A 230686-nucleotide genomic window follows, 5' to 3' on the forward strand; every position below is an offset into this window, starting at 1 on the left:
GCCGTAAACGGTGTAGCCCACCAGCGAGCCGAAGGTGACCAGGTACGCGAAGGCCGCGAACGCGCGCGCATCCGGCATGGCCGTCAGGTGCTCGCCACGCAGGAGCCCGAAGGTCAGCATCAGCGCGCCACCGCACAGCATCTGCGCCGCGGGCGCCATCATCCCCTGGGGCATCGGCATGCGGCGTCCGAGCACGGAGCCCAGCGCCCAGCTCATCGGCGACACCAGCAGGGCCAGCGTGGCCCACCCACTCCCGCCCAGCTCGCCCCCGAGGTTCAGCAGGACGATGCCGCCGAACCCCACCGCCAGTCCCCAGCGCTCCAGCTTTCCGGGCCACTGGCCGAACAGTCCACCGAACAGCGCCGACCACATGGGCAGGCTGCCCACCACCAGCGCCGCCACGCCGGAGGGCACCCACTGCTGCGCGAACACGAGCCCGCCGTTGCCCACACCCAAGAGCAGCAGTCCCACCACCGCGCTGGAGCCCCACTGTCGCGCGGTCGGCACCGGCGAGCCCTTGAGCCACATCGCGCCGAACAACAGCGCTCCCGCCAGCAGGAAGCGCGTTCCTGATGCGAGGAATGGCGTCATGCCACCCTGGAGTACCCAGCGGATGGCCAGATAGGTGGAGCCCCAAACGAGGTACAGCGTCACGAGGCACAGCAGGATGCGGCCGCGCGAGGCACCCGACTGGAGCGCGTCACCGGCGACAGGGGACGCGACGGGGGAGAGGGCGGGAGTGGAAGGCGTGGACAGGGACGAGGCGGCGGACGAGGCGGACACGGTGGCGCGGCTTGTAGCGTCCGACCTCCCCACGGGCCATGTACGCATTGCCGTACCCCACAGTCGGTGGAGTCGTCGGGCGGTACAGTGCGAGTGCGCGCCAGGTTGGATGCGGCGGCGCCCGCCTGGCTCCCTGGTGGGTGGTGCGAGGGCGGGGACCACCCTTCGGCCGCATGTCTCCTTCCGACGTGGATTGAACCCACGGACAGGCTTTCTTACACTTGGGTCTCGTGGAGCGCTCGCGGCGCGGTGGCTGGCCGCATGCTTCAGAGTGAGAGCCCCTGGATGTCCGAAGAGCTGGGTGAACGCGAGAAGGAAGTCCTCCGGGCCGTGGTGCAGGAGTACATCTCCACGGGCGGGCCGGTAGGGAGCCAGCAGCTCGCTCGCCGGCCTGGGTTCGAGGTCTCCTCGGCCACGATGCGCAACGTGCTGGCGGATCTGGAGGAGCTGGGGTTCCTGGAGAAGCCGCACACCTCCGCGGGCCGGGTGCCCACTGACGCGGGTTATCGCTTCTACGTGGACACGCTGGTCAAGCTGAAGGACCCCACGCCGCGAGACAGGGAGCTCATCCACGCGGGCCTCTTCCACGACGCGAATCTGGAAGAGGTGTTGGGGGATGCCAGTCGCCTCCTGCATTCGCTGACGCGGCACGCGGGCGTCGTCGTGACGCCTCGGCCCGAGTCCGCGGTGTTCCGTCGCATCGAGTTCGTCCGTCTGCGCGAGGACCGGGTGCTCGCCATCCTGGTGGGGCAGAGCGGGCAGGTGCACAACAAGGCCATCACTGTCGACTTCCCCATCACCTCGGACGAGCTGATGCGGGCGAGCAACTACCTGTCGGAGCTCCTGCACGAGGTTCCGCTGGAGGAGGCGCGTGAGCGCATCCGCTCGGAGATGGACCAGGAGCAGGCGCTCTACAACGCGATGACGGCCAAGGCGCTCAAGCTGGGGGCCGCGGCCACGGACCTGCCGACGACGGAGCGCGTGCTCATCCAGGGCACCAACTCGTTCCTGGAGCAGCCGGAGTTCGCGGACGTGGAGCGCATGCGCGCGCTCTTCAAGACGCTGGACGAGAAGCACCGTCTGCTGTCGCTGCTGGACCAGGTGCAGCGCGCCAACGAGATGCAGATCTTCATCGGCGCGGAGAGCGACTTCTCCGCCGCGGGTGATGTGTCTGTCATCGCCAGCCCCTACGGCAACCAGGAGCAGGTGCTCGGCACGGTGGGCGTCATCGGCCCCACGCGGATGGACTACCGCCGCGTGATTCCGCTGGTGAACTTCACCGCGCAGGTGCTGTCGCGCGTGCTGGAGAAGGTGTAGCCGGCATCGCGTCGCGCGGAGGGGAGCCCCCCCACGTGATTCCGCTGGTGAACCGCACCGCGCAAGTGCTGTCGCGCGTGCGACCGAATGTGCAGCCCGCCTCACTCCGCGCGGATGGAGTGCCACCGCGCGATGCTGGTGGTGCGAGGCACCGTGCAGGAGCCGTCGCGCGTGGCGAGAAGGTGCGGCCCGCCTCACTCCTCGCGGATGGAGTGCCACCGCGCGGTGGTGCTGGTGAACGCACCGCGCAGGTGCCGGTGCGTGGCGAGGAGGTGCGGCCCGCCTCACTCCGCGCGAGTGGCCTGCAGCTCGCGCTCTCCGCCTTCGCGCCGTACCTGGAGGCGCACGGGTGTACCGGGAGCGCCTCGGGTGCGCGCCTCCGCTTCCGACCTGTCGCGCACGACGAGCCCGTCCACCGCGAGCAACCGGTCACCCACCGCCACACCCGCGCGCGCGGCGGGCCCATCCGGCGTCAGCCACGCCACGGCCACCTGACCGCGCTCCTCGCTGAAGCCCGCGCCCACGGTGCCTGGAGTCGCGCGGCGCGGGGACACCGTCACGTCGCCCAGGTCCGAGGTCTCCGCCTCCGTCACCTTCACGGAGTGCGTCTCCACGCGACCCTCGGGCGGCATCAGCCTCACGGTGTGCGGACCGGGTCGGACCTCGTCCAGATGGAAGCGGCCGTCCACGCCGGTGACGGTGTCAGGCCTGGCCGTCACCGCGCGGTCCAGGAACACCGCCACACCCGCGGCCGGACCACCACCCCGGCTCCACACCGCGCGCCCGATGATGGAGGCCGCGCCTCCCGTCGAGAGGGACACCTCCACGTTCGCGCTGCCGCCCGGCTCCAGTGCCACCCTCGCCGAACCGGTGCGCCCGTCCTGCGTCTGGACATGCACCTTCACCACCTGCCCGGGCGCATCCCTCATCTCGAAGGTGTCTCCGCTGAAGCGCCGCGTGGACGGCGCCAGGGGCTCCCATGGAAGCTCCTCGCCGTTGTCCTCCGTCAGCCTCAACGTGAAGCCCGCGGGCACCGCTCCACCGCGCGCCACCACCCGGCCGCGCAGGTGGGCCGCGGGCTTCAGGCGCAGGTCCATCAACCCCTGGCCCTCGCGCACCGAGGGCACCCTCACCACGCGCCCCCCGTTGTGGGCCGCCAGCTCCTGCAGCGGCGGCGCACCCGACGGCCGCGTGGGAATGGCGAACGTTCCGTTCTCGTCCGCCTGCACGCGCATGGTGAAGGGCATGTCTCCCCCCTGCACCGCGGCCACGACGGCGAAGGGGCTGGGCGCTCCAGAGGGCTCGCGCACCGTGCCGGAGATGCCGCGCTCCTCCACCAGCACCAGGTCCTGCTGCACGGCGCTCCCCGCCTGCACCGTCACGCTGGGGTCGTCATCCTGGAAGTAGATGAAGCGTGCGCGGGGCAGCACGGCGGTGAGCTGGTACACGCCCGCCGGCAGCTCCAACTCGTACAGCCCCGCCGCGTCCGTCTCCGCCCACGCCAGGTCGGAGGTGCCGCCGGGCGCGCCGCGTGGCACCGCGCGCACCACCGCGGGCTCGGACAGGGGCTTGCCCGAGGACTGCGTCACCACGCCCTGGACCATGCCGGACTCGGTCAGCGTCAGGTCCACGCGCGTGCGCGTGCCGGCCTTCAAGGTCTCCGTGCGGCTGGTCCATCCCTGCGAGCCATCGCGCCGCGCGCGCACCGACGTCCGTCCGGGCACCAGCCCGCTCAGCGTGTACGCACCCTGTGAGTCCGTGCGCGTGGTGGCCGCCGCGCCCCCGCCGTTGCGCGGCGGCTGGGCTCGCACCTCCGCGCCCGCCACCGGCTGACCCTGGGGGTTGACCACCACGCCCTCGACCTCGGCGGTGGCCGGCTCCAGCTTCACGTCGAGCGTCGCGTGGGCACCCTCGGACACCACCACGCCGTCATGCGTGGCGCTGGCGAAGCCCGGAGCGTGGACCTGCACGTCGTACTCACCGGGAGGCAGGCCCAGCCGGTAGATGCCCTCGCCTCCGGACGTGGTGCGCGCCAGCTCACCGTCGGCTCCCGTGGGGCTGACCACCAGCACCGCGCCGCGCACCGGAGCCTCATCGCCGGTAGACCTCACCTGTCCGGTCAGTCCGCTCGTCGAGCCCAGCGCCACGGTGAGGCCGCGCAACGTCTCGCCCGGCGCCACGAACAGCGTGCCGGGCACGCGGCCCACCGCGTCGCCATGTCGCGCGGACAGCACCCAGTCACCACCGCCGACCTCGAGCGCGAAGCCGCCGCCTTCGCTCGAAGTGGTGCTCACGGGCGCTCTTCCTCCCGAGGCCGTCACCTGCGCGCCGGTGACGGGCTGGCCCTTCCCGTCCACCACGAAGCCCTCCAGCGTGCCCGCGCCCCACAACCCCACCACCAGCTCTCCCTGCTGGGGCACGTGGAGGAAGCGCAGCGTGCGGCGGCTGAAGCCCGGCGCCTCGGCCGTGAGGCCATAGCGGCCTGGAGCCAGTCCGGTGAACTGGAACTGGCCGCGCTCGTCACTCGTCGCCGTCACGGCTTCCTCGGCAATCGCCGCGGGCTCCGCCCAGGCGATGGCGGCGCCCGGGTACGGATGCAGCGTCACCTCCGCCAGCGGCACCGGCTCACCGCCGTTCTCCGCCACCGTGCGACCCTGGAGTGTCACGCCCGCGCTCAGCGTCAGCTCGACGGATGTCTCCGCTTCACCCGCGGGTCGCGTCGCCTCGCGCCGCGCGGGAGCATGGCCCTCGGCGTGCGCGGACAGCAGGTAGTCGCCCGGCCGGGTGGGCAGCCGCAGCGTGCCGTCCTCGCCCGTGGTGCCCTCGGCCGCGAGCCGCCAGGAGGACGCCGCCGCATCGACGAGGTCCTTCGACTGTTTGCGCCAGGCCCGCACGTTCGCGCCCGCAACCGGACCGGACGCGCCCACCACGCGCACCACGAAGGCGCCTTCGTCGGGGGCCGCGGGCTCGTCGCGAACCGCGGCGGACACGGACTCGGCGCGGGCGGTGACGCCACCGCCGCTGGAGGAGGCTTGCGTCTCGCGAGGCGCGGAGGGCGCCGGGTCGGAGGGCGTGCCGGGCCTCGGGACGCGGAACCAGAGCAACAACACCGCGCCGATGGCGAGGAGGGCGGCGAAGAAGATGGGACGTTGGGACCGCAGGCGCATGGCTCGTCCTCGGGAGGACGCCAGCCTAGGACAGCCTGGGTCATTTCGGAATTCAGGAGGGCGCGGGCGCGTAGACGCGCAGGGCCGCGGGGGCCACCTCGAAGCGCATGGGCGTCATGCCGACGAGCTCTCCGTCCGCGTTCACTTCCTGCGGAGGCGTGGCCTCCACATACAGCCGCACGGCGAGCAGCGAGGTGACGGCGGGGTTCTCCCCGTGCTCCCCGGAGCGCACCGACAGCGCCACGCGCGCGAGCGTGGCCAGGTCCTGGAGCTGGCCCAGGCCCGTGCCGTCCCTGCCGGAGGTCGAGGAGGGCGCGGCGACGGCATAGACATGCAGTCGTCGGTCATCCAGGCGCGCATCGGGCGCCACCATGTTGCCCGCGCCGTGGTAGCGCCCATTGCCCACCACGAGCTGGAGCACATCCAGTTCCAGTTCCTGTTCATCCGCCTTGATGCGGATGCGGAAGGGCCGCAGGTCCTTCGCCTCGGCGGCGGCGGCCACCGGATAGGCCAGCCTGCCCGCGCGCTGCTTCAGGCGCTTCGTCAGTCGCCGGGCAATCGCGGCGGCCAGGCCCAGGCTCGCCGCGTTGAGGAAGGGTCGTCCGTTGGCGAGCCCCACGTCCACGCGCGCCGCATAGCCCTTCGCGATGACGTCACACGCGGACTCCACGTCGGGAGGGATGCCCAGGGAGCGAGCGAAGTCGTTGCCGGTGCCCAGCGGCAGCACGCCCAGCGTCACGTCGCGCCCCAGCAGATGTGCCACCGCGCCGCTCAGCGTTCCGTCTCCGCCCCCGACGAGGATGCGGCGAGTGCCGCGCGCCAGCATCTGCTCCAGCACTCGGCGCAGCCGTCCGCTTTTCGACAGCGCGTGGCTCTCCGTCAGGATGACGCCCCGCGAGGCGAGGGCGTCCCGGGCGAGCGAATAGGCCTCCCTGCCCGAGCGGGACTGCGTGTTGACCACCAGGGCCGCCGGCCCGTCGTCCGGGGCCAGCCGGCGTGGAGGCTCGATGAGCGCGGGTTCCAGGGGGACCTCCTCCTTGCTGCGTGCCGGAAAAGGTGTGCACGCGGAGCCGAAGGGGCCAGCGGTCTCCGGGGGAAGAGGACCGAAAGACAGCGGTCATGTGACATCCCCGGGGACACGGGGGGCGAGCTGGGAGGCGAGGGTTCAGCCCTCCGCGTCCACTTGAAAGGGTTCGCAATCCTCAGCGGTCGCGAGCCTTTTCACCCCACGGCCTTTGCCCCTGTATGGCCCCACGCGAGCAAGGGCGTGTCCCCTCGTGCTCGGGCGTACCAGGAACAGATTTCAGGACACTCCTACGATGACGCCTCCTGGGTGGGTGGCGTGGGCAGGAACAGCGGTGGCGTGAAGTTCGATGGCGACAAGGAGATCACCGCCATCCACACCCTGGCACGCCCCCTGGTACCCTCAGAAGAGCGAATCATGACCGTTCAATCCGCGCCCAGGGCCCACCCTGAGACCTACTACGCGGGTGCCCACTGGGGGCCGAGACGGGAATCCCCAGAGGAGTGCGCCCGACGAGCAGCGACCTTCCTCAACATGCTGGCCGCGTGTGACCCCCTGCTGGCGCACTGGAACAAGCTTCCCAAGCCGCGAAAGGGACGGAAAATCCCCCTCATGCCCCCTGACCTCCCCACCTTGACGGAGGCGTTCCGGCGCGGCGTCAACCGAGATTCCGGCGGGCCCCCCATTGAAGAGTTGGGTTGGACCGTCTCGGCATACAACGACGGCGCCGGCTCAAACTTTGTCTCAGTGAGAATGCAGTGCGGGGGCTACGTCGGATGCAGCACCGACAATGCATGCTTACTGTCACTTCCCTACCCGGGGAAGAACGCGGAGCGAATCCTCGCGGCATCCGTGCTGACCGAAGTGGTGCGCGCCATGGCGGTGGCCTGGGAGCCTGACTGGGCGGTGGTCATGTCTCGTGCGCACCGGGATATGGACGATGAAGAAGGCAAAGCCGACATTTGGGTGGGCTGGGTGACGTACCTCGCCCGTCAATGGGGCACGGTGCCCCCGCTTCCCGCTCCCGTGCGCGTTGAGCCGGTCGAGGACAAGGGTACGCTCATCGTTCTGACGCCGGAACGCTTCACGGTGGCCAACCCGGAGCACGTGGCGCTGTCGAGGCGCGTGCGGGAGCTGCTGGCGCGGGCCGGGCTCGTGAAGCCGCTTCAGCCCCCACCGTAGAAGAGTGGGGGAGCCGAGTCGCCCGCTGCTCGGCTCCTCAACGCGGGCGGGACGGCGGAGGTCCAAGACTCCCAGAAAAGTCGCGGGTCAGGGCGCTCCTGCCTCGGAATTGGGTTGTCTCGTGCAGAGGTTCAGCCCTCCGCGTCGCGTCCTTCGATGATGCGGCGCTGGATGTCCTGACGCAGCGGGAGGGCCTCCTCCGTGCTCAGGCGGCCGTCACCGTTGGTGTCGTACGTGGCCAGCAGTGTCGCCCGGCGCTCCTGGGCGGCCTCCACCCGGTCCTGCCTCAGCGCGACACGCTCACCCGCATCGAGCACACCGTTGTCATTCGCGTCGTACGTGCCCAGCCGCTCCTGGCGCCGGGCCTCCCAGCGGGCGCGCCGAGCCTCCCGCGCCGCCTGCCGCTCCGCCTCGTCCAGTGTCCCGTCCCCGTTGGTGTCGTGCTGCTCCAGGCGCTCGGTGCGCAGGCGCTGGCAGCGCGCCTCCATGGCGTCCACCAGCGCGGTGCGCTCCTCGGCGGACAGTACGCCGTCGCCGTTCTCGTCGAAGGCCCAGCGCACGCGCCAGAAGGCCCAGTGCCGCGCGCGGCGGCCCAGCTGCGCCAGCCGGGGACGCAAGGTGTCGCGCCGCTCACCCACGTCCGCCTTCAGCTCGCGCAGCTCCCGCGCGTTCAGCGCGCCATCCCCGTCGTCGTCGTACTTCGCCATCACCGTCCGCCGGTGCTCGCTGAAGTCGCACGCCTTCCCGTCGTCGGTGGGCTCCATCTCCAGGCCACTCACGTCTTCGTCGGCCATGGCCCCCTGCTGTGTCGCGTCCGTGTCCGCCACCGCGTCCGCGCCCAGCGCGCCGTCCTCCTCGGCTGCGGTGAGATACGACGCGGCCTCGCCCACGTACCGAGTGGTCTCGTCTGGTACGTCATCGCCGCAGGCGGTGAGCCCGAAGGGCAGGGTGAAACACAGCGCGGCGGCGAGGATGCGACGGTGAGCGGTGACTCGTTTCATGGGGATGGCTCCAGGTTCGAAGTGCGGCGGTGTCCGGCCTCGCTTTGCTGAAACCCGGTGCGTCGGAAGAAGTTGCGGAGGGACAGAGGTGGCCGTCGCGCCCCTTCCGTGTGCCAGGGTGGCTGCACACCTTTCAGGCGCGGCCGGCTCCGCGCCGGTGAAGCGCAAGGCCTGGAGGGCGATGCATGGCACGAGGAAGCAAGGCGAAGTACACGGCGAAACAGAAGCGGATGGCCGAGAAAATCGAGAAGGGTTACGAGGCTCGCGGCACGTCGGACAAGACGGCGGCGGCTCGGGCCTGGGCCACGGTGAACAAGGCCACCGGTGGTGGGATGAAGGGTGGCTCCGGCAGCAAGGCCAAGATGGCCCGGCGCCGCCCCAAGGTGCGCGCCGCCGCGAAGAAGGCCGCGCGCAAGCGCACCGCCGCGCAGCGGTCCGCGTCGGCTCGCAAGGCGGCTGCTTCGAGGACGCGCAAGCCCGTGCGCGCCACGCGCTCTGGGAGCAAGTCCACCGCGCGTCGCGTCGCCGGACGCCGGGCCACGGCTCGCAAGACTTCCACGAGCACGCGCTCCAAGCGTGGCACGGCTCGCAAGAGCACCCGAGGTGTTTCCCGTCGCGGCACCACCGGAACGCGCGGCTCACGCGGCCGGGGCGGCTCGCGCAGGTAGTCGCGCGCGGCTCGCGCCCCATCCTCGGTGTGCTCGAGGTGGGGCGCGAACGCGCTGCTTCAGCGAGGCTCTTCGTCCTTGGAGGCCGGCGGCGTGGCGCCGGGTCCGTTCCACGGCCAGTCGACCGAGGAGTCCTCGGCCAGCCGCAGCAGCTCCGAGGGGTCCTTCACCAGGATGCGGCAGCCCGCGGAACGCAGGTCCTCCGGAGAGAAGCCTCCGGCCAGCACGCCCACGGTGGACAGGCCCAGCTTGCCGGCGGCGAGCGCGTCATAGGGCGTGTCGCCCACCACCACCGTGACGTCCGGCGCGGGGCGGCCCAGCCTGGCGAGCGCGCTCTCGAAGATGTCCGGGTGAGGCTTGCTCTTGTCCACCTCGTCCTTGCTCGCCTGGGTCTCGTACAGGCCTTCGATGCCGCACAGCCGCACGTAGTACTGGAGCTCCTCGTCCTTCGCGCTGGATGCCAGGGCCAGGCGTCGGCCGTGCTGACGCAGCCGCTGGAACAGCTCCCTCACGCGAGGCAGGGGCCTCACCTTGGGCAGGAACTCCCGCAGGAACAGCGCGGAGCGGTACTCCTCCAGCTCCTTGCCGAAGCGCTCCAGTTCGTCGTCGTTGAAGAAGACGGGGATGAGCTGGTCGGCTCCCTTGCCAATCTGACTGCGCACATGGGCGAACGGGACATCCCTGCCGAAGTGCAGGAACGCACGTCGCCACGCCTCGGCGTGCTCGTCCACCGAGTCCACCAGCGTTCCATCGACGTCGAAGATGACGTTCTCCACCATCGCGCGCCTCCCGGGCCAAAGTGGGGACGCCCCAGGTGGCGGTCAACCGCCCGTGGGCGGGTTCTCTGGGGTCGCCTCCACCAGTGTTCGTGTCTTCACATCGTAGCCCTCTGGTGCCGTGAGGGTGAAGGTGTCATTGGGCGGCGGGCTGTTCAGCTCCACACGCGAGAGCACCGTCTCCCCGACCTTCCGCCCCCCCAGCCACCGGGTGAGGCGCCGGGGGACGCACAGTGCCAGGGCCGCGTCGCAGTGCTCCTCCTCCATGCGGACCTCCGCCTGCGTGCCGTCCGGCGCGCGCGAGCGCTTGTCCAGGAAGTCGAGCCCCGGCCAGCGCAGCACGTACACCAGCTCCAGGCCCTGGGCCTCGCCCCCCAGCGTCACCGCCAGCTCCACGGCTTCTGGCGCGCGGGGATGTTTCACGCGGCGCAGGGTGGCGCCGTGGGACACGAGCGGCGCGCGGAAGCCCTCGGGCGTGAAGACGCCGAAGGTCTCCGTGAGGAAGCCCGCGAGCTTCGCGGGAGGCAGCTCCGACTTGAACGTGGTGAAGCGCTTCTCGCCGTCCAACTGCTCGAAGAGGTGGGTGCCGTCCCACGAGAAGATGCGCGTGGCGGGCGTGCCCAGCGTGCCGCGCATGCGCTGGGGCGCGCGGTAGTCGAACGAGAAGGGCACCTCGTCCTGGCCCTCGTCCTTCACCGTGCCGGCGATGTGATACCCGCCGAGCTTGGTGTCCCGCTCCGCCAGCCGCTGTTTCACCTGCGCGGCCAGCGCCGCGGTGTCGTCCGTCTTTCGTGGGCAGCCCGCGAGGGCGAGGAGGACACAGGGCACGAAGAGGCGCAGGCGCATGGAATGAGAAAGTGAGGCAGGAGGGGGGCTGAAAAGCAAGGAGGCCCGCCTGTCGCCAGGGGGCCTCCCGAAAGGTGCCGCCGTGAGGGCCGGCGGCCTGACTACTTCACCGCCACGCCGGTGGCCGTGGAGGAGGTGATGCCGATGATGGTGCCGAACAGGGCGTAGATGCCGTGACGGGGGGTGGTGGACGCCGACTTCAGGTCGACCTTGGACGCGCCCATCGCCTTCGCCTCGGCGATCAGGAGCTTGTTCACCACGGTGTCCAGGTCGCTCTGGACGATGTCGATGATGTGGAAGATGGCGGTCAGGCCCAGCGCGTTGGTCTGGATGACGGCCACGGCCTCACCGTTCGCCGCGATTTCGGTGCCGGAGACAACAGCGCTCTCGACGCTGGTGCAGCCGATGAGGCTGGACGCGGCAACGGCGGACAGGATGAGCTTCTTCATGGTTTTCCCCTCGTTGAGTGTTGCTTGGACGGTGGTCGAGCACCCCCGTGAAGGGAACGCTCGTCCGTTTGAATGGGACCTCAAGCGCCGGGGTACGTACCAGATGTCGACTCCATGTCAAGGTCCGTCCGGACACACTGTACGCCCGTTGGGTGAGCGCGCTCGCGTTGCAATGCACATCTCGCCTTGCTAGCCCCAAACCCCGAGGCTTCCGAATGGACATCGTCCCCGCCGCACGTCCCGCGCCCCGGTACTGGATTCACCTGCTGCTGCTGCTGCTGACGGTGGTGACGACCTTCACCTCGTACCTGCTGTACTTCCACTTCCAGCGGCCGTACTCGCCGGACGAGGTCTCCAGGGAAGCGGCGATGCGCGCGCTGTCGTTCAGCCTGTCGCTGCTGGCCATCCTGGGCACTCACGAGATGGGCCACTACGTGCTCGCGCGCATCCACCGCGTGGACACGTCGCTGCCGTACTTCATCCCGCTTCCTGTCCTGGGCGTGGGCACGCTGGGCGCCGTCATCCGCATCCGGGACCGAATCCCGCACCGCAACGCGCTGGTGGACATTGGCGCGGCGGGACCGCTGGCGGGCCTGGTGGTGGCGCTGCCCATCCTCTACTGGGGGCTTGCGCACTCCACGGTGGTGGACGCGCCCCACGTGCCCTCGCAGTTCCCCGGCGAGATGTCGCTGTGGGCGTACGGCAAGGACTTGTTCACCTGGGTGATGGCGAAGCTGACGCACGCGCCCGCCGCGCCGGAAGAGACGCTTCATGGCGTGCAGACCCTGTTTGGTGACAGCCTGCTGATGCGGGGGCTGACGTGGTTGGCGCTGGGGCCCTTGCCGGAGGGAAAGGACGTGCTGGTACATCCGGTGGTCATCGCGGGCTGGTTCGGCCTGCTCGTCACGCTGCTCAACCTGATGCCCATGGGACAGCTGGACGGCGGGCACCTGGCCTTCGCGCTGCTGGGCCGTCACGCGCACTGGGTGGGGCGGGCCATGGCCGCGCTGCTCTTGTTCCTCACGCTCTTCGTCACCGCGTCCTGGGGCCTGTGGCTCCTGGTGACGAGCAAGGTGGTGGGCTTCGGGCACCCTGACGTCGTGGCGCCGCTGGAGCCCCTCAGTCCCACGCGCAAGCTCATCTGCGCGCTGTGCCTCTTGGCCCTCATCGGCTGCGCGATGCCCGTGCCGCTGCGTCAGGTGGTGTCATGAAGTTCCAGTGTGAAGCCTGTGAGCGGCTCATCCCCCTGGAGTCCTTCCGGATGGAGGGGGGCGGGCTGGTGGTGTCGTGCCAGCGGTGTGGCGCGGAGAGCCGCGCGCGTGCGTCGCTGCCGCTCTCGGTGTCCCCGGCGCTGTCGGGCGAGGGCTCCGGCTCGACGCAGTCCTCGGCGGAGGACACGACGGGGTCGGTGCCGCTGCCCGCGCGCGCCAGCACGCCGGCCCTGCGGGTGGTGCGGGGCTCGGCGGTGCCGGTGACGCTGGACGACGAGGCGCTCTTCACGCCTCCGCCGGGACACTGTCCCAAGTGCGTGTCGCCGCGGCGGGAGGTGGACACATCCTGCGCGCAGTGCGGGCTGGTGTACGCCAACTTCATGCCGGAGGAGCACAAGCCCTCGGACGACCTGATGGGGGCGTGGCGCTCGCTGGCGGAGCACTGGGAGGAGTGGGAGGCGCACGACAGGCTGCTGACCCTGGCCATGGGTCGCGGGGAGCTGGCCTCGGCGGGCCGCCTGTACCGGGTGCGGCTGGCGCGGGCGCCGGATGACGCCGTGGCGCACCGGGCGCGGGAGGAAGTGGTGCGGCGGGCCACCCTGGTGGTGCCCACGGAGGTGGAGTCCTCGGAGGTGTCGCCAGGCAAGCGGCGGCTGCGAGCGGCGGCCATCGCGGCGCTCTCGCTGGTGGTGCTGGTGCTCTTCACGTTCATCATCCAGCGCGTGCGGCTGCTCTTCTTCAGCGACCTGCCCTGACGCGGCGGGCGGCGACTCCCCCGCGGGGCGGCCGGCCATGCGGGCGCGGGGCATGGATGGTGGATGGAAACGGGCCTGGGGCGCGGCTGGCTGCTATCGTGTCGGGCCGCTCCCGCGAGGCTCGCCACTCCCGATGACGCTTCCCGTCTCTCCGTCACTCACCGTCGACAGCCTGCTCGGTCCGGGGGGCGCGCTCCAGGTGGCCCTGCCCGCGTATGAGCACCGGCCGGAGCAGCTCCAGATGGCGCGCGCCGTGGAGCGGGCCTTCGCGGAGCGCAGCTACCTCTTGGCGGAGGCGGGCACGGGCACGGGCAAGACGCTCGCCTACCTGGTGCCCGCGCTGCTGTCGGGCCGCCGCGTCGTGGTGTCCACGGCGACGAAGACGCTGCAGGACCAGATCTTCTTCAAGGACCTGCCGCTCCTGCGCGAGAAGATGGGGCTCACCTTCGAGGCCGCCTACCTCAAGGGGCGCAACAACTACCTGTGCCTGCACCGCTACGGCGCCTTCGCCAAGGAGCCGCAGTTCGGCTCTCGCGACGAGGCGCGGTACTGGCCCAAGCTCAAGGCGTGGGCGGAGGACACGCAGACCGGGGACCGCAGCGAGCTGGACCTGCCGGAGTCGTTCAGCGCGTGGGCTCGGCTGTCCACCACGTCCGAGACGTGCGTGGGCACGCGCTGCCCGCTGTACGAGCCGTGTTTCGTCACGCGCATGCGCAAGCGCGCGGAGAGCGCGGACCTGCTGGTGGTCAACCACCACCTCTTCTTCGCGGACCTGTCGCTGCGCAGCTCCGGCAAGCGCACCGAGGGCGTGCTGCCGTACTACGAGGCCGTCGTCTTCGACGAGGCGCATGCGCTGGAGGACGCGGCGAGCGGCCACTTCGGCGTGGGGGTCTCCAACTACCGGATGGAAGAGCTGGCGCGCGACGCGGTGGCGTCGTTGAAGGAAGACGACTCGCGGCACGCGATGTTGCGCGCGCTGGCCGCGCGGCTGCGCACCGGGGCGGACGCCTTCTTCGCGCAGGCCCCCCGGGCGCTGGGGTTGTCGGGCCACGAGGCCTCCGTCTCGATTCAGCCGGAGGCGATGGGCAAGCTGTCCAGCGCGCTGGGCGGTGTGCGCGAGGGCCTGGCCGCGTTGTCCGCCTTCAGCGCGGGCGAGCGCGAGCCGGAGCTGGCCGCGATTACGCGCCGCGCGGACGAACTGGAGGAGCAGCTCTCCTTTCTGGAGAAGGCCGAGTCGTCGGACCACGTGTACTGGGCGGAGCAGCGCGGCAAGGGGCTGTTCCTGCGCGCCAGTCCCATCGACGTCGCGAAGGAGCTGCGCGAGCGGATGTACGGCGCGCTCGACACGGTGGTGTACACGTCCGCCACGCTGGCGGCGGAGAGCCGCTTCGACTTCTTCGCCCGGCGCATGGGGCTGTATGGCGAGGATGGCCAGACGGTGACGCGCGTGCGCACGCTGGCGGTGCCCAGCCCGTTCGACTACCCGCGCCAGGCCGCGCTGTATCTGCCCACGCATCTGCCGGACCCGAGCGCCCCTGGCTTCATCGAGGCGGCCGCGGAGGAAATCGTCCAGCTCTGCCAGGTGACGGGGGGCCGTGCCTTCGTGCTCTTCACGTCGCTGCGCAACATGGTGCGCGCGTACGAGCTGGCGGCGGGACGGCTGCCGTATCAGGCGCTGCTCCAGGGGGAGCGGCCCAAGGCGCAGTTGCTGGAGGCGTTCCGCGACACGCCGAGCGTGCTCTTCGCGGCGCACAGCTTCTGGGAGGGCGTGGACGTGCCGGGGGATGCGCTCAGCCTGGTCATCATCGACCGGCTCCCGTTCGCCTCTCCGGGTGACCCGCTGGTGGCCGCGCGAATCAAGCAGCTCCAGACGCGGGGCGAGGAGCCCTTCGAGCAGTACCAGCTCCCCCAGGCGGCGCTGGCGCTGCGCCAGGGCTTCGGGCGCCTGATTCGCACCCAGTCCGACAAGGGCATCGTCGCGATGTTGGACCGGCGCATCCTCACCAAGGCGTATGGACAGGTCTTCCTGGCCAGCCTGCCGGACGCGCGGCGGATGGACGACCTGGTGGAGCTGAGCCGCTGGTTCAACGGCCCGGTGCGCCCCGTGCGGTCCTTGCGTTCGGTGGAGTGAGCTGAATTTCCGGGCGAAATTGCCCGAGAATTCCGCTCATTTCGTATGCCTTCGGCCGGGTCTGTTTCACCGGCTGTCCCCGCACACCCCAGAGCCCTGACGTGGACTGTCTGGTCCTTCCCTTCCTGCGCCTCGTCCTGCTCGCCGCGGTGGCGTTGGTGTGTGCGTGTGAGCCCATCTCGCTGGTGCCCATGGGGGAGCCTCCCTCGGACTCGGGGAGCGATTCACCGGACGGAGGGGATGAACTCGGTGGGAAGGAGGGGCCGGATGGCGGGGAGCCGGACGCGGGGCCTGACGGTGGGCGGGATGGTGGGATTCCGCTTTCCGAGGACGCGGGGCCTGACGGTGGGCTGAACATCCCCGTCCGGCCGCTGGGGGATGGCGGTGTGGATGCGCGGATGACGGCGTGGAGCGACTGCGAGGACGGCTGGCAGTCGCGCACGGTGCTGCCGCTGGGTGGAGACAGGGGGTATCCACAGTTCGCCCTGGATGCGGACGGTGAGGCGTACTTCGTCGAGTACACCGACGCGGTGCTGCGAGTGGTGACGACGAAGCCCTGGCGCGTCTTCGCCGAGACGGGTTTCGCGGGAGGGCAGTGGTGGTTGGGTGGCATCCGCGTGGATGCGGCGGGTGAGGTCCACCTGGCCATCAGCCCGCGGTCCGATGACCTGGCGCAGGTGGTCCCCACCGATTTCCTCCATCACACAGGGGGACGCTGGGAGCACGCTCGGCTGATGAGTGGCCTGGTGCGTGCCCATGACCTGGATGCGCAGGGCAGGCTGCATGCCATCAGCCTGGTGGATGCGGTGAAGCACCGGCTCAACCATGTGCAGGGTCGTATTGGTGATTTGTCTGTCATCGATACGGGCATCGAGCTCGGGTCGCTCTCCACGCGCGTGTCGCTGCGCGCGGATGGCCAGGGCAAAGCCCATGTGACGTATGAGTACGACGCCGTGCTTGGACGCGCTGGCATCTTCTACGCGACGAACGCCTCGGGGACGTGGGTGAGGGAGCAGGTGGCCGCGGCGGGTGCGAATCCGGTCATCGCGGTGTCACCAGCAGGGGTGCCACACATCCTTTGGGCGAAGGCGGGCGTCTTGTCGCTGAGCAGCCGGAGTGCTCCAGGCGAGTGGTCGACGAGCATCCTTCCCTTCGAGTCATCTTCTGGTGAGCTGCGGTTCTCCGCCTCGGGGGTGATTCATGTGCTGCGCAATCTCGGGAAGCGGTTGGAGTACCGGAACGACGCGCAGGGGGATTGGGCGCCGAAGACGGTCATCGACCTGGAGTCCAGCCTCCTCGATTCACCCTTCTTCGACTGGGCCCTGGAGGTGGATGCACAGGGCCGCGCGCATGTGATGTACACGGAACTGGTCGAAGCCCAGGAGCCGATGCGAATGCTCCGGCGTATCGGCTATTCGCGCCAGTGTCCGTGAGCATTACCGCGTCGCTCGTCCTCCACCAACTCGCTTGCGAGGTTGCCCCTTCGGCGCGCGAACGCCCGGGGCGCGCGCTTCGAGCAGGCGTTTGTCGCGGGCCAGCTCTCGCTCCAGTTCTTCGACGCTCGGCAGATAGGTCACGTACTTGGCGGCGAAGAGTTGTTCATGCTCGTGGAGGATGGAGTAGCGGGCCACCGCTTCGTTCTTCTGCGCGCAGAGGATGAGCCCAATCGTGGGGCCATCGCCTTCTGTTCGTCCCTGCGCATCGAACAGCCGCACATAGCTGTCCATCTGGCCCACGTCCTGGTGCGCGAGCTTGCCAAGCTTGAGGTCGATGAGCAGGTAGCACTTCAGGATGACGTTGTAGAAAACGAGATCGACGTAGAAGTGTTCGTCCTCGAAGGACAATCGCTTCTGTCTCGCCACGAAGGCGAAGCCCCTGCCGAGCTCGAGGAGAAAGTGCGAGAGCTTGCCGAGGATCGCGCGCTCCAGGTCGCTCTCGCGCAGCAGCTCGCTCTCGGGAAGGTCGAGGAAGTCGAGGACGAAGGGGTGCTTGATGGCGTCGGCTGGTCTCTCGAGGACCTGTCCCCGGGTCGCGAGGTCCATGACGCCGTGCTTGTCGCGGCTCTTGAGCAGGCGCGCGAAGAGGTGCGTGTGAATCTGTCGTTCGAGGTGCTCGACGGGCCAGGAGCCGCGCTCGGCCTCGATTTCGTAGAAGCGCCGTTCGGCCTCGTGCTCGAGCTTCATGAGCAACCGATAATGTGACCAGCCGAGCATCGGCGAGAAACCCTCGAGAACGCCCTGGTGCCCGAGTGCTCGCTCGAGGTCCTGGAGCACGCCTCGTTCCTTGTGGCGGAACTCACGCTCGGGGCCGGTTGATGCGCCCGAGGACGCCCTTGAAGATTCGCCACTTTCGATGTGGCGAATCTCAGGGGAGCGGTCTGCGTACGCGAGATAGAACGTCCTGAAGTAGCGGAGATTCGTCGTGGAATAGCCCCGACCTACTCGCTCTTGAAGGCGGGCGGAGAGGGCTTCGAGGAGCTGGTCGCCATAGCCTGCTCGGTGTGCGCCGCCTTGATGGAACTCGACGAGGTCTCGCCCAATCTGCCAGTACGCCAGCACCATCATGCTGTTGATGGAGCGAAGGACCTGCGCGCGGGACTTCTCGAGAATCGCCACCACGCGCTCGAGCAGGGAACCGACGTCGGGCGCTCTGGACCCCGCTAACGTCGACTGTTGTCTCCGTGGCGCCGAGGATTTCTTGCCCTTCGCTTTCGAGGTCTTCTGGCGGGACTGCTTCGTCGTCAACGACCACCTCTGTGCTGAATGAGTGCCACCATTCTTCCTGGCGGCGGAGAGGTCCACCCTACTGGATGGGTGTGACGGTGCTGCCGGGGATGCCGTGTGACCGCCTCGGAGGCTCAGGGCGCGTCACGAAGTCGCAGGCCCACGCGCGCGAGCAGGGGCGGGCCCAACGTGTCCACGCCCGCGCGGCCCGCGAGGTATTCGCGGTCGAAGAGGTTCTCCACCGCGGCGAAGAGGTCCACCTTCCAGAAGAGCCGCCGGCTGACGGCCGCATCCACGACGAGCGCGCCACCCATGCCGCGCTCATTGAGGTCATCCTCGTATTGAGGCCCGGTGACTCGGAGCTGCACGGTGGCGGTGACGAGGGACGGGTCCTCGAAGGTGAGGCTGGCGGCGGCTCGATGCCTGGGGTCCTGCGCGAGCTGTCGGCCCACGAGCGCCGGCTGGCCGGGCGCATCCGTCACGGTGGGGTCCACGAAGGTGTATCCGAGGAGCGTCGTCCACTGGCGTGACAGTCGCCAGTCGATGCTGGCCTCCACGCCGCGCACGCGGGCGCGACCCAGGTTCTGCCGCTCGCGGCCCGTGCCGTCGGGGAGGGTGACGTTGGTGATGGGGTCCTCGAGCACATTCCAGAAGCCGGTGACGCGGGCGGTGAGGGTGCGCAGGGGCTCGACTTCCACGCCAGCCTCCGCGCCCCACAGGCGCTCCGCGCCGAGGTTCGCGTTCGCGGCGGTGAACACGGTGCCGACCTGGAAGGGGCGATAGAGCTCGTTGAGCGTCGGGGCGCGGAAGGCTCGATACCCGGAGGCACGCAGCGTGACGGCGTCCCAGGGGCGCAGGCGCATGCCCAGGCGTGGACTGAGCTGGTGCTCGGTGCGGTCCTCGAAGGGCGTGGTGTCCACCGTGCCGCTGGCTCGCTCGACACGTTGGAGCCCTTGTGTGTTGCGCCAGACGTCGAAGCGGAGCGCGGCCGACAGCTCCAGTGCGGAAGTGATGGCGTAGAGGTCCTGGAGGAACACGCCACCTGTCCACTGCGTGCCGCCGGCTTCACGGGTGAGAACGGTGTCGGGAGTTTGCGTGGGTGGGAAGAGTTGCTCGCTGGATGTGCCCGCCAGCCGCCGAGCGTCGAGTCCCGCGGAGAGCTGATGGGTGCCCCCCGCCGTCCAGCTCGGCGCGGTCCACACGAGTGAGGCACCCTGGTCATCAGCAGGCACGTCCTGGGACGCGGCGAGCGACTCAGCGGCGCGGTCCTGGGCGACGCGTGCGCGGTTCTGTTCAAAGCGAAGGGCACGGCCGTAGAGGTCCAGGGAGAAGGTGCCCAGTGTGTCGGTTTGAAGTCGCGCGCCCGCGCCGAAGTGCGCCAGCTCCACGCGAGCGGTGGTGAAGCGGGTGCCTCCGTTCTGGTTCTCACGGAAGAGGTTGGCGCGAGCGGACAGCGTCAGCGCGTCAGAAGGTTGAGCTTCGACGCGGCCGTTGAGGACGACATGGTTGCTGGGCGTGTCGCTGTCGATGGCGCCGCGTTGGCCCGGGGTGACGATGCGATAGCCGCTGCTGGTGAGCAGCTCGGTTTCGACAGCGGCGGCGATGGGGCCCCAGCGGTGTGCACCGCGCGCGGCGAGGAGGCCCGTGTCGCGGTTGCCGGCGGAGAGGTCCGCGTCGAGCGCCGGGCCGGTGATGGGGCGGGAGATGAGCTGCACGACGCCGCCGAGCGCGGAGCTGCCATAGAGGGCGGAGCCGCCACCGGGGACGACCTCGATGCGGTCCAGTCCAAGGCGCGGGAGCGAGCGCCAGAAGACCCAGCCCCCGAGCGGGTCATTGACGGGGACGCCGTCCAGCAGGACGAGGGTGCGCGCGACACCGGACGGAGCGAGACCGCGCAGGTTGAGGCCCTGGGCGGTCGGGTCGGAGACGAGGCTCGGCGTGCGGCGGAAGGTGGCGACCGAGGGCAGGGAGCGGACGAGGGTGTCCTGCGTCAGCGAGGGACTGCGGTCGATTTCCTCGCGAGGCAGCACCACGGTGGTGGCGGGCACATCTCGCACGGGACGTGGAAGGCGCGTGCCCGTGACGACGGTTCGCGAGGATGCACTTGTCTCCGGCGTCGCTGTGGGCAGCGCCGTGCTTGATGGAACCTCAGGCGCGGTGGACGCATCGGCGATGGGAGCAGCAGGCGCCTCGTGCTGTGAGGGTGCCTCGGCGAAGGCGCGGGAGGTCGCCACCTGCTCCATGGGCGCATCGACAGCGACACGAGGGGACGTCTCAGGCGCCGTGGGTACATTGGCGGCGGGCCGCTCCGGTACAGCTACGGAGGAGCCGTCGGAGCCGTCGGAGCCGGCGATGCGAGTGCGCGACTCAGGCGATGAGGAGGTGCCAATGACGGTGTTCCGCGCGCCGGACTCCGTCGTCGTTATTCCGGTGTCTGGTGTTTGAGCCCAGGCCAGTGACGAGAGCAGCACCCAGGGAACCACGAGCCGACGAGGTGATGACGGGATGCATGACGACCTGCGCGGCATGTCTGGCGGTTCCTTTTCGGTCCGGGGGCTCTCGGCGCGGCAGTATGTCCCCACCTCGGGCACGGGCGCCCGCCGAGCGTCATGAGGCTCGTCGAGGCCTCGTGGTATCGTCCAGTTCGCAACGAGCGCGGGGGCATCCTGGATGTGTGGTCACGACGTGTTGGAGCGGACTTCACACCCGCGAGGCGGGGTGATGAAAGTGCTCGCCGCGCGGAGGCTCAATGACAGGGACTGCGCGGTCTCCCTCGAGCTGGCCGGGTCACGTTACGAACTCGTGGCTGAGCGCATCTGGGGACCGGAACAGGGACCAGGGCTGGCGTTGGGAGATTTCTCGCCCTCGCGAGTCTTCGCCGACCTGCCGCTCAGTGCGCGCCAGCTTCGCGAGTTGATTCGCACAGCGGTCCTGTCTCACCGGGGAGAAGCCCTGGAGTTCCCGGTGGAGGTTCCGGGCTAGCGAGCAGGCGTGCGCTTTGCCTCACCCGCCCGCGTCGCGAGGTGAGAGGCCGCGCACGGTGAGCACCGCGGTGTCCACCTCCGCGAGGATGCGGCGCGCGTGGTGAAGGAAGACCTCTCCAGCGGGAAGCAGGCGCATGCCCTGTCGAGTGCGCTCGAAGAGGCGCGTGCCGAGCTCGTCCTCGAGCGCGAGGATGTGGCGGCTCAGCGGCGGCTGGGTGAGATGGAGCCGGCGCGCGGCGCGGCCCACGTGGCGTTCCTCGGCCACCGCGACGAAGGACTGGAGGTGGGTGATGCTCACGGCCCCAGGTTACCGCGAGCGCTCATGTCCTGCACCCCCGCCCTCGAGCGCGATACCGAAACAGCATTGGACGCTGACGCCCCCCAGGGACACCTTGGCTCCCCATGGGAACACCATTGTTCAAGGGCACCGAGGTAGAGCGTCTGCGTCGTGCGGGCGAGGCGGCTGCTGGCACGCTCGCCTGGGTCGCGGGGAAGCTGACGCCGGGCATCTCCACGGAGGACATCAACCAGTGGGTGCGCGAGGACACGGCCCGTCGAGGCGGCACGCCCAGCCAGCTGGGCTACCACGGTTTTCCCGCGACGGTCTGCACCAGCCGCAATCACGTCGTCTGTCATGGCGTCCCACGCCCGGACGAAAGACTGGCCCCCGGTGACATCATCAACGTCGACGTCACCACCTGCCTGAACGGCTACCACGGAGACACGTCGGCCACGTTCTGCATCGGTGACGTTTCCGCCGACGCTCGGCATGTGGTGGACGTGGCACGCCGGTGTCGTGACGTGGGTGTCTCCGTCGTGCGTCACGGTGCTCGGATGGGCGACATCGGCGCGGCCATCCAGGAGCTGGCGGAGAAGGAAGGGTGCAGCATCGTGCGGGAGTTCGGAGGACACGGCATCGGACGCTCCATGCACGCGCCGCCCCATGTTCCGCATTTCGGCTCGCGGGGGACGGGCATCACCTTGCGCTCCGGCATGGTGCTCACCATCGAACCGATGGTGAACCTGGGCCGCCCCGAGATTCGAATGCTCGCGGACGGCTGGACGGTGGTGACGGAGGACGGAAGCCTCTCCGCGCAGTTCGAGCACACCATCCTGGTGACGCGCGAGGGCTGCGAGGTGCTCACCCCATATCCCGGTGCTCATCCGGTGGTGGAGCCACCCTCCCTGACGTCACAGCCCGAGGCCCGTTGAGTTGAGCCTGGAGCACGACGTGTTCGACGCAGCACCGTCGAGGCCTTCCCGTCCGGAGGCGCACCGGGCCGTTCGATGACACCCGTCGTGCTGCCCCGATCTCCGACCGAGTGACACTCCTCCGCGAGATTGTCTCGGGCTGAATGTCTCCGCACCCTGGCTGCTTGATGCTGGTGGGCGAGGAGAGTCCTCATCACGCCTGTCCCGGGCTGAATGTCTCCGCACTCCGGCTGTTTGATGCCGGTGGGCGAGGGGAGTCCTCCCCACGCCTGTCTCGGGCTGAATCCTTCCGAGACTCCGGCTGTTTGATGCCGGCGCGAATTGCGGCTAGACGTGTGGCCTGCGAGTGGGGGCCGCATGCGCGCACGAGGCGACAAGGTCGGAGTCGGGAGCGTGGTGTTGGGCGTCGTACTGCTCGCGGCGGGAATCCCCCTGCTGGTGCCTCGGCACATGTCACGCGAGGACTCCGCCGCGAACTCGGCCACGGTGCAGCAGGAGCCAGCCGAGGTGGCTCGGCCTGGTGACCCGCGCAAGGACTCGCCGGAGCCTGTCCTTCACATCGAGCAGGTCCAGGGACCTGATGGCCTCACGGTGCAGGTGGCGAGTTCCACCCCCGCGACATCCCCGCTGACGAGGTTCGCGAAGGACGCACTGGTTCCCCTGACTCCAGATGAGGAAGCGCTCCTGCGCGAGGCGCCCGTCGACGACCTGGCCGCGCTCGTGACTCGCACGGAGCGAGCCTTCCAGGACGCGAGCCCTGAGACCCGGGCGCGACAAGAGCAGCGCTATCTCGCCGCGCTCAATCTCGTCGCGAAGCTCTCCGCCCCACCTCCGGATGACGCCCGTGCACGGGACGAGGACGCTCGCTACCTGCGCGCGCTCGCGGAGGAGCAGGTGAAGTGGAGAACTCTCTCGCCCGGGGAGCGCGCCCGCGCGCAAGAGACATTCAAGGAGTGGTTCTTCCAGGGGGAGCAGAAGCGATGAAGTCGTTCATGGGGGCGCTTCGCATGGTGTTGCTGCTGGCGCCGATGATGGCGTGGGCGGGGCCGCACTACGTGGCATCGCGGGACTGGGGCAGCTTCATCTGGCTGAGCACCTGGCTCGACGCGGGACAGACGTACACCTTCGAGACGCGAGAGCTGACGGGCTCCGTGCCGGACACGGTGCTGCACGTGTTGCGCGACAGGAATGGCTGGAGTCAGGTCGCAGTGGGTGACGACTGCCAGGGCGCCACGCGCTCGTGTGTGACTTTCGTCGCGCCGGACTCAGGCTACTACCGCGTCTGGGTGCGAGCGTACGCGGATGGGCGCGGCGGCACGGCGAGCCTGTATCGCAACGGGACGCTGCTCCTGTCGCAGCAGCCTTTCGGAGGCGTGCCGCTCCTCTTCGCGTGGAACGCGAAGGACACCTTCAGGGCCTCGGCCACCAGCCCCGGAGGCGGAGACCATCTCCTCTTCCTGCTGCGCTCCAATACCGAGTACCTCCAGCACGATGACGACAGCGGGCCGAAGTACTACCCGCTCGTCACCGCGACGAGCACGCAGAACGTCGGCACTCAGCGCGTGGTGGTGGGGCGCTTCCCGGGCAGCGCCGGAACGGCCAGCTTCGTCCACGACGAGGAACTCTGGTCCACCATCTTCGATGACAACGACGGTGACGAGGATGGGCTCTCGGACTCGCTCGAGCCGCTCATCGGACTGAGTCAGAACAACGAGGACTCGGATGGGGACTCGATAGCGGACACGCTGGAGGTGTTCGGCAATGACGGCTTCTCCTTCTCCGAGTGGAGCAGCCCCACGGCAAGGGACCTCTACGTGGAGGTCGACTGGATGCAGCACCCGACGAACCCGTACCTTACGCGGCAGCCGTACGCCGGCCTGGTGGCGGACGCGGCGGCGGTGTTCGCCCAGGAGACGGGTGGGAGCGTGCGGCTGCATGCCTTTATCGACGGCGCGCTGCCCTGGCATGAGGTGGTCTGCTACGGGAGCTGCGCCAACGGCGTCGACTTCTACGCGTTGAAGCAGAGCGCCTTTTCGTCCGCGAACCCCGAGCGCCGGCCGTACTTCCACTACGCGATGTGGGCCAACCGGCACACGAGCCTCACGAGCTGCTCGTCGGGCAAGGCCGAGCTGCTGGGCAACGACCTCATCATCAGCATGGGCTGCTTCAGCAGTCCGAGCATCCAGGAGCAGCGCGGCACGTTCATCCACGAGCTGGGCCACAACCTGAACCTTGACCACAACGGCAACGACGTGCCGGGGCAGTACAGCGTGGTGCATGACAGCGTGATGAACTATCGCTACCAGTTCGCGGGCGTGAGCAACTCGGGGTGGCACTCATACTCGTTTGGCGACAACGGCTGCGCGGCGTGTGGTTCGTCACCGAAGGCGGAATGTGTCTCCTGCCGCGATGGCTTCCTGGGCTGCGGCTTCCCGGGCTGCGGCTCCTGCGACTGCGACGTGGGAGAGTGGGGCTCGCTGGAACTCGACTTCTCCGACGACGGCGACGCGGATGATGGCGCGAGCCGAGGCTCGAAGCGCTCACTGCTGACCCGCTATGCGCCGGACGACAAGGGGGGCCCCGCGCGCTTCCAGCCGAGGGTGCCGCACGAAGAGCCCTCGCTGGTGCGACGGCGTGACGACGTCCGGCGCAAGCGGGAGCGACTCCTGTCTCGGGGACGCGTGGAGGGACGCGACTTCCACGTGTCGGCGGATGGAACGCTGCTGTACGCGGAATGCCTCTGACCTCGACGGTCAGGATGCGTCAGGTTCGTTGGGAGCAGGGTGCCCCAGCCCGCGTCAATCACCACCGGTCCCTGGCCCGGCTTTCCCTAGACGTCCACGGGGACATCCGCCACCCCATGGTCGAAGGGGCACTGGAGTTGTCGCGTGTCGTCATGCGGGTCCTTCCTCGGACGGGCGAGAGTAGGTGGGGCGCACCGTGACCGAAAGCCGCGAAGCAGACTTGCCGCCGCATCGCTGGCCTCCCTTTATTAGAAGGGCGAAAGTCGGCGGAGGCGGAGGGCACTTGCCCTGCAGAGGAGCACGTGATGCCGAAGTCGGAAGGACCACACCGGCTGGGCGCGCGGAGCTGTGCGCTGGGGTTCTTGCTGATGCACGGCGCCTGCTGGCTTCGCCCCGAGCCTCCCGCGACGGACGCAGGCTCTGTTGTCGCGGCGCGGTCCGAAACCCCACCGTCTTCAGCCGTGGGCGGGGTTCGTGAGCCGCCCGCTGGAGGACTCGCTCCGTCCGACGTGGCTTCGCGTGACTCCAGGCGCGCTGTGCCTTCGTCCGCCGACGGAATCACGGTGTCGGGCGCCTCCGCGGAATCGACGTCAGATGGAGGTACTCGCGCGTCGGAGTCACCTGGCTCCCTCGCGTGCGCGGACGTGTGGCGCGCGGCCCGGGTGGACGTGGCCTTTAAGGAGACGCCGGAGATGCGCTCCATTCAGCGCACAGGTCCACGTCTGGAGCGACGGTTCACCGTGGCCCGACAACTTCGAGGTGCATACCGCCATGGGGGCCAGTGGGCCTCGGTGCTGGAGTACGAGGCAGGCGAAACGCGCGGAGGCGTGAGCTACGGGCTCACCGTGCCAGAGGTCCTGGCGGACCTGACGGGACGTACCGTGGGCTGGGTCAGCCACCGCGAGCCCGCGAGCTGTGTCTCCATCGACGGAGAGCATCCAGAACTCCTCTCGGGCGACACGCTCCGCGACGCGGACGGAGGGCTCTTGCTGCTCACGGTACCGAGCGCGCCCACCACGCCGGAAGGCGAAGTCCTGCTGCCCACGGGACTGGTGCCGGAGCTGCGAGTCCGGTGGGAACTTGCTGACTGCGAGCGGCGAAAGGACACACGCACCCAGGGCGCACGGCTCCGGTTCGAGGATGCCCGGAAGCGTGGCGGATCACCCGTCACTGTCTCTGTTGGAGAGACGAAGCGACTTCTGCTGGGAGGTGTCCGCTACGAGGTGCGCGTGGCGAGAGCGCAGGCGGACACATCGGACCGCTGCGGGCAGGCGGTGTTCACGGTGTTCCGAGAGGGGCTCCGCGAGGAGTTGTAGTCCTCCTGTGCCTCGGGAGGCCGCACGGACACGTCGAAGCTCAGTCGACCCCGTACACGCGGCTCGGGGTGCCCTCATAATCGGTGATGCGCTCGAACCGCAGCCCGAGTCGCTCCGCGACGCGGAGGGACGGTGCATTCTCCGGATGGATGATGGCGACGAGGGGCACATCGGGGAGGTGTCGCCGGGCCTTCTCCACGGCGACGCGCGAGGCCTCCGTCGCATAACCCAGCCCCTGGGTCCGAGGCGCGAACCGATAGGCGAGGTTCAACACCGTCCGACCCTCGAACAGCTTGTGGCGCACGCCGCAGACGCCCACGACGACGCCCGGTGTCTCTCGTTGCTCCACGGCCCAGTACCCCACGCCGTGTTTCGCCCAGTCACTCAACCACAGCGCCAGCAGCTCCCTCGCGGCGTCCAGCGAGCGCAAGGGGCCGGAGGGGTTGAAGCGAGAGGTCTCCGGGTCGCCATGGAGTGTGAACACCGCGTCCAGGTCGGTCTCGCGAAACGGGCGAAGCAGCAGCCGTTCCGTCGTCGTGCTCTCGAAGCCGTGAAGCATGGTGTGCATCATGTTCCGCGTCGCCTGCTCGCGCACGTCGGTTCGTCGCGGTTCCAGGCCCTACCGAGGGTGTGTGCCTCAGCGTGGCTGGTTGGTCAGGACGGGCACAGGGAGGGCCGCGAGCGTAGCGGTGAGGTCTCCCTTCAGCCGATGGAACGTTCTCAGGAACTTGAGGGCCAGGGGGCGGGTCGGCGCCTCGGGTCGCGGGGGACGGCTCCAGTAGGACACCAGCCGACTCTCGAAGCCGAGGTCATCCAGGAAGGGGAGCACGTCATGAACTCCCAGCAGCAGGCGAGGCGCGTGAGAGCCGTGGAGCACCACATGACGATGGCCGTCGTGTCCCCACTGCCTGCTCCATCCCGTGGCCGACGCGCGCTTGAGGTAGCTGTTCAAGGCTTTCTGTCCGGTGGGAAGCCGCAGCAGCTCGCGCAGGAGTTGCGCCATCAGACCGCGCTCGGTCGGGAGGCTCTTCTTTCTCGTGCGCAGGCGCCAGGACTCCTGGGCCGACAGCTCCGCGGTGCTCAGGAAGTGCTTCTCCTGCTTCAGATGAGAGAGCGCGTGACGGCCGACGAGCCCATCGGGGAGCGCCTTGCGCATCAACCCCAATCGCAGGTCGCGAGGCTGGTCCAACGTCCGTTGTTCCGCCCAGCGGATGAAGGGGTTGACCTTGTCCGAGGCTTGTCGTTCCCACACCAGCCCCCGCATCTCGGAGGAGGTGTCTTCATCCAGCTCCGCGCAGTCCTCGGCGAACTCGGGGTCTCGGATGAGCTGGGCGACCCGGGTCCTCGAGCTGCGGCGGGAGCGCCGGTGCAGGCTCGCGCGACTCTTGCGAGCTGCCTGTCGGTGCGTGGAAGGCAACAGACTGCGTGCCATCTCGAAGGACTTGTCATCGCCGTAGCGCATCCAGGGCTCCCTTGCGGGCCCAGCGACGCCACGGCCTTGCCTTCCTGACACCGGAGGAGAAGGTCTCCCTCGCGCCCGGACAGTTCCGCCGTCGCGGGCGGCCTGGGGGCGACTACGCCTTCATCGACTCCGGCAGCACCCAATCCGGCTTGAGGCGCTGGATGACCTTGGCCAGGTTCTCCTTGTCCTGGGCCTTCTCCAGCGCGGCGTCGGGCGTGACGATGTTGTCGCGCACCAGCCTCTCCAGGTGCATGTCGAGCGTCTGCATGCCCTGGCCCTGGCCCGCCTGCATCTTGGATGCAATCTGGAAGACCTTGCCCTCGCGAATCATCGCGGCGATGGCCGCGCCACCCACGAGAATCTCCAGCGCCGCCACGCGGCCCTTGCCGTCCGCCGTCTTGATGAGCTGCTGCGCGACGATTCCCGCCAGGCTCTCCGCCAGCATGCCTCGCACCTGCGCCTGCTCGTCGGCGGGGAACGAGTTGATGATGCGGTCGATGGTCGCCGGCGCGCTGTTGGTGTGCACCGTGGCGAACACCAGCACGCCGAAGCTCGCCAGCTGGAGCGCCAGCTTCATTGTCTCGTTGGTGCGAAGCTCGCCGATGAGGATGACGTTCGGGTCCTCGCGCCCCGCCGAGCGGATGGCCGTGGCGAAGCTGGACGCGTGCGGCCCCACCTCACGGTGCGTCACCTGCGCCCGCGCGGACTCATGCACGAACTCCACCGGGTCCTCGATGGTGAGGATGTGCGCGGGACGCGTCTGGTTGATGTGGTTCACCATCCCCGCGAGCGTCGTGGACTTGCCGCTGCCCGTGGGGCCCGTCACCAGCACCAACCCGCTGCGACGCTCGGCCAGCTTGCGCACGATTTCAGGCGTCTTGAGGTCGTCCAGCGTGAGGACCTTGCTGGGAATCGTGCGGAACACCGCGCCCAGGCCCGTCTGCTTGTAGAAGTAGTTCGCGCGGAAGCGGGCCTTCGTGCCGTAGCCGTAGGCGAAGTCGAGGTCCAGCTCCTCGACAATCTGCCGCTTCTGCTGCGGGTTGATGAGCTCGAACAGGAGCCCTTCGACTTCCTGGGGCGTGAGGGGCAACTCGTGCAGCGGCGTCAGCTCGCCACGGATGCGGCCCATGGGGGGATAGCCGGTGCTCAGGTGCAGGTCGCTGCCCTTCTGCTCCAGCAGCATGTCGAAGAGCGCGGAGATGCGCGGCGTGGTGCTCATCTCAGCCCCCCTTCCTTCCCATCAACGAGCCCATCTTGCTCAAGAGCCGGGCGCTGTCCTGCTGCGTCTCCGGCGCGGCCACGGACGTGCCCGGCCTCTTTCCCGTCACCACCGCCTCCAACTCGTCCGGGTTGTCCACGAAGCCCTTGGCCACTTCCAGCTTCACCTTCTGCGCGCGCACCAGGTCCGCCATCGAGTCCTCGAAGCGGATGATGCCCAGGCTCTTGCCGCGCTGCTGGAGCGAGGGAATCTGGTACGTCTTGTTGTCGCGGATGAGGTTGCCCAGCGCCACCGAGCCGGGGAGCACCTCCGCCGCCGCCACCATGCCCTTGCCGTCCGCGCTCGCCATCAGCCGCTGGCTGACGATGAGGCGCAGGCCGCTGGACAGCGACAGGCGCACCTGCTGCTGGTCCGCCGGCGGAAAGAGGTCGATGAGGCGGTCGATGGTCTTCGCCGCGCTCGGCGTGTTCATGGTGCTGATGAGCAGGTGGCCCGTCTCCGCGGCCGCCAGCGCCATGCGCACCGTCTCCGTGTCGCGCAGCTCGCCCACCACGATGACGTCCGGGTCCTCGCGCAAGCTGCCCTTGAGCGCGCTGGCGAACGTCTTCGTGTGCGCGCCCACTTCGCGCTGGCTGATGAGCGCCTTCTTGCGCGGGTGGACGAACTCCACAGGGTCCTCCACCGTGAGCACGTGGTGGGACGTCTCGCGGTTGATGAGGTCCACCAGTGCCGCCAGGGTGCTCGTCTTGCCGTGACCGGACGGGCCCGTGACGACGATGAGTCCCTGATGATGGTGCGTCGCCTTGGCGATTTCGACGGGCAGCCCCAGCGACTCCAACGTGGGGATGTCGCGCGCAATCACCCGGAAGGTGCCCTTGAGGCCCGTGCGGTGCCGCGAGACGTTGACGCGAAAGCGCCCCATCTCCGGCGAGTCGAGCGAGAAGTCACAGCTGCCGTCGCGCTCCAGCACCGGGCGCAGTCGCTCCGGCACCACCGGCATCAACATGCCCTCCACCCGCGCCGCATCCAGTGCGCCGCCTTGGGGCACCAGCTCTCCAGCGAGACGGAAGAGCACGGGGCGCTCGGCCACGACGTGCACGTCGCTGGCGCGGCTGCTGCGGCCCTGCTCCAGCACGATGGCCAGGTCCCTGGCTCCACCCGTCAGGCGCGACGTCGCCAGCGAGCGCGCGGCCTCCTGGGTTCCCGAGGGGGCGTACCCGGTGCTCTGAGGCGCGGCGGTATTCCCGGATGCGGTGGGCGCGGAGGCATACCCGGGCCCGGCGCTCTGAGGCGCGGCGGCTTGCGCCGCGACAGGCACCGGCTGGGGGGTGGGGGGAACCGGAGCCGCCCGCGCCGCCACGGGTTGGGCGGGCGGTGCCACGGCGGCTGGGGCGCTGGCCGCGACTTCCGCCGCGCGGGACAACCTCAGGTGCATGAGGTCTCCCCGACGCATCGCGGCGATGGACAGGGCACCCAGTCCATTGGCGTTGACGGACCAGTTCGAGGGTGCGTCGGAGACGCTGGATGCCCGGGCCACACCCACCATGGCCTGGAGCGCCCGGACGACGTCGTCCGTCGTCACCGCGGCGGGGTCCACCGGCTCGTAGCCGTTGCTGCCCCGAATCATGGGAGGGCGCCCGGTGGCCAGGGTCAGCTCCGTCACTCCAGGCCGCGACAAATGGCGCAACAGCTCTGCAAGGGGTCTCATGCGGATTCGAACTCGAGCCACGGAGCGCGGAGCGCGGGGGACCGCAGGATAGTCGACATTGACGCAAAAGCGCCCACCCCTGGACGGAGTCACGCCGCGCTGAGCGCGGTGGGCCCCACACCCACCCTGTCGAGGGGGCCGGGCCATGTCCGCCAGGGTTGAAGAGAGGGGCTCCGGGGCCAGGAGGCCCGCTCGGAGCGAAGGCGGCGGGAGGCAAGCGTCCTCCCGCCAGCCAGGTCCAGGAACTACAGCTCGCGGGACATCAGGAGCCGGAGCTTGCCGGACTTCTTGGACACCACCGTGGCCACGGTGGTGAATCCCGCCTTGCGGTAGAAGCTCACCGCGGGCGCATTGGACGGGTCCACGCGCAGGGCAATGGTCTTGCGGTACATGTCCCGAGCGGCTCGGAGCGCCTGCTCCAGGACCACCGCGCCCAGGCCCTTCTTGCGCAGCTCCGTCTTCACCACGATGTTGCGCAGGTAGGCGGCGCCGGGCACCGGGCCGTCGCGCTCCACCGTGACGTAGCCGACGATCTGCGTCTGCAGCTTCGCTACGTGGATGAAGGGCTTGAGCTGGGCCAGGGCCTTGAGGCTGTCTTCCTGCGTCTCACCCCGGCTCTTCCAGGGCTCGGAGCTGGCGCGCAGGGCCGCCACCGCCGTCATGTCTTCGTCGGTGGGCAGGGTGAACTTCACCGCCGCCATCAGGTCGTTGGGGAGGCCCACCGCCGCTTCCAGCACCGGGGCTGGGGCCATCTCCACGCCCGGGTCCACCTGCTTCATCGTCATCGCCATCTCCTCCGTCGCTCTGCGATCCTAACCGCACCCCCGCCACCGGTGCACGCGGTCATTCCGCGCACATTGTCTTCCCAAGTGAGGAGATTGCCTCCCCCGCGGTTGTGAGGGGCGGATTCCGGTCAACCCGACTCTGGCCCGTCCCATTCCAAGAATGGGCATCGCTTCCACGGCTGGCATCCAGCCGGCCTTCCGCGCGGGGCGCCTTCCCACTATAAAAACCCTGGTCATCCACGGAGGGCTGGCCTCCTCATCTAGACCCCGCCTGCCCGAGCCATCCTTTGCAACTCAACCACGCCCAGCGAGAGCTGACGCTCAAGATCGTCTACTACGGGCCCGGACTCAGCGGGAAGACGACGAATCTGCGCCAGCTCCATGCCCGGGCGTCCCCCGAGGTGCGGGGCCGGTTGCTGACGGTGGAGACGCACGACGACCGGACGCTGTTCTTCGATCTGCTGCCCGTCTTCTTCTCCACGTCGTCCGGCTTCAAGGTGAAGGTGAAGCTCTTCACCGTGCCCGGCCAGGTCATCCACAACGCCACCCGGCGCATCGTGCTCCAGGGCGCGGACGCGGTGGTGTTCATCGCGGACAGTCGGCACGGGGCGACGGCGGAGAACAACGCCTACTGGCGAAACCTCCAGGACAACATGAAGGAGAACGGCCTGGACGTGGATCAGGTGCCCGTCGTCATCCAGTTCAACAAGCGGGATTTGCCCGACGCGCGCACGGACGCGGAGCTGGAGGAGGCGCGCAAGCGCGGCGGGGAGGCCGTCGTGGGCGCGGTGGCGCTCAAGGGTGAGGGCGTGCTGGAGACCTTCCACGCGGTGGCGCAGGCGGCCTACCGGCGGCTGGATGCCCGGGCGCACCTGGCGCGCAACGTGGGGCTGACCGAGACGGAGTTCCTCTCCCAGGTCTTCGGGCGGATGGACCTGGCGGGCACCACGCTGGCGGGCCGCTACTCGGCGGTGGGGCGCGACGAGCACCTGGGGGGCGGGCGATGAGCGGCTATCAGGGGAACGCGCCACCGGAAGGCGCCACGGGCTCGCGCCGCGAGTCGGTGCTCCAGCGTCGCCTGTCGCTGGGCGAGATGCTGGACCTGCCCTCCTTCTCCGAGGTGGTGAAGAGCTTCAGCGAGCTGTACCGCGTGGGCATCAAGGTGCTGGACGCGCGAGGCACCAAGCTGGCCGACGTGAAGGTGGGCCACGGCGACTTCTGCGCCTACGTCTTCTCCTTCCCGGATGGCCGCACGCGCTGCACGGCGACGGTGGCGCGGGTGAAGGACGGCCCGGTGCACCCGCTGCAGGGCGCACGCGTGGCTCAGGGAGATGGCGCGGAGGAGGCGGGCCTCATCGCGCTGCCGTGCTTCACCGGCCTGCGCTACCTGGTGATGCCGGTGCGCTGGGAGGGGGACTTCCTGGGCCGTGTCATCCTGGGGCCCTTCACGCCCGAGGAGCTGGGGGACTTCCCCGACACGCTCACGGACATCTCCGGGCTGGAGCTGACGCGCGCCCAGGAGCTGGTGGCCAAGGTGCGGCGCGCGCCCGAGCGCACGGCGGCGCAGGTGCTCACGCACTTTGGCCAGGTGCTCGCCGCGCTGGTGGCCAGCGGCCACCGCACGTACCTGACGACGCAGCTGCATATCGAGGCGATGCTGGAGACGCACCGGGAGCTGGAGGCGCAGAACTCGCGCCTGGCGCAGGTCAACACCCGCCTCAAGGAGCTGGACCGGCTGAAGTCCACCTTCCTGGGCACGGTGAGCCACGAGCTGCGCACGCCCCTGGCGTCCATCATCGGCTACTCGGAGATGCTGGCGGAGGGGCTGGCCGGCGCGCTCAACCCGGAGCAACTGCTCTACGTGCGCACCATCGTCGAGAAGGGTGAGTCGCTGCTCAACCTCATCTCCTCCATCCTGGACCTGAGCCAGATTGAAGCGGGCAAGCTGCGCCTGGCGATTTCTCCCGTGGACCTGGCCGGCGTCATCCAGACGGCGGTGTCCACCGTCATGCCGCAGGCGCAGCGCAAGGGCGTGGAGCTGGAGGTGCGGCTGCCGCCCCTGCCCAGGCCCCGGCTGGCGGGGGACGCGGACAAGCTGCGGCAGGTGCTGGTGAACCTGCTCGCCAACGCGCTGAAGTTCACCGCCTCCGGGGGCCGGGTGTCGGTGGTGCTGTCGGAAGCGGGCCCACAGGAGTCGCTGGGGATGTCCGGCTATCGCGTCAGCGTGGAAGACACCGGCGTGGGCATCCGCGAGGACCAGTTCGAGCGCATCTTCCAGAGCTTCTACCAGGTGGACGGCAGCTCCACGCGCGAGCACGGCGGCGCGGGCCTGGGGCTGGCCATCGTCAAGAGCCTGGTGGAGGGCCACGGCGGCAAGGTGTTCGTGGAGAGCGAGTTCGGACGGGGCTCGCGCTTCACGGTGGTGCTGCCCATGCAGCCGCCCATTCCGGAGCATGGCCTGCTGGCCGCGCTGGCGCCGCTGCCGGAGATGCCGCCGGGGCCGGACCGCTTCTGACGCGTCAGGTCGCCTGAGGTGCCGTCAGGTGTTCGTGACATGCCAGGGCGGCTCGCGGCGCTCACGCAATCCCCCCTGGAAATGGCGCGCGAGCGTATTGTCCGCGCCCATGCTCACCGGACGTCCCCCCGCCGCCTCCTATGTGCTCATCGATGCGGAGAACATCGACTGGGCCGTGTCCAACGTTGTCGGCCGCAAACCCGAGTCACAGGACCGCGTCCAGTTCGACCGGCTGGTGGCCTTCTGCGAGAGCTACTTCCCCGCGCCCGTGCGCTGCGTGGTGGTGCTCAACGCGCGGGGCGAGCAGCTGCCGGACATGATGATTGGCTTCATCCGCGCGCTGAAGTCCGCGGGGTGCGAGGTGGCGCTCCTGTACGGGCGGCAGGACCAGAAGGTGGTGGACCTGGGCATCCTCAAGTTGCTGGAGTCCATTCGCGTCCAGCGCCCCAAGGCCGCGGTGGGCCTGGCCAGCCATGACGGCGGAGACTTCGCCGAGGCGCTCAAGCCCATGTTGGAGGAGAAGCGCCAGGTGGCGGTGCTCGGCCTGCGCGAGTACGTCAGCCAGCGCTTCAGGGATTTGGTGCCCTCGGGCCTGAAGATTGTCGACCTGGAGCTCAACGCGAAGGTGTTCCAGCGCCCGCTGCCCCGGCTGCTGCCGGTCAACGTGGACGAGTTCGACCCGATGATGTTCGTGTAGTCCGCTCGCGGGCACGAATGGGGGGCCGCGCTACGGCGCGTCTCCCTCCGTCTTCATCAGGCGACGGATGCTCAGGTCGAGCTGGCTCTGGAGCTGGGCGAGCAGACTGCCCAGCTCCGGCACGCGCGCGCCCACGCGGGCCGCGAAGCGGGTGCGGGTCTGGTCCAGCAGCCACTCGCGCGCGGTGGCGAGCCAGCGCTTCACCGAGGAGCGGTCCACGCCGTACGCCTCCGCGATGCGCGCGGTGCCCATTCCGTCCACCAGATGCATTCGCAACAGGGTTCGCGCGCGCGGCTCCAGCCCCGCGAGCGCCTCCTGGAAGGCGGCGTTGAAGTCCGCCCCGTAGCGGGACTTGAGGTACTGCAGCTCCATGTCGTGGGGCGCGCCGCTCAGCGCCTCCAGCGGCGCGTCATCGGAGAGGGCCGGCCCTTTGCGCTCGTTCACCAGCCCCCAGGCCAGCCGCAGCGCGGTCATCCGGAGCCAGGCGGAGAGCGGACCGCGACCGGAGTACTCCGTGATGCGGGGCGGCAGGGCGCCGTCGGCGACGAGGAAGCGCGCGCGAAGGACCTGGAGCGCCTCATCGGTGGTCGTCTCGTCGACTCCACGGCGCTTCAAGGCCACCCGAACCTGGGGAATGATGTGCGCCTCGAGCGCGGCCAGGGCCACGGGGTCACCGTGCGCGCAGGCTCTCGCGAGCGCCAGGTCCTCTTCATGGACCTCGGTGTCCGGTGTCTTGGCCATCCACCCGAAGCCTACCTTGAGGACTCATGCAGTGTCCTACCACGGAGAACCTCCTCGCCCTCAGCCGGGGATTGTTGCGGGGTGAAGAGGCCACGGTGGTGCAGGAGCACCTGGATGGCTGCCCCGCATGTCGGGTGCTGGTGGCGGAGGCGGTGGCCTCGGTGGACGATGGCGCGAGCCAACCCACGGCTTCGCCGACACCTCCATGGGAGCCCTTGAGTCCCGGCACCTCGCTGGGGCGCTATGTGGTGATGGCGCGCATTGGCGCGGGGGGCATGGGCGTCGTCTATTCCGCGCGGGACCCGGAGCTCGACCGCCGCGTCGCCCTCAAGATTCTGCGCTTCGACACCATCCAGCCCGCACGTCTCGCGGAAGCCCAGGGCCGGCTGCTGCGCGAGGCCCAGGCGACCGCGCGCGTCGTGCATCCCAACGTCGTCGCCATCCACGACTTCGGCCGCGTCGACGAGCGCGTCTTCCTGGCGATGGAGTTCGTCGAGGGCACCACGTTGGGCGCCCGCATGCGCGCGGGACGGATGCCCTGGCGCGAGGTGCTGGGCCTGTTCCTCCAGGCGGGACAGGGGCTCGCCGCCGCGCACGCGGCGGGACTCGTGCATCGCGATTTCAAGCCGGACAACGTCCTCATCGACAAGGCGGGATGGGTTCGCATCACCGACTTCGGGCTCGTGCGCATCCTCGATGAGGGGGACGAGCCGTCGAAGTCCGGACCCTTGCTCGCCGTCCAGTCCGTGCCAGATGTGTCTCTCACCCAGACGGGGGCGCTGCTGGGCACGCCGGGCTACATGTCCCCCGAGCAGGCGAGAGGCGAGCGGCCCGACGCGCGCAGCGACCAGTTCAGCTTCTGCGTCGCGCTCCTCGAGGCGCTCTATGGCGTCAGGCCGTCCGCGCAGGCCTGCCATGGGGACGTGACGCCCGCCGAGCGCACTCGCGAGGTCCGTGCCCGCCAGCGCGAGGCGGGGGTCCCTGACTGGGTTCATCTCGCGGTGTTGAAGGGTTTGTCGCCGACCCCCGGAGACCGTCACGCCTCCATGGATGTGCTGCTACGGGCCCTGCGGCAGGAGCCTCGCTCGCGCAGGCAGAAGCTGCTCATGGGCGCCGCCGCGGCCGTGCTGCTCCTGGCGGTGGGGGCGGGCGTCTTCGTCTCCACGAGACCCGCGCTGTGCGCGGACGACCCTGGCGCCTTCAACGGTGTCTGGGATGCGAAGGCGCGGGAGAGCGTGAGGACAGCGCTGTTCAAGGGCAATCTTCCCTATGCGGCGGACACGTGGCGGGTGGTGGAACAGACGCTGGATGTCTACGCGCGTGATTGGATGACGGTGTCGAGGCATGCGTGCGAGGACACTCACGTCCACGGACGACAGACGGAGGCGATGTTCGAGCGGCAGTTGCTGTGCCTGGACCAGCGGCGCAAGGACGCCTCCGCGCTGGTGGACGTGCTGACGTCGGCGGACACAGAGGTGCTCCAGAACGCGGCGCGCGCGGTGGGCTCGCTGGAGGACATCGCTCGCTGCTCCGACGTGCGCACACTCACCGCCTCGCGTCCTCCGCCGAAGGACCCGGAGTCCCGCCGCAAGCTGGAGGCGCTCCAGAAGGACTTCGCCACGGTGCGCGCCCGGCTGCACGCGGGGCAGCCCAAGCCCGCGCTGGAGCTGGCCTCCACGCTGCCCGCGCGAGCCGAGGGACTGGACTATCCGCCCCTACAGGTGGAGATGCTGGGCGTGCTGGCGCAGGCCCAGGCGGAGGCCCGGGATAAAAAGGCGGTCCAGACGCTCCACAAGCACATCCAGACCGCCCAGGCGGCCGGATTGGACTGGCACGTCGCGGATGGCTGGGTCTCGCTGCTGCGGGTGGCCAGCCGCCAGGCGAAGCCGGACCCTGAGGACCAGTACGCCAGTCATGCCGCGGCCGCTGTCCAGCGGCTTGGGGGAGACGTGTTTCTGGAGGTCACCCTGGCCACCAACCTCGCCAGCTTCTTGCAGGCGAAAGGAAAGCTCCCGGAGGCCGTTGCCCAGGGGCTTCGTGCCCTGGAGTTGGCCCGGAAGAGATATCCGCCAACGGACCCCCGGCTCGCCACACCCGTGCTGACCGCCGGGACCATGCTCAGCTACGCGGGACGTTTCTCGGAATCCGCCGCGCTCCTGCGCGAGGCGCTGGAGCGCTACACGGCGCACTTCGGACCGAACCACCCGGACGTAGCCGTCGTCCTCCAGGTGCTGGCCGTCCAGGAGACGTATCTGAACCAATACCAGGAGGCACTGGGGCATCAGCGGCGGGCGCTCGACATCTACACGGGCTCGCATGGCGCGGAGTCGCCGGTCGTGGCGTCGGCGCTGCACAACATCGCCAACATGTTGCGCCACGTCGAGGGCGGGAATGAGGCCGCTATCGAGCACTATCGCCGCGCGGTGGCGATTCGCGAGAAGGTCCTCGGTCCGGAGTCGCCCAAGCTCGCCAGCTCCCTGTCCGGACTGGGCCAGGTGCTGCGGGATTTGGGGCGCGCCGACGAAGCGCTCGCACTGCATGAACGCGCGCTGACGATTCGAGAGAAGGCGTTGGGCCCGGACTCCAAGGAGGCCGCCTATGACCGCGCCCTCGTGGGCGAGACGCTCCTGGCCCTGAAGCAGCCGCGCAAGGCCCGGCCCCACGTGGAGCGCGCCCTGGCCGACTATTCGAAAAAGGCCTTCGGCGCGGACGAACTCATGGTGGCCGACATGAAGTTCACGCTCGCCCGTGTCCTGGGAGACGAGCCGCGCGAAGCGGCGCGGGTCCGGGAGCTGGTCCAGTCCACGCTGGAGGTCTACCGGCGCTTCCCCAAGGCCCGCGAGAAGGAGACCCGCGAGGTCGAGGCGTGGCTCGCGGCCCGCTGAACCCCTGGAGCCCTGGAGCCCCGGCAGCCCCCCGCCCTGACGATGGCCGCTTCCTCGCCCGGCGGGGACGCGTCCTTCGCGCTTGCGGAAGGTTAACGTCGGCGTTAAATATTTCCCATGGAGGCAACGAAGTTCGTTGCCAGGAGACCCGCCATGAAGAAGGTTCCAGAGGGCTGTGCGCGCATCACCCCCGGGCTGTTCTACGTGAATGCTCCGGCCGCCATCGACTGGCTGGAGCGGGCCTTCGGCTTCCAGACGCGGCTGAAGGTGGAGGGAGGGCCGGGCGTCATCGTCCACTCCGAGCTCGTCTTCGGCGAGGGCGTCATCATGTTGAGCTCGCTCAGCGCGAAGTACCCGGGGCGCACGCCGGCCGCGGCGGGAGGCACCAGCGCCGCCTACCTCATGCTCTACGTGGATGACGTGGACGCGCACTGCGCGCGGGCGAAGGCCGCGGGCGCGAAAATCACCCGGGAGCCGGAGACGACGAACTACGGCGACGACTACTGGACGGACCGGGGCTACGGCGCGGAGGACCTGGAGGGCCACGCGTGGTGGTTCGCCCAGCGCATGAAGGGCTGAGCCCCGAAAGCACACCATGGGAGCCGCCCGAAGTCTCGACGACACCTTCGCCGCCCTGGCCGACCCCACCCGCCGTGGGGTCATCGACCTGCTGCGCGAGCAGCCCCTTCGCGCCGGAGAGCTGGCCGCCGCCTTCGACATGTCTCCCCCCGCCATGAGCCGGCACCTGCGTGTCCTGCGCAAGACGGGGCTCGTCCAGGAGGACGCCGTGGAGGACGACGCTCGCGTCAAGCTGTACCGGCTGAGGCCGGAGCGCTTCTCGGAGCTGCGCGTGTGGCTCGACGAGGTGGAGGCCTTCTGGGGCGAGCAGCTCCAGTCATTCAAGGAACACGCCGAGCGCACGCGCGCGAAGAAGCGGCCATGAGTCCCTCGCGAGGCCCGACATGACGACCGAGCAGATTGCCCGCGTGACGACCTTCCTGGAGGTGGAGCCAGAGGTCGCCTTCACCATCTTCACCGAGGAGACCAACCTCTGGTGGCGGCGGGGGCCACGCTTCCGGGGCTCCCACGCGGCCGACAGCGTGGTGCGCTTCGAGGGAGGCGCCGGAGGCCGCTTGATCGAAGAGGACGGCGCCGGCAGCTTCGAGATTGGCCGCGTGCTGACGTGGGAGCCCGGCGCGCGGCTCTGCTTCGAGTGGCGCGGACGCAACTTCGCCCCAGGCGAACTCACCCAGGTGGACGTCCGCTTCGAGCCCTCCCAGGGCGGCACCCGGGTCGTCCTGGAGCACCGGGGCTGGGAGGCCCTCCGTCCGGACCACCCCGTCCGCCATGGCCAGGACGTCCCGGCCTTCCTCGCGATGATGGGGATGTGGTGGGGAGGCCTCGCCACCAGCCTGCGCGCCCAGGCGACTCCCCGCGTTGAATGACTGTCTGAAAACCGCCCTGTCGTAGAATTATAGTAATACCCACTACGAGTGTGTATGCTGTTGGAAGGTGAACGCAGGGGGGACAGTCATGGCGGAGAACAAGTATCGACACTGGAACGGTGTCTTTCTTTGGGTGCTGCTGCTGGGGCTGGGATGCACACAGTCCCCCGGGGGTGGAGCCGGCGCGGAGCCGGTGGCCCCGGAGAGCCTGGTCACCCAGGAAGCCCGCGTGGTCACGTCCTCCTACGTGGACCTGCGGCTGCGCGTGGGCCGGGGCGTGGCGGTGGGCCGCACCTGCGGCGCGGCGAACGAGGTGACGCCCGCCTGCGGGGGTGGCAGCGGACCTGACCTGAGCTTCCACTTCATCGCCCCGTATGACGGCAGCTACACCTTCGTCACGGACCCGCTCGACACCACCGACTACGACACGGTGGTGCAGGTGACGGACTGGCACAGCAGCGCCTCGCTGGGCTGCAACGACAACGCCTCGGCCTCCACGCTCACGTCCTCCGCCATCCTCAACCTGGCGCGCAACCAGGAGGTGCGCATCACCGTGGATGGGAAGAACGGCTCCTGCGGCCGCTTCATGCTCAACATCCTCGTCGTGGAGTCCACCTGCGGCCCCTGCAACACCCCACCGGGGCCCTGCTTCTCCCCCTATGGGAGCTGCTCGGGGGCGACGTGTGTCTACACGCCGTTGACCGCCGGCGCCGTCTGCAACGACGGCAATGCTTGCACCCTCAACGACAAGTGTGGGGCGACGGGGAGCTGTGTGGGGACGACGGTGAGCTGCAACAGCGCGCCCGGCACCTGTTACGCCAGCCCCGGCACCTGCAACCCCGCCACGGGTGCGTGTGGCTACGCGGCGCGGCCGGCGGGCACGGCGTGCAACGACGGGGACTCCTGCACCCAGGGGGATGCCTGCTACGGCGGTGCCTGCTACGGCGGCGACCGGGTGTGCTGCCCCAATGGGGTGCTCTGCAACGGCGGGTGCTGCGCGCAAGGGGACTACTGCATCGGGGGGACTTGTCGGCCCATGTGCCTGACTCAGAACGTGGTGCGCACCCCGGAGAACGACATGCTCCCCGCCTGTCCCATGGAGCTTCAGTGACATTCCTTGCGTACCGGTGAGACGCGCCGGTGCGTACGGATTGAACGCGACATTGTCTTTGTCTCGCATCCTCCCGCGTGCCGGGAGGACGCGCCCGGCGTACCGCCCGGACGCGAGGGGTGTGCAGTCTTGACGCACCCAGGGTCAAAGGCTCGCGTATCGTGGGGAATACTTATGTGTGTACGCATGAACTGGCTTATGTGGGTATTGTGGTAATTCCGATTATGTCTTGTAATTATTTGTTGAATGCTTCATAAGGGCGCGCGCTGCACAGAAGCGGTGAAACCAGCTGTGTCAATTCGAAGAGGGGGAGCACATGGACAAGCGCGTGCGGCGCTCGTGTCTTGCTTTTGCATCGATTCTGGCTCTTGCGGGCTGTAGCACGCAGGAGGACTTGCTGGAGGCGCCGGAGGAGGTCCCGCCCGCGCGGACCGCTCCACTGCACTCCGAGCGTGGCGGTATCGGCCTGCTGCACGAGTCCGGTGACAAGTCCCAGATGGCCACGGTGACGGTGAACACGTTCCGCTCGCTCATCGTGACGGAGACGGCCATCGTCAACAACTTCTCCATGCGTGAGGTGTTCGACCAGCTGGCCGCGCAGAGCGGTGTCGCGGGCCTGACGGGCCTGGCCATCTACCGCCAGCTCTGGGACACGCAGAACGCGCGGCCGGGACTCAACCAGGGCCAGCACTGCAATGACCTGACCTCCAGTGGTCAGCCGGTCTTCAACAGCTTCCCGTACCAGTGCCGGACCCAGGAAGGCTCGCAGGCCAACCAGGACCCGTTCACCAACCCGGCTTCCGCCAACGCCTACAAGGCGGTGGGCCTGTTCAACCGCTTCGACCTGGCGCCCGCGGACGGCGCCAACTGCGGCGAGTACCGCATCATCTTCGCGCGCAAGTCGGGCGAGACGAACATCCTGTCGCGCAACTTCATCATCTTCGAGGCCGTGCTGCCCAACCCCCACCCGGAAGAGGGGCTGGATGGCTGCCTCCCCGTGGCGGAGTTCTGGCACCGGCTGACGGCCAACGCGGACCCCGCGTCGCGCACCCAGCAGCTGCGCAACTTCTACTTCACGGGCCTGCCGGGCTTCCGTCCCGTCGTCCACATCGACAACTACGGCGCGGACCCGGCCACCATCGCGGGCCAGATTCGCACCAACCAGTTCATGCAGAGCAACTGGCTCCTGCGTGAGTTCAAGCTGCAGAAGACCTGCGCCTCGGGCACCTGCACCTCGCTCAAGGCCATCATCTCCACGGACAAGGTGAACCCGTTCGGCGGGCTGTTCAACCCGAACTCCACCCACGCTCGCGCCGCGGACTTCCGCTTCTTCTTCGCGACCCAGGTGGAGGCGCTGGCCCGCAACGACATCAACCTCTTCAACATGGACGTCCAGGACCAGTTCAACGGCGGCCAGAGCGATGCCCAGGGCGGAGAGAACAACTACACCGGCCAGTTCGGCAACAACGCGTCCGCGCTGCGCACGCTGATTCAGGGCGAGCTGGACCGCATCGGCAGCACGCTGACGCCGGTCAACATCGTCAACCGCGCCAAGGCGCTGTCCTGCGCCGGCTGCCACGACCTGAGCAACAGCAACGGCCTGGGCGGCGGCCTGACGTGGCCCAACTCGCTGGGCTTCACCCACATCAGCGAGCTGACGGAGGCGGGGCCCGAGGGCACGCGCTTCCGCATCTCCCCGGCGCTGGAGAACGTCTTCCTGCCGCACCGCAAGGCGGTCTTCGAGGAGTACCTCAGCCGTCCGCGCCCGTGCCACAACGTGTGCAACCCGGGCAATCCCATCGCGACGCACTGCTCGCCGTGCGCGGCGTCCGTGTGCGAAGGCGACCCGTTCTGCTGCACGGGCAGCTGGGACGTCATCTGCGTGGACCAGGCCCAGGACGTCTGCGGTCTGTCCTGCAACGCGCTGTAGCGCGGAGTCTTCCGGTGTCCCGGTTGGCGGTCGTCGCACCCCCACGTCCGCCGGGGCGCCGAGCAGTCCCGTCGTGAGCGGGCATGGGCAGGTGCCCCATGCCCAGGGGGTCAAGGGCTCTCTCCTCGTTGGTGAGGAGGGGGCCCGTCTCAAGAGAAGTCATCGGATGCGTTGTGGTTGTCGTTGGCAAAGGCAGTCCACTGCAGCAGAGGGGGTTACAAATGAAGCCGTACTCGCGTTTCTCGGTGCCTGTTTCCGCGGCCCTGCCGCTCGTCGCGCTCGCGACGTCAGCCTGGGCCGGGCCGTTGCGCTCCCCGGACCGGGGGTTGGACCGCGCGACCCTGGTGGAGGACTCGCAGTACATGCGCCGTGTCCTGGAGGAGAAGTCCCGGGGCGCGACGGGTGAAGCCGTTGCCATCGACCTGGCGGACCCGGGCCAGTACCGCTTCGTGATGAACCGCCTGCGTGGCTCCGGCAAGACGGCCACCAACTCGCCCAAGCTGTTCCAGCGGCTGGGACTGGCGCGCGAGAAGGCCCTGGCGCTCAAGGCCTCTGGCAAGGAGGCGGAAGGCGCTTCCCTGGTGAACAACTGGGGCTGTGACCACTTCCTCAACCTGACCCGCGGCGTCACCGCCGGCGCGGTGCGCGTCTACGAGAGCAACCCCTGGGCCGCGTGTCTCAACGGCGCCAGCTACGTGTACACGGACATCGTGGCCTTCAACGCGAACAACGCGGAGACGGACACCGCCGTGGTCGACTCGGCGTCCGGTGAGGAGTACGCCGCCGGCCAGAGCTTCGACGACGTCATCGTCCGTCCGGCCATCCCGGTGAACCAGGACCGGCAGGTCATCCTCGACTCGATGATGATCGCCATGAACGAGAACACCGGCGAGGAGGTCGTCACCTTCGTGCGCGGCCAGTCCAGCACGACGACGGGCGGCGCGGACCTGTCGCTGGAGCACCCGCGGCTGTCGGTTCCCACGAGCATGAAGCTCAACACGGAGCTGTGCCAGATGCGCGGCGGCATCGACTGTGACTACGCCGCGGTGGGCGCCACGCTGGCTCCCTCGGGCGGCAGCACGCCGGCGAGCATCGCGCTGCGCAACACGACGGTCACCACCAGCTGGGTGGGTGACGCGGCCAACAACTTCCCGGTGACGGCGCCCTGGAACTTCACGCACATCTACATCCCCACCAAGTTCACCTTCAACGCGGGCAGCAAGAACGGCGTCGCCTGCCTCATCAAGGAGATCCTCCCGGGCTCCAAGGTGCGCATGGTGAAGCCCGTCACGGGCGGCACGTGCATGAGCCAGGCGGACCTGGTCCCCTCGCTGACCAGCTCCATCAACAGCCAGACGGCCACCGTCAAGCTGCTGGCGGACCTGTCGCGTGAGACGTCCATCGCCGGCACCGGTACGGAGAACTGCAGCACCCAGACGGTCCTCAACCAGGCGGTGGAGTACGTCATCACGGTGAGCACCAAGGTGAACTGCGGCACCCCGGCGAACACGGTGGCCACGGTGACGGTGCGCATGCTGAGCGACGCGCGCTATCGCTATGGCGTCATGGTCTACAACAGCTGCATGGCCGAGGGCACGAAGGTGGTGCTCGCCGACGGCACCATCGCCAACGTGGAGGACGTCAAGCGCGGCGCCCGCATCGTGACGAACGCCAAGGGCGAGACGCTGACGGTGACCGACGTGCAGACGGGTGGCGAAGTGGAGCCGATGGTGAACCTGCGTGACGACAAGGGCCACGCGGTCAGCCTCACCGACAGGCACCCCGTCATCATGGCGGACGGCAAGGCCGTGGCCGCTGGCACGCTGAAGGTCGCCGACCGCGTCAGCACCCGCGACGGCGTGGCGACGCTGACCTCCGTCACCCGTGAGAAGTACGCGGGCAAGGTCTTCAACTTCAACCTGGGCACCAAGGAGGAGCTGGCGCGCGCGGGCAAGGGCTCCAACACGCTGTTCGCCAACGGCTTCCGCGTGGGCGACAACGCGATGCAGGGCGAGCTGACGGCGCCCGTGGCCGACTCCCGCCCGGTGCTGGAGCGTCTGCCGGCCTCGTGGCACCAGGACTACGCGCGCTCCGCGTCGTTCGTGGCCGGCCAGCGCTAAAGCGGCTGCTCGCGGTGAAAGAGCTTCCGGGCTTCTTCCCTTGAAGAGGCCCGGACCCGGCGCCCCACCGACGGCTCGTCCGACGGTGGGGCGTCTGTTTATCGAGTCAACAGTCAAACCGGCAGTGGCAGGAGGGCGGATGCGAAACACGGTCGTCGTGAGCGTGCTGGTGGTGATGGGTCTGGGAGTGTCGGCCTGCGGGGAAGACCCGCCGACGCCGCCTCCTCCGAACTTCTGTCCGGAGCGCCCCGCCGCCCAGGAGCCCGTGCCGGGTCAGGCGCCCCTGCTGGTGCGCGCGCGCCCGCTGCCCCAGGCGTGGCTTGCGCGCCGCAACCTCGCCACCATGACGGCCTTCACGCGCGCCCAGGACCCCGGTGAGCCAGGCGTGGAGAGCCGGGCCTGGTGGGCCTCGCCCTGCTTGATGGGCACGCCGGGCCTGCAGGTGGCGACGCCCCGGGTGGCGGTGGCCGACGATGGCCGCGCGGTGACGGTGTGGACGGAGAAGGACGGCCTCGACGAGCGGCTCTGGTTCAGCGAGTACGTGCCCCAGACGGGCTGGACTCCCGCCGAGACGGTGGGCCTGTCGCGCGAGTTCCCGGAAGACGCGCTTCGGGTGCGTCAGCCGCAGGTGGTCGCCGACACGCAGGGGCGCTCGCTCGCGGTGTGGCTGCAGAGCGAAGGCTCCGGGGCGGCGCAGCTCTGGTACTCCCGCCACGCGCCGGGGGAGGGGTGGAGCAAGCCGGACCGCGTGTTGTCGCGCTCGCTGGGAGACGCGACGTACCTGGAGGTCTCCCGCGATGCGGCGGGCACCGTCACGGCGGTGTGGACGCAGTTCGACGGGGACACGCTCAGCGAGAACGTCTGGGTGACGCGGGGCTCGCCCGAGACGGGCTTCGAGGACGCGCGCCGCATCGACACGCCGGTGCCGGGCTTCTCCCTGGAGCCGCAGGTGTCCGTCAGCGGTGACGGCCACGCGGTGGTGGGCTGGTACCGGTTCGACGAAATGGAAGGCATTGGCATGGCCTGGTTCAGCCGGTGGACGCCCGCCGAGGGGTGGAGCGCCGCGGAGCGCACCAGTCCGGACGGCGTGGACAGCTTCTACGCGGAGCCGCTCGCGGGCCCGGGCGGCGCGGTGCTCGCGCTGTGGAGCGAACTGGGCGGGGTGAACGTGGAGCTGTGGGCGCGGCCCTTCGTGCCCGGCACCGGCTGGGGCGAGGCGCAGCGAGTGGAGGAAGCGCTGGGCAGCTCCGGCGCGGCCCAGGCCAGTCAGGAGCAGGGCGGACGGGCCATGGTGGTCTGGCCCCGCGCCCGTGCCTCCTTCACCCGGCTGTCCGCCCAGGCCTATGACTTCGCGACGTACGGCTTCCGCGAGCGGCGGGACGTGGACGCGCAGCCCCTGACGCTGGGACACGCCAAGGACCCGCAGGTGGTGTCCCTGAGCCGCAACCAGGCGCTCGTGGTGTGGTCGCACGAACTGGAGGGCGGCCATCGCATCGCGACGAGCCGCTACACCGCCAGCCAGGGGTGGGGCAGGGCGCTGCTGCTCGACACGGCGCCGTCCGCGCAGAGTGGCTTCCCCCGGCTCTCCGTGAGCCCCACGGGCGTGGGCGTGGCCACGTGGCTGCACGGCGGCGAGGTGCCGGGCCTGGGCGTCAGCGTGTTCCAGTAGCCGCCGCGCACGCGCGCGTTGCCTGGAAGCGGCGGCTGGTCTTTCCTGCCGGGCGATGCCTGGTGAGTTCGACTTCATCCGCCGCTTCCTGCACCACTTCCCCAAGGCCCGCGTGCCGGTGGGGCCGGGCGATGACTGCGCGGTGCTCGCGCCGTCGCGCGGCGCGCTGTGTGTCACCACCGACGCCGTGGTGGAGGACGTGCACTTCACCCGCGCGGGCTTCTCCCCGGCGGACATCGGCCACAAGGCCCTGGCGGTGAACCTCTCCGACGTGGCCGCCATGGGCGCCACGCCGCGCTGGTTCGTCTGCGCGCTCGCGCTGCCTCGAGACTTCCCCGCGGCCCACCTGTCTGGAATCGCCCGGGGCATGGCCGCGCTGGCGCGCGAGCACCGCGTGGACCTGGTGGGCGGCAACTTCACCTCCGCGCGCGAGCTGTCCGTCACAATCACCGCCACGGGCGAGCTGTCACGTCCACCGCTCACCCGCTCGGGCGCCCGGCCCGGGGACTGGCTCTATGTGTCCGGCACGCTGGGCGACGCGAGGCTCGGCCTTGTCCACTTGAAGGCCGGTTTGAAACGCGGCGCCGCCGTTCGCCGCCAGCGCCGCCCCGTGCCGCGCGTGGCCCTGGGCCAGCTCGCCTCGCGCTTTGCGTCCGCTGCGCTGGATGTTTCCGATGGGCTTGCACAAGACCTGGGTCACCTGTGCACCGCATCGGGAGTGCGGGCGGTGGTGGAGCTGGCGCGTCTGCCCATGTCCGCGGCGGTGCGGCGGGAGCTGGGGCCGGAGGGGGCGCTGGCGGGAGGCGAGGACTACGAGCTCTTGCTGGCGGTGGCATCGGGGCGCGGGCGGGCATTCGAGCGGGCGTGTGCTCGCGGCGGGCACGTCGTCACGCGCGTGGGCGTGCTGTCAGAGGGCGCGGGGTGGGTGATCCACGATGAAGCGGGACGCGCGGTGCGCCGGCCGGGCGGGTTCGACCACTTCCGGTAGCATCCCAGGTGGATTGACCCTGTCCGACAGCAAGGCTAAACCCAAGGCGCTTCCGCACCACCCCCGAAAGCATCCCGTGCGCCGTCCCCTACGTGACGACACTGCCCCTGGCCTGACCCCTCGCCGCGAGCCCATGCAGCGGCTCCTTCGCGCCGTGGAGGGTCCCCGTGCGACCAAAGAGGTCTCCCTCCGCCAGGTCATCTTCAATGGCTACGTCATGCTGGGGCTGGTGCTCATCGGCTGGATGTTCCTGGCGGACGCGCTCTTCAAGGACGTGTTCCCCCAGCTCGCGGCGTGGAAGGACGGGGTGCGGCTGGGCGTGGGCCTCCTGCTCACCCTCACCGCGGCGTTCCTGCTGCCTTCCTGGTTGGTGCGCATCACCCGCGTGAAGGTGCTCAGCCGCTCCGCCTATGAGATTTCGCAGGGAGACCTGTCCAAGCCGGTGGCCGCCGAGGGTGGCCGCACGCGCGACGAAATCGACGAGCTGACGGGCGCCATCATCCGCATGCAGGAGAACCTGCGGGAGCTGGTGGGCAAGATTCAGGAGACGGCCAAGAGCGTGGCGGATACCGCCATCGACCTGCAGCGCTCGGCGGAGAACGTCAACGGGTCCACGGAGGAAGTGGGCTCGTCGATGAACATCATCGCCGGGGGCGCGGAGTCGCAGTCGCAGCTGGTGTCCAAGGCGTCCAAGGTCATCACGGAGATGGCCAGCAGCATCCAGCGCGCGACGGGCAGCGCGGAGGACGCGGCGCGGACCACGGCGGAGACGAGCAGCGCGGCGGAGGACGGCTCCAAGGCGGCGCGGCTGGCCGGCGACAAGGTGAAGAAGGTCTTCAACCGAATCGAATCCGCCAGCCAGCAGGTGTTCGCCTTCGGCGAGAAGACGCAGGAGATTTCGAAGATTGTCGACGCCATCACCCAGGTGGCGCAGCAGACCAACCTCCTGGCGCTCAACGCGACGATTGAAGCGGCGCGCGCGGGTGAGTACGGGCGCGGCTTCGCGGTGGTGGCCGACGAGGTGCGCAAGCTGGCGGAGAGCGCGGGCCGTTCCGCCGAGCAGATTTCGAAGCTGGCGCGGGACATCTCCGGTCAGTCCACCTCCGTGGTGAGCGCCATGAAGGAAGGCATCGCGGAGCTGGCCGAGGGCCGCGAGGACCTCACCAACATCGTGCGCAGCATGGGCGCCATCACCGACACCATCCGCAAGGGTTCGGAGAAGGTGCACCTCATCTCCGAGAGCACCCGCGAGCAGCACAAGGGCAGCGAGGAGATGGTGAAGGCCATCGAGGAAATCAAGCTGGTGGCGCGCAACAACGCCGCGTCCACGGAGGCCATCCAGTCCGTCATCCAGGAGCAGACGGCCGCCGTGTCGCGCATGACGTCGCTGGCCAGCGAGCTGACCAACCTGTCCGTCGAGCTGCAGAGCGTGGTGCGCAGCTTCCGTCTGGGGCCATGAGCAAGTCCTCCGCTTCGTTGTCCGATGCCGCCCTGCGCGCCGTGGAAGTCCGTCTGCGCGAGGTCATGCTGGCGTTTCCCCACGTCACCGAGGAGTTCCCGTGGGGACACCGCACGGCCAAGGTGCGGGGGAAGATGTTCGCCGTCCTCGTCCTGGACGAGCAGGGGCTGACCGTCACCACCAAGCTGCCCCAGTCCCACGAGGCGGCGCTGATGCTCCCCTTCGCCGAACCCACCGGCTACGGCCTGGGCAAGAGCGGCTGGGTGACGGCGCGCTTCGCTCCCGGTGAGGTGGCCCCGGTGGAGCTGCTGTCCCTGTGGGTTCACGAGAGCTTCCGCGCCGTGGCGCCCAAGGCGGTGCTCGACGCCGTCGATGGTGGCAAGCCGCCGCGTTCGTCCCAGGTGAAGAAGTCCACCCCGGCCAGGAAGAAGGCCGTGTCGGTCGGGAAGAAGCCCACGTCGGCCGCGAAGAAAGTCGCGCCGGCCGCGAAGAAATCCACGCCGGCCGCCAGGAAGACGGTGGCGAAGAAGGCGGCGCCCGGGGTGAAGAAGCCCCGCACGGCGCGGCGCGCCACCGCGTCCCGCTCAAAGCAAAGCTGATACAACACGACCTCTGTGCGGCACGTCATCTTCCGGGTGGAGAAAGAACGCTACGGGCTGCCGCTGTCGGCGGTGCGGGAGGTCGTGGTTCCCCCGGAGAAGTTCACGCGGGTTCCGCGCGCGCCCCCGGCGATAACGGGGGTGATGAACCTGCGGGGCCGGGTGGTGACGGTGGTGGAGCTGCGCCAGCTCCTGGGGTTGCCGGACGGTGCCACGCCGCCGTCCCGCGTGGTTCTTCTGGACCGGGGCCGGAGGGATCTGGGACTGTTGGTGACGGACGTGGATGGAATCGAGGCGGTGGAGCGGGTGAGCACGGCACCGGGCAAGTCGACGCCGGCCATCCGTGGCGTTGCTCGGCTGGGCGGGCTGGGAGTGACCGTGCTGGATCCAGAGGGACTGGACGCCGCGGTGGTTGCCTTGTTCACCCATTCCAAGTGAGTAGCCCCCTGGAAAGCGCGGGTGATAGTGTCCGCGCTCCTCTAGGCTAGGCGATTCGGAGGCGGAGTTCTTCACATGGCTAAGCGGGTCCTGGTCGTCGACGATGCCATCTTCATGCGCAACATGATCAAGGACATCTTCGCGTCTGGAGGGTTCGAGGTCGTCGGCGAAGCGGCCAACGGTCTGGAAGCCGTGGAGAAGTACAAGGAGCTCAAGCCTGACCTCACCACGATGGACATCGTGATGCCCTTCAAGAGCGGCATCGAGGCCACGCGGGAGATCATCAAGCACGACAGCAGCGCGGTGGTCATCATGTGCTCCGCGCTCGGGCAGGAGAGCCTGGTGATGGAGGCCATCGAGGCGGGTGCCTCGGACTTCATCGTCAAGCCGTTCCGGGCCGAGGATGTGCTGGCCGTGGTGAAGAAGGTCCTGGGAGAGGCGTGAGCGGCATCGCCTCCGGGCGGGTTCGCGACGCTTCCTGACGAGGTCGGGCCATGACGATGGACATGTCCCGCTACCTGGGCCTCTTCATCTCGGAGGCCACCGAGCACCTGGAGGCGCTCGGGCGGGACCTGGTGCAGCTGGAGCGCGAAGGCTCCTCGAGCGCGGTGGACTCGATGTTCCGCCATGCCCACTCGGTGAAGGGCATGGCGTCGTCCATGGGCTTCGAGCCCATCGCCATCGTCGCGCATCGGGTGGAAGACCTGGTGGACGCCGTTCGGCAGGACCGTGGCCGGTTGGACCGGGACCTGGTGGACCTGCTGCTGAGCGCCTCGGACACGCTGCTGGCGCAGGTGCGCGCGGTGGCGGAGGGACGCCCACCGGATGACGCGTCGGCGCTGCTCGCGCAGCTGGGTGTCCGCGTCACGGCGATGACGGGCCATGCGCCCACCGCCACCCGCGTCGCCAAGGTCACCGTGCTCAAGCCGGAGGGCTCCGACAACGGAGAGGACCCCGGCTCGGGCTCGTCGGGCAGCGGCGGTGCGTCCGGCTCTGGTTCGTCGGGCGCCGGCGGCGCGTCCGGCTCGGGCTCGGGCTCCGGCTCGTCGGGCAGCGGCGGCGCGACTGGCTCCGGCACGGGTTCGTCGGGCAGCGGCGGTGCGGGCTCCACGGGGTCCACGCCTTCGAGCACGCCCGAGTCGGGCTCGGGTGGCGGCACGTCCTCGGGGACGTCCGGGAGCTCGACTCCCGCGCCGGACACGTCGTCTGGCGGAACACCGGGGCCGGGCTCGCAAGGCACGACTCCCGGCAATGGCTCTCAAGCCTCGGGCGCCGTCGCGCCGGACGCGCCAGCTCGGCTGACGGCTCCGGAGACCGGAGTGGGAGGCGTGCGGGAGGTGCTGGGAATCGGCGCGCCTCCGTCCTCCGGCAATGGCATGGCGTCCCCGGCGACGCCGCCCGTGCTCCCCGAGACGCTGGTCGCGGACCTGGGGACGGCCCTCAAGGCGGCCTCCACGGGAGTGCTTCCCGACGACCGCGCCACCCAGCGCTGGGCGGTGCGGCTGCGCATCTCCCCCACGTGTCAGGTGCCCGGCGTGCGGGCCTTCCTGGTGCACAAGCGGCTCACCACCCTGGGCACGCTGGTGGACCTGCGGCCCGCGCTGGAGGAGCTGAAGGCCGGGCGCATCCCGGACGGCTACATCCAACTGGAGCTGGAGACGTCCGTGGGCGAGGCGGGCATCCAGTCCTCGCTCAAGAACGTGGCGGAAGTCGACGTTGTCTCGGTGAAGCTGGCCGTGGCCGTCCCGGTGCCAGTGGTCGTCCCCACGACGACGGCCGAGGGGGGCCGTGCGACGGGAGACTCTTCGGCGCGCACGGTGCGCGTGCGCACGGAGTTGCTCGACTACTTCCTCGACACGGTGGGCGAGCTGATGCTCGCCACGGCGCGCCTGCGCGAGGTGGGCAAGGTGCTGCCGGAGAACGTGCGGCCCGTGCTGGACGAGGGCGTCTACCGGCTGCACACGCTGGTGAAGGACCTGCACGACAAGGTGATGTCGGCGCGCATGACGCCGCTGTCGCTCATCACCGACCGGCTGCCCCGCGCGGCGCGCGACATCGCCCGCCGCAAGGAGCGCGAGGTCGACCTGGTCATCACCGGCGCCGAAATCGAGCTGGACCGCGCCATCCTCGACGAGCTGGCGGACCCGCTGCTGCACCTCTTGCGCAACTGCATCGACCACGGCCTCGAATCCCCCGAGGAGCGCATCGCCGCGAAGAAGGGCCCGCGCGGGCGCGTGCTCGTGGCCGTCAAGCGCGCCAGGGACCGCGTCATCCTCGAGCTGGAGGACGACGGCCGGGGCATGAACCCCGCGAAGCTGAAGGCCGCGGCGGTGGCGCGCGGCCTGCTCCCTCCGGAGGTCGCCACACGGCTGACGGACCGGGAAGCGTTCATGCTGTCGTGCCTGCCAGGGGTGTCCACGGCGAAGGACATCACGGACATCTCCGGGCGGGGCGTGGGCATGGACGCCGTCAAGCGCGTGGTGGAGAGCGTGGGCGGCACGCTCGAAATCGACAGCGAGCCGGGCCGGGGCACGCGCTTCACGCTGCGGCTGCCGCTGACGGTGGCGGTGGTGCACCTGCTGCTGGTGGAGGTGGGGGACGAGGTGTTCGGCCTGCCCATCGCCAAGGTGGTGGGCGCCACGGAGGCGGACGGCGACGCGCTCAGCCGCAGCCGCGAGACGGCGCTGCTGCCGCATGGCAACTCGCTGTTGCCCGTGCATGCGCTGGACACGCTCGTCGGGGTGCCGTCGCCGGGGCTGCGGGGTGTGCGGCCCTTCGTGGTGATGGAGGGTGACTCCGGCCGGGTGGCGCTGGGCGTGGACCGGCTGCTGGGGCAGGAGGAAGTGGTGCTCAAGCCGCTGTCACGGCCGCTGGATTTGTTGCCGGGACTCTCCGGTGTGACCATCCTCGGAAGCGGCCGTCCGGTCTTCATCCTGGATGTGCCGAGGTTACTGTCCGCGTGAGCTTTCCCCTCCCCAGCGACGCGCAGCTCGATGCCCTGCGCGAGGTGGCCAACATCGGCTGTGGCCATGCCGCCAACGCCCTCTCCCGCCTGATGGGCGGGCGCCAGGTCGACCTGTCCGTCCCTCGGGTGGTGCTCACCGGCCCCTCGGACGCCGCGGGGTTGCTGGGGGGAGACGCGCCCGCGGTGGCGGCCTGGCTCTCCATCACCGGCGCGCTGCGGGGCGTGTTGATGCTGGCGATGCCGCTGGCGGATGGAACGGCGCTGGAGACGCTGCTCTTGGGCGGGCAGGGGGCCGGGCAGGCCGAGCGTGACAGCGCGGTGTCGGAGGCCGCCAACATCGTCGCGAGCGCCTGCCTGTCCGCCATCGGCAAGCTGACGTCGTGGCGACTGATGCCGTCGGTGCCCACGCTGCGCAGGGACACGGCGCGAGCGCTGGTGGACGCGGCGGTGTCCCAGGTGGAGGGCGATGCCAGCCGCGTGGTGGTGCTGGAGGCGCGCTTCATGGCGGCGGCGACTCCGCCGGTGAGCGGGCAGCTGCTCCTGGTGCTGGAGCGGGACAGCTCCCGGGCGCTCCTGGCGCGGCTGGGCGTGTAGCCCGTTTCGGAGTAGACGGGCCCCATGGATGAGAAGGCGCTGAAGCAGCTCCTGGGGAGCGTGAAGTCGGGCCGCGTCTCGGTGGACGCCGCCGTGGGCAAGCTCAAGGATTTGCCCTTCGCGGAGCTGGGCTACGCGACGCTCGACACCCACCGCAACCTCCGCTTCGGTTTCCCCGAGGTGGTGCTGGGCGAGCCGAAGACGGTGGAGCAGCTGTTGGGCATCGTCGGCGCGCTGGTGGAGCGCAAGCAGACGGTACTGGTGACGCGGCTGCAGCCGGACAAGGCCGAGGTCCTCGTGTCGCGCTTCCCCAAGGGGCTGTACCACCCGGTGGCGCGCATCTTCCATCTCAAGCAGGGCAAGGTGCGCTCGGGCAAGGTGGCCATCGTCACCGCGGGCACCAGCGACATCCCCGTGGCGGAAGAGGCCGCGGTGACGGCCGAGGCCATGGGCGCGGAGGTGCGGCGCGTCTACGACGTGGGCGTGGCGGGCATCCACCGGCTGTTGCGGCGCCGGGAGGAAATCCAGGAGTGCCACGTCGCGGTGGTGGTGGCCGGCATGGAGGGGGCGCTCGCGAGCGCGCTGGGGGGGCTCGTGGGCATCCCCGTCGTCGCGGTGCCCACGTCCGTGGGCTACGGCGCCAACTTCAAGGGCCTGTCCGCGCTGCTGGCGATGGTGAACTCGTGCGCCTCCAACGTGGCGACGATGAACATCGACAACGGCTTCGGTGGAGGCTTCTACGCGGCGCTCGTCTCCCGCACGAAGGGACGGCGGTGAGCCCCATGCGACGCATCCTCTACCTGGAGCCGGTGGGCGGCATCGCCGGGGACATGTTTCTGGCGGCGGGCATCGACCTGGGGCTCAAGCCCGCGGCGATTGAAGCCGCGCTGCGGGGCCTGAGCGTCCCAGGGTGGAAGCTGGCGGTGAGTCGCGCCGTGCGCCACGCCATCAGCGGCACCCACCTGGATGTGGTGTTGGACACGCGCGAGGCGCATCCGCACCGCGCCTATGCGGACATCCGCCGCCTCATCGAGTCCGCGTCCACGCTGTCGCCTCGCGTGAAGGAGCGCGCGCTCGCGGTGTTCCGCGCCATTGGCGAGGCCGAGGCCAAGGTCCACGGCGTGTCCATCGACGACATCCACTTCCACGAGGTGGGCGCGGTGGACTCCATCGTCGACATCTGCGGCGCGGCGGTGGTGCTGGAGTTGTTGGGCGACCCGGAGGTCCACGCGGCGCCGCCCCCGCTGGGCAGCGGCTCCATCCGCGTGGCGCATGGCACCATGCCCATTCCGGTGCCGGCCACGCTGGAGCTGTTGCGAGACGTGCCCGTGCGCTTCGAGGGCGTGGGTGAGCTGACGACGCCCACTGGCGCGGCGCTGCTCAAGGTGCTCGCGCACATTGGCCACCCTCCCGACTTCATCGTGGAGAAGGTGGGCTACGGCGTGGGCACCAAGGACTTCAAGGACAGGCCCAACGTGCTGCGTGCGTCCCTGGGCCGCATGGAGGCGACGCGCTCGGAGGGGCTGTGGGTGGTGGAGGCCAACCTGGACGACGCCACGCCCCAACTGCTGGGACACCTGGTGGAGCGGCTGCTCGCCGTCGACGCGCTGGATGCGTGGGTGACGCCCGTGGTCATGAAGAAGAGCCGCCCCGGGCACCTCTTGAGCGCCCTGGTGGAAGGCGGCCTGCGCGACACGGTGGTGGACACGCTGCTGCGCGAGTCCACCACGCTGGGCGTGCGCTACCACCGCGTGGAGCGACAGGCGCTGGAGCGCGACTGGGTGGAGGTGGAGACGCCTTGGGGCAAGGTGCGCGTGAAGCGCGGCCTGCGCGATGGCGCCGTCCTCAACGCGCACCCCGAATTCGAGGACTGCCGCCGCCTCGCGGAGGCCGCCGGTGTCCCGCTCAAGCAGGTGGTCGCCGCGGCCCTGGTGGCGCTCAGCCAGCGAAGCTGAGCCGCGGTCCTCCAGGTTGTGTAAGGCCCCCCCGGCCAGATGACGGATGAACCGGGGGACATGGTCATGCGAAAACATTCTTGCTAGTTTGTTTCTGGCAAGAGGGGGAAATTCCATGACTGATGCAATCCGTAGGAGCCTGGGGCCTGTCATCCGGACGGTGGGGAACGTCGCCATCGAGAAGACGGTGCCGCCGCCGCTGCAGCAGGTGGCCAAGGCGGCCATGAACTTCGCGGTGTCGTCGTTCGAGCAGGCCCGACCCGCTCGCGCGCAGGTGTCGCTGGAGGTCCCGCCGCCTCCCGTGACGAACGCGTCGGTGCAGGGCAACGACAGGCTGGAGGTGGGGGACAAGCTCCAGGTGGAATCGGGGATTGGGGTGAATCTGCGGGAGCGCCCGTTGGCGTCCTCCAGGGACCTTGGCGGCTTCAGGAACGGGGAGCGATTGGAGGTCATCGCGCCGCCGCAGGGCTCGCCGGAGCAGGCTGGCTTCGTCTACGTGCGCGGCCCCGATGGGAGCACGGGCTGGGTGAGCACGTCCTTCACCCGGGAGCTGACGGAGGCCGAGGCGGCGCAGGCGCCCGTGGCGGTGGGGACTCCCAGCGACGAAAACACGGCGGCCTCGGCGGAGTACCAGGACGTCTACGTCGACCAGTTCGGCGCCGAGGGAGACGTGGGCGGCGACGGCGAGAACGCCAACTGTGGTCCTTCAGCCACCCTCACGGCGCTGCGCAACGAGGGCCTGGAGATTCCGGCCATCCCCGACCTCGTCACCACGCACGGTCAGGACACCACGGGCGCGGAAGTGCAGGCGGTGCGCTACTGGGGCAATCACGAGAACGACTCCGGCGATGACGGTGTCAGCACGAATGACCAGGGCGAGGTCGTCTACGCGTTGGGGGAGAACGGGAGCTACACCGGCACCACGGACATCGAGCACGCGGTGACGGCCGCGGGCGGCACCTTCTACCGGCCGGCGGCGAATCCAGGGGCCATCGCGGATGCCATTCGCGATGGCAGCACGGTGGTCATCTCCGGCTCGTTCTTCGAGTACTCGACGGCGACAGACCTGACGCCCGAGGCGTTGAGGGCCCCCGAGGGTCGCGTCTACGTGGACGACAACGGTGACTTCCTCCCCGACGAGAACGCGGCGGGTGAGTACAGCCTCGCCACCGAGAAGAAGAAGGACACCTGGACCCAGGGCGGTGGCGCCATCGAACACTTCGTCGCCGTGGTGGGCGTGACGGACGAGGGCAACTTCATCGTGTGTGACCCCGCGCATCCCTCGAAGGCGCCCATCGAGGTGTCTCCCGAGAAGCTCGATGCCTTCATGCGTGGCAACCGCAGCGCCATCGCCATCGACGGTCCGACGACCGAGGCCTCGTAGTCGCGAGGAGTCCAGGTCCGGGGTGCCGCCCTTCGCCAGTTCGGGTGGCGCGGGCACCCCGGCCGTTCATCGCCAGCGCCTGAACCGGCTCCGCCACGGTGTGAACAACAGGGCAAGGAGGAACATCATCCCGATGCCCACCCAGCGCACGTCGCCCGGGCCGAAGCGAAGCAGTCCGAGCGTCACCCCGACATAGGCCCCCATGGCGAGGCACCGCGCGAACGTCGAGGGCAGCAGGGCCAGCAGCCCGGTGCCCACGGTGGAGTGACGCGCGAAGAGGCGCCACGCGCCGTGCTTCTGCTCCTCCGCGCGCAGCTTCCCCAGGAGGAACGCGTAGCGCTCCGAGTCCTCGCGGCGCTCCTGCTCCAGCCGTTGGAGCGCGCCCTCCCGCTCGACGCCGAGCTGCTTCGCGCGCTGCTCCCGGTGCTCGCGCGTGAGCTGCTCCCTGTAGGCGAGCTGCTCGGGCGTCCCCAGGTCCGCGCCGCACTGCTGGCAGTGTTTCGCGAAGCGGCCGTTGTTCGACGCGCAGACGACGCAGCGGGGAAAGTCCGGCCCGTCGTCTTCCGAGCTGTCGGGCCGCTGCTCCAACACCACCGGGGCCTGGGCCTTGAAGCGCTCCAGGTGCGCCTCGGGGACCTCGCCCTGGGGCAGCGCGCCGCGCTCGGCGATGTCCTCGAAGCGGCGGCCTCCGTCTTGAAGCTGGGGTGGCAGCTCCCGCTTCGCGCGCTCGCCCCGGTCCTTCTCCAGGTGGAGGAAGCGCGACAGCTTGGAGCTCATGTCGCCCTCTGGGGCAGGGTCCTCCCGGACGAGGCCGGACGCGTGCGGCCTCTCGCCCAGTCGCGCAGCCGGCGAATCTCGTCGTGCATCGTCACCGACAGCGGGAAGGTGTCCTGGATGGTGCGCACCAGATGCCGCTGGGCCAGCTCGGTGTCCTCCGCGAAGGCTTCATAGAGCCCGGCCACCACCACCTGCTCGATTTCGGCGCCGCTGAAGCCCTCGGTGAGCGTGGCCAGCTCCTCCGTCGAGAAGCCCTCTGGCTCCCGCTTCCTCCGTCGCAGGTGGATGCGGAAGATGGCCTCGCGCTCGGCCTGCTCGGGCAGGTCGATGAAGAAGATTTCGTCGAAGCGTCCCTTGCGAAGGACCTCCGGCGGCAGGCCGTCGATGCGGTTGGCCGTGGCCACCACGAACACCGGCGCCGTCTTCTCCTGGAGCCACGTCAACAGCGTGCCGAAGACGCGCGCGGACACGCCGGTGTCTCCCGCGCCGGAGGAGGCCACGCCGGACAGCCCCTTCTCGATTTCGTCCACCCACAACACCACCGGCGCCACGCTCTCCGCCACGCGGATGGCCTTGCGCAGGTTCTCCTCGGAGGAGCCAATCAGCCCGCTGAAGATGCGGCCCATGTCCAGCCGCAAGAGCGGCAGGTTCCAGTGCGCGGACACGGCCTTCGCGGTGAGGCTCTTGCCACAGCCCTGCACGCCCAGGAGCAAGAGGCCTCGGGGCTCCGGCAGGCCGAACTGGCGGGCCCGCTCGCCGAAGGCCGCGGTGCGCTGGCTCAGCCACCCCTTGAGGTTCTCCAGCCCCCCCACGTTCCCCAGCGACTCCTCGGGCGGGTAGTACTCGAGCAACCCGCTCTTGCGAATCACCTGCCGCTTCTCGTCCTGGATGCGCTTGATGTCCTCGGGGCCCAGCTTGCCGTCATGGGCAATGGCCTTGGCGAAGGCGTTCTCCGCCTCCGCCATCGTCAGCCCGAGCGCCGCCTTGATGAGCTGGTCGGCGTGGTCCCTCGACAGGTCGATGGTCGCCTTGTTGGTGCGCCGCACCACCGCGACAATCTCTCTCAGGAGCTGGAGCAAATCGTTGTACCCGGGCATGGGCACGTCGATGACGGAGATTTCCTTCTCCAGCTCCACGGGGATGAGCAGGGTGGGCGACAGGAGGATGACGGTGGTGAAGGTGCTCTTGAGGAAGTGCGCCAGTTCCCGCAGCGCGCGCACCACACCCCGGTCCTCGAGGTAGGGATGGAAGTCCTTGAGCACCACCAGCGCGGGCTCGCCCAGTTTCTCGATGGCGGCCATCGCGTCGATGGGATTGCGCGTGTCCTCTGGCAGTGGCGCGGTGCGCGAGGTGCCCATGCTGCGCAGGCCCCGGGTGATGGACCAGGTGAAGAGGGCCTTGCCGTGTGCGCGCGCCAGCTCCGCGAGGATGGCGTCCACGCGGTGCTCCTCCCACGACACCAGGTAGAGCAACGGGTAGCGAGCCCGCACGAAGATGTCGAGCTCCTCGAGCCACGGCTCGGCGGGACGGGAGACGCGGGCGCTGCCGGGGGAGAAGGACGACATTCGTCCAGTACTCTAGTGGGCACCGCGCGGAAGCGAAAACGCGGGTGCCCACGGGAGTGGCGTGCGTCCGACAGGGCTCTACGCGGGCCGGCTCGGCGCGATGAGGGTGAAGGCCGCCCCCACCGGGTCCGTCACCACGGAGTAGCGACCATGGGGCGAGTCGGTGGGCTTCACGTGGACCTTGCCGCCCAGCTCGGTGACCTTGCGCACCGAGGCGTCCGTGTCCGTGACGGCGAAGTAGTTCATCCAGTGGGGCGGCAGGTCGGCGGGCCACTGCGCGGTCATCTGGAGCACTCCGGCCACGGGTTCGCTCCCTTTGTCGAGGGTCCAGTAGTCCATGCCGAGGTCCAGCTTCTTGGCCTCCAGGCCCAAGAGGGCGGAGTAGAAGTCCTTCGCGCGGATGCCGTCGCGGGTGTTCACCTCGTGCCAGGCCATGGTGCCGGGCTCTCCCACGAGCTGCGCGCCTTTGTGCCCGCGTGATTGCCAGAGCCCGAAGCTCGCGCCCGTGGGGTCCGTACAGAAGGCGAGCCGGCCCGCGTCGAAGACATCCATGGGGGCTATCGCCACCTTGCCTCCCAGCTTCTCAGCGCGTTGGACGAAGGCATCCACGTCATCCGCCTCGAAGTAGACGCTCCAGGCGGTGGGGTAGGGCGCGTCCTTGGGCTTCAGGCCGATGCCGGCCACCATGCGGCCGTTGAGCTGGCACATCGAATAGAACCCCGACTCCTCGGGACCGATGAGGTAGGTCCATCCAAACAGCGCGCTGTAGAAGGCGCGGGTCCGTTCCAGGTCGGGCGTCGTCAGGTCCATCCAGGTGGGCGTTCCGACCGCATGCGCTTCGACTGTCGGCATGTCGTGCTCCTTCATGGGGTGGGGCTTCGTGCGGGTGAAAGGTAGCCACCGCCGGGGAAGTCGCGCGAGCCACCTTGCCTGCTCTGTCTGTCCGGAGGGAGTGGGCCCTTGTCGCGGCGTGTCCTTCACGCCGCCGAGGAGGAAGGCACGTGGACCCTCCGGCCCTCTTCGTTGGAGCGGAGCGCCGCCGCGATGACCTCCTGGACGATGGCGCCGTCTTCCACCGTGGCGAGCCCGTCGCGGGGTGCGCCGCGCAGCAGGCCGAGGAATCGGCGCGCACCTTCTTCGTGGGCGCGGGCCCAGGGCTCGGGCTCGCCGGGTCGGGGCTCGACGCCGGGGGCGAGGTCCTTCCAGGTGCCTTGCTCGAAGCCGCGTACGGGGGAGATGCACCAGCCTCCGCGCGAGGGCACGTAGCCCCCGGAGAAGCCCACCTCCCAATCATGGCCGAGCAACGTCCATCCACCGTGAAGGCCCGGCTCCGGACATGCGGCATGCGTGAGCACCAGCACGGCTCCGGAGGAGAGTCCCACGTGCAACGCGGCGGTGTGCACGGGCTGGCCGGAGAGCGAGGCCTGCACCCAGACAGGCGCGTGTCCTGTCAGCCACAAGGCCGCGTCGATGACGTGCGACAGGCCGCCCCAGTCTCCGGATTCGCCCGTGCGGGGCGCGTCGGGTGCATCGTCGCCGATGGACGTGAAGCCAGTGCGCAGCGTGAGGACGAGGTGGCGCACGGAGCGTCCCCGGAGCCAGAGCTTCAGGGCGCGAAGGGGCGGCAGCATGCGGTAGGGGAAGTTGACGGCGCTGGGCGTCGGGGTGTCGTGGGCGCGGCGTGCCACGAGGCGTGCTTCTTCGACGGTGCGAGTCAGGGGCTTCTCGCAGAGCACCGCGCGTCCGGAATCCAGGGCGGCGAGTACATGGGTTGCGTGCAGTGCGTCTGGGCTCGCCACGACCACCGCGTCCACGGCGGCGCACAGTTGATGCACGTCCGTGGTGGCCAGGGGAATGCCTTCCTGCTCGGCCGCGATTCGGGTGGCCACGGGGTCGCGTCCGCACAGGGCCGCGACATCCGCGCCCGCCGCGCGGAAGGCTCCCACGTGCATGCGCCCCCACTTCGTCCCGATGATTCCAATGCGCGCCATGGGGGCGCAGCCTGCCAGAGACCGAGGTCCGAGCGTGTACCCACGCTGATGGAAGAGCGCCCTCACGGTGTCGGCCAGCGAAGCGAGGCCCTTCGCGTCATGCCCATCGAACCGTGCTGGCGAGCGGCTGGCGTGAATGCCGCCGCTGCGGACATTCGAGCCCGTCGGGTACGACCCTCGCGGTGTCGGCCCGCGAAGCGAGGCCCTCCATGCCGTGCCGGCAAGCACGGGCCGAGCAACTGGCATGAATGCAGCCGCTGCGGCCATGCCAGCCCGTCCGATACGACTCTCACGGTGTCGCCTCGCGAAGCGAGGCCGTTCGTGTCATGCCGTGCCGGCACGCATGGGGCGAGCACGCCTCCGCTGGGGACATGCGATGCTGTGCGCGGCCCGGCCTTCACATCCGGGCACGCCCGAGACGAGGCCCCTTGATGCAGCCCGCGGTTCCCCTGTCCTCGACGCCCTCCGCCGACTTCGTCGCTCCGTACTTCGCTCCCGTGCGCGGCACGCGAGAAGAAGCCCGGGTGCCGCTGGTGCTCGCCGGCGTGCTGGCTCCCATTCTCATCGCCACGTTGCTGCTCAGCCCGGAGGGCCCGCTCAACTGGCTGCTCGAAGTGGGCCCAGGCCTCATCGGCATGGTCGTCCTGGCCGCCACCTTCCGCCGCTTCCCCATGTCTCGCTGGGTCTACGTCTGCGTCTTCCTGCACGTGCTCGTGCTGACGTACGGCGGCTACTACACCTATGCCCTCACGCCCCTGGGCGACTGGGCGCGAGACACCTTCCACCTGTCGCGCAACCCCTATGACCGGCTGGGGCACTTCGTTCAGGGCTTCTTCCCCGCGTTCATCATCCGCGAGGTGCTGCTGCGCGCCACGCCCCTGCGGCGCGGCGGTTGGCTGAACTTCCTCACCGGCTCGGTGGCGCTGGCCATCAGCGCCTCCTACGAGCTGCTGGAGTGGTGGGCCGCGCTCGTGTTGGACCCCGAGGGCGGCGACAAGTTCCTCGGCTCGCAGGGCGACATCTGGGACGCGCAGTGGGACATGTTCCTCGCCCTCTGCGGCGCCACCCTGGCCATGGCCCTCTTCGGCCGTGCCCACCTGCGAAGCGTGGAGCGACTGGTGGCGCGCGCGAAGCTCACATCCACTTGAGCGAGTAGCGCCGCACGGTGTGCCGAGGCGTCATCTTCGCCTCGGTGACTATCTTCCCGAACCCCATCAGGAAGCCGCGGAACGTCCCCAAGAGCAGCGGCGCGGGAAGGCGCGAGCCGCTCTCCAGCTCCGCCGCCAGGGGCATGAAGGCCACGGTGCGCGTGCTGTCCGTCGCGGGCAGGTCCTTCACCAGCGCGCGCAGCACCAAGTCGAAGTCGCTGAACACCTTCTCCACCGAGTCGAAGCCCTTCGCCCGAGCCAGCGGCAGCGTGCGCATCGCCGAGCGCTGGGCGATGGCCTCCACCGCCCTGTCTCCCAGCGCCGCGTGCAGCTCCCCCGTCATGCGCACGTAGTCCTCCCACGCGTACCACGTGTCGTCACGCATGCTGTTGATGGTGCGCTGGTGCGCTGGAAAGCGCGAAGACGCTGCCGTCATCGCGCCGAGGATGGCCTTGAACCAGGCGCCCTGGATTTCGCCGGACATGAGTTGCTCCCCTGACTGGAGAGCACTCCACCCGCGTGGCCCCTCGCGAACCAGAGGGCCCCCCACGCGGGCGTGCACGGCACGACGCTCGCGAGCGTCGAGGACAGGTCTTCCGTCTCCCGGTGGATGCTCCGCGCGTGCTCCGCAGGACACCCGCCCGGAGCGCTACACCGGCAGCCGCACCTGCACCCGCGTGTGGCCCGGCTCGGAGAGGACGCGCACGTCACCGCCGTGCCGCTCGATGATGCGCCGGCTGATGTCCAGCCCCAGCCCCGCCGCGTGCGGCTTCGTGCTGAAGAAGGGCTCGAAGATGCGCGGCATCAAGTCCCTGGGAATCCCAGGCCCGTCGTCGGCGACCTCCGCCACCACCTGACCGGCTTCCGTCCAGGTGCGCAGCTTCAGCGTCCCGCCGCGCTCACCCAGCGCCTCCAGCGCGTTCAACACCAGCTGCGTCCACACCTCGTCCAGCGCGCCACCCTCCGCGCTCAGCTTCGGGGCTGTCCGCTCGTACTGTCGCTCCACGGTGACGTGGCCGCCGTCCAGCCGGTGGCGCAACACGCCCAGCGCGGTCTCCAGGCCGTCATGCACGTCCACTTCCGTGGCCGGTGCCCGGTCCATGAAGCTGTACGCCTGCACCGCTTCCACGAGGGCGGAGACACGGGCACTGCCGCGCTCCACTTCCGCCAGCAGCACGTCGCCGCTCACCGCCGCCACCAGCCAGGACAGCGTGTCGCGCAGCAGCGCCTCGCCCACGCGGTGCGCCACCGAGTCCAGCCACGCCACGTCCAGCCCGGACGCCACCAGCGCGGGCGCGACGTCCCACGCGTCCGTCATGCCGCGAATCTCCAGCCACGCGCCCACGTCCTCCTCGCGCCGCGTCCGCGCGAGCGGCTCCAGCGCGGGAGTCGCCCGGCCGCGGTCGGCGGCCTCGCGAGGCAGTGCGAGCAACGCGCCACGCTGCGCGGAGGACAGGCCATGCTGCCCCAGCGCCATGGCCCGAGCGGACACCAGGCGCAGCGTGTCGCGCAGTCGTGTCGCGCTCCGGTTCGCCGCCGTCGCCGGGTTGCCCAGCTCCGGTGCGAGCCCCGCCACCATCTGCCCGGGCGTCAGCAGCCCGGGCTGCTGCGTGGACACCACTTCCTGCGGCTGGGTGCGCTGGGCCGCCACCTCCATGAGCCCCCGTCCCAGCGAGGGCGCCTGCCGCAAGAGCTCCCAGAAGGCGGCGGGCTCCAACCTCAGCAAGCGCACGTCCGTCTGCGCATGGCCGGTGGTGGGATAGGGGGAGTTCAGGAAGAGGATGAGCTCCCCGAAGATGTCGCCCGCCTCCAGCGTGCCCGTGGGGGCGTCCTGGTCTCCCACCCGGCGGGACCACACCGTGCGTCCCTCGAGGATGACGGACAGGCCGTCGGCGGGGTCTCCCTGCGCGGCGACTCGAGTCCCTGCGGCGAAGTGAAGCTGGCGCCCATGACTGGCCACCCAGTGGAGCTGCTCGTCGCCCAGCCGGGAGAACAGTGAAACCCGGCGCAGCGCTGTGACGATGTCCTCGCTTCCCATGTCCCTTCGATGCTGCCTGGGTCCGAGGAAGGGTGTCCATCTCCGGATGGCCCCGTGGACCCGGAATCGACATGGACCGTGGGATGCAAGCCCTGTAGGCGCCCGGCGCCTTGGGGCTCGAGGGGGGCCTCACCCGACTGGGAGCAGGCGGCCACCGCCTGGCTGTCCGCTCCCGCGCGACGCATGTCCGGCAGGGTGGCGGACGACGGAGCATGTGGGGAAGCGAGACTCGCGGACGGGGCGCAATGTTGGGGGAACCCTGACAGGAAGGAGCTCCGCATGGAGCCGCACGCCGCTCCCCATCCGCGCACGGAGGCCCCGGGTCTGTCGCCGGTGAGCACTCCGCCCACCTCGGCAGGAGCGGAGGAAGGCGACGCGGCGGCTGTCTTCCTGTCGGAGCTGCGGACCGTCTCGCTCTTCTCCGACGTGGACCCCGAGGAGGCCGAGTGGCTGCGCGGCGAGTCCACGCACGTGGAGCTTCAACCCCAGGAGTGGCTGGGCCACGAAGGGGAACCCGCTGCCTTCTACCTCATCCTGCAGGGGGAGCTGCGCATCACCAAGACGGTGGGAGGCGTGGAGACGCTCGTCTCCGTGTTCCGCGCCGGAGAGTTCTTCGGGGAGGTGCCGCTGCTGCTCGGCCAGCGCTTCCTCGCCAGCAGCCGTGCCCTCTCGTACTGCCGGTTGGTGCGGCTCAGTCACAAGGCCTTCTGGCAGATGCTCGCGGAGTGCCCCACGGCGAACCGGGAGATTCTCCGGAAGATGGCCGAGCGCATGAAGGCGCTCCAGTCCATCTCGCTCCAGCAGGAGAAGCTGGCGTCGCTCGGAACGCTGGCCGCGGGGCTGGCCCATGAGCTGAACAACCCCGTGTCGGCGGTGATGCGCGGCGTGCGCGAGCTGGGGGAGCGGCTGGGAGAGCTGCCCTCGCTGGCGCTGTCCCTGGACTGCCGCACGCTGTCCGAGCCCCAGGTGCGGGCGCTGGAGGCTCGCGCCTCGCTGGAGCCCGTCTCCCGCAGTCCCCTGGACCGGGGAGACGCGGAGGACGCGCTCGCGCGGTGGCTGGGCGCGCGCGGCGTGGAGGACGCGTGGGTGCTGGCGCCGGAGTTGGTGGAGTCGGGCCTGTCGCTCGAGCGACTGGAGCACGAGCTGGAGTCGCTGCAGGGCGACGTGCTGAAGGGCACGCTGCGCTGGGTGGCCGCGACGCGGGGAATCTCGGTGCTGCTCGAAGAGGTGGGGCAGGCGGGGGGACGCATCGCCGCGCTGGTGAACGCGGCCCGGGCGTACACGTACCTGGATGAAGCGCCGCTGCAGCGCGTGGACGTCCACGAGGGATTGGAGAGCACGCTGGCCGTGCTGGGGCATCGGCTGCGCGGCGTGCGCGTGGAGCGGGACTATGACCGGAGCCTGCCGCCCATCACCGCGTACGGCACGGAGCTGAACCAGGTGTGGACCAGTCTCATCGAGAACGCGGCCGACGCCATCAAGGAGAACGGCGGGGGCACGTTGCTGCTGCGCACGCGCGGCGACGGGGACCACGTGGAGGTGGAGGTGGTGGACGACGGCCCCGGCATCCCCGAGGACGTGCTGCCGCGGGTCTTCGACCCGTTCTTCACCACGAAGGGCGTGGGCGAGGGCACGGGCCTGGGGCTGAGCATCACCCACCGCGTGGTGTCCACGCTGCACCGAGGCGAGGTGGTCGTCACCTCCAGGCCGGGCGAGACGCGCTTCCGGGTCCGCCTGCCCCTCGAACTCGACAGCGCCTTCATCCCCGAGCCCGCGCGTCCGCGTGCGCCTTCTCCACAGCCGCGTCCGGAGCTCGAGGAGCTGCGCGGCGCGTAGCGGTGTCACCCCGGCGGAGGTGTCTTCAGCGGAAGCCGGACCTGGAAGGACGTGCGTCCGGGCTTCGACTCCACGCGCACGTCGCCATGGTGTCGGTCCACGACGACGCGGCGGGTGATGTCCAGACCCAGGCCCGTGCCCTCGCCCATGGGCTTGGTGGTGAAGAAGGGCTCCCAGATGCGCGGCAGCAGCTCCGGCGGCACTCCGGGCCCGTCATCCACCACCTCCACGAGCAGGAAGTCACCGTCCTTCGCGGTGCGCACGGTGAGGTGGCCCTTGCCGCCCATGGCGTCGATGGCGTTGTCGACGAGGTTGGTCCACACGTGGTTGAGCATGCCGGGCAGGGCCTGGACGCGCGGCAGGTCGTGGTCGTACTCGCGCTTCACCTCGACGCCGTGCTTCAGCTTGTAATTGAGGAGCAGCAGCGTGTTCTCCAGGCCCTCGTGGACGTCCACGGGTTCGAGCTGCTCCTTGCCCGCATGGGTATAGGACTTCACCGCGCCGGCCAGCTCCGCCAGGCGCGTGGTGCTCTGCTTCACCTCCGCGAGCAGCGCCCGCGTGCGCACCATCGCCTCCAACCACGCGAGCGCGTCCGGCAGCGCGTCGGCGGGAAGGGCCTGGGCCAGCGCCTCCAGCTTCTCCTGTCCGATGGCCGCGTCGAGCAGCGTGGGTGAGAGGTCCCACGCGTTCACCACGCCGCGTTCATCCATCCAGGTCGCGAGCGCGTCCTCCGCGTCACCTCGGGTCAGCGGGTCCAGGTCCCGCGTGGCGCCCCGGCCCTGGCTCTGCCGGCACGTGCGCAGGAGCAGCACGCGCTGCTCCTCCGTCAGCTTCCAGCGCTCCAGCGCGAGGGACAGGTCCTCCTGCGCGTCCATGGCCACGGTGAGCTGCTCGGTGGCGCGGCGGCCCGCGGAGGCGGGGTTGTTCATCTCGTGCGCCAGCCCCGCCGCATGGCGGCCCAGCGCGGCCAGCTTCTCCTGGCGCAGCAGCGTGCCTTCCAGGCATCGCAGACGCTCCTGGGGCTCCTTCACGTCCGCGGACACGTCACACCTCACTCAGGTATTGGTGGATGAAGGAGATGGCGATGGAGCCCTCGCCCACGCCGGATGCCACGCGCTTGATGGAGGCATGGCGCACGTCGCCCGCGGCGAAGATGCCCGGCACGCTCGTCTCCAGGAGGAACGGTGGACGGTCCGGCTTCCAGCCCTTGGGGCGCTGGCCTCCGGGCATCAGGTCCGGTCCGGTGAGGACGTAGCCGCGCGCGTCCCGGGCCACCAGTCCGTCCAGCCACTCCGTCCGGGGCACGGCGCCAATCATCACGAACAGCGTGCTGGCGGGCACGGTGCGCTCGGGTTGTCCCCGCGTGGCCAGGGTGAGGCGCTCCAGGTGGGCGCCGCCCTCCACGCGCGTCACCTCGGTGTCGAGCAGCACGGTGACGTTGAGCAGGGAGCGCACCTGTTCGACGAGGTAGTGGGACATGCCCCGCTCCAGCGAGTCGCCGCGCACCACCAGCGTCACCTGCCGGGCGAACTGCGCGAAGTAGAGCGCGGCCTGTCCCGCCGAGTTGGCGCCGCCGATGATGTAGACGTCCTCTTCCTTGCAGGACACCGCCTCCGTGCGCGACGAGCCGTAGTAGACGCCCGCGCCGGTGAGCGCCTCCATGCCGGGGGTCTCCAGCTTCTTCCATTGAACGCCCATTGCGAGCAGCAGCGCGTGACAGCTCAGCTCCGTCCCATCCGCCAGCGTGACGATGCGGTACGGGTCCTCCACGCGCAGGCCGCTCACCTCCTGGGGCGTGAGGATTTCCACGCCGAAGCGCGCCGCCTGCGCCACCGCGCGCCGGGTCAGGTCTCCGCCGCTCAGGCCCGCGGGGAAGCCCAGGTAGTTCTCGATGCGAGAGCTGGTGCCCGCCTGTCCGCCCGGTGCGCTGCGCTCCACCATGACGGTGCTCAGGCCCTCGGAGGCTCCGTACACGGCGGCGGCGAGCCCCGCGGGTCCTCCACCGATGATGACCAAATCGTAGAAGGGCTTGGTGGCGCGGACCTTCAGGCCGATGCGTTCGGCCACCTCCAGCGTGGAAGGCCCCATCAGCCGCGTGCCGTCCGGGAAGAGGACCAGGGGCAGCTTCTCCACGGCCGCGCCACCGGCCTGGGCCAGCAGCAGCCGGCCCTCGTCGCTGACCTCCACGTCGAGCCACTGGTAGGGCACCTGGTTGCTGCCCAGGAAGTCCCGCAGCGCATGGGAGCGAGGCGCCCAGCGGTTGCCCAGCACGCGGATGCCCTCGAACGTCGGAGGGTGGTGCGCCCACCACTCCTCGAGCAGGTCGGTCAGCACCGGATAGAGGCGCTCCTCGGGAGGCTCCCACGGCTTGAGCAGGTAGTGGTCCAGGTGCACTTCGTTGATGGCGTGGATGGCGGCCTGCGTGTCCGCGTACGCGGTGAGCAGCACGCGCCGGGCCTCGTCGTAGAGCGCCTTGGCCTGCTCCAGGAACTCCACGCCGGACATGCCTGGCATGCGCTGGTCCACCAGGAAGAGGGCCACCGGGTCTCCGCGCAGCCGCAGCTGACGCACCGTCTCCAGCGCCGCCTCACCCCGGTCCGCGCTCAGCACGCGGTACTCGCGGCCGTACTGCCGCCGCAGGTCGCGCTCCACCGCGCGCAGCACTTCCGTGTCGTCGTCCACCGCGAGGATGACGGGCTTGGCCATGCGGTTCGCTCCCCTTGGGAGAGAACGCACCGGACAGCGCAGGTCCTCCAGGCGGGCGGACGGGCCGTGCGCGGGCCGCCCGGAGCCCTGGCGTCAGCGAGCGCCCGCGAGGCGGGCTACGGCGGGCACGTGGCCGCCTCGTCGTTTCTATCGATGACGCGCTCGTCGAGGGCGCCCGTGTGGACGGCCTCCGCGAGCAGGGTGGCCCGACACGAGGGGAGCCACGTGTTGCCGGTGACCATGAAGCCGACGCGGACCTGGGCCAGGGAGTCGAGCCGGAGCTCCGTGAGGCTGGGGTTGTCCCGGACCGTCAGGCCGTCCACCTCGCGCAGGCCCTTCAGCCCGACGAGGGTCGGCAGGTTCGTGTTCCCATCCGCGTAGAGGTTGCTGGCGATGGTCAATCGTTCCAGGCCCGACAGGTCCATCAGGGACCGGTTGTTGGTGATGACCAGCTCGCCGCGGATGCTCTGGAGGGAGCCCAGCTCCGTGACTTGATACAGCCTCGGATTTCCGATGACGCGGAAGTAGGGACCCACGTCCCGCAAGGCCCGCATGGGGCCGAGGACGGACAGGTTGTTGTTGTTCTCGAGGGTGAAGCCCCCCACCCGGGAGAAGTTGGGCAGCTCCAGGCGCTTGAGCTGAGGGTTTCCCGACACCACGAACTCCCGGCCGACGGTCTGGAGGTTCTCCAGCAGGGCGGTGTCTTCCAGCGCCTCATTGCGGACGAGGGAGGCGTCACCCGGGATGGTCCGCAGCTTGCGCAGCCCGGCCAGCGAAAGGAGCGAGGGATTGTCGACGATGTGGAGGGCCCCGACGAGGGCGACCTGCGGCAGTGGAACGTCTCTCAGCGCTGGGTTGCCCGTGATTCTCACGGTGCCTGTGATGCTCTCGACAAAACTGAAGGTCCCCGCGCCTTCGAGGATGGCGTTGTCCGTGATTTCAAGGCCCTGTCGAGGGGTGAGGGCGCCCGTTCCCGCCAGGGAGAACAACCGGGCGTTCTGCTCCACCCTCAGGCTCCGGCCCACCTGGACTGCGCGGCTCGGGGGGAAGGAGGCGGGGCCGAACATCAGCGAGTTCAGTTGCGGATTGCGGGCGATGACCACGTCATCCCGGACGAAGCGAAGCCCCGTGAGCGCCACGCGCACGAGCAGCGGGTTGTCGTGGATGTCCACCGAGCCTTCGACGAACTCCAGCCCGGGGAGCACCACCTCCGTGGCCACCTGTGAGGAGATGATGAGCCCTCCTCGGATGTGGGAGATGTTCTGGAGCGCGGCGACGTCCGTGGCGTCGAGCAGCTCGTAGGTGCCGTCATGGGTGGCGGCGGACCGGCATGCGTACTGCCGGCCCAGGACCTCCAGTTCCTCCAACACCAGACTCCCGTCCTCGTCTCCGCCGTAGGCCACGGCCACGCCGCCAGCGATGCAGTTCACGCCGGGCGCCTCCGCGTGCTGGCGTGTCAGGATGCTCCCCGGCGGTCTGCAGATGCGGGTGGAGGCGCGAAGCTCGTCGTCGTCGAGGGTGCCGTCCTGGTCCAGGTCGGGTCCCGACTCCACGGCGTAGACGTCCGAGGAGCCGCATTCACTGTCCTCGCGCGTCCCGAGCCCCACCACGCGCGTGAGCACCGTGTCCGGCTCCTGGCAGCCGTAGACCGCGCGGGTGATTTCGTCGTCGGACAGGATGCCGTCCTGGTTCGTGTCGTTGCCCGCGTGAGTCAGTTGGCCGCCCAGCGGACACGCCTCGCCCCGGGGCTCCCTCCGCGTGCGCACCAAGACCCCTGGGAAGGTCGTGGCGCAGACGTACTCCGCGGCCGTCACCTCGGTGTCGCCGAGCACGCCATCCAGGTCGGTGTCGATGCCCGACTCCACCCGGCGACCGCCGTGCTCGCAATGCGTGCCCGCCGGCTCCTCCCGCGTGCGCTGCACGACTCGTGGGGGCGCCTTGTCGCAGGAGTACTGGATGTTGTCCGCCTCGTCGTCGGACAGAAGCCCATCGTCATTCGCGTCCGGGCCCGCGAGCATCGCCTCCCCGCCATGCTCGCAGTGCTCGCCCGCGGGCTCCGGCTCCTTGCGAATGAGCGTCGCGTGGGGTTCGAGGAAGTCGCCGAGGCGAATCGCATCGCAGCCCCCCAGCAAGAAGAGCGGAACAACCCAGGTCCATCGCATCGGAGTTCCTCTTTGTCGCTTCTCGTCGCGCGCGCTGTCCCCACCAGATGGACTCATGGGCAGGTGGCCTGGTCGTCGTTGTCCGCCACGAAGAGCACGCCGGGAGTGCCTGTGTAGGCGCGCCCCACGAACTCGAGGACATGACAGGTGGGAAGCCGCGGGTTGCGCTGGGCGGACAGGTAGCTGGACACCTCCTGCACCGTGTCCAACCCCAGGCGGGTCAGGTTGGCGTTGTCCTCCACCATCAGCGATTCGATGGTGCGCAGCTTCGCGAGCTCACCCAGGTTGCCGAGCGCGTCGCAGCGCCGCACCGAGAGCCCCCGCAGGTGTTCCAGGTTCGCCAGCCCATGTAGCGCGGTCAGCTTGGGATTGTTGTCGAGAGAGAGCCAGGGCCCGTTCACGAGTGGAATCAGGCCCCCCAGGGTCTTGAGCTCCGGGAGGGAGTCCACCGAGATGCCCGTCGCCACGCTCCGCAGCTCGGGCAGGTCCCCCCACACCGTCATCGCGTCGTTGCGGGCGAAGGTGATGCTCCCCGCATGCCGGAGCGAGAAGAGACCGTAGGAGTTGAGCATCCCCGCGTTCTCGCTCACCTCCAGCTCGCCGGAGACGACCTGGAGTGACGACAGTCCCATGAGGTTCGGCAGTTGGGGGTTGCCCTTCACCCGCATGTTTCCACCCACGGACTCCAGCTTCGTCCCCCCGAGCGTGACCAGGTGGGTGTTGCCCTCGATGACGACGTCCCCGGCCACTCGCACCAGGTTGGGCAGGGGCAGCCTCGGAAGCGTGCCGTGAGCGCTGATGGTCAACGCTCCCTCGAGGAACTGGATGGAATGCAGCCCCGGGCTCTCGGGCGCGTGCGTGAGCGCCGCGTTGCCTTTCAGGAGCACGCCGCCGCGAGGAACCACGAACCGGAGGCCGTCCAGGCTCGTCAGCCGGGCGTTGGACTCGACGGCCAGATTCGTGGTCACCCACAGTTTCTCGCCGCTCGCGCCGCCGACCTCCAGCGTCTCCAGCATGTCGTTGCCGCGAATCTCCAGCCCCTGTCCGACGAAGCGCAAGCCGGGCAACTGCATGCGCGTCAGGGAGGGATTGCCTTCGATGACCACGGCGCCATCGACGACCTCCAGTGAGGGCACCCTCACCTGGGAGAGCGACGGACCGCCGCCCCGGAACTGGAGGGTACCTCGGATGCGGCCGATGCCCTGGAGCACGGCGAGGTCCGTGTCGTTCCGCACCAGGAAGTCGCCCTCGAAGGTGTTCCGGTCCCGGCAGATGAAGCTGGAGGCGAGGACCTCCGAGGCGTCCAACACCCTGTCGGTGTTCTGGTCCATGCCCGCGAAGACGCGAGTCCCGCCCGCCGCGCACTTCTCACCCGCCGGCTCCCAGTCCAGCTCCACCAGGAGCTGGGGCTCCTGCGCGCAGAGGGAGAGGGTGGTCCGCACCTCGTCGTCGTCGAGGTTCTTGTCGCCGTTCTCGTCGGGCCCCGTGTCGACGAGGGTGAGCCTGGTGGGCTCGGGGCAGGAACTCGGGGGCGGCTCGGGGATGCGCACGCGGGAGAGGATGGGCGCGTCGGAGACCTTCCAGCAGGTGTACACCTCGCGGGCGACCTCCTCCGGGTCCAAGGTGTGGTTCCCGTTCGCATCGTGCCCGGCGCGGGTGACCTGGCCGTCTCCCAGGCACCGCGTCCCGAAGGGCACCGGCTCCACAATCACCAGCAGGTCGGGGACGATGGCGCACTGGACCTCGGTGCTCGTCACCTCGTCGTCGTCGAGCACGCTGTTCGCGTTGAGGTCCGTGCCCACGAACATCACCCGTCCTCCCAGGGGACAGCGCTCCCCCGGAGGCTCCACGATGGTGCGGGAGAGCGCGGGGAACAGCTCGCTCAACCGGAGGGCTTCACAGCCCATCACCAGGGGCAGCAACGCCAGCCATGACCATCTCATCGAGTGCTTCCTTGGGGGGCCCACGCGCCCTGCGCTGCTGTATCGCCGACAGGGAGCACCGGCGTCGCGCAGGTGGCCGTGTCGTCGTTGCCCCGGATGTCGCGCTCCGTTCCGATGAACACCCGGTCCGCGAAGGTGTTGGCCAGACAGGTGGGCAGCGCCGTGTTCCAGACGATGTCCAGCGTCTGGCGCACTTCCAGGAGGCCGCCCAACCCGAGTCGTTCGAGCGCGGGATTGGAGTCCACCTTGAGCTTCGTCAGCGACTTGAGGTGTGAGAGCCCATCCAGGTGCTTGAGCGTCGGGTTCCCCGTCACCTCGAGCTCCTCCATGCTTCGGAGGTTGCCCAGCCCCGACACGTCGTTCAGCACGTCGTTCTCCGAGAGCGCCAGTCGCGGCAGGGAGGACAGGGCCGGGAAGGTCCCCAGGTGCGTCAGCGCCTTGTTGCGCGTCAGGTCGAACCGGCCGTGGATGGCCGTCAGCCGGGGGAAGTCGCAGGCCGTCAGGGCGTCGTTGTCGGCGAGGGACAGCCAGCTCACGCTGTGCAGCTCGCCCAGCCCCGATGTGGAGACCAGGGCGTCGTTGTCCGTCACGTAGAACCCCTCCTGAATCGTCCGGAGTACGGGCAGGCCCGACAGGTCGGTCAGCGAGCCGTTCTGGCGGAGCGTCAGGGTGTTGCCCACCGTCTCCAGTTGCGTCAGCTCCAGCTCGGTCAGCGCTGGGTTCTCATTGATGGCGATGGAGCCACCCACCTGCTTGAGGACGCGGAAGGGCAGTCGGGTCAGCTTCGCGTTGCCGATGACATCGAGCGAGCCGGGCAGCTCCGTGAGGTTCCACGAGGCAGGGAGGGTGAGCGAGTCGTTGTCGAACAAGGCCAGGCTGCCCCGGGGCCTCACGTTCTTCAGCCCATCCAGGCTGGCGAGGCGCGGGTTCTGCTGCACGGACAAGTCCCGCTCCACCCACAGGGCGCCCTGCTCCGTCGAGCCACCGAGCGTCAGCGTCTCCAGCTCCGGGTTGGCGTAGACGGTGATGTCGCCGCCCACGAAGCGCAGCCCGTCCATCTCCAGACGCGTCAGGGCCGTGTTGCCGCCCACGTACAGCGGCCCCTCCACCGCGGTGAGCGATGGCAGGACGAGTTCGGCCAGCGCGGTGTCCTGGATGTTCAGCGAGCCCTGGATGCGGGAGAGGGAGCGCAGCACCTCCAGGTCCACCGCGTCGCGCAGATAGTAGTCGCCGGTGAACGTGTTTTCGGAGAGGCACACGTAGGTGCGCGTGGCCACCTCGGAGTCCTCGAGTGTGCCGTTGCCGTTCGTATCGGTGCCCACGTTGAGGCGCGTGCCACCGGAGGCGCAGCGGGCTCCGGGCGGCTCGGGTTGCGGGCGCACGCGGACCATCGACGCGGGAGCGCAGACGATGGCTTGCGCGCGGCGCTCCGTGTCCCCCAGCGCGCCATCGCCATCCAGGTCCGGCCCTGCCTCCAGGAGGGACGTCCCCTCGTCGCAGGCGAGGGGATACGAGTCCAGGTCGCTCACGCGGTACACCACGGTGGACGCATCCCGACAGGTGACGACTTCCTGCGTGACTTCCGCGTCCTCCAACTGCCCGTCGCCATTCACGTCCAGGCCCGCGCGAAAGCGCTGGCCGCCCAACGGGCAGGGTGTCCCCGGAGGAAGCGTCTGCGTCACCACCAGCACTCGCGGCGGTGCCAGGGCACAGTCGTAGGAGGTGCTGCTCACCTCGGCGTCGTCCAGGACGCCGTCGTCGTCCAGGTCCAGGCCCGTGAGCGTGCGCCGTCCGCCGTGCTCGCAGTTTTCGCCAGGGGCTTCGGGCTCGGAGCGGGACAGGGGATTGTGCTGACGGACGAGCTGCTCCAGGTCGATTCCGTCACAGCCCACGGTGAGCACGAGCAGCGTCATCCAGACAGGTCGCATCACGAAGGCTCTCCCCCGGGCCGCACGGTGTCAGCGTCTCAGCGCCAGCTCGATGCCGAACATCCGGTCCCACCTGTCGTCACCGTCCAGCGTGACGCGGTCCGCGGAGGCCGTGGCGGCCAGTCGCAGCTTCAGTCCCAGCAGTCGCCCCGCAACGCCCGCCGCCGCGTGAGTCGTCAGCAGCGTCGGGTCCCACATGCGCTTGTTCGGCGACGTCACCCCCAGCACACCCCAGCCGAGTCCCGCCTCGAGGAACAGCGGCGTGCGCTCCCCATCCCTCAGGCCGAAGAGGCCCTGCACCGTGGTGCGGTGCGTGCGGATGCCCTCGAACGCCACCGGCATCAGCGAGTAGGTGGCGCGCGCGCCGTAGTAGAGGTGCGGCCACGTGTCACCGCGCCAGGAGAGGCTCGGGCCGGTGGAGAACCTGCTCAGCCCCAGGGGCGCCTGGTGCCCCACGAGGCCCACCTCCCACGCGGAGAAGGCGGAGGGGGTGGCCATCGCGAAGCGCCGGGACACGAAGTCGCCGCCGCCCGCGGCTGGAGGAAAGGCGCGGGAGAAGTCCACCGGCACCAGACCCGCGGCGACCACGTACTGGTCATAGAAGTCCTTGTCGAGCGGCACGGCGAACAGGCCCCGGCGCAGGGCCTCCTCGGCGGGACCGCGCTCCTGGAGCTCGCGGGGCTTCAGGTCCGGCAGCAGCTCCTGGGACAGCTCCGCCAGGGTGACGCGGGCTTCGCTGGTGGGCGTGCGCAGCCAGTACACGTCGCGCTCCGGCAGCCGCAGCATCACGTACTGGTCCTCCGAGCGACGCACGTCCGCCAGTCGCCGTCCGTCCGAGTCCTCCACGGAGAGGCGCGAGTGACCGAAGCCGCTGGACAGCGTGAGGCTGGGGCCGCTGGGGGCCGGGCCGACGAGGGGACGTCGAGGTGCTCCGGTGGGCGCGAACGCGTGGATGCTCAGCCGCGCCGGCAGGCCCTTCACGCCTTGCAGCGACGCGGAGACGAAGGCACCCAGCTCGCTGTACTCCACCTGTCCGTCGCCATTGATGTCCGCGGCGCCCAGGAGCCCCGAGCGCGCCACGTGGCTGAAGACGCCCGCGCGGATGCGGGACCACTCGTGGGTCTCTCCATCGTCGCTCTCCGCGAAGACGGCGCCCACGGTGGGCCGGGTGGCCAGTTGCTCGCGAGCGAGCATGCCGCGCAGCTCCGCCAGCACCGCCGCGTCCGTCTGCCCACCCCGACTGCCCACGACGCCGGACGCGCGGCAGGCGTCGACGATGAGGTGCACGTAGTCGGCGCCCAGGGGGTCCACCACGTCCGCGTAGAGGCTCGCCTTGTCCAGCCGGCCTCCCGCCAGGGTGAAGTAGGCGCGGCCCGCCTCGTCCGTGTTGCCGTGGCCCACGTACACCACGAGCACGTCCGTCTCGCGGCCCAGCTCGTCGTCGGCGAGGCTGGCGGCGCGCAGCCGGGCCACCTCGCGCTTCACCTCGTCGGGCGTGGGAGGCCGCGCGCCCGCGAGCACCGGCCGCGCGCCCGCGAGCGTGGAGGCGTCCGGGTCCACCAGCAGCGTCGTCTCCACCCCCAGCCGCTGGAGGGTCTCCGCCCACAGCACGCCGTCATCGTCAGCGAAACGCAGCGCGGGCAGCGACGGGTCGTCGCTGCCGTTGTGGGCAATCACGAGCGCGCGGCGGACCAGGGCATCCGCCGAGGCGTCGCGTGCGGCGAAGAGCGCGGCGACCCCGAGGAGCACTCCCAGCTTGTTCATGGACCTTCCTCTACCCTCAGGGCCTGCTTGAGCACCACTGCCCCCCCCTGCTCCTCACCACGCAAGGCCGCCAGGGCCGCGGACGGGCTGTCGGCGAACGCAGCCGTCACCTCCGCCTCGCCCACCGTCTCCGGCAGCGGCACCGTCAACGCGAGGGGCGCCTCCTTGCCTGGCGCACCGGACAGGAGGAAGGGGCCGGCGGTGAGCTCCGCGCGCTGCGTGCCGCGCACCTGGACGGCGATATGCGTGTACGGCGCCTGCCCGCCCGCGGCGAAGGCCAGCATGGCACCCGCCGGGCAGGCTTCACCCGAGTGCAGCTCCCGCAGCGGCTGACCCGGGGTGGCGCAGAAGATGCGCAGCGCCACGCCGGGCGGCGGCGTGCCCAGGCCTCGGGCGCGGAACTCGTCGGTCAGCGCGGGCGACAGCACCATGGCGGCGACGACGGCGGTCAGCGCGCCCGCGAGCGCCATCATCGACGGCCACCGTGAAGGGGCGGCCAGGGGCTCCGCCGCGGCCAGCGCCGCCTCCAGTCCCCCCTCCGTCAACGCGAACCGCTCCATGGAGGAGGGCGCGTCCAGCGAGTCCTCCAGCGCGCGGTGCGCCTGGGCCCAGCGCTCGTAGAGGGGGCCACAGCGGTGGCAGACGTGGGCATGGCGCAGCAGTCGCGAGGCCTGGGCAGGGGGAAGCTCTCCCTGGGCCCAGCGCGGCAGGCTGGCGTCGATGTGTCGCTCGTACCACCTCATGATGGGATGCTCCCTATCGCGCACAGGGCGAGGGTGGCCAAGAGGACGCCCAGCTCCAGGCCTCCAGGCTCGGCCGTCGTCTCCAGCCAGCCGGAGGACTTCAGGTGCTCGGTGAACTGCGTGCGCAGCTTGCGCTCGCGCACGCGGACCTCGCCTCGGGTGAGTCGGAGTCGCTCGGCGGTGGTCTCCTGGGACAGCCCCTCCACGAACCGCAGCTGCGCCAGCGCGCGACCTTCCTCGGACTGCGTCTCCAGGAAGCGGCGCACCAGCGTCCGGACCTCGGTGCCGAGCGCCTCTTCCTCCGGGCTGCGCCCCTCATTGGGCAACTGGTTGAGCTCCGGTGCTTCGTCCAGCGAGACGGCTTCCCGGGACACCCGTCCCGACGCGCGCATCAGGTCGATGGCCGTCGAGCGAGCGACTGTCAGCAGGAACCCCAGGTAGGGCCGCACCCCGTCATAGGCCTGCCGCATGTTGGGACGAAACGCGCGCACGAAGGTCTCCTGATGGGCCGCGTCCAGGTCCAGCGCGGACAGGGACACGGTGCGCGTGGCCCCACCATCCGGGCCCACGGAGAAGCGTCGCGAGAGGTAGCGCAGCACCTCCGGCGAATACGCGCGGTACACCTGGGTGAGGACGGACGAATCCCCACGACGGAAGGACTCCAGGACGGAGCGGTCATTGCCTGGCAGCACGGTCTCTCCGACACCACGCGAGCCGGCTCGAGCCCAATGCCCGACCAGCCGTCACCCTTGAAAGGGATACGGAGCTTGCTCGCGAATTGGGTTGTCCACGTCAACGAAGAGGCGCCGAATTCCTTGCGGCACGACCCAGAAATAGTTGTCGGGACGCGGTCTTATGCCCTCGAACTATTTCTGGGCCGGCCTCAAGAAAAGGGGAGGGGCGAGTGGGGATGGACCTGGGTCCAGGCCGCTTGGAGCTGGGCGAGCACGGTGGCGCGGTGGGTTTCGTCCAGGCCGTACCAGCTCTCGATGAAGCGGATGGGGCCGACGAGGTGGGCGTTGAAGTCCTCCAGCTCCTCGGCGGGCACCCACAGCTCCTGGTGTCGCGCGGCGCCCACCGTCCGGACGGGGTAGCGGGTGAGCCAGGAGGACTCCACGTCGAAGGCGGTGACGAAGCCCACGTGGCCGGAGCCGGCGTCTGGGGCGTTCCAGTCCCGGGCGATCTGCCGCGCGTAGTCCGCGTTCATCACCGGGTAGAAGAAGGGCTGGTCCGGCAGGCGGGGAGGAAAGCCGCGACAGTCGCTGGCCAGGACGAGCTCCGCTTCCTTCAGCCCCACCGGGCGGTACAGCGTGAGTGTCTCCGTCATGGGGTCTCTCCTATCGAGCGGGTTGTGGGGCGGGGGCGCGCGGCGTCGGGAGCTGCCCGGGCCCGAAGGGCCCGCCGACGCGGCGCGAAGGCAGGCCCTGACGGTGCGGAGGTGGCGGCCGAGTTCGCGTCCAGCCACTCCGGCCCATTGCCGCGAAGGCGCGTCCCCGAGTCTTCAGGCATGAGCCGCCGACCTCGGGGAGATCTCAGTTTGAAGTCACTCGACGCCGGGCGGCCCGTGGGTACGGGCCGCCGTCATGGCGTCGAGCGGACTTCACCCTCGGCCGGTCAGAACGCCGAGCCGCCGACGCGCGTTCTGGGAGACGCGGTCGATGAGGACAGAGTGTTGTGCAGCACCCAGCTCCCCGCGGCCGAGCCGTCAGGGTTTCGGTTGTAGGAGACACCCTGGATCGCGTCCCCGTACTTGCCCTTGTCCTGCTCGGAGCCATCCGGGCGGACCAGGAAGGCGGTGTCGCCGGAGCTGCCCGTGTTGACGCCCCGGTTGAAGCGCAGCCCGTCGCCGCCGTTGGCGAACGCCACATCGGGCACGCCCGAGGGCACCGCCGACGCGCCGGAGTAGACGGTGTAGACCTTGCCGGGCTGGAGCATCGTGCCCCCGGGGAAGACGTGCCGCGCGGGCTTGTCGCCCCGCCGCGACTCCTCGTCGTGGATGGAGTAGCCGCCCAGGTCCACGGCCGTGGTGCCGGTGTTGCGGATCTCCACGAACATCTTGTCGAAGTCCACCGTGGTGGTCCCCGAGACGTTGTTCGGGTGGGGCAGGTACTCGTTGATGAACAACGTGGGCACCGGACGGTTCAGCAGGAACACGTTGTCGCTCACATCCGCGAGGGTGCCATCCTGCGCGTCGCTGATGCGCACCCGCGCCGTGGAGGACTCCACCGCGGGCACCGTCCAGGTGTAGGTCGCGGGCGATGCGGGCACGGACGCGACGATGTCGCTCCACGTGAGCCCGTCATCCAGGGAGTACTGCAGCCGCACCGTGTTCACCCCGGCCGACGTCCAGGTGACGTCGAACGCCACGCCCGCGCTCAATGACTCTCCGCCGTTGGGCGCGGTGAGCTTCACGGTGTGCTCCGGCACCTCCCCGAAGTTGTAGCGGCTGATGATGGGGTAGTGGTCCGACGTGGTGGAGCCGTAGCTGGGGATGTTCGGCCGCAGCACGGCGGCCGAGCCGGAGACGTAGTGGGCCAGCATCTCGTTGCTGACGAGCTGATGGTCGATGAACGTCGAGAAGCTCACGGTGGAGGCGACCCCTTGGAGCGACATGGCCTGGGTGACGAAGGCATAGCGCACGGTGTCGTCCACGAAGTCTCGGTAGGGTGTGTCGAACTTCCCCCCCGTGCTGGGGTTCGTCGTGGTGGACCCGTCCACGTCGTCGTTCCAGTCACCCACCACCATCACCTTCTGCGTGGGGAGGTTGAAGTCCAGGTAGTCCTTGAGGTGCTGCCCGGCCGCGAGCCGCCGTGCATAGTCGTCCGCCCCGGTCATGGCCTTCATGTGCAGCACCAGCACCGTCAGGTCCACGCTGGAGACGCCTCGGGTGATGCGCAGGTCCACGCGCAACGGCGGCCTGCCGGCGAAGTCATTCTCGTACTCGCTCAGGACGATTTGCGCCTGGCGCACCTCCACCAGCCCCGTCTTGTAGAGCAGGCCCACCTTCTGCTCGTTGAACGAGTAGTAGGTGGGTCCCAACGTCACGGTGGGGTCATTGGAAAGGAAGCCCTCGTACCCGGGCAGCTGGTCCTTCAGCGTGTTGAACTGCGCCGTGTTGACCATCTCCCCCAGGCCCCACACGTCCACGCCCGCGTCGCCAATCACGGACTGCACGTTGGCGAGCTGGAGCGCGTCGTCCGCCGGGTCCTCCGTCGGGGAGCCGAACCACTCGATGTTCCAGTTGCCTACCGCCAGCGGGAAGCTCGTCGAAGGGCCCCCATCGGGGATTCCCGTGCCTGGCTTCACCTCCAGGGAGAAGCGGCCCTCCGCCTTCACGCCGCTGGCGTCCTGCACCCGCAGGGTGAAGGTCTTCGTGCCCGCCAGCTCCGCCACGCCCGTCACCTCTCCGTCCTGAGTCAGCGACAGGCCCGAAGGCAGCGAACCCTCCGCCACGGAGAACGTCAGCGGGGGACGCCCGCCCGCCACCGAGAAGGTGTGCGTGTAGCCGTTGCCGGTGAACGCGGCGGACGGCGCGACGGCGGAGAGCACCGGCGCCGGCCACACCTTGAGGCTGTACGTCCGCGTATCCACGCTCTTCTCCACGTCCCGCACGCTCACCCGGAGGGAGAACTCTCCAGAGGCGCTGGCGGGGCCGGTGAGCTTCCCGTCGGCCGAATAGAAGGAGAAGCCCGGGGGCACTTCCGTCTCCAGCGTGTAGCTCAGGGGCGCGGTGCCACCCGTGGCCGTCAGGTGCACCTCATAGGTGGCGCCCACCGTGGTGTCGGTCAGCTCGGAGGTGGGGAGCTTGGGGCCCCCGCCTGGGTCATCGTGGCGGCTTCCCGAACAGGCGCTCAAGAAGGCCAGGAGGACGAGTGTCCCGGCGGCGCGGATGAGAGACATGGATGTGGGCTCCAGCAGGGCGAGCCATCGGCCGGGCCCGCATTTGAAACGAGACACTCTAGCGAAATCCCTGTTGCGCGACGATGACACCCTCGAACGCGGACGGAGCCCCAGGAAGTCGCGCTGCGTTGGAACGGCAATGGCCGTCCGCGTCGTCCGTGACATATTCGAGAGTCGCGGGAACCATGGGGGGCTGCCGCCGCCCGACGAGAGGACACGCTCAATGGCCGAGAAGTGGGACAAGCAGTTGATGGAGTTCCTCAAGCGCACCGGTGACGAACTCAAGCGCACGACCGACGACCTTCGCGGCGAGGCGCAGCGGCTCCTCAAGGAAGTGAAGGACCCGGAGAAGCAGGCCAAGGTGAAGGAGGGCCTGGAGCAGCTGCGCACCTGGGCGGCCAGCACCACCAAGGTGGCGGCGGAGAAGATTGAGACCGCCGTGCGCCAGGTCGAGGGCGCCGTGGAGCGCGCCTTCCATCCGGAAGACGAGGCCACCACCAAGCCTCCCGCCAGCAAGAAGGCCAAGGGCGCCTCCCGCGCCAGCGCCCCCGAAGCCCCGGCCGCCGAGGCCCCGGCTCCGAAGGCCGAGCCTCGCGCCGCGAAGAAGGCGGGCACCAAGTCCATTGGCCGCGCCAAGAAGGCGGGCGGGCGGGCGGCGAAGAAGGCCGCCCCGGCGTCCAAGAAGACGATGGGCCGCGCCAAGAAGCCCACCGCCGGAGCGTGAAGTTCCGTTCCTCCTGAATCGCGCCCGCACATACCTCGGGTCCGGGTTCCGCCAGTCGTTCCCGCCAGTTGGAACGGTGTGCGGCGCGTGAGATAGTGCGCGCCGTGGCCGGCTCCAGCGAAAAGGACAGCATCCAGGCGGAAATCGGGCAGGACGTCATCGACGCGGCGGTCCGCAGCGTCGAGCGTCGAATGGAGGATGACGAAGTGACCGTCATCGAGGTGGAGGCCCCCCAGGCCGCCGCCTCTGACGAGGACCTCGCCGCCTCCCCCGAGTCTTCCGCGATTCCCGAAGACCCCGTGGCGACTCCGGCGACAGCCGAAGAGGTCGCCGCCTTGCGCGAGGAGGTGGAGTCGCTCAAGGCGCAGGTCGAATTCAGTCAGGCCAAGGGCCGCGAGACGATGGAGCGGCTGCGCGAGGCGCACGAGCGCGCGAAGGATGCGCAGGAGCGCATGGTCCGCGCCGCCGCGGACCTGGAGAACTACCGCAAGCGCGCGCAGAAGGAGAAGGAGGAGGTCCAGCGCTTCGGCTCGGAGAAGCTGCTCAAGGACCTGCTCCCGGTGATGGACAACCTGGACCGCGCGCTCGAGGCGGCGGCCAAGTCGACCGACATCGACAGCTTCCAGAAGGGCGTCGCGATGACGCGCAAGTCCTTCGAGGACGCGCTCGCGCGCCACGGCGTGAAGTCCTTCAGCGCCAAGGGTCAGCCGTTCGACCCGCGCATGCACGAGGCCATCCAGCAGGTGGAGACGGCGGACGTCCCCGTGGGCCACGTGGCCTTCGAGGTGGTGCGCGGCTTCTTCCTCAACGAGCGGCTGGTGCGTCCGGCCCTCGTCGTCGTCGCGCGCGCGCCGGAGGCACCCGCGCCCATCGACACCACGTCAAACACGCCGCCCGAGTCCGCGGAGGCGCCGTCCTCGCCGGACGGTGAGCCGCGTGCCGAGGCGACCGAGCAGCAGTCGGACAGCACTTCCGGGGGGAGTCAGTAAGCGTCATGGGCAAGGTGATAGGAATCGACCTCGGAACGACCAACTCGTGCGTCGCCGTCATGGAAGGCGGCGAGCCGGTGGTCATTCCCAACAGCGAGGGCAGCCGCACCACGCCTTCGATGGTGGGCTTCACGGACTCCGGTGAGCGGCTGGTGGGCCAGATTGCCAAGCGGCAGGCCATCACCAACCCGGAGAACACCGTCTTCGCGGTGAAGCGGCTCATCGGCCGCAAGTTCGACTCGCCGGAGGCGAAGAAGGCCATCAGCGTCAGCTCGTTCAAGGTGGCCACCAGCCCCAACGGCGACGCGTGGGTGGAGATTCGCGGCAAGGGCCACAGCCCGCCGGAGGTCTCCGCCATCATCCTGATGAAGATGAAGCAGACGGCGGAGGACTACCTTGGCGAGCCCGTCACCGAGGCGGTCATCACCGTCCCCGCGTACTTCAACGACAGCCAGCGTCAGGCCACCAAGGACGCCGGCCGCATCGCCGGCCTCAACGTCCTGCGCATCATCAACGAGCCCACCGCGGCGGCGCTCGCGTACGGCCTGGACAAGGTGAAGGACGGCGGCACCGAGCGCGTCGCCGTCTACGACCTGGGCGGCGGCACGTTCGATATCTCCATCCTGGAGCTGACCGCCGGCGTGTTCGAGGTGAAGAGCACCAACGGCGACACGTTCCTGGGCGGCGAGGACTTCGACCAGCGGCTCATCGACTACCTGGCCAAGCGCTTCGCCGAGCAGAACAACGGGCTGGATTTGCGCAAGGACCGCATGGCGCTCCAGCGGCTCAAGGAGGCCGCCGAGCGCGCCAAGCACGAACTGTCCAGCGCGCCGGAGACGGAGGTGAACCTGCCGTTCATCACCGCGGATGCGTCCGGCCCCAAGCACCTGACGGAGACGGTGGACCGCTCCACGTTCGAGGCGCTGGTCGCGGACCTCATCGACCGCACGATTGAGCCCTGCAAGATTGCCTTGAAGGACGCGGGCCTGAGCGCGCAGCACGTCAACCAGGTGCTCCTTGTCGGTGGCATGACGCGCATGCCGCGCGTGCAGCAGAAGGTGCGGGAGTTCTTCGGCAAGGAGCCGCACAAGGGCATCAACCCGGACGAGGTCGTCGCCGTGGGCGCGGCCATCCAGGGTGGCGTGCTCAAGGGCGAGGTGAAGGACGTCCTCCTCCTGGACGTCACGCCGCTGTCGCTGGGCGTGGAGACGGCGGGCGGCGTCTTCACGAAGATCATCGACAAGAACACCACCATCCCCTGCAAGAAGAGCCAGGTGTTCTCCACCGCGGTGGACAACCAGCCGCTGGTGAGCGTGCACGTCCTCCAGGGCGAGCGCGAGATGGCGGCGGACAACAAGACGCTGGCGCGCTTCGAACTGGTGGGCATCCCCCCGGCGCCGCGCGGCGTGCCGCAGATTGAAGTGTCCTTCGACATCGACGCCAACGGCATCGTCCACGTCAGCGCCAAGGATTTGGGCACCGGCAAGGTCCAGCAGGTGCGCGTGGTGAGCAACTCCGGTCTGTCGGAGGCGGAAATCCAGGGGATGATTTCCGACGCGCAGGCGCACGCGTCCGACGACAAGAAGAAGAAGGAGCTGGCGGAGCTGCGCAACAACGCCGACGGCCTCATCTACACGACGGAGAAGAGCCTGGAGGAGTACGCCAGCCTCCTGTCGGAGAAGGACCGCGAGGAAATCAGGACGGACCTGGAGCGGCTCAAGGGCATGCTCAACACCTCCGACGCGGTGGCCCTCAAGGAGGCCTTCCAGCGCCTGGAGGGCAGCGCCTATCGCATCGCCGACGCCATCTACACCGGCCAGGCGAGCTGAACGAGCACCCCCGGATTCCGGACGGGGGGCGTGCAATCATCTCCGCGCCTCCCGCGTAGGTGAATCACCCCCTGTCCGTTTCGAGGTAGCGAGTCATGGATCCAGTCGAAGCCGTGGTGATTACGTCGGTGGTGGCGATGACGGTCGGCATCCCCTTTCTCGGGTTGACGCTGCGCTTCTCGCTCAAGCCGGTGATGGAGGCGTTCATCCGGCTGCGCGAGGCCCAGCTCGGCCAGCACCCGGACACGGCGATGCTGAAGGCGCGCGTGGCCCACCTGGAGCACATGCTGGAGATCCACGGCCTCATCGACGACCGTCGCGCCCTGCCGCTGCCCTCGGCCACCGCCGAGCGGGTGTCCGGTAGCGGGTCCTTGAAGGACCGCGAGCGCGTCTAGCGGCAACCCCAGACTTTCCGGGGAAGCTCGTGCGGGTGTGTAATGGGCCCGTGGAATTCCCTTCATTGGAGACAGAGGTCGCGTTCCTGCGCGGCCTGGTGGCGGTTCATCGGATGTCGGACGACATCCTCGAGGACTGCCTCCAGCGCGGCCTGACGCTGGACGCGGGGCTGGATGTCTTCCTCACCCAGTGCGCGCGCATGGTGCACGCGCCCGCGGGCTTCGTGTCCCTGCGGGGCACGCGCGGGCCGGTGCTGACGCGGGTGTTGGGCGAGCTGGGCGCGGACGTCTTCGAGGCCGCGAGCTGGCGGGGGCCCCACCGGCTGAAGAACGGGCGGATGTTGTTCTGCACCCGGCTGAAGCTGGGGAACCTGGAGCTGGGCGGCCTGGGGCTGGCGGTGGAGGGTGGCTTCGCGGACGGCGGCGGGCTGGTGATGAAGCTGGTGGAGGCCATCGGCGAGCAGCTGGACACGGCCGTGCTGGCCTTCCTGGCGCTGATGGACGGGCAGGGGCCCCTGGAGCGGCTGGACGAACTGGCGCTGGACGACACGCCGGTGCCGCGCGGGCGCATTGGCAAGTACGAGGTGCTGACGCCGCTGGGCACCGGGGGCATGGCCCAGGTGCTGGTGGCTCGGGCGCGAGGCCCGGAGGGGCTGGGGCGGCTGGTGGCCCTCAAGCGCATCCTCCCGCACCTGACGGCGGAACCGGCCATCGTCCAGCAGTTCCTGGACGAGGCGCGCATCGGCCTGCGGCTGTCGCACCCCAACCTCGTTCACGTCTATGACTTCGGCGAGGCCCAGGGGGCGTACTTCATCGCCATGGAGCTGGTGCGGGGCGTGGACCTGGACCGGCTGCTGCGCGCGCAGAAGGGGCCGCTGACGCCCGAGCAGACAGCCGCGATTGTCGTGCAGGCCCTGCACGGGTTGCACGCGGCGCACCTGCTCAAGGGCGAGGACGGCAAGCCGATGCACCTGGTGCACCGGGACTTGTCCCCGCACAACCTGATGGTGGGCTTCGACGGCCAGGTGAAGGTCCTGGACTTCGGCGTGGCGAAAGTCCGCGCGCAGCGGACGATGACGCTGCCGGGCATCGTGAAGGGCAAGCCGCTGTACATGTCGCCGGAGCAGGCCCGGGGGCAGCGGCTGGACGCCCGCAGCGACCTGTTCGCCATGGGCCTCATCCTCTACGAGGCGCTCACCGGACGGCGCGCTTTTGACCGGGGGGACGAGCTGCGGTCCATGCAGGCCATCTGTGACGAGCGCCTGACGCGGCCGGACACCATCTCCCGCCCCTTGTGGGAGGTGCTCGAGGTGGCGCTGGCCAAGTCTCCGACGGCGCGTTTCGCGAGCGCGCAGGAGATGGCGGAGCGGCTGTTGGACATCGTCACGCCGGCGAAGGAAACGGAGCTGTCGCGGCTGATGGCCCGGCACTTTCCGGACCGGCTGCGAGAGCTGAACCGGCTGGACCGCACGGAGGCAGGAGGACAGCCTCCGGTGGCGTCCCGCGACGTGCGGGCTCCCCCAGAGGGGTGGCCTCCCCAGGAGGACATCGACACGGAGCCTCGCCCCGTGCCCCAGAAGAAGGCCGCGCCCTGACTCGGGCGGGCACCGGTCTCACTCCAGATGGAGCAAGGCTTGTGGCCCCACCTGGGTCGAAGCAGAGGGGGGCCGGCCCCACTCCAGGCGGAGTGGGGCTCCCGCCCCATTCCAGGCCGAACGAGCGCCCAGGCGGAAGGTGCCCGGGCGTCACTTCAGGAGCGGCGCAGCGACGGGTCGTCGGGCGTGGCGTTGAGCGTGCGCGGGGCGTCGACCTCGCCCTCGGTGCGGATGTCCACGTTCTCGTGGCGCACCCTCTCGGTGATGCGGCGCTCCTCCTCGACGACGTCCTTGTGGATGACGACCTCCTCGTCCAGGACCGAGCGCTTGGTGATGTCCACCTCTTCGGCGTGCAGCGGGACGACGATGGTCTCCTCCTTGAACGTCGCGCCCACCACGGGCTTGTCCGACGTCGCTGCCCGGCGCTCCACGCGGACCCGCTCGTGGCGCAGGGGGACCTTCACCACTTCCTCCTCCTCCACCACGTCCTTGTGCACGCGCAGCTCGCCCGCCTGCGTGTCGCGCTTCTCCACGGTCAGCTTCTCCCGGTGGACGGGGATGGAGATGTCGTCGGTGTCACGCCTCTCGGAGCCCAGGCGCTTGTCGGTCTCCAGGCGCCTGTCGGTCTCCAGGCGGGTGTCGCCCCTGCGGAGGTCGGTGTCCGCCCGCATGTTGGCCGCGTAGTTGGCGTCCGTGCCCAGGTTCGCGCCAGGCAGCGACGTGACGGAGCCCCGGGATGCGCCCAGGTCCGTGTCGCGTACCCGCGTCTCCGTCGTGGTCGTCGTGCGCTCGGAGGCCAGGCCCACGGCTCCGGCCGCTACGCCCGTGCCCGCGGTGGCCTTGGCGCGCTCGGCGTCGGAGACCTGTTGGAGCGCTTCCTTGCCCCGGTTGAGAATCACCTCTCCGTCGCGAATCTCGCTGACCTCCGTGAAGGCGACCCGGTAGTCCTTCGGGAAGAACAGGCCCCTTTCGATGTGGAATGCGTCGTCGCCGATGGCGAAGACCTTGCCGAGCTTCTCGCCGTCGATGCTGCGGACGGCCATTCCTTCCCTGACGTCTTTGCGCTGGAACATGGCTGGCTCCTCCTGCTGGCTGGCTGGATGGAGGGCGCGGTCCACCACTCCATCAACCGGAAGGTGGGAACAGGTCCGGGGATGAACAGTGCCGTGGCAACACGAGCGCGAGGGGCTCGGTCCCGTGGTTGCCCCCGACGGGGGTTGCCTGCCCTCTCCCGGCGTGCATCGCTTCTTCCTCCAGGGGCGTCGTCCTCCAGGTTCACGGGCCCTTTCCCCCCGAGGACCGCGGCATTTGGGGGTGGGATGGGCGCGCGAAACGCCTCGGTCCCCTCCGGCGCCCGGGCCCGGAACCCCACGTGACGCGCCGCACGGAGGGTACGTGGGGGGAGGGCCTGTCTGGCAGCGCGCTTGACCCATGGAGAGGGCTCCCCTAGAAAACCGGGGCTTTGAATCGCAGCACCCCCTGTTGAGGAGGATTGCTCCGCATGCGACGCCTTGCCCCGATGCTGCTCGCCGCGCTCGCCGTCATGGCGGGCGCTTGTGAGAAGAAGACGCAGCCCACTCCCTCCGGTGAGGCTGGCACGCAGGCCGCGCAGGGTCAGTCCGGGAGCACGGTGAGCGGCACACCCGCCGCTGGCTCCGACACCATCCTGCTGGGCCAGGTGGGCGCGCTCACCGGCGGTCAGGCGACCTTCGGTATCTCCACGCGCAACGGCATCGAGCTGGCGCTCAAGGAGGCCAACGCCGCGGGCGGCGTGAATGGCAAGAAGCTGGCGATTCGCGTCTACGACAATCAGAGCAAGCCGGAGGAGGCCGCGCAGGCCGCCACCCGCCTGATTACGCAGGACAAGGTGGTGCTCATCCTTGGCGACGTGGCCTCGTCCAACTCGCTGGCCATGGCGGAGAAGGCGCAGGCGGCGGGCGTGCCCATGATTACGCCCTCGTCCACCAACACCACCGTGACGCAGAAGGGCGACTTCATCTTCCGCGTGTGCTTCATCGACCCGTTCCAGGGCTTCGTCATGGCGAAGTTCGCCCGCGAGGACCTGAAGCTGGGCAAGGTGGCGGTGCTCCAGGACAACAAGAGCGCCTACTCCATCGACCTGTCGGACGTCTTCACGCGCAAGTTCACGGAGATGGGCGGCAAGGTCGCGACGACGGAGAGCTACAGCCAGGGCGACACCGACTACCGCGCGCAGCTGACCGCCATCAAGAAGACGCAGCCGGACGGCATCTACGTCCCGGGCTACTACAGCGAGGTCGGTGTCATCGCGCGCCAGGCCCGCGAGGTGGGCCTCAAGGTCCCCCTGATGGGCGGCGACGGATGGGATTCCGAGAAGCTCTTCGAGCTGGGCGGCAGCGCCATCTCTGGCAGCTACTTCTCCAACCACTACTCGCCGGACAACCCGGACCCCCGCGTGCAGAAGTTCATCGCCGACTACAAGGCCGCGTACGGCGGTGTGCCGGACGCGCTGGCGGCGCTGGGATACGACGCGGCCCGCGTGGCGGTGGAGGCCCTCAAGCGCGCCAAGGACCTGAGCGGTCCGGCGGTGCGGGATGCCATCGCGCAGACCAAGGACTTCCCGGGCGTGGCGGGCACCGTCACCCTGGATGACAAGCGCAATGCCGTGAAGTCCGCCGTCGTCCTCAAGGTCGGGGACGGCAAGACGCAGTATGTGACGACCATCTCTCCCTAAATGGCGCAGCTCCTCCAGCACCTCATCAACGGTCTGGCCGCCGGAACCATCTACGCGCTCGTCGCGCTCGGCTACACGATGGTCTACGGCGTCCTCAAGCTCATCAATTTCGCCCACGGCGACGTCATGATGGTCGGCGTCTACATGGGCTACGCCACCGCCTTCGCGATTGGACGCGAGGCGCGCGGCTCGTTCCTCGGCATCGCCGCCGTGTTCGCGGTGGCCATGCTCGGGTGCGCGCTGTTCGGCTTCCTCATTGAACGCTTCGCCTACCGGCCCCTGCGCGAGAAGCCCCGGCTGACGGCGCTCATCACCGCCATCGGCATCTCCTTCGCGCTCTCCTACGGCTTCCAACTGGACATCGGCTTCCTGCCGGGCGCCAGCCCCCGCGCGTTCCCCGAAATCATCGAGCCCAAGGAGTGGCTCATCATCGGGGACCGGGACGTCGTCGTCTGGAACTGGCAGGTCATCAGCTTCCTCATCGCGGTGGGGTTGATGGTGGCCCTGCAGTACCTCGTCTTCGGCACGCGCTTCGGCCGGGCGATGCGCGCGGTCTCCTGGGACCACCGGGTGGCGGCGCTGATGGGCATCCCCACCGACCGCGTGATTGCCCTGACGTTCATGCTCAGCAGCGGCCTGGCCGCGGGCGCGGGGCTGCTCTACGCCATCAAGGACACGTCGGTGAGCCCGCTCATGGGCCTGTACGTGGGCCTCAAGGCCTTCGTCGCCGCGGTGATTGGCGGCATCGGCCATGTGCCGGGCGCGGTGGTGGGCGCGCTGGTGCTCGGACTGGTGGAGGAGTTCGTGGTGGGCTACGCGGCCAGCACCTGGCGGGACGCGGTGGCCTTCGGCTTCCTCATCCTGGTGCTGCTGGTGAAGCCGGGTGGCCTGTTCGGCCGGGTCGCCGCGGAGAAGGTGTGACGATGGAGACCCCCGCGCTTTCCATCCCCGAGGCACCGTCGCTCGTCCCCCCCGCGCTGCGCGGCATCCTTCCGCTGGTCATCGCGATTCCCACGCTCGCGCTGTTCCACTGGTCGCTGACCGGCTCCGACTTCGCGACGTATCTGCTGTCCGTCGTCGGGGTGAACATCATCCTCGCGGTGAGCCTCAACATCGTGAACGGGATGACGGGCCAGTTCTCCATCGGCCACGCGGGCTTCATGGCCGTGGGCGCGTACATCGCGGGCTACACCTCCCTGCAGCTCAAGGAGGTGGCGCTGTCCTTCCTCCCCGTGGCCGCCAGCGACCAGGTGCTCTTCATGCTGGCGCTGCTCGCGGGGGGCGCCGCCGCCGCGGCGTGCGGCTTCCTGGTGGGGCTGCCCTCGCTGCGCCTGAGGGGCGACTACCTGGCCATCGTCACGCTGGGCTTCGGCGAAATCATCCGCGTCTTCGTCCAGAACACGGACGCGTTCGGCCGCGCGCTGGGCCTGTCGGGCATCCCCCAGTACTCCAGCCCGGGCATGGTGTTCTTCTGGGTGTTCCTCGTGGTGCTGGCCGCGCGCCGGCTCGCCGGCTCCAGCCATGGCCGCAGCCTGTGGGCCATCCGCGAGGACGAGGTGGCCGCCGAGGCCATGGGCGTGGACACCACCGGCTACAAGGTCCGCGCCTTCGTCTTCTCGTCGTTCTTCGCGGGCATCGCCGGCGGGCTGTTCGCCCACTTCGTGCCCATCATCAACCCCGGCTCCTTCACCTTCGTGCGCTCGATGGAAATCGTCGTCATGGTGGTGCTGGGCGGCCTGGGCTCCACCACCGGCGCGTTCGTCGCGGCCATCTTCCTCACGCTGCTACCCGAAGGCATGCGCTCGCTGTTCGGCGCGCTGGGCACCGAGGGCAGCCTGGCGCAGCGGGTGGACCAGATTCGCATGCCCATCTACGGCCTGCTGCTCGTCGTGTTGATGCTGTCGCGTCCCCAGGGCCTGTTCGGTACGAAGGAAATCTGGGACGTGCTGCCCCGGTGGCTGCCTCGCAAGCGCAGGGGGCTGGCATGAGCGCGAACGCGCAGCCGGTGGCCCCTGTCGCTCCGGCCACGAAGTCCGCCGCGCTCCTGCGCACGGACGGGGTGAGCATCCAGTTCGGTGGCCTCAAGGCGCTGACGGACTTCCGCCTCTCCATCCAGCAGGGCGACCTGCAGGGCCTCATCGGCCCCAACGGCGCGGGCAAGTCCACCGCGTTCAACGTGCTGACCGGCGTGTACCAGCCCTCCCAGGGCGAGGTGTTCGTCAGCGGCACGAAGGTGAACGGGCGCAAGCCGCATCAAATCAACCTGCTGGGCGTGGCGCGCACCTTCCAGAACATCCGTCTGTTCCGCGCGCTCACCGCGCTGGACAACGTGAAGGTGGCCTGCCGCGCGCAGACGGCGCTGCACCAGTCCCGGATGGGCGTGGGCGCGAAGCTGGCGAACGCGGCCCACAACTACGCGGACTGGTGGAAGGCGCTCCTGCTCACCCCGTCCTTCCAGCGCGAGGAGCGCCGGCTGACGGCGCAGGCCGAGCACCTCCTGGAGGTCATGGGCCTGTCGCACCGCCGCGACGAGGAGGCGCGCAACCTTCCCTACGGCGAGCAGCGCCGGCTGGAAATCGCGCGCGCGCTGGGCAGCCAGCCCCGCGTGCTGCTCCTGGACGAGCCCGCCGCGGGCATGAACACGCGCGAGAAGGCGGACCTGATGGTCCTCATCCGCAAGCTGCGCGACGACTTCAAGCTGGGCGTGCTGGTGATTGAGCACGACATGAAGCTGGTGATGGGCATCTGCGAGCAGATCACCGTGCTGGACCACGGCGAGACGATTGCGCGCGGCGCTCCGGCCGAGGTGCGAAGCGACCGGAAGGTCATCGAGGCGTATCTGGGTGACAGCTACCTGGAGAGCCACGGAGGAGCGGCGTGAGCGAGGCGCAGGTGAAGACGCTGGGTGAGCGCCAGGCATTCCCCCCGCTGCTGGCGGTGGAGGGCATCAAGGTCCACTACGGCGCCATCCAGGCCCTCAGGGGCGTGTCGCTGACGGTGGGCAAGGGTGAAGTCGTCGCCCTCATCGGCGCCAACGGCGCGGGCAAGACGAGCACCCTTCGCGCGGTGAGCGGCATGCTCAAGGCGAGCGCGGGGAGCATCCGCTTCAGCGGGCAGGACACCACGTCCCTCAAGGCGCACCAGCTGGTGCCCCGGGGCATGGCCCACGCACCGGAAGGGCGCGGCATCTTCCCCAACCTCACCGTGCTGGAGAACCTGGAGTTGGGGGCCTACCTGCGCCGGGACACCGCGGACATCCGCGCGGACATGGAGAAGAACTTCACGCTCTTCCCCGTGCTCAAGGAGCGGCGCAACCAGATGGCCGGGACGCTGTCGGGCGGAGAGCAGCAGATGCTCGCCATCGCTCGCGCGCTGCTCAGCCGGCCCCAACTGCTGCTGCTCGACGAGCCCTCGCTGGGCCTTGCGCCGCAGGTGACGGAGACCATCTTCCGCACCCTGCGCGACGTGAACAAGGCGGGCGTCAGCGTGCTGCTCGTCGAGCAGAACGCGCACCTGGCCCTCAACTCCGCCCACTACGGCTACGTGCTGGAGACGGGTGAAGTGGTGATGGCCGGCCCCGGTAAAGCGCTGTTGGAGAGCCCGGAGGTGCGCCGCGCCTATCTGGGCGAGTAGGCTCTGGAAGGCCGAGTTTCCGCCTCCCGGCGCACCACGTTCGTCCTGCCGCCGACGCTTCTGGGGTCCTCGTGACACCTGGAAACTGGCGGGTCTCCGAATCTCGGGTAGTCAGAAGTCGAGCAGTTCGTCTAGCGTCGTCCGACGCACCGCGTTCAACTCTCCCAAACTCATTTCAGGAAGCGCGCCCATGCCTTCGTTGTCCCGCCTCCTTGCCTCGATTGCCACCCTTGCGCTGATGGCCCTCGCGTGCGTCGGTCCGCAGAAGACCGACAGCAGCTCCAACAACTCTGGTGAAGCGACCTCCACGGTGGAGGAGCTGCCCAACGAGGGTGGAGAGACGGGCGGCGCGCAGCCGGCCGCCGCGGGCCCGCAGCTCAACCCCGTGAGCGCCGAGGAGGGCTTCAACGTCAAGATGCCGGGCCAGCCTCAGGTCCAGCGCCAGAAGGTGAACATCCCCGCGGGCGAGGTGTCCACGGCGGCCTACTCGCTGCAGACCCCCGAGGGCGTCATCTACTCGGTCAGCATCGCCGACTACCCGGAGAAGGTCGTCGCCAGCCGGCCGCCCGAGGCGTTCCTGAACGAGGGCCGCGACGGCCTCACCAACCAGCTCAAGGGCACCGTCAGCAACGAGCAGGAGCTGACGCTCGATGGCTACCCCGGTAAGTCCTACACGGTGTCCTCGCCCAACGGCGAGGTGCGCGCGCGCAACTACCTGGTGGGCCCGCGCCTCTACACCATGCTCGTTCTCTACAACCCGAGCATCGGCGCTCCGGCGGCGGATGACTTCCTGGGCTCGCTCCAGCTCGTCAACCCGCCTCCGGCCATTCCGCGCGCGGGCGCGGCGGGCGCGGCGGATGCCGGCTCGGGTGACGCGGGTGTCGCCGCGGAGGGTGCCGCGGTCGAGGCGACTGCTCCCGACGCGGGTCCGCAGGACGCGGGCACGGCCGCTCCGGCCAAGCGCCGTCGCACGAAGTAGTTCGTCGTTGGTGCACGCCCGCGCTCGCGGGAGCGTGTGCTTGATGACAGGCGCCCCGTTCACTTGAAAAGGAATGGGGCGCCCTGGTGGTGCGGGGCGGCTTCCTTCTCCCCCTGACCGCCCACAGTCTTCCTCCTCGGTGTTCGGGGGAGGGGATTCATGACAGGGCTGACTGGGGCCTTGCTCGCCGTGGTGCTCGCGGCGGGCGGCTCGGCGTTGGTTCCGGTGAGTGGGGGCAATGCCCTGACGCTCCCGGCTCAGCGCCACATCGTTCGCATCGACAGAGGTGGAAGTCGTTCCCCCAGCTTCCTGGTGGCCATCCAGCACGGTGGCACCGAGGGCAAGGGGCTGGTCCTGTACCGCTCCGAGGACGCGCTGCGCACCGTGCGGCGCGTGGGGGACATCCAGTCGGACTTCACGCACACGGACCGGGCGGAGCTCCTGGCGGTGGGCCGGGATGTGGCGCTCGTCTACTCGTACGAGGGTCCGCAGCTGGCGCCCTCCCGACGCCATGACGTCTGGTTCCAGTGGTGGCGCTACCAGTCCTCGGAGGACACCTGGACACCGGAGCCCGCGGTGCGCGTGCTGGACTCGGCGGATGACCGCACGGGCTACTCGCGGGCGCTCCTGACGCGCGACTCACGGGGGCGTCTCTGGGTGCAGGCCTTCCGGGTGGAGTCGGATGGCGGCTCCACCGCGGTGGTGGCGGTGTCCACCGATGGCGGGCAGGACTTTGGCGCGCCCCAGGTGCTGGACAAGGTTCGCCGCCGAGGCGGCGGGCGCCTGTTGAGCGTGGGGACGAAGCTCGTCTTCGTCTACGCCATGCATGATGGCTTCGTGCCCACGCGGATGCGGGTGCGCAACGACGCGGACCCCGTGGAGGCCTGGGGGCCGGTGCGCGAGGCCTTCTCCGACGGCATCTACCACGGCGCGGCGCTGAGCGCGGTGGCGGACGGCCGGGGCGGCATGCACCTGGTCTACAAGGACGAGCAGGAGCGGCTGTACCACCGGCGCTTCGACGGGACGTCCTTCGGGCCGCGCAAGCTGGTGGAGGGCACATCCGACTGGGCGCTCCAGGCCGCCACCACCCGCATCGGCGACACCCTGTACATCTTCTACAACCGCATGCGCGTGCTCAATCAACACAGCGAGCTGCGTGTGCGCGCCCTCCTCGAGGACGGCAGCCTGAGCGCCGCGGTGACGCTCGACGGGGACTCGACGTTCAAGGGGTATCCCAACGCGGTGGACGTGCTGCCGGAGGGCAGCAGCGAGGTGCCGTGTCTGTACGGCGAGGCCGTGGACGCGAGCTCGCGAGGCACCGTGTCGCGCGTGGCGATGGTGCTGGATGAGGAGCCGCCGGAGGAGCCCTCCGAGGAGCCCTTCACGTTGGAGCTGGTGCGCTCCAGTGCGAGTCATGAACTGCTCGCGGTGGATGGCGCGGGCACGCTCTACGGACTCGCGGCGGGAGGCGAGCGCTCGCGGTTGATGGCGAGCACGGATGGCGGACGCACCTTCTCCGCGCGCGGGCAGGACGGGGGAAATTTGTGGACGCTGGCGGCGATGACGAACGGGACGCTGGTGGCGGTGGCCAGCCACAGCGGTGTGTACAACCTGCAGCGCTCCACGGATGGCGGGCGGACGTGGACGGGCGAGGTGAGCCTGGGGAACTACCGGGCGATGGGGCCTCGCAGCTTCGCGGAGCTGGGCGGCACGTGGTTCTTCCTCGAGTACCAGAGCTTCACCTCGTCGTCCGCGCCGGTGCGGGTGTGGGCGAGCACGAATGGCGGGGCCAGCTGGTCCGTGCGCTCCACGCTCACCGCGCACCGGCATGGCTATGCGCTGGTCGCGGACCCGGTGACGGGGGCGCTGTGGGCGCTGATGGGCAGCAACAAGACGCAGGCGGCGGTGCTGCGCTCCACGGACGGCGGGCGGACGTGGAAGTCCCTGCTCCAGGGCTACGGAGCGAACGCGGTGGCGGGCGTGGTGATGGCGGATGGCTCGCTGCTGCTCGGGCAGTCCACGTTGTTCGAGCCCGAGCACCCGAAGCTGTTGCGGCTGTCCGTGGACGGCCGGGTGAGCACGGTGCGGGAGCTGCCAGGGCCCGCGTACTCGCTGGTCGCCGCGCCCGGAGGCGGCTGGGTGCTGGGGACGGCCTGGTCCAGCGCGGGGGACGTGCAGGTGCCGGGGGATGTCTCCGCGCGACTGTTCACCAGCGGGGATGGGCAGACGTGGATGGAGGCGCGGCGCCACGAGCGGGTGAGCGGGGCCGACCTGGCGCGCGCGGACGTGTGGGGTGTGCTGCCCTCCGGGGAGCTGGTGGTGCGGATGGAGAACGTGAGCGGCTTCGGAAGCGCGGGAAAGGGCTTTCAGGTGCTGCGCATCGAGCGCTGAGCGGGCGGGTGGATTAGACCTCCCGGTGCGCGGCGCGAGCACGCCGCCGGGAGGCTGGCATGTGGGACCCGTCGCAGTACACGCGCTTCCGCGATGAGCGGAAGCGGCCCTTCTTCGAGCTGCTGTCGCGGGTGGACGTGGCCGCCCCGACGCACGTCGCCGACCTGGGGTGCGGGACGGGGGATTTGACGCGCGTGCTGGCCGAGCGCTGGCCTGGCGCGACGGTGTACGGCGTGGACTCCTCGGTGGAGATGGTGGAGGAGGCGCGCCGCCGCCCCGCGCCGGGCTCCCTGCGCTTCGAGGTGGGGGAACTCGCGGGCTGGGCGCCTCCCGTGCCGCTGGACGTGCTGGTGTCGAACGCGGCGCTGCACTGGGTGCCGGACCATGCGGCGCTGATGGCGCGACTGGTGGCGAAGCTTTCGCCGAACGCCGTGCTGGCCTTCCAGGTGCCGGCCAACTTCGATGCGCCCTCGCACCGCCTCGTCGACGAGGTGAAGGCGCTGCCGCGCTTCGCCCGGGTGCTTGAGCCCGTGAGGCGACGGCCCGTGGAGACGCTGGAGACGTACGAGTCGCTGCTGGCGGGGCGGGGGATGACGGTGGACGCGTGGGAGACCACGTACCTGCACCTGCTGCCGGGCGAGGACGCGGTGTTGCAGTGGTTGTTGGGGACGACGCTGCGGCCGGTGCTGGCGGCGCTGGGTGAGGCGGAGCGACAGGCGTTCCTGGAGGAGCTGGGGCCGCGCCTGCGCGACGCGTACCCCGCTCACTCGCGGGGCACTCCGTTCCTGTTCACCCGCCGCTTCGTGGTGGCGCGGCGGGGGACTTGAGCGCTCGCGTCCTCAGGGCCAGGCGGGCCAGCGCAGGATTCGCCCGCCGATGCCCACCACCCAGAGGTCGTCGGGGCCCGTGCCGGTGATGTCGTTGAGGCGCCCTCCGGAGGCCGCGTGAATCTCCGTCCACGTCTGTCCGTTGTAGCGGTAGATGTGGCCGTTCGCGCACGTCGCATAGGCGGACCCCGCGCCGAAGGCGATGACCGAGGTCAGGTCATGGGCGTTGGGGAAGCCCTGTTTGACCCACTGCGTGCCGTTGACCTTGCGCAGGACGGTGCCTCCGTCGCCCACGGCGAAAGCGACCTGCTCGTTCACCACCCAGACGGCCCGCAGGGGGCGTGCACCGGAGGTGTTCTGCTCCGCGTTCTCCGTCTCCCAGCGGCTGTTGGCGGGGTTGAACCGGAAGACGCGAGGCGTGTTCGAGGCGCCACCCACCAACAGCAGGTGGCTCTGGGCGCTCCCGTGGATGTTGTAGACGCTGGGGAGCGCGTTGTTCGCGGCGTTGTAGCTCAGGGTTCCGCCGCCATCCCAGGTGAAGGACGTGCCCGTGGTCTCGTTGTCCTCGCCCGTGGGCGAGTTGGCACCGTAGAGCGTGAGGACGTTGTTGGTTCGCAGCCCGGTCATTCCAAAAATCCACCGGTTGTCGTCACTGATGTCGGAGCAGCCCGCGGCGGTGGTGTCCTGGTGGGCCTTCTTGCCGCCCTCGGAGCCGAGCCACGCGCGGCCCGTGGTGGGGTCCGCCCAGATGGCGCGCCATTGGGTGTCGTCGGCGCCGCAGCTGTCATCCGTGATGACCGTGAAGTTCGTGCCGGTGGGCAGCAGCCGCGCGCGACGGTTGTCATCACCCCCGACCCACACTCCGCCGCGAGTCCATGAAGAGGCCGCGTACCAGTCCTTCATCCCCCCCGAGCCCACGTTCCTGCTGGTCCATGCGGGAGCGTTTCCGCCCGGGCAGACGCTCTGGAGTTCCTTCTGGCCGTCGCAGTCGTTGTCCAGGTCATCACACAGCTCGGTGGCGCCGGGATGGGTCCGCGAGTCGCCGTCGTTGCAGTCCGAGCTGTTGGTGACATAGGCGCCCGCGGGCTTCACGCAGGACTGCACGATGCCGGTGTTGCCACCAAAGGTGTCGCCGTCCTCGTCCGGGTACCACAGGGTGGCCACCGAGGATGTCACACACTCCAGGGCCGTCTGGACGCTGTTGCACTGATTCGTTCCCTGGCACTGGAACGAATCCGTGCACTGCTGCGTGAGCGTGGGGAAGCCCTCGTCCTTCACTCCGTCGCAGTTGGTGTCCACGTCATCGCAGAGGTCGGTGAGCCCTGGGCGGATGTCGCGGTTCGTGTCGTCGCAATCGTCCGGAGCGCCGGTGGTGTAGCCGTCGGGCGTGGCGCCGCAGACGATGAGGGGCGTCGAGTCCTTCTTGCCGTGGCCGTCCTGGTCCCCGTCCAGATACACATTCCTGCTGGGCGGGGTGTCGCAGAACCGGGCGCGGTCCGTCGTGCCGCAGCGGAAGACACCGGAGCAGTCCGCCGACGTCGAGCAGGCCTCTCCCAGCTGGAAGTGGACCGTGTCGCCGACGCCGTCACAGTTGTCGTCCACGTCGTCGCAGAGCTCCTCGGCGCCTGGATTGATGGCGAGCACGTCGTCCCGACAGTCGGTGCCGTTGCTGCTCTCTCCGACGTAGCCATCCTGGTCCGCGTCCGTGGCCTGCAGGGACAGCGTGACGGCATGCACGGTGTCGAGCTCCACCGTCACGCGCTGCGAGTCGGAGACCACGGCCTTGCCTTCGCAGGATTGCTCGAAGGCCGTGGCGCGCACTCCCACGGACGCTCCCCAGTCGAGAGGAGGTATCAGCGCCACCATCATGCTGCCGCCGTCGGCGCGAGTTCCCTTCACGTCCGTGCCCACGATGTCCTTGCCGCGTGTCTGCCCGCTGGCCACGTCGAACGCCTCCACCCGGAGGCATCCCGGGAGGAAGGGGCCGTACTTCACCGTGACCTTGACCGCGCCCTGGGTGACGTCCTTCTTGCAGCCAGCGAGGAGGAGGAGGGGGAGGACGAGCAGGAGGCGTCGCATGAAACGAAGTGTATCCGCGCTTCCCGGCTCGGCTCACCTTCTCCGAGTCAGGGTTGAATACACCCCTGGATATTCATGACCCGGGCTGGCGCTCACTCGGGAAATCCGAGTGAACCACCGACAACCGCGCATCACGAGCAAGGCTCGCGGGTGTTATCAGTTCCTGCTCCAGCGGAACCTGGGCGCCGTAGCGCTCGCGCATCTGCTGTTTCAGGCCGGCCACGTCGAGCGAGCCCAGGGCTTCCATTGCTCCGTATTCCACGCCCGCGCCCTGGGCGTAGGCCTTGCGTACCAGCTCCGAGCAATACATCGCCTCGTCGCCCCAGCCGAAGCGCCAGTCATAGGGCTTGCCCAGGTGGGACTTCGCCGCCGTCAGTGCGCGCTGCCGCTGCTCGGCGTCGAGTCCCTGGGGGCGCAGCACGAGGATGTGGCCCTTCACGCCGCGCGCCTTCCACTTCGAGAACGGGACGCGCTGCACCGGCTGCACCGCCTCCACCACGAACACGCCCTGTGCCGTCACCTCCACCAGCCCTACGTGGGACAGCGCGCTGTGCGTGGCCGCCCGGATGGCCTGGGACTGCCGCGAGCGCGAGGTGTGCAGCACGACGTCCCCGGTCTGGAGCTTCGCCGCCAGCTCCTCCCGAGGCGCCGCGACCGCGCTGAGTCCCCACAACCACACTCCCCACAACACGAGCCAACGCATGGACCCTGTCCTTTCCGGCGTTTGCCACGCCCGCTGTCTCACGATGCAGCCCCGATGCCAGGGCTCATTCCCACGCCCCCATCCGAGAGGCATGTGACGTCCCTGGCGCCGACGGTGTTCCCTGGAGAAGGGAGCGCGCGTGCAGCTGTCAGGCGGTGCGCGTCAGCGGCACTTCGGCCACGCGGTGATACTCCGGGCCACGGCTCTCGAAGAGGATGAGCCGGTCCACGCGGCCCTGGCCCAGGTCCGTGCCGGACAGGGCCTTCACGCACTCGAGCAGCGCCGGGTCTCCGGACGACGTGTGGCTCCGGGCCAGCGTCAGGTGCGGCGCGTAGTCGCGGTACTCCGACTCGAAGCCGAGCGGCTGCAACTGCTCCGCCGTGTCGGCCTGCAGGGCCTTGAGCGCGTCGGTCTCTCCATGCACGTCCGCCCAGAGCACGCGCGGATGCGTGGCTGTCCCGAAGGTGCCGCCTCCGCCCACCGATAGCGTGAAGGGCGCGTGCCGGGGGCCGACCGAGGCCAGCGCCTCACGGATGGCGGGCAGTCGCGAGGACTCCACTTCCCCCAAGAACACGAGCGTGAGGTGGATGCCTTCGACTCGCACGAAGCGGGCATGGTTCGCGAACTGGCGCAGCCGCTTCAGCTCGGCGGCGACCCGGGCCTCGATGCTGTTCCCCAGCGTGACGGCGGTGAACAGTCGCATGGCTCAGCTCTTTCTCGCGGACCCGCGCGGCCAGAGCGTGTAGGCCCAGAAGGGGATGAAGGCGAGCAGCTCCGCGCCGACGACATACAGCCCGCGCGGCGACAGCATGCCCGCGCCAATGGGCGACACCGGCAGTGGACGCACGGGCGCGAACAGCCGCGCATTCGAGAAGGGCCACAGCAACGCCGCGCCCAGCCCGCCATCCGTCAGCGAGTCCAGGAGCCCGTGGCTCGCCACCGCGAGGAACGCCAGCCCACCCCAGCGGCCCGCGGGCGCCCCCGCCCACTTCGCCACCCCCGCCACCGCGAGCGCCACCGCCGCAGCGAAGACGAACGAGTGCGACGCGCCCCGGTGTCCCCATGGCGCCGCATAGGGAATGCGGAAGACGAAGGCCACCACGTCCGCGTCCGGCAGCAGGGCCAGCATCGAGAAGAGTGCCATGGAGGCAACCAGGCGACGGGTCGACCCACCGTTCGCCTCATACCGCCCCAGGGCCATGCCCACCGCCACGTGACCGATGCTCGCCATGATTTCCTGGGGCGGAAGATACCGCACCTGGGCCTCTTGGCTCGCACGCGGGTGGCTCCCTGGAGGGTGGTGGTAGCGTGCGACCTCATGCGGGTGCTTTCCCATGTCGAGGATACGCTCGCGCGACGCCTGGAAGGGTGGCGCGCGCAGGTGGGCGAGTGGCTCAACCGGGTCCGCGCGGCGGGCACGGCGAGCTGGCTGGTGATGACGTGGCAGTTCGAGTGGCGCACGCCGCTCGGGGTGCTCGCCGCGTACCTGGCGCTGGCGGTGGTGCTGTGGGCCGGCGCGCGCCGCTTTCCCCGCCTGGGGCGGCGCCCGGCGCTCGGGCTCGTCTTCCTGGACATGCCCGCTGTCTTCGCCCTCCAGTCACTGGCCATCGGCACGGCGAACAACGACAACGCGGTGCCCACCGCGCTCTTGACGCTGGGCGTGTACATCGTGCTGGTGGTGCTCGTGTCGCTGGTGACGCTGTCGCGCGTCATCGTCGTGCTGGCCACGGTGGTGGCCATCGGCCTGGAGAAGATGCTGGTGTTCCAGGCCCAGGTGGAGTGGCAGGCGTTCCTGCCGGGCATGGTGCTGGTGCTGGCGCTGGGCGCGCTCGCGGCGGCCTTCATCAGCCGGCAGGTACTGGGGCTGGTGACGCAGGTGGCGCAGGAGGAGGTGCGGCTGGAGCGGCTGGGCCGCTACTTCTCCCCCGAGGTCGCCCGACAGATTGCCCAGCACGGCACCGAGGCGGGAGGCGGCGAGCACCGCGAGGTGACGCTGCTGTTCTCCGACATCCGAGGCTTCACCTCCATGTCCGAGCGCATGGACAGCCCTCAAGTCGTCGCGCTGCTCAACGAGTACCTGTCGCGCATGGTGGATGTGGTGTTCCGCCATGGAGGGACGCTCGACAAGTTCATCGGTGACGGCATCCTCGCGTACTTCGGCGCGCCGCTGGATTTGCCGGGGCACCCGAAGGCCGCGGTGGCGTGTGGGCTGGCCATGCTGGAGGCGCTGGAGACGCTCAACGCGGAGCGCGTGGCGCGCGGTGAGGAGCCGCTGCGAATCGGCATCGGCATCCACACGGGGCGCGTGGTGGTGGGGGACGTGGGCAGCGCGCAGCGGCGCGAGTACACGGTGATTGGCGACGCCGTGAATCTGGCCAGCCGCATCGAAGGGCTCACGAAGAAGGTGGGCGTGGCCATGTTGGTGTCGGAGGCCACGCGCCGCTTCTGCCAGGACGATGCGTCGCTGCGCTTCGAGCCCGCGGCGCCCCTGCCCGTCGCGGGCAAGGCCGAGCCCGTGGCCACCTTCGTCCCGGGCAAGCAGGCGCTGCGCGAGGTGGGCTGAGCGGACGGGGGCCGGGCGGGGAGGCTCGGCGCCCTGGGGCCGGTGGGCTCACACCTGGAAGCCTCGCGCTCCCTCCGGTGACAGGAGGAGTGTGACCATGGCTCAGGGATATTCGTTGAACATCGGGTTGAATCTGGTGGACCCGGCGCACTACGCGGGCTGGGACGGAGCGCTCGTCGCCTGCGAGGCGGACGCCGAGGACATGGTGGCCATCGCCACGGAGCGGAAGTTCTCCACCGTGCGCAAGGTGCTCACCCGGGATGCGACGCGGGGCCGCATCCTGAAGGAGCTGGACGAGGCGTCCCGCGTGCTCCAACCCGGAGACCTGTTCCTGCTGACGTACTCCGGACACGGCGGGCAGCTCCCGGACCGCAACAGCGACGAGTCGGACGCGCAGGACGAGACGTGGGTGCTCTACGACGGAGAGCTCATCGACGACGAAATCCACCTCGCGCTGTCCAAGCTGAAGCAGGGCGTGCGCGTGCTGATGTTCTCCGACAGCTGCCACAGCGGCACGGTGAGCCGGGTGGCGTACTCGGCGCTGAGGAGCAGCGGCAGCCTGGAGATGCTGGCGGACACGCTGCATGACCCGACGCCGGGAGAGCGGCGCTTCAAGGACATGCCCACGGCGATTGCCCTGCGCACGTACCGGGACAACAAGGCCTTCTACGACGACGTCATGGCGGGGCTCCCGAAGGATGACCCCATCGCGAAGACGAAGGCGACGGTGCTGCTCATCTCCGGGTGCCAGGACAACCAGCTCTCCAGCGACGGAGCCTTCAACGGCCTGTTCACCGCGAACCTGCTGCGCGTCTACAACAGCGGGAAGTTCCGGGGCGGCCACCGCACGTTCCACCGCCGCATCGTCCGGCGCATGCCACCGCTCCAGTCGCCCAACTACTCCATCGTCGGCGTCCCCAGCCGCGAGTTCGAGCGGGAGACGCCCTTCGAGGTGTGACAAAGGGCCGAGGGGGGACTGATGGAGTCCCTCCACGGCCCTCTGTCATGACGCCGCGTTCGCGGTGGGGCTCAGTACGCCTTGGAGAACACGATGCGGCCCGGCGAGTCCTCGCCGGTGACGACGCACTTGCCCGGCTCCTGCTTGAGCGCGAAGGGACGGTTGCGCGTGGTCAGGCCCGTCTCTTCCTTGATGCGCGCCTCCACCTTGGGGTCCAGGTTCCAGTGCGCGAGCAGGAAGCCCGCGTCCGCCTTCTCCTTCATCTCCTCGTAGGAGTTGACCTCGAAGGTGTGCTCGTCGCGGAACGTCTTCGCCTTCTGGAAGAGGTCCTTCTGCATCTGGTCCAGCATGGACTGGGCCTTGGCGGCGGCCTCGCCCAGCGGGATGAACTCCTTCACCTTCAAGTCACGGCGCACCATGACGCAGGTGCCCTTGGCCAGGTCCTTGGGGCCAATCTCGATGCGCACGCAGGTGCCCACCAGCTCGTGCTCGAAGTACTTGAAGCCGGGGCCCTTGCTGTCGTCGTCGTCCACCACCACGCCCAGGCCGGACTTGCGCAGGTCGGCGGCGAGCGCGTGGCTCTTCTCCAGGACCTGGGCCTTCTCCGTGTCGGTCGCCTTGCCGAAGATGGGGATGATGACCACGTGCGTGGCCGCCAGCTTCGGCGGGACGATGAGCCCCGAGTCATCCGAGTGGGTCATGATGAGCCCGCCGATGAGGCGCGTGGACACGCCCCAGGACGTCTGCCAGACGAAGTGCTCGCGGCCGTCGCGACCCTGGAACTTGGTGTCGAAGGCCTTGGCGAAGTTCTGGCCCAGGTTGTGGCTGGTGCCGGCCTGCAGCGCCTTCTTGTCCTGCATCATGGCTTCGATGCTGTAGGTGCGCAGGGCGCCGGCGAACCGCTCCGACTCCGACTTGCGGCCCGTCATCACGGGCATGGCCATGTAGTCCTCGGAGAACGTCCGGTAGACCTCCAGCATCTGGAGCGTCTCCTTCTCCGCGTCCTCTTCCGTCTCGTGACAGGTGTGGCCTTCCTGCCAGAGGAACTCGGTGGTGCGCAGGAACAGGCGCGTGCGCATCTCCCAGCGCATCACGTTCGCCCACTGGTTGATGAGCAGGGGCAAATCCCGATAGCTCTGCACCCACTTGGCGAAGCTGCGGTTGATGATGGTCTCCGACGTGGGTCGGATGACGTAGGGCTCCTCGAGCTTGGCGCCGCCCGCGTGGGTGACGACGGCGAGCTGGGGGTTGAAGCCCTCGACGTGCTCGGCTTCCTTCTTGAGGTAGCTCTCGGGGATGAGCAGCGGGAAGTAGGCGTTCTTGTGGCCCAGGTCCTTGAACATCTTGTCCAGGACGCGCTGCATGTTCTCCCACAGCGCGTAGCCGTTGGGACGGATGACCATGCAGCCCTTCACGTCCGAGTAGTCGGCGAGCTTCGCCTTCTGGACCAGGTCGACGTACCACTCGGAAAAGCCCTTCTCTCGGGGCGTGAGCTTATCGGCCATGTGCTGAGCACCTTTTCAAGTCGTTGAAAGAGGACGGTTGCCTACGCTTTGGCCACCCGGAAATCAACGCTCCAGTCGTCCCAGGACGTCCCTCGGCTCGTCCCAGGGTGGGTCGTTCACGTTGCGAGGGCTTTCGGAGGGCGGCGAGGATGCCCCGGCTGTCCCGTGGTCGTCCCAGGAGGAAGACATGCTGCGCGCCGTGGCTGGAGAGGTTCATTCCCTGGCGGTTCCCTTCCGGATGGGGGCGTTCGACCTGGGGGGACGGATGACGGTCATCCGCCTGCCGGGCGGGGGGCTGTGGGTGCACTCGCCGGTCGCCTGCACGCCCGAGGCGCGCGCGACGGTGGACGCGCTGGGCCCGGTGCGCTTCCTGGTCGCGCCCAACCTGATGCACCACCTGCGGGTGGGGGAATGGGCGGCGGCCTATCCGGAGGCGCGCGTGGTGGCGCCGGCGAGCCTGAGGGCGAAGCGGAAGGATTTGCGCATCGACCTGGAGTTGGGGGACGCGGCGGACGCGGGTTGGGCGGGGGTCATCGACCAGGTGCAGGTGAAGGGAATGCCGAAGCTGGACGAGTTCGTGTTCTTCCACCGGCCCACTGGCACGGTGCTGCTCACGGACCTGGCGTTCAACTTTCACCAGACGGGCTCGTGGCTCACGCGCACGTATCTGAAGCTCTGTGGCGCGTGGCAGCGGCTTGCGCCCACGTTCATCACCAAGGCGGTGGTGAAGGACCGGGTGGCGGTGAAGGCGTCGCTGGAGCGGGTGCTCGCGTGGGACGTGAAGCAGGTGGTGGTGTGCCACGGAGACGTGCAGGAGACGGGCGCGCGCGAGGCACTGCGCGAGGCGTTCCACCGGCTCGCGGGCTGAGGGCTCACACGGTGTTTGCGATACACGGGCGACGCGAGGGCCTTGGCGCGGGTCGCCGCCGACCCTTTTTGATACCGGCTATCTGGAGTCCTCTCGCGTGGATGCAACGCGAGCGTCACACCCTGACGGATGCTGGGAAGCGTTGGCGCGTCGCGCTATGACGTGCTCTCCATTTTTCATGGTTTTCCACCTGGAGGCTTCATGCGGTCGTTTCTTCCGTCTCTCGGAGTGGCTGGCGCGCTGACGGCGTGCCTCGTCTCCGGCTCCGCCCTCGCCTACGCCACCGGCCAGACGGGCCACAGCGGCAAGGACAGCTCGCTGACGTGCGCGAGCTCGATGTGCCACTCGACCACGGGTACCAGGCCCACCGTGACCCTCGAGGGACCCGCGTCCCTCGAGCCCGGCCAGACGGGCACCTACGCCCTCGTCATCACCGGCGGCCCCGGCGTTCGCGGCGGCTTCAACGTGGCCACGGATGGCTCCGCCACCCTCACCGCCGGCACCGGCTCCAAGAAGGTCTCCGGCGAGCTCACCCACACCCAGCCCAAGGCCTTCGCCAGCGGCACGGTGCGCTTCGACTTCACCCTCGTCGCCCCGTCCACCGGCGCCACGCTCACCCTGTTCGGCGCGGGCAACTCGACCAACGGCAACAACGAGGACACCGGTGACGCGTCCAACACCGCCACGCTCAAGGTGAAGGTCGGCGACGGCGGAGACGGCGGCGGCGGTGGTGAGGACGACGGCGGTGGCTGCGCCGCGGCCGGTGGCGTGCCCCTCCTGGGCGCAGCCCTGCTGCTGCTCGGCGCGCGTCTGCGCCGCCGCGACGCGTAAGCGGCTGGCTGCTCCTCAATCAGGCACCTGGGGGGCGGGGAGACAGTGAGCGACGGCGCGGCCTAACATCCCGCCCTCGCTCTCCATGCACCTCCGCCTCCTCTCCCTGCTGCTCATGCTGGGGCCGCTCGCGTGTGCGACAGGCCCCGGTCTCCTCCCCCCGGAAGTCCCGCTCGCCGCCGTACACCGCGAGCCTGGGACGCTGCGGGTGATGACCTTCAACATCCAGTCCGGTGCCCGTGGACTCGATGGCGTGGCCCGCGTCATCCGTGCCTCCGTGCCGGACCTCGTCGCGCTCCAGGAGGTCGACGTCGGCTCCAGGCGCGCCGGCGGCATCGATCAGGTGGAGGCCCTCTCCCGCCTCACCGGCCTGCCTCACCGCGCCCACTTCCGCACCACGGACCTGCATGGCGGCGCCTACGGCATCGCCATCCTGTCGCGCTTCCCACTGGAGTCGCTCGCGCAGTACCCGCTGCCCGTGCCCTCGGGCGCGGAGCCGCGCACGCTCGCGCACGCCGTCGTGTCCGTGGATGGCCGCGAGGTGAGCGTCTACCTCACGCATCTCATCCGCCGCCCCTTCAACAACGCCACGCGCCTGCGCCAGAGCGGCTACGTGGCCCGACTGCTCGCCCAGGACTCCCGGCCTCGACTGCTCCTGGGTGACCTCAACGACGACCCGGACTCGCAATCGGTGCGCCTGCTGCGCCGCGATTTGCGCGACGTCGTCGCCGCCACCGGCGGAGCCAGGGGCACCTACCCGATGCCCCTGTTCCTGCCCACGCTGCGCATCGACTATGTGCTGGCCTGTGATGCCTTCACGCCCGTGGCCAGCCGCGTGCTGCGGGTCGCCGCGTCGGACCACTACCCCGTCGTCGCGGACCTGCGGCTGGACGTGCTCCCTCCCACGGACGCGGAAGGTCAGCTCACGTTGAAGCGGTAGAGCACGTCCGGGTCTCCCCGGCTGTAGCCCTTGAGGACCTCGTGCTTCAGGTCCTTCGCGCCGAGCACCGTCAGGCCGCCCCACGCGAAGCCCATCACCGACAGCTCGAAGTACACGTGCGGCTTGGGCACCTTGATGATGTGCAGGTCCGTGTGGCCCGCGCCCGGCAGCACCTCCAGCTCGCCCTCGGTGAAGTAGCCCTTCCAGATGCCGGGCGTGAAGAAGAGGAAGCGGCGGAAGTCACCCGGGCTGAACATCGCCTTGAGCTGCCCCTGGCCCAGCGCGTACTCGGCGGACTTGATGCCGAACTGCCACCACGCGTTGGGGTCTCCTCCGTAGAAGCGCTGGAGCAGCTCCTCGTTGAGCCGCAGGAACGCATCCACCGGGATGCGCGTCACCGGGAGGACGGGCTGCGCGAAGACGGGCTCCTTCTTCTTGATGTCCGCGATGAAGTCCTTCCACGCCTTCTCGCCGTGGGACTGCATCGCCATCTGCTGTCGCGCCAGGAACGCCACGCCTTTGACTTCCATCCGTGTGCCTCCACTGCCTGACCCCGCGCGGGGCCGCGCTCGGGGGAGTCCGTCCCGGCTTCCACGGGAAGCATAGGGTGCGACAACGTCGCGCGCAGGCGACGCCTGCCTGCTACTCGAGCTGAAGACCGCAGTCGGCGCAGGCTCCGGCGACCAGGGGCGCCACGGTGCCGCAGGCCGGACACGGCGGCTCACCGTCCTCCGTCGCGGGCAATGCGAAGGGCGAGGCGCCGTCCGCCAGCACGCCCTCGCGCTGGATGCTGTCCATCCAACGTTGCTGGAGCAGCGTCGCCACGCGCAGGCCGTCCTCGGGGCGCACCAGCACCTGGAACTTCGGGCTGCACCCGGGCTTCGCGCACGCCTCGCGGTGTACCAGCGCGGGGACGTCCGCCTCCAGACAGGCCTCCACCAGCCGCCGGGCGTCCGCCAGCGCCATCTCCGCGCACGGCACCAACTCCACGTCCGACAGCACCTTCGTCACTTCATCCTGGGTCATCACCTGTCGGATTGGAGCCCACGCATGGGCCCTCCGTCCAGCGGCGAGCCGTCTTCTCGGACTCGAGGGCACCTCGCGCCCGCCAGGTCGCATCCCCACCCTGCCCGTCACTTCTTCGAGATTCCACGGGCCTGTACGGGGCGGGTGGGGGCACGACGCAATGCTTCATGGGGCACGGGGCAGCAGGGCCTGCCAGGCGCTGGCGTTGCTGGTCATGGCCTGTCAGCAGTCCGAGGCGGTGGGCCCGAGTCCCTCCGTGGAGAGCCCGCCGGCCGTCGTGCGCGCCCCACAGGCAGGGTCGCTGACGGGAAGGACGCGCTGGCTGCGCGCCTTGACGGGCGCGGGCCGGGAGTCCGCGGTGGGGCTCGCGCACGACACGCGCGGCAACCTGGTGCTGGCCCTCGATTCGGAGGACGCGGTGGCGGACCTCTTCGGTCCGTTGCTGGTACCCGCTTCCGGAACCGCCGCGCCAAAGACCTTCGGCGTGGCGAAGTACGGCACGGGGGGAGAGCGGATGTGGTCCGTCTCCCTGCCGGGCTTCGCGGAGGTCGTCGCGGTGAGCTCCCGCGGACACGTGTTCGTCGCGGGCCGCAATCCGGCGGGCGCGGACCTGGGCGGAGGGCCCCTGCCGGCGGGACGCTTCCTGCTCAAGCTGGGACGGGAGGGAGACTTCGTCTGGGCTCGGAGTCTGGTGTCGCTGGGCGTCTCGCCCGACTTCGTCCTCCAGCGCGCGGAGGTGGACCTGCTGGGCAACGTGGTGCTGGCGGGCACGCTTCCCGACGCGAAGCTCGGCGGGGTTGCCGCGCTGGTGAAGGTGGACGCGAGGGGCGGCTACTTGTGGACGTACGCGCACCCGGAGCCGGGAGCGGCCACCGGCGTGGCGGCGGACCGCGAGGGCTCCCTCTACGTCACGGGGCTGCTGCATCCCCCGCGCTCGCCGGTGACGCTCGACGCGCAGCCGTTCCTGCTCAAGCTGGACCCTCGCGGGCGCCCGCTGTGGGAGCGACGACTCGACACTGCGTCCGGCGGGGCCACCGGGGTGGCGGTGCACGGCGACCGCGTGCTGGTGACGGGCGCGTTCTCCGAACCGCTGACGTTCGAGGGGAAGACGCACGAAGTGGAGCCGGGCGGGAGCGAGGCCTTCGTGGCCGCGTTCGACCGGGAGGGCACACCGCGCTGGGCTCGGGCCTTCGGCTTCCAGGGGCTGGGCATCGCGATGGACGAGCACGACGGCGCCGTCGTCGTGGGCCGCTACGCACACGGTGACGACCTGGGCGCGGGGGCCGTGGTGGGCGCGCCGGGCAGCACGCTCAATCTCTTCATGGTGAAGCTGGACCGCGTGGACGGTGGGGTGCGCTGGGCGCGAGGCTTCGCCATGGCGCCGTCGGGCGTCGGAGAGGTCTCCGAGGAGCGCTTCTTCGTCTCGTCGTCGAAGAAGGGGGCGAGCGCCTTGCTGGGCACGCGGCTCTCCGCGATGGAGTTCGGGACGGTGGCGCTGGGCGAGCCCGGAGGCGGTGGGCGGGAGCTGTTCCTCGGAGGCTTCGAGCCTTGAGGAAAATCGTCGAGGCGGGCTGCGCGCGGCTAACGTGCGGCTCGTGCCTCCAACTTCGCTGAGCGCGCGGCCCGGACGCGTGCGTCGACTGCTCGTGGTGTCCGTGGGTGTGGCGTCGTGCGGCGTGTTCGGCCTGGCGTGGGTGGTGGACCGCTTCGGGCAGCGCGAGCGCGCGGAGCCCTCCGACGCCGTGGTGGTGCTGGGCGCGCGCGTGCTGGCGGGCGGGGTGCCGTCCGGCGCGCTGCGGGCCCGCACGGAGAAGGCGGTGGAGCTGTACCGACGTGGCGTGGCGCCCCGGCTCGTCTTCTCCGGTGGCGTGGGTGTGCATCCGCCGTCGGAGGCGCGGGTGATGCTGACGCTCGCGACGCAGCTGGGCGTCCCCGAGGAGGCGTGCGTGCTGGAGGAGTCGAGCCACTCCACGGAGGACAACGCGCGCCTGACGGCGAAGCTGCTGCGCGACTTGGGCGCGCGGCGCGTGGTGGTCGTCTCCGACCCGTACCACCTGCTGCGCGCGCGGCAGTACTTCCGGCTCAATGGCTTCGAGGTGAGCACGAGCCCCGCGCTGGAGACCGAGCGCAACCTGCACTGGGTGGACCGCTTCTACTGGACGGTGCGCGAGGCCGTCGCGCTGGTGCTGCACCCTCGCGTGTTGTGGGCCCGCGCGCCTGGGGACGCGGGGCCGGACGTCACGACTCCGGCGCGGTGAGCGCGCGCAGCTCGCGCCGGCCTCCGGGCACCGCCACGCGCAGCAGCACGGACTCGCCCGGCTCGGCCTCTTTCAGCACGCGCGCCAGGTCCGTCGCCCGTCGCACCGGCTGGCCTCGCGCCTCCACCACCACCATGCCCGGCAGCAACCCGGAGCGCTCGGCGCTGGAGCCCGGCACCACGTCCGTCACCAACGCGCCCGCGCGCGGCAGCTCCTGCGCTCGCGAGAGCCTGGGGTCCATGTCCGACAGGCTCAGTCCCACGCGCTGGTGCGGCGGCTCCGCGTGCTCCTCCGGCGGCTTGCGCGAGGCCACGCCCTCCAGGTCCGGCCGCGTGCCCAGCTTCGCCTTCAGCTCCGTCTTCTTCCCACCTCGGTACACGGTGAGCGGCAGCTCGGAGCCCGGCGCCTTGAGCGCCACCGTGCGCGTGAGGGCGCGGCCAGAGGTGACGGGGCGTCCCCCCGCCGCGACGATGATGTCATCCGGCTTCAGCCCGGCCTCGGCGGCGGGCGTGCCTTCGTTTACCTCGGTGACGATGGCGCCCTCGCCCTTGGACACCCCCAGCGCGCTGCCCAGGTCCGCCGTCAAATCCTGCACGGCGACGCCCAGCCAGCCCCGCGTGACGGCGCCATCCTTCTCCAACTGGGGCAACAGCTCCTTCACGAGCGTGCTGGGCACGGCGAAGCCGATGCCGGAGCCCTGGCCGACGATGGCCGTGTTGATGCCCACCACCTCGCCGTGGAGGTTGAACAGCGGCCCGCCGGAGTTGCCCGGGTTGATGGCGGCGTCCGTCTGGAGGAAGTCGTCGAAGGGCCCCACCTGGATGTCGCGGGCCTTGGCGGAGACGATGCCCAGGCTGACGCTGGAGGCGAGTCCAAAGGGGTTGCCGATGGCCACCACCCAATCGCCCACGCGCAGCGCGTCCGAGTCGCCCAGCTTCACCACCGGGAGCCCCTTCACATCTCCCTTGAGCTGGAGCACCGCCACGTCCGTGAGCGGGTCTGTCCCCAGCACCTTCGCGTCCAGCTCGCGTCCGTCGGGAAACTGAACGCGTATCTCCGTGGCATCCGCCACCACGTGGTTGTTGGTGAGCACCAACCCCCGAGCGTCGATGACGAAGCCGGAGCCCAGGCCCTGGCGCGGCCCTTCCTCACGCGGGTCCTCGAATGGAGAACCAAAGGGCATGCCGCCGCCGAACGGAGAGCCCGGCCCCCCTCCATTCCAGGGAGAGCCCCGACGAGGGCCGCGCGCGGGTGAGGCCTCCCGCACCTCCACGTTGACGACGGCCGACTTCACCGACTCCACCAGCGGCGCGATGGACGCGAGCGCCCCGCGCATGTCCGGCGGCATCGGCTGCTTCGCGGGAGGCGTGCCCTCCGGAGCCGCCTCGGGTGACGGCGCCGCGGGCTCCTGCTGCGCGGAGGGCGGCGGGGCGGGCGGCGCTTCTTCCTGCTCCCGGCGGCAGCCCGCGAGTGTCAGGACCAGGCCCACGGCCACGACGCGTCTGCTTCCCTTCATCGCGTTCCTCCCCTCGCATCAACGCCGCGCTGCCATGGTGCGGAAGTCGTCCGTCGGAAGAAGCACCGGGCCCTGCCGGCGCGAAAGACGCCGCGTGTCACTTGAGGTGGGGCCCCTGGCGGGAGAAGGCACGAGGAAGCGGGCCTTGCTCGCCCGCTCCACGGGCTTCAGGCCGAGCGCTCGCGCGCCGTCGTCGCGGCGCTCGGAGGCCCCAGCGTGTCCATCCGGCGCAGCAGCTTCTCCAGGATGCGGAAGAGCGCCTTGCGGTCGACGCCGTCGAGGATGGAGAGCAGCTGCCCCATGCCCTGCGTCATGAAGCGCTCGAGCCGCTGGTAGGTCTGCAGGCCGTCGGGCGTGAGCCGACAGCGGACCACGCGGCGGTCGGCCGCGCTGCGCTCGCGCATCAGGTGGCCCTCGCGCTCCAGCCGGTCGACGAGCCCGGTGACGGTCTTCTCGGTGACGCCCAGTCGGCGAGCAAGCTCGCCCATCGTGAGCGAGCCGTCCTGGCCGAGCCAGAGCAGCGCATGCACCTGCGGGGGCGTGAACTGGAGCTGCTCGCAGGTGCTGGCGATGGGGTCACGGAGCGAACGGCGCCGGCCCAGCGCGAGCAGGAGCTGCTGAAGCTTCAGCACGTCCGCCGAGATGTCCTCATCCTCTTTAGGGTGGATATTCCGTGACACGGAGTATGGCTTAGCGGGCAGGGCCCCACGGGTCAACCCGTTGTCACGGCGTGGGCAGCCGTGCGGACAATGCGCTCCCCGTTGGGGGGAGCAAGAGGAGCGTCCAGGAGTGCGTACCATGTCCAGGCTGTGCGTGCTGACCCTGATGCTCCTGGGAGGAGCCGCGAACGCCGAAGAAGGGCTCGTCTTCGCCGCGGCCAGCACCACGGACGTGCTCCAGGAGCTGCGGCCCGCCTTCACGAAGGCCACGGGGCATTCAGTGGTGTTGGCGCTGGGCTCGTCTGGAGACCTGGCACGTCAGGCGATGGCGGGAGCTCCGGCGGATGCCTTCCTCTCGGCGGATGTGGCGAGGATGGAGGCCGTCCAGAAAGCGGGTCTGGTGCAACCCGGGACGCGAGTCGACCTGTTGTCCAACCGGCTGGTGGTCGTCATCCCGCTCGACTCGAAGCGGAAGCTCGTCGGGCCGGAGTCACTGAAGGGGCTGAAGCGGCTGGTGTTGGCGGACCCCGCCATCGTCCCCGCGGGGGTGTACGCGAAGGCGTGGCTGGAGAAGGCGGGGCTGTGGAAGGACCTGGCGCCCCGGGTGGTGCCGGCGCTGGATGTACGGGCCGCGCTGGCGGCGGTGGAGGCGGGCCGCGTGGATGCGGGTGTGGTGTATGCGACAGACGCGGCGCAGTCGAAGAAGGTGCGCGTGGCCTTCGAGGTCCCCGCGACGGACGCGCCCCGCATCGTCTATCCGGTGGCGGCGCTGACGAAGGGCAAGGCACCCGAGGTCGGCCGGGCCTTCGTGCGCTTCCTCCAGTCCGAGCCCGCGAAAGCGGCCTTCCAGCGACATGGCTTCGTCGTGCTCGCTCCAGATGGTGGAGAGTCCGCGAAGTGACGGACGACACGACGGGACTGGTGCTCTTCACGGTGACGGTGGCGGCGGTGGCCACGCTCATCATCCTTCCGCCCGGAGTGGCGGCGGCGTACGCGCTCGCGCGCTGGCGAGGCCCGGGGCGGGGCGTGGTGGACACGGTGCTCGCGCTGCCGCTGGTGCTTCCTCCGACGGCGGTGGGCCTGGTGTTGCTGGAACTCCTGGGCCGCAATGGTCCGTTGGGACGTTTGCTGGATGCGGTGGGCGTGGAGGTGGTCTTCACGCCCGGGGCGGTGGTGCTGGCCAGCGCGGTGATGGCGTTCCCGTTGCTGGTGCGCTCGGCGCGCTCGGGCTTCGAGGAGGTGGACCCGAGACTGGTGGCGGTGGCGCGCACGTTGGGCGACTCGCGGGCACGGGCGTTCTTCCGCGTGACGCTGCCCCTGGCGTGGCGCGGGGTGGCGGTGGGCGCGCTCCTGGCCTTCTCGCGCGCGCTGGGTGAGTTCGGCGCGACGGTGCTGGTGGCGGGGAACATCCCCGGGCGCACGCAGACGTTGTCGCTCGCCATCTTCCAGTACACGCAATTGGGGCAGGACGCGCAGGCGCTCCGGTTGGCGGGTGTGGCGGCGCTCCTGGCCTTCGTGGCGGTGTATGCCACGGAGGGGCTGACGCGATGGCGGGGACGGCGGGTGAGCGCGTGAGCCTGGAGTTGTCCGTGCGCTTGCCGCTGGCGCGCTTCGCGCTGGAGGTCGACGTGCGGTTGGAGGGCGCGTCGGTGGCGGTGCTGGGCCGCTCGGGCTCCGGGAAGACGTCGCTGCTGGAGATTCTCGCGGGGCTTCGACGCGGCGCGCGCGGGCGAGTCGTCGTGGGCGGGCGCGTGCTCCTGGACAGCGCGGCGGGCGTGGACATGGCGCCAGAGGCACGGCGCATGGGGTACGTGCCGCAGGACGCGCTGCTGTTCCCGCACCTCACGGCGGAGCAGAACGTGCGCTATGGCGCGCGCGCGGGCCGGCCGTCGCGTGTCGAGGAAGCCGTGGCGCTGCTGGAGCTGGGGCCGCTGCTGCATCGCTATCCGGCCACGCTGTCGGGAGGCGAGAAGCAGCGCGTGGCGCTGGCGCGAGCGCTGGCCACGGACCCGGCGCTGTTGTTGCTCGACGAGCCGCTGGCCGCGCTGGACGTGACGCTGAAGGAGCGCGTGCTGCCGTACCTCTTGCGCGTGCGGGACGAGGCGCGCGTGCCGATGCTGTACGTGACGCATCAGCTTGGCGAGGCGCGGGTGCTGGCGAAGGAAGCCCTGCTGCTGGAGGACGGGCGCATGCGCGCCTCGGGGCCCGCGTCCGAGGTGCTCGGGGCGTCCGCGCGCGGACTGCTGGCCTCGGAGTCCGAGGGTGAGGAGAACATCCTCGAAGGAGTGCTGGAGCGACCGTCCGAGGGTGGCATCCGGCTGCGGGTGACGGAGGGCCTGTCGCTCTGGGTTCCCGATGCACCGGAGCTGCCGCCAGGCACGAGAGCGGCCTACGCGGTGCCGGCCGAGGACATCCTGTTGTCCATGGGACCGCTGTCGGGCGTGTCCGCGCGCAACGTGCTGGCGGGCACCGTGGTGGGCGTGGAGGGCGCGGGGGCAGGGGAGGCCGCGGCCACGGTGGACATCGTGGGCACGCGGTGGGTGGTGCGACTCACCGAGGCCTCGGTGCGTGAGCTGGGCGTGGCCTCGGGAGTACGTGTGCATCTGGCGGTGAAGACCGCCGCGTGTCGCCGGTTGCGGTGATCGCTGGGGCTCGGCTGCTCGCGGGAGACATGCCGTGGTGCGTTCGCCGGATTCAGGCCCGCCTCGCAATCCACGGCCTGTTCACCCCAGGGAGACGAGACACCGGACCGGGTGTCCCGTCCCCTGGAAGCGGGCTGTCACAACAGACGAACAGGCTCAGTGCAGGCGCTGGTAGAGGACGTCGACGAGGGTTCCGTCGTCGCCGCTCAGCTCCCAGAACATCGCGCCGCCCAGGTTCTTGCTCAGGATGTAGTCGGACTTCGCGTGGAGCGTCTGCGGGTCGTCATACGCAATCCACACGCCGGTGGACGGGCTGTAGACGTAGGCCTGCTTCGCCTCGGGGTGGGTGAACTTGGTGTACCCGGAGCCGGCGCGCTCGTAGTTGGCCTTCACGTCCTTGTAGTCGAACACGCCCGTCAGGCCGGACTGACCATCATCCCAGGTGCCGCGCGTTGGCACGCCGCTCTGGAACAGGCCGTTGTTCACGTTCGGCACGCCGCCCCAGCCACGGCCGTAGAACGGAACACCGACGACAATCTTGTTCGGCGCGACGCCCAGTTCGAGCATCTTCGCCACCGAGCCGTCCGTGTAGAAGCCCGTGTTCGCCATCGGGTCCCCCGTCACCCGGTTGAGCGCCGAGTGGAAGTTCACCGTGCTCTCGAAGGCGCCGTGATAGTCGTAACTCATCACGTTGATCCAATCGAGGATGTTGGACAGGTTCTTCGTCTCCTGCTTGTTCGCGAGCAGGTCCGGCGACGCACCCGTGGCGATGGTGAGCAGGTACGGCTTGCCCGTCTGCGTCGTCACCGCGTTGAGCTGGCTGCGGAACTCCGCCATCAACAGCGTGTAGTTCTGCTTGTCCGCCGGGTTGTTGGTGTTGCCGGGCAGGCCGCCGCCCACCGGGTACTCCCAGTCGATGTCGATGCCGTCGAAGACGCCCGCGCCATTCACCGGGTCCACGCCGGGGTACTGGCCCTTGATGAACAGGTCGACGCAGGACTTCACGAACGCCGTGCGGGACGCCGCCGAGGCCGCCACCTGTGAGAAGTACTTCGACCACGTCCAGCCACCGACGGAGATGAGCACCTTGAGGTGCGTCTGCGTCCGCTTCAGCTCCTTGAAGGCGCGGAAGTTGCCGCGCAGCTGTCCCGGGTCCCACTCGCCCGCCCAGCCGCCGCCCTTGTCGATGTCCGCGAACACGTCACCGAGCACGCACCTGCCATCCGCGGAGATGTTGGAGAACGCGTAGTTGATGTGCGTCAGCTTGGCCGCGGGGATGTGGGCGACCTGGTAGTTGCGGCCGTAGATGCCCCACTGGGTGAAGTACCCCACGATGCGCTTGCTCGGGTTGCCGCCGGGAATCGCCACCGTGACGGGGACCTCGCGGGTCCCCACGTTGCCGGCCGCGTCGAAGGCCCTGAAGACGTAGTTGTAGGAGCCGTTCTGCCCGGAGCTGGAGAAGCTGCGCGTGAAGCTGTTGCCCGTGGAGACGACGGTGCCATTCTCCAGCAGCTCCACCCGCGTCACGCCCACGTTGTCCGTGGCCGTGGCCGTCAGCGTGACGGAGCCCGGGGCGGTGATGTTCGTGGTGCTGGCATTCAGCGTGACGGTGGGCGCGGTGGTGTCACCGGGAATGGTGATGGCCACCGTGACGCTGACCTGCTGCGTGCCCACGTTGCCGGCCGCGTCGAAGGCCCTGAAGACGTACGTATAGGTGCCGTTCTGCGCGGAGCCGGAGAAGCTGCGCGTGTAGCTGTTGCCCGTGGAGACGACGGTGCCGTTCTCCAGCAGCTCCACGCGGGACACACCCACGTTGTCCGTGGCGGTGGCCGTCAGCGTGAGCGAGCCCGGCGCGGTGATGTTCGTCGCGCTGGCATTCAACGTGACGGCGGGCGCGGTGGTGTCACCGCCTCCCGAGGGCCCCAGGTCCAGCCACAGGGCCGCGACGGCCGGAGGCGTCCAGTCCGCCTGTGACGTGTGCGGCTGACGGCACTGGTAGAGCCGGCCGCCGTAGGTGACCTGCGCCCCCACCGCATAGGCGACGCCCACCGCCCACTCCGCGAGGAGCGGGGCCTTCATCACGCTGCCCGGGCCCTCACCCTGTGAGGAGGAAACGTCCTGTCCACAACCGCTCGCGGACAGGGCTGTCACCATCAGTCCAATGAACCACTTGCTGCGACGCATGCGTGCTCTCCTCGGTGCGAGCCCCACGCGCACCGCGCGTCGTTCACGCGGGGTCGACTCGGGAACTCGTTTCCAGGAGGGAGGCTTGGACCTATTTTTCCGGGTTAATGCCTTGCAGCATCAGGATGCGAAAGGAATGTGAGGCTTTGCGGTGGACGGTGTGGATGGAAGAACACGCGCCCGCCGGAAGCGGCCTCAATGCCACTGTTCGATTCCACCCACCCACGTGGCCTGCACGGAGAGGTCCTCGCGCAGCAAGGTGAGGTCCGCGCGATGTCCGGCGGCGAGCATTCCCAGTCGCCCTTCCAACCCGAGCACCTGCGCGGGATAGAGAGACGCCATGCGCAGCGCTTCCTCCAGCGGGACACCGAGCAGGTGGATGCAGTTGCGCACCGCCGCTGACATGTCGATGTCCGCGCCCGCCAGCGTCCCATCCTCCGTCACGAGCCGCCCGTCCCGGCGCAGGATGGTGTGGCCGTACAGCGTGAAGGTGGTCTCGTGGGTTCCCACGGGAGGCATCGCGTCCGTGACGAGCAGGACCTTGCCGCGGGGCTTGGCCTTCAAGAGCTGGCGCAGGTTCGCGGGGTGGACGTGGTGGCCGTCGACGATGACGCCGCACCATGCCTCGTCGGCGCTGAAGCCCGCGAGCACCGGGCCGGGCTGGCGATTGAGCACCGGGGGCATCGCGTTGAACAGGTGCGTGAAGCCGCGCACGCCCGCCGCGACGGACTCCAGGGTCCGCTCGAAGCTCGCCGCCGTGTGGCCCGCGAACAACACGGCGCCGGCGTCGCTGAGGCGCCGCAGGAAGGCGTCCTCCACGCGCTCCGGTGCCAGGGTCATCAGGAGCCGTCCGCCCGCGCGGGACAGGCGCTCGGCGAGCGCGGTGAGGGACTCGAGGTCGCTCGGCTCTGGCTGCCGGATGTAGCGCGGCGCGTGGACGCCGGCGCGCTCGGGGCTGATGAAGGGGCCTTCCAGGTGGATGCCGAGCACCCCACTGCCGGGACGCGCCATCACCTCGGAGGCGGCCTCGCAGGCGCGCGCGGTGAGGTCGGGTGCGTCGGTGATGAACGTGGGGAGCAGGCCCGTGGTCCCCGTGCGACGCATCGTCGTGGCGATGGCGAGCGCCGCGTCGACGGTGGGCGACTCGTTGAACAGCACGCCGCCCGCGCCGTTGACCTGGAGGTCGATGAAGCCCGGGACGAGCAGGGACTCGGAGGGCAGGGTGCGCGCGGTGACGCCCACGGGGGCTTGCTGTCGTGGCACCACGGCGACGATGCGCTCGGCTTCGAGCACCACCGCGTGCCCGTCGAGAATGTGCTCCCCGGTGAACACGCGGGCACCCAGCAGGACCTGTCTCATCACACGGTCTCCGTCACCTTGCGCAGATGGGCGGGGGCATCGGGGTCCAACCCGCGCGCGGTGGCCAGTCGGTGGACCGCCAGGTAGAAGCTCTGCACCTGGCACAGCGGGGCCAGCGCCACCGGCACTCCGGGCACGGTGGGAAGTGTCACGGCGCCGGGGACGGGGAGCACGGAGCGCACGTCGGCGCCCAGCTCCAGCATGCGGCGCACCACGCCGCGTGTTCCTTCCGCTGAACCGTCTTCCTGTCCCAGCGCGAGCACGGGGAAGCCCGGCCGCACGAGCCCGAGCGGTCCATGAAGCACCTCCGCCGCGCTGAACGCCTCGGCGTGCAGTCGGCACGTCTCCTTGAGCTTCAACGCCAGCTCGAGCGCGGCGCCGAGCCCACTGCCCCGACCGACGACGTAGAGGCTCTGGGCCGGGGCCAGGGTCTCCAGCCCGGGCCACCAGTCGAGAGCGCGCGCCGCGTCCAGTGCCTCCGGGAAGGCGGCCACCGCTTCGCGCAGCCTCCCATCCGAGGACCAGTGCGCCACCAGTCGCAGGAAGGCGAGGCCGGAGAGCAGATAGGACTTGGTGGCGGCGACGCTCCGCTCCGGGCCCGCGCCCAGCGGGAGGCTCACGTCGCACAGCGCGCTCAGGGGCGCGGCGGGCTCGTTGACGAAGCCGACGACGAGCGCACCTCCCGCGCGCGCCGCCTCCGTCATCCGCAGCAGGTCGGGACTGCGCCCGGACTGGGAGACGGCGATGAAGAGCGCGTCGCGCAAGTCCAACGCGCGCGCGCCGTAGATGGACGCCACGCTGGGGCCCACCGAGGCGACAGCGCGTCCGAGCGTCGTCTCGATGAGGTACTTGCCGTAGACGGCCGCGTGGTCCGAGCTGCCCCGCGCGCAGGTGACGACGAAGCGCGGAGGATGGCGGCGCAGGCGCTCACCCAGCTCCGCGAAGGCATCCTCTCCGTGGGACAACTGGAGCCGAGCGACGTCCGCGGCCTGCGCGGCCTCGCGCGCCATGATGGGAAGGTGCGCTGACGGGGTCATCGGTTCGGCTCCTGGGGCCCGGCGCCCCCGCTCATGTTCAGCTCCACGACGAAGTCATAGGCGTCGCCCCGGTACTGCGAGCGCACCAGCTCCAGCGGCGTGCCGTCTTCCATCAGCGTGCGGCGTTCGATGTAGAGCGCCGCCGCGCCTTCCGGCACGCGCAGGTGTTCCGCCTGCTCCGCGGTGAGCCGCACCGCGGTCAACCGCTGGAGCGCGCGAAACGGCGTGAAGCCCCGGCTCCGCAGCACTCCGTACAGCGAGCCCTCCACCGTGCGCGGGTCCGGCAGGAAACGCGTGGGGATGACGGCGAGCTCCAGCGCCATGGGCGTCTCATTGGCCGTGCGCAGCCGGTGCAGCCGGCTCACCGTGGCTCCCGGACTCAGCCCGAGCGACATCGTCTCTTCCGGCGTCGCCACCGTCACCACGCGCTGGAGCCACACCGAGCCCGCCGACAGTCCGCGCGAGGCCATGTCGTCGGAGAAGCTCGTCAACGAGGACAGCCGCTGCTCCACGTACGGCACGCGATTGACGAACGTGCCCGCGCCTTGTCGCTGCTGGAGCAGTCCTTCCGTCTGGAGCTCGCGCAGCGCCTTGCGCACCGTGACGCGCGAGACGCCGAACCGCTCCACCAACTCCCGCTCCCCGGGGAGCGCATCCAGGTGTCCGAGCTGCCCACCGACGATGAGTCCTCGCAGGTGCCGCGCGAGCTGGAGATAGAGCGGCATCGGCAGCGCGTTTGAAATCGCGCCCTTGTCGAAAGGGTCGGCTCTACGTGGGTCCACCGACATCGCTCCTCTCAGGTGTCGAACCAGTCGGATACCACTATAGCACCAGCCGGTATTCCCGACCAACCAGAAAGCTCGGTCAGCCAGCCATCCCAAGTGGCTGAATGTACTTGGTAATATCGGCATGGACGAAGTCGCATGTCGCACTGCGTCTCTGGAAAAAGCCGACTACTCCTTGAAATCCGGATTTTTGCTGGTATTGTCATTGAGTCCAGTTTGATACCAGTTGTTGCCGGGGGGCACAGTCATGGCGGAGGAGACGGAGCACATGGCTCGTCGTTTCCAGGGGTTGGACACCTGGGGGACGGCCGAGACGCTGGAGGCGCTCTGGGGCGGTCAGTCCCGGGCGGTGGCGGCCTGCCTGTCCGCGTTGCCGGCGTTGGGCGCGGCGGTGGAGGCCACGGTCGACCGGCTGGCGAGGGGCGACGGGCGGCTGGTGTACGCGGGGGCGGGTTCGTCGGGCGTGCTGGCGGCGCTGGACGCGGTGGAGTTGGGGCCGACGTTCGACTGGCCGGCGTCGCGGGTGGCGGTGGTGGTGGCGGGAGGGTTGGACCTCTCTCACGGGCTCGACGCTGTCGCGGAGGATGACGAGGGCGCGGGTCGGGAGCGTGCGCTGCGGGCGCGGCTGGGACCCGAGGACGTGGTGCTGGGGGTCTCCGCCAGCGGGCACAGCGCCTTCACGGTGGGCGTGTTGGACGTGGCGCGCGGTCGCGACGCGCTCACGGTGGCGCTGACGTGTCGCGCGAAGTCGCCGCTGGCGCGTGTCGCGGCACACGAGGTGGTCGTCGCCTCGGGCGCGGAGGTCATCGCGGGCTCCACGCGGTTGGGCGCGGGGACGGCGCAGAAGGTGATGTTGAACCTCTTCTCCACCTCCGTCATGGCGGGGCTGGGGCGCGTCTTCGACAACCTGATGGTCGATGTGCGGCCGGAAAACGCGAAGCTGCGTCAACGCTGCGTGGCCATGGTGGCGCGGCTTGCCCAGGTGGATGAACTCCGCGCCGCCGAAGCGCTCACGGCACACGGCACCGTCAAACGCGCGGTGCTGGGACTCGCGGGGCTGGATGTCGCGCGAGCGGACGCGGCCCTGGAGCGCGCCGGGGGCAACCTGCGGCTCGCGCTGTCGGCGCTCTCCTCGGAGGAGGTAGACCCCTCATGACCGGACTCCCGCTGAAGCTCGTCACCGCTCGTCCTTCCTCGGCCACGCTGCTGCTCTCCTCGCCGCTGTCGGGCTGGGCGGCGCGGCTGGAAGAGGTGCCCGACCCGGCCTTCGCCCAGCGCCTGGCGGGTGACGGCATCGTGGTGGACCCGACCTCCGCCGAGCTGCGCGCTCCCTGCGACGGTGTCGTCATCTCCATCCACGCCTCGCGCCACGCGTGCACCCTGCGCGCCGAGACGGGGGCGGAGATTCTCCTCCACATCGGCATCGACACGGTGGAGCTGCGCGGCGAGGGCTTCACCGTCCATGTCCAGACGGGCCAGAAGGTGCGCACCGGAGACGTACTGATTGGCTTCGACCTGGACTTGCTCGCACGCAAGGCGCGCAGCCTCCAGACGCTCATGCTGGTGGTCAACGCCGAGGGCTACACCGTGACGGAGCGAGTGGAGGGTCGCTCGGTGTCCGTCGGGGAGCCGTTGCTCGCCGTCACGGGGAGCGCGCCGGTGGCGCCGGAGGGAGCGCGTGAAGAGGGTGCGACGAGGCAGGTCCGGCTGCTCATCGCGCATGGGTTGCACGCCCGTCCCGCGGCGGCGCTCGCCCAGCGGGCGCGGCAACACCCGGGCACGGTGCGCGTCGCCTGTCATGGGCGCGTGGTCAACGGCAAGAGCGTGTCCGCGCTCATGGGTCTGGGGGCCACGCACGGAGACCTGCTGACCCTTCACGTGGAGGGAGAGGCGGCCGAGCGCGTGGCGCAGGAGCTGGCGGAGTGGGTGGCCAGTGGACTGGGCGACCCGACGACGCCCGTCGCGGAGTCGGTGATGACCGCGCGCGGCATCACCCCCGTGCCCGTCGCGCCTCCGACCTTCTCACCTGGAAAGGAGCTGCTGCTCGAGGGCATCGTCGCGTCGCCGGGCTCCGCCGTGGGGCGGGCCGTCCGGGTCATCGACCTCCCCGTCGACCTGCCCGAGCAGGGACTCGGCGTGACGCTGGAAGAACAGCGCCTGTCGGAGGCCCTCGCCCGCGTCCGGAGGGAGCTCGAAGAGGCGATGTCCGCGACGCCCGGGAATGGAGGCGCCCGCGCGGATATCTTCCGGGCGCACCTGGCGCTGCTGGATGACCCGGAGCTCATCGAGGCCGCGAATCGCGAGCTCGCCGCCGGACGTGGCGCGGCCTGGGCGTGGCGCGCGGTCGTCGAGCGACAGGCCGCCGTGCTGCTCGGCCTGGAGGACGCGCGACTGGCGGAGCGCGCGGGGGACCTGCATGACCTCGCGCGCCGCGTCGTCGCCGCGTTGACGGGGGAGGCCAGCTCGCGGATTCCCTCGACGTTGCCGCCGGAGGCCATCCTCGTCGCGGATGAGTTGCTGCCTTCGGAGTTGGCCGCGCTCGAGCCTCATCGCATCGCCGGCATCTGCACCGCGCGGGGCGGGCCCACCTCGCATGTCGCCATCCTCGCGTCGGGCATGGGCCTGCCCGCCGTCGTCGCCCTGGGGAATCAGGCCCTGGGCATTCCGGAGGGCGCGCCGCTCGTCCTCGACGGAGACCGGGGCGAGGTGCGGGTCTTCCCGTCCGAGGAGACCCGTGAGGCCACCCGTCGCGCGATGACGTCGCGCGCGGCCCACCGCCGTGTCCACATGTTGACCGCGCACGAGGACTGCCGCACCGCGGATGGAGTCCGCATCGAGGTGCTCGCGAACCTCGGTCGCCCGGGTGAGGCCGTGACGGCTCGTGACAAGGGCGCGGAGGGCTGTGGCCTCTTGCGCACCGAGTTCCTGTTCCTGGAGCGGGTCCGCGCGCCCGGTGAGGACGAGCAGTTGGCGCGCTACCAGGAAATCGCGGACGCGCTGGGCGGGCGGCCCGTGGTCATCCGCACGCTCGACGTCGGCGGTGACAAGCCGCTGGCCTACCTGCCACTGCCACACGAGGACAATCCGGTGCTGGGCCTGAGGGGCGTGCGGGTGTCGCTGCGAGAGCCCGAGCTGCTGCGCACCCAACTGCGCGCCATCCTCCGGGTCCGTCCCGTGGGGGTCTGCCGCATCCTCGTTCCGATGATTTCCTCGCGGGCGGAGCTGCGCGCCGTGCGCGCCCTTCTCGAATCGGAGCAGCGCGCGCTCGGCCTCACCGCGCCGATTCTCCTGGGCGCCATGGTGGAGGTCCCCGCCGCCGCGGTGCTCGCGGACCAGCTCGCCGCGGAGGCGGACTTCCTGTCCATCGGTACCAATGACCTCACGCAGTACGTGCTGGCCGTGGACCGAGGCAACCCGCACCTCGCGGCGCGGCTGGATGGCCTTCATCCGGGAGTGCTGCGACTGGTGGCGAAGACGGTGGAGGGCGCGCGGGTCCACGGGCGCCCGGTGGCGGTGTGTGGTGGCGTGGCGTCGGAGCCTCGGGCCGCGCCGCTGCTGTTGGGGTTGGGCGTCACGGAGCTGTCCGCCACGCCCTCGGTGATTCCCGACTTGAAGGCATTCATCCGCACGCTGTCCCTCGCGCGCTGCGAGCAGGTCGCGCGTGAGGCCCTGGAACTGGAGAGCGCGGAGGCGGTGCGCGCTCTGGTGTCGAGCACCTGGCCCGGGCTGTAGCCCGGCTCCCAACCCTGGAGGTACGTCGTGGTGAGCAACTCGTTTGCTGGAGTGCAGCAACTCGGGCGTGCGTTGATGTTGCCCATTGCCGTGCTGCCCATCGCGGGCCTGCTGCTGCGGTTGGGGCAGCCGGACCTGCTGGACATCGCCTTCGTCGCGGCGGCCGGAGACGCCATCTTCTCGAACCTCGGCCTGCTGTTCGCCGTGGGCGTGGCCGTCGGCTTCGCCAAGGAGAACCATGGCGCGGCGGGGCTTGCGGGCGCGGTGGGCTACTTCATCATCATCCAGGGCACGCAGGCGCTGGTGACCATTCCGCCCGAGGTGACGGCGGGTCTGGAGGGCGCGGCGAGAGACCTGGCGCTGTCCACCTTCAAGACTCGGCTGGCGGCGAAAATCAGCACGCCGGCCGGCATCCTCGCGGGCCTGAGCGCGGGCCTGCTCTACAACCGCTTCAAGGACACGAAGTTGCCGGAGTACCTGGCGTTCTTCGGAGGGCGCAGGTTCGTTCCCATCGTCACCGGCTTCGCCTGTCTGCTGTTCGCCCTGGCGTTCGGCTTCGCCTGGCCGGTGGTGGAGCTGGGGCTGGATGGGGCCAGCCGCTCGGTGGTCTCCGCCGGAGGACTGGGGCTGTTCCTCTATGGCTTCTTCAATCGACTGCTCATCGTCACCGGGCTGCACCACATCATCAACAACCTCGCCTGGTTCGTGCTCGGTGACTTCAACGGCGTGACGGGAGACCTGAAGCGCTTCTTCGCCGGGGACCCGTCGGCCGGCGCGATGATGGCGGGCTTCTTCCCGGTGATGATGTTCGGTCTGCCGGCGGCGTGCCTCGCCATGTACCACGCGGCGCCCCAGCGCAATCGCGCCAGGGTCGGCGGCGTGCTGCTGTCCATGGCGCTCACCTCCGCGCTGACGGGCGTCACCGAGCCGGTGGAGTTCGCCTTCATGTTCCTGGCCCCGCCGCTGTACCTGCTCCACGCGGTGCTGACGGGCATGTCGCACGTCATCATGAACGTGCTCGGCGTGAAGCTCGGGTTCGGCTTCTCCGCGGGGCTGTTCGACTACGTGCTGAACTACGGCAAGTCCACCCAGCCGCTCCTGTTGCTGCCCGTGGGACTCGCCTACTTCGGCGTCTACTACGGCGTGTTCCGCTTCATCATCGTCCGCTTCAACCTCAAGACACTCGGTCGCGAGGATGAGCTCGCCGCCGTGAGTGCCCCGAGTGAGGGCCGGAGCCTTCCCGCTCCGGCCCTGGCCCGAGGCGAGGCGTACCTGAAGGCGCTCGGAGGCGTGGCCAACCTGAAGGAAGTGGACGCCTGCACCACGCGCCTGAGGCTCCAGGTGGTGGACTCGGAGCGTGTGGACGAGGCCACGCTCAAGCAGCTCGGGGCGCGCGGTGTGCTGCGTCCCGCGCGAGGAAGTGTGCAGGTCATCATCGGTCCCGAGGCGGACCAGCTCGCCGCCGAGGTGAAGCAGGCGCTCCAGGGCGCCGCGGCGCCCGGGGCCGAGCACCGCACCCTGGCGAGGGCCATGCTCGACGCCCTGGGTGGCGCCGCCAACGTGCGCGTCGTGGACAGCTGCACCACGCGGTTGCGGCTGAGCGTCGCGGACGCGTTGCTGGTGAATGACGCGAAGCTTCAGGGGCTGGGGACGCGAGGCGTGGTGAAGCCCGTCAGCGGCAGCGTGCAGGTCATCCTCGGTCCCACCGCGGAGCGTGTCGCGGACGAGCTGCGCGCGATGCTCTAGCACCCGACTCCCCATTCTCTCTTCCAACCGAATGAACCCCTCTCTCGGGAGGGGTGCTGGCCGTGCCTTGCCCGGAGGTTCACACATGATTCCCGGTGGCCCCTCAGTCCCGTTGTTCCTCGGTCGTTCCTCGCGTCCGCTGCTGGCCGCGCTCTGCCTGCTGTTCGCACTTCCCTCGAGCGCGCAATCCCTGGCGGACCGGCTCGACTTCTCCATGTACGGCCGCGTCGGCGTGGGCTGGGCGCCCACCAGCGGCGAGTTCATCCAGGGCAAGACGTTCAACCTCACGGGCCGCTCCGTGGGAGGACGACTGGAGGAGGGCGACTATCTGGAGCCCTCCCTCAAGCTGCACCTGCTCAAGCCGGCCGAGGGCAGCGTGGATGCGCCCTACGCCTACGCGGTGCTGACGCCCGCGATGTGGGCCAACAACGGCCTGTTCATCGGCCTGACGAGCAATCGCTTCAGCTCCACGCTGGCGCTGGAGTTGGGAGAGGCCTACGTCGCGGCGGGAAACATCCTGGTCCCCGGCCTGAAGTTCTGGGGCGGCGTGCGCTTCTATCGCGGCACGAACGTGTACCTGGCGGACTACTGGTACTTCAACAACCTGTCCGCGCAGGGGCTGGGAGTTCAGTACGGGCCCATCGACGTGGCGGTGCTGCTCCAGACCTCCGCCACGCTCGCGGAGTACGCGGTGGACACGGATGGCGATGGCGAGCCGGACCGCCGCCGTCAGCGCACCGTCATCGTGGGCCAGTACACGCACACCTTCCAGAGCAAGCACGCCATCCATCTGCTGACGGAGATTCACGCGCTGCCCGAGGCGGCCTCGCTCGCTCCCGCCGACGCGCGAATCCTGCCGCCGGACGTGGGCGTGGTGGGGGGCGTCAAGGGGCACGTGGAGCTCGGTAACGGCAGCTTCAACGACACCTCGGTGCGCATCGGCAGCCGCATCGCCAATGGCAGCCTCGCGGGGCTCCCGACGTGGAACACCTATGGTCTTCCCGCGGCGAATGGCCGGTACTCGGGCGCGTATGGCGTGGAGGTGGTGAACCACCTGCTCTACAACGTGAACCCGCTCTTGAGCGTCAACGCCTACGGCACCCTGCACGCGGGCCGGGGCGCGAGCGGCGCGGTGACGGACCGCTATGTCGAGTACGCGCTGGGCGCGCAGAGCACGCTGTACCTCCATGACCAGTTCCACCTGGTCAACGAGGCGAGCTTCCAGGGTTTCCGCGAGGGACATCAGCGGTACGGGACGGCGCTGAAGCTGTCGCTGGTGCCCACGCTGGTGCCCACCGGCAAGCGCGACGTCTGGGCCCGCCCGCACCTGCGGCTGTTCTACACGCTGGCTGTCTACAACCAGGCGTCGGTCGACCGGCTCATCTCGCCGTACCTCCAGACGGTGGGCGGCTCCACCGTGGGCCACTACCTGGGCGCGCGCGTGGAGTGGTGGCTCTGACCTCCCGCGCGACACCCCATCCACAGTTTCGTTTCAGGGCCACGCTCGACGTGGCGAAGGGAGACCCGATGAAGCGGCTCGTGTTGTGCCTCACGATGGTGACGTTGTTGCTGTCCGCGTGCCGTCGCCCGACGGAGCTGGCCGTCGAGTGGCAGCCGGTGGACAACTCGGTGGGCAGCTGGAAGTTCTTCCGCTCCGAATTCACCTTGGAGAACCGGGGTGAGCGGGAGCTGGGCTCGCGGGGCTGGAAGCTCTACTTCAGCTTCGTGCGCCGCATCCTCGACGAAGGGGAGGGTGACGCGACGGGAATCCAGGCGCTCGCGGCGCAGGGCATCCGACTCTCCAGGGCCGGAGTGGCGAAGAGCGGCGACTACTATGTGCTGGAGCCGTTGCCGGGCTTCGTACCCCTTCGCCCTGGCGAGAAGCGGAAGCTGTCGGTGCTGGCCTCCGACTGGGCCGTCCTGAAGTCCGACGCGCCCGCCGGGTTCCACATCGTGTTCGAGGGTGGCCCGTTCGGGGCGGACCTCTCGCTCGCGGTGCCCGCCACGGTGCGCCTGGATGCGGCGGACCCGAAGCAGACGACGCGCTTCGAGGGAGACGTGCTGCCCGTTCAGACGCCGGCGCTGCGCTACGCGGAGAACCCCTCCTTCCAGTCGTTGGACTTGAAGGCGCGGCTGCTGCCGACCCCGCGTCAGGTGGACGTCCGGGAGGGCGAGGTGGTGCTGGGTGGCGCGGTGGGCATCCTCCACGCGCCGGGGCTCGGAGGCGAGGCGGCCTATCTCGCCGCGGCGCTCGGAGACGTGCTCTCGGCGTCCATCACCACGCGCGAGGCCCAGGGAGACGCGGGTTCGGAGCGCATCCGCTTGAGCATCGATTCGGCGCTCGATGTCGACGGCGATGGCGACAAGGACGCCGAAGGGTACGTGCTGGAGGTCGAGGCAGACGGCGTGTCGGTGGTGGGCTCGGACGCGGCGGGGGTGTTCTACGGCATCCAGACGCTGCGTCAGTTGGTGCCGGTGGAGGCCTACGCGGCTTCGGTGAATCCCACGAGCAGGCCCGCCGTGCTGTCGCTGCCTCGCGTGCGTATCACCGACGTGCCGGGCTTCGCCTACCGGGGCATGAGCCTGGACGTGGCACGACACTTCCAGACGAAGGAGACGGTGAAGAAGCTGCTCGACGTGCTGGCGCACTACAAGGTGAACGCGCTTCACCTGCGCCTCGCGGATGACGAGGGCTGGCGCATCGAGGTGCCCGGCATCCCCGAGCTGACCACCTACGGCGCGCGGCGCGGCTATGCCCTCCAGGAAGCCCAGATGCTGCAAATCGGTCTGGGCAGTGGCGGCGACCTGGCGCAGGGAGACGGTGTGGCCTTCAAGCCGGAGTCGCCCACCGAGGCCAACGGTGGAGTCGCGCCGCGCTACCAGGGCTTCGAGCGGGCGACGCTCAACTTCGTGGGCGCGGGCCATGGTTACTACACCGTGAAGGACTACGAGGAGCTGCTGGCGTACGCGGCCGAGCGGCACATCGACGTGATTCCGGAAATCGACATGCCGGGGCACGCGCGGGCGGCGGTGAAGGCGATGGAGTACCGCTTCCGGAAGTACCAGGGCACGGACCCGGTGCGCGCGGCGGAGTACCGCCTGGTGGACCCGGCCGACACCTCGGTGCACACCAGCGTGCAGGGCTACACGGACAACTTCGTCAATCCCTGCCTGGAGTCGACTTATGCCTTCCTGGCCAAGGTGGCCCAGGAGCTGAAGGCTCGCCACGACGCGGTGCCCGGGGCGCGGCTCTTGGCCATCCACGCGGGGGGCGACGAGTTGCCTTCGCTCGCGGCGAACGTGTGGTGGCAGGGCTCGCCGGTGTGCCAGCAGAACCCGGAGACGCGTGGCCTCACGGACGTGCAGCTCTTCAACCGGTTCTTCACGCGTTGGGGCGGGCTCATCACCGCGACGGGCGTGGCGGCCACGGGTTGGGACGACATCATCCACCACGGATTGGACCTGCCGGGCTTCATCCCCATGCCGTGGAGCAACGTGTGGGGCTGGGGGCGCGAGGACGACGCGTACCGGTATGCGAACCAGGGCTCCCGCGTGATTCTGTCGCACGCGACGAACCTCTACATGGACCTGGCGTACAACAAGGACCCGGACGAGCCCGGCTATTACTGGGCCAACTTCGTCGACGAGAAGAAGACCTTCGAGTACCGGCCGTTCGATGTGTATGTGAATGGCACGGCGGACCGGATGGGCAACCCCATCGACCCGAGCGCCTGGGCGACGAAGGAGCGGCTCACCGAGGCGGGGCGCAAGAACATCCTTGGCATGCATGGGTTGCTCTTCGGGGAGAACGTCAAGACGCCGCAGGTGATGGAGTATCTGGCGTTCCCCAAGATACTCGGCGTGGCGGAGCGCGCCTGGAACCCGGAGCTGCCCGCGCCTGACCAGATGCCCGCGCTGTGGGCTCGGTTCGCCAACAGCCTGGGACAGTCCGTCCTGCCTCGGCTGGGCGCCTATCGTCCGGTGGACGTGCGCGGGGAGCTGCCCGACAGCGTGGGGGTGAACTACCGCATCCCCTTGCCCGGGGCTCGGCGCACGGGCGGGAAGGTGCACGCCAACGTGCGCTTCCCGGGCCTCGTCATCGAGTACTCGGCGGATGGCGGCCGGAGCTGGGCCGTCTATTCGGAGCCCGTGAGTGCCCAGGGCCGGGTGCTGCTGCGCGCTCGGGCGAGTGATGGCCGGAGCAGTCGCGAGGTCGAGCTGAACTGACGGGGGCGGCACCCTTCTGCTTCTCCGCTTCGCGGGGTGAGGGTGCCGCGTCCTCGACAGGTGACACCGCCCACCGGGAGCGCCCGGTGGGCCGGGCAGCGCCGGGCCCGACGCCCCTGCGCGGATGAGGCTGGGAGAGGCCATGGCGACTGCCAAGCTCGGTGTGGATGAACCTCGCGTCCGGGAAGCGAGTCGGGGGAATCGTGACGCGGTCGGCGCGCTCCTGACGGAGCTGTTGCCCCGGGTCCGGACGCGGGTGCGGTACCTGGTTCGCCGCGACACGGAGGTGGACGACGTGACGCAGGAGGCGCTCGTCGCCATCCTGCGCGGCCTGCGCGGCTACCGGGGCGACGGCGCCTTCGCGTCCTGGGCGGACCAGGTGGTGCGACGGGTGAGCTTCGCGGCCTCACGCAGGGCCCGCATCGAACGACGTCAGCGCGATGAAGCGAGTGCCCGGGACTTCGAGTCCTGCGACGAGCTGGCGAGGGAGGACTGCCTGCTGCGTCGACAGGTGGAGGGGCTCCTCGCGCAGCTCCCCGACGAGCAGCGCCGCGCCCTCGTGCTTCACCATCTTCAGGGAATGAGCGTGCCCGAGCTGGCGGATGCGCTGGAGATTCCCTTCGAGACGGTGAGGAGTCGACTCCGGTTGGGGCGGGCCCACCTGCGCGTGCTCGTCGCCCGGCGTGGCGCTTCGCTTCAAGCCTGAGCCACCCCGGCACCTGTCGGATTCAGGACCGCCGCCGCCCGCGATGGCGATGCGCGGCGCCCCGAACCCGCGGTGCTCGCGCTCTGAACCTCATCCTCGGGGCGAGGCCGACGGAGTTGCCTGCACGGGCGAGGCCCGCGGGATGTGGCTCCCTGGCCGGCGTGCCTGGAGGTGCTCCCGGCCCGCGCCACGCCTTGGATTGAACAACCCGTCGTGTGCGCCCCGGGCCCGGGGGTTGTTTCCCGGCGTGTGCCTCACAACTCCGTGAAGCCCCCTTCGCTGAGCGAGCGCCTGGGGCGTGCCCCCGTGCATGGAAAAGGAGTCAGGTGATGCGGAGTTTGCGAACGAAGACAGTCACGCTCGGCGTGGTGCTGCTGGGCTGGGTGGTGCTCTCGGGCTGCGGGCAACCCGAGGAGGGCATGACGCCGGACACCTGGGGAGACGACGTGGGGCGCCCCATGGCATCCCAGGAGGCCGTGGGACCGCCGAGCGTGCGGGCGTGGCAGGTGCTGGACACGGGCATGATCTATCGCGGCAACACGCGCTCCTCGCGCATCGTGCGGGACAGCGGGGGCAACGTGCTCACCCTGGCGAGCTACTGGCGAAACGGCTCCCAGCGCACGCTGGAGCTGCTCAAGCTGAATCCACTCGGACAGGAGGTCTGGCGCAAGGTCTTCGCGTGGCCCGTGGCGCAGCTCCAGCCCGCCGAGTCGGACTTCTATTCGTTCCCGGACCTGGTGGTGGATGCCTCCGACAACATCCTGATGGCGGGCCATGCGCCGGAGACGATGGACCTGGGAGATGGCGCGCTGGGCAAGCGCTCGTTCGTGGCGAAGTTCTCTCCAGCGGGGACGCTGCTGTGGCGGCACGCCTTGTGTGACGAACTGGGCATCCGCGCGGTGGCGGTCGACTCGCAGGGCGCGGTGTGGCTCGGAGGCCAGGTGGGCCTGAACTGCAACGTGGGCGGCGGCGTCCGGTGGGTGCTGGAGGTCCCGGGGTGGCAGGGCTACATCGCGAAGTTCGACGCGAATGGCGACTACGTCTTCGACCGCGCCATTGGTGGCAGGGGTGACCGCGTGGAGGTCATGGACCTGAAGACCTCCTCGGACGATGGCGTCGTCGTCGTGGGGTGGCGCTATGTCTTCAACCGTTCGCCGGAGCGGGTGGCCTTCGTGTCCAAGTTCGCCCGGAACGGTCCGCACCGCTGGTTCCGCGAGTACCCGGAGGCCCCCGGTGGCTTCTATGCCGTCGCGGCGCTCGGTGACGACATCGTCGCGGTGGGCAGCTTCTCGGGGACCATGCGCTTCAAGGGACAGGACTATCCGGGAGGCATCTGGGGACGCGGCAACATCGCGGCGTACTCGCTCACCGGAGAGGAGCGCTGGATGACGCTGCTGGGGGCCTGGTTGAAGGACGTCTCCACGGGACCACTGGGTGTCGCGGTGCTGGGGGCGTGCGACGCCACGTGTCCGCCGCCCGAGGTCCAGTTCGGCGGCACGGATGGAGTGCTCGGGCTCTACTCTCCGGCAGGAAGTCGACTCTGGGGCGCGGGAATCGGGCCCTTCCACGGAGCCGCGTGGGAGCTGACGTACCACCCCACGGGCGAGGTCTCCCTCACGGGGGACGCGGACGTCGATACCTCGACGACGCCGTTCAGCGCGAAGCAGCTCATCCAGCGACTGCGGCCCCAGTAGCGCGGTGCCTCCTCACGCCAGCAGTGGCCTCCGAGTCCGAGGGAGGCCCTGTGCTGGACGGTATTCACCATGGGCGCGAGGCACTGGGCAGGGACGACGATGCGATCCGTGTGCACGCTGTCAGGGCGCGCGCGCCTGCTCGGGCTGGGCCTGTCGTGCCTCCAGCTTGCGGTAGTGCTCGGCGAGGACATCGAAGGCCTGCTTGCGCTGGCCCGTCTCCGAGAGCAGCCCCTTGCGATTCCAGCCCTGCTGGTAGACGGGATGCTGGCGCCGGGGTGAGCGGAAATCCTTCAGCACCCAGGGAGACAGGCCGCGCAGCGAGGGCACCTTCTCGCTCATCGCGAGCGTCTGCCGGTGGTACTCGGCCTGGAACTCCTCGGAGAACTTCCGCTTCAGCCCGGGCTCGTGGAAGCCCGCCTGGGCGTCGGCGCCGAACTCGGAGAAGACGAGCGGCTTGCCCGTGTCGTTGCGCCAGCCGATGCCCGGAAGGTCCGCCAGCGCGTCGTCGGAATACCAGCCGTTGTAGGTGTTCACCGCCGCCACGTCGAGGTGGCTCACCAGCGGGTCCTTCACCACCATCACCGACTGGCCCTTCTCCTGGACACGGTCGATGAGCAGCGCCGCCGTCACCAGCCTCGTGTCGTCGAGCGCTCGCGCATCTGCCGCCAGTCGCGCGAGGAAGGCGTTGCGCGCATCGCTCACGGGCGTCTCGTTGGCCACGCTCCAGAACGCGATGGAGGCGCGGTTGCGGTCCCTCAGGATGTTCTCCGCGAGCATCCGCCGCGCGGTCTCCAGCGTCTCGCCCCGGGCGAAGTTGACGCGCCAGTAGACGGGAATCTCGCTCCAGACGAGCAGCCCCAGCTCGTCCGCCATGCGCGTCATGACCTCCGAGTGGGGGTAGTGGGCCAGCCGCACGAAGTTGCCGTGGAGGCCGTGCTTCACCTCGCCGAGCAGCGCGCGCGCCGCCCCGGGCGTCATGGCGCGGGTGGGGTTCTTGCCCAGCTCCTCTTCATGCAGGCTGATGCCGCGCAGGAAGACAGGCTTGCCGTTGAGCAGGATGTCGTGGCCCTTCACTTCCAACGTCCGGAAGCCGATGCGGTCCACCAACCGGTCCTCGCCGGCCTCCACCGTCACCTCGTAGAGCGAGGGCTGTTCAGGGCTCCAGCGCTTCAGGGTGGAGGGCTCCGCCGCATCGCCCGTCCAGCTCCCATCCGCGCCGGTGCGTCCCTTCAACGTCAGGGACAGCGCGGGGATGCGCACCCGCACCTCGGTGTCCCCGGGCCGCGTGCCCTGGAGCCGCACCGTCGCGCGGAGGCGGCCGTCGTCGCCCAGGCGCACCCACGCATCGTCGATGTACGTGGCCGGCGTCAGCACCAGTCGCACGGGTCGGGTGAGGCCGCCATAGGTCTCCCAGTCGGTGACGGTGGGCGGCACGGTATCGGCGGAGCGCACGGAGTCGACGCCGACCGTCACCTGGTTCTCCCCCGTGCGCAGCAAGGAGGTCACCTCGAACGCGAAGGGCGTGAAGCCGCCCTCGTGAATCCCCACGGGCTTGCCATTCAAATACACACGCGCCACGTAGTCCGCGGCGCCGAAGCGCAGGAACGCTCGCTGGCCCGGGGTCTTGGTCGCGGTGAAGGTCCGCTGGTACCAGACGAGCCCGTCGTAGTAGCGCATCGTCTCGTCGTGGGAGATCCACGAGGCGGGCAGGTGGACCACGGGCGAGCGACGCATGTCGTATTCGTAGAGCGCCTGGGGATTCGCGCGCGTGACGGCATCGACATCGACGTCGTCATGGCGACGGTGTCCGGGGCCGGCCTCCGCGCCATGGAAGCCTGCGAGGCCGTCTCGGTACGGGTCCACGGACCAGTGCCACGCACCCGACAAGTCCTGTCCGGCGCGAGCCTCCACGTTGACCAGCACGGGCCCCACGCGCGCGGGTGTTGTCTGGGAAGGAGTTGCCGCGAGGGATTGCGTCGCCAGTCCGACAATCACGGTCAGCCCTCCACACACCTGCTTGAGCCACTGTCCCCGCATGGTCATGCTCCGTGAGTGCGAATGTGTCCGCCGTGCCTCGGCACGCGCCGCCTGGGGCGCAGGCTAGGCAGGGAGGACAACCCCTGTCGAACGCAGGTGCTCCAGCGCTTGCTTCGACAGTCTTTCCCGCAACGTCTCACGGGCTGGAGGTGACGCATGTCCAGGCCGCATGAGGAGGCGGAGCACCCGCTGTCCGGTGCGACGGCGCGCTCGGTCCTCACCGTGTTCTTGAGTGTCCTGATGGCGTTCTTCCCCAAGTGCGCCATGTGCTGGGCCGCGTACCTCAGCCTGTTCGGAAGCGTCGGGCTGGCGAGCGCGCCCGCCGTGGAGTGGCTCTTCCCCGTGCTGCTGGGGCTCTCGGGCGTCCACCTGGGGCTCCTGCTGCGGCGGGCGCCGCGCAAGGGCTACGTCCCCTTCATGCTCAGCCTCGTGGGCCTCGTCGTCATCCTGGGTGCGCGGCAACAACTCCCGGTGCGACCCTGGCTGTCGTTCCTCGGCATCGCGCTCATGGCCGGCGGCTCGCTGCTGAACGGCTTCTCCGTCCGTCCCTCGAAGGACGCCACCTGAGTCGGACCTGCCCTCGCCGCCCCGCGCGTTGACGCACGAGGACTTCTGTTGGGGCGCGCGCCGTGAAAACGGACAACCCTTCGTGGAGCCCTATACTGGGGGCCACTCAGGGAGACATCTCAGCATGGGTACGCGCATCCTCGGCATGGTGCTGGCCGGAGGCCAGGGAACTCGGTTGTCGCCGCTCACGCTGAGGCGCTCGAAGCCAGCGGTGCCCTTCGGTTCGAAGTACCGCATCATCGATTTCGCGCTCAACAACTTCATCAACTCCGGCATCTACTCCATCTACGTCCTGACGCAGTTCAAGGCGCAGTCGCTGACGGAGCACATCCAGCGCGGCTGGCGCTTCGGCTCGGTGCTGCTGTCGGACTACTTCATCACCCTCGTGCCCGCGCAGATGTACCTGTACGAGGAGCTGGGGCCCGTCTGGTACCGGGGCACCGCGGACGCCATCTACCAGAACATGCATCTGGTGGAGAACCACCGCCCCGAGCACATGGCCATCTTCTCCGGCGACCACATCTACAAGATGAACGTGGCGCACATGCTGGAGCAGCACGAGTCCCAGCGCGCGGACATCACCATCGCCGCGTACCCCACGCCCCTGGCGGACGCCCACCGCTTCGGCGTCATGCAGGTGGACGAGCGGGGCCGGGTGACGGAGTTCCAGGAGAAGCCCAAGGACCCCAAGGCCATCCCCGGCCGGCCGGACACCGCGCTGGCCAGCATGGGCAACTACATCTTCCGCAGCAAGGTGCTCGCGGAGCTGTTGGAAGTGGACGCGAAGACGGAGGGCTCACAGCACGACTTCGGCAAGGACGTGCTGCCGCGCGCGCTGCGTGACGGCTATCACATCCAGGCCTACGACTTCGCCAAGAACCCCATCCCCGGCCAGACGGCGCCCAACACCTACTGGCGCGACGTGGGGACGCTGGACGCGTACCACGAGGCGTCCATGGACCTGGTGTCGGTGAACCCGGAGTTCGACATCTTCAACGCCGAGTGGCCGCTGCGCTCCGCCAGCGAGTACAGCCCGCCCGCCAAGTTCGTCCACGAGGCCGGGGACAGGGTGGGGCGCGCGCTCAACTCCATGGTGGCCGGCGGCTGCATCATCTCCGGCGGCGTGGTGCGCGAGAGCATCCTCTTCCGCCGCGCGCGGGTGAACAGCTACGCCAGCGTGCAGCGCTCGGTCATCTTCGATGAGGTGGACATCGGCCGGCACGCGCAGGTGAAGAACGCCATCATCGACAAGGGCGTGCGCGTGCCTCCCAACGCGAAGGTGGGCTACGACCTGGAGGCCGACAAGGCGCGCGGCTTCACCGTCACCGAGAGCGGCATCGTCGTGGTGCCCAAGGGCTACCGCTTCGAATGAGCCGCGCGCTTCACAGCCCGCGCTTGCCGTCCGCCCAGTAGGCCTTGCTGCGCACCGAGCGGCGCGAGACGCCGTGCCGCTCCAGCAGCTCCTTGCGCAGCTCGACGATGGAGCCCGCGTGCCCGGCCAGGTAACACGTCGCGCCCGGAAGCACGTTGCGCCCAAGCCACGCTCGCAGCGCCTCGCCTCGCGGCTGTCCGTGCTCGCGCGTGACGGCCGTCAGGGGCACGCCCACCCGCTCCAGCCAGTCCTCCGCTCCCGGCTCCACCTCGATGGCGCCCAGCAGCCTCAGCGGTGAGGGCAGGGCGCGAATCATCGCCTGGAACAACCCCAGACACGTCTCGTCGCCCAGGAACACGTGCGCGGGGGCCTCCTCGTCCACGCTGAGCCGGCCTCCGGGCCCGAGGATGTCCGCCGTGTCTCCCGGCTGGAGCGCCGAGGCCCACGCGCTGCCGGGCCCCTGCCCATGCAGGAAGAAGACGACCTCCATCGCCCCCGTCGCCGGGTCCATCATCGACGGCGTGTAGTGGCGGAACGCCGTCGCGTTGACGCGGAACTCCACCTCCTGTCCGGGCTCGTGGACGACGCCGCGCAGGGACTCTCCCTCGAAGCGCACCCGCCGCAACCGGGCCGCCAGCGTCTCCACCCGGACGATGTGCGAGGGCTTCGCGAACCAGGGCATCAACGTGTTCGCGAGGACCGCGGGCATCTCCGGCATGGCTCTCTCCGTCGGGGTTTCGGTGTTCAATCTTTAATATTGAAAATGAGAATCGTTATCAAGTAGGCTGTCGTCCTGTCGAGTGGGCAGTGCTTCGCGGAAGCGTGGAAGTGGTGCCTGAGCGTCGGAGAGCGCGGCGGGGCCCTCGACAAGAAAACCCGGAGTCGCGTGCTCTGGGAGTCACGTCACGCAGTCCGCACAGGGAGAGGAATCAGAGAATGATGAGCGATAACGAGCAGGCGCTGCCGAGGCGCGCCGGACAGCAGGGGTTGTGGGTCCTCGTGGCCGTGGGGATGTCGCTGGCGTTGCTGGCGGGCTGCGGCGAGGACGACCCGAAGGTGGAGCCCGAGCCGGAGGTCTGTGAGGCGAGCCAGGTGACCTGCACCGAGCAGACCATCGACCGGCTGACGCTGCTGACGGCGGTCTCCACGGGTGAGGTTCGCGAGGAGGGGACGACGGCTGGTGAGTTCCACACCTTCGTGGACTCGCGCGCGGGTGGCCTGACGCCGACGATGTCCTATACGTACCTGCGCTTCACGCCGACGGGGCTGACGCAGGTGCAGGTGAGTGACCAGGCGGCGCTCGCGTCGACGGAGTGGGACCTGGCGGTGCGTCGCTACACGATGCGCGTCAACAGCGGCACGTCCGGGCCGTCCTGCGTCTCGGTGGCGAACACGCCCGAGGGCACGACGTTCGCCTCGGTGACGTCGAAGAGCGCGGCCGGGGAGTTCAAGACGGAGGCGTGGTTTGATTCCACCTGCACGCTCATCCCCGACGACTCCGGTCTGGGCGGGCCCGCGACGCTCCTGGGTGGCTTCTGGACGTACCAGAGCTGCGTGGAGATGACGGGTCGCATCTTCATCGTCCGGCTGGCGGACGGCCGTCACGTGAAGCTGGAGGTGACGGGGTACTACGAGCCTGCGGCGCAGCAGGTCTGCAACGAGACGCACTCGGTGCCGCAGCCGAGCGGCTCCGGCTCCATCCGCATCAAGTGGGCGTTCCTGCCATGAGGCTCGGGGCGTGGCTCCTGCTTCTTCCCCTGGGTTGTGGCCCCGTGCAGGCATCGCGGGAGCCGCATGAGCTTCCGGAGACGTTCGCCGGGTCGCGAGCGGGGCAGCAGGCTGGAGCGCGCCCCACCTCACCCCAGGCGGTGCCGCCGAGCTTCGGCGTGGACGAGCAGGTGGAGTCGGCGGTGTCCCCGGGGGGGCGCTTCCGGGTCCACTTCTCGCGCGTCGGGCTCAACGCGGTGCCGCCGGGGGACGCGGATGGCAATGGCGTGCCCGACGCGGTGGACGTCGTCGGACGGGCCTATGAGCGCGTCGCGGATTTCTATGTCGGGCTGGGGTTCCTCCTGCCGCGCGACGATGCGTCGGTGGGGGCGGACAACGGTGGTGATGGGTTGTTCGACGTGTACCTCGTGGACTTCGCGGGCCGGGCGGATGGCGCGTTCCGGCTGGATGGCTGCGAGAGCGCGGACCAGAAGTGCGCGGGGCACATGCTCCAGGAGAACGACTTCGCGGGGTACGACTACCCCTCCTTCGAGGAGGCGGTGAGCATCCTGGCCAGCCACGAGTTCTTCCACGCGGTGCAGGCGGCCTATCGACCGGGGCTGGGCAGCGTGGCGTCGGAGGGCACGGCGGTGTGGGCCAGCGAGCGCTTCGACGCGACGCTCGATGACCTGGAGCAGTTCACGTCGTCGTATCTGTCCCGGACGGACCGCAGCCTCGTGTTGGACCCGACGGGGCCGGCCGCGTCGTTCAGCTATGGCGCGGGGGTGTTCTTCCAGTACCTGGGTGAGCGCTTCGGTGACAGGGTCATCCTGGCGATGTGGCAGGAGAGCCTCGTCGCGCCGACGGCGCCCTGGGCCATCTTGTTGGACACGGTGCTGCGTCGCGAGTGGGGCGCGGACTTTGACACGGCCTTCGCCGAGTTCTCGCAGTGGAACCTCTCCACCGGCGCGCGGGCGCGCGTCGAGCAGGGCTATGCGCGAGGGGGCGGGTATGACGGGCTCGCGCCGTCGGCCCGGACGTTGCCCACCGAGGAGGCGGATGTCCGGGTGACGACCGCGTCGACGCGCTACTTCACGGTCCCGGGTGGCTCCGCGGAGGTGCTGGCCACGTATGTGCTCAAGGCCGGTGAGGACCCCGCGAAGCTGCACCTGCTGGTGGCGGCGGTGACGGATACATCGGTGCTCCGCGTGTCACGCGCGGAGGGGACGGGCGCGCTGTCCGCGAAGGTGGACGCGTCGGATGCGAGCGAGGTCATCATCGCGGTGGTGGATGGTCGCCACGAGGGCGTGGGCCGCTACGGGACGCTCTGCCTCACGGCGGACCCCGCGGGTGCGCCGTGTGTCGACGTGACGCCCGAGCCCGAGGACCCCGAGGACGAAGGGGGCTGTAGCGCGGCGCCGAGCGGACCTGGCTGGATGGCGCTGGTGCTGGCGTTGCTTGCGCTCGGTGCACGTCCGAGGCAGGCGCTTCGGCGGGCAGTCGTGGTGCGCCGTGACTCCGTGCGGTGAGCGCGGTGTGGCGGCTCCTGGCCTGAGCGAAACCTGACCTGGCTTGAGACGTCACCGCTGGGGCCGCGCGCGTCGCGGCCTCTCGTCGAGCCGCGCCCCCGGACGAAGGTCGCCTCGCTGGGGCGCGCGTCGAGGCCTCTCATCGAGCCGGGCTCCCCGGACGAAGGCCGCCTCGCTGGGGCGCGCGTCGTGGCCCCGCGTCGAGCTGGTGCCCCCGGACAAAGGCCACGTCGCCGGGAGCGCGTGCGTCGCGGCATCGCATCGAGCTGGAGGCTTTGGACGAAACGTCATCGCCGGGGCGTGAGCCTCGCCCCGCGAGGCCGAGGCCACGCGAGCCCGAGTCGAGTCAGGAGCCCTGGGCGGAGGTGTGCTGCTGGGGCGCTGAATCCTGGGGAGCAGGTGCCCGCTGAGGTGTCGGCGCGGGCGTCCCTGAGGGGCACTGGCGCTGGTACTCGGTCAGCGCACGCTGGAAGCGCTCCTGCTCCTCCTTGGGCCACTCGGCCGGAAGCTTCGCGATGGCCTGCTGCTGCTCGCGCAGCGCGTCCTCGCAGCGGCCTCGGTGGTAGGCCACCCGAGCCGCTGTCTCCAGCACATAGGAATTGTGGGACGCGGTCTCTTTCGCCGTGTGCGTCAGGGGCTCGGCCTCGACGTAACGGCCGGCCTGGACATGCAGCCACGCCAACTCCGTCGCGGCCCACCAGTACCTGGGCGACAGGCGGTTCAACTGGCGCAGCGCCTTCTCGTACGTGGCGTCTTTTGGATTGTCCCGTGCGAGCACCCGGGCCAGATGCGCCCAGGCCGCGGGGCTGGTCGGAAACTGCTCGGTCCGAGTCCGCGCCCAGTCCAGCTCCTCCTGGGCCGTGAGCTCCACGTCGCTGAGCATCGTGTTGAATTGGAAGACGTACTCCGTCTCGACCGGGTGTCCCGCCAGATTCGCCGGCTTGTACCGCATCGTCCGCACCGAGGCGACCAGGGCCTCCGTGACTCCATACGGCGCGGACTCCACCACTCGGATGTTCCGGACCTGCCCGTCCGCCCCCAGGAGGGCGGTGAGGACGACGATGGCCACCCCCTTGTTGAGGCGGGCTTCCAGCGGAACCACAGGTGCCTGGCCCGCGATGCGCTTGGGTGGCTGGAACCGCGTGCGGAGGTAGTCGCACGCTTCCTTCAAGCCTGCCCTGCACGCGGCGCCGATGCCCGCGGAGGCCTGGCGGAACTGCTCCTGGGTGAGCGTGCCCGACAATTTCTGGACCGCTTCCGCGAAGACACTGGGGGCCTGCTCGGGCTCCACCTCGGTGGTCGGCGCGGAGTCTCCGGGCGGGCTGACGACGGATCCGAAGAGCCTGGAGTCCTCGGTCCGCGGGTCCAGGTAGTGGGCCATGGCGCGCGACAGGTGCCCATGGCTCGCGGGCAGCGAGGGAATGCGGGCGGAGTGGCCACACGCGGTGGCTCCGAGCAGCAGCGAACAGAGAACGACATGCAGTGGACGCATCCTCGCCCACGCTAGCCCTTGCCCAAGGCATGTCCAAGGTTGCGGGCGGGGAGGTGCTGTCCGGGGTGTGACAGGGAGTCCAGCCTCCCCTTCCCTGGGGAGGAATTCGCCGTCGACCGCGCGACATTACGAGGCGAGCGAGGCGTCAGGACTCGTTCAAGTGGGTGCGAGGCATATCGCGTCTGTCCCGAGTTCCAGCTAAGCGTGTCCTCCTGACCGCCGCACGGACCCGAGACCTTCATGTACAGCGCATCCGGCCAGGACAGCAGCGCGCCCTTCATCCGCTCGGTGGGGCGCGCACTCCCGCCTCATTACGCCTCGCAGGAGCAGCTCATCGCGGCCTTCCGGGAGCTGTGGGCCAAACGGCACTTCAACCTGGAGCGGCTGGAGGACCTGCACCGCGCCGTGCAGGTGGGAGGCCGCTACCTGGCGTTGCCCATCGACGCGTATCCGGCCCTGGTCACCTTCCAGCAGCGCAATGACGCCTGGATTCGCGAGGCCACGGCGCTCAGCGAAGTCGTGGTGCGACAGGCGCTGGACGATGCGGGGTTGACGCCGGCCGACGTGGACCACGTCTTCTTCGTCACGGTGACGGGCATCGCCACGCCCAGCATCGAGGCCCGGCTGGCCAACCGGCTGCGCTTCCGCGAGGACTTCAAGCGCACGCCCATCTTCGGGCTCGGCTGTGTCGCGGGCGCGGCGGGCATGGCGCGGGCGGCGGACTACCTGCGCGCCTTCCCCACGCACACCGCGCTCGTCGTCTCCGCGGAGCTGTGCTCGCTGACGCTGCAGCGCGAGGACCTGTCCATCCCCAACATCATCGCCTCCGGCCTCTTCGGTGACGGCGCGGCCTGCGCGGTGCTGAGGGGCGCCCAGGCGCCTGGCGCGAAGGGACCCCGGGTGGTGGCGTCGCGCTCGGTGTTCTATCCGGACTCCGAGCGCATCATGGGCTGGGACGTCGTCGACTCCGGCTTCAAGGTGGTCTTGTCCGCGAAGGTGCCCCAGCTGGTGAAGGACCACATCCAGGGCAACGTGGACGGCTTCCTCGCGTCCCAGGGTTTGAAGCGCGGTGACATCCGTCACTGGGTGGCGCACACCGGCGGGCCCAAGGTGCTGGAGTCCTTCGAGGAGGCGCTGGAGCTGGACAAGGACGCGCTGGCGCGCTCGTGGGCGTCTTTGCGCGAAGTGGGGAATCTGTCCTCGGCCTCGGTGTTGTTCGTGCTGGGGGAGACGCTGGAGAAGGTGACGGCGAAGCCCGGAGAGTATGGACTGATGATGGCCATGGGCCCGGGCTTCTGCGCGGAGATGGTGCTCTTGCGATGGTGACCGCCACACAGGCCGTCTTCCTGGGGTACATGGGCCTGCTCGGGGTGGAGCGGCTGGTGGAGCTGGTGCTCTCCAAGCGCAACGCCGCGTGGGCCTTCGCGCGGGGCGGGGTGGAGACGGGACAGCGCCACTACCGCTTCATGGTGGTGTTCCACTCGCTCTTCCTCGCGGCGTGCGTGGCGGAGGTGTTCCTGCTGCACCGGCCCTTCCTGGGGGGCTGGAGCGGGGCGGCGCTGGGCGGCGCGGTGGTGGCGCAGGGGCTGCGCTACTGGGCCATCTCCACGCTGGGCCCGCGCTGGAACTCTCGCATCATCGTCGTGCCGGACCTGCCGCCGGTGGTGGGCGGGCCGTATCGCTTCCTGCGTCACCCCAACTACGTCGCGGTGGTGCTGGAGCTGGCGTGTGTGCCGCTCATCCACGGCGCGTGGTGGACGGCCGTGTTCTTTTCGGTGGGAAACCTGGTGCTGCTCTCCGTGCGCATCCGCGCGGAGGAAGCGGCGCTGGGGGACGCGTATGCGCGCGCCTTCTCCCACCGCCCCCGTTTCCTTCCCGAGGTGCCCCGTGGCTGAGCTCGAACTGGAAGTCCTGGCGGAGATTCGTCGCATCGCCGCCGATGAGCTGGAGTGGAAGGGCGTGGTGGAGCCCCAGCACGACCTCGTCCGGGACTTGCAACTCGACAGCCTGGGGCTGACGGTGCTGGCGGTGGGGTTGGAGAACCGCTTCCGCATCCGCTTGTCGGAGGAGGACGCGCAGGGGGTGCGCACGGTGGCGGACCTGGCGAAGCTGGTGGAGCGCCGCGTCGCCACGACGGCGCGCACGCCGACGGAGGTCCGCTCGTGAGAGGTCCGACGTTGCCGAAGGTGCGGTTCCCCACGGTGAACGCGATGCTCTCGGCGGCCAGCCGGACGCCCTTCCAGTTGACGTTCGTCGACGCGGCCGAGCGCGAGGAGTCGCTGTCCTGGGCGGAGGTGTACCGCCGCGCGCGTCGCACGGCGGCGGGGCTGGCGCGGCTGGGGGTGCGCGAGGGGGAGCGGGTGGCGTTGCTCCTGCCCACCTCGCCGGGCTTCATGGATGCCTTCTTCGGGACGCTGCTCGCGGGCGCGGTGCCGGTGCCGCTGTATCCGCCCGTCCGGCTGGGGCGCCTGGATGAGTACCACCGGGCCACGGCGCGGATGCTCCAGGTGACGGAGGCGAGCCTCGTCCTCACGGACTCTCGCGTGCGGCTGCTCCTGGGGCCGAGCGTGGAGAAGTCCCGCCCGCGCCTGGGCTGTCACACGGTGGACGACGTGTCGCGAGGGGACGAGGTGCGCGAGGTGGCGGTGGCGTCCGAGGCGCTGGGCCTCATCCAGTTCTCCTCCGGCTCCACGGTGGACCCGAAGCCGGTGGCGCTGACGCATGGAGCGCTGCTGTCGCAGGTGATGGCGCTGGAGGTGGCGATGCCCCTGTCGTCACCCGAGACGCCGCGCGTGGGCGTCAGCTGGCTGCCGCTGTACCACGACATGGGACTCATCGGCTGTCTGCTGTCCGCGCTGCACTATCCCGGGCACCTGGTGCTGATTCCTCCGGAGGTCTTCCTGGCGAGGCCCGCGCTGTGGCTGCGCGCGCTGTCGCGGCACCGGGGCTTCATCTCGCCCGCGCCGAACTTCGCCTATGGCCTGTGCCTGAAGCGGGTGAAGGACGCGGAGATGGAGGGCGTGGACCTGTCGTCGTGGAAGCACGCGCTCAACGGCGCGGAGCCGGTGTCGGCGGAGACGCTGCAGCGGTTCGTCGAGCGCTTCGAGCGCTGGGGCTTCTCCGCGCGGGCGCTGCGTCCGGTGTATGGGCTGTCCGAGGCGTCGCTCGCGGTGACCTTCCCTCCGGAGGGCCGGGGGCCTCGCTCGCTGGGCGTGGACCCGACGGTGCTGGCGAGCGAGGGGCGGGCGGAGGCGGGCGCGCGGATGCTGGTGAGCGTGGGCGCGCCGGTGGCGGGCTTCGAGGTGGAGGTGCGCGACGAGCAGGGCGCGGTGCAGCCGGACCGGCGCGTGGGCCGGGTCTTCACGCGAGGCCCGTCGCTGATGACGAGCTACTTCGGTGACGCGCTCGCCACGCGGCGCGCGCTGACGCTGGATGGCTGGCTGGACACCGGAGACCTGGGCTTCATCGCGGACGGCGAGCTGTACCTGACGGGCCGCGCGAAGGACGTGGTCATCATCCGGGGCGCCAACCACGCGCCGCAGGCGTTCGAGGAGCCGCTCCAGTCCGTGGAGGGCGTGCGCACGGGGTGCGCGGTGGCCCTGGGCTTCACGCCCGAGGGAGGCCAGGACGAGGCGCTGCTCATCCTCGCGGAACGCGGTGGCGACGCGGCGGAGGCGGACGTGGAGGAGCGCATCCGCGCGGCGGTGGTGGAGGCGACGGGGGTGCGGCCGCACACGGTGAAGCTCTTGGAGGCGGGGACGCTGCCCCGGACGTCGAGCGGGAAGCTGCGCCGGGGCGAGGCGCTGCGGCGCTACCTGTCCGGAGAGCTGTCGCCGCCGAAGAAGGTGGGCATGGTGGGCATGGCGGTGGAGATGGCGCGCAGCGCGCTGGCCATGGCGCGGGCGGAGCACGAGACGTGAGACGGTATGACGTGGCCGTGGTGGGAGGCGGGCCGGCGGGACTGGCGGTGGCCATCCACACCACGGCGCGTGGGCTGAACACCGTCGTCCTGGAGCGCGCGACGCTGCCCGCGGACAAGGCGTGCGGCGAGGGGCTGATGCCCTCGGGGCTCGCGGCGCTGGAGCGCCTGGGGGCGCTGGCGCACCTGGACCGCGCGGAGTGCTCGCCCTTCGTGGGCATCCGCTACGTGCAGGAGGATGGCAGCATGGCGGAGGGGCTCCTGCCGGGGCCGGGCGGGTTGGGGGTGCGGCGGGTGGCGCTCGCGTCGGCGCTGGTGGCGCGGGCCCGGGACGTGGGCGTGGAGCTGCGCGAGCGCACGCAGGTGCTGTCGCATCGGCGCGGCGCGGACGGGGTGACGCTGGAGACGGCGGACGGGCCCGTGGAGGCGCGGATGCTGGTGGCGGCGGACGGGCTGGGCTCGCCGCTGCGGCGCGCGGAGGGGCTGGAGGTGGCCTCGGAGGGGCCTCGGCGCTTCGGGTTGCGCAGGCACTTCCAACTGGCGCCGTGGACGCCCTACGTGGAGGTGCACTTCGCGGACGGCGTGGAGGCGTATGTGACGCCCGCCGGAGCGCGACGCGTGGGGCTGGCCTTCCTGTGGGAAGACGGTGGCGTGGAGGGGCGCGTGGGCTTCGACACGCTGCTCGCGCGCTTCCCTCGGCTCCAGGAGCGACTGCTCGTCGCGGCGCCTGACTCGCAGGTGCGCGGCGCGGGGCCGCTGGCGAGGGTGGCGCGGGTGCGCGTGGCGGACCGCTTCGCGCTGGTGGGCGACGCGGCGGGCTACGTGGACGCGCTGACGGGCGAGGGCCTGTCACTGGCCTTCGCGTGCGCGGAGTCGCTGGGGACGCTGCTGCCGGACGCGCTGACGAAGGGGGCGACGCGCCAGGTGCTGCGTCCCTACGAGCAGCGCTTCCAGCAGGTGTTCCGCAAGTACGCCTGGGCCACGCGCGCGCTGCTCATGCTGGCGCGAAGGCCCGGGTTGCGACGCCCCATCGTCCGGCTGCTGGGGCGAAGCCCGTGGATGTTCGAGAGAATCCTCCATGCCGTCGTGGCGTGACGGGGCCTACTTCGCCATCACCCACCCGACGAACAGCTCCACGGAGCGCTCCAGCAGGGGTTCAATGGAGTCGCTCCGGGTCTTCTTGCGCAGGGGCCCCTCGTTCCACAGCGAGGCGAGGCCGTGCACCCAGGCCCAGACGGTGAACGCGAGCGTGTCCATGTCCACCTTGCCGCCCGTGGTCTCCTTCGCCAGCTCCTGGAGCCGCCCGTAGGCGCGCATGCCCTCCGCGTGGAGGCTCGCGTACTTCTCCTCGTCCCCCCACTCCTGCCGGAACATGACGCGGTAGTGCGCGGGGTGCTCCACGGCGAAGCGCACGTAGCACCGGGCGAGCGCCCGCAGCTGGTTGTCCGTCCGGGGGGCTCGGATGCTGGACAGCGACTCGTCCATCCGCTGGTTGAGCGCCCGGTAGCCCTCTTCCGCCACCGCCGCCAGGAGCGCATCCTTGTCCCGGAAGTGGTGGTAGGGCGCCGCCGCTGTCACACCGGCCCGCCGGGCGACCTCGCGCAGGGACACCGCACCCACGTCCTCCGTCGCGATGAGCTTCAGCGTCGCGTCCACCAGGGCCTGGCGCAAATCTCCGTGGTGGTAGGCGCGCTTTCGCGGCGCCGCCGGTTTCTTCCCGACCCGAGTCGTCATCGCCCCTGCCCCCTTCCTGGAATGTCGTTCATCTTGACACTGCTGAGATTGCCTCTTATCTGAACAGTGCTCATATAGACTGGGAGACGCGGGATGCGCGCATTCGTGACGGGTAGCACGGGCCTGTTGGGTAACAACGTGGTGCGGGCGTTGGTGGCGGGAGGACACACGGTGCGGGCGCTGGCCCGCTCGCCGTCGAAGGCGCGCCAGGTGCTGGGGGGCCTTGCGGGCGTGGAGGTGGTGGAAGGGGACATGCTGGACGTGAAGAGCTTCGCGGCCGCGCTGGAGGGATGTGACGTGGTCATCCACACGGCGGCCTACTTCCGTGAATACTACGCGCCCGGCGACCACTGGCCGAAGCTGTATGCCATCAACGTGAAGGCCACGGTGGAGCTTGCCGAGGAGGCCCACCGACGCGGGGTGAAGCGCTTCCTGGACATCAGCTCCTCGGGGACGGTGGGGACGAAGCCGGACGGCTCGGCCGGAGATGAGGCGACGCCGCCCGCACCCGTCGCCTCCGCGAACCTGTACTTCAAGAGCAAGGTGGAGTCGGAGCGGGAGCTGAATGCCTTCAGCGCGCGCTCGGGCATGGAGGTGGTCTACATCCTGCCGGGGTGGATGTTCGGGCCGGGGGACGCGGGCCCCACGGGCTCGGGCCAGTTCGTGCTGGATTTCCTCGCGGGGAAGATGCCGGCGCTGCTCGACGGCGGCTCGTCGCTGGTGGATGCGCGCGACGTGGCCGAGGCCACGGTGGTGGCGGCACAGAAGGGCCGTGCGGGCGAGCGGTATCTGGTGGGCGGTGAATTCGTGGACCTCGTGACGCTCTCCCAGGCGCTCGAGCGGGTGACGGGGGTGAAGGGGCCGCGCCGGACGCTGCCGCATGGGCTGGCGGTGGTGCTGGGCGCGTTGGGGCAGACGTGGGCCCGCCTGACGGGGGGCCAGACGTCGCTGACGGTGGAGGGTGTGCGCGTCATGCACGCGAAGCTGAGCGTGGATTCGACGAAGGCGCAGCGGGAGCTGGGCGCGTCGTTCCGTCCCCTGGACGAGACGCTGCGCGACACGGTGGCGTGGCTGCGCGAGCACACGCTCAAGGCCGCGCCCGTGCTGGAGAAGCCCCAGGTCGCCACTTCCCCTTGAAGAGGCCTGCGCGTCGTCACGCCGGCCGTTACGATGGGTCCCCAGCGCGCCCTGGCCGGAGGGCTCGGTCGCTTCGATGGAGTGTCGTGCCCATGCCCCTGGACCGCCAGTCCCCCACCTCGACGGTTCTGTTCCTGTTGCTGTGCGCGCCGCTCGTCGGTGGCTGTCTCTTCGCGGGCCCGAGTCACCAGGGGCCGCCGCTCGCGCACTTCGATGGCGAGAAGTTCCACAACCTCGGGGACGCGCCGGAGCTGAAGACGACGGAGCTGGTGGAGGCGGCGCTGAAGGAGCCTCGCGGAGAGTGGCGGGAGTACGAGGAGCTGACGCCGGGCAGGCCTCCTCCGGCGCGGGTGGGGCCGGGCCGGCTGAGGGTGACGCTCATCAACCACGCCACCGTGCTCCTCCAGGCGGACGGGGTGAATGTGCTGACGGACCCCATCTACTCGGACCGGCCCAGCCCGGTGCCCTGGGTGGGGCCCAAGCGCGTGCATCCGCCGGGCATCCGCTTCGAGGACCTGCCGCCCATCCACGTGGTGGTGGTGAGTCACAACCACTATGACCACATGGATTTGCCCACGCTGCGCCGGCTGGAGGAAGCGCACCATCCGCGCTTCATCGTCGGCCTGGGCAACAAGGCGCTGCTGAAGGGCGAGGGCTTCCGGAACGTGGAGGAGCTGGACTGGTGGCAGTCCACGGACGTGACGCCGGAGGTGAAGGTGACGGCGGTGCCCGCGCAGCACCGCTCCAACCGGGGCCTCACGGACCTGTCCGAGACGCTGTGGGCGGGCTACGTCGTCTCCACCACGGGAGGGCCGGTGCTCTTCGCGGGGGACACGGGCTTCGGTCCGCACTTCTCGATGATGGCCGCGCGCTTCGGGCCCATGCGGCTGTCGGTGCTGCCGATTGGCGCGTTCCGTCCGCGCATCATCCACAAGGTGCACATGGGGCCGCGCGAGGCCCTGGATGCGCACAAGGTGCTGAACTCCTCCACGTCCGTGGCCATGCACCACAACACCTTCCCGATGGCCTTCGACGGGCAGGACGAGGCGAAGTTCCTGCTGCTGCGGTTGCTGGCGCGCGAAGAGGTGCGACCGCGCTTCTGGGCGCTGGGGTTCGGCGAGGGACGCTACGTGGAGCCGCTGCCGACGACCGCCGCGGCCCTCGCGGGCATCTGCCACCCGGATACGGTGGTTTCCGAGTAGCCGCTTCAGCGATTGAACGGAACTTCCTGGACCCAGTTGAAGCCTCGGTTGAGGAGCTGGAGCTGGGAGGTGTCCACCTTGCGCACGCGGACGTGGAGGGCGGCGCCCTCGAAGGTGCCCTGGATGACCAGGTGCTCCGGGTCTGGCTGCTCCAGGGTGAAGGTCGTCTTCTTCGCGTCCTCGCCCCGGCCTTCGGCGAGGACGAGCGTCCGGGTCTCCGGGCTGCCCGACACCTGGTAGCGCTGTGTGGAGTCGTCCATCTTCCGGAGGGTCATCCGGAAGCGGCCGATAGCGAGGCTGCGCCAGCGCGAGGTGTCGCCAAGGAGCGGGGGCAGCACCTGGCCATCCCTCGTGAAGGACTCGACCTCATAGAGGCCGTAGAGCGGCGGCAGCGGCGCGCCATCTCCCCACTTCATGTGGCCCTCCAGGGTCCGGCTGGCATTGGAGTAGATCATCCAGCCGATGAAGACGAGCTTCACGCCTCGCAGCGCCCAGGTGACGCGGGAGGAGAAGGCGAAGGGCATGTCGAGCACGGCGGGCTGGGTGGCGCGGTTGAGGACGAAGACGTCGGCCAGGCGTCGGAGGTCGGGCAGCAGCAGGAAGACGGCGTACAGCAGGAGCAGCGTGGAGTAGAGCTTGACGGGGACGTCGTAGAAGAAGTTCAGCGCCACCACGTTGGACATGACGCCGACGACCACCAGTGAGCCGAGCGTGGTGGTGCGTCGGAAGAGGAGCAGCAGGCCTCCCAGCACCTCCGTTCCTCCGGTGAAGAGGTTGTAGCCCGGGGAGAAGCCCATGAAGGTCCACAGCAGCCCCATGGGAGAGAACTCGCCCAGGGGCTGCGTGAGTCGGTCCACGGTGGGGAAGGGGAACTGGGACTTGAAGACCTTGGCGAAGCCATAGGACAGCATGGCGAGGGCCAGCATGTAGCGGACGTAGACGCGCAGGAAGTCGTGGGCCTTCACGTACCGGGTGCGACGCCGGTCGATGACGGACCACACGCTCGCCGCGATGAAGGCGAGCACCAGGCAGAGAGCCGTCTGCGCGTAGTCGATGGCCTTGTCTCCGCTGCCGGACGTGGCGATGGAGAGCTCCTGCTCGTAGCCGACCACATGTCGGGCGACCCAGGGCACGACGACCTGCCAGAAGCCCGAGATGGCCGTGGCCAGGGGCCTGCCGATGATGGGCAGCGCGTCCAGCGGGAAGGCGAAGCAGTAGATGAGGACGAAGGCGCAGACGAAGCGGAACGCGATGCGCTTCGCGGGGCTCCAAGACTCGGGCACCGGAGGGGCGGGGACGGGCGCCGCTGGCACTGGCGCGACGGGCCCTGGCTCGGAGTGAAGAGGGGTGGCGGTGGTCATGAAGGGCTCTTGGGGCGAGCGTAGCGAGAGAACGCCAGACAGCCCAAACGATGCTTGCCTGGTGACTGACAGGGTTGGAGTGGACAGGGGGCTCGCGCTGGGTCTAGGGCCTTCCACGTATTTCGTGAGGTGGGGTTGATTGTCTATTTTCCCAGGCTCCATGCCTCATTCGGAGAGGGATTGGCCATGAAGAAACTCTTTGTCGGGCTCTGCCTCGCGGTGGGTGTGGTCGCCTGTGGTCCCGTCTCTCCTGAAGAAGAGGCCTCGCTCGAGTCCTCCGAGCAGGCGTTGTGTCCGGCGACCTGCCCCGCAGGGACCTCGTTCCATCAGTATGTCTGGCTCTGCACCAATCGGACGTCGAGCGCGTGCCCCTATGGCATCGAGGAGGAGTTCGCCAGTTGTTACAACAGTTCGACTGGCGGCTACGTGAGGGGTGGCTCGACGTGCCGTACCCGGTGTGGCTGTCTCCCTGATTGAGGGCTGAACGCGACGCGGGTCATCCGAGGCGCCTACCGCGCCTTGCGCCGTGCCTTTGTCCGGCGTGTCTTGGGCGCGGTGAGTCCACGCTGCTCGCTGGCGGTGCGCAGGGACTCGATGAGGCGGAGCGCCGCGGGGTTCTCCGGGGCGCTCGCCCGCTGTACGGAATAGATGAGGTTGACGACCTGCTGGCGGCTCGGGGCCTGGGGCACGACGACGGTGCCCTGACGGGCGGCCTGGGCGACGCAGTGGTCGGGGAGGATGGACCAGCCGTGGCCGGCGGCCACCGTGCCCAGCACCTCTTCCAGCTCCTCGAAGTGGTACGTGCCCCGCACGGAGCGCGGCTGTCGTCCGTAGTGGCCCTCGAACCACTTGCCGAAGACGTATTCACACTCGTCATACGTGATGAAGGCCAGGTCCTCGAAGGCCGCGAGCGACGGGAACGCGCGTCCCCGTGCCTGGGGCGGACCGACGAGCACCAGTTCCTCGCGCCACACGGGCGCGGTCAGCAGGCGGCTTGATACGTGGGGCAGGTAGACGAAGCCCACGTCACAGACGCCGTCCTCCAGGGACGAGAAGACCTGGTCCGCCGTGGGGAAGCGCAGGGAGTACGGCGCGGAGGCCCGCTCACGGGAGAGGAGGGGATAGAGCACATAGCGTCCGAAGCCGCTCACCGAGGCGATGCGCAGCGGTGCTGGCTGGGTGTCGCCCTCCTTGAACGTGCGCGCGAGTCGACCGAACTCGTCGAAGAAGCGCTCACAGAGCGCATGCAGCTTCGTGCCCGCGTCGGTCAGCGTGAGTCGCCGCGTCGTGCGGTCGAAGAGCACGGTGCCCAGCTGCTGCTCCAGTTGATGAATCTGGTAGCTCACCGCCGGCTGCGTCCGGTGCAGCACCGTCGCCGCGCGACTGAAGCCCCGCTCACGGCTCACCGTCAGGAAGGTCTCAAGATAGCGAGGGTCCAGGTCCATCGAACCATTCTATCGGCTCCATCCAGTCTATCCATTGGATTGATGGAGCGGAGCGCTCGCAGGATGCCCTCCACATCGCGAGGTGCGCGGTGTCGGAGGTGGAATCATGACGGGTTCATGGAGTCGGACGCTCGTGTCGCTGGGCTGTCTATGGGTGGTGCTGGGCTCGAGCCCGAGCGAGGCACGTGAGCCAGAGGTGTCCTCGGGCAAGGTGGGGTCACGCACGGTGGCTCCAGCCCGAGGCTCCTCGCGGGCACAGGTATCCGCCGCGGAAGAGGCGCGCCCGTCGTTGGTGGTGTTCCTGGTGTTCGACGGATTGCGCTACGACGACCTGGAGCGGTGGCGCCATCGGATGGGGCCGGGAGGTTTCCGCAGACTGCTGGAGGGCGGCACCGTCTTCGATTCCGCGCGCTATCCCTACGCGACGACGAAGACGTGCCCGGGACACGCCACGCTCGCGACGGGGGCTCTTCCTGGCGCGCACGGAATCATCTCCAACGAGTGGTACGAGCGGGAGTCCGGCGCGGAGGTGAGCTGTGTGAAGGACGCCGCGAGCCCACCGCTGGATGACCCGAAGGGAAAGGGCGTGTCACCCCGGCGACTGCTGGTGCCGACGTTGGGAGACCGGTTGCTCGCGACGCACGGGGCCTCGTCGCGCGTGCTGTCCGTTTCCTTGAAGGACCGCGCCGCCATCATGCTCGGAGGTCACCGGGGACAAGCGTACTGGTGGGGCACGAAGGGCTTCACGACGAGCCGTCACCACGCGGAGCAACTGCCGTCCTGGGTCTCCACCTGGAACCAGGCGCAGGTCTTCCAGAAGGGTGGAGTCTGGGCACGAGGCGCGGAGCCCGGGGCGTACGGCGCGCTCGGGCCCGATGACGATGCGCGCGAGCGTCCACCCGAGGGCCTGGGGCGGACGTTTCCGCATCCCCTCTCCACGGAGGACGCCTTCCTCTACACACCGCTGGGCGCGGAGAAGCTGTTCGAGTTCGCCCTGGCGGGCCTGCGCGCCGAAGCGCTGGGGAAGCGTCCTGGTGCGAGGGACCTGCTGGCCATCGGCATGTCGAGTGTGGATGTGGTGAGCCACGCCTTCGGTCCGGAGAGTCACGAGACGGCGGACATGATTCTCCGAATGGACAGGGCGCTGGCCGCGTTCCTGGCGACGCTGGAGCGGGAACTCGGATTGTCGCGGGTGCTGGTGGCCATGAGCGCGGACCACGGGATGGCGCCCGCGCCCGCGCGAGCCGAGCAGCGGATGCCAGGTGTGCTCGTGACGCACGCGGTGGACGCGGCGCTGGACCGGGCGTTCGGACCCGAGGACTGGGTGGAGGCCTTCAGCGTGCCGCACCTGTATCTGCGTCAGTCGCGCCTGAAGGCGCGCAAGGTGAGGTTGGAAGATGCCGTCGAGGTGAGCCGCACCGCGGTCCAGGCGCTGCCCGGCATCTCCGACGTCGTCTCCGCCTCGGACGTGAGCGCGGGCCGTGAGCGGGGCTTCGCTCGAAGGGTGCGCGGGGAGTACGTGCCGGCGCGGTCCGGGGAACTCGTCATCATCGCGGACCCGCATGTGCTGCTGGAGCCGGGGGAAGACCATGCGAGCACGCACGGCACGCCGTACGAGTACGACATCCACGTGCCGCTCATCCTCTTCGGCCAGGGCCTCCCCGCCGCGCGGCATGGGCGGCCCGTCACTCCGCTCGACCTGGCGCCCACGCTGGCGACGTGGCTGGGCGTGACGCTGCCGGATGCCTCGGGAAGTCCGCTCTGCGAGGCCCTGGCGCCTGGGACGGCCGTGCCCGCGAGCTGCGCCGCGAATGCCGCCGCCGCGCGATGAGGGCGAGTGAGGAGGCGGTGGCGCCGCTCGACTGCCCGCTCGGGTGTTCCTGGACCTGACAGCTCTTGTTTCGCGTCCGGGTCAGACGCCCCTGGTAGATAGGGGGCCACGTGGACGACGACCGGACCGGACAGGACAGCAGGCCCCCCAGGAAACAGAAGCGACCCCGGAAGGTGTCCGCCCGCTATCTGGAGAACGTGGCGCTGCACTACCTCAAGCGCTACGCCTCCACGGTGAGCCAGTTGAAACGCGTGCTGGTGCGCCGGGTGGACCGCTCGGTGAAGGAGCATGGCGGAGACCGCGCCGAGGCGCTCGGGTGGATTGACGCGCTCACGCAGAAGCTCGTCCGCAACAACCTCGTCAACGACGACGCCTATGCGGGGATGAAGGCGCAGTCGCTGCGCGCTTCGGGGCGCAGCACGCGGATGATTGCCCAGAAGCTGCGGATGAAAGGCGTGGCCTCGGACCTGGTGCAGCGCAAGCTGGCGCTGGCCACCGCGGAGGTCTCCGACGAGGACGCCGCGCGCATCTGGGCCCGGAAGAAGCGACTGGGGCCCTTTCGCAAGGACCTGGCCACGCGTGAGGAGAATCGCAAGCGCGACCTCGCGTCGCTGGCTCGCGCGGGCTTCTCGTTCGGCGTGGCGAAGAAGATCATCGACGGAGCACTCGACTAGCGCTGCGACGTCCGGCCCGGCGTGAACTCCCATGCCGTGATGCCGCGAAGCAGTTTTGCGGAAAAGAACGCAGCTATCAAGTTGCAAAAGCCTCCCGTACTTCCCCGTGTGACTGGAACACCTCCGGTCCCTCACGGGAGTCACGGGATGAACGCGACGAAAGATCTGCGGACGGTCACGCTCGATGGCCTGCGAATGCACTGCACGCTGATGGGCGAGGGCCCTCCTCTCGTCCTGCTCCACGGCTTCACGGGGACGGGCGTGGACTGGGTCCATGTGTTCGACCTGGACATGCTCGCCCGCGAGTACCGGCTCATCATTCCGGACCTGCGGGGCCACGGCCGGACCGACAACCCGTCAGAGGACTTCACCACGCGCCAGTGCGGGTGGACGTGCTCGCGCTGCTGGACTCGCTGGGCATCGAGCGGTTTCGCGCCATCGGCATGAGCCTGGGTGGCAACACGCTGCTGCACCTCGCGACGCGTGCACCGGGCCGCGTGGAGCGGATGGTGCTCGTCTCCAGCACGCCGTACTACCCCGCGCAGGCGCGCCGCATCATGGCCACCTTCACGGAGGAATCGCGCACCGAGGCCGAGTGGGCGGACATGCGCTCCAAACACGTCCACGGAGACGCGCAGATTCGCGCGCTCTGGCGACACGGCCGAGGCTTCGCGGACAGCTTCGACGACATGAACTTCACGCCGCCGCTGCTCGGCACGGTGCGCGCGCGGACGCTGCTCGTCCAGGGAGACCAGGACCCGCTCTATCCGCTGGAGCTGTCGGTGGAGCTGTATCGCGCCATTCCCGCGTCCCGCCTGTGGGTCGTCCCGGGCGGGGGCCATGGCCCCATCTTCGGGGAGCAGCGTGAGGACTTCGCGCGAACGGCGCTGGCGTTCCTGGAGGAGCCCGCGCCGGCGGCGTGACGTGGCGATGCCCCCGTGTCAATTCGTGGGGAGCAGCTTGCGCGCCAGGGCGATGAAGGCGCGCAGCGGCGCCGACGCGCGGGCCCGGTGGGGGTAGTACAGGAAGATGCCCGGGACGGAGGGCGCCCAGTCCTCCAGCACGGGCACGAGGGTGCCCGCGCGCAGGGCGGGGGCGACCTGCAGCTCCGCCAGGTAGGTCAGCCCCACGCCCGCCACCGCCATGCGGTACATGACCTCCGAATGGTCCGTGGCCAGCCGGCCCTTCACCTGGATGCGCAGCTCCTTGCGACCCCGCTCCAGCTCCCAGTGATAGGGCAGGCTCGTCGTGGGCGCGCGGTAGGTGATGCAGTCATGTTTCGCCAGGTCCTCGGGGTGCATCGGGGTGCCGTGGCGCTTCAGGTAGGAGGGGGAGGCGAGGACCATGAAGCGGAAGGCGGGCGTGAGCCGCACCTGCACCATGTCCTTCTCCACGGCTTCAATCAGCCGCAGTCCCGCGTCGAGCCCCTCCTCGACGATGTCCACGAACCTGTCGGACAAGCGCACCTCCGCGTGGACATGCGGATTGTCCCGGAGGAAGCGGGGCAGCACCGGCTCGATGATGCTGGCGAGGGCGATGCTGGGCACCGTGAGTCGCAGGGTGCCAGTGAGCTGCGTGGTATCGGCGGACAGGTGCTCGAGCGCGTTGAGGGCGGACTCCAGTCCCGGGGCGGCGCGCTCCAGCAGTCGCTGGCCGGCGTCGGTGAGCGACACGTTGCGCGTGGTGCGAAAGAACAACGCCTGTTGGACCCGCTCCTCCAGCAGCCGCACGGACTGACTCACCGCGGAGGTGGAGACGCCCAGCTCCTTCGCGGCCCGGGTGAAGCTCTTGTGCCGTGCGACGGAGACGAACACGGCCAGCTCGTTCAGTGGGGTCAGTGCCATTGTGAAGCCATTCTAAACAGTGCTTTCGCGCCGTGCCTCTTCTCCGAAAGGCCCTCGGGCGGCAGTTTGAGGTCATTCACGGAGGCACACATGACGACGACGAACCGCATCGACTCGCTTTCTCGCTACCACCTGTTGGGGCGCTCGGGGCTGCGGGTGAGCCCGCTGGCCCTGGGGACCATGACGTTCGGCACGGAGTGGGGCTGGGGGAGCCCCAAGGACACGGCGCACCGCCTGCTGGCCCGCTACCTGGAGGCAGGGGGCAACTTCCTCGACACGGCGGACGGCTACACGAACGGGACGAGCGAGGAAATCATCGGGGACTACTTCGCGAAGCAGGGCGGGCGTGACGGCGCCGTCATCGCGACGAAGTTCACGGTGAACACGTCGCCGGGAGACCCGAACGCGGGAGGCAACGGCCGCAAGAACATCCACCGCGCGGTGGAGGGCTCTCTGCGCCGGCTGAAGACGGACTACCTGGACCTGTACTGGATGCACGCGTGGGACGGCATCACTCCGATGGAGGAGGTGATGAGCACGCTGACGGACCTCGTGAGGGCGGGGAAGATTCGTTACATCGGCCTGTCGGATGTGCCGGCCTGGTACTTCGCGCGGGCGCAGACGCTGGCGGAGCGCGAGGGCTGGGAGCGCGTCGTCGCGTTGCAGCTGGAGTACTCGCTGGTGGAGCGCAACATCGAGCGGGAGCACATCCCGGCCGCGCTGGAGCTGGGGGCGAGCATCACGCCGTGGAGCCCGCTGGCGTCGGGGTTGTTGTCGGGCAAGTACACGCGAGAGGGCCTGGTCGCGAAGGGAGAGGGGCGACTGCCGGCGGTGCAGGGCCGAGGCAACCCGGGAATGGAGAAGCTCTTCACGGAGAAGAACTGGCGCATCGTGGACACGCTGATGGAGGTGGCGCGGGAGCTGGACAAGCCGCCCGCGCAGGTGGCGTTGGCGTGGGTGACGCGGCGGCCGGGGGTGGCCTCCACCATCATCGGGGCGACGAAGCTGGAGCAGCTCGAGGCGAACCTGCGTGCGCTGGACGTGGAGATTCCGGAGGCGCAGGCGGCGAAGCTGGACGCGGCCGGTCGCCCGGAGCTCGTCCACCCGTACATCTTCTTCGAGAACGCCTTCTTCACCAGCGGCATGTTCACCGGTGGCACGTCCGTGCGCGCCGAGCCGACGTGGTTCCGTCCGGCGGTGCGCTGAAGTTCGGGTGCGCGCTGGAGGCTGGTTTCAGTCGGTGCGCTGAAGGGAGCGCCAGAGCCAGCCCCAGCGCAGCTCCAGGTCCTCGAAGGGTGGGACTCGGATGAGGGCGTCGTGCTCGTTGTAGACGCCCAGCTCGGCCCATTGTCCTTCACGCAGCTCGCTCACGGTGAGCGAGCGTGAGTCCAGGTCGATGAGCCACAGGTGTTTGATGCCGAGTCGCGCGTAGAACGGGCGCTTGATGCGCAGGTCATACGCACGAGTCGACGGCGACAGGATTTCACAGACCCAGTCGGGCTCCGTGGTCCATTGTCGCTCGGGAAGACGGGCGACGCGCTCTCTCCGCCAGCCCGCGAGGTCTGGGATGAACTCCGGGGAGCCTCCGGCCTGCACGCCGGGCTCGACCATGAGCCACCAGCCGCCCGGCCCTGGGTTTCCGAGCTGGAACGGACCATCCAGCTCACCAAAGAGTCTCAGCCCGAAATAGACATGCCCACCACCGGGGCGGGCATGCGTGTACAGCGCTCCATCGATGATCTCGCCCACGACGCCCTCGGGCAGAGCCTCGATATCGGCGAGGGTCGCGACACCCTCTGTCTCGCGCTTGCCGTAGGCCATGCCCCGAGTGTGGAGATAGCAGCGCTGTCTGACAAGCGGACGCGAGAGGCTATATCCCGGCGGAGGGCTCCACGAACGGCCAGAGCGCGCCGAGTCTCAGCTCGAGGTCTTCGAACGGAGGCACGCGGACGACGTCCTCATCACCGTAGGTCCCTACTTCCATCCAGAGTCCGTCGCGCAGATCGCTCACCGTGAGGGTTCGTGCGTCCACGTCGATGAACCACAAGTGCTTGATGCCAATCCGCGCGTAGAACGGCTGCTTGATGTGCAGGTCATACGCACGTGTCGACGGTGACAGGATTTCGCAGGCCCAGTCAGGTGCTACGAGCCAGGAACCCGTGGGTAGCCGTGCCACCCGGTCCCTCCTCCAGCCCGCGACGTCCGGAATGAACTCCGGCGAACCCTCCAGCCGGATGCCGGGCTCCACCTGAATCCACCAGCCCCCAGGTCCGCCACTCCCATGCTGGAAGGGGCTCCAGAGCAGGGCATGCAGACTTCCAAGGGTATTCATATGCCCAGCACGTGGCTGGGCATGCACATACAACGTTCCTTCGATGATCTCGCCCACGACGCCCTCGGGCAGAGCCTCGATATCGGCGAGGGTCGCGACACCCTCTGTCTCGCGTTTGCCGTAGGCCATGCCCCGAGTGTGGAGATAGCAGGGCCGTCCGACAAGCCGCGCCGCTGACGGCGTCCGTTTACAGCTAGAGCTTCAACTTCTTGAACACGGATTCCGGGATGCTCTTGATGATGAGCATGATGAGCGCCCAGATGCCGGGAACGTAGACCTCGTTCTTGCGCGCATCCGCGGCGCTGAGCAGTCCGCGTGCCACCTTCTCCGGCGAGGCGAACAGCTTGTTCTTCGGCAGGTGCGCCGTCATCGGTGTGTCCACGAAGCCCGGCTTCACCGTCACCACCGCCACGTTGGACTTCGCCAGGCGATTGCGCAGGCCCTGCAGGAACACGGTCAGCGCGCCCTTCGACGTGCCGTACACGTAATTGCTCTGCCGGCCGCGGTCTCCGGCCACCGACGAAATCACCACCAGCGTGCCGGCCTTCTGCGCCTCGAAGCGGTTGGCCAGCACCGTCAGGAGCGACGCCGCGCTCAGGAAGTTGGTGCGCAGCACCGCCTCCGTCGCCGTCCACGAGCGCTGCGCCTCCGCCTGGTCTCCCAGCACGCCGTGCGCCAGCACCACGCCGTCCAGCCCGCCCAGCGCCTGGAACGCCCCGTCCACCAGCGCCTCGTGCACGGCGAAGTCGTTCAGGTCCACCGCCTTCGACTCCACCTTCGCGGCGCCCCGCGTGGCGGCATCCTTCGCCACCGCGTCCAGGTTCTCCGCGTTGCGGCCCACGAGGTACAGCGAGGCACCGCGAGCGGCGAGCAGCCGCACCGTCGCCTGGGCAATGGCGCTGGTGGCGCCGAGGACGAGCACTTTCTTCATGGGGTCGGCAATCTCGGAGAGAGGTCAGCGAAGCGCAAGCAGGGACTTGGGATGCGGCGCTCCGGAAGCGCGCTCCGATTCCAGCGAGAAGGGCATGGCCACCGGATTCATCCGCCGCCAGAACGATGAGGAGAACGCCGGGTCGATGTACCCCGCGAACTCCGCGCGGCGCGGGAAGTACGCGGCGAAGCTCTCCGGACTCATCCGCGCGTCCTTCGCCGGATACACCGCGCCGCCCGCCTCGCGCGTCACCCGGTCCAGCTCCTCCACCAGCCGGTACGTCTTCTCCCCCCGGTTGGCGAAGTCCATGGCCAGCGTCACACCCTGGCGCGGAAAGGACATCCACCCCGGCGAGGGAAGGTCACCGAAGGTCTTCAGCACCGACAGGAAGCTGGGCAGTCCGCCGCGCGAGCTTCGCTCCAGGATGTCCTTCAGCGCGTCACGCGCGGTGGCGTAGGGCACCACGCACTGGAACTGGAGGAAGCCCCGGCTGCCATAGATGCGGTTCCACGCGTAGATGGCGTCCAGCGGATAGAAGAACGGGTCGTAGTGCGTCAGCCGCTGCTTGGGCTTGCCGTTCTGCCGGTGGAAGTAGAGCCAGTTGAACGCCGACACCGACAGCCGGTTGAGGCAGAAGGCCGGCATGTCCATCGGCACCGCGAGGCCAATGCCATGCGACAGGTGGCTCTTGGTCAGCGGGAGCCCGTCGAACTGCGGCGGCGCGAAGTTGCCCCGGTACAGCAGGCCCCGTCCCACCTTCTTGCCGCGCGCCAGGCAGTCCACCCACGCCATGGTGAACTCGTGGTCCGCCTCGGACTCGCGCGCCACGACGAGGAATTCGTCCAGGTTGCCGAAGGGCACCGTCTCCTGGAGCACGTACGGGTTGCTGATGGGCTTGAGCTGCACCTCCGCCCACGTGACGAGCCCCGTGAGTCCCAGGCCGCCAATCGTCGCGCCGTACCAGTCCGGGTTCTCGTCCGGCGCGCACACCCGGCGGCTGCCATCCGAGCGCACCAGCTCGAAGCGGCGCACATAGCGGCCGAACGTCCCGCCCCGGTGGTGGTTCTTCCCGTGCACGTCGTTGGCGATGGCGCCGCCCACCGTCACGTACTTGGTGCCCGGCGTCACCGGCAGGAACCAGCCCCGAGGCGCCGCCAGTCGCAACAGCGTGTCCAGCGTGACGCCCGCCTCGCAGCGCACCACGCCCGTGGCCGCGTCGAAGGCGATGAGCTTGTCCAGGCCCGAGGTGAGCAGCAGCGTCCCGCCCCCGTTGAGGCAGGAGTCGCCATAGCTGCGCCCCAGCCCGTGCGGCAGCACGGAGCCAGAGACTTGCGGCAGCGCGTCCGAGCGCCACGTCAGCGCCTGCGTGCGCTGCTCGACTTGGGGGTAACGCCCCCAGGACTCCAGTGACTTCATCGCGGAAGCCCTCTCACGTGGCCGCCCACAAGACCAGGGCGGAGACGAGCCCCACCGCGTAGCTCACCTTGTCCTTGAGCGCGAAGACGAGCGGGTCCTCGTTCACCTGCCCGCGATGCGCCAGCACCCAGATGCGGCCCACCCAGTAGAGCATCACCGGGCACAACAGCCACAGCCGCTCCGGGTGGTCGTAATAGACAGTCACTTCCTTCGACGTGATGTACAGCGCCAGCACCAGCACGGACACCTGGCCCGCCGCCGCGCCCAGGCTGGCGAGCTGCTCGTAGTCCTGCGCCAGGTACCCGCGCCCATGCGCGGACGTCTCGTTGGACAGACGCAGCCGGCGCACCTCGCTCAGCCGCTTCACCAGCGCGAGCGACAGGAACAGGAACATGCTGAACATGAGCAGCCAGCTCGACGTGGGCACGCCCACCGCCAGCGAGCCGCCGAAGATGCGCACCGTGTACAGGCCCGCCAGCACCAGCACGTCCAGCATCACCACCTGCTTGAGCCGCAGCGAGTACGCCAGCGTCAGCGCGTAGTACGTCGCCAGCAGCGCCGCGAAGGCGGGCGGCAAGAGCAGGCACACCGCCGCCCCGGCCAGGAGCAGCACCGGCGCCAGCACCACGCCCACGCTCACCGGCAGCGAGCAGGCCGCGAAGGGGCGCTTCTTCTTCGTCGGGTGCCGCCGGTCCGAGTCCAAATCCAGCAAGTCATTGAGCACGTACACGCTGGACGCGCACAGGCTGAACGCCACGAAGGCCAGCACCGCCTGGGCCAACAGATTCGGCGCCGCGGCCTTGTGCGCGGCGAGCACCGGCACGAAGACGAGCGCGTTCTTCGCCCACTGGTGCACGCGCAGCGCCTTCACCCAGACGCGCGGGCCCACCTTGGGCCTCTCGAAGACGCGGTGGACCTGACGCCCCAGTCCGCGGGCCTTCTCGAGCACGCCCGCCGGCGCGTGGACCACCACGATGTTTCGCGACTCGCGCCACAGCGGCACGTCCACCGCGTCGTTGCCCGCGTAGTCGAACGTGCCCAGCGCGGCCTTCAGCTTCGCCAGCTTGCGCGCGCCGGAGAGGTTCACCGTGCCGTCGCTGGCGTGGACCTCCGCGAAGATTCCCAGGTGCGCGGCGACGGCCTGCGCGATTCGCTGGTCCGCCGCCGTGGCCAACACCAGCCGGCGGCCCCGCGCCTTCTCCTCGTGGAGGAACGCGAGCAGCTCCTCGTTGTACGGCAGCTGCGCGGCGTCCAGGCCCGCCCGCCGGGCGACCTCCGCCTTGAAGTACGCCTTGCCCTTGAGCACCCACAGGGGCAGCAGCAGGAGCAGCCACGGCGCGCGCTTGAAGAGCACGAGCAGGTTCTCGTGCAGCGTGTCGGTGCGCACCAGTGTCCCGTCGAGGTCGACGGCGAGCGCCACGTCGGGCGAGTCAGCGGTGAGGGGTGTCTCGGGAAGCATGGGCAACGGGGGCGAAGGCTACCCTGTCAGACCGCTCCTTGGAGCGGGAAGGGCGCGCGCCCCCCCGCCCGCCAGGGCACCGCTCAGTCGAGTCGGGCGATCAGCAGGGTTTGAAGGGGGAGGTTTCGGATGGGTCGGCTGCTCTCGATGCGGTAGCCCGCGTCGTCGAGGAAGCCCTCCACCTCCGCGGGCGTGTAGGCGTCGGAGCCGGAGGTGACGAAGTAGTGCAGGCCGATGAGGGGCGCGGAGCTGGCGGGGTCCTGGATGTCCTCGCGCAGATACTCCAGCACGGCCAACGTCCCCTTGGGGGCCAGCGAGGAGCGGATGCGGCGCAGGAGCGCCACGTTCTGCGCGGGCGTCAGGTGGTGCATCACCTGGAACAACAGCACGCCGTCATAGAGGCCACCCAGCTCCGCGGAGAGGATGTCCCCGGCCTGATGGGTGACCAGGTGGCTCAGCCCCGCGGAGGCGATGATGTCCCGGCCCACTCGGACGCTGCCTTCCAAGTCCAGCACCGTGGCCTTGAGGCCCCGGTGGCGCAGGCACAGCTCCGCGGCGAACCAGCCGTGCGCTCCGCCCAAATCCAACAGGTGTCTGGCACCTCGGGGCAGGGGGATGGCGCCCACGACCTCCGGGGCCGCCAGCCGGGCGAGCTGGTGCATGGCGTGGATGTAGTCGCGCCAGCGCGGGTCCTCCGGCGCGAAGTCGTGGATGTCCACCGCCTCGCCCGAGCGCACCACGCCCTCCAGCCCCGTCCACCAGTCCCACTGCGCGTAGTTGAACTCCAGGAAGGCGCCCACGTACTTGGGCGAGCGCGGGTCCAGCCACCGCTTCGAGCGCGAAGCCAGCCGGTAGCGGCCGTCGCGCTGACGCTCCACCGCCTCGCACGCCACCAGCGCCTCCAGCAGGGAGCGGGTGCCTTCCGGGGACAGCTTCAGCCGCGCCGCCAGCGCCTCCGACGTGGCCGCGCCGTCCGCCAGCGCGCCGTAGATGCCCAGCCGCACGCCCGCCATCAGCGTGCGCGACGCCATCATCCCGAAGAAGGCATGGGCCAGGGGTTGGGGGGCCAGGTTGAACCAGTCCGCCACTCGCTCCAGCAGGTTGTCCGCCTTGAGCCCCAGCCGCATGCGCGCGCCCCCTAACGCTTCTTCCGGGGGAGGGCCAGGCCGGCCAGTCCCACCATCACCAGCGCGGCCTCCACGCCCATCAGGCAGCCCACCTGCTCCGCCTTGCGCACCCCCGTGTAGCGGCAGGTGCCGTCCTCGCAGGAGAAGCGCGGCGAACAGTCTCCGCTGCTGCGACAGACGGTGTTCACCCGCCCCGTCCCGTCCTCCCCTTCCGGGTTGTCCCGGTCGGGTCCGCCCTCTCCAGTGGATGCGTCCGGGAGGGGGATGATGATGCCTCCGTCCCCCGATGACTGGGCGAGGGCGACGGCGGGCAGCAAGAGGGGGAGGCAGGCCAGCAGAGACAAGCCCTGGGCGCGGACAAGGTGACGAAGGGACATGACGGGGTCGTCACCCTAACCGCCCCGCCGCACAGATGCATCCACCGTGGAAACCGGAACTCGGGGGTAGATTGTCCCACCCCACCGCCTTCATCTGGTAGCGTACGACCCGCGATGGCCGCCCCCAGAATCCTCGTCGTCGATGACAACCCGGAGCTTCTTTCCCTCCTCACGCAGCTGTTCGAGGACGCGGGCTACGAGGTCGTCGGCGCCAGCCGCGGCAGGCAGGCGGTTGACGTCGCTCGGGCCAATCCCCCCGGCGCGGCCGTCTTGGACATCCTGCTGCCGGACATGATGGGCTACCACCTGGCGGACGCGCTGCGGAAGGACAACCCCCAGCTCCCGCTGCTCTTCATCACCGGCGTCTTCAAGGGCGGCAAGCACGCGCTGGAGGCCCGGCAGAAGTACCAGTCCGCCGGCTACTTCGAGAAGCCGTTCGAGGCGCAGAAGCTGCTGGAGGCCGTCACCAAGGTCCTCCCTCCGGAAAAGAAGGCCCCGCCCGCCGGCTCCCTCCAGGACGCCTTCGAGGTGGAACTGGACATCGACGTGGAGGAGGAGGGCCCCCAGGATGTGATGGAGCTGACGGGCCGCATCAAGGTGACGGGTGGCGGCAACATCACCGCGGAGATTCGCGGCGCCAACCTCACCGCCAGCCCCATGCAGAAGGTGCCGGCCACCCAGGTGCGGCGGCCCACGCCGGGCCATCCGCCGGACTCTCCTCCCGCGGGCTCGGGCGCGCCGGGCAGCCGCCGGGGCGAGCTGAAGGACAACCTGCCCTCGTTGCTCACCGCCTACTACCTCTCCCGTGAGACGGGCGAGCTGGGCATCCAGCGCGGCAAGGTGAAGAAGGTCGTCTACTTCGAGAAGGGCATGCCGGTGTTCGCCCTCTCCAACCTGCTGGCGGACCGCTTCGGGCAGTTCCTCGTCCGCGTGGGGAAGATCAAGCCCGAGCAGCTCCAGGATGCCTCCGCCGTGGCGGGAGCGACGAACCGGCGCACCGGCGACGTGCTGGTGGAGCGCGGGCTGCTCAAGGACACCGAGCGGCTCTACTACGTGGGCCAGCAGGTGAAGGCCGTCATCTACTCGCTCTTCGCGTGGGAAGAGGGCACCTATCTGATGAGCTTCCGGGAGAAGGCCAGCTCGGAGTCCATCAAGCTGGACGTGCACCCGGCCAACCTCATCGTCCGCGGCATCAAGAAGCTCTACAAGCCGGAGCGCCTGCGCCGGCTGCTGCAGCCGGAGGACCGGCTCATCCCCGCGGTGGCCCCGGCGTACCAGCTCAACGAAGTGGAGCTGGAGCGGTGGGAAGCGGAGCTGTTGCCCAAGATTGACGGCAACCGCACCGTCGCGGAGCTGCTGGCGTTCGCCAACCGCCCCGAGCACGTCGTCTACGGCTTCCTGGTGGCGATGATGGCGCTGGGCATCCTGGACAAGCGCTCGTAGCGCGGCTGCGGGTCGCCGGGCGGGCGCCTGCTTGGAGCCTGGGGCGCCCGGGGTGGCTTGGAGCTCGAGCTCAGCCGCCCGTCAGGCGGGAGCCAATCCAGAACAGGCCGAGCGCACCGGAGCCCACGGCGACGACGCGCTGCACCCAGGTGGTGATGCGGTCGTTGAGGCGGGTGAGGCCCTCGGCGAAGAGCAGGCCCACGGTGCCCATGCCGATGAGGATGCCCAGCGCGAAGCCGGGCAGGTACGTCCACGCGGCCAGGCTCATGCTTCCGCCGACGAGCAGCGGGGGCAGGGCGAGCAGCAACGAACGCACGCCGCTGACGGCCATCAGCGCGCCGGCGGCGGTGCTGACGGTGTGCACGTGCTCGTGCGGCTCCTTGGAGTGGCCGGGCAGGTGGGGGTGGCCGTGGTTCAGGCTGTTGGGGAACAACAGCGCCGTCACGGCGAGGGCCACCAGCACCGCGCCGCCGAAGATTTCGGCCCAGCGCTCGAAGGTCTCGGACAGGCCCACGCCGGCCAGGAGGCACAGGGAGGCGATGCCGCCCAGCATGGCCGCGTGCCCCAGCGCGAAGCGGAAGGCGGTGGCGATGGCCGCTCGACGCCGGCCCCCATTCAGGGTTCCGAGCGTGGCCACGGCCGCGCAATGGTCCGGCCCCACGGCGTGGAGCAGGCCCTGGGACAGACCGAGCAGGAAGGCAAGGAGAATGGGCTGCACGACGCGGACCCTACCCGCGCTTCCCTCCGGAGGCCAGCAAGAGGTACCTACGCGTCATGTGGACTGCCTTCCGACCGCTGCCGGCCGCGCTTTCACTCGTGTTTTGTTGGGTCCTCTTCACCGGGTGTGACTCGGGGAAGAAGCAATTCCAGGAAGCCAATGCGCAGTACGAGGCGCTGGTGGACCGGGGCGTGCCGCCGACGGACCCGGCGTGGGACGCGGTGGTCGCGTCGCTGGAGAAGGTGCCCGCCGGCTCACGCTCGCGTCCGGAAGCCGACAAGCGTCTTTCGGCCATTCGTGGCCTGCGGGGCAGCCTGCCTCCGCGTCCGTTGGCGACCCCCGGCGCGACGGGGCCCGGCACCAGCGAGGCGGACGTGAAGCGCGCCGCGTGCGAGGCGCTGGCGAAGAAGCTGGGACAGGCGTCGGACGAGGCCACTCGCGAGCCACTGCACAAGGCGCTCGAGCAGTGTCACGCGGACCTGGTCCGGCTGGAGGCCAAGAGCCACCCTCCCGGGGAAGAAGGCCACGAGCATGGGAGTCCGCCGCATTGACGCCGTGTGACGTCGCTCACGGATGATTGAGAACACGTCGGGTTTGTGGCTATGGAGCGCGCATGCCCATGCCCCAAGCAGGTGACGCGGCTCCCGACTTCGTGCTTCAGGACCAGGACGGCAACTCCGTGACGCTCTCGCAGCTCGCGGGGAAGAACGTCGTCCTCTATTTCTATCCGAAGGATGACACTCCCGGATGCACCGTGGAGGCGTGCAGCTTCCGCGACGAGCACTCGGTGCTGGAGGCCGCTGGAGCGGTGGTGCTCGGCGTCTCCGCGGACAGCACCGCGAGCCATCGCAAGTTCGCGACCAAGTTCAACCTTCCCTTCCCGCTGCTGGCGGACACCGAGCACCAGGTGTCGGACGCCTACGGCGTCTGGGGGGAGAAGTCGCTGTATGGACGCAAGTTCCTGGGCATCAACCGCGCCACGTTCCTGATTGGACCGGACGGCAAGGTGAAGCAGGTGTGGCCGAAGGTGAAGGTGAACGGCCATGTGGTGGAGGTCCTCGCCGCGCTGGGGGCGAAGCCGAGTGCTCCGGTGTCGGGCGGGTCCGCGTTAGAGGTGGAGGCGGCGGCGCCCGAACTGCCCGCGGCGTCCGTGAAGGACTCGGAGTGGGTAGATGAACTCACTCCGCTCTCGGGCACTCCGTTGACGGCGCCGGCGCAGGTGACGAAGTTCGAGCCCGCGAAGCGGAAGTCCGCGGCGACGAAGGCTCCCGCGAGCAAGGCCGCGTCGCAGGATGAGACCCCGGCCGGAGCGGCTGTCGCGGTGACGACCGCGCCCGAGAAGAAGGCCGCGCCCGCGAAGAAGCCGGCCTCCGAGAAGAAGGCCGAGCCTGTGAAGACCGAGCCTGTGAAGGCCTCGCCCGCGAAGAAGCCGGCCTCCGAGAAGAAGGCCGAGCCTGTGAAGACCGAGCCTGTGAAGGCCGCGCCCGAGAAGAAGGCCGCTCCCGCGCAGAAGACCTCCGCGAAGGAGGCAGCGCCTGTGAAGAAGGCGGCCGCGAAGAAGACCTCCGCGAAGAAGGCAGCGCCTGTGAAGAAGACCTCCGCGAAGAAGGCAGCGCCTGTGAAGAAGGCGGCCGCGAAGAAGGCCGGGCCCGCGAAGAAGACCTCCGCGAAGAAGGCAGCGCCTGTGAAGAAGGCAGCCGCGAAGAAGGCGTCTGCGAAGAAGGCCACGCCCGCGAAGAAGACCTCCGCGAAGAAGGCGTCTGCGAAGAAGTCGCCCGCGAAGAAGGCCGGGCCCGCGAAGAAGTCCGCGCCCGCGAAGAAGCAGTCCGCTGCGAAGCGGAAGTAGCGGAGCGCTGCCGTGAAGCAGGCCACTTCCCAGATGCGTGGACGCGGCGCCTCAAGCCTCGTCCCCGTATCTAGGGATGAGGCGCCACGGAGCACTGCCTGTGCGGCGACGACCGTCGTACTCGGACGCACGGTGCTTTGAACCAGGCAAGGGAGCAGGGACTCGCCGCGCAAAATTTGCGGCGAGACGCGGGCTTCTGTCCCGAAGAAGTCTCAATCCACCGTGACCATGAAGAAGACGGTGCGCGAGCGCCGAGGAGGGCGTAACTGAGCAAGCGGCCCAAGCGGCCGCCGTGTACCCGCCTCGTGGTTTGGACACCAGACGTGCCCATTCTCCTGGGATGCGGGGGACTTGAAGACAGACATCCGAGGAGTGGGACATGCGCGAGCGGAATTTCCGGCGGTGGGCTCAGGTGGCGGCGTTGACGGTGGGTGTCATGGGCGCGGTGGGCTGCGGTGGCCTGCCCGAGACAGGGGGCAAGCAGCCGGGCGAGAGTCGCGGCGGGCCGTTCGCTCAGCGTGGCATCCAGCCGGATGCGCTCCTGGACATGCAGGGCAACGTGCACCCCGAGAAGTCCCCGCCCTGGTTGATGGTCGCGGACCGGGGCCACAACGGCACCATCAAGGACATTGGCTCCAGCATCGACCCGCGCACGCCCAAGCTGGAGGGACAGCAGAACAAGTCTCTCTGGGACGACAAGGGGAAGATGATGGAGGACCGGTACGGCAGCGAGGGTGGCGCCACCTTCGCGCCGACGGCACAGGGGCTGGGCGGCGAGGATGGCGCGCTTCAGAGCGGCTCGACTGACTTCAACCACGGTTGGGGTTACCGGCCGCTGGGCTGGCAGGACCGCAACGCTCGGCTGCGGCGCTAGGTTCGACTCGGGCGGACGGCTGATTCTTCGCCGGCATCCGCGTACGAGGATGGGTATCCATCCCTCTGGGGCCTGAATGGCTCGCCGGAGGGATGGACACATGAACCAGGGAAACATTCGCCGCTGGCTCCTACCCGGCGCGCTGGCCGTGGCTTCGTTGGTGGGCACGGCGTGTCACCGGGAGGAAGAGCGCGTCCGTCGGGAGATTCCCAGGACGGGCGGCCCCTATCAGGGCGTCGCCAATGACTCGCAGCCCTTGAGCAGCTTCGGCCCGGGAACGGGTGGCTCGGGCACGCCCGACATCGCGCCCGTGCAGGACATCGTGGGCACGAACCTGCCGCCCACGGCGGTGGGCAATGTCCCTCCGCGTGTGGAGCCCGGCATCGCCGCGGGCTCACCGACAGCGATTCAGAAGGAGCAGCAGGAGCAGGACGCACCGCCCCAGGGGGCCCCGCCCGCGAAGAACACGCCGGATGGAACGTCGGCCCCGAAGCCAGGGGATGCTCCTCCACGCGAGGACTCCAAGGTCCCGCACTAGTTGCTCGGTGCACGGGGCCGGTGCCCCGTGGCGCTCATCGAGACGCGAGCATGACCTTGGTGGGGCCTGGGCTCGCTACACGGGGTGGTGCCCCGTGGCCGTCACGCTCAGCGAGACGCGAGCATGACCTCGGTGGGGTCCTTGCCCGCGAAGGCGCTGTCGAGCCCCTTGGCGAGCGCGTGATGCTCGGCGCCTCCCAGGGTGGCGAGCCGGTCCTCCGCCGGGTGCGCGAAGCGCGCGGCGAGTACGTCGAGCCTGCGGTGCGCCTCGGTGATGCGCTCGCGCGGAATCCTGCCGGACTCCACCGCCTTCACCACGGCCTCGATGGCGCGACGCTGCACCTCCGCGTGGTGGCACACGAGGAACAGGTCCACGCCCGCGAGCGTGCCCTGCACCGCCGCCTCCTCCACCGTGTAGTGGTCCGCGATGGCCTTCATCTCCAGGTCGTCGCTGACGAGCACGCCGTCGAAGCCCAGCTCCTCGCGCAGCACCCCCGTGAGCACGCGCTCGCTCATCGTCGCGGGCACGCCCTTGTCCAGCGCGTCGAACAGGACATGGGCCGTCATCAGCGAGGCCAGCCGCGCCTGCGCGAAGGCCCGGAAGGGCACCAGCTCCACACGCCGCAGCCGCTCCAAATCATGCGCCAGCCTGGGCAGCGTCAGGTGGCTGTCCGTGGTCGTGTCCCCATGCCCGGGGAAGTGCTTGCCGCAGGAGGCGATGCCGCCGGCCTCCAGGCCCCGCGCGAGCGCCACACCCAGCCGCGCCACCTCCTCCGCGTCCCGGCTGAAGCTCCGGTCCCCAATGACGGGATTGGCCGGGTTGGTGTCCACATCCAGCACCGGCGCGAAGTCCCAGTCGAAGCCCACCGCGCGCAGCTCGTGCGCCAGCAGCCGCCCCACGCGCTCCACCAACCGGGCGTCCCCGCGCTGTCCCAGCTCGCGCATCGGGGGCAGGGCCGTGAACGGCGCCCCGCGCAGCCGCGCCACCCGTCCTCCCTCCTGGTCCACCGAGAGGATGAAGGGCCGACCCGCGCGCGTCTTCAGCTCGCGGCACAGCGTCGCCGTCTCCTGCGCCGTACCCACGTTGCGCTTGAAGAGGATGGCGCCATAGACGCCGTCATCCATCAGGGCCGCCAGGTCGGCGTCGATGCGAGTCCCAGGAAAGCCCACCATGAACAGGCGGGCGCAGTCGCGGTAGAGGGCGGAGGCGGTCACGGGACGCAGTGTCGCAGAACCCGGGCCTCAGCTGGATACCGTTCCTTCGAGGTCCGCACCGGGCGTCGTCTGCCCGTCACCTCCCGGGGCGGTCATGTCCGCTGGCCGCCATCCCGGTCCGCCCGGGGCAGGGGTCGCCCGGCTCCTCCACGTGGCTTCCGGCGGGCTCCTCGCATCGTCATGTTGAGGCACGGCGGCGAGGCGCCAGCGCGGGATGCCAGGGCGCCTGCCCGTCCACCTGTCGGGGGAGCACGGGACGATGATTCAAATCGAGCGGGTGTATCACCACCTGGAGCCGCACGACTCGGAGGGGGCTCGCTTCCTCGTCGAGCGACTGTGGCCACGAGGTATCAAGAAGACCCACCTGAAGCTGGATGGCTGGCTCAAGGACGTGGCGCCCAGCACGGAGCTGCGCAAGTGGTACGGCCATGAGCCCGCGCGCTGGGAGGAGTTCCAGCGCAGGTACGCCCAGGAGCTGCGGGAGCATCGCGAGGCCCTGGAGCCGCTCGTCGAGGCGGCCCGACGGGGAGACGTGACGCTGCTGTTCAGCGCGCGGGACGAGGACCACAACAGCGCCGTCGTCCTGAAGGCGCATCTGGAGCGCGGGCTGCGTCCAGCCAGGCGGCGCTCGCGCCAGCACCCGACGGTGCATTGACACAGGGGCTTGTTCCGCCACGGACGGCTGCTACAAGGGCCCCGGGATTCCGAGGCACCTTCCGCGCCTCCGTTCAATCGAGGCCCTGATGGATTTCGCCACGCTCGAGCTGTCTCCACCCTTGCTCCAGGTCATCGCCGAGCTGGGTTTCCAGGCCGCCACGCCCATCCAGGCGCAGAGCATCCCCGTGTTGCTCAAGGGCAAGGACCTGGTCGGCCAGGCGCGCACCGGCAGCGGCAAGACGGCGGCCTTCGCGCTGCCCATGCTCCAGCACGTCCAGCTCCAGGACCGACGCCTTCAGGGGCTGGTGCTCTGCCCCACGCGAGAGCTGTGCGCCCAGGTGGCGGGAGAGATTCGCAAGCTGGGGCGCCGGCTGCCGGGCCTTCAGATATTGGTGCTGGCGGGCGGACAGCCCATCCGGCCGCAGTTGGAGGCGCTGGAGAAGGGCGTGCACATCGCGGTGGGGACGCCCGGCCGGGTGATTGATGTGCTGGAGCGCGAGGCGCTGGAGACGAAGCGCCTGGGCACGGTGGTGCTGGATGAGGCGGACCGGATGCTCGACATGGGCTTCCGCGAGGACATGGAGCGCATCATCGGCGCGATGCCGTCACGGCGTCAGACGGTGCTCTTCTCCGCGACGTTCCCTCCAGACATCGCGGCCCTGAGCCGCGCGTTCCAGAAGGACCCCGTGCGCGTGACGGTGGAGGACACCGAGGCCACGCCCGCGATTCGTCAGGTCCGCTACGACACGAAGCCCGAGGACAAGACCCAGCAGTTGCTGCGCGTGCTCCGGCTCTACCAGCCGTCCTCCGCCATCGTCTTCTGCAACCACAAGGCGACGGTGGTGGAGCTGACGAAGGCGCTCTCCGACGCGGGCGTCAGCGTGGACGGGCTCCAGGGGGACCTGGAGCAGTTCGAGCGGGACCGGGTCATGGCGAAGTTCCGCAACCTCACCACGCGGGTGCTCGTCGCCACGGACGTGGCGGGGCGAGGCATCGACGTGGAGGCGCTCGACGCCGTCGTCAACTTCGACATGCCCTTCCAGCCGGAGCCGTACGTGCATCGCATCGGACGCACGGGACGCGCGGGGCGCACGGGGCTCGCGATTGCCCTGGTGGCGCCGAACGACAAGCGCAAGGTGGAAGAGATTGAGCAGTCCCTGGGCCTGAAGCTGGAGCCGGGCGACGCGGCGGAGCTGGAGGCCGCGGCGTCGAAGCCGGGTTCGCTCGGCTCGGATTGGGAGACGCTCTACATCTCCGCCGGGCGCAAGGACAAGATGAGGCCGGGAGACATCCTCGGCGCGCTGACGGGTGAGGCGGGTGGCTTCGCCGCCACGGACGTCGGCAAGATTGAAATCCAGGACCACATCTCCTACGTCGCCGTCGCGCGCCGCGTGATCAAGGTGGCCTTCCAGCGCTTGAGCGAGGGCAAGATCAAGGGCCGCAAGCACAAGATTGAGCGCGTGAAGTAGCCGCCCGCGGAGAACGAACCCGCACGCGGAACGGGCCAGGCCCGCACCTTCTGGCCCTCCCACCCGCGACGGGTGACTCCGTCATGCGGGAATCCTCCAGTGCTGAGTGGCTTGCCGCTTCTGGGCGGGATGCCTCCCGTGGAGGTTCGCCGCGCCAGGGCAGCACCCTGCCGTGCGGTGGCGCCGAGGACCGGTGCCCTCACGGCGCATGACCTGATGCGGGCTCGTGCCTCGCACGACCTGGGAACGAGGTGGATGGCCCGGGCCGTGTCACGTGTCGCGGCGGGGTGACGGGACTCCCCGCTTCCAGCCCGCATGAATTTGTGGCGTCCGTGCATCAGCTTCGAGTCTTTGCGATGGCTGTCTGACGAATGCCAGGTAAAGGCAATCGCGAGAGGGCGTCGCTCTGCCGACACGATGAAATTTCTATGAGTGTGTTGCCCGGCCCGAGGACCGCGTGACGGCCTTCGTTCGTGGCGCTCTCGAGAAGGCAGGTCGAATTTCCTGGACGCGGCGGTGTCCACCGTCTGCCTGTCCTGTGCGGGTATCTCCGAGGGCGCAAGTCATGGATGGCAGTTGTGCAATGTTTTTGCCCGACGAGAGACGCCAGACTCGCCTCGTGGTTGTCTGACTGGGGTCATCAGGCAAATTCATACAGACGTGGCCCCATTTGTTGGGGGGCCACGGTTTTCGCAACCCTGTTTTGTTTTCCAGCAAAACAGGCGGTGCCGCTTTATGACTTGCAACGCACGACAATCTTTGGCATCTATTTTTCCCGCATCGCGTCAAATAGAGGGGAAACGGGTTATGCCCGTTTACGTCTCGCTTTCCAGGAAAACGTCATTGGCTTGCGGGCGCGCGAGTTAGAGGTTCCAGTGTCAGCGAACGATAGTGTGGTGAAGGACGGCCTGGCTGGGATCCAGGCGCGTCTGGCCCGTGTGCTTGCACAACGGTTGGGAGTCGATGCGCGCCAGTTGGACGTGCGCGAGAGCTTCAGCAGGTATGGGCTGGACTCCGTGATGGCCACGGGTTTCATCGCGGAGCTGGGAGTGATGCTCGGGCGGCCGTTGTCACCCACGCTCGCCTGGGAATTCCCTACCCTGGAGTCCCTGGCCGCGCACCTCTCTGGAGCGCGGGCTCGCCCGACCTCGCAGGTCCTTCCCAGACACTCGATGGAGGATGAGCCCATCGCGGTGATTGGCATGGCGTGTCGTCTTCCCCAGGCCCCCCATCCGGAGGCGTTCTGGCGTCTGCTTGCGGGCGGGACGAATGCCATCTCCGAGGTCCCCGCCGAGCGATGGGATGTCAACCGTCTTTATGATCGCGACCCCGCGGCTCCCGGCAAGGTGACCTCCCGCTGGGGCGGGTACCTGGACCGGGTGGATGGGTTTGACCCGCTCTTCTTTGGCATCTCACCCAAGGAAGCGCTCCACATGGACCCGCAGCAGCGGCTCATGCTGGAGCTGACCTGGGAGGCATTGGAGGATGCGGGCATCCCAGCGGACCGGCTGCGGGGCTCGCCCACGGCTGTCATGTTCGGCGCCGTCTGGATGGATTACGAGGCGCAGCTGCAACGGCTCGGCTTGCGGCGCATCTCTTCGTACACCGCCACGGGTTACCACCACAGCATCGTCGCCAACCGCATTTCCTACGTCCTGGGTTTGCGGGGGCCGAGTCTGTCCATGGACTCGGCGTGCTCGTCTTCACTGACGGCGGTGCATCTGGCCTGTGAGAGTCTTCGCAGGGGCGAGTCGACCCTGGCCCTGGTGGGCGGCGTGAACCTGACGCTCGCGCCCGACAGCACGGTCGCCCTTTCCAAGCTCGGCGCCCTCTCTCCGGACGGTCGCTGCTACACCTTCGATGCCCGCGCCAACGGGTTCGTGCGGGGCGAGGGGGGCGGTGTGGTCGTGCTCAAGCCCCTCTCCCAGGCTCTCGCGGATGGCGACTCCATCTGCTGTGTCATCCGAGGCAGTGCCCTCAACAACAACGGTGGAAGCAACGGCCTCACCGCGCCCAACACCAGCGCCCAGGCGGAGGTGATTCGCCAGGCCTGCGCCCGCGCGGGGGTCGCGACGACCGACGTGCAGTACGTCGAGGCCCATGGCACCGGCACGCAGCTCGGTGACCCGATGGAGGCCCTCGCGCTGGGCGAAGTGCTCGGTGAGGGGCGGCCCGTCGACAAGCCCCTTCACATCGGTTCGGCCAAGACGAACGTCGGCCACCTGGAGGCCGCCGCGGGCATCACCGGGCTCATCAAGGTCGCCCTGTCCATCCGGCACCGGGCGCTCCCTCCGAGCCTCCACTTCGAGACGCCCAATCCGCTCATCCCTTTCGAGGCGCTGCGGCTGGAGGTCCAACACACCCTGACGGATTGGCCGGAGCCGGACCGGAAGCTCCTCGCGGGGGTCAGCTCCTTCGGCTTCGGCGGCACCAACTGCCACGTCCTGCTCGAGGAGCCGGACGCGCCCCGAGCCGAACTCGTGCGCGTGTCGGCGGAGAGTCCGGAGGCGCTCCGGGCCGCGGCGCAGCGGCTGTTCGAGCGTCTGGACGGCGCCATCCACCAGCCCTGGTCCGAGCTGCTGCGCTCGGCGGCGGACGAAGACGGGGCGCACGCGCATCGCCTGGCGATGACGGTCCGGTCGCGCAAGGACCTGCGCGCGAGCCTCCAGGCCTTCCTGTCCGGAGAGGCCCGGGCGGGCGTGTGCGTGGGCAGCGTGGGGCCCGAGCACGGCTGGAAGCCGGTCTTCGTCTTCTCCGGCCATGGCGCGCATTGGCCCGGCATGGGGTTGTCCCTCATGCGCACCGAGCCGGTGTTCCGGGCCGTGCTGATGCGGTGTGAGCGGCTCATCCAGCAGAACGTGGGCTGGTCGCTGCTGGAGGTGCTGGGCGCGGAGGACTCGGCGGCGCGGCTGAAGCGAATCGACCTCGCGCTGCCTGCCATCGTCGTCCTGGAGATGGCCTTGACGGCGCTCTGGCGCTCCTGGGGCGTCGAGCCCGCGATGGTGATGGGGCACAGCATCGGCGAGGTGGCGGCGGCCCATGCCGCGGGCATCCTGGGCCTGGAGGACGCCGTTCGCGTCGTCTGCTTCCAGAGCCGGCAGATGCACCGGCGCAGCGGCGAGGGCGCGATGGCGCTCGTGGCCGTGCCCTGGACCGAGGCCGCCGGGCTGCTGGTGGGCTACGAGGGGCGGCTGGACCGCGCCATCGACTCCGGCCCGGACTCGACGGTGCTGTCGGGGGAGCCCGCGGCGCTCGCCGAGGTGCTCGCCGCCCTGCAGGCGCGTGGCGTGTTCTGCCGCCAGGGAGACATCGACGTGGCGGCGCACAGCCACCAGATGGACGTGCTGGGTGAGGTGCTCACCGAGGAGCTGCGGGGAATTCGTCCCGAGCCCGCGCGCCTCCCCATGGTGTCCGGTGTCACCGCCGCGGTGCTGGAGGGTGCGCAGGCCGATGCCCCCCACTGGCAGAAGAACATCGCGATGCCCACGCTCTTCACGGGCGTGCTCACCCACGCGCTTGGCGAGGGGCACCGCGTCTTCCTGGAGGTGGGCCCCCACGCGATTCTCAAGCACCCCATCGAGTCGACCCTGCGCCACGCCGGCCAGCCGGGGCTGTTCGTCCCCACCCTGCGTCGACAGGAGGACGCGCGGGGCACGATGCTCGACACCCTGGGCGTCCTGTATGTCCACGGCCAGCCGGTCCGCTGGGAGTCGGTTTCCAGGGGGAGCGTGGAGGAGGGCGAGGCGTCGGCGCGGGTGCTGCCCCTGTCGGCCCGAAGCCCCGATGCCCTGACGTCCCTGGCCTCCGCCTTCCGTGACGTGCTGGCCGAGGACTCGGGTGCGTCGCTCGAGGACCTCACCTACACGGCGGGCGTACGCCGCGGTCAGCTTTCGCACCGCCTGGCGGTGGTGGGTGGCTCGCGGCGGGAGATGGCGGAGGCGCTGGAGGCCTTCGCGCGAGGCGAAGCCCATCCGGGCGTGAGCCACGGGAAGGTGAGTCCGGAGGGGAAGGCCAAGGTGGCGTTCGTCTTCCCCGGTCAGGGCTCGCAGTGGCTGGGCATGGGCCGCCAGCTCCTCGGCGAGGAGCCCGTGTTCCGCGAGGCCATCGAGGCCTGCGAGCGCGCGATGCGGCCCCATGTGGACTGGTCGCTCACCGAGGAGCTCCTCGCCGAGGAGCCGCGCTCGCGCCTCCAGGACATCGACGTCGTGCAGCCGGTGCTGTTCTCGATGCAGGTGGCGCTGGCCGCGCTGTGGCGCTCGCGGGGAATCACGCCGGATGCGGTGGTGGGCCACAGCATGGGCGAGGTGGCCGCGGCGCACGTGGCCGGCACGCTGAGCCTGGAGGACGCGGCCCGCATCATCTGCCTGCGCAGCCAGCTGCTTCGCGGCAAGAGCGGGCAGGGGGCCATGGCCGTGGTGGAGCTCGGCCTGGAAGAGGCCCGCGCGGCCCTGACGGGCTACGAGGCGCGGCTCTCCGTGGGGGTGAGCAACAGCGCTCGCTCCACGGTGCTCTCCGGTGACACCGAGGCCCTGGAGGCGTTGCTGCCCACGCTGGAAGGGCGGGGCATCTTCTGCCGCCGGGTGAAGGTGAATGTCGCCTCGCACAGCCCTCAGATGGACTCGCTGAAGGACGACCTCCTGCGTGTGCTGGAGGGCCTCGCGCCCCAGCCCGCGCTGGTGCCCATCTACTCCACTGTCACGGGGCAGACGAGCGACGGGGGCGACTTCCATCCGGCCTACTGGGTCCGGAACCTGCGCGAGCCGGTGCTGTTCCACGGCGCCGTCGAGCAGCTCTTGGAGGACGGCTACAGCGTGTTCCTGGAGGTGAGCCCGCATCCGGTGCTGCTCGCGCCCATCGAGGAGACGCTGCGCGAGTCGAAGCGGGAGGCCCTCGCGCTCGCGTCGCTGCGGCGACAGATGCCTGAGCGGCGCAGCCTCCTGGAGTCGCTCGCGGCGCTGTACGCCTGGGGGTGCTCCGTCGACTGGTCGTCGCTGCACCCCTCGGGTGGGCGGGTCGTCGCGCTGCCTGGCTACCCGTGGCAGCGGGAGCGCTACTGGCTGATGGACGAGGCGGAGACGGACCCGGAGCTCAGGGGCTCCGGGGATGAGGGCCGCGCGGGACATCCCCTGCTCGGCGCTTCGCTGTCCTCCTCCGTGCAGCCCGGCACCCACTTCTGGGAGCGGAGCGTGAGCACGGCGGCGTTCCCGTATCTCTCCGACCACTGCGTCTGGGGGGACGTCGTCTTCCCGGGCGCGGCCTATCTGGAGCTGGCGCTCTCCGCCGGAGCGGAGGTGCTGGGTGAGGCGGGGCTCGTGCTCGAGAACGTCTCCCTCAGCGAGATGCTCGCGCTCAAGCCGGCGGAGTCGCGGCGCGTGCAGGTGGTGCTGAACGAGGAGGAGGCGGGGCATGCCTCCTTCCAGATTTCCAGCCGCGCCGAGGGCGACGCGGGCTGGCGCAAGCATGCGGCGGGGCGCCTGCGGCGTGAGGAGCACGCGGCCACGAGGCCCGTCTCCGAGTCGCCCGAGTCACTGCGGCAGCGGCTCCCCGTGGAGCTCTCCTCCGAGGCCCACTACCAGCGCAGGCAGGAGCAGGGGCTGATGTACGGCCCCACGTTCCAGGGCCTGCGGCGGCTGTGGCGAAGCGAGCGGCAGGGGTTGGGCCGCGTGGAGCTTCCCGAGCAGGTGGCCGCCGAGAGCGGAGTGTACCGGCTTCATCCCGCGCTCCTGGACGCGAGCCTCCAGGTCGCGGTGGAGCTGATTGCATCCGTGGCGGAGGCGTCGGCCGTGGCGCCCACCTATGTGCCGGTGGGACTGGGTCGGGTGCGGCTCTTCCAGCGGCCTGGGCGCGCGGTGTGGGTCCACGTGACTTCCGTGGGCGACGGGGCGGCGAACGAGCGGGAGCGCTCCTTCGACCTGCGGCTCCTGGATGACCAGGGACAGGTGCTGCTGGAGCTCGACGAGCTGCGCCTGTACCGGCTCGACGCGGGCGTCGCGGCCCGCAAGGCGCTCGGTGAGTGGCTCTACCAGGTGGACTGGGAGAAGCAGCCCCTGCCGGTGGAGCCGACGTGGCCGGAGCGCACACCGGGAAGCTGGCTGATTCTCGGTGACCAGGGGGGCGTGGGGCAGGCGCTGTCCACCCTGCTGCGAGCCCGCGGGGAGACGTGCGTGCTCGTCGTCCCTGGAGAGACGTATCGGCTCACGGGGCCGGGGCGCGCCGAAGTGGACCCCCGGAACGCGGAGCGCCTGCGCCGGCTGCTCGGGGAAGCGCTGGGGGCCGGGACGCCTCCTTGCCGCGGGGTGGTGCACCTGTGGAGCCTCGATGTCGCCGCGAATGACGCGCTCACGCCGCGGGCGCTGGAGGACTCGCGCCGGTCCACCACCACCAGCGTGCTGCACCTGACGCAGGCGCTCTCCCAGGTGGGCTGGAGGGATGCTCCCCGACTCTGGCTGACCACGCGGGGCGCGCGGTCCGTCGGCGGGTCGCCGGAGCGCGTCGCGGTGGCGCAGGCGCCGCTCTGGGGCTTGGGGCAGGTGCTGGCCGTGGAGCAGCCGGACCTGCGCTGCACGCGCGTGGATGTCGAGGGCGGTGTGGACGCCTGCGCCGACGCGCTCCTCCGCGAGCTGTCGTCCACGACGTTCGAGGACCAGTCCGCCTGGCGCGGTGGCACGCGCTTCGTGGCGCGGCTGTCCAGGGCCCCGGACGCGCTGGTCGCTCGGGAGCCCTCGACGCTGCTTCGCGACGACGGCACCTATCTCATCACGGGGGGACTCGGCGGACTGGGGCTCGAGGTCGCCCGCTGGCTCGTCTCCCATGGGGCGCGTCACCTGCTCCTGCTGGGGCGCCGTGCTCCCACCGAGGCCACCGAGCACGTGCTCACGGAGCTGCGCCAGACGGGCGCGCGCGTGGAGTCCTTCCAGGCGGATGTCGCCGTCGCGGATGACGTGGCGCGAGCGCTGGCCCGGGTGGACGAGGCGATGCCACCGCTGCGCGGCGTGTTCCACGCGGCGGGGCTCCTCGAGGATGGCCTGCTGCTCAACCTCACCGAGGAGCGCTTCGCCGCGGTGATGGCCCCCAAGGTCCTGGGGACCTGGAACCTGCACGCCCAGACGCACCACCTGCCGCTGGAGCACTTCGTGCTCTTCTCCAGCGTGGCCGCCTCGCTGGGCACGCCGGGGCAGGCGAACTACGCCTCCGCCAACGCGTTCATGGACGCGCTGGCCCATGACCGCCGCGCGCGGGGACTGGCCGCGCTGAGCATCAACTGGGGAACCTGGACGAGCGTCGGGCTCGCGGCGGCGCAGTCCAACCGGGGTGAGCGGCTCGAGGCCCGGGGCCTGCGGGGCATGTCTCCGGACAAGGCGCTCAGCGTGCTCGGCATGTTGATGGGACAGACGCGGCCACAGCTCAGCGTGATGTCGTTCGACGCGAGGCAGTGGCTGGGCTTCTACCTGTCCGCGGCGCAGTCGCCCTACTTCACCCGGCTGGCCCAGGAGCCTTCTGCCCGGCCCTCCGTGAGCGCCGGACGGAGCCGGATTCGCGAGCAGCTCTTCGCCGCTCGTGCCTCCGAGCGCCGGGCCCTGCTGGATGGCCACCTGCGCGAGCTGGTGGGCGGCGTGCTGCGCATGGCGCCCGCGCGCATCGACCCGAGGACGCCCTTGATGAACCTGGGGCTCGACTCGCTGATGAGCATGGAGATTCGCAACCGCCTGGAGGCGGCGCTCGGGCTGAAGCTCAGCGCGACGGTGGTGTGGACCTATCCGACGGTGGCCACGCTCACGCCCTTCCTGGCGGAGAAGCTGGGGCTTCCGCTCGAGGACCGGGCTCCGGAGCCACTGGACGAAGCGGCGCCGCCGGCCATCGCCGAGGCGAGCGCGATTGACGAGATGTCCGAAGAGGAAGTCGAGCGGCTGTTCGCTCAGCGCATGGGGCAGGGCACATGACGAGCTTCGCGGAGAAAATCGCGCAGTACTCCCCCAAGCGGCTCGCGCTGCTCGCGATGGACCTCAAGTCCCGCCTGGACGCGGTGGAGGGCACCCGCTCGGAGCCGGTGGCCATCATCGGCATGGGGTGCCGTTTCCCGGGTGGAGGCAAGGACCCGGAGTCGTACTGGAACCTCCTGCGCGATGGCGGGGACGCCGTCACCGAGGTGCCTTCCTCGCGATGGACGCGCGAGGAGATGGCGCGGATGGACCCCGAGGCCCTGGAGAAGCTGGGGGCGCGGTGGGGGGCCTTCATCCAGGACGTGGACCAGTTCGATGCGGACTTCTTCAGCATCTCGCCGCACGAGGCGCACCGGATGGACCCGCAGCAGCGCATCCTCCTGGAGGTGGCCTGGGAGGCGCTGGAGGACGCCGGGCAGGACATGTCGCGGCTCGCGGGCAGCCGCACGGGCGTGTTCATCGGGGTGTACAGCGACGACTACGCGTTGCTCCAGGTGGGCAACCCGTCCGCGCGTGACTCCAGCAGCGTGACGGGCGCCATCAACTGCGTGGTGCCGGGGCGCCTGTCCTACCTGCTCGACTTCCAGGGCCCCTGCCTGACCGTGGACACCGCGTGCTCCTCGTCCCTGGTGGCGCTGCATCTGGCCGCGCAGAGCCTGCGGAACCAGGAGTGCTCGATGGCGCTGGCGGGCGGCGTCAACCTCATCCTCTCGCCGCTCTCCTCGAGCAGCGTCTCCAGGGCCCAGGCGCTGTCGCCGGATGGGCGCTGCAAGACCTTCGACGCGCGCGCCAACGGCTTCGTGCGCGGCGAGGGCTGTGGCGTGGTCGTCCTCAAGCGGCTGTCGGATGCCATCGCCGCCAAAGACCCCATCCTGGCGCTCGTGCGCGGCTCGGCCGTCAACCAGGACGGCAAATCCGCGGGGCTGACGGCGCCCAACGTGCTCGCCCAGAAGGCGCTCATCCGTCAGGCGCTCCAGAGCGCGAACCTGGAGCCCGCCGACATCGACTGCGTCGAGGCGCACGGGACGGGGACGTCGCTGGGTGACCCCATCGAGATGGAGGCGCTCCACGAGGTCTACGCCAGCGGCAGGTCCGCGCGGCAGGCGCTCGTCGTGGGCGCGGCGAAGACGAGCATTGGCCACCTGGAGTCGGCCGCGGGAATCGCCGGCATCATCAAGATGGTCCTCTCGCTGCGGCACGAGGCCGTTCCGCCGCTCACGCACTTCCAGCGGCTCAACCCGCGAATCGACTTCACCGGCGAGTCCATCACCCTCCCGACGTCACTCCACCCGTGGCCCGTCCAGGCCGAGCGCAAGCGCCGGGGCGCGGTCAGCTCGTTCGGCATCAGCGGGACGAACGCGCACGTGATTCTCGAGGAGCCGCCCGCGCCCGTGGCCGCGCCGTCCCAGCGCGCGGCGGGTGCCCACCTGCTGCCCCTGTCGGCGCGCTCGCCCGCCGCGCTCCAGGCCCTGGCGCGTGGTTATGCAAGCCTCCTCGTGGCGTCGCCGGACGTGTCGCTCCGGGACGTCTGCTACACGGCCTCGCTGCGGCGCACCCACCAGGAGTACCGCCTGTCCGTCGCGGGCGAGTCCCCGGCCGCCATCGCCGAGAAGCTCCAGGACCTCGCCTCGTCGGGCGTCACCGCCGCCATGAAGGGCACGGACGAGCGGCCCAAGGTGGCCTTCGTGTTCCCGGGCCAGGGCTCGCAGTGGCACGGCATGGGTCGTCAGCTCCTCGACCAGGAGCCTGTCTTCCGCGAGGCGCTCGAGCGCATCGACGCGGCCATGCGCCCCCATGTGTCCTGGGGGTTGCTCGACGTGCTCCGGGCGCCCTCCGAGTCGTCGCGCCTGGGGGAAATCGACGTCGTGCAGCCGGTGCTGTTCGCCATGGCCGTGGCGCTGTCGGCCCTCTGGCGCTCCTGGGGAATCGAGCCGGACGCGGTGGTGGGGCACAGCATGGGCGAGGTGGCCGCGGCGCATGTGGCGGGCGCGCTCACCCTGGAGGATGCGGCGGCCATCATCTGCCTCAGGAGCAGGCTGCTCAAGCGCATCAGTGGCCAGGGCGCGATGCTGGCGACGGAGCTGTCCCTGGCGGACGCGCGCAAGGTCCTGGTGGGGCATGAGCAGCGTGTGGCCATCGCGGTGAGCAACAGCCCGACGTCCACGGTGCTGTCCGGCGATGCGGTGACGCTCGAGGAGCTTCGTGGGTCGCTCGAAGCCCGCAACGTGTTCTGCCGCTGGGTGAAGGTCGACGTGGCCTCTCACAGCCCGCAGGTCGACTGCCTGCGAGAAGAGCTGCTCTCCGTTCTCTCCTCGGTCCGGCCGCGCTCCGCCTCCGTGCCCATCGTCTCGACGGTGACGGCCGCCGGCTGTGATGGCTCGGGCTTCGATGCGGCGTACTGGGTGCGCAACCTGCGTGAGCCGGTGCTCTTCTCCTCAGCCGTGCTCGGCCTGGTCGAGAGCGGGCACACCGTGTTCATGGAGATGAGCCCGCATCCGATTCTGCTGCCCGCCGTCGAGCGGTGCATGCAGCACGCGGGACGCGAAGGGGTGACGGCTCCTTCCCTTCGCCGCGAGGAGTCCGAACGCACGGTGATGCTGGAGTCCGTGGGCGCGCTGTACCGCGCGAGCTGCCCCGTGGCGTGGACGCGGCTGTTCCCGGAGGGCGGACAGGTCGTCCCGCTGCCCACGTATCCCTGGCGGCACAAGCGGTACTGGCTCGACGCGGTGGCGACGCCCGTCGTCTCCACCACCGAGCAGGTGACGTCCCTGAAGGGCCGACCGGTCCGTGTCGCGCATGGGGTCGACGGCCAGGTCTTCGAGCTGGAGCTGGGCAGCACCTCCCTGCCGTGGCTGGGCGCGCACCGGCTGGGCGGCGTCGCAGTGGTCCCTGCCTCGGCCCTGGTCGAACTCGCGCTGAGCGCCGCGTCCGAGTCGCTGGGCTCAGGCGCCCGGGAACTCTCCGACGTGGAGTTCGAGCGCGCGCTGGTGCTGACGGAGTCCTCGCGGCGCCTCGTGCAGGTCCACCTCTCCTCGGCTTCGGAGGGGCGGCACGTGTTCCATCTCCACAGCCGGGCGGTGGACGGAGCCGCGTCCGAGACGGAGTGGGTGCGGCACTGCCGGGGCCAGGTCCGGCCGCTGGGAGTGCTCACGGGAGTGCCGGACGTCATCGAGGCGGTGCGCTCACGCTGCGCGCAGCACGTCCAGGGCGCGGCCCTCTACGAAGAATTGGAGCGCGGCGGTGTCCAGTACGACGCGCCGCTGCGGACGCTGAGCGAAGCCTGGAGGCGGCCCGGTGAGGCGCTCGGGCGCGTGGTGATGGGACCGGAGCGGATGCAGGAGTCCGCGCGCTACCAGCTCCACCCGGCGCTGCTGGACGCGGGGCTCCAGACCCTGGCGCTCGCCCTCGCGGCGGAGCCCGAGAAGGCCGCCCTGTTCATGCCCCTGAGCCTCGAGTCGTTCGAGTGCCTTCCGGGCCGCGCGGACGTGCAGTGGGCCCATGTGTCCATCGCGCCCACGGTCCGCTCCGAGGAGCGCGTGGGGACGCTGACGTTGCTGGATGCAGCCGGTCGCCAGGTGGCCGTGGCGCGCGGGGTGCGGCTGCGTCGCGTGGCGACGGAGCGGCTGTTGGAAGTGCTGGGCGAGGTTCGCACCCAGGACTGGTTCCATGACGTGACGTGGGAGCCCAGGCCGGTGTGCGTGGCCCCGCCTGTGCCCGCGGACTGGCTGGTGTTCGTCGATGGTGGGGGCTGGGGCGCCGGGCTCGTGGAGGCGCTGCGCCGCCAGGGTGCTTCGCCTGTCACCGTGACCTCGGGAGGCGGATTCCAGCGGCTGGATGCACGGCGCTTCGTGGTGGACCCGAAGCGGCCGGAGGACATGGAGCGTCTGCTGCGCGAGTTGCCCGCGCTGCCCTCGGGACACGAGGGCCGTGCACTCTTCCTGTGGGGCCTCGACGCGGTGCTCGACGAGCAGACGGGGACGCCGGAGTCCTGCGTGGCCGCGCTGCACCTGGTGAAGGCACTCATGGGCGCACCTGGCCGCGCGCGGCTCTGGATGGTCACCCGGGGCGCACAGGTCACCGGCGTGGGCGACGAGCGGGTGTCGCTGGCCCAGGCGCCGCTGTGGGGCATGGGTCGCAGCGTGTCCCTGGAGCAGCCCGGCGTGTGGGGAGGCCTCATCGACCTGTCTCCGGAGCGTCATCCCGAGGAGGTGCTGGCGGTGCTTCGCGAGGTCTCCGCGTTCGGCGTGGATGGCGAGGACCAGCTCGCGCTCCGCGAGGGGCGTTCGCTGGTGGCCCGTCTCACTCGTGGCCGGGTGACGGCACCCACGGAGCCGCTGAGGCTGCGCCAGGACGCGACCTACCTCGTCACGGGTGGGCTCGGAGGACTGGGCCTGAAGGTGGCGCGGTGGTTGGTGGAGCGGGGCGCGCGGCACCTCGTGCTGCTGGGCCGTGGGGGCCTGTCGGGCTCCGGCGACGCGGCGTCGGAGCGGCGCCGTGAGGCACTCGAGTCGCTCCGGGCACTCGGCGCGACTGTCACCGCGCTGGCCGCCGACGTGGCGGACCGCGAGCGGATGGCGACGCTCCTGCGCGAGACGGCCGAGACGCTTCCTCCGCTACGCGGGGTGATTCACGCCGCGGCGCTCCTGACGGAGCGACGACTGGAGGACCTGGACCTCACGGCGATGACGGCGATGCTGCGGCCGAAGGTGCTCGGCACCTGGGTGCTGCATGAGCTGACTCGCGGGTTGGCGCTCGACTTCTTCGTGATGTTCTCGTCGACGTCGACCTTGTGGGGGGCCTCCGGCCTGGCGCACTACGCGGCGGGCAACCAGTTCCTGGAGGCGCTGGCGCACCACCGGCGGGCCTCGGGACTGCCCGCGACCACCCTGCACTGGGGGACGTGGGACGAGATTGGCGGCGAGCGCGCCGACAGCGTGCGCGGCTTCGCGCGCTTCGGCCTCAATCCCATGGCTTCGGAGCGTGCGCTCGATGCGATGGGCCAGGTGCTGGGCTCGGGCGCGAGCCACAAGACGGTCGCGTCGGTGAACTGGAGCGTGCTCAAGCCCATCTGGGAGGCCCGGCGCCGCCGGCCCTTCCTGCGACACATGGGCGAGTCCGCGTCCGCGTCGGTGGGTGAGTCGTCCTCGCGGGCGCGGTTGCTCGCGGAGCTCCAGTCGCTTCCGCCCGACCGCCGCTTCGACACGCTGGTGCTCCGCATCCAGGGAGAGGTCGGGCGCATCCTCGGGTTCGCGCCCTCCGAGCTTCCCCCCACGGACCGGGGCTTCTTCCAGATGGGCATGACGTCCCAGATGTCCGTGGAGCTGCGCGCGGTGCTCCAGCGGGGGCTGGAGAAGGAGCTGCCCGCGAGCCTCGCGTTCGACCACCCCACCGTCATGGCGCTGGCGAAGCGTCTGGCCAGCAGTGTCACCGCGGTGGAAATCCCCCTGCCCACCGTGGCGGTGGCGCAAGAGCCGCGAGCGCAGGTGGCGCCCGCGCAAATCGATGACCTCTCCGCGCGCCTGTCGCAGGTCACGGAGCTGTCCGACGACGAAGTCGAGCGGTTGATTGCACAGAAGTTGAGCTGACGCGGCGGGCACGACGGCGATGAGCAAAGAATTCTACGAGAAGATTTCGAGCCTCCCTCCCAAGAGGCTCGTGTTGCTGGCGCTCGAGCTGCACGCGGAGAGCGAGGCCCTCAAGCGGACGCGTTCGGAGCCCATCGCCATCGTCGGCACCTCGTGTCGCGTGCCGGGGGGCGCGCGGACGCCGGAGGCATTCTGGCGGCTGCTGCACGAGGGCGTGGACGCCATCACCGAAGTGCCCCGTGAGCGGTGGGACGCGGAGGCGTTGTTCGACGCCGACCCGATGAAGCAGGGCCGCACCTATGCGCGCTGGGGAGGCTTCCTCGACGGCGTGGAGAACTTCGACGCCGCGTTCTTCGGCGTGTCGCCTCGCGAAGCCGCGCGCATGGACCCGCAGCAGCGCATGCTGCTCGAAGTCGCGTGGGAGGCGCTCGAGCGCGCGGGCCAGCCGCCCGACCAGCTCGCCGGAAGCAAGACGGGCGTCTTCCTGGGCATCATCGGAAGTGACTACGCGCAGCTCCAGGCGCGGCAGCTCGGCGGGGCCCCGGACATCTACCACCTGACGGGGACCTCCCTGAACGCGGCGGCGGGCCGGCTCTCCTACACGCTCGGCCTCCAGGGGCCGTGCATGGCCATCGACACGGCGTGCTCGTCGTCGCTCGTCGCGCTCCACCTGGCCTGCCAGAGCCTGCGCAACCGCGAGAGCGACGTGGCGCTGGCCGCGGGCGTCAACCTGATGCTGATGCCGGACGCGACCATCGCGCTGTCCAGCAGCAGGGGGCTCGCGCCTGACGGGCGCTGCAAGACGTTCGATGCCTCCGCCAATGGCTTCGTGCGCGCGGAGGGCTGCATCGTCCTGGTGCTCAAGCGGCTCTCCGATGCCCTGGCCCACGGTGACGAGATTCTCTCGCTCGTCGCAGGCTCGGCGGTGAACCAGGACGGCGCCAGCAGTGGACTGATGGTTCCCAACGGCCCGGCGCAGGAGCGCGTCATCGCCCAGGCCCTGGCGAGCGGTGGCCTGGAGCCCTCGCGAATCTCCTACGTCGAGGCCCACGGGACGGGCACCTCGCTGGGCGACCCCATCGAGCTTCAGGCCCTGGCGCGGGCGCTGGCGACGGGCAGGAGCGCCGAGTCGCCGCTCTTCGTGGGCTCGGTCAAGACGAACCTCGGCCACCTGGAGGCGGCGGCCGGGCTCTCCGGTGTCCTCAAGACGGCGCTCGCGCTGCGCAACGAGGCGATTCCTCCGAACCTGCACTTCCAGCGGCTCAACCCGGACATCGTCCTGGACGGCGCGCCCGTGGTCGTCCCGACGCAGGTACAGCCGTGGCCGCGTGCCGGGCAGCCGCGTCTGGCGGGGGTGAGCGCGTTCGGAATCAGTGGAACGAACGCGCATGTCATCCTGCAGGAGCCTCCGCTTCCGGCGCCCCAGCCTCCGCTTCCTTCGCGAGGCGCGGAGTTGCTCGTGCTCTCGGCGCGCGGCGCTGACGCGCTCCGGGCGATGGCCGCGAGTCACGCGCGCTGGCTCACCGAGCACCCGGACGTGTCGCCGCGCGACGTGTGCGCCACGGCGGCCCTGTCGCGCTCCCACCACGAGCAGCGGCTCGCGCTCGCGGGCCGCACGCACGCCGACTTCGTGGAGAAGCTGGAGGCATTCGCGCGGGGCGAGTCCGTGCCTGGAGCGGCCATCGGGCGCGGCTCGGGGCAGGTCCGCCGCCGGGTCGTCTTCGTCTTCCCAGGCCAGGGTTCGCAGTGGCTGGGCATGGGTCGGAGGCTGCTCCAGGAGGAGCCCACGTTCCGCGCCGCGCTGGAGCGGTGCGACGTGGCCATCCGGGCCTGCGCCGACTTCAGTGTCCTGGCGGAGCTCGCGGCCGAGGAGGGCCAGGGTCGTCTGCACGAGATTGACGTCATCCAGCCCGTGCTCTTCGCCATGGAGGTGGCGCTGGCGGAGCTGTGGCGCGCGTGGGGCATCGAGCCGGACGCGGTGGTGGGCCACAGCATGGGCGAGGTGGCCGCGGCACACGTGGCCGGCACGCTGAGCCTGGAGGACGCGGCGACCATCATCTGCCGCCGAAGCCGGCTGCTGCGCGGCGTGAGTGGACAGGGCTCCATGCTCCTGGTGGACCTGACGCTGCAAGAGGCGAAGGAGGCCCTGCGCGGCTTCGAGGACCAGGTCTCCGTCGCGGTCAGCAACAGCGTGCGCTCCACCGTCCTCTCGGGAGCCCCTGGTGCCCTCGAGAAGATTTCCGGCGCGCTCACGCAGCGGGAGGTCTTCTGCCGCTTCGTGAAGGTGGACGTCGCGTCGCACAGCCCGCAGATGGACTCGCTGCGGCCGGAGCTGCTCGCGGCCCTCCAGGGCATCTCACCCCGCGCGTCGCGTGTCCCCATCTGCTCGACGGTGACGGGAGCGCTGACGGATGGCGCGGCGTTCGGCGCTTCCTACTGGGCCGACAACCTCCGCGAGCCGGTGTTGTTCTCGACGGCCATCGAGCGACTCGCGGTCGACGGACACGACATCTTCATCGAGCTGAGCCCGCATCCCATCCTCCTGCCCGCCGTGGAGCAACACCTGAGGCACCTCGGGCGCGAGGGCGCGGTGCTGCCTTCGCTCCGGCGCAACGAGGATGAGCGGGGCTCGATGCTGTCCTCGCTGGGCTCCCTGTACGCGATGGGACACGCGGTGGACCTCCAGCGCCAGCACCCGGTGCGGGGCCTCCGGGCGGCGCTCCCCACCTATCCCTGGCAGCACGAGCGCTTCTGGTTCGAGTCATCCCCGCGTGCGCGTCAGGTCCTGGTCGCCGGGCAGCACCCGTTGCTGGGGTCCCACGTGGCGCTGGCCGGAGAGGACGGCGCGCACCTGTGGCAGACCGGGCTGCTGGCGGACAGCCCGGCGTATCTGGGTGACCACGTCGTGCACGGAGAGGTCGTCCTTCCTGGGACGGGTTATCTCGAGATGGCGCTCGCGGGTGCCGCCGAGGCGCTGGGGCCCACGCGTCACGCGCTCGAGGACGTCAGCTTCCAGGAGATGATGGTGCTCTCCCGCGACGAGCCGCTCGCGGTGCAGATGCGCTTCACCCCGGACGAGGGCGGAGCGAAGCGGTTCCAGATTTTCAGCCGGTCCACGGAAGCGGGCGGTGGTTGGACGCTGCACGCCGAGGGCCGGCTCCGTGAAGCCGAGGCGGCGGAGGCCTTCCCGCTCGACGAGGCGCGTGCGCGGTGCACGGAGCGGATGGACGGTGAGACGCACTACCAGCTCATGAAGGAGCGAGGCGTCGACTTCGGTCCCAGCTTCCAACTGCTGAAGGAGCTGTGGAAGGGGCCCGGGGAGGCGGTGGGGCGCCTGGAGCTGTCGTCGTCGGTTGCTTCGGAGATGGCGGCCCATCAGCTCCATCCGGCGCTGCTGGATGCCTGCCTCCAGGTCATCAACGGAGCGGGGTTGGGCGACCGGCCGGGAGAGACGTTCGTTCCGATGGCTGTCGAGAGCCTGCGCGCCCACGGGCGCCCCGGCGGGGAGCTGTGGGGACACGCCCGCATCCGGCCCGGCACTCGCAGCGGCGCGGGCTCGCTCGAAGCGGATGTGACGTTGCTGGACGGCGAGGGCCGCGTGCTGATGGAGGCCCGGGGGCTGCTGTGCCGCCGGCTGGAGGCGATGCGGCGGCGGTCCTCCGACGAGGTCGATTCGTGGATGTATCAGGTCGACTGGCAGGAGATGCCGCGTGAGCAGGTGACGCCCGCTCCGGACTCCACGCCTGGGGCCTGGCTGGTGCTCTTGGACCGCCAGGGCTTCGGCCGGAAGTTGCAGGCGGCGCTGAGCGCGCGCGGCGAGCGGTGCATCCTCGTCTCTCACGGCGAGGAGTCCCGCCTCATCGAGCCCGGGCACTACGTGGTCGACCCGTCCCGGGTGGAAGGCTTCGAGCGGATTCTGGAGGCCGAGTTCGGCGCCGGGCGGCAATCGTGCCGGGGCGTCGTCCACCTCTTCAGCCTGGATGCGCCTCGTCCCGAGGACGGGCCCCAGGCCCTGGCGCGAGCGCGGATGCTCGGGGCGGGCAGTGCGCTCCACCTCACGCAGGCGCTGGTGGCTTCGGGCTTCCGTGACATGCCTCGCTTGTGGCTGGTGACGGAAGGTGTCCAGGCCCCCCGTCCCTCGGAGCAGGTCCTCCATGTGGAGCAGGCCCCCATCTGGGGTCTGGGCCGGGTGCTCTCGCTGGAGCACCCCGAGCTCCGGTGCTGCTCGGTGGACCTGGGCGCGCTCGACGAGGACCAGGCACGCGGGCTCACGGGTGAGCTGCTCGCGTCGACGCCGGAGGAGCAGGTCGCGCTTCGGGGGCCCGCGAGGTTCGTGGCCCGACTGTCGCGCATGGAGCGAAGCAAGGCCGCGCCGGCGGAGCTTCGCGCCGATGGCACGTACCTGATTACCGGCGGCCTGGGAGGTCTGGGCCTGAAGCTCGCGGAGTGGTTGGTGGAGCGCGGCGCCCGCCACCTCGCGCTGCTGGGCCGGGGCGGTGCCTCCGAGGAGGCGCAGCGGACGCTGGAGGGGCTGCGCGCGGCGGGCGCGGAGGTCCGGGTGTGCAAGGCCGACGTGGCGGTGCGAGCGGACCTGGAGCGGGTGTTCGGTGAACTCGCGGCCCAGATGCCTCCGCTGCGGGGAGTCTTCCACGCGGCGGCGGTGCTCGATGACGGCGTGCTGGCGAACCTCACCGCGGAACGCCTGCGCAAGGTGATGGAGCCCAAGGTCCATGGCGCGTGGAACCTGCATGTGCTGACGCAGGCCCTGCCGCTGGACAGCTTCGTGCTCTTCGCGGCGGCGGGCTCGCTGTTGGGCTCACCGGGACAGGGCAACTACGCGGCGGCCAACTTCTTCCTCGACGCGCTGGCGTCGTACCGGCGGGGACTGGGCCTGCCCGCGCTGAGCGTCGACTGGGGCGCCTGGGCTGGCGTGGGACTGGCGGCCGCGGCGGAGGCTCGCGGCGAGCGCATCTCCCAGCGAGGCGTGGACAGCATGCCGCCGGCGCAGGCGCTCGAGGCGTTGGGCCGGATTCTGACGGGCTCCCACGCGCGGGTGGTGGTGATGCGCTTCGACATGCGCCAGTGGAGCGAGTTCTACCTGACGGCGGCGAAGTCGCCGTTCCTGTCACGGCTCGCTGGCGAGCAGTCCCGTCGCGCGGAAGGCCCGGCGGACCGGGGCGCCTTCGTGGAGACGCTCCGCGCGGCGGAACGGCCGAAGCGGGCACAACTGCTGGAAACACACCTGTGCGAGCAGGCCGGGCATGTGCTCCGGCTGGCGCCCTCCCGCATCGACCCGCAGCAGCCCTTCGGCAACATGGGGCTGGACTCGCTCATGGGGCTGGAGCTGCGCAACCGGCTCGAGGCCAGCCTGGGGCTGCGGCTCCCGGCGACGCTGGTGTGGCGCTACCCGACGGTGGAGTCACTCGTCGAGCACCTGGCCGAGCAACTGAAACTTCCCATCACGACTCAGGCCGAGCAGCCCCGCGATGAAGCGGCGGCGCTCGAAGCCGTGCTCGTCAACAACGTCAATCAGCTCTCGGACGAAGAGGCCGAGGCGCTCCTCGCGGAGAAGCTCGCCGCATTGGCTGAGTGAAGAGAACCCCCATGGCAAACCGCAACGACGAGTCCAGCGAGCTGTCCCCCGCCAAGCGCATGCTGGTGGCGTTGGAGAAGATGCAGACGCGGCTGAACGCGGTGGAAGGCGCCGCGAAGGAGCCCATCGCCATCGTGGGCATGGCGTGCCGCTTCCCCCAGGCCGACGACGTGGACGCCTACTGGCGGCTGCTCGAGGCCGGTGTCGACGCCGTGCGGGAGATTCCGCTGGAGCGCTGGCGGCGGGATGAGGTCTCCGGCCTGGGTGAAGGGGCGATGCGCTGGGGCGGCTACCTGGACGCGGTGGATGGCTTCGACCCGGGCTTCTTCGGCATCTCCCCGCGTGAAGCGGTGCAGATGGACCCCCAGCAGCGCCTGCTGCTCGAGGTGGCGTGGGAGGCGCTCGAGGACGCGGGGCTGGATGTCGACAAGCTCTCCGGCAGCCGCAGCGGCGTCTTCATCGGCGCCTGCAACGACGACTACCACTGCATGCAGGTGGAGCAGCCGGAGACGGGAGACGCGTTCAGCGCCACGGGCGTCGCCGCGAGCGTCCTGTCCGGCCGCCTGTCCTATCTCTTCAACCTCCAGGGGCCGAGCCTGGTGGTGGACACGGCGTGCTCGTCCTCGCTCGTATCGCTCCACCTGGCATGCCAGAGCCTGCGGGCCCGCGAGTGCAACCTGGCGCTCGCCGGCGGCGTGAACCTCATCCTCTCGCCGCAGTCCCTGCTGCTCGTGTCCAAGCTGCAGGCCCTGTCTCCGGATGGCCGGAGCAAGGCGTTCGACGCCTCCGCCAACGGCTTCACCCGAGGCGAGGGCTGCGGAATGCTCGTCCTCAAGCGCCTCTCCGACGCGCTCGCCGACGGCGACCACATCCTGGCGACGATTCGCGGCTCGGCCATCAACCAGGACGGAAAGTCGACGGGGCTCACCACCCCCAACGTGCTCTCGCAGCAGGCGCTCATCCGTCAGGCCCTGGAGAACGCGGGGCTGAAGCCGGAGCACGTCAGCTACGTGGAGGCACACGGCACCGGGACGCCGCTCGGCGACCCGATAGAGGCGGAGGCGCTGCGGGAGACCTACGGCGTCCCGCGCGCTGACGGCGGCGTGTGCGGCGTCGGCTCGGTGAAGACCAACCTGGGGCACCTGGAGTCCGCGGCGGGCGTCGCGGGCATCATGAAGGTCGTCCTCGCGATGCGGCATCAGCGCATCCCGGCGCACCTGCATCTCAAGCAGGTCAACCCGCGCATCCAGCTCGAGGGAAGCGCGCTCACCATTCCCACGCGGCTCACCCCGTGGGAGGTGTCCGGGCAGCCGCGCCGCGCGGGCGTCAGCTCTTTCGGCATCAGTGGCACCAATGCCCACGTCATCCTCGAAGAGGCACCGGCGTCCTCGGTGAAGGACGTGTTGCCCCAGCGTCCGGAGCTGTTGCCCTTGTCCGCGCGCAGCCGGGAGGCGCTCCAGGCGCTCGCGGAGCGTCATGCGGAGCGGCTGGGTCGGGACGGGGGCGGAAGCCTCGCGGACGTCTGCTACACGGCCTCCGCGCATCGCACGCACCACGCCCACCGCCTCGCGGTGCTGGCGGACTCTCGTGAGCGCACCGCCGAGCGGCTTCGAGCCTTCGCGCGCGGAGAGCAGCCCGCGGATGCCTGGACGGGCCGCAAGTCGTTCGGCGCGCGCCGCAAGGTCGTCTTCGTCTACCCGGGGCAGGGCGCGCAGCGCGCCGGCATGGGGCGGGCGTTGATGGAGCAAGAGCCTGTCTTCCGCGACGCGCTCGTCAAGGTGGACCAGGCGCTGCGGCCCCACCTGGGCTGGAGCGTGCTCGACGAAATCGCCGCGGACGAGCAGCACTCGCGTCTGGCGGAGATCGACGTCAACCAGCCCGTGCTCTTCGCGGTGGAGGTGGCCCTCACGGCGCTGTGGCGCTCGTGGGGCATCGAGCCGGACGCGGTGATGGGTCACAGCATGGGCGAGGTGGTCGCCGCGCACGTGGCCGGGGCGCTGAGCCTCGAGGACGCCGTCCTCATCATCTGCCACCGCAGCAAGCTCATGCGCACCCTGGGCGGGCGGGGCGCGACGATGGCGATGGTCGAGCTCTCCGCGGAGGAGGCCGAGGAGGCCATCCGTCCCTGGAGTGGCAGGCTCTGGCTGGGAGGCCTGAATGGCCCCCGCTCGCAGGTCCTGTCCGGAGACCCGGAGGCGGTCAAGGAAGCGGTCGACGCGCTCGGGCAGCGGGGTGTCTTCACCCGCTGGGTGAAGATGGACGTGCCGTCGCACACCCCGCTAGTGGAGGTCATCAGTCGGGAGCTGGAAGGGCGCATCGCACGCATCACTCCGCGCGCCTCGGACGTGCCCCTCTGCTCCACCGTGACGGGCGAGTTCCTCGACGGCGCGAAGCTCGACGCGGCCCACTGGGGCAACAACCTCCGGCTCCCGGTGCGCTTCGAGGCGGCGGCGAGGCGGCTCCTCGCGAGCGAGCACACCCTCTTCATCGAGGTGAGCCCCCACCCCGTCCTGCTCCCGGCCGTCGAGCAGACGATGAGCGCGGAGGGCACGCAGCAGGGCCTGGTGCTCGCCTCCCTGCGGCGGGGCGAGGACGAACGGCACACGCTGCTGGGTTCACTGGGTTCCCTCTATGCCTCGGGTCACCGCGTCGCGTGGAACCGCGTGTATCCGGGCAAGGGGCAGCTCGTGCCACTGCCCGCGTATCCCTGGCAGCGCGAGCGCTTCTGGATGGAGCCTGTCTCCCGTGCCGCGCGCTCGTCGCGGAGCGCCTCCGGGCATCCGCTCATCGGTGAGCGCATCGACCTGTCCGCGCAGGGGGACGTCTCCCGCCTGTGGCAGGTGCAGTTGGGACCGAAGCACTTCCCGCTGCTCGCGGAGCACCGCGTCCAGGGCGTGCCCGCGCTGCCGGCGGCGGCCATGGCCGACATGGCGCTCAGCGCGGCGAGGCAGACGCTCGGAGAGCCCGTCTCTCTGGAGGATGTGACCTTCAGCGCGCTGATGTCGTTCCCCGAGGACGAGGAGCGGGTTCTCCAGCTCTGGCTGTCGACGGAGCGTTCGGGGGCCCACACGTTCCGCCTCTTCAGCGCACCCGTCATGCGCGAGGTGCCTTCGGACGAGCTGAACTGGACGCTCCACGCCGAAGGCTCGCTGCGACAGGGAGAGGTCGCGGTGGAAACAGCCCCCGTCGTGCTCGCGGAGCTTCGCGAGCGGCTGGGTGAGCAGTCCCCGGTCGAGGCGCACTACGAGACGCTCCGGGACATCGGGCTGGACTATGGCCCCACCTTCCGCGTCGTGCGGGAGCTGTACCGGGCGGACGGTGAGGCGCTGGGCCGCGTGCGGCTCGAAGGCGAGCTGACGGCCTCGGAGGCGCACTACAGCCTGCATCCGGCGCTGCTCGACGGCTGCTTCCAGGTCCTGGGCGCGGCGCTGGAGAGCATCGACAGCGAAGGGGGCGTCTACGTCCCCGTGGAGCTGAAGCACCTGCGTGTCCTGTCGCGCCCCCCGTCGGCCGGGCTCTGGAGCCACGTTCGCATCGTCAGTGGCGCAGCCACGGGTTCGAGCGCCATCGAGTGCGACGTCACGCTCCTGGATGACCAGGGTGGGGTGGTGGCGGAGGTGCGCCGGCTGGTGTGCAAGAAGGTCTCCGTCACCAGCGCCCCCGTCGATGAAGTGGACCGCTGGCTCTACTCCGTCCAGTGGCGGTCGCAGCCGCGTCCGACGGGGACGGTGGGGGCGCGCGGCGAGGGCCGCTGGCTCGTCCTCGCGGACACGCGGGGCCTGGGCGCGTCGCTGGCCACGGGGCTCGGTGAGCGCTCCGGAGGCAGCGTCGTGGTGGAGGTGGGCGCCGCCTACGAGCGGCTCGACGCGGAGCACTACCGCGTCAATCCCTCCCGGCTCGAGGACTTCCAGGCGCTGCTGCGGGATGCGTTCAGCGAGCAGTCGCCGTGCAGGGGCATGGTGCACCTCTTCGGGCTCGACGTGGCGTCCGACGTGTCGAAGCCCGAGGCGTTCGAGCGCGCGGTCTCCCTGGGTGGCACCAGCGTGATTCACCTGCTTCAGGCGTGGGCACAGCGCGGCTGGCGCGACACCCCTCGACTGTGGCTGGTGACGGCGGGCATGCAGGTGCTGGCCCAGGGCGAGCCGTCTGGCGCGCCCGCCGCGGCCTTCCTGTCGGGGCTCGCAGCGGTCATCACCCACGAGCATCCCGAGCTGCGATGCGCGCACGTGGACCTGGGCGCGGAGCCCTCACCCGAGGAGCTGGCGTCGCTGACGGAGGAACTCCTGGCGGATGGCGCGGAAGACCGCATCGCCTTGCGTGGGACGTCTCGTCACGTCGCGCGACTGGAGCGGGGTACCTCCGGGCACGTGGCGTCGGAGCCGCATGAACTCTCCCCGGCGGGTACCTACCTCATCACCGGCGGCCTGGGCGGACTGGGGCTGGAGGTGGCGAAGTGGCTCGTCCAGCGAGGGGCTCGCAACCTGGCGCTGACGGGACGGAGCGCTCCCTCCGAGGAGGCGCTTCGCGTGCTCGGAGAGCTTCGAGCGGGCGGAGTCGAGGTGCGCGTCTACGGAGCGGACGTCACGAGCGCCGCCGAGGTGGCGCGCCTGCTCGGGACGATGGACGCGGAGCTGCCACCGCTGCGAGGCATCGTCCACGCGGCCGGCGTCATCGCCGATGGTGTGCTGACGCAACTCGATGAGACCCGGCTGCGCACGGTGCTGGCGCCGAAGGTCCAGGGCGCATGGAACCTGCACGCGCAGACGCAGGGGCGGCCCCTGGATTTGTTCGTGATGTTCTCCTCGGCGGCGTCGATGTTGGGCTCGCCGGGGCAGGGCAACTACGCGGCGGCCAACGCCTTCATGGACGTGCTGGCCCATCACCGCCACGCGGCGGGCCTTCCCGCGCTGAGCGTCAACTGGGGGCCGTGGGCCGAGGTGGGGCTCGCGGCCGTGGCCACGAGCCGGGGCGACCGTCTGGCGCTGCGGGGCGTAGGCAACATGCCGCCGTCGCAGGCCCTCGATGCGCTGGGCCGGCTGCTGGCGCGCGAGGCAGTGCAGGTGGCGGTGGTGCCGCTGGACCTGCGGCAGTGGCGTGAGTTCTATCTGAGCGCGGCGCAGTCGCCCTTCCTCTCCGTGCTGATGCAGGAGCGGGCGAGCACGCAGCCGTCGCGCAAGGGCGACGCGCGCGAGCAACTGGCGGCGGCGGAGCCAGCCCGGCGACGGGGGCTCCTGGAGTCCTACCTACGCGAACAGCTCGGGCGCATCCTCCGCATGGAGCCGGCGCGCATCGAAGCCGACCAGCCCTTTGGCGACGTGGGCATGGACAGCCTGACGGGCCTGGAGCTGCGCAACCGAATCGAATCGGGCCTGAAGCTCACGCTGTCCGCGACGCTCGTCTACGCCTACCCCACGGTGCAGGCGTTGACGGAGTACCTGTTCAGCAAGCTGGAGCCCGCGCTCGACGCCGAGGCGCGTCCCGCGGCTCGCCCCTCGGTGAAGCAGGCGCGGACGTCCGCCCCGGAGACTTCCTCCGGACAGGGCCCCGAGCTGCTCGCCGTCGTGGGCATGGGCTGCCGCTTCCCGGGTGGCGCCAACGCTCCGGAAGCGTACTGGCGGCTGCTGAGTGAAGGCGTGGACGCCGTCCGCGAGGTCCCCTCGGACCGCTGGCGGAGCAGCACGGACGCGGCGGAGCACAAGGGCACGCGCTGGGGTGGCTTCCTGGACCGGGTGGATGGCTTCGACCCGGAGTTCTTCGGCATCGCCCCTCGCGAGGCCGTGGCGATGGACCCGCAGCAGCGACTGCTGCTCGAGGTCGCCTGGGAGGCGCTCGAGGACGCGGGGTTGCCCAGGTCGCGTCTGGTGGGCAGCCGGACGGGTGTCTTCGTCGGCGTCTGCGGCAATGACTACGCCATGCTTCAGGCGGAGCGTGATGTCGCGGGCGACGTCTACTCGGTCATCGGTTGCTCCAACAGCGTGATTGCGGGACGCCTGTCGTACCTGTTGGACCTGCGCGGCCCGGCGCTGTCCGTGGACACGGCCTGCTCGTCCTCGCTGGTGGCGTTGCACCTGGCGGGACAGAGCCTGCGCAACGGCGAGTGCGACGCGGCGCTCGTCGGCGGCGTCAACCTGCTGCTCTCCCAGCGGCCCAGCACCTGGCTCTCCAAGCTGACGGCGCTGTCTCCCGACGGTCGCTGCCGGACGTTCGATTCGCGAGCGAACGGCTTCGTGCGTGGCGAGGGCTGCGGCGTCGTCGTGCTGAAGCGGCTCTCCGATGCCCTGGCCCAGGGAGACAACGTCCTCGGCGTGATTCGCGCCTCGGCGGTGAACCAGGATGGTGGCTCCACCGGCCTGACGACTCCCAACGTCCTGTCCCAGCAGGCGCTGATTCGCGAGGCCCTGGCGGCCGCGAGCCTGTCGCCCAAGGACATTGGCTACATCGAGGCGCACGGCACCGGGACGCCGCTCGGTGACCCGATAGAGGTGGAGGCGCTGCGGGAGACCTACGGCGCGCGGCGCGAGGACGGCTCTCTCTGCTACCTGGGCTCCGCCAAGACGAACCTCGGACACCTGGAGGCCGCCGCCGGCATGGCGGGCCTCATCAAGGTCCTGCTCGCGCTGCGGCACGAGGCCATCCCGAAGCACCTGCACTTCAAGGCGCTCAACCCTCGCATCTCCATCGAGGACACGCCCTTCGTCATCCCGACGCGGCAGCAGCCGTGGCCCGTGTCCCAGCGGCGTCGCTACGCGGCCGTGAGTTCCTTCGGTATCAGCGGGACGAACGCGCACGTCATCCTGGAGGAGGCCCCCACGCCGCCGCCCGCGCCCGAGGCCACCGACGTGGGAGCCCAGCTCCTCGCGCTGTCCGCGAGGAGCGAGGGTGCGCTGCGGGCGCTGGCGCGCTCGTACCAGGAGCTGCTGAAACTACCGGAGGACCAGGCACCGAATCTCGAAGACGTCGCCTACACCGCCGCGCTCCGACGAAACCCCTACGAGCACCGGCTCGCGGTGGCGGGCCGCTCACGGCAGGAGTGGGGCGAGCAGCTTCAGGCCTTCCTGGAGGGCGCGGCGCCGCCGTACCTCACGACGGGGCTCGCCGAGAGCCGACGGGAGAAGGTCGTCTTCGTCTTCGGTGGTCAGGGCTCGCAGTGGCGGGGCATGGGCAGGGATTTGCTCGCACGCGACGCGGTCTTCGCCGCCGCGCTGCGCGAGTGCGACTCGCTGCTGGCCCCGCACACCGGTGCCTCCATCATCCAGGCGCTCGAAGTCGAAGGGGATGCGTCGCGGCTGGACGAGACGGAGGTGGCACAGCCCGCCATCTTCGCCATCCAGGTCGCGCTCGCGGCGGCCTGGCGCGCGCTCGGGGTCGTCCCGGTCGCCGTCGTGGGACACAGCGTGGGTGAGATCGCCGCCGCGCACGTGGCTGGGGCGCTGAGCCTCGCGGAGGCCGCGCGCCTGGTGGCGCATCGCAGCCGCATCATGCAGCGGGTGACGGGCCAGGGCCGCATGGCCTCGGTCGAGCTGTCGCCCGAGGAGGCCGAGCGGGAGCTGACGCGCTACGCCGGGCGGTTGTCGGTGGGCGCCATCAACGACGCGCGCGCCGTCGTCCTCTCGGGAGAGCCGGCGGCACTCGGAGAGGTGCTCGAAGCCCTGCGCGCGCGGGGTGTCTCCACGCGCGACCTGGGGGTGAACTACGCGTTCCACAGCCAGCAGATGGCCCCGCTCCAGGCCGAACTCGTCCAGGCACTGGGCCGGCTCGAGACGCGGCCGACGTCCATCCCGATGATTTCGACGGTGACGGGCCAGGTCATCGAAGGTGAGTCGCTGGATGCGACCTACTGGGCGAGCAACATCCGGGAGGCCGTGCGCTTCTCCGACGCCATGAGCGCCCTGCTCGATGAGGGCCAACGGCTCTTCGTGGAGCTGGGGCCGCAGCCCGCGCTGGGCCGGTATGTCCTCCAGATGCTGGAGCGCCGCGAGCTGGAAGGCGCGGCGGTGCCGTCCCTGCGCAAGGGCCGGGATGGCCAGACGGTGATGCTCGGCGCGTTGGGCGGGCTCCACGTGAAGGGGTTCCCCGTGGAGTGGGGGCGCCTCTTCCCGTCGGGAGGCCGGCTGGCGGCGCTGCCGCTCTACCCGTGGCAGCGCTCGCGGTACTGGATTGAGGCCGCCGACGCGAAGGCCGCTTCGCTGGTGGCCGCCGCGCCTGCTTCGGAGGCGAAGCGGCCGGAGGACTGGGTCTACGACCTCACGTGGCAGGTGCGTGAGCGTGGAGTCGCTTCACCGCGCGCGCCGCGCGATGAGGGGACGTGGCTGGTCTTCGGTCACCGCGAGGGCACGGGCGCCGCGCTGGCGGCCCTGCTCGAGAAACGGGGCGAGCCGTGCTGGTTGGTCATCCCGGGTGACGAAGAGGCGGTCCAGGGCCCCGGGGTGCGGTCGCTGAATCCGCGAAGCCCCGAGCAGTTCGACCGGTTGCTTCAGGAAGTGGGCCCCGTCCGCGCCGTCGTCCACCTGTGGGGCGCGGAGGTCGCGCCGGTCTCCGAGCCCACGCTCGCGCAGGTCGAGTCCGCGCAGCAGCTCGGAGTCCACGCGGCGCTGCGCCTCGCGCAGGCACTCATGCGCAAGGGCGCCGAGAGCGCCGCCCGGCTGTGGCTGTGCACACGCGGCAGCCAGGCCGTGGGGGGAGTCACGGGAGGCTCGCCGCTGTATGCGCCCCTGTGGGGCCTCGGTCGCGTCATGGCGCTGGAGCACCCGGAGGTCTGGGGTGGGTTGCTGGACCTGGACCCAAGCGCTTCCGAGGGTGAAGTGGAGACGCTGTGGCGCGAGCTGTCCGGCGCGGATGAAGAGGACCAGTCGGCCTTCCGTGGCGGAGTCCGCTACGTGGCGCGCCTCGTCCCCTCGGCTCCGGCACCCGGGCTCACGCCTGTCGCGCTTCGCGCGGACGCGGCGTACCTCGTCACGGGGGGCCTGGGTGGGTTGGGGCTGCATGTGGCGAAGTGGCTGGTCTCCAAGGGCGCGCGGCACCTGGTGCTGCTGGGCCGCAGGGGGCTGCCTGACCGTGCCGGCTGGCCAGCGCTGTCTCGCGAGAGCGACGTGGGCCGGCAGGTGGCGGCCATCGAGGCCCTCGAAGCGGAGGGCGCCGTCGTCCACGCCCTCAGCGCGGACGTGGGTGACCCGACCCGCATGGCGGAGGTCATCGGGCTCATCCAGCAAGGGCCCGCGCCGCTGAAGGGCATCATCCACGCCGCGGGTGTGTCCACCGTCCAGCCGCTCGAGACGATGGACGAGGCGGCGCTCGCCTCCATCCTGCGTCCGAAGGTGTGGGGCGGATGGGTGCTGCACCAGGCGACGCAAGGGCTGGACCTGGACTTCACCGTCTACTTCTCGTCCGTCTCCGCCGTGTGGGGGTCGGCCCGGATGGGCCACTACGCCGCGGGCAATCAGTTCCTCGACGCGCTGGCCCACCACCGTCGTGCGAAGGGCCAGCACGCGCTGAGCATCAACTGGGGGCCGTGGGCCGCCGAAGGCATGGTCGCCGAAGAAGGCCTGCGTTGGTTCGAGCGGATGGGCGTCAGCGGTCTCTCGGTGGAGGGCGGGCTCCAACTGCTCGGGGCACTGCTCACCACGGATGCGACCCAGCGCACCGTCGCCCAGATGGACTGGAGCCTCTTCAAGTCCGTGTACGAGTCGCGGTCGCGCAAGCCGATGCTGGAGGCGCTCGGCCCTGCTTCCGTGCCCGCGCCGCGGCCGGTGTCGCTGCCTTCCGGGAGCGACGAGCTCGCGCCGCTGCGCAACGCCTCTCCTGCGCGTCGCCGGGAGCTGGTGACGGCCTGGGTGCGTGACGAAGTGGCCCGGGTGCTCGGCTTCCCGTCGAGCGCCTCCGTCAAGCTGGAGCAGGGCTTCTTCGATACGGGCATGGACTCCATCACCGCCGTGGAGCTGCGGCGGAGACTGGTGGCCCGGTTCGGCGTCCAGCTTCCGACCACGATTGCCTTCGACAAGCCGACGGTGCTGGCCCTGTCGACCTACCTCCTTCAGGACGTGCTCCAACTGGACGTGGTGGCGAAGGAGGAGACGGTCCGGTCCGCGAGCAACGCGACGGAGCCCATCGCGATTGTCGGCATGGGCTGCCGCGTGCCCCAGGCCTCGGGCCCCGAGGCCTTCTGGCAACTGCTGGAGGGCGGCGTGGACGCCATCCGCGAGGTGCCTGCCTCGCGGTGGAAGGTCGACGACTACTACGACCCGAGGCCGGGCGTTCCAGGGAAGACCTACACCCGCTGGGGCGGGTTCCTGGACGACGCCGACCAGTTCGACGCGCAGTTCTTCGGAATCTCCCCGCGAGAGGCCGCGAACATGGACCCGCAGCAGCGCCTGCTGCTGGAGGTGGCCTGGGAGTCCCTGGAGCACGCGGGGCTCGCGCCGGGGCGACTGGCGAACACCCGCACGGGTGTGTTCATCGGCATTGGCAGCAACGAGTACGCGATGCTCAACGGGGTGGGGAGCGCTTCGGCCGCGGGCGACGCGTATATCGCCACGGGCAACGACGCGAGCTTCGCCGCGGGCCGGCTGGCCTACCTGCTCCGGTTCCAGGGGCCGACGATGAGCTTGAACACCGCGTGCTCCTCGTCGCTGGTGGCGGTGCACCTGGCCTGCCAGAGCCTGCGCTCGGGAGAAGCCAACCTGGCGCTCGCGGGTGGCGTCAACATGACGCTCGCGCCGCACTCGACCATCTACCTCGCGCAGCTGCGGGCCCTGTCTCAGGACGGACGGTGCAAGACGTTCGATGCCTCGGCGGATGGCTACGTGCGCAGCGAGGGCTGCGGCATCGTGGTCCTCAAGCGCCTGTCCGACGCGAAGCGGGACGGGGATGACATCCTCGCCGTCATCCGTGGCTCGGCGGTCAACCATGACGGCCCGAGCAGCGCGCTTACGGTCCCCAACGGGGATGCGCAGCAGCAGGTCCTCCGCGCCGCCCTGGCCAACGCGGGCGTGGCCCCCTCGGAGGTGGACTACATCGAAGCGCACGGCACGGGCACGTCCCTGGGCGACCCCATCGAGGTCCAGGCCGTGGCCAAGGTGCTCGGTGAGGGCCGCACGTCCGAGCAGCGGCTGTTGATGGGCTCGGTGAAGACCAGCATCGGCCACCTGGAGGCGGCGGCGGGCATCGCCGGGCTCATCAAGGTGGTGCTCGCCCATCGGCACGGCGTGGTGCCACCGCACCTGCACCTCACGCGCCTCAACCCGCACATCGAGCTGGACGGCTTCCCGCTGGACATCCCGACGAAGGCCACGCCCTGGCCCGAGCGCGCGCGTCCGCGCATCGCCGGCATCAGCGCCTTCGGCCTGAGCGGCACCAACGCGCACGTCATCGTGGAAGAGGCCCCCGCGACCGAGCCCCTTGCGGCGCAGCCCGAGCGAAGCCTGCACGTGCTCGCGCTGTCGGCGAAGACGAAGGGCGCGCTCTCGCAGCTCGCGGCGCGGGTCGGTGAGCACTTCACCGCGCGCCCGGAGCTGTCGCTCGCGGATGTCTGCCACGCCGCGAACACGCAGCGCACGGGCTTCTCCCACCGGCTCGCGGTCGTCGTGGACTCGGCGGAGCAGGCCCGGGAGCGGCTGCTGGCGCTCGCGCGGGGAGAAGAGGTGGCCCGGCTGGCCCAGCACCGCTTCGAGGGCGAGCCTCCCAAAATCGTCTTCGTGTTCACCGGCCAGGGCTCCCAGTACGCGGGCATGGGCCGGGAGCTGTATGAGACCGAGCCTGTCTTCCGCGCGGCCCTGGACCGCTGCGACGCCCTGCTCGCGGGCACCTGGGAGGAGTCGCTCCTCTCCGTGATGCACGGGACGGGTTCGCGCATCGACGACACGGCGTACACGCAGCCGGCGCTCTTCGCGCTGGAGTACGCCCTGACGGAGCTGTGGCGCTCCTGGGGCGTGGAGCCCTGGGCGGTGCTGGGGCATAGCGTCGGCGAGTACGTCGCCGCCTGTGTGGCGGGGGTGATGACACTCGAGGACGCCCTGCGGCTCATCACCGAGCGCGCGCGGCTCATGCAGGCCCTCCCGCGCGATGGCGAGATGGTGGCCATCTCCGCGAGCGAGGAGCAGGTCACGCTGGCGCTGGCGCCGTATGCGGACCGGGTCTCGATTGCCGCGGTCAACGGACCGGCGGACACCGTCATCTCCGGCGAGCGTGAGGCGGTTGAGGCCCTCGCCACCGGGTTCCAGGCCAAGGGCATCAAGGCCCGGCGGCTCACGGTGTCCCACGCGTTCCACTCGCCGCTCATGGACCCGATGCTGGAGGCGTTCGAGAAGGTGGCGGGCGAGGTGGTCCTCCACGCGCCGCGCATCCACCTGGCCTCCAACGTCACGGGCCAGGTCCTCGCGGAGGATGCCGTGCTGGACGCCGCGTACTTCCGCCGCCACGTGCGGGGCGCGGTGCGCTTCCACGACGGACTGAAGGCTTTGCGAGCGCTCGGCGGCACCGTGTTCGTGGAGGTCGGCCCGCATCCGACGCTCACCGGCATGGCGCTCAAGGGGCTCGGGGACGACGCGGGCACCTGGTTGCCGTCACTGCGCCAGGGGCAGCCCGAGCAGCCGCACATCCTCTTCAGCCTGGGCTCGCTCTACACCCAGGGCGTGGCGGTGGACTGGGCCGCGCTGAACGGTGAGCGTCACCGCTCGCGCGTCGCGCTTCCCGTCTACCCGTGGCAGCACCAGCGGCACTGGCTGGAGGCCGCCAAGGCCCCGCGCCCCGTCTCGTCAATCACCAGCGCGCAGGCGCTCGTCGGTCAGCGGGTGCGCTCGCCCCTGAGCAAGTCGCTCGTGTTCGAGGGCCGCTACAGCGCGCGTTCCCTGCCGTTCCTGGAAGACCACCGGCTCTACGGAACCATCGTCGTGCCCGGCTCGTGCCACATCGCGCGCATCATCGCGACGGCGGCGCAGTCGTTCGGGACGGGGCCGTACACCATCGAGAAGTGCCTCTTCTCCCAGCCCATCGTGCTCGCGGACGAGGAGGAGCAGCTCGTGCAACTCGTCCTCGCCCCCAAGGGAGAGGGCCGGTACGACTTCGAAATCTACAGCCTCTCCGCGACCGCCGACGAGCACACCGAGGGGTGGCTGCTGAACGGCACGGGGACGCTCCAGGTGGGCGGCGAAGGGGCCGCGCGCCCGGCGCCCATCTCCCGGCAAGACATCGAGGCGCGCTGCTCGCGCCAGCTCGGAGGCGGACTCTACGAGCGCAACTGGGACATCGGGTTCAACCTCGGCCCCGCGTTCCGTTGGATTGAGCGCGTCCAGAATGGCGGGCGCGAGTCGCTCTGCCAGATGCGCTCGCCGACGGAGGGCGATGACCAGAGCCTGTTCGTCCACCCGGGACTGGTCGACTCCTTCCTGCAGGCGATGGGCACGGACCTCATCAGCGAGGACGCGCAGTTGAGCACCGTCTACGTGCCCATCTCCGTGGAGCGCTTCCGCTTCCACGAGCAGCCGACCGGGCCGGTGTGGGCTTATGCCGTGCGCCGCGACGCGGAGGAGGCCGTGGGTGAGGTCATCACCGGCGACGTGTACGTGGTGGACGCCGAAGGCCGGGTGCTCATCGAGATTGAAGGGCTGAAGCACAAGCGCGCCCCGCGCGAAGCGCTGATGGCGGTGCTCCGCCATGGCCAGCGTGACACCCTCTACGAACTCGCCTGGAAGCGTCAGCCCCTGCCCGAGGGAGCGCCCGCGACGGGCCGCTGGCTCGTGTTCGCGGACGAGTCGGGCCTCGCGGAGGCGCTCGCGGAGCGGCTCATGAAGAGTGGCCGTCGTCCCGTGCTGGTCCAACCGGGTGCGGCGTACGTCCGCCACGGCGAGGACCGCTTCACCCTCGATGCCCGGTCCGCTGAGGACTACGAGCGACTGCTCGTGGAAGCGGTGCTGCCCGGCGAGTCACTCGGGGGCGTCGTCCATCTCTGGGCGATGCGCGGGTCCGAAGAGGAGGACGTGGAGTCGCTGCGCGAAGCGCATCAGCTGGGCGGAGGCAGCGCGCTGCATCTGGCCAAGGCGCTGGTGGCCTCGGCTTCAACCGCGCGTCTCTGGATGGTGACCCGGGGTGCCCGGGCGCTGGCGTCCAATGCGGCGCCGCTCGCGCTGAGCCAGGTGCCCCTCTGGGGCCTGGGCGGAGTCTTCTCACAGGAGCACCCCGAGCGGTGCGGCGCGCTCATCGACCTGGACCCCTCCGGCTCCGGAGACGACGCGTCGGCCATCTGGCGCGAGCTGAGCGCGGGTGACGGAGAGCGACAGGTGGTGATTCGCGAAGGCCAGCGCCATGTCGCCCGGCTTCGCGCCTCGCGGGAGGAGCCACGCAACGGCATGCCCCGGTTGCTGCCGGACGCCAGCTACCTGCTCACGGGTGGCCTCGGTGGATTGGGACTGTCGCTGGCCGGGTGGATGGTGGAGCAGGGCGCGCGCAACCTCGTGCTCGTCGGCCGTGGCGGAGCCCGGCCCGAAGCCCAGCAGGCCCTCCGTGCGCTGGAGTCGGCGGGCGCGAAGGTCCTGGTCGTCCAGGCGGACGTGTCGAAGCTGGAAGACGTCCGCCGCGCCACCGAGGAAGCAGAGCGGCTGGCGCCGCTGCGCGGGGTGGTCCACGCCGCGGGCATCCTGGACGATGGGATGCTCCTGCAGCAGGACTGGTCGCGGTTCGCCCGGGTGCTCGCACCCAAGGTGGACGGAGCCTGGCACCTCCACACGTTGACGAAGGACAGGGCGCTCGACTTCTTCGTCCTGTACTCGTCGGCGTCGACGCTGCTCGGCGCGCCGGGGCAGGGGAGCTACGCGGCGGCCAATGCCTTCCTGGACGCGCTGGCGCATCACCGGCGGGCGCTGGGGCTTCCGGCGCTGAGCATCAACTGGGGCCCCTGGGCCGAGGTCGGCATGGCCGCGCAGCTCGCGGCCCGCTACCAGTCGCAGGGCATCGAGGCGTTCACTCCCGCCGAGGCGCTCCAGGCCTTCAGCCGGGCCTTCGGTCGCGAGCAGCCGCAGCTCACCCTGCTGCGAATCCAGTGGCAGCGCTACCTCTCGCAGTACCCGCGAGGCACGGCGCCCACCCTGCTCGCGGAGCTGGTCAGCCCGGCGTCGGCGACCGAGGACACCGGACCCTCGGCCTCCGAGTTCCGGCGCCGGCTCGAGTCGGCGGAGCCCCGCCAGCGCATGCCGCTGCTGTTGGAGCACGTGCAGGGCGAGGCGGTGCGCGTGCTCGGGTTGGATGCGTCGGCGCCGCTGGAGCCCCGGGAGCGGCTGTTCGAAGTGGGCATGGATTCGCTGATGGCGCTCGAGCTGCGCAATCGCTTGCAGAAGACCGTGGGGACGTCGCTGCCGGCGACGCTCGTCTTCGACTATCCGACGGCGGAGGCCATCGCGAGCTACCTGCTCGGCGAGGTCTACGGCCTGGAGACGCAGCCCGTTGGCGAGGCGCGGGGAGAGGTCCAGGACTCCGCGCTGCTCGAACGCATCATGGAGCTTTCGCAGGATGAGCTCGCCGCCTCCCTGGAGGCGAAGCTCTCCGCACTGATGGAAGAAGGGTCATGAGCCAGCAGGAAAAGTCAGCCGAGCCGTCCGCGCTCCAGCGCGCCGCGTTGCTCGTGGAGAAGATGCAGTCACGCCTCGACGCGGTGGAGCGTGCCCGGACCGAGCCCATCGCCGTCGTGGGGATGGGGTGCCGCTTCCCAGGGGGCGCCGTCGACGGGCCTTCCTTCTGGAAGGTCCTGCGCGACGGCGTGGATGCGCTGCGCGAGACGCCCGAGTCCCGCTGGGATGTGCCCGGTCATTTCGACGAGACGCGGGGCCTGCCCGGAAAGATGTACGGGACGCGGGGAGGCTTCCTCGACGACGTGGAGAACTTCGACGCGGAGTTCTTCGGAATCTCTCCCCGGGAGGCGGCGAGCCTGGACCCGCAGCAGCGGCTCGTCCTGGAGGTCGCCTGGGAGGCGTTGGAGAACGCGGGCCTGGCGCCCCATCAGCTCGCGGGCACCAAGACCGGCGTCTTCATGGGCGTGATGTCCAGCGACTACATGGCGCGCCTGCTGAAGGAGAACGACGCGACGCGCTTCGACGGGTACATGGCGACGGGGAACGGCTACAGCTTCGTTCCTGGCCGCGTCTCGTACGTGCTCGGGTTGCAGGGGCCGGCCATGCCGGTGGACACCGCGTGTTCGTCCTCGCTGGTCGCGCTCCATCTGGCCAGTGAGAGCCTCCGGAGGGGAGAGTCCAACCTCGCGCTGGCGGGCGGCGTGAATCTCATCCTCTCGCCGGAGACGACCATCTGCCTGTGCAGCATGCAGGCGCTCGCGAGTGATGGCCGGTGCAAGACCTTCGACGCGGCCGCGGACGGGTACGTGCGAGGCGAAGGGTGTGGTGTCCTCGTCCTCAAGCGGCTCTCGGATGCGCAGCGGGACGGTGACTCCATCCTCGCGTTGATTCGCGGCTCCGCCGTCAACCATGACGGGGCCAGCGGCGGGCTGACGGTGCCCAACGGGCCGTCGCAGCAGGCGGTGGTCCAGCGGGCGCTCGACAACGCGCGCATCGCCCCGGCCCTGGTGGGGTACGTCGAAGCCCACGGGACGGGCACCCCGCTGGGTGACCCGATAGAGCTGCGGGCGCTGGGGGCCGTGCTGGGCAAGGGGCGTCCGGAGGACCGGCCGTTCTTCATCGGCTCGGTGAAGACGAACATCGGACACCTGGAGCCCGCCGCCGGAATCGCCGGGGTCATCAAGACCATCCTCTCGCTCCAGCACCAGGAGATTCCCCCACATCTGCACTTCCGCACCCCCAACCCGCATGTGGAGTGGGACCGCATTCCAGCCCGCGTCCCCGTCGAGCGGATGCCCTGGCCCGCCCACGAGGGACGGCGCATCGCGGGGGTGAGCTCCTTCGGGCTCAGCGGAATCAACGCGCACGTCGTGCTGGAGGAGGCTCCCTCCGCCACCGTCCCCGCCGCGTCGGACGAGGAGGCCCAGGCGCGGCTCGTGGTCCTGTCCGCGAAGACGCCCGGAGCACTGTCCTCGCTGGCGGAGCGCTGGAGCGTGTTCCTGAAGGGCGAGGAGCCGGGCTCGCTCGCCGATATCAGCGCCACGTCCACGCTGGGCCGGACGCACCATGAGCACCGGCTCGCCCTCGCGGCGAAGTCCAGGGAGGAGCTCCTCGCGCAGCTCGCCGCCTTCGCCGCCGGGGAGAGCCACGCGGGCCTGTCGGTGGGACGCCGGGGCAGCGGAGCCGGCCAGCGGATTGTCTTCGTCTTTCCGGGCCAGGGCTCGCAGTGGCTGGGAATGGGACAGCAGCTGTACGCGCGGGACGCGACGTTCCGGGAGGCCATCGACCGGTGTCACGAGGCGCTCGGCCGTCATGTCGACTGGTCCTTGCGCGAGCTGCTGACGAAGCCCGGGCAGCAGTCTCGATGGAATGACATCGACGTCGTCCAGCCGACGCTGTTCGCCTTGCAGGTAGCGCTCGCGGCGGTGTGGCGCTCGTGGGGGCTGGAGCCTCACGCTGTGGTGGGCCACAGCATGGGAGAGGTGGCCGCGGCGCACGTCGCGGGGGTGCTCTCGCTGGAGGACGCGGCGCGCATCATCTGTGAGCGGAGCAAGCTGCTCCGGCGCGTCAGTGGCAAGGGCGCCATGGCCGTCGTGGACCTCTCCCGCGAGCAGGCGGAGGCGGAGATTCGGGGCGCCGAGGACCGCATCGCCATCGCCGTGAGCAATGGCCCGAAGGCCACGGTGCTGTCGGGAGACCCCGCGGCGCTGAAAGAGGTGATGGAGCGGCTGGAGCGTCGCGAGGTGTTCTGCCGCTGGGTGAAGGTGGACGTGGCCTCGCACAGCCCGCAGATGGACCCGCTGCGGCAGGAGCTGCTGGAGCGGATGGCGGCCGTGCGTCCCACCGGCGGCACGGTGCCGCTCTACTCCACGGTGACGGGTGCCCCCATCGAGGGCCAGGAGCTGAACGCCTCGTACTGGGTGCGCAACCTGCGCCAGCCCGTGCTGTTCGCGGACGCGGTGCAGCGCCTCATCCAGGATGGAAACGTCCTGTTCATCGAGCTGAGCCCTCACCCCATCCTCGTGCCCTTCGTGGATGCGATGTTGAGGGAAGGGGACACGTCGGGCCGCGGGCTCGTGGTGCCGAGCCTGCTCCGGGAGCAGGAAGAGTGGCCGAGCCTGCTCTCGTCCCTGGGCGCGATTTCCACCCGCGTGGACCGCGTGGACTGGCTCCGGCTGCATCCGGACAAGCGCCGTCGCGTCGCGCTCCCCTCGTATCCATGGCAGCGCGAGCGGCACTGGCTGGAGCTGAAGCCGGCCATCTCGCGCGGTCGCGTCGCGCGAGTGGGAGGGCATCCGCTGTTGGGTGCGTCGTTCACCACCTCCGTGCAGACGGAGAGCCGCTTCTGGGAATCCACGCTGAGCGCGCGGGAGCCATCGTTCCTGGCGGACCATCGCGTGGGCGGGCAGTGCGTGGTGCCGGGCGCGGCCTACCTGGAGATGGCGCTGTCGGCGGCGCGGGAGCTGACCGGTGGGACGGCGCACGAGCTCGTCGACACGTCCTTCAAGGAGGGCCTGCTGCTCCCCGAGGGACATGAGCGCACCGTGCAACTGGCGCTGAGCGGCGAGCGCGAGGGTGTCCTCTCGTTCCAGCTCTCGAGCCAGAAGGCGGGCACGGAGGCGAGTGCCCCGGCGGGCTGGATGGCGCATGTCGTGGGGCACCTGCGTCCCATGGACGAAGCGCTGTCCGTCCCCACACCCGAGTCGTTCGAGGCGATTCGGGCGCGTTGCCCGGAGGTGATGGAGTCGGCGGCGCACTACGAGGCGCTGGCGCGCGGGGGCGTGGCCTACGGACCGGCGTTTCAGGGTGTGCGGCAGGTGTGGCGTGGCCGAGGCGAAGCGCTCGGACATGTCCGTCTGCCGGAGCCGCTCGTGGCGCGGGCGTCGGCGTATCGCATCCATCCCGCGTTGCTCGACGCGTGCTTCCAGTTGGTGGCCGCGGCCGTTCCCCAGGAAGACCTCGCCCAGGATGCGGGCCCCGCCGTTCCCGTGGCGCTCGCGAACCTGCGGCTCCACGAGCAGCCGGGGACGGAGGTCTTCTGCCACGTGCGGTTGCGTCCACTGGAAGGGGCGCGCGGCGGTGTCTACACGTTCGACCTGGAGCTGCGTGATGCGTCTGGCCGGCTCCAGGTGGAGGCGCTCGGGCTGCGCGTCCAGCAGTTGGACATGCCGGTCGCGGAGGGCACGGGGAGAGACCTCTTCTTCGCGCAGGAATGGCGACATGCGCCGGCTGTCGAGCCTGTCCCGTCCTCGGGCACCGAGGCGGGTGGGCGCTGGTTGCTCATCGCGGACGGCAGCGAGCTCTCCGACACGGTCGAGTCCCTGCTGCGAGAGCGACAGGGCGAGGTCCTCCGGGTCGACATCGCGGGCGCGGGCCCGGGGCGCCGGGTCGTGGACACGGCTTCGCCCCAGGCCTTCGATGCGGTGCTGTCAGAGGCCTTCGGCGCGGGCTCGCAGCCACGCGGCGTGATTCACCTGACGGGCCAGGAGCCTCGCGAGGTGGACCCGCTGATGGGGTGTGGTGGCGTGCTGCATCTGGTCCAGGCGCTTGGCCGTGCGGGCCTGTCGAGCCCGCCCAGGCTGTGGCTCGTCACGCGAGGCGTCCATCATGGCTCTGACGGTCGGTCCGCATCGGACGTGCTCCAGGCTCCGCTGTGGGGCCTGGGCCGGACGCTCGCGCACGAGCACTCCGAGCTGAAGTGCACGCGAGTGGATGTGTCCGCTGCCCTGGGCTCGGGTGATGCGGGCGTCGCGCTGGTGCGAGAACTGCTCGTGGCGGACGCGGAGGAGGAAATCTCCCTGCGCGCGGATGGGCGCCATGTCGCCCGTATCGTGCGTGGTGTTCCCGGCCGGCCCGTTGGCGAGGCCGTGGTCCCCTCGGCGGGACACCCGTTCCTCCTGGAGCGGGACGCGCGAGGTCGCCTGGAGCGCAGGGCGAATACACGTCGCCCACCCGGGCCCGGCGAACTCGAGCTGGAGGTCTCCGTGGCCTCCCATGGAGGGCTCGAGTCCGAGCCGTGGGAAGCAGAAGGTGGCGTCATCGGGTGCAGTGGGCGCGTCGTCGCCGTGGGCGAAGGTGTGAAGGATGTCGTGCTCGGCGAGGAGCGGGTCGCGCTGGTGGCGTCGCGCCTCGGGTCTCACGTGTGTGTGCCCGTGGTGTGCACGGCCCTCCGCCCGTCGTCCTCATCACACGAGGACGCAGCGGCGCTCGCGGCGGCCATCCTTCCCGCCTGGTACGCGCTGTTCCACCTGGGCCGACTGGAGAAGCGGGGCCGCGTGCTGATTCTGGGGACTTCGAGCGGGCTCGGGAGGGCGGCGGTCAAGCTGGCCAGGTGGGTGGGGGCGGAGGTCTTCGCCGTGGCGACGACGACCGAGCAGCGAGCCTCGCTGCGGGAACTCGGAGCCGACCATGTCGTGGACCCGGGCGAGGAGACCTTCGTCACCCGGCTCCTGGCCGCGACGGGAGGAAGCGGAGTGGAGCTGGCCGTGGTCGCGCCGGGCGCTGTCGGACTCGACCGGAGCCTCGTGGTGCTGGGCGAAGGCGCGCGCGTCTTCGACCTGCGTGCGTCCTCCGTGCCGGCTCCCGTGGGGGATGCGAACGTCGCCTGGTGCGGAGTGGACGTGCCTGCCTTCGCCCGACGCAGGCCCGAGCGCTTTGCTCGTCTGTGGCAGGAGGTGAAGGACGCGTTCGAGGTGAGAGGCCTTCCCTCCGTCGCCTCCAGGGTGAACTCTTTCACCTTGAATCACCCGAAGGCGCGCGTGGTGGTCCCTTCGGTGGGTGCGAAGCGGCTTCGCGCCGATGGGACGTATCTCGTCACGGGTGGGCTCGGTGGGCTCGGCTTCGCGGTGGCGAAGTGGATGGTGGAGCAGGGCGCCGGTCACCTCGTGCTCATCGGCCGCGACACGGCCCTGACACCGGAGCAGCAGCAGGACGTGGCCGCGCTCGAGGCCGCCGGAGCGCGGGTGCGAGTGGCTCGGGCGGACGTGTCCGACCGCGCGCAGCTCGCCCGGGTGCTCTCGGAGACAGTCCGGGATGAGGCCCCGTTGCGAGGTGTCATCCACGCGGCTGGGGTGCTGGACGATGGTGTGCTGTCGCAGCAGACGGTGGAGCGGTTCCAGCGCGTCATGGCGCCCAAGGTGCGTGGAGGTTGGAACCTGCATGTCCTGACGCGCGAGGCGCCGCTCGACTTCTTCGTGCTGTACTCGTCGGCGGCCTCCCTGTTCGGAGCACCGGGGCAGGGCAACTACGTGGCCGCCAACGCCTTCCTCGACGCGCTCGCCCACCATCGTCGAGCGCTGGGGTTGCCGGGCCTGAGCATCAACTGGGGGCCCTTCTCGGAGGTCGGTCTGGCCGCGGCGCAGTCCAACCGGGGCGAGCGCCTGGCGCAGCGAGGCTCGGACAGTCTGACGCCCGCGGAAGGCCACGCGATTCTGGGGCGACTGCTGGATGGTGAGGTGACGCAGATGGCGGTCATGCCGCTGGAGCTGCGCAAGTGGGTGGAGTTCTATCCGCGCGCGCGGTCGTCCCCGTGGCTGTCGGAGCTGGTCCCCGCCGGCTCGGGCGCGGAGGCCCGCGAGCCGGGGAACGAGGCCCTGCTGGAGACGCTGAAGACCGCGTCTCCGAAAGAGGCACGGGCGGCCCTGGAGCAGTTCGTCCGCGAGCAGCTTGCCCGTGTCCTGCGACTGGACTCGGCGCGCATTGCTCCGGATGCGCCGCTCCAGGGTTTCGGCCTGGACTCCCTGATGGGGCTGGAGCTGCGCAACCGGCTGGCCGCGGGGCTGGCGCTGTCACTGCCCGCCTCGTTGATTTGGAAGCACCCGACGCTGGAGGCGCTCTGCGCGCATCTCCAGAGTGAAGTCATGGATCGCAACCTCGCCGAGACGCTCGCGCGTGCGGACGAGGGTACCAGGCCGGTGATGGATGCGGCCGCCGCTGACGATAACGAGGTCTTCGTTCTATGAGTGTCCGTGAGTTGTTGAGCACCCTCGCCGCCAGGGGTGTGCGCCTGCGTGTCGACGGAGAGAAGCTGGTGGTCGAGGCGGGCAAGGCCGTCCTCACTCCGGAGCTGCGCGCCGAGCTGTCCGCGAACAAGGGTGACATCCTGGCGTTCCTGGGGAAGCACTCCGCGCGCGAGGTGTCGTCGAGCGCGCCGGCGCTGCCGCTCGCGAGGCCCGAGGTCATCCCGTTGTCCAGCGGGCAGGAGCGGCTCTGGTTCCTGGACCGCCTCTCGCCCGGCACGGCGCAGTACAACGTCCATCTCGGTCTCCGGGCGCGAGGCGCGCTCGATACCGTGGCCCTTCGCCGGAGTCTGGAGGAGTTGGTCCGGCGACACGAGGTGCTCCGGACGCGCTTCCCGGAGGTGGAGGGCAGTCCCCGGCAGGTCATCGCGTCACCTGATGCGGGCGTGGCGCTGACCGTGGTGGAGCTGCCAGGGCTCACCGAGGCGCGGCGCGAAGAGGAAATCCAGCGGCGCTCGGATGCGGTGGCCCGGCAGCCGTTCGACCTCGCGGCAGGACCGCTCTTCCGAGTCACCCTCGTGGCCCTGGGCCCCGACGACCACGCCCTCTTCGTGACGAAGCACCACATCATCACGGATGGCTGGTCGCTCGGCGTCTTCGTGCGCGAGCTGTCGGCGCTGTACGCGTCCTTTGTCCGGGGACAGACGCCCGTGCTGCCGCCCGTGTCGATGCAGTTCGCCGAGTCGGCCCTGCGCGAGCGTGCGTGGCTGGCGGGGGAGTCGGGTGCCCGCGAGCGGACGTACTGGAAGGGGAAGCTCCAGGGGCTGCCGCCGCTCCAGCTCCCCGTGGACCATGCGGTCTCCACGTCCACGAGCCATCGTGGCGCCACCATTCCCGTCGCCTTCTCACCCGCGCTCAGCGAGGCCTTGAGGGAGCTGGCCCACCGGGAGGGTTGCAGCCTCTTCATGGTGCTCTTCGCCGCGTTCTCGGCGCTCCTGCACCGTTACTCAGGACAGCTTGATTTCGGTGTGGGAACGGTGATCGCGAACCGGGGAAACACGCCCGCGGACCTCCTCGGCTTCATCGCCAATACCCTCGCGCTGCGCTGTGATTTCTCGGGGGAGCCGACCTTCGCGCAGTGGCTGGCCCGCGCGCGCAAGGTCGTGCTGGAGGCGCTGGACCACCAGTCGCTGCCGTTCAGCGAGGTGGTGCAGGGAGTGGGCGCCTCGCGAGAGGGCGGACTCAACCCGCTGGTGCGCGCCTGCTTCACGCTGGAGAACATCCCCGCGCCCGTGCTGGAGCTGCCGGGGACGCGCTGGTCGTTCCTGAACGGCGCGCCGGACGGCAGCGTGGAGGGCGTCGCCAAGTTCGAGCTCTCGCTCATCCTGGCCTCGGGCGACAACGGCCTGGGCGGCATGCTCGAGTACTCGCGCGAGGTCTTCGACGCCTCGACGGCGGAGCGGATGGTGGAGCACCTCCAGGTCCTGCTGGAGGCCATCGTGGCCCGGCCGGAGGCACCCCTGTCGAAGCTGCCGCTGCTGTCCCCGGCGGAGCGCGGAAGGCTCCTCACCGACTGGAACGGTCCGGTGCTCGACGTCCCCGCGCTGTGCATGCAGCAGCTCGTGCAGGCCCAGGTGGAGCGGACGCCCCAGGCCGTGGCCGTGGTGAGCGGGCACACGCGGCTCACCTATGCCGAGCTCAATCGCCGGGCGAACCAGCTGGCGCATCATCTGCGACGGCTCGGTGTCCAGCCCGAGGCTCGCGTGGGCCTCTGTGTCGAGCGCACCGAGGACCTCGTCATCGGCCTGCTGGCCATCCTCAAGTCCGGAGGCGCCTACGTCCCGTTGGACCCCGCCTATCCGAAAGAGCGGCTGGCGCTGATTCTCGAGGATGCCCGGGTGCCGGTGCTGCTCACGCAGCAGCGTCTCGTCCCGGAGCTGCCCGCCACCCAGGCGCGAGTGGTGTGCCTGGATACGGACGCGCCGGCCATTGGCGCGGAGCCCGACACGAACCCCGAGCAGGTCACGAGTCCCGACGCGCTCGCGTATCTCATCTACACCTCGGGCTCCACCGGCAAGCCCAAGGGCGTGATGATTGACCACCGCAACGCCGTGGCCTTCCTGACCTGGGCCCTGAGCGTCTTCTCCCCGGAGGTGCTCGCGGGGACGCTGGCCTCGACGTCCATCTGCTTCGACCTGTCAGTCTTCGAGATTTTTGCGCCGCTGTGTCTGGGGGCGAAGGTCATCGTGGCGAAGAACGCGCTGGAGGTGTCGGAGCTCCCCGCGGCGCGGGAGGTGACGCTCATCAACACCGTGCCTTCGGCCATGGGCGCGCTGCTGCGAGCGGGCGCGGTGCCGTCCTCGGTGGTCATCGTGAACCTGGCGGGTGAGGCCCTCGCGGGGTCACTGGTCGACCACATCTACCAGCTCGGCCATGTGCGGGACGTGTTCAACCTCTATGGCCCGAGCGAGACCACGACCTACTCCACGTTCACCCGCGTGAGCCGTGGACAGACGCCGACCATCGGGCGCCCTGTCGGAAACACCCAGGTGTACGTGCTGGATGCGCACCGGGAGCCGATGCCCGTGGGCGTGCCGGGCGAGGTCTTCATCGGCGGCCACGGTGTGGCGCGAGGGTATCTGGACCGGCCGGAGCTGACCGCGGAGCGGTTCATCGCGTCGCCCTTCGCCGGAGGCACCAGCGAGCGTCTGTACAGGACGGGGGACCTGGCGCGGTGGTTGCCGGACGGACAGCTCGAGTACCTGGGCCGGATGGACCACCAGGTGAAGCTGCGGGGGTTCCGCATCGAGCTGGGCGAGATTGGCGCGGCCCTGATGGAGCACCCGAAGGTCCGTGACGCCGTGGTCGTCGTGCGTGATGGACTGGGGGCGGACAAGCAGCTCGTCGCCTACGTCGTCGGACGCGAGCAGAAGGCTCCCGAGCCGGCGGAGCTGCGCGACCACCTGAAGTCCCGGTTGCCGGAGTACATGGTGCCCTTCCTGTTCGTGAGCCTGGAGGCACTGCCGCTCACGCCGAACGGAAAGGTGGACCGTGCCGCGCTTCCGGCGCCGGAGCGTCCGCGCTCGGGGGCCGGCAAGGAGCACGTCGCGCCCAGGACTCCCGGGGAGGTGTCGCTGGCGGCCATCTGGCGCCAGGTCCTGGGGGTGGAGCAGGTGGGTGTCCATGACCACTTCTTCGAACTGGGCGGGCACTCGCTCTTGCTCTACCGGGTGCTCGTGCTCGCGCGGGCGGAGTCTGGAGCGGACATTCCGCTGCGGGCCTTGCTGCAGGCGCCGACGCTGGAGGAGATGGCACGGACCATCGAGGCCGCGAAGACGGGCTCGCTGCCGACCCACGACGTGGTGGCGGAGATGGAAGCGGATGCCGTGCTGGATGCGGCCCTGGAGCCAGGCGACGCACTGCCGCCCCTGACGGGCGCCGCGCGCACCCTCCTGCTGACCGGCGCCACGGGCTTCCTCGGGGCCTTCCTGCTGGAGGAACTCTGCCGCAAGACGGAGGCGCGCATCTATTGCCTGGTGCGCTCCAAGTCAGCGCAGGACGGCATGCACCGGATTCGCAAGAATCTGGAGAGCTACTCACTGTGGAGCGAGGCGCTGGCGTCGCGCATCGTTCCCCTCCAGGGGGACATCGGCCTGCCCCTGCTGGGCCTGTCCGAAGCGGAGTTCCAGCGACTCGCGGAGGAGGTGGACGCCGTCTACCACAACGGCGCGCTGGTCAATTTCCTCTACCCCTACGAGTCCATGCGCGCGGCCAATGTGCTCGGCACGCGGGAGATTCTCCGGCTGGCGATGCGCACGCGCATCAAGCCCCTGCACTACGTCTCCACCGTCTCCGTGTTGCCGCTGGGGCGCCAGACACCGATTCTGGAGGACGAGCCCCTGGAGGGGGCCGAGAGCCTCGTGGGTGGGTATGCCCAGAGCAAGTGGGTCGCCGAGAAGCTCGTGAGGGAGGCTTCGCGTCGTGGGCTCCCCGTGACGCTCCATCGACCGGGACGGGTGACGGGGCACAGCCGCACGGGGGCCTGGAACACGGATGACCTGGTGTGCAGGACCCTCAAGGGCTGCGTGCGGATGGGCAGCGCCCCTCGTGTCGAGGCCCTGCTCGACGTGACGCCCGTGGACTACGTCAGCAGCGCCATCGTGGACTTGTCCCTGCGCCCGGCGTCATTCGGACAGACGTATCACCTGGTCAACCCGCGGTTCGTGCGCGCCGATGAGATGTGGAGCCACATGCGCTCCTTCGGGTACGGGTTGCGAGTCCTCCCGTATGACGAATGGCTCGCCGAGCTGGGCGTCGCGGCTCCGTCCGACAGCGAGCTGGGAGATCTGCTCATGTTCCTCCAGCAGGTGCCTCCGGAGGACCGGAGCGTGGGCGGGCCGCGGATGGTGGTCTGCGACAGCGGGAACACGCTGAAGGCCCTGGGAGGAACGGGGACGGCCTGTCCCTCGGTGGATGCCTCCCTGATTTCAACCTACCTCTCGTCCCTGGTGCAGCGCGGCTTCCTCGCTGCCCCCGGGACGCGGTAGCACCCGCCTGTGTGACGCGCGCCAGGAGTCCGGGCGATGAACCGCCTGGGCTCCGGGGCTGTCTTCTCCAGCTGACGTCCGAGCAGGGCGGTGACACCGTCCAATCACAAGGCCAACACAGGACGTGATGGCGGCTCCGCGTGGGCCTCGCGACGTCGCGCCCAGGGATTCACGCAGTCACACCACGTCTGCTTTCAGCACGGCGGCATGCACCCCACGCGACAGTCCGCGTGGGCACGCGTGTCGGGAGCTACTTGCGCAGCAGCGTCCCCTCGAAGAAGAACGCGACGCACGCGGCCAGGATGAGCCACGTCCACAGCGGCACGGTCGGCCGGTCCTCGTCACCGCTGGACGCCTTCACCGTCTCCTCACCGAAGTACGCGGTGAGGGTGTCCTGCGGCACGCGCGTCAGGTCGCTCTCCGCCGGGTCGAGCATCGCCGCGAAGGACAGCGCCGGCTGCATCTTCCCGTCCGCGCCCAGCACCGAGTACGCCCCCGGCTCCAGCACCGGCCCCGCCACGACCGAGCCGTCCGGCTGCTCCTTCACCGGCAACTCGCTCCCATCCGGCGCCTTCACCGCCGTCACCTTCTGCGAGCCCTCCGGCCGCAGCGTCACCTGCTCACCCACGCGCACGCGCACCTCCTCGCGCTCCTCCAGTGAGCCGGTGAGGTACGCCGCGAAGCGCTGCATCAGCGGCAGGAAGCTGGTGCGGATGGCGAAGTCACTCCAGTCACGGTCCACCGTGCTGGTGAACATGGCCACGCGGCCCTTGCCCTTGCGCATCACCGCCACCGCGGGCGCCCCGTCCTCGTACGTGGCCAGCACCTGGCTCGCGCCGGGCGACGCCGGGTTGTCCGCCTCCAGCAACACGTACCGGTAGAAGCGCGCGCCGATGAGCCCCTCCTCCGCCCGCCCCGTGAAGGGCGAGAAGAGCACGTGCTCCTGCTTCACCTGCGCCAGCCGCGCCGCCTTCGTCTCCGCTTCCGGGTCCGTCTCGCGCTCCGCGCTGGTGCGCACCACGCGCAGCGGCCTGGGCAACACCGCCCCCAACCGCTGGTTGTAGTCCTCCGTGTTCACCCGGTCGCCCATGCTCAGGAACAGCCCGCCGCCGTTCTCCACGAAGGCCGCCAGCCGAGCCGCCTCCTCTGGAGTGGGCGCCGGCACGTTCAACAGCAGCACCAGGTCGTACGCGGCGAAGTCCTCGCGCAGCCCCACCTCCGAGTCACGCACCGCGACTTCCACCGGAGAGCCGGGCGCCGTCAGCGCCGCGTCCACGAAGAACGCCTCGTCGCGGTAGCGCGTCGCATGGGGCGCCCCATTCACCACCAGCGCCTTGAGCGCCTTGGGTACCGGCAACACGAACGCCCGTCGGTCATCCTCCGCCAGCGAGTCCGACGCCAGCGTCACCTGGCCCACCACCGTGCCGCCTTGCGGGAAGCGCACCGTCAGCGCTTTCTGCGTGGTGCCACCCGCGGGCACGTCGACGAAGCCCTTGGCCAGCGTCGTCTCGCCCGTGCGCACCGCGGCCTCCAAATCCTTGGCCGCCTCCGTCCCGAAGTTGCGCACCGTGAAGGTGAACTGGAACGAGCGCGGCCCCGCCTGGAGCGCGGGCTCCACCTTCAGGTCCACAATCGCGTGGTTGTTGAGCGCCTCGCGTCCCTCGGCCACGTCGCGCAGCACGACTTCGGGCTTCACCGGCGCCCCCGTGGGGCCCTTCACCGTGGGCGGCGGCGCCTCCAGCCGGAACGCCGAGGCCGCCATGTCGGAGACCACCACCAGCCGCTTGGCGGCCATGGGGTTCTCCTCCAGCGAGCGCGAGGCCATCTCCATGCACCGCGACAGGTCCGCCGCCCCATAGGTCGGCTTCGCTTCATCTACGAGTCCCCGCAACCGGGCCCGGTCGAAGCCCGGCGGCGGAGGCGCGGCGGGGGAGCTGGTGCACACCAGCACCGTGGCGGGCTCCTCGGGCAGCAGGTCCTTGAGCGCGTCGCGCGCCTCGTCCCGTCCTCGCTCGAAGAGCGACGTGCCGTCCGTCCAACGCATGGACAGCGACGCGTCCAGGATGATGGCCGTGGCGGCCGGGCCCTTCACCACCTGCGCGGCGTGCGCGTCACGGCTCAGCTCCGGCCGGGCGAGCGCGATGGGAATCGCCAGCAGGATGAGCGTGCGCAGCGCGTACAACAGCAGGCGCTTGAGCTTGAGTCGGCTGGCGGTGCGCTTCTGGCTGCGCAGCACGAAGGCCAGCGGGCCGAACGGATGGGGCCTCGGCCGACGTCGGTCGAACAGGTGCACCAGCAGGGGGATGAGCGCGCCCAGCGCGCCCAGCAGCATCCACGGATTGCCAAACGTCACCCGCGCCTCCCGCGTCGCCCCAGGTAGCGCAGCAGCACGTCGTCCAGCTTCTCGTCGGTGCGCACCAGCTCGTAGTCCACGTCCGCCTCCGCGCACGAGGCCTTCACGCTGGCCAGGAAGGCGTGGAACTCCTCCAGGTAGCTCTCCTTGATTTCGCGCGGATTCACCTCGATGCGGCCCTCACCCTCCATGTCCAGGAAGAGCGTGGGGTCATCGAAGGGGAACGTCAGCTCCGCCGGGTCCACGACATGGAACAGCGACACGTCGTTCTTGCGCTGCCGCAGCGCGAGCACCCGCTTGAGCGCGTCCTGCTTCTCGTCGAGCAGGTCCGACAGGACGATGACGGTGGAGCGCCGGGGCAGCACCTCCGCCAGGTGGTCCGCCGCGCTGCCCAGGTCCGTGCCTCCGCCCGGCGTCGTGGCGTCCAGCGTCTCCAGCAGCACGTTGAGGTGGCCTGCCGAAGCGCGCGGCGGCACGTCCTTCCACTTGCCGCCGGTGAGCAGCGCCAGCCCCGCCGCGTCCTGCTGACGCACCAGCAGGTAGCACAGCGCTCCCGCCAGCGTGGTGGCGACCTCCAGCTTGTTCAACGCGCCGCTGCCGTAGCCCATGGAGGCGGACGCATCCACCACCATGACCGAACGCAGGTTCGTCTCATGCTCGAAGCGCTTGACGTAGTACTTGTCGAACTTGCCGTACGCCTTCCAGTCCAGGTGGCGCAGCTCGTCGCCGGGGGCGTATTCCTTGTGCTCGGCGAACTCCACGCTCTGCCCCTGGTGGGGACTCTTGTGGAGGCCGGACAGCACCCCCTCCATCACCGCGCGGGCACGCAGCTTCACGCCCTTGAGGCGGGCCAGCGTCTGGGCATCGAGCAGCACGCGGCGCTAGCCCTTCACCACCGTGAGGAGCTGGTCGATGAGCTTCACGGAGGTGATGCCCTCGCTCTCCGCGGTGAAGTTGGGCAGCACGCGGTGACGCAGCACCGGCCGCGACAGCGCCCGCACGTCCTCCACCGTGGCCACGAAGCGGCCGTGGAGAATCGCGCGCGCCTTCGCCGCGAGCACCAGGTACTGGCTGGCGCGAGGGCCCGCGCCCCAGGACACGTTCTTCGCCACGAAGTCCGGCACGCCGGGCTCCTTGGGGCGGGTGTTGCGCACCAGCTCCACCGCGAAGCGCACCACGTGGTCCGGCACCGGCACGCGCCGCACCAGCTCCTGCAGCGCGAGGATGCGCTCGGGCGACAGAATCTTCTCCAGCTTCGGCTGCTCGCCGCCCGTGGTGCTCTTGACGATCTGCACCTCTTCCTCGGCCGTGGGGTAGCCCACGTCGACGAGGAACATGAAGCGGTCCAACTGCGCTTCCGGAAGCGGGTACGTGCCTTCCTGCTCAATCGGGTTCTGGGTGGCGAAGACGAGGAAGGGCAAATCCAACGGATACGTCCGACCGCCCGCGGTGATGCGGTACTCCTGCATGGCCTGGAGCAGCGCGGCCTGCGTCTTGGGCGGCGTGCGGTTCACCTCATCCGCGAGGATGATGTTGGCGAACAGCGGCCCCTGCACGAAGCGGAAGTTGCGCCGGCCGGTGGTGCGGTCCTCCTCCAGGATGTCCGTGCCGGTGATGTCCGACGGCATCAGGTCCGGAGTGAACTGGATGCGGTTGAAGGAGAGGTTGAGGACGTCCGCCAGCGTGGAGATGAGCAGCGTCTTGGCGAGGCCGGGCACGCCGACGAAGAGGCAGTGGCCCCGGCTGAAGAGCGAGATGAGCAGGTGCTCGACGACTTCCCGCTGGCCGACGACGCGCTTCTCAATCTGGCCGACGATGGCGTTTCGAGCCTCGGCGAGCTCCTCGACTGCGCGGAGGTCGTCGCTCGAGGGGTCGGGCACGGGACGTGGGGCGGGGGCGGCGCTTTCCATGGAAGGAGTCTCTTAATTCGCGGGCGGCGCCCGGACCAACGGTTTCCTCCTTCCGAGCAGCCGAGTCGTGAGGTGGCAACCGTTGGAGCGGGGGGCTATTCCGCTGCCATACACTCTGGAACAGGCCCGTAAGGGGCCTGGGCCCCCTCCGTGCCTGCACGCCCCCCGAGCAGGGCCAGCCCCCCGAGGGGCAGGGGGAATGCCGCCTCGCGGACACGCTGCTTACCGTCTCCGGAGAACCGGCCTCCGACGGACGGCGGCCGTCTCCGGGGTGCGCGCATGCGGTTTGAGCGAGCGGGACGTTGGTTCCACGGCTGGCGGGTGATGGGGCCCGTGGCCCTCCTCTGGGGGGCCGGGCTGGCGTGTGGCTCCCAGCAGGACGCTCCCGAGCCCCCCGGGGAGACCGCCGCGCCCGGAGCCGACGGGGTGGCGCCGTCCGGGCCGGAAACGCCGCCCTCGGAGTCCACTTCGCCGCCCTCGGGCGCGCTGCCGGAGGGCACCCTCTGGGAGACCCGCGTGGGTGGGCCGCAGGACGACACGCCGTCGGGCCTCGCCGTGGGACGCGGCGGCGACGTGGTGATGGTGGTGTCGCAGACACCCCGGCAGGACGCCGACCGCGAGCCGGTGGAGGGAGAGCTGCTGGCGGTGGAGCTGGCGCGGTATTCGCCGGAGGGGACGTCGCACTGGGTGCAGGACTTTCCCCGGGAGCGGCTCTCGGAACTGAGGGTGGCGGCCTCGCCGGGCACGGACGGCGCGGTGTTCCTCACCGGCAATGCGTTCCTGTATCCGGCGAACTTCGGGCTGGGCGCGGCGCAGGACGGCTTCGTGGTGCGCTTCAACGCGGAGGGGCGCGCGACGTGGCAGCAGCGCGTGGGGCAGAAGGCGCGGGCGGTGGCGGCGGACCCGGCCGGGGGCGTGGTGGTGGCGGGCGAGGAGTGGGAAGGCGAGGTGCAGGACCCGGTGCTGACGCACTACGCGGAGGACGGCTCGGTGCGCTGGACGCGGCGGCTCACCGGGACGGGCGAGGGCACGGCGCTGCACGCGGTGGCGCTGGCGCCGTCGGGGCAGACGGTGCTCGCGGGGCAGCTCTCCGACACGCTGGAGGTGGATGGCGAGTCATTCGGCGCCAAGGGCCGGCGCGGCTTCGTGGTGCTCGCGTTCGACGAGGCGGGGAAGTTGGTGTGGGGACGGGAGCTGCCGGGCGCGAAGGGGCGGGTGACGTCGGTGGCGGTGGGGCCGGATGGCGCGGTGACGGTGGCGGGGGACTTCACGGGCCTGCTCGTGTGGGGCGGCACGTCGCTGGGGACTCAAGGACCGTTCGTGCTCGGCGTGGGCGCGGAGGGCGAGGTGCGCTGGCTGAAGCAGCCGGAGTGCGGCGACCAGGCGTCGGAGGGTGTCGCGGCGGCGGTGGATGACGCGGGCGCGGTGATGGTGGCGTGCGGTGACGTGCTCACGCGCTACGCGGCGGATGGGACGCAGCAGGGCGAGCGCAAACTGCCGGCGGAGGGCTGCGCGAGTGGCGAGTGCTCGCTCGCGGTGACGGGGCTCGCGATGGTGCCCGGGCGCGGACTGGCCGTCGCGGGCTGGCAGCGCGATGGCGGCGGGGACGGGTGGAACCAGGACGCGTTCCTGCGGGTGGTGACGCCGGAGTGAGTGGGCCCGGACGTTCGCCCGCGAGCGTCCCTCCACGTCTCCGCATCAATCTGAAGCGGACCTCAGGTGCCATGCGCACGCTCGGGGTTGCTCGGATGTTTGTGTAAAATTCGAGAGACATTGCTCACTGCTCCGTCGTGACGGTGTTGTGTGTTGCTCGCAGTCGGACACATGGAGTTCCTGGGATGGAACTCAAGCGATAGCCAAGGCCGGAATTCGGTATTTCGCGGTAAACACCGAGTCGAAGCCGACGAGCCCTGTATTCATCCCATCCTGGAAAGAGACACCATGAGTCCCTTGAGAGTCGTTGCATCCCTGTCGCTGTGGGGCGTGCTGTCAGCCTGTGGCGGCGGCACGTCACCCGACGAGGTATCCGAGACAGCTTCCAGCAAGGCCGCGCTGGACTGCGCCGCCATGAGCGCGCCGGTGTATCACCGCATCCGGGCGAGCAACGGCGACAGCCTCTACACGCTCAACGCGAACGAGGCGGCCAGCGCCGCGACGAACTACGGCTACACCGATGACCGGGGCGTGGCCTTCCGCGCCGCCGCCGTCGCGGGCCCGGGCCTGTCCACGGTGTATCGGTTGTACAGCCCGAGCCGGAACGAGCACTTCTGGACCATCGACGCGGCGGAGAAGCAGCAGCTCGCGACGCAGGGCGGGTTCACCACGGACGAGGGGACGGGCTTCTTCGCGTCGACGACGGCGGAGCCGTGCCTGGTCCCTGTCTATCGCTATGCGAACGACACGCTGCGCAAGCACCGCTTCGCGACGACGGCGGCGGAGCGCTCGGCGCTGAGCGCGGCGGGGTGGGTGGACGAGGGCATCAAGTTCCACGCGGCGCCCACGACGGCGCAGCCCGTGGATACGAAGTTCACCCTGGTCATCATCCCGGACACGCAGAACGAGCTCATCTCGCAGTCCACGCTGATTGACCACCGGATGCAGTGGCTGGCGGATAACAAGGACGCGCTCGACATCCGCTTCGTGGGCCACACGGGCGACATGGCGAACTGGGACACGGCGGACCACATCCAGTACGTTCGGGCGAGCAACGCGTTCCAGAAGCTGGATGCCGCGCAGATTCCCTATGCCATCGCCATTGGCAACCATGACACCGCGGCGACGTGCCCCGGTGGCAGCGCGTGCCCTGGCAATGTGAATGCGAACCTCCGCAACACCACCACCTTCAACACGTACTTTCCGACGACGCGGTTCCGCGCGCTGGCGGGCGTGTTCGAGGCGGGCAAGTGCGACAATGCCTATCACACCTTCACGGCGGGCGGGCTGAACTGGCTGGTCATCAACGTGGAACTCTGGGCGCGGACGAATGCGGTCAACTGGGTGAAGAGCGTCGTGGAGCAGCACCCGCGTCACAACGTCATCGTGCTGACGCACTCGCACCAGACGAGTGGGGGCGGCATCGAGCAGGGCAATGGCGGGTATGGAAACAACAGCCCGCAGTACGTGTTCGACACCGCGCTCAAGCCGTACGCCAACGTGCGGTTCATCTTCTCCGGGCACGTGGGCACGGCGGCGTACAGCGAAGTCACCGGCACGCAGGGGAACAAAATCTACCAGATGCTGACCACGTACCATGACGGGTCGTCGAACCCGACGCGGCTCATCGAAATCGACACCGCGGCGAACACGTTCTCCTCGCGGGTGTACCTGCCGTACACCAACGTGGAGAAGCAGGATGGAACGAAGTTCACCATCTCCAACGTGAACTGGGTGCGCTGACGAAGCGAAGGGGCCGGCACGCCAGCAGGCCGGCCCCTTCCTCCGTCGTGTCCTGTCAGTCCTCCCGGTAGAGGCACACCCAGGGGACAAGACACCGCATCGGTGGCGCCGTAAGCTTCGCTGATGATGCCGAGGCGACACCTGCAGCTGCTCCTCACCCTCGTGCTGCTGGGAGGCCTTCTTGGCTTCTTCGCGCTGTGCGACTCCGTGGATGCGGTGTCGTATCTGCTGTCCTGGAATGCCGTCATCCTCAGTCTGGGATTGGGGCTCGGGGTCTATGGCTCCCGGTCGGCCCCCCGGGGGTTCCGTGTGGGGCTCCTGGTGGCCTTCGTCGGTGGCGTGGTGGGCATCCGCCTCACCGAGTGGAACTCCCGCAAGCCCTTCCTCCGAGACTTCTCCTTGCTTCGGATTGGCATGACGCGCGGTGAGGTCGAAGCCGTGATGGGCCGCTACATCGAGGGAACGGGCTGGCCCGCGAATCCCTACGTGCGGCCAGAAGCGCCTCATGGAATGGGGAGCGAGCACGCGAGAGATGCCAGACGGAGCCCGGGTGGCGCCTTGGAGCTCAAGGACAGCGTGGTCTACCGGCACACCCACCAGGGATGGGGCGACTCTGACTGGGGAATCGTGCGCTTCGAAGCGGGCCGGGTGGCTGAGCTGTCCTTCTCGCCTGACTGAAGCCGCACCGGCGTTCGTGGCGTCGAAGCACCTGCGAGGTGAGCGGGCCCGTCGAGTCGGGTGACACCGGCCCGCTCACGCGATGCTCATGGCTCAGGGCAGTTCGAGCTGGCAGGTGGCGTTGCAGCCGTCGAGGCTCCGGAGGTTGCCGTCATCGCACTGTTCCCCTTCGACGAGGTGAACGATGCCATCGCCGCAGCGAGGACCCCTGACGCAGCCTGGGGCGCACTGGCTGTAGCCACCGTCGTTGATGCCGTCATCACACTGCTCACCGGGGTCCGTGGTTCCGTTGCCGCAGAGGGGCTCCGGGTCGGGCCCGGGCACGCACTGGGTGCGTCGCGAGGGACGGAAGAAGTTGTTGAGCCCCAGCCGATACGAAGACGCCCGGGTGTGGCGCTCGGCCTGGAACACCGCGAGCTGGTAGGTGCCGCCCACGATGAGGCCCAGCTGGCTTGCGCGCTGTGACAGGGTGAGGGAGGCGGTTTCGGCCGCGTGGATTCCGCCCAGGTCCACCGCGAGGATGCCGTTGATGAACACCCAGACATCGTCATCGCCACGGAAGGTGAGGACCTCGTCACCCCGGTACTCGAACCAGTAGCGCGTCTCGCTGGTGAAGTTGAAGTTGTGGAGCTGGGCGGGGGAGCTGTTGTCCGCCCGGAGAGGCTCGTGTCCGGAGGCCACCCAGCCCGCTGTGTCCAGGGGGAAGAAGGTCTGGTCGTCGAACAGGTATTGGCCAATGGCCTGCCGGGGGAGGTCCAGGGTGCCAATGACGGTCTGGTTCACGTTGGGCACGTCTCGGAACCACTGGTCGAAGGCCGCCTTGCCGTGGGTGGTGGCGGAGGCCATGGAGGTCTTCGCGTAGACGGGTTTGCCCTGGGCATCCAGGGTGGTGGCCACGATGCCCTTCTCACTGCCGAGGGCGTTCTCGAAGTCGATGTGGCCCCGGGGGAGTGAGCCCGTCGCGAGCAGGTCGTACCCGCGGAAGTCGCGGTAGACGATGGGGAGGGACAGCTGCGCGGGAGGGAGGTCGTCGACGGCCATGCAGACGAAGCCCGGCTCGAACTCGCAGGTCGGCGAGCAACCGTCGTTGGCGAGCGTGTTGCCGTCATCGCACTGCTCGGACCTCAACTGGCCGTCGCCGCACACATTCTCGCAGACTCCGTTGGAGCAGACAGGCTCGCGCGTGCACAGCGGTGTACAGCCATCGCCCAGGTCGTTGTTGCCGTCGTCGCACTCCTCCGAGGGGTGCTTGAGGGCATCACCGCAGACAGCGGGGCCGGCATCGGGTTCGGTCCCTGTTCCGGCATCGACGCCCGCGTCAGTTCCCGCGTCGTCGCCTGGCTCTCCGCAGCCCGGCTCCAGGTCAACAGTGGGGGCTTCCTGCGCGCCCCGCATCCGGTCCGGGGCCGTCTCCGAGTCGTCCTCCCTTCCGCACGCGAACAGTGAGAGGACCAGGGAGGCGAGCAACACGCTCGCGAAGCGCAAGGGAGTACGATGATGGGGTGTCATGGGCAGTGGGTGTCTGGGGTTGGTGAACGGAGTCCACGCGGCTCCGCACGGATGGGCCATCCTGCCCGACGGCCCTGACATGCCCTGTTGCCCGGCTGTTATCTGACTTGCTCAAGAACCTTGATTGTAAATGTAGTTCGATGTGGCTCGTGAGCAGGCGCCGGCCTACTTGTGGACGAGGAGGTAGTTGGCGGTGCCGCTGTGCCAGATGCCGTCCCGGTTGTTCCAGGGGCGCAGCTTGTACCGGGCGACGACCTGCCACGTGTACTGGTTGATCTGCACCACGTAGCACTCAAACTTCAGGAGTGCGTTGTCGCCCTCGGAGCCGGGCTCCTCGAACCCCATGTCCCGAGGGGACACGTGGATGACCCAGTCATTCACCGAGCCGGAGGGGACGGTGATGTAGTTGCCGTCGGAGGCCGTTCCGGTGCGCGCGTTCTGCGCGAAGCTCTCGCCCGCATACAGACACGTGAAGACAGAGAGCATGGCCAGGAAGGAGAGGCTGGTTCGACGCGACATGGAAACTCCGGGGGTGGGCGCGGGCGTACCGAGACCCGCTTGGGCAGCCAAGCTAGGCCTCCGTTGCGAGGATTCAACTGGCCAGCACCCGGGGACGGGGTTTTCGTAAGTCATTGAATGGGCGTGAGTCGTATGCCCGATTCTTGAGAGTCGAGTGGCCAGCTCAGTCCAGAAGGGGCCGGCGAGACAGGCCGGCCCCTTCATTTCATCCGTGCGTCACGGGGCGTTGAGTTGAGCCCGGTTCAGGAAGGTCCCCTGGTGATTGGCTATCAATAGGGGGGGATCTGGGGTGCGCACTCATGCATGTAGGGACACTCCGCGCACCACTGGTCCACGATGCCGCTGCAATCGTTGTCGAGGCCGTCGTAGCAGATGTCCATCGAGCCAGGGAAGACGCCTCCGTTCGAGTCATCGCAGTCAGAGTCAAGGTCGACATAGCCAGAAGGTTGGCCGCAGGCCTGGATGGAGATGTTGTAATTGCCATTGCCGTCTCCATCCGCATCCCGGTACCAGGTCTGGGTGGCAAGCCCCTCATCCACGGCGCTGTCGCAGTCGTTGTCCATGGAGTCACATGTCTCCGTCGCGTTGGGGTGGATGTTGGGGTTGCCGTCGTGGCAGTCCCCGGTTTGAGTGGTGTGGAACTGGATGAGGCAGCCCATCGTGCCCGGATGGCTGGCGGAGCCGTAGCCGTCGTGGTCCGCGTCCGGATAGAGCCTGCGCAGGGCTCCTTCATCCACCTCCCCATTGCAGTTGTTGTCGGCGAAGTCGCAAATCTCGGCGGCTCCGGGATTCCGGCTCGCCGAGGAGTCGCTGCAGTCATCGGCGTTCGCCACATAGCCG

General features: G+C 69.9%; 164 protein-coding genes and 1 pseudogene (2 of these 165 cut by a window edge). 97 read left to right on the forward strand and 68 right to left on the reverse strand.

All coding sequences use genetic code 11. From position 1 onward, the window contains the following. Positions 1-783: the 5' portion of a drug/metabolite exporter YedA gene (gene yedA / locus HUA74_RS08450; RefSeq protein WP_371817214.1), read on the reverse strand. The gene continues 171 nt to the left of window position 1, outside the view; 783 of the gene's 954 nt are visible here — the first part of the coding sequence; it begins with the start codon at positions 781-783; its stop codon lies beyond the left edge, outside the window. Between the two features lie 285 nt (positions 784-1068). Between yedA and hrcA the strand changes: the two genes are divergently transcribed. Next, entirely contained in the window at positions 1069-2100 is a 1032-nt protein-coding gene (hrcA, locus tag HUA74_RS08455) for a heat-inducible transcriptional repressor HrcA (RefSeq protein WP_141646294.1), read from the forward strand. A 284-nt stretch (positions 2101-2384) separates the two neighbouring features. Here the strand turns inward: hrcA and HUA74_RS08460 are convergent, their stop codons facing one another. Continuing rightward, positions 2385-5267, reverse strand: a complete 2883-nt coding sequence (locus HUA74_RS08460) for a carboxypeptidase regulatory-like domain-containing protein (protein WP_174454099.1) — start codon at positions 5265-5267, stop codon at positions 2385-2387. A 52-nt stretch (positions 5268-5319) separates the two neighbouring features. Next, positions 5320-6231, reverse strand: coding sequence for a lipid kinase (locus tag HUA74_RS08465; RefSeq protein WP_254614205.1), 912 nt, complete (start codon positions 6229-6231; stop codon positions 5320-5322). A 399-nt stretch (positions 6232-6630) separates the two neighbouring features. Between HUA74_RS08465 and HUA74_RS08470 the strand changes: the two genes are divergently transcribed. Continuing rightward, the gene (locus HUA74_RS08470; protein ID WP_371817215.1) at positions 6631-7473 is read left to right on the forward strand and encodes an immunity 52 family protein; all 843 of its coding nucleotides are present in this window, start codon (positions 6631-6633) and stop codon (positions 7471-7473) included. A 131-nt stretch (positions 7474-7604) separates the two neighbouring features. On the opposite strand, the gene HUA74_RS08475 is transcribed toward HUA74_RS08470, so the two are convergent. Continuing rightward, entirely contained in the window at positions 7605-8474 is an 870-nt protein-coding gene (locus HUA74_RS08475) for a calcium-binding protein (protein WP_174454100.1), read from the reverse strand. A gap of 185 nt (positions 8475-8659) precedes the next feature. Here HUA74_RS08475 and HUA74_RS08480 point away from each other — a divergent pair, with 185 nt between their 5' ends. After that, the gene (locus HUA74_RS08480; RefSeq protein WP_174454101.1) at positions 8660-9142 is read left to right on the forward strand and encodes a transcriptional regulator; all 483 of its coding nucleotides are present in this window, start codon (positions 8660-8662) and stop codon (positions 9140-9142) included. 59 nt (positions 9143-9201) lie between these two features. Here HUA74_RS08480 and HUA74_RS08485 read toward each other — a convergent pair whose 3' ends face one another. From HUA74_RS08485 to HUA74_RS08495, 3 genes are all read right to left on the reverse strand, one after another. Beyond that, a complete protein-coding gene (locus HUA74_RS08485; protein ID WP_174454102.1) occupies positions 9202-9921 on the reverse strand; it encodes an HAD family hydrolase in 720 nt (239 codons plus the stop codon). A gap of 42 nt (positions 9922-9963) precedes the next feature. Beyond that, entirely contained in the window at positions 9964-10764 is an 801-nt protein-coding gene (locus HUA74_RS08490; RefSeq protein ID WP_141646285.1) for a hypothetical protein, read from the reverse strand. A 101-nt stretch (positions 10765-10865) separates the two neighbouring features. Continuing rightward, positions 10866-11213: a hypothetical protein gene (locus HUA74_RS08495; protein WP_141646284.1), complete on the reverse strand. Its 348-nt coding sequence runs from the start codon at positions 11211-11213 to the stop codon at positions 10866-10868. Between the two features lie 215 nt (positions 11214-11428). Here HUA74_RS08495 and HUA74_RS08500 point away from each other — a divergent pair, with 215 nt between their 5' ends. From HUA74_RS08500 to HUA74_RS08515, 4 genes are all read left to right on the forward strand, one after another. Beyond that, complete coding sequence (locus HUA74_RS08500; protein ID WP_174454103.1) at positions 11429-12424, forward strand: site-2 protease family protein; 996 nt, start codon at positions 11429-11431, stop codon at positions 12422-12424. After that, on the forward strand, positions 12421-13179 hold the full coding sequence (locus HUA74_RS08505) for a hypothetical protein (protein ID WP_174454104.1): 759 nt from the start codon (positions 12421-12423) through the stop codon (positions 13177-13179). Before HUA74_RS08500 ends, HUA74_RS08505 begins: the two co-directional genes overlap by 4 nt. 133 nt (positions 13180-13312) lie before the next feature. Beyond that, on the forward strand, positions 13313-15310 hold the full coding sequence (locus tag HUA74_RS08510; protein WP_141646281.1) for an ATP-dependent DNA helicase: 1998 nt from the start codon (positions 13313-13315) through the stop codon (positions 15308-15310). A 101-nt stretch (positions 15311-15411) separates the two neighbouring features. Then, complete coding sequence (locus tag HUA74_RS08515) at positions 15412-16743, forward strand: hypothetical protein (RefSeq protein WP_174454105.1); 1332 nt, start codon at positions 15412-15414, stop codon at positions 16741-16743. A gap of 3 nt (positions 16744-16746) precedes the next feature. Here the strand turns inward: HUA74_RS08515 and HUA74_RS08520 are convergent, their stop codons facing one another. The 3 genes from HUA74_RS08520 to HUA74_RS08530 all read right to left on the reverse strand — a co-directional run bounded on the left by HUA74_RS08520 (position 16747) and on the right by HUA74_RS08530 (position 21315). Beyond that, a complete protein-coding gene (locus HUA74_RS08520) occupies positions 16747-17925 on the reverse strand; it encodes a PDDEXK nuclease domain-containing protein (protein ID WP_217443376.1) in 1179 nt (392 codons plus the stop codon). 242 nt (positions 17926-18167) lie between these two features. Continuing rightward, complete coding sequence (locus HUA74_RS08525; protein WP_174454106.1) at positions 18168-20276, reverse strand: TonB-dependent receptor; 2109 nt, start codon at positions 20274-20276, stop codon at positions 18168-18170. A gap of 760 nt (positions 20277-21036) precedes the next feature. Beyond that, positions 21037-21315, reverse strand: coding sequence for a LysR family transcriptional regulator (locus HUA74_RS08530; protein WP_141646277.1), 279 nt, complete (start codon positions 21313-21315; stop codon positions 21037-21039). 104 nt (positions 21316-21419) lie between these two features. Here HUA74_RS08530 and map point away from each other — a divergent pair, with 104 nt between their 5' ends. The 4 genes from map (at position 21420) to HUA74_RS08550 (ending at position 26289) form a co-directional block, all read left to right on the forward strand. Continuing rightward, positions 21420-22229, forward strand: a complete 810-nt coding sequence (gene map, locus HUA74_RS08535) for a type I methionyl aminopeptidase (protein WP_174454107.1) — start codon at positions 21420-21422, stop codon at positions 22227-22229. A gap of 357 nt (positions 22230-22586) precedes the next feature. Continuing rightward, on the forward strand, positions 22587-23213 hold the full coding sequence (locus HUA74_RS08540) for a hypothetical protein (RefSeq protein WP_174454108.1): 627 nt from the start codon (positions 22587-22589) through the stop codon (positions 23211-23213). After that, a complete protein-coding gene (locus HUA74_RS08545; protein ID WP_174454109.1) occupies positions 23210-24973 on the forward strand; it encodes a hypothetical protein in 1764 nt (587 codons plus the stop codon). Before HUA74_RS08540 ends, HUA74_RS08545 begins: the two co-directional genes overlap by 4 nt. Before the next feature lie 692 nt (positions 24974-25665). Then, the gene (locus tag HUA74_RS08550) at positions 25666-26289 is read left to right on the forward strand and encodes a hypothetical protein (RefSeq protein WP_174454110.1); all 624 of its coding nucleotides are present in this window, start codon (positions 25666-25668) and stop codon (positions 26287-26289) included. A gap of 40 nt (positions 26290-26329) precedes the next feature. Here HUA74_RS08550 and HUA74_RS08555 read toward each other — a convergent pair whose 3' ends face one another. The 5 genes from HUA74_RS08555 to HUA74_RS08575 form a co-directional block, all read right to left on the reverse strand. Continuing rightward, entirely contained in the window at positions 26330-26860 is a 531-nt protein-coding gene (locus HUA74_RS08555) for a GNAT family N-acetyltransferase (protein WP_254624973.1), read from the reverse strand. A 66-nt stretch (positions 26861-26926) separates the two neighbouring features. After that, positions 26927-27751 carry a hypothetical protein gene (locus HUA74_RS08560; protein ID WP_174454111.1) on the reverse strand — a complete coding sequence of 275 codons (825 nt, stop codon included), beginning with the start codon at positions 27749-27751 and terminating at the stop codon, positions 26927-26929. Between the two features lie 112 nt (positions 27752-27863). Further along, on the reverse strand, positions 27864-28970 hold the full coding sequence (locus tag HUA74_RS08565) for a type IV pilus twitching motility protein PilT (protein WP_174454112.1): 1107 nt from the start codon (positions 28968-28970) through the stop codon (positions 27864-27866). Position 28971: 1 nt separating this feature from the next. After that, the gene (locus HUA74_RS08570) at positions 28972-30678 is read right to left on the reverse strand and encodes a type IV pilus twitching motility protein PilT (RefSeq protein ID WP_174454113.1); all 1707 of its coding nucleotides are present in this window, start codon (positions 30676-30678) and stop codon (positions 28972-28974) included. A 245-nt stretch (positions 30679-30923) separates the two neighbouring features. Next, complete coding sequence (locus HUA74_RS08575; RefSeq protein WP_141641964.1) at positions 30924-31463, reverse strand: N-acetyltransferase; 540 nt, start codon at positions 31461-31463, stop codon at positions 30924-30926. Between the two features lie 287 nt (positions 31464-31750). Here HUA74_RS08575 and HUA74_RS08580 point away from each other — a divergent pair, with 287 nt between their 5' ends. The 3 genes from HUA74_RS08580 to HUA74_RS08590 all read left to right on the forward strand — a co-directional run bounded on the left by HUA74_RS08580 (position 31751) and on the right by HUA74_RS08590 (position 34675). Further along, on the forward strand, positions 31751-32470 hold the full coding sequence (locus HUA74_RS08580; RefSeq protein ID WP_174454114.1) for an ATP/GTP-binding protein: 720 nt from the start codon (positions 31751-31753) through the stop codon (positions 32468-32470). After that, positions 32467-33978 (forward strand): ATP-binding protein, encoded by a 1512-nt coding sequence (locus tag HUA74_RS08585; protein ID WP_174454115.1) that lies wholly within the window; start codon positions 32467-32469, stop codon positions 33976-33978. The genes HUA74_RS08580 and HUA74_RS08585 overlap by 4 nt, the downstream gene beginning before the upstream one ends. 109 nt (positions 33979-34087) lie before the next feature. Further along, positions 34088-34675 carry an NYN domain-containing protein gene (locus HUA74_RS08590; protein WP_141641967.1) on the forward strand — a complete coding sequence of 196 codons (588 nt, stop codon included), beginning with the start codon at positions 34088-34090 and terminating at the stop codon, positions 34673-34675. A gap of 30 nt (positions 34676-34705) precedes the next feature. Here the strand turns inward: HUA74_RS08590 and HUA74_RS08595 are convergent, their stop codons facing one another. Then, the gene (locus HUA74_RS08595) at positions 34706-35416 is read right to left on the reverse strand and encodes a sigma-70 family RNA polymerase sigma factor (RefSeq protein ID WP_174454116.1); all 711 of its coding nucleotides are present in this window, start codon (positions 35414-35416) and stop codon (positions 34706-34708) included. A gap of 26 nt (positions 35417-35442) precedes the next feature. Here HUA74_RS08595 and HUA74_RS08600 point away from each other — a divergent pair, with 26 nt between their 5' ends. The 18 genes from HUA74_RS08600 to HUA74_RS08685 all read left to right on the forward strand — a co-directional run bounded on the left by HUA74_RS08600 (position 35443) and on the right by HUA74_RS08685 (position 56958). Beyond that, a complete protein-coding gene (locus HUA74_RS08600; RefSeq protein WP_174454117.1) occupies positions 35443-38301 on the forward strand; it encodes a serine/threonine-protein kinase in 2859 nt (952 codons plus the stop codon). A 153-nt stretch (positions 38302-38454) separates the two neighbouring features. Then, positions 38455-38880 (forward strand): VOC family protein, encoded by a 426-nt coding sequence (locus HUA74_RS08605; RefSeq protein WP_174454118.1) that lies wholly within the window; start codon positions 38455-38457, stop codon positions 38878-38880. A 16-nt stretch (positions 38881-38896) separates the two neighbouring features. Further along, a complete protein-coding gene (locus HUA74_RS08610; RefSeq protein WP_174454119.1) occupies positions 38897-39244 on the forward strand; it encodes a helix-turn-helix transcriptional regulator in 348 nt (115 codons plus the stop codon). A gap of 19 nt (positions 39245-39263) precedes the next feature. Continuing rightward, on the forward strand, positions 39264-39746 hold the full coding sequence (locus HUA74_RS08615; RefSeq protein WP_174454120.1) for an SRPBCC domain-containing protein: 483 nt from the start codon (positions 39264-39266) through the stop codon (positions 39744-39746). An 88-nt stretch (positions 39747-39834) separates the two neighbouring features. Then, a complete protein-coding gene (locus tag HUA74_RS08620; RefSeq protein ID WP_141641973.1) occupies positions 39835-40857 on the forward strand; it encodes a hypothetical protein in 1023 nt (340 codons plus the stop codon). A gap of 316 nt (positions 40858-41173) precedes the next feature. Then, positions 41174-42787, forward strand: coding sequence for a hypothetical protein (locus HUA74_RS08625; protein WP_174454121.1), 1614 nt, complete (start codon positions 41174-41176; stop codon positions 42785-42787). A 221-nt stretch (positions 42788-43008) separates the two neighbouring features. After that, positions 43009-44907 carry a Hint domain-containing protein gene (locus tag HUA74_RS08630; protein WP_174454122.1) on the forward strand — a complete coding sequence of 633 codons (1899 nt, stop codon included), beginning with the start codon at positions 43009-43011 and terminating at the stop codon, positions 44905-44907. Positions 44908-45046: 139 nt separating this feature from the next. Next, positions 45047-46576 (forward strand): hypothetical protein, encoded by a 1530-nt coding sequence (locus tag HUA74_RS08635; protein ID WP_174454123.1) that lies wholly within the window; start codon positions 45047-45049, stop codon positions 46574-46576. 55 nt (positions 46577-46631) lie between these two features. Then, positions 46632-47564: a thiamine-phosphate kinase gene (gene thiL, locus HUA74_RS08640; protein ID WP_174454124.1), complete on the forward strand. Its 933-nt coding sequence runs from the start codon at positions 46632-46634 to the stop codon at positions 47562-47564. A gap of 133 nt (positions 47565-47697) precedes the next feature. Continuing rightward, complete coding sequence (locus tag HUA74_RS08645; RefSeq protein WP_217439534.1) at positions 47698-49023, forward strand: methyl-accepting chemotaxis protein; 1326 nt, start codon at positions 47698-47700, stop codon at positions 49021-49023. Further along, positions 49020-49622 (forward strand): MmcQ/YjbR family DNA-binding protein, encoded by a 603-nt coding sequence (locus tag HUA74_RS08650; RefSeq protein WP_174454125.1) that lies wholly within the window; start codon positions 49020-49022, stop codon positions 49620-49622. Before HUA74_RS08645 ends, HUA74_RS08650 begins: the two co-directional genes overlap by 4 nt. A gap of 15 nt (positions 49623-49637) precedes the next feature. Then, positions 49638-50060, forward strand: a complete 423-nt coding sequence (locus HUA74_RS08655; protein ID WP_141641980.1) for a chemotaxis protein CheW — start codon at positions 49638-49640, stop codon at positions 50058-50060. A 75-nt stretch (positions 50061-50135) separates the two neighbouring features. Beyond that, positions 50136-50504 (forward strand): response regulator, encoded by a 369-nt coding sequence (locus HUA74_RS08660; RefSeq protein ID WP_015352829.1) that lies wholly within the window; start codon positions 50136-50138, stop codon positions 50502-50504. A 50-nt stretch (positions 50505-50554) separates the two neighbouring features. Next, positions 50555-53023, forward strand: coding sequence for a chemotaxis protein CheA (locus HUA74_RS08665; protein WP_174454126.1), 2469 nt, complete (start codon positions 50555-50557; stop codon positions 53021-53023). Next, positions 53020-53619, forward strand: a complete 600-nt coding sequence (locus HUA74_RS08670; RefSeq protein WP_174454127.1) for a chemotaxis protein CheC — start codon at positions 53020-53022, stop codon at positions 53617-53619. Before HUA74_RS08665 ends, HUA74_RS08670 begins: the two co-directional genes overlap by 4 nt. A gap of 24 nt (positions 53620-53643) precedes the next feature. Continuing rightward, positions 53644-54396 (forward strand): nickel pincer cofactor biosynthesis protein LarB, encoded by a 753-nt coding sequence (larB, locus tag HUA74_RS08675; protein WP_141641983.1) that lies wholly within the window; start codon positions 53644-53646, stop codon positions 54394-54396. Between the two features lie 5 nt (positions 54397-54401). After that, positions 54402-55574, forward strand: a complete 1173-nt coding sequence (gene larC, locus HUA74_RS08680; RefSeq protein ID WP_174454128.1) for a nickel pincer cofactor biosynthesis protein LarC — start codon at positions 54402-54404, stop codon at positions 55572-55574. 115 nt (positions 55575-55689) lie between these two features. Continuing rightward, complete coding sequence (locus HUA74_RS08685) at positions 55690-56958, forward strand: SH3 domain-containing protein (protein WP_174454129.1); 1269 nt, start codon at positions 55690-55692, stop codon at positions 56956-56958. 66 nt (positions 56959-57024) lie between these two features. Here the strand turns inward: HUA74_RS08685 and HUA74_RS08690 are convergent, their stop codons facing one another. The 4 genes from HUA74_RS08690 to HUA74_RS08705 form a co-directional block, all read right to left on the reverse strand. Further along, a complete protein-coding gene (locus HUA74_RS08690; RefSeq protein WP_174454130.1) occupies positions 57025-57735 on the reverse strand; it encodes a hypothetical protein in 711 nt (236 codons plus the stop codon). Further along, positions 57732-59300, reverse strand: a complete 1569-nt coding sequence (locus tag HUA74_RS08695; RefSeq protein ID WP_141641987.1) for an AAA family ATPase — start codon at positions 59298-59300, stop codon at positions 57732-57734. Before HUA74_RS08695 ends, HUA74_RS08690 begins: the two co-directional genes overlap by 4 nt. Before the next feature lie 78 nt (positions 59301-59378). Further along, a complete protein-coding gene (locus HUA74_RS08700; protein WP_174454131.1) occupies positions 59379-60152 on the reverse strand; it encodes a VOC family protein in 774 nt (257 codons plus the stop codon). Between the two features lie 125 nt (positions 60153-60277). Continuing rightward, positions 60278-61291 carry a Gfo/Idh/MocA family protein gene (locus tag HUA74_RS08705; RefSeq protein ID WP_174454132.1) on the reverse strand — a complete coding sequence of 338 codons (1014 nt, stop codon included), beginning with the start codon at positions 61289-61291 and terminating at the stop codon, positions 60278-60280. A 431-nt stretch (positions 61292-61722) separates the two neighbouring features. Between HUA74_RS08705 and HUA74_RS08710 the strand changes: the two genes are divergently transcribed. Further along, a complete protein-coding gene (locus HUA74_RS08710; protein WP_174454133.1) occupies positions 61723-62439 on the forward strand; it encodes a DUF2238 domain-containing protein in 717 nt (238 codons plus the stop codon). Here the strand turns inward: HUA74_RS08710 and HUA74_RS08715 are convergent. Beyond that, positions 62426-62923 carry a hypothetical protein gene (locus HUA74_RS08715; RefSeq protein WP_174454134.1) on the reverse strand — a complete coding sequence of 166 codons (498 nt, stop codon included), beginning with the start codon at positions 62921-62923 and terminating at the stop codon, positions 62426-62428. The genes HUA74_RS08710 and HUA74_RS08715 overlap by 14 nt on opposite strands. A gap of 165 nt (positions 62924-63088) precedes the next feature. Next, positions 63089-64477 carry an ATP-binding protein gene (locus tag HUA74_RS08720; RefSeq protein ID WP_141641992.1) on the reverse strand — a complete coding sequence of 463 codons (1389 nt, stop codon included), beginning with the start codon at positions 64475-64477 and terminating at the stop codon, positions 63089-63091. A gap of 279 nt (positions 64478-64756) precedes the next feature. Between HUA74_RS08720 and HUA74_RS08725 the strand changes: the two genes are divergently transcribed. Then, positions 64757-66313: a sensor histidine kinase gene (locus HUA74_RS08725; RefSeq protein ID WP_174454135.1), complete on the forward strand. Its 1557-nt coding sequence runs from the start codon at positions 64757-64759 to the stop codon at positions 66311-66313. Between the two features lie 5 nt (positions 66314-66318). Here the strand turns inward: HUA74_RS08725 and HUA74_RS46790 are convergent, their stop codons facing one another. From HUA74_RS46790 to HUA74_RS45515, 10 genes are all read right to left on the reverse strand, one after another. Continuing rightward, complete coding sequence (locus HUA74_RS46790; protein WP_174454136.1) at positions 66319-67356, reverse strand: ATP-binding protein; 1038 nt, start codon at positions 67354-67356, stop codon at positions 66319-66321. 1 nt (position 67357) lies between these two features. Then, on the reverse strand, positions 67358-69019 hold the full coding sequence (locus tag HUA74_RS08735) for an FAD-dependent oxidoreductase (RefSeq protein WP_174454137.1): 1662 nt from the start codon (positions 69017-69019) through the stop codon (positions 67358-67360). Positions 69020-69135: 116 nt separating this feature from the next. Continuing rightward, entirely contained in the window at positions 69136-71181 is a 2046-nt protein-coding gene (locus HUA74_RS08740; RefSeq protein ID WP_174454138.1) for a hypothetical protein, read from the reverse strand. 53 nt (positions 71182-71234) lie between these two features. After that, a complete protein-coding gene (locus HUA74_RS08745) occupies positions 71235-73124 on the reverse strand; it encodes a hypothetical protein (protein WP_174454139.1) in 1890 nt (629 codons plus the stop codon). Further along, entirely contained in the window at positions 73121-75055 is a 1935-nt protein-coding gene (locus HUA74_RS08750; protein ID WP_174454140.1) for a hypothetical protein, read from the reverse strand. The genes HUA74_RS08745 and HUA74_RS08750 overlap by 4 nt, the downstream gene beginning before the upstream one ends. A gap of 27 nt (positions 75056-75082) precedes the next feature. After that, a complete protein-coding gene (locus HUA74_RS08755) occupies positions 75083-76816 on the reverse strand; it encodes a caspase family protein (RefSeq protein ID WP_174454141.1) in 1734 nt (577 codons plus the stop codon). Beyond that, positions 76813-77559, reverse strand: a complete 747-nt coding sequence (locus HUA74_RS08760) for a hypothetical protein (RefSeq protein WP_174454142.1) — start codon at positions 77557-77559, stop codon at positions 76813-76815. The genes HUA74_RS08755 and HUA74_RS08760 overlap by 4 nt, the downstream gene beginning before the upstream one ends. Further along, a complete protein-coding gene (locus HUA74_RS08765) occupies positions 77556-78251 on the reverse strand; it encodes a sigma-70 family RNA polymerase sigma factor (protein WP_174454143.1) in 696 nt (231 codons plus the stop codon). The genes HUA74_RS08760 and HUA74_RS08765 overlap by 4 nt, the downstream gene beginning before the upstream one ends. A gap of 191 nt (positions 78252-78442) precedes the next feature. Next, positions 78443-78886, reverse strand: a complete 444-nt coding sequence (locus tag HUA74_RS08770; protein ID WP_174454144.1) for a hypothetical protein — start codon at positions 78884-78886, stop codon at positions 78443-78445. Between the two features lie 287 nt (positions 78887-79173). Continuing rightward, positions 79174-81459: a lamin tail domain-containing protein gene (locus tag HUA74_RS45515; protein ID WP_254624974.1), complete on the reverse strand. Its 2286-nt coding sequence runs from the start codon at positions 81457-81459 to the stop codon at positions 79174-79176. Positions 81460-81682: 223 nt separating this feature from the next. On the opposite strand from HUA74_RS45515, the gene HUA74_RS08780 reads away from it, so the two are divergent. The 5 genes from HUA74_RS08780 to HUA74_RS08800 all read left to right on the forward strand — a co-directional run bounded on the left by HUA74_RS08780 (position 81683) and on the right by HUA74_RS08800 (position 86991). Further along, positions 81683-82183, forward strand: a complete 501-nt coding sequence (locus tag HUA74_RS08780) for a transcriptional regulator (RefSeq protein WP_174454145.1) — start codon at positions 81683-81685, stop codon at positions 82181-82183. A gap of 95 nt (positions 82184-82278) precedes the next feature. Continuing rightward, the gene (gene grpE, locus HUA74_RS08785; protein WP_174454146.1) at positions 82279-83172 is read left to right on the forward strand and encodes a nucleotide exchange factor GrpE; all 894 of its coding nucleotides are present in this window, start codon (positions 82279-82281) and stop codon (positions 83170-83172) included. A gap of 5 nt (positions 83173-83177) precedes the next feature. After that, entirely contained in the window at positions 83178-85001 is a 1824-nt protein-coding gene (gene dnaK / locus HUA74_RS08790) for a molecular chaperone DnaK (protein ID WP_141642005.1), read from the forward strand. Between the two features lie 95 nt (positions 85002-85096). Beyond that, entirely contained in the window at positions 85097-85396 is a 300-nt protein-coding gene (locus HUA74_RS08795; RefSeq protein ID WP_174454147.1) for a hypothetical protein, read from the forward strand. Between the two features lie 113 nt (positions 85397-85509). Then, complete coding sequence (locus HUA74_RS08800; RefSeq protein WP_254614211.1) at positions 85510-86991, forward strand: serine/threonine-protein kinase; 1482 nt, start codon at positions 85510-85512, stop codon at positions 86989-86991. Between the two features lie 155 nt (positions 86992-87146). On the opposite strand, the gene HUA74_RS08805 is transcribed toward HUA74_RS08800, so the two are convergent. Further along, positions 87147-88064, reverse strand: coding sequence for a YsnF/AvaK domain-containing protein (locus HUA74_RS08805; protein WP_174454149.1), 918 nt, complete (start codon positions 88062-88064; stop codon positions 87147-87149). A gap of 428 nt (positions 88065-88492) precedes the next feature. Between HUA74_RS08805 and HUA74_RS08810 the strand changes: the two genes are divergently transcribed. The 8 genes from HUA74_RS08810 (at position 88493) to HUA74_RS08845 (ending at position 97534) form a co-directional block, all read left to right on the forward strand. Next, positions 88493-89704, forward strand: coding sequence for an ABC transporter substrate-binding protein (locus HUA74_RS08810; protein ID WP_174454150.1), 1212 nt, complete (start codon positions 88493-88495; stop codon positions 89702-89704). Further along, the gene (locus HUA74_RS08815; protein ID WP_141642010.1) at positions 89705-90625 is read left to right on the forward strand and encodes a branched-chain amino acid ABC transporter permease; all 921 of its coding nucleotides are present in this window, start codon (positions 89705-89707) and stop codon (positions 90623-90625) included. A 2-nt stretch (positions 90626-90627) separates the two neighbouring features. Next, positions 90628-91692, forward strand: a complete 1065-nt coding sequence (locus tag HUA74_RS08820) for a branched-chain amino acid ABC transporter permease (RefSeq protein WP_174454151.1) — start codon at positions 90628-90630, stop codon at positions 91690-91692. Further along, positions 91689-92585, forward strand: a complete 897-nt coding sequence (locus HUA74_RS08825) for an ABC transporter ATP-binding protein (RefSeq protein WP_141642011.1) — start codon at positions 91689-91691, stop codon at positions 92583-92585. The genes HUA74_RS08820 and HUA74_RS08825 overlap by 4 nt, the downstream gene beginning before the upstream one ends. Positions 92586-92632: 47 nt before the next feature. Beyond that, on the forward strand, positions 92633-93337 hold the full coding sequence (locus HUA74_RS08830; RefSeq protein WP_368773767.1) for an ABC transporter ATP-binding protein: 705 nt from the start codon (positions 92633-92635) through the stop codon (positions 93335-93337). A gap of 190 nt (positions 93338-93527) precedes the next feature. After that, a complete protein-coding gene (locus tag HUA74_RS08835; protein WP_174454152.1) occupies positions 93528-94316 on the forward strand; it encodes a hypothetical protein in 789 nt (262 codons plus the stop codon). Between the two features lie 159 nt (positions 94317-94475). Further along, positions 94476-96707, forward strand: coding sequence for a sialidase family protein (locus tag HUA74_RS08840; RefSeq protein ID WP_174454153.1), 2232 nt, complete (start codon positions 94476-94478; stop codon positions 96705-96707). 59 nt (positions 96708-96766) lie between these two features. Then, complete coding sequence (locus HUA74_RS08845) at positions 96767-97534, forward strand: methyltransferase domain-containing protein (protein ID WP_174454154.1); 768 nt, start codon at positions 96767-96769, stop codon at positions 97532-97534. Positions 97535-97546: 12 nt separating this feature from the next. On the opposite strand, the gene HUA74_RS08850 is transcribed toward HUA74_RS08845, so the two are convergent. The 4 genes from HUA74_RS08850 to HUA74_RS08865 form a co-directional block, all read right to left on the reverse strand. Further along, positions 97547-99613 (reverse strand): MopE-related protein, encoded by a 2067-nt coding sequence (locus HUA74_RS08850; RefSeq protein WP_174454155.1) that lies wholly within the window; start codon positions 99611-99613, stop codon positions 97547-97549. Between the two features lie 73 nt (positions 99614-99686). Beyond that, positions 99687-100316 carry a YiiX family permuted papain-like enzyme gene (locus HUA74_RS08855; protein WP_174454156.1) on the reverse strand — a complete coding sequence of 210 codons (630 nt, stop codon included), beginning with the start codon at positions 100314-100316 and terminating at the stop codon, positions 99687-99689. A 148-nt stretch (positions 100317-100464) separates the two neighbouring features. Next, complete coding sequence (gene thpR / locus HUA74_RS08860; RefSeq protein WP_174454157.1) at positions 100465-101019, reverse strand: RNA 2',3'-cyclic phosphodiesterase; 555 nt, start codon at positions 101017-101019, stop codon at positions 100465-100467. 3 nt (positions 101020-101022) lie between these two features. Next, a complete protein-coding gene (locus HUA74_RS08865) occupies positions 101023-101547 on the reverse strand; it encodes a metal-dependent hydrolase (RefSeq protein ID WP_174454158.1) in 525 nt (174 codons plus the stop codon). An 87-nt stretch (positions 101548-101634) separates the two neighbouring features. Between HUA74_RS08865 and HUA74_RS08870 the strand changes: the two genes are divergently transcribed. Then, positions 101635-102879, forward strand: a complete 1245-nt coding sequence (locus tag HUA74_RS08870) for an adenylate/guanylate cyclase domain-containing protein (RefSeq protein WP_141649058.1) — start codon at positions 101635-101637, stop codon at positions 102877-102879. A gap of 97 nt (positions 102880-102976) precedes the next feature. Next, positions 102977-103837 (forward strand): caspase family protein, encoded by an 861-nt coding sequence (locus tag HUA74_RS08875; RefSeq protein WP_174454159.1) that lies wholly within the window; start codon positions 102977-102979, stop codon positions 103835-103837. Between the two features lie 71 nt (positions 103838-103908). On the opposite strand, the gene proS is transcribed toward HUA74_RS08875, so the two are convergent. Further along, positions 103909-105342: a proline--tRNA ligase gene (proS, locus tag HUA74_RS08880; protein WP_141649056.1), complete on the reverse strand. Its 1434-nt coding sequence runs from the start codon at positions 105340-105342 to the stop codon at positions 103909-103911. 187 nt (positions 105343-105529) lie between these two features. Between proS and HUA74_RS46615 the strand changes: the two genes are divergently transcribed. The 3 genes from HUA74_RS46615 (at position 105530) to HUA74_RS08895 (ending at position 107981) form a co-directional block, all read left to right on the forward strand. After that, positions 105530-106210 (forward strand): DUF4336 domain-containing protein, encoded by a 681-nt coding sequence (locus tag HUA74_RS46615; protein ID WP_174454160.1) that lies wholly within the window; start codon positions 105530-105532, stop codon positions 106208-106210. Between the two features lie 201 nt (positions 106211-106411). Continuing rightward, complete coding sequence (locus HUA74_RS08890; protein ID WP_174454161.1) at positions 106412-107041, forward strand: MXAN_6652 family MXYO-CTERM-anchored protein; 630 nt, start codon at positions 106412-106414, stop codon at positions 107039-107041. 85 nt (positions 107042-107126) lie between these two features. Continuing rightward, positions 107127-107981 (forward strand): endonuclease/exonuclease/phosphatase family protein, encoded by an 855-nt coding sequence (locus HUA74_RS08895; protein WP_141649053.1) that lies wholly within the window; start codon positions 107127-107129, stop codon positions 107979-107981. On the opposite strand, the gene HUA74_RS08900 is transcribed toward HUA74_RS08895, so the two are convergent. Together HUA74_RS08900 and HUA74_RS08905 are read right to left on the reverse strand one after the other, a co-directional pair. Then, complete coding sequence (locus HUA74_RS08900) at positions 107960-108511, reverse strand: hypothetical protein (RefSeq protein ID WP_174454162.1); 552 nt, start codon at positions 108509-108511, stop codon at positions 107960-107962. The genes HUA74_RS08895 and HUA74_RS08900 overlap by 22 nt on opposite strands. Before the next feature lie 112 nt (positions 108512-108623). Beyond that, on the reverse strand, positions 108624-109007 hold the full coding sequence (locus HUA74_RS08905) for a hypothetical protein (protein WP_174454163.1): 384 nt from the start codon (positions 109005-109007) through the stop codon (positions 108624-108626). Positions 109008-109167: 160 nt separating this feature from the next. On the opposite strand from HUA74_RS08905, the gene HUA74_RS08910 reads away from it, so the two are divergent. After that, positions 109168-110559, forward strand: coding sequence for a hypothetical protein (locus tag HUA74_RS08910; protein ID WP_174454164.1), 1392 nt, complete (start codon positions 109168-109170; stop codon positions 110557-110559). 43 nt (positions 110560-110602) lie between these two features. Continuing rightward, positions 110603-111265 (forward strand): YdcF family protein, encoded by a 663-nt coding sequence (locus HUA74_RS08915; RefSeq protein ID WP_174454165.1) that lies wholly within the window; start codon positions 110603-110605, stop codon positions 111263-111265. Here the strand turns inward: HUA74_RS08915 and HUA74_RS08920 are convergent. Both HUA74_RS08920 and HUA74_RS08925 read right to left on the reverse strand, forming a co-directional pair. Next, positions 111246-112781, reverse strand: coding sequence for a trypsin-like peptidase domain-containing protein (locus HUA74_RS08920; RefSeq protein WP_174454166.1), 1536 nt, complete (start codon positions 112779-112781; stop codon positions 111246-111248). The genes HUA74_RS08915 and HUA74_RS08920 overlap by 20 nt on opposite strands. A 167-nt stretch (positions 112782-112948) precedes the next feature. Next, positions 112949-113461: a MarR family transcriptional regulator gene (locus HUA74_RS08925; protein WP_174454167.1), complete on the reverse strand. Its 513-nt coding sequence runs from the start codon at positions 113459-113461 to the stop codon at positions 112949-112951. A 118-nt stretch (positions 113462-113579) separates the two neighbouring features. Between HUA74_RS08925 and modA the strand changes: the two genes are divergently transcribed. Genes modA through modC form a run of 3 tightly spaced genes read left to right on the forward strand, consistent with a single transcriptional unit; the run spans position 113580 to position 116082 of the window. Continuing rightward, positions 113580-114341: a molybdate ABC transporter substrate-binding protein gene (gene modA / locus HUA74_RS08930; protein WP_217439538.1), complete on the forward strand. Its 762-nt coding sequence runs from the start codon at positions 113580-113582 to the stop codon at positions 114339-114341. After that, positions 114338-115015 carry a molybdate ABC transporter permease subunit gene (gene modB, locus HUA74_RS08935; protein ID WP_174454169.1) on the forward strand — a complete coding sequence of 226 codons (678 nt, stop codon included), beginning with the start codon at positions 114338-114340 and terminating at the stop codon, positions 115013-115015. The genes modA and modB overlap by 4 nt, the downstream gene beginning before the upstream one ends. After that, positions 114988-116082 carry a molybdenum ABC transporter ATP-binding protein gene (gene modC / locus HUA74_RS08940; protein WP_217443378.1) on the forward strand — a complete coding sequence of 365 codons (1095 nt, stop codon included), beginning with the start codon at positions 114988-114990 and terminating at the stop codon, positions 116080-116082. Before modB ends, modC begins: the two co-directional genes overlap by 28 nt. 156 nt (positions 116083-116238) lie before the next feature. Here modC and HUA74_RS08945 read toward each other — a convergent pair whose 3' ends face one another. The 4 genes from HUA74_RS08945 to HUA74_RS08960 form a co-directional block, all read right to left on the reverse strand. After that, on the reverse strand, positions 116239-118266 hold the full coding sequence (locus tag HUA74_RS08945) for a glycosyl hydrolase family 18 protein (protein WP_174454170.1): 2028 nt from the start codon (positions 118264-118266) through the stop codon (positions 116239-116241). A 195-nt stretch (positions 118267-118461) separates the two neighbouring features. Then, positions 118462-119625 carry an N-acetylglucosamine-6-phosphate deacetylase gene (gene nagA / locus HUA74_RS08950; RefSeq protein ID WP_174454171.1) on the reverse strand — a complete coding sequence of 388 codons (1164 nt, stop codon included), beginning with the start codon at positions 119623-119625 and terminating at the stop codon, positions 118462-118464. After that, positions 119625-120662: an SIS domain-containing protein gene (locus tag HUA74_RS08955; RefSeq protein ID WP_174454172.1), complete on the reverse strand. Its 1038-nt coding sequence runs from the start codon at positions 120660-120662 to the stop codon at positions 119625-119627. Before HUA74_RS08955 ends, nagA begins: the two co-directional genes overlap by 1 nt. Then, a complete protein-coding gene (locus HUA74_RS08960) occupies positions 120659-121444 on the reverse strand; it encodes a GntR family transcriptional regulator (RefSeq protein WP_246137350.1) in 786 nt (261 codons plus the stop codon). Before HUA74_RS08960 ends, HUA74_RS08955 begins: the two co-directional genes overlap by 4 nt. Positions 121445-121715: 271 nt before the next feature. Between HUA74_RS08960 and HUA74_RS08965 the strand changes: the two genes are divergently transcribed. From HUA74_RS08965 to HUA74_RS08995, 7 genes are all read left to right on the forward strand, one after another. Beyond that, positions 121716-122603, forward strand: a complete 888-nt coding sequence (locus tag HUA74_RS08965; protein ID WP_254624975.1) for an N-acetylmuramic acid 6-phosphate etherase — start codon at positions 121716-121718, stop codon at positions 122601-122603. Continuing rightward, the gene (gene ptsP, locus HUA74_RS08970; protein WP_174454174.1) at positions 122600-125179 is read left to right on the forward strand and encodes a phosphoenolpyruvate--protein phosphotransferase; all 2580 of its coding nucleotides are present in this window, start codon (positions 122600-122602) and stop codon (positions 125177-125179) included. The genes HUA74_RS08965 and ptsP overlap by 4 nt, the downstream gene beginning before the upstream one ends. A gap of 30 nt (positions 125180-125209) precedes the next feature. Next, positions 125210-126925 (forward strand): N-acetylglucosamine-specific PTS transporter subunit IIBC, encoded by a 1716-nt coding sequence (nagE, locus tag HUA74_RS08975; RefSeq protein WP_371745524.1) that lies wholly within the window; start codon positions 125210-125212, stop codon positions 126923-126925. An 85-nt stretch (positions 126926-127010) separates the two neighbouring features. Further along, complete coding sequence (locus HUA74_RS08980) at positions 127011-128384, forward strand: carbohydrate porin (RefSeq protein WP_174454176.1); 1374 nt, start codon at positions 127011-127013, stop codon at positions 128382-128384. A gap of 68 nt (positions 128385-128452) precedes the next feature. After that, a complete protein-coding gene (locus HUA74_RS08985; protein ID WP_174454177.1) occupies positions 128453-131152 on the forward strand; it encodes a family 20 glycosylhydrolase in 2700 nt (899 codons plus the stop codon). Between the two features lie 142 nt (positions 131153-131294). Beyond that, entirely contained in the window at positions 131295-131858 is a 564-nt protein-coding gene (locus HUA74_RS08990) for an RNA polymerase sigma factor (RefSeq protein WP_174454178.1), read from the forward strand. 329 nt (positions 131859-132187) lie between these two features. Continuing rightward, positions 132188-133552 (forward strand): hypothetical protein, encoded by a 1365-nt coding sequence (locus HUA74_RS08995; protein WP_174454179.1) that lies wholly within the window; start codon positions 132188-132190, stop codon positions 133550-133552. 120 nt (positions 133553-133672) lie between these two features. On the opposite strand, the gene HUA74_RS09000 is transcribed toward HUA74_RS08995, so the two are convergent. Next, the gene (locus HUA74_RS09000; protein ID WP_217443379.1) at positions 133673-135589 is read right to left on the reverse strand and encodes a glycoside hydrolase family 2 protein; all 1917 of its coding nucleotides are present in this window, start codon (positions 135587-135589) and stop codon (positions 133673-133675) included. A 156-nt stretch (positions 135590-135745) separates the two neighbouring features. Between HUA74_RS09000 and HUA74_RS09005 the strand changes: the two genes are divergently transcribed. Together HUA74_RS09005 and glgC are read left to right on the forward strand one after the other, a co-directional pair. Further along, entirely contained in the window at positions 135746-136156 is a 411-nt protein-coding gene (locus HUA74_RS09005) for a hypothetical protein (RefSeq protein WP_174454181.1), read from the forward strand. A gap of 124 nt (positions 136157-136280) precedes the next feature. Beyond that, positions 136281-137528, forward strand: coding sequence for a glucose-1-phosphate adenylyltransferase (gene glgC, locus HUA74_RS09010; protein WP_174454182.1), 1248 nt, complete (start codon positions 136281-136283; stop codon positions 137526-137528). 10 nt (positions 137529-137538) lie between these two features. Here the strand turns inward: glgC and HUA74_RS09015 are convergent, their stop codons facing one another. Continuing rightward, positions 137539-138246, reverse strand: a complete 708-nt coding sequence (locus tag HUA74_RS09015) for a siderophore-interacting protein (protein ID WP_174454183.1) — start codon at positions 138244-138246, stop codon at positions 137539-137541. 218 nt (positions 138247-138464) lie between these two features. Between HUA74_RS09015 and HUA74_RS09020 the strand changes: the two genes are divergently transcribed. Together HUA74_RS09020 and HUA74_RS09025 are read left to right on the forward strand one after the other, a co-directional pair. Next, positions 138465-139256 carry an HmuY family protein gene (locus HUA74_RS09020; RefSeq protein ID WP_141644599.1) on the forward strand — a complete coding sequence of 264 codons (792 nt, stop codon included), beginning with the start codon at positions 138465-138467 and terminating at the stop codon, positions 139254-139256. After that, complete coding sequence (locus HUA74_RS09025; RefSeq protein ID WP_254624976.1) at positions 139253-140764, forward strand: MXAN_6640 family putative metalloprotease; 1512 nt, start codon at positions 139253-139255, stop codon at positions 140762-140764. Before HUA74_RS09020 ends, HUA74_RS09025 begins: the two co-directional genes overlap by 4 nt. Positions 140765-141110: 346 nt before the next feature. Here HUA74_RS09025 and HUA74_RS09030 read toward each other — a convergent pair whose 3' ends face one another. Then, on the reverse strand, positions 141111-142256 hold the full coding sequence (locus tag HUA74_RS09030) for an energy transducer TonB (protein ID WP_174454184.1): 1146 nt from the start codon (positions 142254-142256) through the stop codon (positions 141111-141113). A gap of 240 nt (positions 142257-142496) precedes the next feature. Here HUA74_RS09030 and HUA74_RS09035 point away from each other — a divergent pair, with 240 nt between their 5' ends. Genes HUA74_RS09035 through HUA74_RS09055 form a run of 5 tightly spaced genes read left to right on the forward strand, consistent with a single transcriptional unit; the run spans position 142497 to position 147270 of the window. Beyond that, positions 142497-143582, forward strand: a complete 1086-nt coding sequence (locus HUA74_RS09035) for a type III polyketide synthase (RefSeq protein ID WP_141644601.1) — start codon at positions 142497-142499, stop codon at positions 143580-143582. After that, positions 143576-144151 (forward strand): isoprenylcysteine carboxyl methyltransferase family protein, encoded by a 576-nt coding sequence (locus HUA74_RS09040; protein ID WP_174454185.1) that lies wholly within the window; start codon positions 143576-143578, stop codon positions 144149-144151. The genes HUA74_RS09035 and HUA74_RS09040 overlap by 7 nt, the downstream gene beginning before the upstream one ends. After that, complete coding sequence (locus HUA74_RS09045; RefSeq protein ID WP_141644603.1) at positions 144144-144422, forward strand: acyl carrier protein; 279 nt, start codon at positions 144144-144146, stop codon at positions 144420-144422. The genes HUA74_RS09040 and HUA74_RS09045 overlap by 8 nt, the downstream gene beginning before the upstream one ends. A 44-nt stretch (positions 144423-144466) precedes the next feature. After that, entirely contained in the window at positions 144467-146176 is a 1710-nt protein-coding gene (locus HUA74_RS09050) for a fatty acyl-AMP ligase (RefSeq protein ID WP_174454379.1), read from the forward strand. Next, on the forward strand, positions 146173-147270 hold the full coding sequence (locus HUA74_RS09055; protein ID WP_174454186.1) for an NAD(P)/FAD-dependent oxidoreductase: 1098 nt from the start codon (positions 146173-146175) through the stop codon (positions 147268-147270). Before HUA74_RS09050 ends, HUA74_RS09055 begins: the two co-directional genes overlap by 4 nt. A gap of 6 nt (positions 147271-147276) precedes the next feature. Here the strand turns inward: HUA74_RS09055 and HUA74_RS09060 are convergent, their stop codons facing one another. Further along, a complete protein-coding gene (locus HUA74_RS09060; RefSeq protein WP_174454187.1) occupies positions 147277-147909 on the reverse strand; it encodes a TetR/AcrR family transcriptional regulator in 633 nt (210 codons plus the stop codon). Between the two features lie 93 nt (positions 147910-148002). Between HUA74_RS09060 and HUA74_RS09065 the strand changes: the two genes are divergently transcribed. Next, complete coding sequence (locus HUA74_RS09065) at positions 148003-149046, forward strand: SDR family oxidoreductase (RefSeq protein ID WP_174454188.1); 1044 nt, start codon at positions 148003-148005, stop codon at positions 149044-149046. Positions 149047-149138: 92 nt separating this feature from the next. After that, the gene (locus HUA74_RS09070) at positions 149139-150248 is read left to right on the forward strand and encodes an MBL fold metallo-hydrolase (RefSeq protein ID WP_174454189.1); all 1110 of its coding nucleotides are present in this window, start codon (positions 149139-149141) and stop codon (positions 150246-150248) included. A 5-nt stretch (positions 150249-150253) separates the two neighbouring features. Here the strand turns inward: HUA74_RS09070 and HUA74_RS09075 are convergent, their stop codons facing one another. Then, positions 150254-151609, reverse strand: coding sequence for a hypothetical protein (locus tag HUA74_RS09075; protein WP_174454190.1), 1356 nt, complete (start codon positions 151607-151609; stop codon positions 150254-150256). Between the two features lie 186 nt (positions 151610-151795). On the opposite strand from HUA74_RS09075, the gene HUA74_RS09080 reads away from it, so the two are divergent. Further along, positions 151796-152086 (forward strand): hypothetical protein, encoded by a 291-nt coding sequence (locus HUA74_RS09080; protein ID WP_174454191.1) that lies wholly within the window; start codon positions 151796-151798, stop codon positions 152084-152086. A gap of 32 nt (positions 152087-152118) precedes the next feature. On the opposite strand, the gene HUA74_RS09085 is transcribed toward HUA74_RS09080, so the two are convergent. After that, positions 152119-153054 carry a LysR family transcriptional regulator gene (locus HUA74_RS09085; RefSeq protein ID WP_141641643.1) on the reverse strand — a complete coding sequence of 312 codons (936 nt, stop codon included), beginning with the start codon at positions 153052-153054 and terminating at the stop codon, positions 152119-152121. A 106-nt stretch (positions 153055-153160) separates the two neighbouring features. On the opposite strand from HUA74_RS09085, the gene HUA74_RS09090 reads away from it, so the two are divergent. The 4 genes and pseudogenes from HUA74_RS09090 (at position 153161) to HUA74_RS45530 (ending at position 156482) form a co-directional block, all read left to right on the forward strand. Next, positions 153161-154885, forward strand: a complete 1725-nt coding sequence (locus tag HUA74_RS09090) for an alkaline phosphatase family protein (protein ID WP_174454192.1) — start codon at positions 153161-153163, stop codon at positions 154883-154885. Positions 154886-154995: 110 nt separating this feature from the next. Beyond that, positions 154996-155559, forward strand: coding sequence for a regulatory protein RecX (locus HUA74_RS09095; RefSeq protein WP_141641645.1), 564 nt, complete (start codon positions 154996-154998; stop codon positions 155557-155559). 210 nt (positions 155560-155769) lie between these two features. Then, positions 155770-156044 (forward strand): annotated as a pseudogene (locus HUA74_RS45525) (alpha/beta fold hydrolase); the annotation flags it as partial. Positions 156045-156248: 204 nt separating this feature from the next. Next, the gene (locus HUA74_RS45530; protein ID WP_254625004.1) at positions 156249-156482 is read left to right on the forward strand and encodes an alpha/beta fold hydrolase; all 234 of its coding nucleotides are present in this window, start codon (positions 156249-156251) and stop codon (positions 156480-156482) included. Positions 156483-156500: 18 nt separating this feature from the next. Here the strand turns inward: HUA74_RS45530 and HUA74_RS09105 are convergent, their stop codons facing one another. Beyond that, the gene (locus HUA74_RS09105) at positions 156501-157403 is read right to left on the reverse strand and encodes a LysR family transcriptional regulator (RefSeq protein WP_174454193.1); all 903 of its coding nucleotides are present in this window, start codon (positions 157401-157403) and stop codon (positions 156501-156503) included. A gap of 90 nt (positions 157404-157493) precedes the next feature. On the opposite strand from HUA74_RS09105, the gene HUA74_RS09110 reads away from it, so the two are divergent. Further along, positions 157494-158609 carry an aldo/keto reductase gene (locus HUA74_RS09110; RefSeq protein ID WP_174454194.1) on the forward strand — a complete coding sequence of 372 codons (1116 nt, stop codon included), beginning with the start codon at positions 157494-157496 and terminating at the stop codon, positions 158607-158609. Positions 158610-158636: 27 nt separating this feature from the next. Here HUA74_RS09110 and HUA74_RS09115 read toward each other — a convergent pair whose 3' ends face one another. The 7 genes from HUA74_RS09115 to HUA74_RS09145 form a co-directional block, all read right to left on the reverse strand. Continuing rightward, the gene (locus HUA74_RS09115; protein ID WP_174454195.1) at positions 158637-159224 is read right to left on the reverse strand and encodes a Uma2 family endonuclease; all 588 of its coding nucleotides are present in this window, start codon (positions 159222-159224) and stop codon (positions 158637-158639) included. 49 nt (positions 159225-159273) lie between these two features. Further along, on the reverse strand, positions 159274-159864 hold the full coding sequence (locus HUA74_RS09120; RefSeq protein WP_174454196.1) for a Uma2 family endonuclease: 591 nt from the start codon (positions 159862-159864) through the stop codon (positions 159274-159276). A 64-nt stretch (positions 159865-159928) separates the two neighbouring features. Next, positions 159929-160666, reverse strand: coding sequence for an SDR family oxidoreductase (locus HUA74_RS09125; RefSeq protein WP_141641651.1), 738 nt, complete (start codon positions 160664-160666; stop codon positions 159929-159931). Positions 160667-160690: 24 nt separating this feature from the next. Further along, a complete protein-coding gene (locus HUA74_RS09130) occupies positions 160691-162082 on the reverse strand; it encodes an FAD-binding oxidoreductase (RefSeq protein ID WP_174454197.1) in 1392 nt (463 codons plus the stop codon). Between the two features lie 13 nt (positions 162083-162095). Continuing rightward, positions 162096-163541, reverse strand: a complete 1446-nt coding sequence (locus tag HUA74_RS09135; protein ID WP_174454198.1) for a UbiA family prenyltransferase — start codon at positions 163539-163541, stop codon at positions 162096-162098. 83 nt (positions 163542-163624) lie between these two features. Then, positions 163625-164668, reverse strand: coding sequence for a methyltransferase (locus HUA74_RS09140; RefSeq protein WP_174454199.1), 1044 nt, complete (start codon positions 164666-164668; stop codon positions 163625-163627). Positions 164669-164679: 11 nt separating this feature from the next. After that, positions 164680-165045 (reverse strand): MXAN_6627.5 family MYXO-CTERM protein, encoded by a 366-nt coding sequence (locus HUA74_RS09145; RefSeq protein ID WP_141641655.1) that lies wholly within the window; start codon positions 165043-165045, stop codon positions 164680-164682. Between the two features lie 114 nt (positions 165046-165159). Here HUA74_RS09145 and HUA74_RS09150 point away from each other — a divergent pair, with 114 nt between their 5' ends. Further along, positions 165160-166488 (forward strand): response regulator, encoded by a 1329-nt coding sequence (locus HUA74_RS09150; RefSeq protein ID WP_141641656.1) that lies wholly within the window; start codon positions 165160-165162, stop codon positions 166486-166488. 70 nt (positions 166489-166558) lie between these two features. Here HUA74_RS09150 and HUA74_RS09155 read toward each other — a convergent pair whose 3' ends face one another. Beyond that, positions 166559-167206, reverse strand: coding sequence for a hypothetical protein (locus HUA74_RS09155; protein WP_141641657.1), 648 nt, complete (start codon positions 167204-167206; stop codon positions 166559-166561). A gap of 56 nt (positions 167207-167262) precedes the next feature. On the opposite strand from HUA74_RS09155, the gene HUA74_RS09160 reads away from it, so the two are divergent. The 4 genes from HUA74_RS09160 (at position 167263) to HUA74_RS09175 (ending at position 170464) form a co-directional block, all read left to right on the forward strand. Further along, positions 167263-167757 carry a hypothetical protein gene (locus HUA74_RS09160; RefSeq protein WP_174454200.1) on the forward strand — a complete coding sequence of 165 codons (495 nt, stop codon included), beginning with the start codon at positions 167263-167265 and terminating at the stop codon, positions 167755-167757. Positions 167758-167825: 68 nt separating this feature from the next. Beyond that, positions 167826-169052, forward strand: a complete 1227-nt coding sequence (gene bcp / locus HUA74_RS09165) for a thioredoxin-dependent thiol peroxidase (protein WP_254624977.1) — start codon at positions 167826-167828, stop codon at positions 169050-169052. A gap of 379 nt (positions 169053-169431) precedes the next feature. After that, positions 169432-169926 (forward strand): hypothetical protein, encoded by a 495-nt coding sequence (locus HUA74_RS09170; protein WP_141641660.1) that lies wholly within the window; start codon positions 169432-169434, stop codon positions 169924-169926. A 100-nt stretch (positions 169927-170026) separates the two neighbouring features. Next, the gene (locus tag HUA74_RS09175) at positions 170027-170464 is read left to right on the forward strand and encodes a hypothetical protein (RefSeq protein ID WP_174454202.1); all 438 of its coding nucleotides are present in this window, start codon (positions 170027-170029) and stop codon (positions 170462-170464) included. 107 nt (positions 170465-170571) lie between these two features. Here the strand turns inward: HUA74_RS09175 and nagZ are convergent, their stop codons facing one another. Then, the gene (gene nagZ, locus HUA74_RS09180) at positions 170572-171636 is read right to left on the reverse strand and encodes a beta-N-acetylhexosaminidase (protein WP_141641672.1); all 1065 of its coding nucleotides are present in this window, start codon (positions 171634-171636) and stop codon (positions 170572-170574) included. A 256-nt stretch (positions 171637-171892) separates the two neighbouring features. Here nagZ and HUA74_RS09185 point away from each other — a divergent pair, with 256 nt between their 5' ends. The 8 genes from HUA74_RS09185 (at position 171893) to HUA74_RS09220 (ending at position 219481) form a co-directional block, all read left to right on the forward strand. Continuing rightward, positions 171893-172333 (forward strand): DUF488 domain-containing protein, encoded by a 441-nt coding sequence (locus HUA74_RS09185; protein WP_254614143.1) that lies wholly within the window; start codon positions 171893-171895, stop codon positions 172331-172333. An 88-nt stretch (positions 172334-172421) separates the two neighbouring features. Beyond that, entirely contained in the window at positions 172422-173804 is a 1383-nt protein-coding gene (gene dbpA, locus HUA74_RS09190) for an ATP-dependent RNA helicase DbpA (RefSeq protein WP_141641662.1), read from the forward strand. Between the two features lie 875 nt (positions 173805-174679). Further along, the gene (locus HUA74_RS09195; protein WP_371817216.1) at positions 174680-181744 is read left to right on the forward strand and encodes an SDR family NAD(P)-dependent oxidoreductase; all 7065 of its coding nucleotides are present in this window, start codon (positions 174680-174682) and stop codon (positions 181742-181744) included. Further along, a complete protein-coding gene (locus tag HUA74_RS09200) occupies positions 181741-187329 on the forward strand; it encodes a type I polyketide synthase (RefSeq protein WP_174454204.1) in 5589 nt (1862 codons plus the stop codon). Before HUA74_RS09195 ends, HUA74_RS09200 begins: the two co-directional genes overlap by 4 nt. 19 nt (positions 187330-187348) lie before the next feature. Beyond that, on the forward strand, positions 187349-192922 hold the full coding sequence (locus HUA74_RS09205; RefSeq protein ID WP_174454205.1) for a type I polyketide synthase: 5574 nt from the start codon (positions 187349-187351) through the stop codon (positions 192920-192922). A gap of 11 nt (positions 192923-192933) precedes the next feature. Then, complete coding sequence (locus HUA74_RS09210; RefSeq protein ID WP_174454206.1) at positions 192934-208476, forward strand: type I polyketide synthase; 15543 nt, start codon at positions 192934-192936, stop codon at positions 208474-208476. Further along, positions 208473-214937, forward strand: a complete 6465-nt coding sequence (locus HUA74_RS09215; protein ID WP_174454207.1) for a type I polyketide synthase — start codon at positions 208473-208475, stop codon at positions 214935-214937. The genes HUA74_RS09210 and HUA74_RS09215 overlap by 4 nt, the downstream gene beginning before the upstream one ends. Next, positions 214934-219481 (forward strand): non-ribosomal peptide synthetase, encoded by a 4548-nt coding sequence (locus tag HUA74_RS09220; RefSeq protein WP_174454208.1) that lies wholly within the window; start codon positions 214934-214936, stop codon positions 219479-219481. The genes HUA74_RS09215 and HUA74_RS09220 overlap by 4 nt, the downstream gene beginning before the upstream one ends. Before the next feature lie 250 nt (positions 219482-219731). On the opposite strand, the gene HUA74_RS09225 is transcribed toward HUA74_RS09220, so the two are convergent. The 3 genes from HUA74_RS09225 to HUA74_RS09235 are packed head-to-tail and all read right to left on the reverse strand — an operon-like array spanning position 219732 to position 223744. After that, positions 219732-221834: a BatA domain-containing protein gene (locus tag HUA74_RS09225; protein ID WP_174454209.1), complete on the reverse strand. Its 2103-nt coding sequence runs from the start codon at positions 221832-221834 to the stop codon at positions 219732-219734. Then, positions 221831-222709, reverse strand: coding sequence for a DUF58 domain-containing protein (locus tag HUA74_RS09230; RefSeq protein WP_141641670.1), 879 nt, complete (start codon positions 222707-222709; stop codon positions 221831-221833). Before HUA74_RS09230 ends, HUA74_RS09225 begins: the two co-directional genes overlap by 4 nt. A gap of 6 nt (positions 222710-222715) precedes the next feature. Further along, on the reverse strand, positions 222716-223744 hold the full coding sequence (locus tag HUA74_RS09235) for a MoxR family ATPase (RefSeq protein WP_141641671.1): 1029 nt from the start codon (positions 223742-223744) through the stop codon (positions 222716-222718). Between the two features lie 279 nt (positions 223745-224023). Here HUA74_RS09235 and HUA74_RS09240 point away from each other — a divergent pair, with 279 nt between their 5' ends. From HUA74_RS09240 to HUA74_RS09250, 3 genes are all read left to right on the forward strand, one after another. After that, positions 224024-225397 (forward strand): hypothetical protein, encoded by a 1374-nt coding sequence (locus HUA74_RS09240; protein ID WP_174454210.1) that lies wholly within the window; start codon positions 224024-224026, stop codon positions 225395-225397. 288 nt (positions 225398-225685) lie between these two features. After that, on the forward strand, positions 225686-227140 hold the full coding sequence (locus HUA74_RS09245) for a metallophosphoesterase (protein ID WP_174454211.1): 1455 nt from the start codon (positions 225686-225688) through the stop codon (positions 227138-227140). Positions 227141-227263: 123 nt separating this feature from the next. Beyond that, positions 227264-227818, forward strand: coding sequence for a hypothetical protein (locus HUA74_RS09250; RefSeq protein ID WP_174454212.1), 555 nt, complete (start codon positions 227264-227266; stop codon positions 227816-227818). Between the two features lie 93 nt (positions 227819-227911). Here the strand turns inward: HUA74_RS09250 and HUA74_RS09255 are convergent, their stop codons facing one another. From HUA74_RS09255 to HUA74_RS09265, 3 genes are all read right to left on the reverse strand, one after another. Further along, positions 227912-229327 carry a fibro-slime domain-containing protein gene (locus tag HUA74_RS09255; RefSeq protein ID WP_174454213.1) on the reverse strand — a complete coding sequence of 472 codons (1416 nt, stop codon included), beginning with the start codon at positions 229325-229327 and terminating at the stop codon, positions 227912-227914. 165 nt (positions 229328-229492) lie between these two features. Continuing rightward, entirely contained in the window at positions 229493-229846 is a 354-nt protein-coding gene (locus HUA74_RS09260; protein WP_174454214.1) for a hypothetical protein, read from the reverse strand. 269 nt (positions 229847-230115) lie between these two features. Further along, a protein-coding gene (locus HUA74_RS09265) for a MopE-related protein (RefSeq protein WP_174454215.1) crosses the window boundary here: on the reverse strand, positions 230116-230686 show its final stretch. The gene runs 3599 nt beyond the window's last position; 571 of the gene's 4170 nt are visible here — the last part of the coding sequence; its start codon lies beyond the right edge, outside the window; the stop codon is at positions 230116-230118.

The organism is Myxococcus sp. CA051A (assembly GCF_013336705.1).
GTDB classification, from domain to species: domain Bacteria; phylum Myxococcota; class Myxococcia; order Myxococcales; family Myxococcaceae; genus Myxococcus; species Myxococcus llanfairpwllgwyngyllgogerychwyrndrobwllllantysiliogogogochensis.

Bases quoted from the DNA above. Each gene is read 5' to 3' on its own strand.
- ptsP (WP_174454174.1), top strand. From the start codon at position 122,600: ATGACCGGACTCCCGCTGAAGCTCGTCACCGCTCGTCCTTCCTCGGCC.
- HUA74_RS08650 (WP_174454125.1), top strand. From the start codon at position 49,020: ATGAGCAAGTCCTCCGCTTCGTTGTCCGATGCCGCCCTGCGCGCCGTG.
- HUA74_RS08600 (WP_174454117.1), top strand. From the start codon at position 35,443: ATGCAGTGTCCTACCACGGAGAACCTCCTCGCCCTCAGCCGGGGATTG.
- HUA74_RS08710 (WP_174454133.1), top strand. From the start codon at position 61,723: ATGCAGCCCGCGGTTCCCCTGTCCTCGACGCCCTCCGCCGACTTCGTC.
- HUA74_RS08910 (WP_174454164.1), top strand. From the start codon at position 109,168: ATGCTTCATGGGGCACGGGGCAGCAGGGCCTGCCAGGCGCTGGCGTTG.
- HUA74_RS08810 (WP_174454150.1), top strand. From the start codon at position 88,493: ATGCGACGCCTTGCCCCGATGCTGCTCGCCGCGCTCGCCGTCATGGCG.
- larC (WP_174454128.1), top strand. From the start codon at position 54,402: ATGCGACGCATCCTCTACCTGGAGCCGGTGGGCGGCATCGCCGGGGAC.
- HUA74_RS08745 (WP_174454139.1), bottom strand. From the start codon at position 73,124: ATGAGATGGTCATGGCTGGCGTTGCTGCCCCTGGTGATGGGCTGTGAA.
- HUA74_RS08905 (WP_174454163.1), bottom strand. From the start codon at position 109,007: ATGACCCAGGATGAAGTGACGAAGGTGCTGTCGGACGTGGAGTTGGTG.
- HUA74_RS46615 (WP_174454160.1), top strand. From the start codon at position 105,530: ATGCTGCGCGCCGTGGCTGGAGAGGTTCATTCCCTGGCGGTTCCCTTC.
- HUA74_RS08980 (WP_174454176.1), top strand. From the start codon at position 127,011: ATGATTCCCGGTGGCCCCTCAGTCCCGTTGTTCCTCGGTCGTTCCTCG.
- HUA74_RS09170 (WP_141641660.1), top strand. From the start codon at position 169,432: ATGCGCGAGCGGAATTTCCGGCGGTGGGCTCAGGTGGCGGCGTTGACG.
- HUA74_RS09215 (WP_174454207.1), top strand. From the start codon at position 208,473: ATGAGCCAGCAGGAAAAGTCAGCCGAGCCGTCCGCGCTCCAGCGCGCC.
- HUA74_RS08720 (WP_141641992.1), bottom strand. From the start codon at position 64,477: ATGGGAAGCGAGGACATCGTCACAGCGCTGCGCCGGGTTTCACTGTTC.
- HUA74_RS09015 (WP_174454183.1), bottom strand. From the start codon at position 138,246: ATGCCGGAGATGCCCGCGGTCCTCGCGAACACGTTGATGCCCTGGTTC.
- HUA74_RS09020 (WP_141644599.1), top strand. From the start codon at position 138,465: ATGATGAGCGATAACGAGCAGGCGCTGCCGAGGCGCGCCGGACAGCAG.
- HUA74_RS08825 (WP_141642011.1), top strand. From the start codon at position 91,689: ATGAGCGCGAACGCGCAGCCGGTGGCCCCTGTCGCTCCGGCCACGAAG.
- HUA74_RS08715 (WP_174454134.1), bottom strand. From the start codon at position 62,923: ATGTCCGGCGAAATCCAGGGCGCCTGGTTCAAGGCCATCCTCGGCGCG.
- HUA74_RS08595 (WP_174454116.1), bottom strand. From the start codon at position 35,416: ATGGCCAAGACACCGGACACCGAGGTCCATGAAGAGGACCTGGCGCTC.
- HUA74_RS08920 (WP_174454166.1), bottom strand. From the start codon at position 112,781: ATGAAGGGAAGCAGACGCGTCGTGGCCGTGGGCCTGGTCCTGACACTC.
- HUA74_RS08570 (WP_174454113.1), bottom strand. From the start codon at position 30,678: ATGAGACCCCTTGCAGAGCTGTTGCGCCATTTGTCGCGGCCTGGAGTG.
- HUA74_RS08645 (WP_217439534.1), top strand. From the start codon at position 47,698: ATGCAGCGGCTCCTTCGCGCCGTGGAGGGTCCCCGTGCGACCAAAGAG.
- HUA74_RS08625 (WP_174454121.1), top strand. From the start codon at position 41,174: ATGGACAAGCGCGTGCGGCGCTCGTGTCTTGCTTTTGCATCGATTCTG.
- HUA74_RS08490 (WP_141646285.1), bottom strand. From the start codon at position 10,764: ATGCGCCTGCGCCTCTTCGTGCCCTGTGTCCTCCTCGCCCTCGCGGGC.
- HUA74_RS09115 (WP_174454195.1), bottom strand. From the start codon at position 159,224: ATGGCCTACGGCAAGCGCGAGACAGAGGGTGTCGCGACCCTCGCCGAT.
- HUA74_RS08805 (WP_174454149.1), bottom strand. From the start codon at position 88,064: ATGTTCCAGCGCAAAGACGTCAGGGAAGGAATGGCCGTCCGCAGCATC.
- HUA74_RS09185 (WP_254614143.1), top strand. From the start codon at position 171,893: ATGCCAGGGCGCCTGCCCGTCCACCTGTCGGGGGAGCACGGGACGATG.
- HUA74_RS08800 (WP_254614211.1), top strand. From the start codon at position 85,510: ATGTCGGACGACATCCTCGAGGACTGCCTCCAGCGCGGCCTGACGCTG.
- HUA74_RS08835 (WP_174454152.1), top strand. From the start codon at position 93,528: ATGCCTTCGTTGTCCCGCCTCCTTGCCTCGATTGCCACCCTTGCGCTG.
- HUA74_RS09130 (WP_174454197.1), bottom strand. From the start codon at position 162,082: ATGAAGTCACTGGAGTCCTGGGGGCGTTACCCCCAAGTCGAGCAGCGC.
- HUA74_RS08695 (WP_141641987.1), bottom strand. From the start codon at position 59,300: ATGTCGTCCTTCTCCCCCGGCAGCGCCCGCGTCTCCCGTCCCGCCGAG.
- HUA74_RS08590 (WP_141641967.1), top strand. From the start codon at position 34,088: ATGCTCACCGGACGTCCCCCCGCCGCCTCCTATGTGCTCATCGATGCG.
- HUA74_RS09140 (WP_174454199.1), bottom strand. From the start codon at position 164,668: ATGCGGCTGGGGCTCAAGGCGGACAACCTGCTGGAGCGAGTGGCGGAC.
- HUA74_RS08690 (WP_174454130.1), bottom strand. From the start codon at position 57,735: ATGAGCTCCAAGCTGTCGCGCTTCCTCCACCTGGAGAAGGACCGGGGC.
- HUA74_RS09175 (WP_174454202.1), top strand. From the start codon at position 170,027: ATGAACCAGGGAAACATTCGCCGCTGGCTCCTACCCGGCGCGCTGGCC.
- HUA74_RS09120 (WP_174454196.1), bottom strand. From the start codon at position 159,864: ATGGCCTACGGCAAACGCGAGACAGAGGGTGTCGCGACCCTCGCCGAT.
- HUA74_RS08685 (WP_174454129.1), top strand. From the start codon at position 55,690: ATGACTGATGCAATCCGTAGGAGCCTGGGGCCTGTCATCCGGACGGTG.
- HUA74_RS08855 (WP_174454156.1), bottom strand. From the start codon at position 100,316: ATGCGTTGGCTCGTGTTGTGGGGAGTGTGGTTGTGGGGACTCAGCGCG.
- HUA74_RS09240 (WP_174454210.1), top strand. From the start codon at position 224,024: ATGCGGTTTGAGCGAGCGGGACGTTGGTTCCACGGCTGGCGGGTGATG.
- HUA74_RS08635 (WP_174454123.1), top strand. From the start codon at position 45,047: ATGCGAAACACGGTCGTCGTGAGCGTGCTGGTGGTGATGGGTCTGGGA.
- HUA74_RS08525 (WP_174454106.1), bottom strand. From the start codon at position 20,276: ATGGAGCAGGTGGCGACCTCCCGCGCCTTCGCCGAGGCACCCTCACAG.
- HUA74_RS09145 (WP_141641655.1), bottom strand. From the start codon at position 165,045: ATGTCCCTTCGTCACCTTGTCCGCGCCCAGGGCTTGTCTCTGCTGGCC.
- HUA74_RS09160 (WP_174454200.1), top strand. From the start codon at position 167,263: ATGTGGACTGCCTTCCGACCGCTGCCGGCCGCGCTTTCACTCGTGTTT.
- HUA74_RS09125 (WP_141641651.1), bottom strand. From the start codon at position 160,666: ATGAAGAAAGTGCTCGTCCTCGGCGCCACCAGCGCCATTGCCCAGGCG.
- HUA74_RS08895 (WP_141649053.1), top strand. From the start codon at position 107,127: ATGCACCTCCGCCTCCTCTCCCTGCTGCTCATGCTGGGGCCGCTCGCG.
- HUA74_RS09060 (WP_174454187.1), bottom strand. From the start codon at position 147,909: ATGACGACTCGGGTCGGGAAGAAACCGGCGGCGCCGCGAAAGCGCGCC.
- HUA74_RS08630 (WP_174454122.1), top strand. From the start codon at position 43,009: ATGAAGCCGTACTCGCGTTTCTCGGTGCCTGTTTCCGCGGCCCTGCCG.
- HUA74_RS09050 (WP_174454379.1), top strand. From the start codon at position 144,467: ATGCTCTCGGCGGCCAGCCGGACGCCCTTCCAGTTGACGTTCGTCGAC.
- dnaK (WP_141642005.1), top strand. From the start codon at position 83,178: ATGGGCAAGGTGATAGGAATCGACCTCGGAACGACCAACTCGTGCGTC.
- map (WP_174454107.1), top strand. From the start codon at position 21,420: ATGGGAACACCATTGTTCAAGGGCACCGAGGTAGAGCGTCTGCGTCGT.
- HUA74_RS08575 (WP_141641964.1), bottom strand. From the start codon at position 31,463: ATGACGATGAAGCAGGTGGACCCGGGCGTGGAGATGGCCCCAGCCCCG.
- HUA74_RS09245 (WP_174454211.1), top strand. From the start codon at position 225,686: ATGAGTCCCTTGAGAGTCGTTGCATCCCTGTCGCTGTGGGGCGTGCTG.
- HUA74_RS08735 (WP_174454137.1), bottom strand. From the start codon at position 69,019: ATGGCCAAGCCCGTCATCCTCGCGGTGGACGACGACACGGAAGTGCTG.
- HUA74_RS09070 (WP_174454189.1), top strand. From the start codon at position 149,139: ATGCCCCTGGACCGCCAGTCCCCCACCTCGACGGTTCTGTTCCTGTTG.
- HUA74_RS08545 (WP_174454109.1), top strand. From the start codon at position 23,210: ATGAAGTCGTTCATGGGGGCGCTTCGCATGGTGTTGCTGCTGGCGCCG.
- HUA74_RS08510 (WP_141646281.1), top strand. From the start codon at position 13,313: ATGACGCTTCCCGTCTCTCCGTCACTCACCGTCGACAGCCTGCTCGGT.
- HUA74_RS08845 (WP_174454154.1), top strand. From the start codon at position 96,767: ATGTGGGACCCGTCGCAGTACACGCGCTTCCGCGATGAGCGGAAGCGG.
- HUA74_RS08815 (WP_141642010.1), top strand. From the start codon at position 89,705: ATGGCGCAGCTCCTCCAGCACCTCATCAACGGTCTGGCCGCCGGAACC.
- nagZ (WP_141641672.1), bottom strand. From the start codon at position 171,636: ATGGTGGGCTTTCCTGGGACTCGCATCGACGCCGACCTGGCGGCCCTG.
- HUA74_RS09005 (WP_174454181.1), top strand. From the start codon at position 135,746: ATGTCCAGGCCGCATGAGGAGGCGGAGCACCCGCTGTCCGGTGCGACG.
- HUA74_RS08610 (WP_174454119.1), top strand. From the start codon at position 38,897: ATGGGAGCCGCCCGAAGTCTCGACGACACCTTCGCCGCCCTGGCCGAC.
- modC (WP_217443378.1), top strand. From the start codon at position 114,988: ATGGCGGGGACGGCGGGTGAGCGCGTGAGCCTGGAGTTGTCCGTGCGC.
- HUA74_RS08485 (WP_174454102.1), bottom strand. From the start codon at position 9,921: ATGGTGGAGAACGTCATCTTCGACGTCGATGGAACGCTGGTGGACTCG.
- HUA74_RS08850 (WP_174454155.1), bottom strand. From the start codon at position 99,613: ATGCGACGCCTCCTGCTCGTCCTCCCCCTCCTCCTCCTCGCTGGCTGC.
- HUA74_RS08900 (WP_174454162.1), bottom strand. From the start codon at position 108,511: ATGGAAGTCAAAGGCGTGGCGTTCCTGGCGCGACAGCAGATGGCGATG.
- HUA74_RS08795 (WP_174454147.1), top strand. From the start codon at position 85,097: ATGGATCCAGTCGAAGCCGTGGTGATTACGTCGGTGGTGGCGATGACG.
- HUA74_RS08615 (WP_174454120.1), top strand. From the start codon at position 39,264: ATGACGACCGAGCAGATTGCCCGCGTGACGACCTTCCTGGAGGTGGAG.
- HUA74_RS09255 (WP_174454213.1), bottom strand. From the start codon at position 229,327: ATGACACCCCATCATCGTACTCCCTTGCGCTTCGCGAGCGTGTTGCTC.
- HUA74_RS09000 (WP_217443379.1), bottom strand. From the start codon at position 135,589: ATGCGGGGACAGTGGCTCAAGCAGGTGTGTGGAGGGCTGACCGTGATT.
- HUA74_RS08560 (WP_174454111.1), bottom strand. From the start codon at position 27,751: ATGCGCTACGGCGATGACAAGTCCTTCGAGATGGCACGCAGTCTGTTG.
- HUA74_RS08870 (WP_141649058.1), top strand. From the start codon at position 101,635: ATGCGGGTGCTTTCCCATGTCGAGGATACGCTCGCGCGACGCCTGGAA.
- HUA74_RS08840 (WP_174454153.1), top strand. From the start codon at position 94,476: ATGACAGGGCTGACTGGGGCCTTGCTCGCCGTGGTGCTCGCGGCGGGC.
- HUA74_RS08495 (WP_141646284.1), bottom strand. From the start codon at position 11,213: ATGAAGAAGCTCATCCTGTCCGCCGTTGCCGCGTCCAGCCTCATCGGC.
- thiL (WP_174454124.1), top strand. From the start codon at position 46,632: ATGCCTGGTGAGTTCGACTTCATCCGCCGCTTCCTGCACCACTTCCCC.
- HUA74_RS08565 (WP_174454112.1), bottom strand. From the start codon at position 28,970: ATGAGCACCACGCCGCGCATCTCCGCGCTCTTCGACATGCTGCTGGAG.
- HUA74_RS08955 (WP_174454172.1), bottom strand. From the start codon at position 120,662: ATGACCCCGTCAGCGCACCTTCCCATCATGGCGCGCGAGGCCGCGCAG.
- HUA74_RS09135 (WP_174454198.1), bottom strand. From the start codon at position 163,541: ATGCTTCCCGAGACACCCCTCACCGCTGACTCGCCCGACGTGGCGCTC.
- glgC (WP_174454182.1), top strand. From the start codon at position 136,281: ATGGGTACGCGCATCCTCGGCATGGTGCTGGCCGGAGGCCAGGGAACT.
- HUA74_RS09250 (WP_174454212.1), top strand. From the start codon at position 227,264: ATGATGCCGAGGCGACACCTGCAGCTGCTCCTCACCCTCGTGCTGCTG.
- HUA74_RS08770 (WP_174454144.1), bottom strand. From the start codon at position 78,886: ATGACGGAGACACTCACGCTGTACCGCCCGGTGGGGCTGAAGGAAGCG.
- HUA74_RS08705 (WP_174454132.1), bottom strand. From the start codon at position 61,291: ATGGCGCGCATTGGAATCATCGGGACGAAGTGGGGGCGCATGCACGTG.
- HUA74_RS08865 (WP_174454158.1), bottom strand. From the start codon at position 101,547: ATGGCGAGCATCGGTCACGTGGCGGTGGGCATGGCCCTGGGGCGGTAT.
- HUA74_RS08475 (WP_174454100.1), bottom strand. From the start codon at position 8,474: ATGAAACGAGTCACCGCTCACCGTCGCATCCTCGCCGCCGCGCTGTGT.
- nagA (WP_174454171.1), bottom strand. From the start codon at position 119,625: ATGAGACAGGTCCTGCTGGGTGCCCGCGTGTTCACCGGGGAGCACATT.
- HUA74_RS08995 (WP_174454179.1), top strand. From the start codon at position 132,188: ATGCGGAGTTTGCGAACGAAGACAGTCACGCTCGGCGTGGTGCTGCTG.
- HUA74_RS09205 (WP_174454205.1), top strand. From the start codon at position 187,349: ATGAGCAAAGAATTCTACGAGAAGATTTCGAGCCTCCCTCCCAAGAGG.
- modA (WP_217439538.1), top strand. From the start codon at position 113,580: ATGTCCAGGCTGTGCGTGCTGACCCTGATGCTCCTGGGAGGAGCCGCG.
- HUA74_RS45530 (WP_254625004.1), top strand. From the start codon at position 156,249: ATGAACTTCACGCCGCCGCTGCTCGGCACGGTGCGCGCGCGGACGCTG.
- HUA74_RS09080 (WP_174454191.1), top strand. From the start codon at position 151,796: ATGAAGAAACTCTTTGTCGGGCTCTGCCTCGCGGTGGGTGTGGTCGCC.
- HUA74_RS09030 (WP_174454184.1), bottom strand. From the start codon at position 142,256: ATGCGTCCACTGCATGTCGTTCTCTGTTCGCTGCTGCTCGGAGCCACC.
- thpR (WP_174454157.1), bottom strand. From the start codon at position 101,019: ATGCGACTGTTCACCGCCGTCACGCTGGGGAACAGCATCGAGGCCCGG.
- HUA74_RS09085 (WP_141641643.1), bottom strand. From the start codon at position 153,054: ATGGACCTGGACCCTCGCTATCTTGAGACCTTCCTGACGGTGAGCCGT.
- HUA74_RS09065 (WP_174454188.1), top strand. From the start codon at position 148,003: ATGCGCGCATTCGTGACGGGTAGCACGGGCCTGTTGGGTAACAACGTG.
- HUA74_RS08890 (WP_174454161.1), top strand. From the start codon at position 106,412: ATGCGGTCGTTTCTTCCGTCTCTCGGAGTGGCTGGCGCGCTGACGGCG.
- HUA74_RS08760 (WP_174454142.1), bottom strand. From the start codon at position 77,559: ATGAGGTGGTACGAGCGACACATCGACGCCAGCCTGCCGCGCTGGGCC.
- HUA74_RS08725 (WP_174454135.1), top strand. From the start codon at position 64,757: ATGGAGCCGCACGCCGCTCCCCATCCGCGCACGGAGGCCCCGGGTCTG.
- HUA74_RS09025 (WP_254624976.1), top strand. From the start codon at position 139,253: ATGAGGCTCGGGGCGTGGCTCCTGCTTCTTCCCCTGGGTTGTGGCCCC.
- HUA74_RS08740 (WP_174454138.1), bottom strand. From the start codon at position 71,181: ATGCGATGGACCTGGGTTGTTCCGCTCTTCTTGCTGGGGGGCTGCGAT.
- HUA74_RS08540 (WP_174454108.1), top strand. From the start codon at position 22,587: ATGCGCGCACGAGGCGACAAGGTCGGAGTCGGGAGCGTGGTGTTGGGC.
- HUA74_RS09110 (WP_174454194.1), top strand. From the start codon at position 157,494: ATGACGACGACGAACCGCATCGACTCGCTTTCTCGCTACCACCTGTTG.
- HUA74_RS09090 (WP_174454192.1), top strand. From the start codon at position 153,161: ATGACGGGTTCATGGAGTCGGACGCTCGTGTCGCTGGGCTGTCTATGG.
- HUA74_RS08550 (WP_174454110.1), top strand. From the start codon at position 25,666: ATGCGCTCCATTCAGCGCACAGGTCCACGTCTGGAGCGACGGTTCACC.
- HUA74_RS08555 (WP_254624973.1), bottom strand. From the start codon at position 26,860: ATGATGCACACCATGCTTCACGGCTTCGAGAGCACGACGACGGAACGG.
- HUA74_RS08945 (WP_174454170.1), bottom strand. From the start codon at position 118,266: ATGCGTCGCAGCAAGTGGTTCATTGGACTGATGGTGACAGCCCTGTCC.
- proS (WP_141649056.1), bottom strand. From the start codon at position 105,342: ATGGCCGATAAGCTCACGCCCCGAGAGAAGGGCTTTTCCGAGTGGTAC.
- HUA74_RS08480 (WP_174454101.1), top strand. From the start codon at position 8,660: ATGGCACGAGGAAGCAAGGCGAAGTACACGGCGAAACAGAAGCGGATG.
- bcp (WP_254624977.1), top strand. From the start codon at position 167,826: ATGCCCCAAGCAGGTGACGCGGCTCCCGACTTCGTGCTTCAGGACCAG.
- hrcA (WP_141646294.1), top strand. From the start codon at position 1,069: ATGTCCGAAGAGCTGGGTGAACGCGAGAAGGAAGTCCTCCGGGCCGTG.
- HUA74_RS08820 (WP_174454151.1), top strand. From the start codon at position 90,628: ATGGAGACCCCCGCGCTTTCCATCCCCGAGGCACCGTCGCTCGTCCCC.
- HUA74_RS09035 (WP_141644601.1), top strand. From the start codon at position 142,497: ATGTACAGCGCATCCGGCCAGGACAGCAGCGCGCCCTTCATCCGCTCG.
- HUA74_RS08990 (WP_174454178.1), top strand. From the start codon at position 131,295: ATGGCGACTGCCAAGCTCGGTGTGGATGAACCTCGCGTCCGGGAAGCG.
- dbpA (WP_141641662.1), top strand. From the start codon at position 172,422: ATGGATTTCGCCACGCTCGAGCTGTCTCCACCCTTGCTCCAGGTCATC.
- HUA74_RS08665 (WP_174454126.1), top strand. From the start codon at position 50,555: ATGACGATGGACATGTCCCGCTACCTGGGCCTCTTCATCTCGGAGGCC.
- HUA74_RS09040 (WP_174454185.1), top strand. From the start codon at position 143,576: ATGGTGACCGCCACACAGGCCGTCTTCCTGGGGTACATGGGCCTGCTC.
- HUA74_RS09220 (WP_174454208.1), top strand. From the start codon at position 214,934: ATGAGTGTCCGTGAGTTGTTGAGCACCCTCGCCGCCAGGGGTGTGCGC.
- HUA74_RS08965 (WP_254624975.1), top strand. From the start codon at position 121,716: ATGGCTCGTCGTTTCCAGGGGTTGGACACCTGGGGGACGGCCGAGACG.
- HUA74_RS08700 (WP_174454131.1), bottom strand. From the start codon at position 60,152: ATGCCGACAGTCGAAGCGCATGCGGTCGGAACGCCCACCTGGATGGAC.
- HUA74_RS08780 (WP_174454145.1), top strand. From the start codon at position 81,683: ATGGCCGAGAAGTGGGACAAGCAGTTGATGGAGTTCCTCAAGCGCACC.
- HUA74_RS08875 (WP_174454159.1), top strand. From the start codon at position 102,977: ATGGCTCAGGGATATTCGTTGAACATCGGGTTGAATCTGGTGGACCCG.
- HUA74_RS09235 (WP_141641671.1), bottom strand. From the start codon at position 223,744: ATGGAAAGCGCCGCCCCCGCCCCACGTCCCGTGCCCGACCCCTCGAGC.
- HUA74_RS08985 (WP_174454177.1), top strand. From the start codon at position 128,453: ATGAAGCGGCTCGTGTTGTGCCTCACGATGGTGACGTTGTTGCTGTCC.
- HUA74_RS09200 (WP_174454204.1), top strand. From the start codon at position 181,741: ATGACGAGCTTCGCGGAGAAAATCGCGCAGTACTCCCCCAAGCGGCTC.
- HUA74_RS08660 (WP_015352829.1), top strand. From the start codon at position 50,136: ATGGCTAAGCGGGTCCTGGTCGTCGACGATGCCATCTTCATGCGCAAC.
- HUA74_RS45515 (WP_254624974.1), bottom strand. From the start codon at position 81,459: ATGTCTCTCATCCGCGCCGCCGGGACACTCGTCCTCCTGGCCTTCTTG.
- HUA74_RS08585 (WP_174454115.1), top strand. From the start codon at position 32,467: ATGAGCGGCTATCAGGGGAACGCGCCACCGGAAGGCGCCACGGGCTCG.
- HUA74_RS08500 (WP_174454103.1), top strand. From the start codon at position 11,429: ATGGACATCGTCCCCGCCGCACGTCCCGCGCCCCGGTACTGGATTCAC.
- HUA74_RS09260 (WP_174454214.1), bottom strand. From the start codon at position 229,846: ATGTCGCGTCGAACCAGCCTCTCCTTCCTGGCCATGCTCTCTGTCTTC.
- HUA74_RS08460 (WP_174454099.1), bottom strand. From the start codon at position 5,267: ATGCGCCTGCGGTCCCAACGTCCCATCTTCTTCGCCGCCCTCCTCGCC.
- larB (WP_141641983.1), top strand. From the start codon at position 53,644: ATGGATGAGAAGGCGCTGAAGCAGCTCCTGGGGAGCGTGAAGTCGGGC.
- HUA74_RS08605 (WP_174454118.1), top strand. From the start codon at position 38,455: ATGAAGAAGGTTCCAGAGGGCTGTGCGCGCATCACCCCCGGGCTGTTC.
- HUA74_RS08620 (WP_141641973.1), top strand. From the start codon at position 39,835: ATGGCGGAGAACAAGTATCGACACTGGAACGGTGTCTTTCTTTGGGTG.
- HUA74_RS09150 (WP_141641656.1), top strand. From the start codon at position 165,160: ATGGCCGCCCCCAGAATCCTCGTCGTCGATGACAACCCGGAGCTTCTT.
- HUA74_RS09105 (WP_174454193.1), bottom strand. From the start codon at position 157,403: ATGGCACTGACCCCACTGAACGAGCTGGCCGTGTTCGTCTCCGTCGCA.
- HUA74_RS08755 (WP_174454141.1), bottom strand. From the start codon at position 76,816: ATGAACAAGCTGGGAGTGCTCCTCGGGGTCGCCGCGCTCTTCGCCGCA.
- HUA74_RS09210 (WP_174454206.1), top strand. From the start codon at position 192,934: ATGGCAAACCGCAACGACGAGTCCAGCGAGCTGTCCCCCGCCAAGCGC.
- HUA74_RS09075 (WP_174454190.1), bottom strand. From the start codon at position 151,609: ATGACCACCGCCACCCCTCTTCACTCCGAGCCAGGGCCCGTCGCGCCA.
- HUA74_RS08505 (WP_174454104.1), top strand. From the start codon at position 12,421: ATGAAGTTCCAGTGTGAAGCCTGTGAGCGGCTCATCCCCCTGGAGTCC.